This is a genomic window from Trichocoleus sp. ST-U2 (genome assembly GCF_039961875.1).
Classification (GTDB): Bacteria; Cyanobacteriota; Cyanobacteriia; order Cyanobacteriales; family FACHB-T130; genus FACHB-T130.
Window position 1 is genome coordinate 1 of sequence record NZ_JAMPJY010000003.1, and the last position, 230686, is coordinate 230686.

Here is a 230686-nt window from a genome sequence, read left to right on the forward strand (position 1 = left end):
GCCGCTAAATTGGCAAGTCATACCTTACGATTGTTACTCAAACGGCGCTTTGCCATTGATGTGTTAACTTTTCGTCAAGCTGGTGCTTGTTCCTCATAATTCACATTAAGCGTAAGTGACTAATGACGAATGACAAATCACTTTTATTTTTCCGTTTGTTCCAGAATTTCCGCTGGAAGCTGACCGGGGCGACGGGAACCTTCTGGCAGGTCGTGCGGGTCCATGACGCCCTTGGGTAGGTAGACAAGTTCGCGCAGCGGCGTCACCATTGGGTCTTGCGTGACTTTGTACGGTAAACGACCCAGTGCCACGTTGTCAAAATTCAATTCGTGACGGTCGTAGGTGCTAAGCTCGTACTCTTCGGTCATTGACAGGCAATTGGTCGGGCAGTATTCCACGCAGTTGCCGCAAAAGATACAAACTCCGAAGTCGATGCTGTAGTGCTTGAGGAGTTTCTTTTTGCTTGCTTTGTCAAACTCCCAATCCACTACTGGCAGGTTGATGGGACAAACCCGCACGCAGACTTCGCAGGAAATGCACTTATCAAATTCAAAGTGAATTCGACCCCGGAAACGCTCGGAAGGAATGAGTTTTTCGTAGGGGTACTGCACGGTAATCGGACGCCGCCGCATATGGTCGAAGGTTACAGACAACCCTTGACCAATATATCGAGCCGCTTGGACGGTTTCTTTGGCGTAATCGCCAACTTGTTTGAGGAACTTAAGCATTGTTCTGTGTCTCTCTCTGATTAGAGAATCGGTTATTGGTGATTGTAGAAAAAGGTAATTTTTCCCACGACTTATTACCGATTACCGATTACCAATTACCCGCCAAAAGCAACGGGAAATGCTAATTTTAGGGCTGCGGTCAGTAGCAGGTTGACTAAAGACACTGGGAGCAGAAACTTCCACCCTAGATCGAGCAGTTGGTCGATGCGAACCCGTGGTACAGTCCAGCGCAGCAGAATCGCTATGAAAACGAGGAAGTAGGCTTTTAGGAGGGTCATGGTGATCCCCAGTGATGCATCAATCACCTGCAACCAGGGACTGGTTTCATTAACTCCTAGCCAGCCGCCTAACATTGAGAGGGGAATCGGAAATTCCCATCCGCCTAGATACAAGATTGCAACTAGCAGGGCAGAGAGGACGAGGTTGACGTAAGAGCCGATATAAAATAGACCGAATTTCATCCCGGCGTATTCGGTCTGATAACCGGCAACCAGTTCTTCTTCTGCTTCTGGCAAGTCAAAGGGGAGTCTTTCGCACTCTGCCAAAGCGGCAATCCAAAAGATGAGGAAACCCACGGGTTGCCGCCAGACGTTCCAGCTGAGGACGCCGTAGCCAGATTGCTGTTCTACGATGTCGATGGTGCTAAGACTGTTGGACATCATCGCGATCGCAAGTACGGAAAGCGCTAGGGGAATTTCGTAACTAATCGACTGCGCTGCCGCCCTTAAACCCCCTAGTAGGGAATACTTGTTGTTTGAAGAATAGCCGGACATCAGCAAGCCAATCGGCTGAATGCTGGAGAGGGCAATCCACAAAAAGACGCCCATTCCGACGTTAGAGATTACCAGGTTTTGCCCAAACGGCACAATCAGGAAGGACAAAAACACTGGGATGACGACGATGATTGGGCCTAGCGTGAATAGCAAGCGGTCGGTCTTGGCTGGGACAATATCTTCTTTGAAAACCAGCTTTAGACCATCGGCGACCGGCTGCAAAACACCCAGTGGTCCGGCGAATTCTGGTCCAATTCGCTGCTGAGCCGCAGCAGAAATCTTCCGCTCCAGCCAGACGACCACTAGCACCCCTACGGTAGCACCAATAATCATCAGAAACATCGGCAGCGGCATCCAAATGGCTTTGGCGGCACCTGCTGGGATGCCCAGATCCCTGAGGGATTGGATAAAAGTTCCTTGTAGGTCAATACCTGGGTTCATGTTTCCCGAACGAAGTAATTACTAGGACAATTCGAGACAAGATGTATCGAATCAATCTATCTGTTCTTTTGTGAAGATTTTTTTCAGCTACACAGCCTAGTATATCGTTGGAGCGCATCCAGCCCAGCGCAGCAAATAAGAAATTCTACTTATCCTTAAGTTAAAGTTTTCTGTGGTCAGGAAGAAGGGAGGCGCGATCGCTTGTTGTGGCGGGTGAAAGTGCGATCGCCTGTGTAATTATCACTGATACTGCTCGAACCAAATGGCTAAATCCGTCGGTGCCGTAAAATCCAACAGCGCCTCACCCAACTCCTCTAATTGAGCGATGGGTATCTGTTGAATCCGGCTCTTGCATCTGTTGGTCAACTGAGGCAACTAATCCCTACGAAGGTCAACCAATTAACAGTAAGCTTCCCCATCTACCCCAATTTTCGGAACCAGCGATCGCTCCTCCCGTCTCCGCCACAAAAAAAGCGCGATCGCTTCTCTATACAATTTTTGTCGGAAGCGATCGCGTTTTTTCGGGTTCTAGATGACTATCGTTGTTCTATAGAAATGTAGCCAGCTTCGCGAGAACCCTTATAAATTTGAGTCGGACGATAGATGCGGTTTTCTCCTAACTGTTCCTTCCAGTGAGCCAGCCAACCAGCAACACGAGCGATCGCAAACACGGGTGTAAACAAATCTGTAGGAATGCCCATCTTTCGGTAAACCAGACCCGAATAGAAATCCACGTTTGGATAAATTCCTTTTTCGCCTAATTTTTCCTCAAGTACCCTTTCCAACTCCACAGCAATGTCGTAATACTTATCGTGACCAAATTTCTCAAACAGTTGTTCTGCCAAGTTTTGGAGAATTGTCGCTCGCGGGTCTTTCACTTTGTAGACGCGATGACCGAAGCCCATAATTTTCGCTTTGCGCTGTAAGGCATCCTCTAGCCACGCACCAACATTTTCCACTGAGCCAATTTCTTCTAACATGGTGATGACTTCTTCATTCGCCCCTCCATGCAATGGCCCTGCCAAAGTTCCCACCGCTGAGGCAACGACTGCGTAGGGGTCGGTCAGGGTTGAAGCCGTCACCCGTGCCGAGAAGGTAGAAGCGTTCATCGTATGTTCTGCATGAAGCGTCAAGCAGACATCGAAAATCCGCGCCGCGAGGGGGTCGGGTTCCCGCTCGTTCAGCATATACAAGAAGTTGGCAGAATAGTCCAAGTCATCGCGAGGGCGCACGGGGTCGTTGCCTTTCCGCATCAGTTGGAACGCTGCCACCATTGTGGGAATTTTTGCTAGGAGGCGCACCACCGCTTCCCGAATGTAAGCAGGGTTATCTAAAGCGCGACGGGAGTAAAACAAACCCAAAGCAGCGGCAGAAGCTTGCAGCGCATCCATTGGATGCCCGGTTTCCGGAAAACACTTCATCATGTCCCGGATGCGATATTTGATCCGCCGATGATAGCGAATTTCACTTTCAAAGGCTTCAAGTTCTTCCTTCGTGGGGAGCGTACCCCAAATTAATAAATACGACGTTTCTAGGAAGGTACTCTTTTCTGCGAGGTCTTCGATGCGAATGCCGCGATATTCTAGTATTCCCTGTTTTCCATCGACATAGCTGATACTGGATTGGGCAGCGGGAATGCCTTCTAAACCTGGTTTATACTCGCAGACAGTCATGTTGCTACGGATTGGGTGAGGGGAACATACTCAAGTTACCTTACCAGAAACCGTTTTTGTAGTCGCTAGTTTTACCAGAATTTCTAAACGGGGATTACAACAGCCACTTGGGTGAGGAAAGCAAAAACATCTGGCTATGACCCACGGCAGACTGGGTTTCTGGAAGGCTTAATCCAATCATGCCTGCTTTTTTCAAAATTAGCGCTTCTTGGGTATCGCCCCACACCAAAATTTCTGCCCAATTTCCCAAGTTAGGTTGATGACCTACTAGGGCTAATTGAGATCCACCCGCTCGCCGCCATTCCTCTAACCATCTCAGCCAAGCTTGGATGCCACCCCCAGGAGCTAGGTCGATTGATTCTTCTAGATGGGGACACAAACCGGCGGCGACGAGAATTTTGGCGGTTTGGCGTGCCCTCACCAAGGGACTGGTGAGGATCAGGTCGAAGCGCACACCGATTTCATCCAGTCGTTTTGCTACTTTAGCGGTTTTCTTGCGTCCCTCATGGGTCAGCGATCGCGCTTCATCTTTGACGTCCTCAGATGGCTCGGCGGCGATTCCGTGGCGGATCAAATAAAGTTTCATAGGTTAATTGCTGATGGAAGAATGGAAGAGTCGCAATTTCCATTCTTCCACTCGCTTTTACTCCCCATGAAGCAGATGGTCTTTTGGGTTGACCAACCGAAGCAGCTTTTGCTTGATTTGGGTGTCAAAAACTTCCCATTTCATCTTGGCGTACTCAGAATTTTCATTGAAGCCGCCCAAGAACCCCATCGGAATTTCAAAGCCACCCGCGGAAAGTCGTCCGCCGCCAAAAAAGCGTCCTTGATTGTCTTGCCCAAAGGCTTCTTTGATAAACTCGTCAGGGTCGAGAGTCAGCTTGCTGGTTCTCAGGGAGCCAATTACGACTTCCAATTCTTCGTCTTCGTCGTGGACGATTCCGTAGACGACAGCCGTGTGGACGTTTTCTTCTGTCACGAGAAAGTCTGCCGCTTGGGGGATGGCATCCCGGTCTTCATAGCGAAGATAACCAACACCAGCGATAGAGAAGTTATTTTGGACAGTGCGGTTGGTTAGCGATCGCTCGATTACATCCATCACCCGTTTTGAGCGATACGCCTGCAAGACTGCATTCAGCAGCTGGGCGTCATAAAAACGGCTGAGATACCCCGCAGCTAGAAAATCCTCTTCCTGAGCTTGCATCAGCCGGTTCGTGTCTGACCTCAGACCATGCATTAGTGCTGTCGCACATTTTACGTGTTCGCCAATACCGCTATCCAGCTTGAGCAACCCTCCTTGGAGGTACTGGGTTAAAATCGTCGCCGTGGCTCGTGTAGAAGGGCGAATATCCGTAAATTCAGCATGAAGTTCCGTCTGTATACTGTGATGGTCAATCACAACCGTAATCGGGATTCCTGCCTTTTGTACCCAAGGCAGCAATTGACAGGTAGTGCCCTGGTTATCAATCAGAACACAACCCTGATACACCGACAAGTCCTTCTCCTTTTCCTTCAGGCACTGGACGCCCAAGCGTTTTGCGGGTAAGCCTGTAAGTTTAACCAGAGCAATATTTTCTTGGTGGCTAAGAGTGCCAGCGTACACAATTTCGCATTGGATGTTGTACTGCTTGGCAATCAGTTGATACGCCCAAGCACCTGAAAGAGCATCCGGGTCGGGGAAATCTTGCAAAATTACCAGATGGCGATCGCCCCGGTGACGCTCTAAAGTCTGTCGTAGCGATTCCACGATTCTTTCCAGTGGGGGTTCGCTAGACCCTCTAGCTGAATAATTACCAGATCCATTCACTGTCTGTGTGGGAGCCGCCTCTGTTAGTTGAATTTCAACCACAGATTCCGAATCTGGCTTGGTGTCTATAGGCTTTGACTCGGCGGCGATTGGAGAACCATTGAGAGGCTTGAGCAAATTAGATCGCATATTATGGATAATGCAGGTGTGCAAAGCTATAAAATTAGTATTCCAGTTGCTGCAACAGTCTCTCTCCTCACGCTTCCTGCCAAGTATTTGACAGATTCAGTCAATCGCCCAAAGGGCAAAAAAAGCGCAGTACAGAAACCCTTGTAAATGCCGCGAAAGCTCGCCTCTTTACTGCGAAAACAGGTTTCCAGAGACGCCGTGATTACGCTTGTCTTGATATAGAGCTACCTATTCATAGATCTTGACAAAAAAACTGGTAAACGACACTCCCCCTGCGGTCGCGTTTTCCGGTCTTGACCTTTTACAGTTGCGCTCTTGCTCTTTCATGGCTACCGATTGGCAATGAGGGGTTAAGGAAGAGTGCAATGTTCCTCCGCCCCCAGTACTAGGGGCACTACCCGTGTTCGCCAGTCCCTTAACTAGCCAAATTTTAAAACCCCCCGCAGTTGATTTAAATGCAGGGGGCTAAAGGCCGATCACATATTTTTTCCACTCCTGATGCGTACCACTTTTGAGGTGTTTCGCCACTTCAAAGTGCAGACTACTGTAAGGCTTGCGAGGCGGCTGCCGCAAAATCATGTTGGCTTCCTTGGGGGTGCGGCTGCCTTTATTGACATTGCAGCGCACGCAAGCGGTGACAATGTTTTCCCAGGTATCGCCGCCGCCACGAGAGCGGGGAATTACATGATCGAGCGTTAAATCGTCCCCGGTATAACCGCAATATTGACAAGAATGACTATCGCGGTGGAGGATATTTCGACGAGTCAGGGGAATTTCCTTATAAGGAACCCGGACATAGTAGCGCAGCCGAATAACCGTCGGGAGTGGAAACTCTGAGTAGACGTATTTGCCGTTGTGTTCAACCCGCTCTGCTTTCCCTTTGATCAACAAGACAGCAGCCCGCCGCCAGCTGGTGATGTTGAGCGGTTCATAAGAGGCGTTTAACACCAGAACCTTGCCCATAGGGTGATTGAGATATTGAGAAGATTTTTCCAGATGGTAACACAGTTAACCCAAACGCTGTCAGGGTCAAGAGATAGAGAGGGAGTAGGAGAGCATTCCTGTTTTCATTCAAACCTCAGACCTCACTCCTCAGCCTGCCGATTTCAGACCTCAACACTGCTATACGACAGCTTCTAACAGTTCTCTTAAGAGAAAACTATAGTTGAATAACACTTAAATTTTGTCTTTGAGTCCCGAAAATGCTTCTTCAACATTCCGTCTTTACATTAACTTTTTCTAATCGTTGCTATAAACGTGACTTATCCTTTAAATTAATTTTTTTTAAAGATAAAAAATCAATTTAAAAATATAAAAACTAATAACTGTATCAATAGATTTTTCAAGCGTTCTCTTATCGCAATCCTAATTTCAGTTGGAAGATGCCAGCCTTTCAGAACTCCGGCTGCTATAGGAAGTCGGGATTTTTTTTGCTTTGACGTTGCATGAAATTAGGCGAGCAATGCCTACCTGCCATACTTTTCGGGCACCCTGTTAAGATAGTACGGTTTCTAGGGGTAAAGAGATTGGTAGTTCTATGGTCATTGCCTTTGACATACTTTGACATAGATGACACCCCGCGCCTTAATCAGATGAAAGAGCATACTACTCAGCATTCACCCGCTTCTTGATGTAGGCTGAGAAGTCCTGTACGGGCGGCAATCATGCTAAAAAGCGCGCTGTATACAAACTTGCTACCCGCATGAATGTGACGTCTGCGTGACAGGCGTCACATTCATGCGGTATCCAGCCTCACTAAGTCATGAGGCGACTATCATACGCTATCAAGGTTTTCAATCACCAAATCCTCTAAAGAAAAAGTTTACATTTAGAATAAAGAATTCTCGATAGCGCAATGCAAGTTCAAGCAACCAGTAAGCACTCAAGAGTTCTTAAGACATCCACACTCAAGGATGTCTTATTAGATACTCATCAGACTGAACCACTCATTAATTCAAACAAGCTGGTGCCGAAGATTCCAGATCCTCAGGAAATAATTTGTCAGTTTTTTTTGGACATTGTTAAACAATGGGCACCAGATTTAGTTCTGTATGAGTTTAAAACTTTATTTATTAATCCAGTCAAGGCGATTGGTTCAGCACATCTGCAAGCACTTAAAACAATTGTTGATTCTAAAAGTGAAGAAGAATTTAAAAATACATTAAAGCGTTCTTGTTATATTCTTCTCAATAACTGGATATTGGCTCGCCACTACCAAGCCTTAAAAGATTTAATTCAATTAATTTCTAATTCTGCTAACTGTGATAGCATCTCATCTCCAAGTGTAAAATGTCTAAAGGCTTGGCTTGCAGATTTCGTTAATAGCCAAGATTATGAGGAACTTAAGCTATTTGTTTCTAGATATGAAAATCGAGAGCAAGACCATTGGAAGAGCCGTTATACATCTTATTTGTTAGCGCCTCAGTATGTTAATAAGAAAAATTCTGAAGAACAACGCCAAGCTGCTAAAGGCTTATCAAAGCAGTTGAAAGACCAGTTTAAGTTTGATCTGGCAATGTATACAGCTCATTCTGAGTCTAGGGGATTTAACAATAAGAAAAACCAAAATCCTACGGCTTTGGGCGATCAAGCACTCCGTTTAGTTAAAAAAGTTATCGCCAGACGCGGAATGTTTAGCTATGAAAACATTGCAAATATTTTTTTAAAACAAACCAAAGAATTGAAATACAAGCATTTTAAACAAGGCTTGCTAAAATATTTATTTTATTCGACTGAAAGTCAAGGTCAGGTAGAGACTTTAAAAACTAATTTGTGGAAAATATTAGAATTTATCTATAAAGAAGCTGATGAAGAAGAGATCAATAGCCTTCTGCTGATTAAAACCTGTAAACGGGTAATTGAATGTTTAACGATCAAGAATAATGGAGAACCTTCTTCTCTGTTCGTTTCATTAGCTTCTGAAGGAAAATCGGTTACTCTAGCAATCCTACTGCTGAAAATTATTCTAATTTGTCCTCCCACTCGGACTCATTTAGAAGTTTGTTTGGCTAAATTGATTCAATACTATGAAGAATATTCGCAAGAAGAATGTTCTTGGGTGATTAACTTTTTAGAAGTAATCAGAATTACTTTAACAATTTATACAGAAAATGTTCAATTCGATTTAGTCAATATGGAGGAAGATAGTCTCTCTCCGTCGGATAGTATGGATGGGAAGGGTTATCGAGTTTTTTCTCGGAAGTATCGGAAATAAACGGAAACTTGGTAGTGGCTCTAGAGGGCTACCTGTTTAAAGCGGGATGGTGGAACTTACTTCAATACTAATTTTTCCTTGTGATGCTAGCCATCAGAAATCCCAACCCTCTTCACAGAAATCCCAAACCTCTTCACAAGGGAGCAAAAAGAAAATCGTAAGTGTAGCGCCAGTAAAATGAATGGGTATAAGTTGGTAAACCTGTAGAGCTAGCGTTAGTAGACCTGTAGAGCGATCGCATCTACGTAGCGAGTCTCAAAAAATTACTCCACCAGGCTACAAAAAAGGGGCGATTGATGAATCACCCCTACCTGTGTGTTGATTTATACCATTTTGTTGTAGATCTGCCGCTTGTGCCAATTTTGAAGTTATGTTGCGGCGCTTGTTTGGTCGTCCAAACCCCCAAATCTAAAATCCAAACGAGGATTAATGGCTTGACGAAGCAAGCGGTTCCCCACCTGGGGTGCGTAACTCTTCCACCATTTCCTGTATTTCCAGCGGCGGTGGCGGAGTTAGACGCGAAACAACCCAGGTGACAACAAAGTTGATCGCCATGCCCAAGGTGCCAATTCCCTCAGCAGAAACGCCGAAAAACCAGGGTGACATTCCATAAAATTTGACACCCGCAATGTAGGAAATGGTAAAGATAAGACCGACTAACATCCCGGCGATCGCGCCTTCCCGATTTGTCCGTTTGTCGAAGATACCTAAAATGATGACTGGGAAAAAGCTGGCTGCGGCTAAACCAAAGGCAAAAGCCACCACCTGCGCCACAAAACCGGGGGGATTGATGCCGAAGTATCCGGCAATTGCGATCGCAAACCCGACCATAATTCGACCCACCATCACTCGCAGCGATTCTGACGCACCTGGATTAATGATGCGGTAGTAGATATCGTGAGCAACCGCACTAGAGATTACCAAAAGCAAGCCGGATGCGGTAGACAGCGCCGCCGCTAATCCTCCCGTCGCCACCAAGCCGATCACCCAAGGAGCGAGTTTTGCCACTTCTGGCGTCGAGAGAACGATAATATCCGGATCGATGCCGATCTCGCTAGTAGCTTTATCGGGCGTTAGCTGAATCCGCCCATCCCCGTTCTTATCTTCAAAGGTAAGCAGCTTGGTGTTTTCCCACTTGTTCACCCAGTCGAGTTGATGAATTTCCTGAATCGTCTGGTTGTGCAAAGTGTCGATCAGGTTATAACGGGCAAACGTTGCGAGCGCGGGGGCGCTAGTGTAGAGTATCGCGATAAATAGCAGCGCCCAACCCGCTGAGTAACGCGCCGCACGGACATCAGGAACTGTGTAAAAGCGCACGATGACATGGGGAAGTCCCGCCGTTCCCACCATCAAAGCAATGGTAGTAAACAAAACATCCAGCATCGACTTGTTGACAAACGGTTTGGTGTATTCCTGAAAACCGAGGTCAACCTGGATTTGGTTTAATTTCGGGACAATATCGCTAAAAGGGAACGCCAGTTGGGGGATCGGGTTGCCGGTGAGCAGCATGGCGATCGCGATCGCGGGAATCAAGTAGGCAATAATCAACACGCCGTACTGTGCCACCTGAGTCCAGGTAATCCCCTTCATTCCCCCTAAAACGGAGAAAAAGCCGACAATCACCATCCCAATGATCACGCCAGTGCTTACATCCACTTGCAAGAAGCGGCTGAACACAATTCCCACACCCCGCATCTGTCCCGCGACGTAGGTCATGGAAACAAAAACTGCCGCCACAACTGCCACTAAACGGGCGACATTGGAGTAATAGCGATCGCCCACAAAGTCCGGCACCGTATATTTACCGAACTTCCGCAAATAGGGAGCCAGCAACAACGCTAGCAGAACATAGCCACCCGTCCAACCCATCAGATAGATCGAGCCGTCGTAACCCAAGAAGGAAATCAACCCTGCCATTGAGATAAACGACGCCGCCGACATCCAATCTGCTGCTGTTGCTGCACCGTTGGCGATGGGTGGAACTCCACGTCCCGCCACGAAAAAGCCTGCACTTTCTTTAACGCGCGACTGCCAACCGATGTAGAGGTACCCAATGAAAGAAAGACTAACCAATAAAATAGTCCAGATTTCAACTGACATTCTTTCTCTCACTCATCGATATCGTATTTGCGATCGAGCTTGTCCATCTGCACGGCGTAGATGAAAATCAGCCCTACAAAGACAAAAATAGAACCCTGCTGTGCCATCCAAAAACCGAGGGGAACGTTACCAAAACGCACCGCATTCAATGGCTCAACTAACAGAATGCTAAAAACGAGGGATACTAGCGCCCAAACGATCAAAAGATTCCGAATTAAAGCAGTATTGGCTCGCCAGTAAGCCTGACGTTTATCTTGATGCATAGATTTTTGCGGTTGCCAGAACCTCAAAAGAGAATAACTTGATTAGATTATCAGGAGTGGACGCGATCGCGCTCTTTTGATGCAGCCACCTAGCAGCGAAACATCTCGTAAAACTAAACGTAAAATCCCGGAGGGAGATAACTTCAGTTCCTACAAAATCCGGGTTTTTGAAGATTTACACTTACCTGCTCAGCGTATACCGCAATGCTCCAGCTTCTTAAACTTAGGAAGTGGCAGAAAATCCGCGATCGCTTCCGAGTAAATACATAAATTGGGATTCTAAAAACAAAATGCAAAATTTTGTAAGAATTGGGATGAATACTCTGCATTATTTGTCGGAAGCGATGGGAATACTAATAAAAGATAACGGGGAGTAAACATCCAAGAGGGCTACTGTGAACAATCCCAAGCATCCAAGCGAACCGACTGAGCCGCTGGCGAAAGCAGAGTCCGAACTCAATGCATTTTTTAACCTGTCCCTCGATCTCTTAGGCATTTGCGGGCAAGATAGGTACTTCCAGAAACTCAACCCCGCCTGGGAGAGCGTTTTGGGCTGGACGCTGGAAGAATTGATGTCGCGCCCTTGGATTGAATTTGTCCATCCAGATGATGTTAATGCAACGCTAACCGCATCCGGAGAATCTGCTGACAATGCGATCGCTCATTTTGAAAATCGCTATCTCTGCCAGGATGGCAGCTATCGATGGCTGTCTTGGAGAACGTTACCGCATCAAAATGGATGCTTCTATGCAGTTGCCAAAGATATCACCGAGCATAAAGCCGTTGAGTTAGAACTACAACAACTCACCGCCCAAGTTAAGCAACAATCCACAAACCTCGACCAAATTCTCTCAGCTTCTCCAGATCAGATTTATCTGATCGATAGAGCGGGAAAATATGCCGATACTAGCGTTGCAGGTGCCAAGGCACTGGGGTTCCAGCGTAGTGACATAGTGGGGAAGACATGGCAAGAACTCGGCTTGCAACCGGAAAATATGGGGTCAATTGAAGCGCACCATCAGACAGTATTTTCTACTGGGCAACCGATGACTGGCGAAGCTTACCTTCCCGCCATCGAGGGTTTCAGGCACTACGAGTACAATATCACCCCCATCCATAATCCAGATGCCAGTGTGGATGCAATCCTCAGCACTGTCAGAGATATTACCAGTCAAAAGTGGGCAGCCGCCGCCCTAAAAGAAGCCAACGAAGAACTAGAAAAGAGAGTAGAAGAGCGTACAGCAGAATTACAACAGGTCAACGAGCAACTCCGGGACGAAATTAGCCAAAGCCTGCGACACGCTGCGCTAAGCCAGCGTGCAGAAGCAGCACGGCGCGAGAGCGAAGAAAGATTTCGTCGAGTTTTTGATGATGCTCCTATCGGTATCACCTTAGTCAGAAAACCTGACTATCGGTTTTTCATGGTAAATCGAGCCTTTTGTGAAATTTTGGGTTACACGGAGTCAGAACTGACAACCCTCGACCTTTTTGATATTAACCATCCTGAAGATTTGGAAACAGAAACGCCTTATCTCAAGCAAATCATTCAGGGAGACATAGACAGCTATCAGCTTGAGAAGCGTTATATCAAGAAAAATCAAGAAATTTGCTGGGTGAAGTTAACGGCAACAGTAATTCGGAATGAAATTGGAGAAATCCTCTATGAATTAGGCATGGTTGAAGACATCACCGAGCGGAAACGAGCCGATGCTGAAATTCGGAATGCGATGGAAAAAGAACGGGAACTCTGCGAACTGCGTTCTCGCTTTGTTACCACCGTATCCCACGAATTTCGCACCCCGTTGAGCATCATCATTCTATCTGCCAGATTACTAGAACGTTTCCCACATCAAGCAAGTGAAGAAAAAAAACGCGAGTATTTTGCTCGCATTCAAGCAGCTGCCAAAAATATGACCCATCTATTAGATGATGTGTTGTTTATTGGTAAAGCCGAAGCCAAGAAGCTCGCCTTTAATCCAGCACCTTTAGATTTAGAAAAGTTCTGTCATGACCTCGTGGAAGATATCCAAGTGACAATTAGCAAGCAACACGCGATCGCTTTCGCTTGTCAAGGTCAAAGTACCCATTTTTGTATGGATGAAAAGTTGCTTCGGCAAATTTTTACTAATTTGCTTTCAAATGCCATCAAGTATTCCCCGAAAGGCGGCAATATTCAGTTTGACTTAGTTTGCGACCAAGGAACAGCAGTTTTCTACATCCGAGACCGAGGAATCGGCATTCCTCCCGAAGCCAGAACGCGGTTATTTGAATCTTTTCATCGAGCTGATAATGTGGGGACGATTCCGGGTACCGGATTAGGACTTTCTATCGTTAAAAATTGTGTGGATTTACACGGTGGAAAAATTTTAGTAAACAGTGAAATTGGAGTGGGAACAACCTTTGCTGTTACGCTTTATTCAAGTAATTGTGGCTCTAAAGTAGAGGCAATTAATTCTCTTGTTCAAGCTTCCTAAAATTTATAAATTATTTGTATAAAAATAATTTATAAAATCAAGGCATTCATTTAAATTTGAGCTTAGATATTTCCTCCCTTCTCTAGGAACTGCTTCAAAATCTCGCTGGGTTTGCGATCCCATGTATCGATGTGATTGTAAATTAACCCATCTTTATTAAGGTTATACGTAGAGTAGCCATTAAAAAATAGGCGAGGTTTCCACGGAAGGCGCAAAACACCGCGCACAGTCCAATTTGCCCTAATCGTCTCTTCATCTTTCTGCTCCACATCATGAAGATCGAAAAATATTTCTGTAAAAAATAGCTGCGCGTGAAATCGCAACGTCCAAAAGATAATCCGATAGTTGAATTTCCATTTAAATTTATTCACTGGATCTTCAAAGTAGATATCGTGCGTATAAATGTCGTAGGAAATATCTCTTTCAAAAAGCATGGGTAGATCCTTTTTAAGCGTTTCCACCACTTGTTCTACTTGTAATTGATATTCCACCCGCATTCTCTCCTCAACCAGCGGCACAGTGATGATTTTAGCGTTTTTTTAAGTTCTTTTTTTGCAAAAAACCGGATTCTAGACCAGCTGCGATTTTACATTGATTTTCAGCGATTGCTTCTTGTCTATGGATGCGATCGCTTACAAAGTAATAAAAGATCCGAAATTCTACAGTAGACGGTATCTCCAGCTAATGCTGTGTCAGGGGGTTAGCGACAAAAATTTCTAGTCAAAAGTCTTCTGCCTAAAAATAAACTGATAGTTGCTGTCTGGATGACCAGCTAGCTATCCGTAATTTCTCTGAAATCTGTCGATTAACACATAAATAGTCAAAGTCGATTGTTTGCACAAATTGTAAGCAAATTGTTACCTTATTCATGAAAATCAACAAATATATGAAATATTCCAAGATAAGATACAAATTGAATATTAAATGTAAAAACTATTACAGCCATAAATCTTGATGCTAAAATTTGTGCAAAATTTTTTGTCAAAAGATTTTATTCCCCACGGGCATTGTTACCTGTGGAAGCCTGGATTAGTGTGGCTGCACATTACATCTGATATTTTGATCGCAGTCGCTTATTATTCGATTCCAATCATGCTGGTATATTTTGTCTCCAAAAGGCGAGATATGCCCTTTTATGGGATATTCCTGTTGTTTGGAACATTCATTGTTGCGTGCGGTACGACGCATCTAGCAGAGGTGGCGACGCTGTGGCATCCGTATTATTGGTTATCAGGATTCTTGAAAGCCTTTACGGCTGGGGTTTCTGTGTATACGGCGTTGATGCTAATGCCCTTAATTCCTCAAGCACTTGCATTTCCTAGTCCAGCGCTATTGGAAACTGCCAACAACACACTAGAAAAGGAAATTGCCGAGCGCCAAGCCACTGAAGAAGAACTACGAAAACTCACATTAGAGTTAGAAAGACGAGTTGAAGAAAGGACTGCGGCGCTACAATCTGCCAACATCTTGTTACAACAGGAAATTGTCGAACGCCAGCAGACAGAAGCGGCGTTACGGGAAAGCGAAGCGCAATATCGTCGCATTGTCGAAACCACGACTGAGGGAATCTGGGTTCTCGACACCGCAGGCAATACATCTTTTGCGAACAATCAGATGGCCCAAATGCTAGGCTATACCATCCCTGAGATGCTAGGTCAGACTTTATTTGCATTCATGGATGAAGAAGGTCAGGCGATCGCGATCGCTCAGATGGAACGTCGCCGCCAAGGAATTAAAGAACAACATGACTTTAAATTCACCCGTAAAGATGGCTGTAACTTGTGGGCGATTGTTGCTACAAATCCCATCTTCGATCAAACAGGGCAATACATCGGTGTCTTAGGAATGATTACCGACATTACCGAACGTAAAGCCGCCGAGGAAGCCTTACGGCAATCGGAAGCGCAATTGAGACAACAAACAAACCAGCTAGAACAAGCTTTTCGAGAACTTCAACAAACCCAAGCGAAGCTCGTTCAGAGCGAAAAAATGTCCAGTTTGGGGCAGTTAGTCGCCGGAGTTGCTCACGAAATTAATAACCCAGTCAACTTCATCTACGGCAATATCACCCACATCAGCGACTATACTCAGGAACTGCTCAACCTGCTGTCCCTCTACGAGAAACACTATCCTCATCCGGTTCCTGAAATTCAAGCCTATGTAGAGATGAGCGACTTCCAATTTATGAAGAACGATCTCCCAAAGCTGCTGGCGTCGATCAAGGTGGGGGCAGAACGCATCCGCCAAATTGTCTTGTCGCTGCGTAACTTTTCCCGACTGGATGAAGCGGAAATGAAAGTCGTTGATATTCATGAGGGAATTGAAAACACTTTGCTGATTTTGCAGCATCGCTTGAAACAAGTCGGAGGCACTTTAGGCATTCAACTGGTCAAAGAGTATGGCAAGTTGCCGCTAGTCGAGTGCTACCCAGGTCAGCTCAACCAAGTGTTTATGAATATTCTCAGTAATGCAATTGATGCCCTCGAAGAGGCAATCGGGAATGGGTCATGGGTTGTGAATCATGGGGAAGAAAGTACCCATGAACAATTACCTACGATTCGGATTCACACTCAAATGCTAAACACCAATCAGGTAGCAATCTACATCGCTGATAACGGCCCTGGTATGAGTCAAGAGGTGCAGCAACGAGTGTTCGATCCGTTCTTTACCACAAAAAGCATCGGCAAAGGCACGGGGTTGGGGTTATCCATTAGTTATCAGATTGTGGAAAAACACGGTGGTCAATTAAAATGTATTTCCGCAGCGGGACAAGGGGCAGAATTTACCATCGAAATTCCCATTCACCAGACCAGTCGGCAGCCTGCTTTAGTGAAGCCATCTGCCTTGTTTTTAGAGCCGTATAAATCTTGATAAAATTTATAAAAAATTAGGCAGCTCTCTGCTAAAGACAATAAAATCCCCGTATTTTCACGGTTGCTGAATTTTGCAGTTGCTCCAGCTAGAATACAAAAATTTAAATAAGCAGCATTTTTGCTACCGAGCCAAGTTGTAAATAGATTAATTAAATAATCTTTGTGATCCTGTATACAGACTAACTTTCTACATCTAAAAATTAATAAAATTAAAAACTTATTAAGGGAATTTGTGACAGAAAAACGAAATTTTTGTGACTTAGATCCCTCAAGAACCTATGTAAATTAAGGTAAAAGTAAAAATTAAGAATATAAATATAGCTAACCCATCTGCGGAAAAACAGAATATGGTAAACCTGAGCCGGATAGGTATATTTGAAGCTATATCCCAAAAAATAACCAAAGCTAGTGCCAACAAAAATGTCGCCAGCATCGAATCTGGAGAAATATCCTGGGTGAAAGCGCCTATGCCTAGCCACGAAGCAGCAAGGCTGAAAGCCCTCAGGCAGTATGAGATTCTTGATACCGATCCCGAACAGGCTTTCGACGATCTAGCTCGTGTGGCTGCACATATTTGCGGAACACCGATTGCGCTGATCAGCCTCGTCGATGCGAATCGGCAGTGGTTCAAGTCAAAAGTCGGTGTGGAAGTATCAGAAACACCGCGAGATATCGCCTTTTGCTCCCATGCTATTCTGCAACCCGATTTGTTTATCGTCTCAGATGCACTAACCGACCAACGGTTTGCTACGAACCCTTTGGTAACGACTGACCCCAATATCCGCTTTTATGCAGGTGCGCCTTTAATCACACCCGCCGGTTATGCGCTGGGAACGCTGTGCGCGATCGACTTTGTGCCGCGTCAACTCAAGCCTGAGCAGCAAGAAGCCCTCTTATCACTGAGTCGTCAGGTCGTAGCGCAACTGGAACTAAGACGTAATTTAGTAAATATGCGACAAGCGATCGCCGAGCGCTTGCAAGCAGAAAGTCTCTTAGCTAGTCAGAAGCGTGTACTGGAAATGATTGCTAGAGGAGACTCTCTCAATAGCGTCCTGAACGTCTTATGCCGCAATATTGAGAAACATTCCAGTAAAATGCGATGTTCCGTTCTACTTCTGGATGAAAATGGGCGCAATCTCCGCCATGCCGCAGCACCTAGTCTTCCAGAAAGCTATAATCGTGCCCTTGACGGAATCGCCATTGGGTCGCGTGTTGTTTCTTGCGGGACAGCTGCCTATTGGAAAGAGCCTGTAATTGTCTCAGATATTGCCATCGATCCGTTGTGGCAAGATTACCGCGAGTTAGCGTTGAGCAACGAACTGCGAGCTTGTTGGTCTACACCAATTCTTAATTCGGATGGCAAGGTGTTGGGTACTTTTGCCATGTACGACTCCCAGCCTTGCACCCCTAATTCTTATGATTTACAACTGATTGAAATAGCAACAAACTTAGCAGGAATTGCCATTGAGCGCCAGCGGACAGAAACCGCACTCCAGAAAGCGCACGAAAAGCTAGAAAATCGGGTTTGGGAACGAACCCAAGAGCTAGAAAAAGCGAATCAGACATTACAAGCCGAAATGGAAGAGCGCCAGCGTGCAGAAGCGGCGCGGCGGGCATCAGAAGAGAGATTCTTTAAAGCCTTCCGTTCCACTCCTGACGCAATCACTATCAGTACGCTGGCAGAGGGACGCCTTGTTGAAGTCAACGATAGCTTGCTAAACATTACTGGTTATACCCGCGAAGAAATCATCGGTCGCACCACAGTTGAGCTGAAGATTTGGGCAAATCAGGAGCAGCGCGATCGCATGAAGCAGATATTGCTGGAGGAAGGGTCTGTTCGCAACATAGAATTTACCTTCCTTACAAAATCAGGTGAGGCGCGTGTGGCATTACTATCAGCAGAGATTATTGACTTTGACGATCAGCAATGTCTCCTCGCTGTGAGCCGAGATATTACCAGCCGCAAGCAAGCGGAAGAAGCACTTAGAGTACAACAAGAGTTTCTTCGCAATGTGATTGACTCCACCCCAAATTTAATTTTTGTCAAAGACTGGGACGGAAAATTTACTCTGGTTAACAAAGCATTAGCAAGTATTTATGGAACAACCGTTGAAAATTTGCTTGGCAAAACCGATGCAGATTTCAATCCGAATTTTGAGGAAGTAGAACGGTTTCTCTCTGATGACAGAGAAGTGATAACAGGAGAAACGGAAAAAATCATTTCTGAGGAGACCCTCACCGACTCTACAGGCAACGTGCGTTGGTTTCAAACCACTAAGAAGTCTCTAGTCTCGCCAGATGGAAAAGCCCGACAAGTGCTGGGTGTTGCTACAGATATTAGCGATCGCAAACTGGTAGAGGATCTATTAATCCACGATGCCTTTCACGATAAGCTGACAGGTTTAGCCAACCGCGCTCTATTCATGGAGCGGCTCGGACATTTGGTTGAGCTGACAAAACGGCGTCAAGATTACTTGTTTGCTGTACTGTTTCTGGATCTCGATCGCTTTAAGGTGATTAATGACAGCCTTGGACATACAATCGGCGATCAACTACTTGTCGAAATCGCTTACAGGCTCCAGAGGTGTCTGCGTCCTGGAGATATGGTTGCCCGTCTTGGGGGAGATGAGTTCACGATTCTTCTAGAAGATATTCAAGATGTGAGTGACGCCACCCGCGTTGCGAACCAAATTCAAAATGAACTCGCTTTACCTTTTAACCTAAACGGGCAGGAAGTCTTTACCAGTGCCAGTATTGGCATTGCCTTTAACACTACAGATTCTCACCAGCCGCAAGACCTCTTACGCGATGCCGACATTGCCATGTATCGTGCTAAGGCATCGGGTAGAGCGCGTCATGAGGTCTTCGACATGACGATGCACACTCGCGCTGTGGAACTTTTGCAGTTAGTAACTGACTTGAGGCAGGCTGTTAATCGCCAAGAGTTTCTACTTCACTACCAGCCCATTGTTTCGCTCTCCACAGGTCAAATTACTGGATTTGAAGCTCTAGTGCGCTGGCAGCATCCAGAACGCGGTTTGATTTCTCCAGCTGAGTTTATTCCAGTAGCAGAAGAAACTGGACTAATCGTTCCTATCGGTTGGTGGGTATTACAGGAAGCGTGCCGTCAGATGTATGTATGGCAAAAACAACTTGTTAATGATTCATCATCCGGTGTTCCTGGCAACAAACCATTAACCATCAACCATCAACCATTAACTATTAGCGTAAATCTATCGAGCAAACAGTTTACGCAACCTCATCTCGCTCAAGCAATCCATCAAATTTTAGAAGAAACAGGTTTAGATGCTGGCTGTTTGCGGTTAGAAATCACTGAAAGCGCGGTGATGGAAAATGCTGAATCTGCGATCGCGACCCTCTTAGAATTGAAAAAACTAGGCGTCCAGATATATATTGATGACTTCGGTACGGGTTATTCATCTTTAAGCTATCTGCACCGATTTCCGATTGATACGTTGAAAATCGACCGCTCTTTCGTCGGTAGAATGAGCAGTGATAGCGAGAATTGGGAGATTGTCCGTACCATTATCACACTGGCTCACAACTTAGGTTTGGATGTGGTGGCAGAAGGAGTAGAAACAGCAGAGCAACTTGCCCAACTCAGAACCCTGCAATGCGAGTATGGACAAGGTTACTTTTTCTCCCGACCTCTGGATGTTGCAGCCGTGGAGACCTTCATGGCGGTAGAGCATCAGTGGTGAGCAAAATACGCTGTTTTGTTCTGAATAATGCGGATTTTCCTAACACCCGTACAGAGACAGTAACGGGAGCATCCCCTGAATTGCGTTCCGGGTCTTGGCGTATGCGTTCTCTTTGCTGCTGGTTTTCCCCATAAATTTAATAATTTTTTGGGTTCAAATTAGAAAAAATAAATACAATAAGTATAAATACATATTCAACCGAAAAAGGTTGGAGTTAGCCATGAACAATGTGCAGTACGCTTTTGTACTTCGACGACTGGCTACTATTTTGGCTGTAGCGATTTTGTCTTTGAGCCTGACAGCAGCCGTCACCGGAATTCTTCTATCTTTCTATTACGAACCGACCGCAGGTGGAGCCTATAATTCCTTAAGGGAAATCAAATCAGAGATTCCCAATGGTTGGCTAATTCAGCGTCTCCATGAGATTGCTGGAAATGGATTAGTCGGGACTTCTCTGATAGCGATCGTTGTGATGTTTCTGGGTGAAAAATTCCGCCGAAGCTGGTTGACCGCTTGGATTAGCGGAATTTTATTAACTTTGGTGGCGATCGCGCTTGGTTGGACTGCCATGCTTCTTGACTGGACACAGATGGGATACTGGCGTTTCACTATCGAATTAGGCACGGTAGAAGCCGTCCCTGGTGTTGGTTCCCTACTCCGAGAAATCCTCACGGGGGGTGGAGCCATCAATACGGTAACAGTTGCCCATTTGTACACGTTGCATAGTTACATTCTTTCAATTGGGGCGCTGATTCTGGCAGTGATTCATCTCGGAGGGCTACTGCTACAAGAAAAAGAAGAGAAGCAGACGCTAATAGAATCAGAAGCAAAATTAAGCTGACATACATCTAAATCACCCAAAAAAACTCAAACGTCTATGTCCGTCCCTCACCAACTGGCGGTTGGCAGCAATAGACAAGCCATTGTCATCGGTGGCAGTATGGCTGGGCTACTGGCAGCGCGAGTGCTTGCCGAACGCTTTGATCAAGTGACGATTATTGAACGCGATCGCATCCCAGACAAACCGGAGACACGCCGAGGTGTACTCCAAGCCCACCAAGCTCACGTTCTGCTGTTGCGGGGTCAGCAGATTTTAGAGCAAATGTTTCCTGGATTGGGTGCTGAATTAGCGGCTGCTGGCGCTACTGCTTTGGACTGGACATTAGACTGTCCCATGCTAGATTTTGGCGGTTGGGCACCCCGCTTTTCCTCTGGACTGGTGACTCGTGCCTGTAGTCGGAACCTGCTGGAGTGGATGATTCGCCGCCGACTGGCTGCTTACAGCAATGTACGCTTTCTGGAAGAATGCCAAGCAACCGAGTTGTTGTCCGACACCAGCAAAACTAAGGTAACGGGCGTACAGGTGCAATTTCACCACCACGGGCAAAACACTAGCGCCGCAGATGTAGAGACGCAAAATTCCGCGTCTCTACCAGCCGATCTGGTCGTGGATGCAACTGGACGGAATTCCAAAACCCCTGAGTGGATAAAGGTATTAGGTTACGCACCACCTCAGGAGACAGTCATTAACTCATTTTTAGGCTACGCCAGCCGTTGGTATCAACGCCCAGCGGATCTCCAAAACGATTGGAAATCAATCCTGGTGTCGTCTAAACCAGGGGAAAACTCTCGCGGTGGGCTGCTTTATCCCTGTGAGGGTGACGCTTTTGTTCTCACCTTAGCTGGCGTGGGTCGAGACTATCCACCCAGCGACGAAGCTGGTTTTTTGGAATTTGCCCGCAGCTTGCGATCGCCCATTCTCTACGAAGTGGTCAAACAAGCCCGACCGATTTCACCCATCTACTGTCATCGCGGCACAGAAAACCGCCTGCGTCACTACGAACAATCCAGACTGCCAGAAAACTTTGTCGTCTTAGGTGATGCCGTCTGTTCCTTCAATCCTATCTACGGTCAAGGCATGACCGCGGCGGCGATGGCTGCATTAACGCTGGAGGAGTGCTTAAAAGTGCAATTTCAGCGTCACTCTCAAGACGATTTAACGGGTTTAACGCGGCGCTTTCAAAAGCAACTGGCTAAAGTGAATCATATCCCTTGGCTGATGGCGACCGGCGAGGATTTCCGCTGGCCTACGACCGAGGGCGGTCAACCCGATCTGAAAGCCCGATTTATGCAACGGTATCTGGATCGTGTGAGGTTAATCACGATTGAGAGTCCCGTCGCGTTCCAAGTTTTCATAGAAGTCTTGCACCTGCTGAAACCACCCACGGCGTTGTTTCAGCCTAGTATCTTAATGCAAGTGCTAAGGCAGGTAATCACTCGGCGTCAGCAAAATCAAGCGAATGTTAATGAACTATCTCTTCCGAACCTGCCGTCTTCTGCTGTTGATTCGTTAACCTGAAGAGTGTTCGCATCGGCGATGAATCGCCGATGCCATGATTACAACAGCAAAGGAGGTATCTATGTCTGTGCTAGAGGGTTCTTGGAAGCACGAATATATCACCAGCAACGGAATTAAGCTGCACTACGTCACCCAGGGAGAAGGCCCTTTGATGCTGATGCTGCATGGGTTCCCGGAATTTTGGTACTCCTGGCGGCATCTAATCCCCGAATTTGCCAAAGATTATAAAGTCGTCGCCCTCGACTTGCGCGGTTATAACGACAGCGATAAGCCAGCAGACCAATCGGCTTATGTGATGGATGAATTTATTAAAGATGTTGAAGGGGTAATTCAGGGACTCGGATACTCTAGCTGCGTGCTGGTGGGTCATGACTGGGGGGGCGCGATCGCTTGGAATTTTGCCTACTCATATCCCACGATGGTAGACAAGTTGATTGTGCTAAATCTGCCTCACCCTGCCAAATTTGCCGAAAATATGCGTAATCCTCAACAACTGTTACGCAGTTCCTATATTTTCTTTTTTCAGCTACCGTGGCTACCAGAATTTCTCTTACAATCCTTCGATTACCAATCCATTGAAACGGCTATCACGGGTATGGCTGTTAATAAGAATGCCTTCACCAAAGCCGATCTGGATGCCTATAAACAAGCTGCTGCAAAACCCGGTGCCCTGACAGCCAGCCTGAACTATTATCGCAATCTTTTTCAGCAGAGAATGCTCAGTCAAGATTGGAGTATTCTCCAAGTTCCTACCCTAATGATTTGGGGAGAGCAAGATACTGCACTTGGTAAAGAACTGACTTACGGAACTGAAGCGTATGTCAAAGACTTGACGATTAAATACATCCCCGACTCTAGCCATTGGGTTCAGCAAGAGAAACCGCAACTGGTTACTCAATATATGAGGGAGTTCCTTTCATTTACCAACAGCTGATCGATAGTTGATTCTGTAACTTTTTAAATTAGCTCACTTTGCTGCTGAGATTAACACTTTTGAGCCAATTAGAGATTGGGAAAAGTCTAACCATCTTGCTATTAACTTTCAAAGTGTCAATCAAGAGGCTGAAGCTGCTTTTTAAATTTTAGACAGCTCCAGCCTCAAACCGACAGATTGCCAATCTATTAAAATCTTACCAAGCATCTGTCTGAATGCAACTCAGACAGCGAATCTACTTGCTTCCACATCTACAACAAATAGCGATGCTGTTGGCGCAGCCGCAACGATTAACTCACAATTTTTGTGATGTGGGGAAAATGCGATCGCGCCCCTCCATCCTCCAACGCAAAACCAGACACAATAGTTAACATACTGACAAAAGAGCATTTACAATCAAAGACTGCCCCTAAAAGTTCCTTACCATGTCCTCAGATGATATCCGCGCCACGCGGTTAGAGAAAGTCGAACAGCTAAAGCAACTGGGAATGAATCCCTACGCTTACCAGTGGGAATCCAGCCACCATGCGGCGCAGTTGCAGGAAAAATACGCAGATTTGCCAAGCGGTGAAGAAGTTGAAGTAGAAGTCGCCATTGCTGGACGCATTATGGCGCGTCGCGTCTTCGGCAAACTTGCCTTCTTTACCTTGCAAGACGAAACTGGCTCGATTCAGCTGTATCTGGAGAAGAAAAGAATCGATGAAGGAATGGCGGATGTCCCGGATGCCTTTAAACACCTAAAGGATCTAACGGATGCCGGGGACATTCTGGGAGCCAAGGGGACAGTTAAACGCACGGAAAAGGGTGAGCTATCGGTTTACGTCAAGCAGTACGCGATTCTCACCAAGTCGCTGCTGCCTTTACCGGATAAGTGGCATGGATTGACGGATGTCGCCAAGCGCTACCGTCAGCGTTACGTGGATTTGATTGTCAATCCGGAAGTGCGAGAAACTTTCCGACGCCGCGCTCTGATTACCGCCGGAATTCGCCGCTATTTGGATAAACTCGGTTTTATTGAGATTGAAACGCCAGTGTTACAGGGAGAAGCTGGTGGTGCGGATGCGCGTCCCTTCGTCACCTATCACAACACGCTGGATATGGAGTTGTATCTGCGGATTGCCACAGAACTTCATCTGAAACGGCTGATTGTGGGTGGATTTGAGAAGGTGTTCGAATTGGGGCGGATTTTCCGGAATGAGGGGATTTCTACTCGCCACAATCCCGAATTCACCACGATTGAGGTTTATCAAGCCTACGCCGACTATCAGGACATGATGGCGCTGACGGAGGGAATTATTACCACTGTGGCGCAAGAGGTGCTGGGGACGTTGGAAATTACTTATCAAGGCGAGCCGATTAATTTAACACCGCCTTGGCGTCGCGTTACCATGCACGACTTAGTGAAGGAGCAAACTGGCTTAGATTTTACTGCTTTCCCTACGCTGGAAGCTGCGATCGCAGCAGCAAGTCAGGCAGGTATCGGAGGCGCACAAGAATGCGAATCGATTGGGAAAATTCTTAACGAAGCCTTTGAGCAAAAATGCGAACCGAATCTGATTCAGCCGACGTTTGTGCTGGATTATCCGGTGGAAATTTCTCCCCTGGCTAAGCCGCACCGCTCGAAACCAGGATTGGTAGAGCGATTTGAGCTATTTATTGTGGGACGGGAGACGGCAAATAGTTTCTCAGAATTAACCGATCCTATCGATCAGCGGCAACGACTGGAAGCGCAAGCGGCGCGAAAGGCGGCGGGAGATTTGGAAGCGCAAGGCGTTGATGAAGATTTCCTGACAGCGCTGGAGTATGGAATGCCGCCGACGGGTGGTTTAGGGATTGGGATTGACCGCTTAGTGATGCTGCTAACGGATTGTGCCAGCATTCGGGATGCGATCGCTTTCCCCCTCCTCAAACCCGAAAAATCCGACGCCACCCCAGAATCAACCTAAGCTCTGCCCCTTCCCGACTAAGGAAGGGGAGAATTAAAAAGAACCCAACAACCTAAAAATTTCTTCCTTTTCCCTCCCAATAACCAACATTTCTCCCTAACCCTTCCCTACAAAGGGAGGGTTAGGGAGAAATAGAGAGGGGTTAAGAAAAGGTCAATCTTGCTAATTCGACACTTCTGCCATTTCAATCACGCGACCGTCCAAATCTTTTACCAAAAAATTCAATGGTTTGTCGCGGCGAATTTTGTGCTTGACGCCCCGCATTTGCACCCGCATCAGCACCATCTCTAGGCAATCGTGGTCAAAACAAACGTGGCGCTGCTGGTTTTTCTTCCCCAAACTGGCTCCAGAAATTACGTGCAGTTGGGTGTTCTTCTTGAGCTGATACCATAAACCTTCCGTACCATTCAGCTTTTGGGTAGCAGTGCTTCCTCCCAACGTGGGTGAGAGATAAAGCGGATCGATGGCAGTAGCTCCCAACGTTTGCTCGTAGTTGTAGTAGTAGTGCAGCGGCACTTCTGCGACTGGCAAATCTAACAAGCCTTCATAAAACTGTCGCGCTGTGTCTAAATCGGACACCATGACGGTATGGACTTTTGGGGCGCTGGTGAGAAACATCCACATAGCACCAGCGTAGGCTGCCAAGAGCATCACCATGATGCCTTGAGTAGACAAGAGACCATCTAGAGGTAATTCAGGGAAAAAAGCACCTAAATGAACGAGCTGAGGCAGAAGAGAAATCGTATCAATTGCTGCTAGAACCATGAACCTACAAGGCTTGAAGAACTCTATTGAAAACTAAACTTACGGTTGCACATAACACTTTGACTGTAAAGCAGTCAAGAGCGCTATTTAATTCTATCAAGCTTAAACGAGTCTCTAAAATACTCTGTAAGTCTGCCGAAGTTAATAAAACTGACGCTGCAAGTCATCCAGCTCGATACTGAGACAAAGCGATCGCTACGATTTCAGATACCCGATTTCTCTATGAAGTCGGGTATCTTGCCTTTACAAAATGAGAAAGATAATCAGAAGGATGCGAGTTTGTTGAGCGCGATCGCTATTCAATCCATCGCACTGAAGCGATCGCATCAGCTAAAAAAATAAAGGGCGATTGGCACTCTTCCCACCGGCTAAAAATACAAGTATCATTTCTATTCCTGAAAACACTAGATATATTAGGGATCGTTCCTGGATAGAATGACTCCAGTAAGTGATTCAAAATCGTGCAAATTCCTCATTTCCCTGAAAGCAATCATCCGATTGTCAAATCGCTGTTTCATTACAGCGATCAGGAATTACTGACTTTGTTTCAGCGCCATCCGGAGCAGGGGCGCTTCTTCGTAGCGCTTTTCAGTCGCTATAGTCCGATTGTTTATACCCTAATTCAGCACTTGGCGCGATCGCCTGTACAAGCAGACTACCTCTTCGCCCTCACCTGGCGGCACATCTACTTTGAGCTAGGCGGACTGGATTTGCGCGATGTTAGCGGGACTGGGATGCTAACGTTCCAGAACTGGCTGATCAACATTACTGCTGTATGTATCAACCAGGCAGAATTGCCGCCCGTGGAGTCAATTCATTACAACCTACAAGCGGCTTCCCCGCCCCTGTGGTGTTATGTCGAACAAGCGTTGGAGCGATTCCCGCCGATGCTGCGATTGATGGTGCTGATGGCGCAGACCTTTAACTGGAGTCATACGCGGATTGCCGCTTATCTCCAGGCAGAGGGAGAAACAATTTCTCCCGCACAGGTTCAAGTCAAGCTCCAAGAAGGGTATCAACTGTTAGAAGCTTCTTTACCAGAGGATATTCGCACAATTTATCTGGTAGGAGCAGCTAAGCAACAAAAAGGTGAGAAGCAAGAGGCAAGTGGAGCGATTAGCTATGAGTTATGAGGAGCGAGGGTGGTTGTTTGCAGCATTCGCCAAACTAGGCAAAAATAGGGCACAAAAAATAAAAGAGAACAATGCTAATAAATTGAGATTCTTTTCTGTTTCTTTTATCTTTTTACTGTTTACTTTTTACTTGCCGAGCAGTGCCAAAGCCGTTAGTATTGACCAACAACTCAGTATCCCCTTGAACAATGGCACCCAAGGATATGCGAGGGAAGATGCTGACCGACTGCTGCGATTGGGCGCACAGGAGGAACAGAGAGGGAACCTGGCAAAAGCAATTCCCTACTGGATACAAGCACTGGATATTTACCAACAAATAGGCGATCGGCGGGCAATCGGTCAGACATACGATTATTTAGGTCTTACTTACGCCCGCTTGGGACGCTACTTTGAGGCGGAAGATGCCCTGCGACGCCGGTTGGCGGTTGCCCGCGACGAACCAGACTTCCAGGGGCAGATTTATGGCTTAAATAACGTCGGCACCGTTTTGCTGCAACGAGGTGCCGTGCAGGCGGCTTCAGCAAGCTTTTCTGAAGCACTGGCAATTGCCCAAAGCATCAACAGCCAAGCCGGGGAAGGACTGTCGCTAAGTAATCTAGGATTGGCGGCGGCAAATAGCGGCGATTATTTGCAAGCGATTAAACGTTACGAAGAAGCCTTGATTTTTCGGCGTCGGGGGAAAGACCCGCTGGGCGAGGCGAATACAGTGAATAATTTGGGAGATGCTTATCTGGCACTCAATCAATATCGGGATGCTCAGATTTCATACCGTGGGGCACTGAGATTGGGTCGGCAAATACGCGATCGCTCAACTCAATATCGAGCGATTGATGGTCTGCTGGTCGTCTACAGCAAGCTTAGGCAGTATCAGGAGGGTTTTGAACTGCTCGATCGCCGCTTAACCTTGGCTCAGGAATCGCAAAATTTGCGGCAAGAACTAGAATCGCTCAGGTTATTTGCCCAACTTTATCAGGTCAGTGGCAACCCAGTAACGGCGCGGACCTTCTACCAACGAGCGATCGTTTTGGCGCGTACCCTTGGGGATGAGCAGGAAGAAGCACTTTTGCTCAACAATTTGGCTCAAATTCGGATTAGATAAAGCGTTTGAATCAAAAGAGAAATGTAGGGATGCAAAGCTTTGCATCCCTACATTTCTAATTATGGAAATATTAAAACGGTTAGTTCAGCAAGACATTCCCGTTTTCCTGGATAGTCATGGCATTTTTGTCAACACTGAGATCCGTTGTTTCTTCCAAAACCACCTCTAACATTCCTTGTTCGCCTGATGTTTGGGGAACGACTCTCAACAGTGCCCCATTCGGACGTTGAAAGGTCAGATTTACAGGGGTTTTCAAGCCTTGGAGCGTAATATTATCTCTACCCGGTAGTCTTCGCTGATTGGTATCGCCCAGCACCTGGTAAGTAATGGGATCGCCGGTTTGGTTGATCAGCCTGACATTCACCATCCCATTCATGGGCATCACGTTAGAAGCGGGAGATTGTAGCTGTTCCGGGGCTGGTGCTTGAATCACAGCACCCGGTTGTGTCGGCGGTGCCGTCTCAGCGCCCGGTCTTGGCGGCGCTGGGGATGTTGTCTCAGTCGCAGAACCTGGCTGGAGTGGCGGAGCGGCTGGGCAACCTGCGGGAGGACGAATGCCCGCTTGAATGTATCTAGATTCGTAGAAAATGCTAGGACAAGGATTTAGCGGCGAAGCACCCTGAGCGTTATTCTGCAATTGGTTGACATTGTTAGGAGTGGAGTTATTTTGCATGATGCGATCACCACTCGCGGGTGATTGCATCATCTGCTCACCACTTGCCGGTGGTTGCATCATCTGCTCGCCACTTGCCGGTGGTTGCATCAGGCGATCGCGAGTATCGCGCGGTTGGTCGATCTCCCCTGGAGCCGAGTTCATCTGAGCCAGCGCTGGTAAGCCAAAGAGCAAACTCCCACAAATCGCGCCTGCTAACGCTAGTGTTTTTTTGATTGGCTGATGTTTGTGAATCATGATTGATTCTCCTTTAATTCAGTTTTTTAAAAGCATTTATACTGCCCGACTTCAGCAATTTGGTACTCGTCGGGCAGCAAAAAAAGATTTAAATTCTAGTCAGTTAAAGGCGAAAGTAAAGAATTTGCTCTTTTTACTTTTGCCTTTTTCAAAAAGTTAGGCTTGCTCCCAGAGTTCTCTAATTTTGTCGGGTAAGAAGCCAGCAATTTCCTGAATCCGTTCTTCGGACAATTCATCTTTTGTCGCCGAGAACACAGCCTTAATTGCCATTTCCGGTTCTACCCCTTGCGGCAAACCTGCTTCTTGGCGAATCCGGAATAGAAAAGTATCAGCCTTAATGATCAGGGGAGGACGAATCCGGCTAAGGAAATGGACAATTGGATTGGTATCCTGCCACAAGTCAGCAATTTCGTTTTGCAGCGCCTTATCTTCTGTCGGTTCTACTGGTTCATGCAGTTCAGAAGTCACCCGATCGGCGGCTTCATTCGTCATCATATCCCGCATGGTACGGAACACAACCTCACTAATATCTCTAGCATCAAAGATATCTTCCAGTTCGCCCCTGAACATCACTTTCTCTAGGAAGGGCATATCTTTTGTGGCAATGGGAACCACAGGACCTTCCTTAAGGGCTGCTGGCGGGTTTTCCTCCATTTTTTCCAACAGGCGTTGCCCTTTTTCGGTCAGTCTGGCACTTTTAAATTTAATTAGATGAGGTGCTAAACCATCAGAGGGATCGTAGGAATTGGCAATGCGGAAGTCGAACTCTTTCGGATTAACGACATCCGTGGTATCTTCCTGATTAGCGTAAGCATTGCCAGTAAATTCAGCATCGATATACTGCTTTTGATTTAAATAATCTAAGTGCCCCATCAGGTCGGTTTCTGTGACTTGTCTACCAGCGAAGTCTGCCGCCGTGAAGGCTACTTCATGCTTACCCGGTTCGCTGTCACCTTCGTGAATTTTTTTGAGTAAAATGTAAGCAACATCTTCTCTTAAGGGTATTGTCATCAGAATCTCCTTATATTTTGAATGTCGGATTTAGTAAACGCGGCGCTTTGCCCTAAACTTTCCATAAGAAAGGACTCGTATATAACGAGTAGAGCAATTGAAACTCAAAGAGAGTTTTAAAACCACTTTTGGGTCTAAATTTGGCTAAATTGCCTTAGCCGCTATTCAAGAAATTAGTAGGTCAAGCTTGATCCCTGCATCTGCCAGGGGAAGCATTTCTAAAGTAGAGTCTTCGGAAGGATGAGGAAGGGGATGAAAGATGAATGAATTTGTCCTGGCTAATATTCTTCTGTGGCTGCCGGTAAAGTGACGGTAACGGTTGTACCTTGATGGAGAATACTTTCAATCTGGATATGACCTTGGTGAGTTTCAACAATTGCCTGCGCGATCGCTAACCCTAATCCAGATCCCGTTACCGTTGTATTTCCTGCGATATGAGTTCTAGCTGGATCGACTCGATAGAATCGGTCGAAAATGTGGGGCAGTGCCGACTCTGGAATGCCGATGCCAGTGTCGCTGACTCCGACTTGCAGATGGGGCATCCCGTGGCGTTTCGTGGCGAGGCGATTCATGGTATCGACCCATTGCAATGTCACATCAACTTTACCCCCTGCTGGAGTGTATTGCAGGGCGTTACTAACCAGATTTGTGAAGAGACGCGCCAGTTGATCCCAATCTCCCTCAATCGCAAAGGCATCCTCTTCAAATTTGGGATTTGGGATTTGGGAGGGGAGATTTTCTTGCTCAATCATTCCCATATTTAAAATTGGCAATCCAAAATCGAGAGATAGCTTGACACCTTTCTCCGCAGCGACTAGCTGTTGTTCTTCAATCACCTCCATCAACAAGGCATCAAGGTGAACTTGAACCCAAGTGCGTTGTTTCATGCCACTATCCTGCCGCGCCAGAAATAGCAGATCGTCCACCAAACGCCCTAAACGCCTGGTTAGCCGTTCTACAACCTTCAGCTGTTGTCGGTAATGGATAGGTGCCGCCCCAGATGCCGCTATCAGGTCGGGATCGTCCAGCGCCACCTGCACATTCGTTTGAATCATGGCAATCGGGTTCCGCAGTTCGTGGGAGGCGTCAGCGGTGAATTGTTTAAGCCGTTGGTAGGACTCTCTCACGGGTTCCATCGCCAAACCGGAAAGCCACCAGCCGCTAGTCGCCACAGAAATCAACATTAGTCCGGTGCCAAAAATCAAATCAACCATCAACAAGCGAGTCGGTTTGGCAACCTCAAACCAAGGATGGCTGACCCGCAGATATCCTAGTACCTGACGCCCCATTTGCACTCGTTGCGTCACCTGTCGCAAAAGCAGCTTGGAGTCCTTCGTTGCCTCCCTGGTCGAAGACCAAAATTCCGAGTCTAATATCCCTTGCCAGGAAGCCCGAACGACCGGCACGGTTTCACCAGTGCGGTTGAGATGAATGGGAATATCTAAAGGTTCGGAGAGAGTTGACCAGAGTAATTCACCTGTGGGGCTAAACCACTCTAGGTCGATGTGGTCGTCTTCAGCGGCTTCTGCATCGTTGCGAAAACTTGCTTCGACGTTGACGGATGAACTGCCATTCGGGGCGGTTTCAATCACGAGCGATCGCTGCACCACTTCCACTACATGATTGAGCGTGTCATCCACGCGCTCAATCAGCGTGTTGCGGACATACAAATAAACCCCAGTAGCAAATAGCAGTAGCAGTACCGCTGTAACAGCCGTGTACCAAATAGCTAATCGCCGACGAGTAGCTTGAAACATAAATTAACTCAATCTTTTGCCAATGCTATTCTGGCAACTCACCCAAACGTTGCTAGTCGGTAAGCGTAGCTAGGGGTAAAACTTTACTATAATCGCTATCCTCTTAAGCGCCTGCCTTTCCCAACTTCGATGATATTAAATTAGCGAAAAAATTAAGCATATAACTTCAACGCTAATATCTACTTTTTACACAAAGATACGGAGAGAAATCAATCTAACTTCGCGTACCTTTGCGTTTTCCTTAGCGTACCTTTGCGTTTCAAATATTCAATCTAAGCAACTTTAAGCAGCACTGCGTTGCCCAAATTGAGTCAGGAAGCGGAACGCCTTGACAATAGAACTCGCACAATCTCTGGGAGAAGTGTCGTAAAAAGCACGCCATGCGGCGGCTTTGTACTCGTCATAGCGATCTGCTCGTTCTGGAAATTTGTCCAACCAAGCCAAGCGTACGGCATGACCAATTAGCACATCTAGCACAATATATTCTTCTACTTGTAACTCTGGATTCGCTTGAGCGATCGCTGCCAATTCCATTAATGCCTCAATATTTACCTTTCGGTATTCCGGTGCCTGTATTTTATTGAGTAAATGCTCGATTCGCAGGGCAAAATTCTTTTCCCCTGGCGTCATTTCTGACAAAATCAAATGGCTATCCAAACGATTGCGACGCTCTAGCTTATCCCCAATTACTACACCTTTGCAGTGTTTCAGCAATCTCCAAACGCTGGGATAAAAATCTTTCGGTACTCGATTGAGTGCCCCATCTAGTTGTCGCTGTCGCAACCAACCCCCAGCAGTGGGTGCCTCTTCCTCATCGGGTTCCACCGGCACCACCCACTCAATCTCCTGTTCCTGCTGTTTAACGTGTAAAGATTCTTGCTGACGCAGCACTTGATTCATCCCCTCATACCCAGCCAATACTTGGCGCAGCCGCATTCTCACTTCAAAAGGACTTAACTGCATCAAGTGTTCGTAAGCTTCATCCTGAGTCAGGCACAACTCGTGCGCCAATTCGCTAGTCAGCAGCAGGATCAAATATCCCACCCGCAGCGTCAGCAAACCATCAAATAGCTGAGGTTCCCCCTTGATCAGGAGTCCGAGATAAATTAGGATTTCTTGAGTGAAGACGCGATCGCGAATATCCTCCCCACAGAACTCGCGGATCTTGTCCATAATTTCTGTATAAGACATCGGGCGTGCCATCAGCGACGCCTCAGTATACGCCTTGCCCACCGTAATCTGCTTGCCCCGCACCAGGATATCCGTCACCGCATCCGATAAGCCAATATCAACTTTATTCAGTAACCCAGCGGCATGACGTACCACCGTCCAGTGGGGGGACGCTTCGCTGGTGCCTGCCTTGGTGTAAACTTCATCCAGCAAATCCGCCACTGTCACTCGCTGTTCCGGCCCTCCAAAGCCGGTATCAAAATCCAATCCCTGCAACCGCACTAAGGTATGCAACAACTCGATTTGTTCGTAGATGTTTTCCGACTCCCGCAGGCTAGAGAGCAATAACCCCAAATTGGTTTCGCACTCCAGCATAAATTCTTGAGTATTACCCAGCGGCCAATTTTTATCAGGATGGCTGGTCAGGTAGTACCGTCGTGTCGCCGCATCTTGAACCGGCGATTGGGTAAACTCAAAGTCGTGTAGAAAATCAATTCGTTGTGTCCCAGATGTCAGCATCAGCTGATTCAGCCGCCCCAATTTCACTCGAACCCCATTGCATAAACCATCTTTTAGCTCCTGCATCAGTTCCAGAAGCGCCTCTGAGCCGGTTTCCAGCATTGCGTGGGTCAGCAACAACGTCATGGTAGGACGCCCTAGCTCAAACCAATTGCGCTGAATATAAGCAAGTTCGCTCTGAATTTCAGCAACTAAGAAATGGTAGTCAAGGGTCAGGTAAAACTGCTGTTGATCCAAAAATGACGGTAAGAAGACAATCGTCTCGCTACGAATACGAAAAATCCTCGATGTTGTTAAAGTCCGCAACCGGCGCACGGGTCTGCCCGTGAGTCCCAGCTTATCGTTCCGCCCAATTTGGGTATAAACCGCCGAAAGTTCTGTTGCTTGACGCACCTGAATCGGCTCCAGTTGTTGCGGCGTCTGCGTTGCAATGCCGTGGACTGCTAATTCAGCCTGTAACTTTTCATCTTCTGCCAGCAGCGCAATTTGTACCATCGGGTTTCCTTCCCGACCCACACTCAGGTGCCGTCCCAGCGGGTCAATATCTCCCACCGCGATTAACTTTTCACTCAGCATTTCTCCTAGCAGGTACAAGCTTTGCGCCCACACCAAGGGGATATTTTCATTCGGCAGGCGCGGTTGGGTGTGGGGGTTCTGTCTCTCCGCCTCAATCTTTTCCGCCGGGACATAATAAAGCTCCGGTAGCAGCCGCAAACCGTCCTGCTCAATCAGCAGAAACTCCAGGCACTCTTGATAGTCCTTAACTTGTTCCATGTCTCCTCGAAACAAGCCATCCAGAACCAGGTAGGTGAAAAATAAAGGCCATTCGCACTCAATATGCTCAAATTGCTGCAATTCCCAAGGTTCGTAGTGCAAGCGGCTGGTATCTTCCAAAACAGTTTGGTGTCCATCTCGCAAAAAGCGTTTGCACCCGTAGCGTCCCTCCAATTTGTCGATGATTTTCTGCCGGGTGCGTTCCATCAGCTCCATATTTTCCACCGCAAAGGCTGGGAAACTAATGACGCTCAAGCTAGCCGCATCCACTTCTTTGGAGCTAGATTCCCTTGGTAACAGGGATTTCAGGGTCATACGAGCGCGAGCAATTTCATCCGGCAGCACATGAATTACAGAAGCCTGAGAACCGCGCACTCCGAATAAATCCAGTCCGCTTATTGCTTCTAAAGCGGCTTTTGCCATCCCGACCGAACTGGCATTTAGTTCTGGATTCCCCCGGTTTATCTTATTTCCCCGCTCCCAAATGCCATAATCGGGGGTTCTGTAAGTTCTGCCAATGTAATAGACCAGATTTTGGACAAAGTTGACTTCGTCAATGGCGTAGATGATATGTAACCCCGATGCCGTCATCTGAGCCAGCATCAGCAGAAATAGCGAGGTGGCATCTAACTGCAAGTGTCCCCAAGCGTCATCGCCGACTACGACATCACCCGTGCTGGTGTTGTACTTGGCGTGCAGGCAGTCTAGGAGGGATTGGCTTTGTTTGAAACCCTCGACTTTGTGGCTTTGTCGCATCATACAGAACAACAGCCCCCGCATCAGCTTGACGACGCTTTGTTCTAGCTCGTAGGTGCGCCCTTTGTCTTCATCGACTTTGCGGTAAGCTAGCGCCAATCCCCAAACGGCGAGAATGCTGTAAACGTTGTCGCGTACCCAGGCATCGGTGTAGTCGCCGTGGGCGTTAATTGCAGTACTGGCGGGCAACAGACCCGTAATCGGATTTTGACGGTTGAGAATGACAGCCTTGATCTGGTGGTAGTAATCGTCTAGGCGATCGCTTAGCGGTTGTGAGGCGTTTAGCAACATATCATTCTCCTAAAGAGAGGGGTGCTGGGGGTCGTCCCCGGCAAAACGAAGAGAGTGTCAGAAATCCAGCCCAAGTGCTTTTTATTTTCGCACCAAAGCTAAAATTCATCTGCCTCGCGAAGCAGATTGCTGCGCGTTCACAATTCTTTAGTTACATTCTTGTACAGATGGTAACAAAAGTTTATTTTATGGAGTTAAGACTATGCAAACTCAAGACCGCAACGATGCAACCAAGATTGGCTTTACGCCCCAAGCTGAAAATTGGAATGGGCGTTTTGCCACGATCGGCTTTTTCATTGCCATGATGATTGAACTCACCACGGGTCAAGGCGTTCTTCACTTCTGGGGTTTGATGTAATATATTTCAGTTTTATAAATTTGGTCAATTTCAAAAGCTCACTGGGAGTTTATCTAGGAACTCCCAGTTTTTTGTTTCCCAAATAATAGTAGGGGCAGGTAAAGAAACCCGCCCCTACTATTATTTATCTCGCTAAAAAGGATTGTCTAGCGAATGTATTCTTTGAGAATACTGTTGCGATTGGGATGCCGCAACTTGCGGAGAGCTTTCGCTTCAATTTGACGAATCCGTTCGCGGGTAACGTTGAAGATTTGACCGATTTCTTCAAGAGTTTTCATGCGTCCATCATCCAAACCGTAGCGCAGACGCAGCACATCCCGTTCGCGGGGGCTGAGGGTGTCGAGGACGCTTTCTAGATCTTCCCGGAGGAGGTTTTTAGAAACTTGATCTTCGGGGGTTTCACCATCTGCTTCGATGAAGTCACCCAGACGGGAGTCTTCTTCTTTACCGATGGGAGTTTCTAGAGAAATGGGTAACTGAGCTGATTTAGCAATGAATCGCAGTTTCTCGATGGTCATTTCCATGCGAGTAGCGATTTCTTCTTCAGTGGGTTTGCGACCCATTTCTTGGGATAGAAGCTTGGTAGTTTTTTTGATCCGAGAAATGGTTTCGTACAGGTGAACAGGTAGTCGAATGGTGCGAGATTGATCCGCGATCGCTCTCGTAATTGCCTGACGAATCCACCACGTCGCATACGTGGAGAATTTGTAACCTTTTTCGTGGTCAAATTTTTCAGCGGCTCGAATCAAGCCTAGACTGCCTTCCTGAATCAAGTCTTGGAAGGATAAGCCGCGATTCATATATTTTTTGGCAATCGAAACCACCAAACGCAGGTTTGACTGCACCATTTTGTCTTTAGCGCGGCGACCTACATAGAGGCGATGTCGGAACGCTGGTAGGCGCTTCTTCACCTCTTTAGACCACTCTTCTTGTTGGGGTTCTCGCCCTAGCTGAGTAGCGAGTTGTTCCCAGACTCGCTCAGATTTCAGCACTCCCTCAGCCCACTCTATATCCTGCGGTTCCCGCTCCAGATTTTCGATCAGTTGCTCGCGCAAACGCTCTAATTCTAGTAAGTCGGCTATCTTGCGTGCGAGTTCAATTTCTTCATCGGCTCTTAAGAGACGAATCCGACCAATTTCTTGTAAATAGAGACGAATCGAATCCTCAGTGTAGTGTTTCTTTTTCGTTTGCACCCGACGACGGGATCTACTGACCTTACCAGGCTTACCTTCGTCTTCATCGGGCGTTACGTCTACAAAGTCGTCTTGATCCGCGTCTTCATCAATTAAGAGATCCAACTCGCTCTCAGGCGGAGTGATGATTTCGAGTACGTCGTTGGCCTGGGTCATGCCGAATTCCTCATGCTCCTTCAGTTAAAGACCAGAAGATGGTGTTAGTTAATCTACAAAACAAGTTAGCCAGTCGTTTACCTTGCCAGCTTTCAACGCTTGCTGACTGGCTCAATGAGAGAAAAGAGAGAATGCGCTTGCGTGCAACGCCAGCGTTCGATAACCGCGTTGAAATAGGTGTTAATGCTGGTAGTGTTCAAAACCTTTCCGATTGTAGCCTTTCTCACAAAACTTGCACGCTTTTGGTTTATTTAAACCTTCAAATATGAAGTTAATGTCAAGGCGGCTTTTCCCAATGGATAATCCGATTGGAATTGATACACCCACTCCGATCTCATCTCCTTCAACTAGCTTGTACAGGATTTACCAGCAACACTCGCTGGTTGATTTGGTGATGCCTCCAGCCAGTTGAGCGCTGTCTTTCTATAAATAGCCTATAGTTAAGCGTCAAAGGTTTGGGGAGAGTAGCACTAAGCAGTAATGAACGTTTAGGCAAAACTAGAGAAAATATTGCTTGATTTCGCATTTTGCTTAAATGCAACTCTATCCTACTGACGCTTGATGGGCGATGGGTTGCGACAAATGGCTGAATTCTATTCCGTCATTCTAATCAACAAGAGCCAAAATGTGACAGAGAAAACATCAATATATTTCGTATTTAGGTTAAAGAGGTCAACTGACTTTGCTGCCACAGCGCATCGATGGTAACAAATTGATATCCTTGCTGCAATAGTTTAGGCACTAACTGGGCGGTCGTTTCAGCCACATCTTGACCTCCATAATAGCCATCATGCAAAACAATGACCGAACCATTTTGGACTTGCCGCAAAACTCGCTGTACGACGACGCTAACCCCAGGCTGTACCCAGTCTTCCGGCACCACGCTCCACATGACAGGTCGATAGTTCCACTGCTGCAATAAATCTAAGGTCTGGGGTGTAAACAAACCATTGGGGGGTCGAACGTCACGAATAAATCGTGGATCGAGTTGACAGGCGTGTTGGATCGCCTGCTGTGTCTGTTCCATACTTTGTTTGAGGTCAGATGGACTCAGCTTGGGAAAAGCGCGATGATCGTACCCATGTAGCCCAAGCCAGTGACCCCGCCGGTAGACTTCTTTCGCAGTCGCTGGTGCGCGGTTAACGCAAACACCCAGCCAAAAAAAACTGGCGGGTATGCCGTAGTGGTCTAGCACTTTCAAGAGTTCGGGAGTGTATTGGGGATGGGGACCATCATCAAACGTGAGAGCGATCGCTCGTGAATTTCCAGTACCCGACCACAGACAACGGGGAAAGGCAGGCTGAAGAATTCGGTACACAATAGGAAATAGCGGAGCTAGCTGCATTTGCTCTTTGATGTCGTTTTTCTAATGGGTGTCAACAGACGGTGAGTCTCAAAGGTCAATTTAAACAACAAAGCCCATGTTTTGCCATACTGGCGGGAGCTTCTCTTTTATTTGCTCTCTCTGGGTGCAGCACCGTAACCACTAACCAGTATGAAGCAACCGCCCGGACAACTTTAACTTGGAAAGTCGGTTACTCGACTAATCCGGGTCGCAATCAAGAGCGAATCGAAACTTTTGGCTCTACTTCCTTACTCAACCGCAATGGGGAGAAGCCAGAAGGCGCGGTAATTGGCCCCGACGAACGGGAACTTTGGTGGTCTGCACTGCCACCACGACCCACGCTTGATGAAATTGAACAGCGACTGCAACCTGCCGAAAAGGCAAGCCAGCCAGAGATTTTGCGAGATGTGAATTACCAAATTACTTATCGCAGCAACGGGCAGAGTGTTACCTTGCCGACGAATTACGATGTCTATCGAGAGGTTGTCAAGGCATATCCTTCCCAAACGCCTTTAGAGCTGACGCTAGGCGTCAATGATTCCTCTGTGGAGAAAGCGGAACCCAAGTTTGAGAATTAAAAGAGATATTAAAAAGCAAAAATTAAGCGGGGGCGATCGCTTCCCTGTCTTTCGGCTCCTCTGCCCCCCTGCTTAATTCTTCCTGCGGACTTTAGCCACAGAGCGTTTCAAAACAACAGGCGTCTTTAACGGTTGACTACCCTTAATTAACGGCTGGTTACTCTCCAATGCTTGCAGACCATCGAGAACCGCATCTCGGATCGCCGCTTCCGGTTCTTGATTCAGCATCAGCCGAAAGTATTCGGCAACACTACGTCGATGCTCCCGCTCTAACCGAGCCTCTGTGACTAAGGCACAAAGTCGGCGAACCGCAATCAGACGCTTCAGGGGGTCTACCTGCGTCAGCTCCGTTAACCAATGGTTCAGGTTAGCTTCATCCCGATTCAGTTGACGGCTAATAATTTGCCAGACCAAGAGGATTAGGGTTGCCAGAGTGCCCAGACCTTGAAGAATTGCACCAGCAGCAATCCAGGGACTGTCAGAGTCTACCCAGATGGAAACTGCCATATAGGTGCTGAGGCTGGCAATGCCGCCACTGCCAACGGCAAGCGTTAATTGCCGGTTGGAACCACTAAAAAACCGTTGCAGGCTCGACCAGTGTACTTGCCAGTCCCACTCCTGCATCAGGTAAACCAGCAACATTACCAACACACCAGCGCCGGTAGCCAGTAGGAGCTTCCAGTTCCAGAACAGCATCACCACCACAACGGCGCTCACCACCAGCCAGCTGCCCGATCCCTGACCTGGGTGCCGGGGAAACAGCTTGAGGACTGGCATTTTTAATTGTTTCTGCGACAGAGCCAATTGGATCTGGTTTACGAGTTGTTGTCGCCAAGACGACGCCTGTGCCACGAAAGTTTCCTGCTTAAGTCAGATAGATTATACCTAACGAGTTAACTATCGTAATACCTTTTAGTCCTAAGCTCGTAGCCCGTAGTCATTCGTCCTTCGTTTTAGCAAGTTGACCAAGGACTACGAACCAATGACCGATAACCGCTCACAAACCAAAGCTCAAGTCATCGACGGTCAGACAGCCATCAAAAGCGTAGAAGGTGATCCGATAGATATTTGGTACTGCGACGCTCAGCTGAGTGTTCGGAGGAATATTGGAATCCGTTCCGGCTAGATTTGGTTCTGTCAACTCCGAGCGCCCCAGGAGTTGGTTTTGCTGGTCGTAGGCAGATAAAATTGTTCGCTGAGAACTGGTGACAAAGCCGCTGACAAAGCGAACCGGAAACTCAAAGGAAATTTCTATCAAGCCGTTTTTAGGGGCACCCATGAGGACGGTGGTGCCAGATCGAGGGGGGAAAGCGGGGTTGGAGGGATGGAGAGCGATCGCATTTCTAAACGTGAGACCCCATTGCTGAAACTGGCGCTCCACCACGTCAAAGCATTTCAAGTCTTCCATGTTGAGGCGAACGCAGGTTCCCTTATTTAAGGGGAAGCCGGAGTCAGCGCTAGCCGGCTCCTCGCTAGGAGAAGCGACAACGGTGGACGCATCGTTCGACTCAATTGTTGGTGCGGATGCGGATGCGTTAAAGTCGCTGATTTCATCCCACGGAAGACTGCATTGCTTTGCCATAACATTCTGTGAATGTACTTTTTCAAGAACTGGATCGCCGTTTATTACTCCGACGCAGATATCTCCAGACTTGACGGAGCTATCACTTGGGAGTGACGACCTGAAGCTACTAATCCCCCCTCTGTTCATTCAGCCTCCTTGACGTATGGGGCGTCTTTTACGATCTGATTCCGAGTAATGCTTCTTCCCTCAGGCAAAAAATTCCGCATTTTTAATTTCTTGTGAGGGAAGTTTTAGAAGAAATGTTCCAGTCATCAACATTGGCTGATGACCGATTGCCATCGCGATCGCACACACCCTGTTACTTAAATACGCAAAAACCCGGTGAGGGGTTTCACCCCCTACCGTTTGGATTATCTCTGATTTTTTCTAATTTGGCGGAAAAAAACCAGCGGCTGGATTGGCATAGCGGAAAGTCTTATCAACCGGCTGATGTATTTTTACCTTAATTTACATCTGCCTTTAGGGATAACTATTTGCAAAATCTTTAATTTCAAGACGGTTGTTTTATCGTTCCTTTAAATTGCGGATAAATTACAGGATCGTTGCTCCAGTTAGGCTGGGCGCATTTGCTGCTAGATCGTTTGGTCTGACGCTACCCGATGAGAAATTCTGAAACCACCTATATGCAAGCGTTTCATCGTTCAAAGTCTAAAGCAAAAATCTAAAATAGTATCAGTCACCAGCTCAACTGAGCACCGCCGATTGAAACTGGGTGTTAGGAATCAACCAGTAGTCAGACGTTCTAACACTCAACAATTCGCGACAATGAGCGCTCGTGGCGATAACAATGAGGTTTATTCATGATTCAGCCACCCGGCTTTGAGATGCAATCGATTGTCACTTCCTTGGGAAGAGTGGTGTACTACACCCCCAAGGGGGCACCTTGGCGCTCGGCGGATGCAGCCATGTCAGAGAATCTGCCCACGTTGGTTTTCCTACATGGCTTTGGTGGTGGGTCATCCGCCTACGAATGGTCGAAAGTCTATCCAGCTTTTGCAACCGATTATCGAGTGATTGCACCCGACCTAATTGGTTGGGGTCGGTCTGACCACCCCGCACGCAATTACCAGATAGATGACTACATCAACACAATTATTGAGTTCATCGAGCAGACTTGTAACGAGCCAGTACCCGTCGTGGCATCTTCTCTCACGGCTGCTTTTACAATTAGAGCTGCGATCGCTCGCCCCGATCTCTTTAAGTCCCTGATTCTCACCACACCGGCGGGTCTGTCTGACTTTGGGGAAAATTACACCCGTAGCTTTTTTGCCCAACTCGTTGCTACGCCCATTCTGGATCGCTTGCTCTATAGCACGGGCGTTGCTACGGAGGGTGGCATCCGTAGTTTCCTAGAACAGCGACAATTTGCTCGTAGCCGTCGCGTATATCAGGAAATCGTAGACGCTTATTTGCAATCTGCCCAACAACCCAATGCGGAATATGCAGCGCTCTCTTTTGTTCGGGGAGATTTATGCTTCGATCTATCCCTTTACATAACTCAGCTAAACGTGCCTACTGCCATAATGTGGGGGGAAAAGTCCGAGTTTACGGGTCCGGAAGTTGGCAGGCGGCTGGCAGCTTTAAATCCGCAAGCTGTCCGGGTTTTTCAGGCGCTTGATGATGTGGGATTGACGCCCCAACTGGAACTGCCTGCGGTGACAATCGGCTTCATCCGGCGATTTTTAGACTTGCTGGACTAGAAATGTCAAAGAAACCCATTATTTTAGAAAATAGTGGGTTTCTCTACCGCAAGATTAGTCTGGGAACCGGATATCAATGACTGTGGAATTGAAGTTATAACCTGAGCCGTCTAGTTCTACTGGAATGCCAATTTTGAGTTTGGTACCGCCGACAACCGGCCCATCTTTTGTGATTTGGGCTTTAGTACCGAAAGTCATCAGCATATCGGTACTGAAAGAATCAGGTCTAGGATCGGGGAGCGCTTTGACAGAACCATCCGGTTGCGGGACGGTCACGCTTCGGGGCAGGATCTTGATGGATTTAATCTCCATCTGTCCGGCGGGTTGATTGCGGATAATAATATTCGTTTTTTTGTCCTTCTGGAACTGGTCGATTAAAGCCTGGGGATCTCGCACATTTAAACCCCGGACAATCAAATCCATTTCTACGGGTTTTGTGGTAACGCCGACTTGGGCAACCGAACCGGAAGTGCCGGGAAAAAAGAAGATTCCTACAATAACTGAGAGAATCACTAAGGCAGCACCCACATCTAAGATGCTCACCTTGCCGAATAAGCGACCTTGAGAATCCAAAATCTTCATGCAGAATTGTCCTGGCTCTAGCTAAAAAACTGGGGAGATTCAGTAACCTCTAACTCTACAAATCACAAGGTAGATGATACTTAATCCGGCAGTCTTTTGTCAGAGTACCATGAGTGTCGCCTAGAGAGTGCTGGCAGATGGCTGGTTGTAAAGCCTTCCTGAAAAGACTGCCTAACTTAGTCTACGACACGGATGTAGCCTTGTTTCAGGCTGTCAAATACTCGGTTGACTTGGATCTGCTCTTCGGAGCTGAGAGCCGTCTTCGATAACAGCGCCGCCATCAGCCGTTGTTGGTCATGGCGAGTAATTCTGCGCGTAGTTAATAATTGCTCGACTAATTGAGCGATCGTTAGGGAGAGGCTTTGAGCTTGCATCTGGTTATCGGGGCACAGGATTCTATTTAAATTTTCGGTAAACTTGCCCTCCAGTTCATCAGGACATTCACCGAATCTGGTGATGAAAAATGGCTAAATTTTCAGGAGTACCGAATCAGTATTGTACGGGGGAGCGATCTTAGTTTGAGGCTTTGCCCAGGCTTGAGCGATCGCAAAATCTCTCGATTGTGGTTGAAGCTGCAACTTAGAATTCTCAAATCACGTCTGTTTGTTTCAGACTAATGAAAGTTGTTGTCACATTTACGCGGAGCGATCGCATTCTTATAGATTCTCTTTCGCTGGGCTGATGCCTAGAAGAAGAACAAGAACCCGAAATTGTGACTTAAAAAATGTGGTGTTGCCTCGCCTGCTTTCAGGGTAGGGAGTGTTGAAATTGTCAAGACTGGTCGCCGATCGCAACTGTCGATTTGATTATTACTCGTATTCGCTATGAAGTTGAACCCCTTGTCATTTTTTTCCCGTCGTTCCTCCCGCCGCTGGTTCTATCCGTTCCTCTCATCTGTGGTGGCGCTGTTTATTTGTGTCGGTTTGCCTCAGTCTGGGCAAGCAATCTCGTTGTTTGACTTGATTTTGCGCGGCGTCCAGGTAATTCAGCTGTCGAGTATTTCTGATAAACAGGAAGTCCAAATTGGTCGGGCAATTAATAACCAGCTAGTCAGTCGGGAGATTCGGCTGTATCGCAATCCCCAAATTGTTCGCTACGTTGAAGAGATTGGTCAGCGGTTGGTGGCGAAGAGCGATCGCCCTGATATTCCTTATACGTTTCAAGTCGTTAACGATAAGGGTCTCAATGCCTTTGCGACAATGGGAGGCTTTGTCTACGTCAACACTGGCTTGCTCACAGCAGCAGATAATGAAGCTCAGCTAGCGAGTGTCATGAGTCACGAAATCGGTCATATTGCCGGTCGTCATGCAATTGAGCAGATGCGAAAAAGTGCGCTAGCTCGCGGCGTAGCGGCAGCAGCGGGGTTGGATCGTAACCTAGCCGTTCAAATTGGCGTGGATTTGGCTCTACGGCGTCCGAACAGTCGGCAAGATGAATTCGAGGCGGATCAAAAGGGACTGCAAACCATGATTAGGGCAGGCTATGCTCCCTCTGGAATGGTGGCTTTCATGGAAAAGCTGCTCAGGGCAAATTCGGTGCCTACTTTCTTAAGTACCCATCCGGCAACCTCGGATAGGATTAAGGCTTTGGAACGTGCCATTGACCCGGAAGATGCCAACGTCGGTGATGGGTTGGATAAGCAGGCTTATAAAGCGAAAATTCGCGCCCTGACTTAAGGTTTGAGCATTTGGCGGCGCATCCGACTTACCTGGGATGGATCGATTTGCGTCACTGCTTCTTTCAGGGGTAGTTTACGAACGCGACGCCGCGCCACATTGACTTGATAAACCAAGTTGTTCGTGAGATCCAAGCCTGTCAACCAGCCACTTTTCTGGTGATAGGCACCCGTATCGATGTCAAGCCAGCCGTTGCCTTGGGCAAGTTTCCCTGGTGCTACTCCAGGCAGGGTAAAAGTGATGGTGTGACCTGTAACGATCAGTTTATCTGGGAAGTACGGCTGGGGAATGCTGTGAAATTCTTCGCGAATCCAGCAAAATTCCTCAGCGGTTTGCTTCTCGAAGGGAATTTGCGGATGGACGCCTGCATGAACCAACCAGACATCGCCTAAGTCTAAATATGTGGGTAGCGATCGCATCCACTCGATATCCTCTGTTGGAATACCCGCTTCCCCATAACTGTTCACGGTTGCATGACCGCCACTGTAGAGCCATCCTTGCAGCGCTGGGCCGTAAATTTGTCCATCGCCCAACACGTCTAATAACATTTGCTCGTGGTTGCCCAACAAACAATGGTAGGAATTTTGCTTAACAAATTTAACAACCTGAGCGCTGTGAGGCCCTCGATCGATTAAATCCCCCAAAAAATAAACCGAGTCATTTGAGGAAGGAGCGATCGCTTCCAATAAGGTCATCAGGCCTTCGTAGTGGCCATGTACATCACCAATCACAATGCGACGGGGGGTCATTTTGCTCATCCTCAATCCGATTACTCACAACCTTAGATAGCGCCTCAAAGTAAGACACTGAATCACTGTCGATCAAAACTTATACACTCATGGACATCCCTAGTCATGTCGCCCAGGTTATAGCGCGGGTGGGGGAGTGACTTTCAAACGCGACCCAGTATCATCAAATTCCATGTCTTACCAATAAACCATTGGTAATATGTTTGTTGCGTCTGCTCCGTTACAGCTAGATGCAACTTATAGCCCGTTAAAACTGATAACCACGCTAAAACTGGGTTGATTAGTAAGTCAATCAAGTAGGAGAATGTCAAAAAAGGAATGTCCTTGTATTAAGAGTTTCACGGAGCGGATGCACAGCCTGAATAGGGAACACCAAAAAAGCACTGGGAAAACCAACTAGAAATGGGAAGTTAAAAGTCAAAGGTATATTTTTAAAGCTGACTTTTAAGTTCTAAATTCTCTTCTAAGTGGTGGGATGTATCAAATTGTAAGTATGGTAGACTACATTATTAATCATATCTCGCCTAGCTTGAGTAGAACCTTCTGGGATCGGGAATCTCTCTGAAGGCGGTCGAGTGTTGGGTGAAACAGAGCGAGACAATCAATAGAAAAATTCTCTCGCTATCGTTAAATGTCAGGATTTTTTCCCTTAAAGTTCCTTGCCTCCTGTGTCTTCTACTGTGTCTTCTGCTACGCTGCCAGTTATTATTGCCCTGAAACAAGCTAGTAGTATCGCTTGGGTAAATCAGGCGATCGCTAACGTGGATACTATTCTGCTCGATCATTCCCACTGCGAACGGAAAGCAGCGGGAGTTGCTTTGAATTTGATGTTTCGCTACCCTTCTTATACTCAGTTAGTGCGGCAGCTTACCAGGATCGCCTGCGAAGAACTGGAACACTTTGAGCTAGTTAACCAGTGGCTGGAACGTCGTGGCATCCCCCTAGCTGCCCTCTCTGCGCCTCCCTACGGTGCCGGGATGAAGGCGCAAATCCGCGCTAAGGAGCCGGATCGGTTATTGGATTCTTTGCTAGTTTCTGGGTTGATTGAGGCTCGAAGTCACGAACGGTTGGGATTACTCGCCACCCACTTACCCGATCCAGAGTTAGCCCAATTTTATGGCAGCTTGACGGCATCTGAGGCACGTCACTATGGTGTTTATTGGGTGCTTGCCGATACTTACTTTGAGCGTGCTGTTGTCAACCAACGGCTGGAGGAATTAGCCGTCGTTGAGAGTCAGTTGCTGGAAACGCTGCATCCAGAACCGAGAATTCACAGCTGAAGGCAAGAAGCAGATGAAAGCTCAATATCGGGATTTTGTGATTCGTGGCTGGGAAAAGCGCGATCGCACTTTTGCGGCTAATGTCATCCATTCGGTGTTAACCGAGTATGGCTTGCCTTGGCAACCAGAGGAGGCAGATAGGGATGTTCTAGAGGTAGAAAAATTTTATCAAGATCCTGGGGGTGAGTTTTGGGTAATTGAAAAACAAGGACAAGTGGTAGGGACTGGCGCGTATTATCCAGCCAAGCGCGGGGACAGAGCGGTAGAATTACGCAAAATGTATCTATTGCCAGCTGTGAGAGGACAAGGACTGGGTAAGTATTTGTTAGAACAACTCGAAAATGCGATCGCTTCTCGTGGTTTTCAGGAAATTTGGATTGAAACCGCTAGCGTTCTCAAAGAAGCAGTCAAATTGTATGAAAGTAGTGGGTATGAACCAGCAACAGGTGTAGAGACGGCAAGATGCGATCGCGTCTATGTAAAATTCTTCCCCTTTTAATTCTTTTTCGAGTAGAGCTATAAACTAAGGGTAGAGGTAAGAAGGCTTGATAGAAAGGGCGTTCTTCTTATACCATTTCATCTGAAGGTTGCCACAAATAAATTGTTGGAAGTGGCTGCTGACAAGACTTGGGTTATTCAAAATCTGAAATCCAAAATCTAAAATGGTATTATTCTTACCTTTTCCCCTCTACCCTTTTTCTTTATAAACCTAGAATTTCTCTAGATTTTTCAACAACTTCATCCGGGTCGAAAGGTTTGGTCATATACAAGTTGGCACCCACATCATTGCCCTTTTGCCTATCAAACTCCTGACCCTTTGCCGTCAACATGATAATGTAAATATTAGGTATTTTTAGCTCATTTTTTACAGCGTTACAAACCTCAAATCCATTCATTTTAGGCATCATTACATCCAGGAAGACGAGTTCGGGTTTTTCTACCTGAATCGTCTCCAGCGCTTCCTCGCCATTGGCTGCTGTCAGTAATTCCACACCTTCATCTTCAAGCTCTTCAAGGGTTTGCTCCATGAGGATTCGGATGTGAGGCTCATCATCCACAATCAGTATTCGTTTGGTCATAATCCCTCCACTATGACGTAGAAGTATGAAACTTTTCACATTTGTCCATTCATACTTCTACATTCAAAACTTACAAAATTACCCATTTGAGATAGAACTCAATACAGTTCGGATAAATAGCTCTAGCTGGGGTAGGCAGCAGGCGATCGCTATGCATGATACCATTTGGGTTGTGAAGCACTACATTAACCCTCTCCCCAACCCTCCGATAAATTAGGGAGTTAAAAAATATTATATGTTGCAAACAAAAAAGAAAATGGTATACTGCTCCACCACAGATGCTTTTAAATCTTGAGATAGAACTAATCGAGTAGGAGTAGTGGTAGAAGAGCTAGGTAGAAAAAGCTTTTTGTTACCTTTTTCGCTCTATTCAAGTTGGCTCTCGGCTAGTAACAGAAATAAGACATTTTCCAGCCCACATTCAAATCGCAATGTTTTGACAAGATTATGCTGCTGTGAAAACACGGAATCTACAATAATCATATCGGGTTTGACTGATAATGCCTTCTCGATACACTCAGGGCCATTAGATGCTTCAACAACGCTGTATCCCTTGGCTTGCAGCACCTCAGCTAGTATTCTCAGGGTTGATTCATTTTCATCAACAACCAAAACTTTTTTCTTCGACGTTCCTTGAGACAGTAGCAATCCGATATCCTTGAGGAGTCCTTCTGTGTTAACAGGCTTGGTAAAGTATCGGTCGATGCCCAGCCGATAGCCCCTCTGTTTATCTTCAATAATTGACAGGATGATAATGGGAATGCCCATCGTCTGGGGGTCATTTTTTAGCACCGCTGCCACATCAAACCCATTAATTTGCGGCATCATCACATCTAGAATAATTAGGTCGGGTTGGGCAGTTTTAACCTGGGCAATCGCATTCATTCCATCGATAGCTTCTTTGACTTCATATCCTTCGGCTTCCAGTTCCTGCCTGAGAAGTTGACGAATGTGGGCATCATCATCAACGACCAAAATGGTTTTATGATGCTCAGAGGACGAGGGTTCCATTTGGACGAGACTCTGTTTCAATTGTCTAACGAGGATATCGATATTCATCTTCTCTACATCAGCATTGGTGCTATTACTGATGGGTAGACTGAAAGAGAAGGTACTACCCCTACCCAGCTCACTTTCTAGCCAGATTTTGCCGCCATGATGTTCTACAATTTGCTTGCAGATTGGTAGCCCCAAACCAGTTCCTTTGGGTTTGTCTGTGAGGGTGTCACCGACTTGCTTGAATTTCTCAAACACTTTATCTTGGTCAGGGGCGGCGATGCCAATGCCGCTATCGATGACGCTGACGATAATTTGATTAGATTGCTGTCTGACGCGACAGGTTACATAGCCAACGTCTGTGAACTTGATGGCATTGGAAATAAGATTGATGGCAACTTGGATCAAGCGATCGCGATCGCCCACAACTTCAGGAAGTCCCGCTTCAATATCTTTTTGCAGATGAAGCCCTGCAACTTCAACTAGAGATGAGGTGGCTGCGATTGCCCGTTCGATAATCTCTTCTATAGAAGTGGGATGCATCTGCCATTCAACTTTACCCGCCTCCATCTTGGCGATATCTAAGACATCGTTAATTATGGATGTTAGCCGCTCACCTTCAGACACAATGATATGAATATTTTCTCCCACCTGCTTGACAGTCTTTTGAGTTTTCCGATCCTCTGTTTGGAGTAAGGGAAAAATCCCAGTTTCCAATTTTTTCTTGATGATTTTGGCAAATCCGAGTATAGAGGTTAGGGGCGTCCGCAGCTCATGGGAAACCGTAGAGATAAAATCTGTCTTCATCCGATCGATTTCTTTTTCGGCAGTGATATCCCGAATTAAGATGACCGAACCGATACAATTATTGACTGCATCCTGGGAAGCATCTTTGCAAATTGCTGTTGCCACTGCTTGACCGAATCGATCATCTGCCAGTTCTATCTCTGCTATAAAGACTTCTGTGGGATGTTCTCTGGTTTGTTGTACAAGTTCTGCCACCTTCGTGTTAGATAGTTCGTGGCAATCTTTACCCGTCAGATCGATGTTTCCCAGCCCAAACATAGCGAGCATTGCTGGATTAATGCGAGTGATTTGTCCATTTGTATCCGTCACCAACAAGCCTGCTGCTAAGTTGTCAATGATAGCAGTGAGATAGGCATTAGCTTTTTGCAATGCTGCTTCCGCCTGTTTGCGTTCGGTGATGTCGCGCAGAATCGCAATATATTGTTGGAAATTCTGATTTTTCTTCTGGGAGATTGTCGCTTCAATGATGCGTAGAGACGCGAAATTTTGCGTCTCTAGAGGGGTTTGAGTGAGTATTTGTTCGCTCCGGTTGGGCCACTGCTCAGGCTCATTCGCCAATCCCGACAGGAACTCATTCAGGCGATGCCCAACTAGCTCATGGGTATTCATCTGGCACAGTTGGGAGGCGGCTGGGTTAGCCTGACGAATCGCACCCTTTTCATCCAGCACCAGAATGGTATCCGGGACGGTATCAAGGGCAGTGATAAAGAGGTTTTCCACTTGTTCCCGTGCTTCAGCGATCGCCGTGACCTGGGGTAAGCTAGTCCAGCAGGCGATCGCGATCGCGACAAACCCGACGATCATCAGCAAAATGACCAAGAGATTGTTGCTGGAACTGCTTGAACCTCTCTCTAACAAGGCTCGGATCGCCCAGCCTATTGTGGTAGCGCCACAGACCAACACCAGCAGGATGATTACTTGAAATGCCACAAAATCTTTGCTCTGACGGTGCTGCGCCCGATCTCGCTGAATCCACCAGGCTGGGTGAAAGGGTGGAAACGCAATACGACCGATAGCCGCATCCGCTGCCAAAACGGCGATGGGAAACAGCAGCCCAATCAGCACGTCTTGCCAACTCCAACCTAAACCTCCCACTACCAAAACAACCGCTTCTACCAGGAAAAAGCCTCCAGACCACCACGACCATCGCACTTCTGGTCTGTCTCGGCGCAGCCATAATGCCAGGTGGACTACCATGATTGATGCCAACCAGCTAGTACCCGTTACTACCACGATGCGGGAGATATCTCCCCAAATCAGACAGATGAGGCTGATTACAAGGCTAAATACAAGACCCGGTTGCAGGACACCTGCCCTTGAGACAATGGCGAAGACGGGTGAAAGCAGTCCGTCTAGGGCGAGTTGGTACAAAATACGGGGAGAGTTGGAAACGCAAGTGGCGCAGGTGAGAAGACAGCTGGAGGCGATTAGGAGTGTGACGATTGAAGAAGCTGACTGACCCCAGAAAGGCTGGGCAGCCGTTAATAGGGTCAAGAACGTGTCTTCGCCAAGCCCTTGTTGTACGGGCACCAAACGCATGACTATCCAGGAACCGCCCACTAGGACAACTGGAATTAGCCAAGCAGAGAAGATCAGAAATCGTAAAGTTTCATGAGGGCGTCGGCTATCAGCGACAAAAGAGGAAGCGCTTTCACAGCCGTAGGCAAGGTAGGCGGCAAAGAAGTACCACTTGGCCCAGTCTGCAAAAGTTAGCGTTGACCAACTGGTGGGGAAAAAACCAGGGCTAGCTGGAGAGACGGCTAACCACCCGATCCCTTGAGTGCAGAACACAAGTAGAAATCCGGCTGCCGGGAGAATGAAAAATAAGTGCAGAATCCCCAAGGCGCGGGTGCCGCTAAACGCCAGAATATAACCCAGTAGCGTGAATCCAATTTTGAGAATTATTTCGGGGCAAGTAATGCCCAAAGGTTCCAGGTTGGCTTCGATCAGATTTGTGAAGATGATCGCGTTGACTGGCAGATATCCTGCCCAAGCGATGAAGTATGCGATCGCTCCGTAACGACCCAGACCGGGATAGTTTCTCAGTAGCCGGGTTGTATAGTTCGGCGTTCCGCCTGACATCTCCGGCCAATGTTCCCCTAAACGCTTCACCTGTAGGTTCAGCAGCACCCCCACGATCGTTGCGGGCAACCACACGAAAAGGGCAGACGACCCAAGAGCAGCGTGCATCAGAGGTGCCGTGCCAATCCATCCCAGATGAGTCGTCAGACCGAAACCCCAGGTTTCCAAGACACTCAGGGTTCGGGGGAGGCGCATGAGCGATCGCTGATTCGCCATCGCATGATTGTTCTGCTCAGACATCACACTCATACTCATCTCCCTCGCGACTAAAAGCGTTTCGCCGGATAACTTGCCTTAATGATTTGATGTCGCCATGCCTCTAGGCAGCTGGCTTAAATGCTGTGGTGCTAGCGGGATCTCAATCCAAAACTCGGTTCCCTGACCTGGTTGGGAAAAACACTTCAGAACTCCACCATGTTTTTTCACTACAATCTGATAGCTAATTGATAGCCCTAGCCCTGTCCCCTTTCCTACTGCTTTCGTCGTAAAGAAGGGATCGAACAATTGTTTTCTCACTGCTTCGGTCATTCCAGAACCGTTATCGGCAATGCGAATTACAACTTTATTGCCATCTCCCATTTCCGTGCGAATCTGAATTGTAGGTAATGAGCTATTGCTACTTTCTTCCCGATTACCCATGACCCATAACCCACGATCGCTGCCTTCTTCTAAGGCATCAATTGCATTGACAAGAATGTTCATGAACACCTGGTTCATCTGACCTGCATAACACTCCACAAGAGGGAGTTTGCCGTACTCTTTAATCATCTGAATGCCTGGATTTCCACCACTCGGTTTCAGGCGATTTTGTAAAAGCAGCAAGGTGCTATCGATCCCCTCATGAATATCCACTGGCTTCATTTGTGCCTGATCCACGCGGGAAAAGTTTCGCAGTGATAATACAATCTGGCGAATGCGATCGACTCCCACCTGCATTGAAGACAGCAGTTTCGGCAAATCTTCGACCAGGAAATCGAGGTCAATTTCTTCTTGTTGAGCTTGAATTTTCGGCGCTGGATCGGGATATTCCTGCTGGTAGAGTTCTAAAAGGTAGAGTAAGTCTTGAGTATATTGATTGATGTGGCTGATATTGCCGTAGATGAAGTTGACAGGGTTGTTGATTTCGTGGGCAATACCAGCGACCATCTGACCCAGACTGGACATTTTTTCGCTCTGAATCAGCTGAGATTGAGCTTGTTGTAACTCGTGCAGGGTTCGCTGTAGCTGTTGCGCTTGCGCTTTGGCAACAAAGGCAGCAGTGCAACTTTGTTCGTAAAGTTCTGCTTGGTCGAGAGCGATCGCTAATTGATTCGCCACCGCCTGCAATAGTTCAACTTCATACTCACTCCAAGGTCGAATTTCTTGAGTGTTACCACAATTAACAACACCAATCGCACCAGAGTGAGTTTGAATGGGCAATGCCAATATAGAGGTGAACCCCTGAGAAACGAAAAAGTCCTGCATGACTGGATCGCTTAAAGTTTCCACCTCATCGGCGCGAATGATTTCCAGCTCCAAAAGCTTTTGCGTAAAAGAACCTGTTTCCGTAGCAGAGTAGTACCCAATTAAGCTAGGTAGGTCAGCACTTCTAGATTCATGAACAACTTCCCAACTTGCTTGATTTTCTTCTCGAAATAGTATTTCTTTCGGACAGCTTGACTTAATACAAACGATGTTCGGTCGATACCAAATGAACGAACAGCGATCAATTTGTAGGAGGTTGCGAATTTCACTTACCGCTGTTTCCAAAACAGTATTGAGATCGAGGGAATGACGAATTTGGCTACCCAAACGTAAAAGCAAATTTTCCCGACGGCTTTCCTTGAGCTGGTTTTCATGAACAAGGGCATTGTTGATGGCTGATGCTGCTTGGAATGCCACCAGGTTCAAGAGTTTCAGATCCTTTGCTGTATAGCTTTTCGGGGAAGAACTGCTAATCTCAATTGCACCAATCCCCCTATCTTTCGTCTTCAAAGGAACACAAATTAAGGAGCTGATTGGAGTTTGTCTTTCAACAAACCTAGGATCAGATAATACATCGTTGACTATCTCTCCTTTTCCGGTTAAAACAACACTGCCAACGATGCCCTCGCCTACCCGTAAGGTTGCTTTTGGGTGGCATCCCTCACCAAATTCCGAGATAGTCTCAAGCTTTTGCGTTCTTGCATTGAGTAAGAGAACTGCACCGCTGGTTCCCTCAATGAGTCTCCTGACTTCATCAATTACAAGTTTGGCAACTTCTTTGAGATCCAGGCTAGCCGTTATTTTTGTAGAAATATCGTGGAGAAGGGTTATTTCTCTATATTTATCTAGTAATTCATGAGCTAGTGTTTTTTTCTCTAGCTCTTTATTCGCTAAACAGGAAAGCAGTGAAGCTACAACAGATGCCTTCCGCTCCCCCGTTACCCATCCAATCGCTTCACCCGACAGCTCTACCGGATATTTATTGAAGCCATTTTTACTATCATTTCCTAAAATTATTTCGCCTGATGCATCCTGAATTGCGATCGGTGTTTCTATTATTTCTAAAATTTCCTGTAGAAGAGATAGTCCTTCTTTTTTAGATGCAATTTTTTTGAGACTAATTTTAACCATCAGCTTTTGCACTCTCAAAAGAGTAAAATTAAACTATCAATCCCGCTTTTCATTATGTCTTTTAGTTTATGAACCTTCAATTTATTAAATAAAAGGTTTATAAATTGTAATTTTTTTTAACATTCGATAATTGATAAGAAGTAAATATTTTTACACTGAGAATACTGAAATCCAGCACTCGCTTACATCTGGAACAGAGATATTTATAGACAAGCTAGTTTGCATCTAAGGGGATGTCTGAGAAGTGCCAAAAATTGACTTTGTCCCCTAGTCCCTCTTTTCAAGGAGGATAAGTTTCTCAAAGTCCCCCAATTTATCAGGGACGGCAAGGGGTATCTCTACTGTTTAAGAGTCTCGATTATGACTTTTCAGACATCCTCTAATACAGAATATACAAACAAAGCGGAGGGGCTATAGGGGGTAGGGGGATTTTTTCCGTCTCCCAATCTTGCAATCTCCCAATCTCCAATTAGATTATGGCGCTTTCATCATGGCGGAACAGGTTCAACCATTTCAGATGAACAGAAAATCTGGATAGCATTTCTAATGCCGATTTGTCACCCTAAACTTAGGATACTCATCAAGCCCGTGAAAATTCAAAAACGCGATTTTTTAACTTAACATTCTTGTTAGCAGAAGCGCCACGATTGACGCATCTTCCGTTTTAGCGAACGGTAGAATCATCATCACATCGGCGATTGCTTCTTCAAGAACGCCGTTACAAGGAAGCCAGGAGCGCTAGGACAAAAATCTGCATCCAAGGGCTAACCCAAGCGATCGCATCCATCAAGCCGCCTCAACTTCAAATTTCAGCCGCCGCTCAGCGAAAGATTAATAACATTTTATGTTTTCTTTAACGATCCTTAGGGCGGATGTGTAAACCTATGGTATGGCATCATTTGCTCAGGGGATCGCTTGGCTACTGTTCTTGTGGAGAGGGGTATTTTTGCGCCAATGGTATTAGGAGTGTAGGAAATGAACCCTCATCAATTAGTACCCTGGGATGACAGTTCTCAGGCAACAACTCCTCGCGGACAGTTAGAGCATTTTGAAGAGCTAGTTGCAGCATTAACAGATCAACCGATCCAGACGAAGGAACAACTCCAAAAAGAGATTCTCTCACGACAAAGGTTTGAAACAGCGTTAAGCGAAAGTGAGAGACGATTCCGCGCTATTTTTAATCAAACATCCCAATTTATCGCGCTACTGCAATCAGACGGGATTGTTATAGAAGCTAATCAGACGGCGCTAAACTTTGGTGGAATCACTGCAAGTGATGTAATAGGTTGTTTTTTTTGGGAAGCGCCGTGGTGGAGCATTTCGCCAGAGATCCAGGAACGTTTAAAATGCGCGATCGCTCAAGCAGCAGCCGGAGAAATCGTGAGTTACGAAGTTGAGGTGCGAGGTGTTGGAAATACTGTCGCCACCTTTGACTTTTCGTTGAAGATTTTGAAGGTAGAAACAGAGTTTGTTGAGGCACAGCATACGCTACCTTTATTGATTGCCGAAGCTCAGAATATTACCGAGTGCAAGCACTCAGAAAATCAGCTCACCCTGTGTAATCTAGAACGGCTAACGCTATACAAAATTTCAGAAATCGCGCAGGGGACTCAATCTCTTCACGCCGCATTTCAAGAGATTGTTGAACAAATTAGTATTGATACTGGTTTTCCGATTATCACCATCGAACTTTATGACGAAGCAAGGCAAATGATGGTGTTTGCAGGGCTAAAAGGAGTTCCCTTGCTTGCGGATACAACTGTTCTGGAGGTGCCGGTAGAGCAGACACTTTCGGGGAGTGTGGTTCGCACGGGTCAACCTGTCGTGAAGACGGATCTTTCGCAGTCAGCCAAGAATAGTAACTTTAATAAAATATTCTCGCAGTCAGAGATTAAAACTTTCATTTGTATGCCGATGATCGTCAACCAACGGTCGATCGGAGTTTTAAGTTTAGCCCATCGGGAAATCGTTCAATGCAATGATTCATTCCTGAAATGGATTGGAAGTTTGGCTAATTCTATTGCTTCCCTAACCGAGCGCAAGCAGGCAGAGCAAGCACTACGGAAAAACGAAGCGAGGTATCGTCGAATTGTCGAAACCACCGTTGAAGGGATCTGGGTTCTCGATCCAGAGGGGAATACAGCTTTTGTGAATAACCAGATGGCACAAATGCTAGGACTAACAGCAGCTCAAATGCTAGGCAAGCCTTTGTTTGCTTTTATGGATGACGAAGGTCGCGCGATCGCAAAAGCTTTCATGGAGCGTCGCCGCCAAGGAATTAAAGAACAACATGATTTTAAATTCTGCCGTCAGGATGGCTCCGATCTATGGGCAATTGTTTCTACCAATCCCATCTTCGATCAAGTGGGAAAATATGCGGGAGTCCTGGGAATGGTAACGGATATCACCCAGCGCAAAGCCACTGAAGAGGCATTGTTGCAGCAGGCAAAGCGGGAGTCGTTGATTCGGGTAATTACTCACCAAATCCGTCAATCTCTGAAGCTGGAGGAGATTCTCAACACGACAGTCAGGGAAGTGCGACAATTTCTTCAGGCTGACCGAGTACTCATTTTCCGCTTTCATCCAGACTGGAGTGGCGTTGTTGCAGTTGAGTCGGTCGATTCTAGGTGGACGCCAATTTTAGGATCGACGATGACAGACCGTTGCTTTGCACAAACTTATGTGGAGCCTTACAAAAACGGTCGGATTCTAGCGATTGAAGATATTTATACGGCAAAGATAAGTCCGTGTCACATTGATTTACTGGCTCAGTTTCAGGTGAGAGCAAACTTGGTGGTTCCCATCCTCCAAGGCGAGGATTTGTGGGGATTATTGATTGCTCATCATTGTTCGCAACCGCGACAGTGGCAGCAGCTAGAGATTAATTTACTCCAAGAATTAGCAACACAGGCGGGAATCGCGATTAAACAAGCCCAACTTTATCAACAGTTGGAGGAAGCGAATCAGGAGTTGCAGCGCCTTGCCGTTTTAGATGGCTTGACTCAGGTAGCGAATCGCCGTTGCTTTGACCAGTATCTGAATAGTGAGTGGCAGCGGCTGGTGCGAGAGCAAGCACCCTTATCCTTAATTTTGGGCGATATCGATTTTTTTAAACTCTACAACGATACTTACGGTCATCAAGCGGGAGATGAATGTTTAAAGGCAGTGGCGAGTGCGATTCGGCGTGCAGTGAAGCGTTCGACGGATTTAGTGGCTCGTTACGGCGGAGAAGAATTTGCGATAATTTTGCCGTATACCGTAGTTGAGGGAGCAATCCGAGTTGCTGAGCAAATCCGCGCTGAAGTGAAGGCGTTAGCGATCGCGCACGTTAATTCTCAAGCTAGTCAGCAGATATCGCTCAGTTTGGGCATTGCTAGTGTAGTTCCGACTTTAGAATCCTCACCAGCAATGCTGATTTCCGCAGCAGATACCGCCCTCTATCAGGCAAAAGCCGCAGGGCGCGATCGCTATTACGCACACAATTAACGGCTCAGGGTACGAATGAACCGTTGTAAATTGGTGAACAATCCAGGTTTTTTCGGCGCTGGGGATTCGCTGCTGCGGTTGCTGGGATTGGCAGCGTCCTTAGCCTGAGTTGTTCCTGCCAGGATGTTGTCAAGTTCTTCGCCCACTGGTTTTGTAGAAACTTCGGCAATCAGCTGATAGTTGTCGTTTGTTTCCTGCCAAACTTGCCAGGGGGAGGGGTAGCAGCGAAGCACGGCAGCACCGTCGAGGGGTCTGAGATAGTAGCTAGATTCCAGGGTAGTCAGGAAGCGATCGCGCAATTGTCGTCCCGCGTAGCCAATGCCAATAATAGCGGCGTCTTCTAGATTAGGGTTGAGGAGAACCACCGGGCGATCGCCTGCTGCTTCGCACAGTTTTTCGACTTGCAAAACTTCTACTGCGGAAGGTTCAACGAACAAGAAAACACGATCTTCTGGGTGAATTTTCTCATCTACGGACGCTCGGCTACTGCCAATATCTGTAATTTTAAAGGGTACTTGTCCCCAGTCGCGGCGGGCAAGGGCAGCTGCCCCAGCGTCGGGAAAGAAAACTTTCAACTCCGATGCCATCTCCTCAAAGGCTTCGATAAATTGCAAGGCGACGGGCATCGGTTTGAGTTCTGGGAAGACTAACTCGACCTTGATGCGGGTGTAACCATTGGCGATCGCAGCTTGGGTTGCTTCACGGGATTGCGCGATCGCTTCTTCTAGTGATTTGGGAAGTTCTGCCATCTCGAAAATTGTTGAATTTAAGTGGATTCAGCCAAAATGTCAAATTGATTAAAAACCTCTCCCTAACCCTCTCCTAAGAGGAAAGGGGACAAGAGAAAGAATGTTTTAATTATGTCGGGATTGCTGCTTGCCTCCGTTAGGAACGCGCAGTACGGGAAGAAGGTTAGGGATTCGGTTTAATGTTGTCGTTAATGATTCCCACCTACTGATTACTGTGAGTCGTTAGCATTCAAAATTCTAAACTCAAAACTCGCTCCGGCTGAAAGCTATTCTTGGAAACAGGCATCAATCGCTCTAAAACTTGCTTCAGCACCATTGCCGCCCAGTCTACATCCGCTTCCTCGGTGTCCCGTCCCAGGGTGAAGCGAATGCCTCCTAAGGCAACTGCATCGCTATACCCCATTGCCAGCAAGATGGGGCTGGGGCTGAGTTTGCCACTGTGACAGGCAGAACCGGCACTGATGGCAATTCCAGCCAGGTTCATCTGCCGCACCAAGGTTTTTCCGGTAACTTTTTCACTCTCTCCGATGACGCTGAAACTGACGTGGTGGGGTAGCCGATGCTGCCTGTCGCCAGTAGGGATGAGGTGGGGAACATCCGCTAAATGGGAAAATAAGCGATCGCGCAATTTTATCAATCTCGGTGTCTCTGTTCCCAATTCTTGCGCCGCCAACTCAGCCGCCACGCCAAAACCAGCAATGACAGGAACAGCCTGAGTTCCGGAACGCAGTTTTATTTCTTGCCCTCCCCCGCACAATAAGGGCGCTAACTCTACACCAGGGCGGACATAAACCGCACCCGCGCCCTGAATGCCATAGATTTTGTGGCTGGAAAGAGATAGCATATCCACCGGCAGCCGCTGCACGTCAATCGGTAAGCGTCCAGCGACTTGGACGGCATCGGTGTGAAACAACACCCCGTGAGAGTGGGCAATCTTGCCCAATTCCTCTATCGGTTGTAGCGTGCCGACTTCGCTTTGCCCGTAAATAATCGAAACTAAGACTGTATTCGGTTGCAGCGCCTTTTCTAAATCGGTGGGATTCACCCGTCCTTTAATATCTACCGGCAACCGCGTCACCTGCCAACCCCACAACTCTAATAAACGCGCCGGTTCTGACACGGCTGAATGCTCGACGCTGGAGATAATGATATGCTGGGGCGTCCTGTAGCTGCGGGCAACCCCCATAATCGCCAGATTGTCTGCCTCGGTGCCGCCAGAAGTGAAGATAATCGACTCAGCCGGTGCGTTAATGAGTCCAGCGACCTGAATTCTTGCCAGTTCCAGAACCGTTGCTGCCCGTTGCCCCCACTCGTGCAAGCTGGAAGGATTGCCCCACTGCTGGGTGAGGACAGTTTGCATGGTTGCGATCGCTTCTGGGCGAGTGGGCGTAGTAGCACTATAATCCAGATAAATTTGCATGGTTGATTAAGCGACAGGCTGTCTCTTCTTTCAGCATATAGCGCCTCTCGCTAGAGCGTCTCTCACCTAACTACCCGGTTTACAGACGTTATATTCTTCGTGAGACATGACTTCTTCTGGCACCAGCTTAGTCCCGCAGTCGCGGCAAATCATCCGGTAGTCGCGGCTCAAAGGGATACTAATAATCAAGCGGTTGTGGCGCATCCGCTTGCCCCTAAATTCGATATAGTTCCGGCTACCCTCCAATCTAGCGATGATGGCACGCGCCTTCACTACCAAATGAGCGGGAAGATGTCTTAAATTAATCGGATCGAGTGAAAAAGATTCTTCCCACTCCTGTTTTTCCTGTTTTCTTTGAATCCAGGTGGCGCGTTCTTGAACGCAGCGATGGCAGGTTTGACCATGACCTTTGTGACCGCACGAAAACGTTTTTTTTCTGGTTGGCATAAAAAATAGTGGTGTGGCTTGGTGCCTCCCACCCCCACAAAGCTTTTATCCTGTGGAAACTCTCCGCCGTGGGCGGTTGGACAAGATCGAATATTTTGTCCGCTTGCAGTTTATGTTAATGCAAGAGGGGCAAGTCTTTGAGAATCGTTTTCGCTTGCTGACGAAAAATCGGTGATGACACCACGAATCCGTCAGGTTATCGTGTGGGTGATGAAAGAAATTTATGCTTCGATGACGTAAAAAAGGGATGGCGAGTTCGCCTATCCTCTCTTATCTATCAGCGAATCCAACTTCCCGTGCATCTTCTTTTTTCCCCGCCGACAATCCGTCTGGGCTTCACGTTACTGCTGGCGCTAACTCTCGGCGCGTGTCAGCGAGTGCAGTCGCAGAATTCCCGTCTCACGCCTCTGCCGCAAGATCCTTTTGTTCAGGTATATTTCAACCACGCCCAAACGGCAGAATATACTGAGCCGTATCGCCAGCAACGACGACAGGGAGATGATTTAGAGCAACAGATTGTCGATGCGATCGCGTCTGCGAAATCCAGCGTTGATGTGGCGGTGCAGGAGTTGCGCTTACCAAAGATTGCACAGGCGCTAGTGGATCGCAAGAAAGCTGGGGTAAAAGTTCGGGTAATTTTAGAAAATACCTACAGTCGTCCTCTCAGTGCGATCGCTCCAGCAGAGTTGGCGAAACTGCCAAAAAGGGAGAGCGATCGCTATCAAGAATTTCTCAAATTAGTAGACCGCAACGGCGATAATCAGCTCAGTCCAGCGGAAATTAACCAAGGAGATGCCTTGGTAATGTTACGTAACGCCGGTATCCCGACAATCGACGATACGGCTGACGGTTCTAAAGGCAGCAGCCTGATGCATCACAAATTTGTTATCGTCGATAACGCAAAACTTATCGTGACTTCCGCTAACTTCACAACATCGGATATTCACGGTGATTTTGCCAAGCCTACCAGTTTGGGCAATGCCAATAACTTGCTGAAAATCGATAGTCCTGAGTTGGCAACCCTTTTCACCCAAGAGTTTAACGTGATGTGGGGCGATGGGCCAGGAGGCAACCCTGATAGTAAATTTGGCATCAAAAAGCCCTATCGACCCCCACAGCAAGTCAAGTTGGTCAATACCACCGTCACCGTCCAGTTTTCTCCAACTTCGACCACTCAACCCTGGAATCAAACCAGTAACGGCTTAATTGGCAAAACCTTAAGTACCGCCGCCCAAAGTGTTGATATGGCGTTGTTTGTCTTCTCCGATCAGCATTTAGTGAATATTCTAGAAACCGACCATCAAAATGGGGTGCAGGTAAGGGCTTTAATCGATCCCGATTTTGTCTATCGCTCCTACAGTGAAGCTTTGGACATGATGGGGCAAGCCCTAAGCAATCAATGCAAGTATGAAGCTGATAATCGCCCCTGGCAAGAACCGATTACCACAGTTGGCGTGCCTGTGCTGCCAAAGGGCGATTTATTGCATCACAAATTTGGGGTAGTGGATAAAAAAAACGTCATCACTGGCTCCCACAACTGGTCAGAAGCCGCCAATAGCGGCAATGATGAGACGGTGTTAGTCATTGAAAGTCCGACTGTTGCTGCCCATTATGAGCGCGAATTTGACCGCCTTTATAAGAATGCTGTGTTAGGTGTTCCTGATGGGATTGGGCAGAAAATACAGGCACAACAGAAACAATGTTCCCAGCAAACAACAGCTTCTCAACCCTCCCAAACCACTCCAACTGCCAATCCAAAAGCCAAACTTCCGATCCAAAAGGCGCAACCACCGAAAAGTCTCTCTAATTCTCCTCAATCCTCGATTCCTAGCCCTAAGTCCGGTCCCTATCTGGTCAACCTCAATACTGCAACTCAAGAAGAAATCGAGGCATTGCCCGGAGTCGGGCCAAAATTAGCGCAACGCATTATTGAGGCGCGTCAGCAGAAACCCTTTACCTCGTTACAAGACCTTGACAAAGTGCCAGGAGTTGGCCCCAGCTTACTCGAAAAATTAAGCGATCGCGTGACTTGGTAGCAACTACTCCTTCTTTCCGGATCGGGACAATTTGCCGACGCTAACGACAATTGGACTAGCATCTGACAGGATAGTGCTGGTCTTAATGTACTGGGGTGTTATGCCATGAAGCTGATCCGCCTTCTCCTCAAAAATTCTTGGGTAACAGTCATTTTGGCTGCATTGACAGGTCTTCTCAGTGGTGGGAGTAGTGCGGGTCTAATAGCCCTGATTAACCTCACCTTAAGAGATATTCAACTACCAACAACGACCCTGGCTTGGAGCTTTGTTAGTTTGTGCTTTCTTCTGTTTGTGACGATGACTGCGTCCCAAGTCCTGATTGCCCGATTAGCAGAGGAGGTCATCTTCAATCTGCGAATGCTCTTAAATCAACGCATTCTGGCTTGTCCCTTGCGTCACTTAGAAGAAATTGGTTCCTCCCGGCTTCTCGCGACCCTCACAGAAGATATTGAGGTAATTTCTAGTGCCTCTATTTCCGTTTCCGGACTATTTGTAAATCTCGCCATTTTAGTGGGGTGCCTGCTCTATTTGAGCTGGCTATCTGTACCTCTTTTCTTTTTCATCCTAGGTTTCATGGCGTTAGGAATCTTGAGTCATACTCTACTGGTGACGAAGGGTAGGGATTCTTTCAAGCTTTCCCGCGAAGTGCGAGATAGGTTATACGAGCATTTTCGGACTACCACGGAGGGGACGAAGGAACTCAAGCTGCACCACTCTAGACGCCAAGCGTTTCTCTCTCAAGACCTCCAGGCTGCCGCTGCATCTTCGCGCCATTACCGAGTTGCGGCAATGAGTATTTTCGCTTTTGCTGGAAGTTGGGGGCTACTGTTGTTCTTCGTTCCCATTGGGTTGCTGATTTTTGGTTTACCTTTACTAAGAAATATTCCGGTTTCTGTTCTATCCGGCTACGCTTTAACAATCGTATTTATGATTACTCCGTTGCGGGGGATTTTAAACACTCTTCCCGATTTAAGTAGAGCGAATGTTGCTTTAGATAAGATTGAATCGCTTGGCTTATCGTTGGTAGCCCAGAGAACTGAAGAGCATCTGACGACGACCCTAGATTCACAATTTGAGTGGAGTTCTTTAAAATTAGTGGGGGTGACTCATGCTTACCGTGGGGAACGGGAAGAACATCGCTTCATTCTAGGGCCACTCGACGTAACTTTTCATCGTGGAGAATTAGTGTTTATTGTCGGTGGTAATGGGAGTGGCAAATCTACTCTTGTGAAGCTGCTAGTTGGACTTTATATTCCAGAATCGGGAGAAATTCAGTTTGACGGTAAAGCGATTACAGATAAAAATCGCGAGTGGTATCGCCAACAGTTTTCAGTTGTTTTCTCTGACTTCTATCTCTTCAACCGTCTTCTAGGATTAGACACTCCATCACTAACTGACCAAAACCAAAAGTATTTAGAAAAGCTGGAATTAGATCGTAAAGTGCAGGTAAAAGACGGTATTCTTTCCACTACTGCTTTATCCCAAGGACAGCGCAAGCGTCTTGCTTTATTAACGGCGTATTTGGAAGATCGTCCTATTTATATATTTGACGAATGGGCGTCAGACCAAGACCCTGTATTCAAAGAAGTTTTTTACACTCAACTGTTGCCAGAGTTAAAAAGTAGAGGCAAGACGGTTTTAGTTGTTAGTCACGATGACCGGTACTTTGAAGTTGCCGATAGGATTGTGAAGTTAGATTATGGGAAGGTGCAATATGATAAAAACTTACATCGTTAATGATATGTTTTCTTGAATTCTTACTTATAATTCGGAACCCCACCCCAACCCTCCCCGTGAACGGGGAGGGGGAAATATGCTTCTTTCTCGTTTATGAGAGAATTGAAAGAATTTTCGTAAGTAAAGATGAGGGTAAATTTTTTTATCCTTTATAATTACTGATTAACAATTCCTCTTTGTTTGATAGTGTTCTCTGTGTTCTGAGATAAATCAGGCCAAGGTAAAAAATTCAGCCGGAGAATACGTTTATTCGGAACGTTGTCCCAAGCGCTAAAAACGCGCTTCCAATCATCAAGAAATTCGGGTTGAACTTGCCCTAATGTTTTTACTAAAGAGTGATAGACGCGATCGCTTACTGCTTCATCGGATGTGACGCCTTGCCGAACTTCCAAATCGAACTCTAGATACTGTTGATCTTCTTCGTAAACAATTCGGGCGCGGTATAGTCCGGTGAGAATATCGTTGAGTTCTTCGCATTTTACCGCTGCATCCAACATATATTCGGTCAGATTAGTCCCTAAAAGAATTAAACAACTATCTGAGCGACCCGTGACTGCTAAAATATTTGGAAGCCAAGGGCTAGATTTTGCAATAATCTTAACTAAAGCTTCATCCTTAGAATCTAGCTTGTCCGAAGTAAGAATTGCTTTTCTTAATTTGCTCCAACTATATAACGCAACACGGTCGTAGAGAATGTAGCGCACTAGCGGAATTCCTTGCCAACGAGTCACGCAAAAGTGACCATCAACAAGTTCCACAAAAGTGTCAGAAGCAATGAAATGAAAGAAGTGAGGAATGGGAGATTCTAGACCTAGCGAATTAGCAAGTTTCTGGTTACGATACAGTAGTTTTCGCAAAGCGATCGAAGCGAGAGATTCAGTTCCCAGTCCCCCAGTATCGGCGCTGGCGTACATGGAAAACATAAATGGAATATCTTCTGCTATCCCCGCCCGATTTTGCAAAGAAGTGCGGATACTTTCTGGAAAAGGTTCACCAATTACGATGTATCTTAATTTTTCTAATGGAAGCGATCGCTTTTGCTCACTTGCCTTTAGATGAAGATGCGCGATCGCAGATGGTACAATCAATAGAATAATCTGATCTACCAATTGGTTCATCTTGCAGATCATTTCAATAATATCATCTTGCTGGATACCTGGGCAGAATACCCAGAAAGGATAAGGCGTATTCGCTGCCATATTATTTAACGCCCAGGAAAACGATACTCCTCCGAGAGAACTTCCTAAGCTAAGTCCAACAATTGCCAGCGTTTTTTTCTTGTGTACAGCAAAGGTTCGTTCCAGAAATATCCGGGTTTTAAGACCGACAAAACGGCTATTTGATTTTAGAATAGGCCAATAAAATGAGTTTCCGGATGATCCGGAAGAACGAGCGATCGCATAAATTTTATCAGCATCATCTGCCAGCAATTCCTCGAATGGGTAAGCTAAAGCATAGGATTTTTTGTCTGACAAAGGTAGCTGGTTAAATGGAACTCGTGCTTTAATTCCTTGAGTTTCTAAAAACTGTTTGTAAGCGGGTACGCCTCGTTGGGCACGTTGATACACTCTTTCGGCTAATCTTTTCGACCCTAAAGAGTTTTTTATAAATGATTGAAATTTCATAGGGTAGTGCTAAAGAAGTTGGAAAATTTTCTTTTTTTACGAACCGCGAAGGCGCGAAGGGCGCGAAGGAAAGAGAGGGAAGAGAAGAAGACTCTATAAATAAGTCTTAAATTTCTAACCCTAAACGCAGGCTACTATAAGACGAACTAAAGGTTGAACAATTTTTAGATGTTACTTAATGAAATATTGAATGACTTAAATTAGATTGAAACAAAAATTTACTAAACTAAGTCATAAATTCCAGAGCTTTGCAAATTCTTAGTGTAATAAAGAAATAGGAACCCCAAACTGATTTTAGGGGTGGATGGAGGGGGGGAACTTCCCTATGTCAAGCTTTCTAGATCGGCACATTCACGCAGGCGTGAAGTTTTGAACGTTACTACTATATAAATTATGGTGAATCTTAATTTGCAAGCGTCTAATTCTCTTCGCAAAACCAGGACTTTTAACAATCCCGATTGTTTCATTGAGGGATGGTACTGGGCAATTCCCTCTCGAAATCTCAAAGTGGGTGAGGTAAAGCCTGTAACCCTTTTGGGGAGGGAACTGGCGATATATCGGGGGGAGGACGGGAAAGCGATCGCTCTCGATGCATATTGCCCGCACGTGGGCGCACACCTTGCCGAAGGAAAAGTCGAAGGCAACGGGATTCGCTGTTTTTTCCACAATTGGAAGTATGACCAAGTGGGAAAGTGTATCGATATTCCGTGTTTGGAAAAGCCGCTTCCAGCGAAGGTGCAAAGTTGGCCTACGGCGGAAAAGTACGGAATGGTATGGGTTTGGACGGGGGAAACGCCAGGACAGCCTTTACCGTGCCCTCCGGAACTCAAAGACGAAGAATGCGATGCAGCGATCGCGTCTCGCTTCGTGAAGAACTGTCACCCCAATGTGGTGATGATCAACGCTATCGACGCCCAACACTTCAATACCGTTCACAACCTGCCACTGAAAATTGTGTTTGAGAAGCAGGAAGACGAAAACGCGATCGCCTTCAGTAACACCACGCGGGGAGGGGACGAATCTCTGTTTGTAAAACTAATCCGCCCCTTATATAAAAATGAAGTTACTTATAGTATGTGCTACTGGTACGGCAGCACTGGCACGGTGACACTTGGGCCAGACTTTCTCCACTTCTATATCATGTTTGCCCTTCGCCTCACCGAAGCCGGAAAAACTGAAGGACAGACTTTATTAATTACTAAGAAACGTCCGGGTGTACTCGGCTGGATGTTTAACCGGATCGTGCTTTGGCTGACGAAGATGGTGGGCAATTACTTTGCCAAAGGAGACACCCAAGTTTTCCAAACGATTAAGTTTGACTTTCAGACTCCGACGAAAGAGGATAAGTCGATTATCCAGTTCATCCAGCACGTCGAGAAACAGAGAGCGATCGCTTGGGGAACTTGGGAGGCGGCTTTGCCGGAGGAGGAGCAGCGGCAATATGATTTGGATAAGGCAGTCCTAACCCCCCAACCCCATTCCCTGCAAGGAAAGGAGGTGCAGGACTCCCCAATTCTCGCAGCAGAAGATCAGGGAAGCCGAGAGGTAAAGGAGAATTCTTCCTCAGTCCTCAGTCCTCCCTCCTCAGTCCTCAGTCCTCCCTCCTCAGTCCTCAGTCCTCCCTCCTCAGCACTCAGCCCTCAGTCCTCAGCACTCAGTCCTGTCTCCCTAACCACGGAGGCGAGATGAGTTCTGTATTGATTACAGGCTGTTCGTCCGGCTTTGGTCGGGCTATGGTTGATGAGTTTCTTCGGCGGGGTTGGCACGTCATTGGTACGATGCGGAACGCACCGCAGCGACGGGAAATCCTCACGGAATCCCTAGAGAAATATAGCGATCGCTTGACGATTCTCAGCCTGGAAATCACCGAACCCAGTCAACGAGATGCCGTAGTTGAGGCAGTTCGCCAAACTGGTCAGTTGGATTGTTTGGTAAATAATGCAGGTTATAGGTTCTACGGCGCTTTGGAGGATCTGAGCGAGGAGCAAATCCGCCGTCAATTTGAGGTAAATTTTTTTGGTGCGGTGTTCCTGACTCGCGCTTTGCTTCCGTTGATTCGCGAAGCGAAAGGAACCCTGATTTTTATCTCCTCCACTTTCGGCTTTACCGGCTTTCCCTTAACCTCGGCTCATTGCGCCAGCAAGTATGCTCTGGAAGGCTTAGCAGAGAGTCTTTATTACGAGCTTGAGTCCCACGGGGTTCGTGTCGCCTTGGTAGAACCTGGAGCCAGCAAGACGACGAATAATGGCAAGAATATGAGTTGGGGGGAAGGAAACGCTGAAACTTATCGAATCCAGACGGAAAACTACCGGAGGCTGAATCAGCGAGTTATCTCAACGGCTCAGGATAATACGCATCTGGTCGCCAAACGGGTTGCTGATATTGCCGAAGGAAGCGATCGCCAACTCCGCCGTCGAGTCGGCTGGGATGCCCATTTTACCCATATTTATCAACAAATCTTGCCAGATAGGTTGCGCCTACCGTTATCAAAAATGATTTATCGACGGCTATTTATGGGGAGACAAAGCCGATGAATCAATACCAAAAAACAGCAGGCTTCGATTTGCCCCATATCCCATCTGACGACAAGCTGCATCGCGTACTCTCCTCAGCCTTGAAGAGTCGGCTGGGTGAAGAGCCGATTTCCCCAGAACTTATGAGCAATTCCTACTGGGACGCCGCTCACTTTAGTCTTGAGAAAGTCCAGATTTTCCAAGATTCTAGCCAACAAGAGCAAGCAGAAATCCTGCGGCGATGCAGTAGCGGACTCATAGAAGAAGCCTATTTCATCGAAAAAGCCGGAGTCGGTTACATGGCAAAAATGGTGCTGCTGGCAGAAACCACCGAGGAGCGAATGCTCTACGCACTCTTCAGCTCCGACGAAGTGACTCACCTTGCCCAGATTAGTCATTTTTTGCCTGAAAAACACCTCCTGGGGACAGACGACCCCTTCTTGCGCTTCCTGGCAGATTTGGTGGAAACCCAGGATAAAACAGTCCTGCTATTTGTGCTTCAGGTAGTGCTAGAGGGGTGGGGTTTGAGCCATTACAGAAGTCTCGCCAAAGACTGTGTAAATCCTCAGCTAGCTGGGATATTCGAGGGATTTTTGCAAGACGAGAGCCGTCACCACGGCACCGGAGTCACTCTGTTCAACCAGATGTCTGTCTCCCAAACAAGCCGAGCCACCATCATCGAAACCCTAGCCCTATTTTTGCAGATGGTTCGGGTAGGGCCTCAAAGCGTCGTCACTGCCATTGAGCAAGTGAAGGGTCATTTGTCCCGCCAACAAAAGCTGAATATCTTCCAGGAACTCGACACAGAGACTCATAGCGGAATCCGTCTCAATCTCCTGCGTTCCCTGATGCGGGGAGAAGAGGCGGGAATTATCGTTCAAGAACTAGAGGATCGGGGGGCGTTCCAGCCTTTCCCCGCAGAAAAATGCGTATGAATAAAACACTAAACGAACCCAAAGACAACATGCTTCTAGAAGACCCAAAGGTTGACCAGCAACTTCAGATTAACGAAACCAAAGGGAACACCCTTCTAGAGAACTCAAAAGTCTATCGCAAGCTTCAGATCAACCACACGCGCAATAAACAGCAGGATCATACCCAACTGCTCGACGAAGCCGCAGCATCTTTCCGATATGAAGACTGCAAAAATGAGTATTGGAATCCGGAAGAATTTTCCTTACTCTACGGAACTCCGCTGTGGGAACAAGCGAGCGTAAGCCAAAGAGTAATCTTAAACCAACTTTATTGGGTGGCTTACTATTCGCAGATCGTTTCCGCAGAAATTGCCACGATTTACTTTAATCAGACTAGCGCCGCCGGACTTTACGCCCAGGAGGACTTCCGCCTAGTTTGCGATACCCTCGACTTAGAATCTGCTCAGGAAAGAGCACATATCAGCGCCTTCCGAAAAATCTCTAGCGAGGTGGAAGCACAGCTTTTTGGCAAGCGCGTCTTCAGCTATCCTATGCGCGGGCCATTTGCAGAAACAATGATTTTTGCGGACACCAATGCTCTCAAGACGTGGTGGAAAAAGCTCCAGTTGCAAAGCTTTGGAATGCTGTCAGCAGGCAATACTTTTCTGGCTTGCCAATACTTCACCGTTCGGGGTCTGCGAACGCTAAACGGTAAGCTGGTACAGCATAAGCTCAGCAACTACTATCAAAAACATCCCAACTCAGAAAACGCTCCCATTCCCTCGAAAATTTCCTTTTATCACTTCATGGATGAGAGCTTTCACTTTAACAGCTCTACGATTCTCTCCCATGACGTGGTGAAGTGCCTCAAGCCGCCAACTGCTTTTGAGAAGCTAGTGGCAAACTTGGGGATACGCGGCTGTCAGAGAGATCACTATCATTTTTCCGTTGCAATTAACGGGATTTTTTGGTACGACCCCGCCCTCTATTCGGCAATTTACGAGGTGTTGCGATCGCCTATTTTTGGAATGAGCGACCCAGAAGCCAAAGAAATGATGCGATTGTGCTTCACAGAGGAATCTGAAGGGCTGCACCTCAGCTACAAAACCCGTACAGAAGCGATGGATTCCTACAAAGTTTACCTCGAAAAAGTTGACTACGCTTGGGCAAGTAACCGGGAGATGTCCATCATGGCTGCTAATTCTATTCCCCAGTACCTCGCTACTCAAAAGAAGGCAATAGGTAATTGGTAATTGGGGCTACCAAAACTCGTACCCATTCCCTGCTTGACAAATAACAGTGGATATTCCCTCATTTTTGATATGAACCAGTTACAAAATCAAAATACACAACCTCTCTTAAAAATGAAAACATTTAATAATTGGGATGTTGTTGCTAAAGGCTGGTACATTGCTTGTCCTAGCCGAGAACTTCCTCAAGGCAAAGCAAAATCCTTAGAAATCTGCGGACAAAAAATTGTTATCTTTCGCGGACAAGATGGGGAAATTCGCGCTTTAGATGCCTATTGCCCTCACCTAGGAACCGATTTAGGAATTGGGCGTGTTGATGGAAATTCGATCCGCTGTTTTTTCCACCATTGGGCATTTGATGGAGAAGGAAACTGTCAAGATATCCCCTGCCAATCAGCGATTCCTGAAAAAGCTCGCCTTCAATCTTATGCTACTGATGAAAAATACGGTTTAATTTGGGTATATCCAGATTCAAAAGCACCAGAAGGTGTAGCAGAATTTGATGAACTTAAAGGCAAATCAATTGTAACAGTATACGACAAAGCATTTGAGCGGAGTTGTCATCATCACATTTGTATGATGAATGGCATTGATGCTCAACATTTACAAACTGTTCACAAAGTAGATATCAATATGAATCTATCCTTGCATCAGAATCAATCTGGCAATGTGATAGATTTTACCCTTCAAGGGGAGTTTCCTAAAACTACTCGGAGAGAACGCTTGGGACGAAAAATTCTCGGCGATACTTATGAGTATTCTATGAGGTATGCGGATGGCTGTATCGGACTTTTAACGATGATGAAGAATGTTCGGCTTTTTCCTTCACTGCACATGATTTACGCCTATACTCCAATTGCACCTGGAAGAACTCGTATTCAACCGATTTATGTGGCAGAGAAAAGAACAGGATTGTTTGGTTGGTTGGTGACGCAACTATTACTCTTGTTTACCCGTCTGGGATACTATGCTTTGAAAGGGGAAGATGGACAAATTTATGACAATATTCGTTATAATCCCAATGCAATTCTGAGTATTGATACGCCATTAGTTAAGTATATGTCTTATGTAAATCAACTTGAAGCTTCTGTATGGTCTAAAGATTTTGATATTACAAAATAAACGGTTTTAAATATAGTAACTTTGTTAGCTATAAAATTTTGTTTACAAACCGCCAAGGACGCGAAGTACGCGAAGGAAGAAGAAGAGAAAGAAGAGGTTAGTTATTATTTTTATTGTTAGCAAATTAAGCTTTAATTCCAATTTTTGAATTAAATATGAATGAGCAATGCTGTATCATCCGCTTTCCAGGGACAGATTATTCTCCCCTAACCTTGGAGAAGCACTCTAATCTTTCGGAGCATCTGACGGTGCAAAATTCTCCGGTACTCTTTGGATGTCGTACCGGGATTTGTGGGACGTGCCTTGTAGTTATAAAAGGGAAGATTCCTGCTCCAAGTGAAGATGAAAAGGAGGTGTTGGAAACTCTAGCACCAGGAAATAATCAAGTAAGGTTGGCTTGTCAGTTGGATCTCAGCAGTGACCTTGAAATCTTTGCTTTTGATAATAAAGAATGAAGCCAAAAAATCTTCTATTTCTTATTGTTAATTTTTAATTTATTGTGGAGGATTAGTGAAATTTGAAGATTTCTGGTATGTTGTGGCACTCAGCGAACAACTAAAGCCGAATACTGTGCTAGAACGCACGGTTTTGGGGGAATGGCTGGCAGTTTTTCGAGGAGATGACGGAAAGCCGGTGGCGTTGCGCGATCGCTGTATGCACAGAAATAGCCGTCTTTCTAAAGGAAAAGTCTGTCAGGGAACGCTCCAATGTCCCTACCACGGCTGGGTTTATGACAAAACTGGGAAGGTAGTTGCTGTCCCCGCAGAGGGAGAAGACTTTAAGGTGACTCATGCTCGTCGCACTCAGCATTATGACACCAGAGAGCAGGATGGATATGTCTATGTGAGGCTGGCACAAAAGCCGAGTGAGGAGTTTGAGCCTTTTCAAATGCCTTACTACGGAAAGCCTGGATGGGAGACGGTACGGGTTATTAACCGTTTTCGGAACAACGTTACCAACTGTGCGGAAAATTTTATCGATATTCCTCACACCGCCTCGGTTCACCCTGGGGTATTTCGCACCTCTCGCAAGCAAAAGCTGGAAATGATGGTAGAAAGGCGAGACGGCTCAGTTTTCGCAGAATACCGCAACGAAACGACTAACCTCGGTTGGTACACGCGCTTTCTGAATCGCAAAGGTTACGAGATTCGGCACACGGATAGCTTCCATATGCCAAACGTTACCAGCGTGGAATATGATATGGCACCGAAAAGAAGGCTGTTTATTACCAGCCAGTCGATTCCGGAAGCGGAGGATTCAACTCTCGTTTATACAGACGTAACTTTTAACTACGGCATTTGGAACAAGATTGCGCGTCCGTTTGTTCGCTGGACTGCCCAATATATTATCCGTCAGGATGTGGAAGCGCTTGGTATTCAGCAAGAGGTAATCGAAAAGTACGGCACCCAGTTTGCCAATACGCCAGCTGACACAATCCACGTCCTAGTGGAATCGATTCGGAGCAAGATTGAAGCAGGAGAAGATCCTAGAACTCTCTTGGATAAGTCTGTTCAAGTAACCTTTTGGGTTTAATCGGTGGGAGTCTATCAATGCTTATCAATCACTGGGAATCCGGAACCCCACCCCAACCCTCCCCGTTAACGGGGAGGGAGAAATCCTACTTCCCCTCCTTAGCGAGGGAAATGAGGCGGGTTTTGTAACCCTACCCCAACCCTCCCCGTTAACGGGGAGAAAGAAATCCTAATTTCCCTTTGTTCACGAGGGAAATGACCCAGGAATAGACAAACCTCTCCCCACACTCTGGCACCCTCTCCGTTAACGGAGAGAGGTTGGGGATGAGCTTCCAAATGATGACGATTCAATATCAGGCAACATTCCCTAAATTGAGTGATTAGCGATGGGAGTATTCTTTACTTTTGCGGTCTTAATGACGCTGACTGTGGCGAATCAGCGCAGTTTTACCGCCTTGCGAATGAGAACCTATGAGGACTGGATTTTAGATGCTGTTGGTCTGTTTTTTCAGGGTGTTCTCATCCCAATTCTTCAGCTCACAGTAGTTTACCATCTGTACCACTATCTTCTACCCAGCGATCGCGCCTTGCTTGCTCTGCCTCCAGTCGCAGCATTCTTGCTGAGCTTCGTGTTTGTGGATTACGTCTACTACTGGAACCATCGCTTGCTCCATAGTCGGTGGCTCTGGTCTCTCCACGCGGTTCATCATACCAGCACCGAAATGAATGTCTTGTCTACCTCCAGAAATACCCTGTGGACGAGCTTTTTGATCGTCTACTTATGGGTTCACGCTCTATTTATTTATCTGCTGCAAGATCCCACTTGGTACATCGCCGGTGTCAGTCTTAGCTCAGCTTTAGACTTATGGCGTCACAGCACCATAACTCCAACACCAAACTCTTGGCTATATCGCTGGCTATCGGCTTTGCTGATAGTACCCCAAGATCATGCTTGGCACCACGCCAGCAGATCAGTTTGTGGCAATTACGGAGCCAACTTTAAGCTTTGGGATTGGATGCACGGAACGTATTACAAAAGCGATCGCGTACCGGATTCTTTGGGGGTCAAAATCAACCTCACCTTAACTCAGAAGCTACTGTGGCCTTGGAAGAATTAGCAATTAAAAATTAAAAAATTGAGTTCTTCATTTTTAATGCAAGCATTTTTAATTTCACTATGACTTTCCTCGGCACAATACTCTCCTGTTTTCCCGCCTTAGTTATCCTGATTGCGATCGCGTCTTTTCTGGGGATCTGCTTCTTTCCAGGAATCTTCAGCATCTCGGCTCTTTTCCTTTCTCTGTATGGGTTTCCCCTGTTGGTGTATCGCCTCCACGAGCGTTTTTACCCAGTTAAGGAAGGGATCAGCTATCTCGGCAGCAAAGAGTATTCACCTTGGTGGGGAAGTCATCAGATTCAACTTATCTACATTGCGTTTCCAGCGCTGGAAACGTTGATACGCCTAATTCCCGGTGCTTTTTCTCTATGGCTGAGATTGTGGGGAGCCAAGGTTGGTAAAAGCGTTTACTGGACACCGCAGTTAGAAATTGCCGATCGCGGACTGATTGAGGTAGGCGATCGCGCAGTTTTCGGTCACGGAGTTGGCATCTACTCCCACATCATTAAACCTAGAAAACAGGACTTGATGCTGTATGTCAAAAAAGTGAAAATCGGCAGTAACGTCTTCCTAGGAGCCTGGAATCACATTGGTCCCGGAGTTGTAGTCGAGGAAGGAACCTACGTTCCGGTTGCTACCCACATTTATCCCAACAAAAAATTCAAATAATCTGCAATCGAAGACAGTTAATACCCCGCTTCCGGCTCCCCTCTCCGTCAACGGAGAGGGGCTGGGGGTGAGGTTCCAAATTAATCCTCCAAACAAATTTGATATGATGCGCCCTATTGTCAAGCTTTTCGGACAGCTTCTTTCCCCTTACGCCAATCACTTCTTTCAAGCACTAGAAAATCCCGAAAGAACGCAGCAATCCGTTCAAGAGGAAATTGTAGACAATCTTGCCAAGAGTGAATATGGCAAATTTTTAGGTATCCGATCGGTTGCAGATTGGCATCGCATTCCGATTGTTAACTACGACGATCTCAAAGAGTGGATCGAGCGGCAAAAAACAACCCAGCAGCCAATCTTGACACCAGAATCGATTCTCTTTTACGAAAAGACTTCCGGAAGTAGTGGCTCGGCAAAATCCATTCCTTACACCAAATCTCTTCGAGCTACCTTTAACCAGATGTTCTGTGTTTGGGCACATGATCTGATTCAGCATGGCCCAGGATTTTCTACGGGTAAGATATACTTCTGCATCTCTCCCCGGCTTGATACGGCAAGCCCAAATAGCATTCCCGTCGCATTGGAGGATGATTCGGAGTATCTGGACGAATGGTTAATGTTATTTCTTCGTCCTTTTCTGGTTTCTCCTCCCGGATTGAATCGCCTTCGCAACGCAGAGGAATTCAAGGAGAAACTTGCCCACGCACTCCTACTCGAAGAAAATCTGGAAGTTATCTCGATTTGGAGTCCAAGTTTCCTTCGCGTACAACTCGACTACATCCAGACGCATCGAGTACGACTGTGGAAAGAACTCAAAAACAAAATGTCAGCAAAGCGCTCTAAACTCCTCTTGGAGCCAGAGATTCCGTGGAAGCTGCTTTGGCAAGAATTGAAGCTTATTTCCTGCTGGGATAGCGCGAATGCTGCGGATGGTGCAGGGTTTTTGCGATCGCTGTTTCCGGGTGTCATGGTGCAGGGAAAAGGCCTCCTCGCTACCGAAGCACCGATGACAATTCCCCTGATTCAGGCACAGGGATGCGTTCCGATGCTCGATCAGGTGTTCTTTGAGTTTGAGGATGGAGAGGGGAAAATCCACCGACTCCACGAGATTGTGGCGGGGATTAACTACGAGATAATTATTTCTCAGAAAGGGGGATTATACCGCTACCGAATTGGCGATTGCGTGCGCGTCAGCCACTTTTATCAAGGAACGCCGTGTCTGGAATTTTTGGGGAGAAATCAGGCGACAAGCGATCTCGTGGGTGAGAAGCTGCATTCTGAATTCGTGCGTTCTGTCATTGAGGATTTGGCGCTAGAAAAAACGTTTTTCAAGAGTTTGGTGCCTGTCAGAAAGCCGGTGGATCGTTATATTCTTTTGCTCGACACTGCCAAAGAATCACCCGATGCGATCGCGCAACGATTAGATGATGCTTTGATGCGATCGCACCACTATCGACAAGCTCGACTTTTAGGACAGCTGGCTCCAGCGCGGGTGCTGGTCTCAAGACAAATCCCGGAAATTATCACCCTGTATGGGATGCGAGCTGGCAAGAAATGGGGAGACTTGAAACATCCTCTGTTAGCGATCGCACCCCTTGAGGAAGAATTGCTCGTCGAACTAGAAAAAGCCTCTCAGAACAGTTGTTTTCGCTGACATCTTCTCTAGAGATTTTGAGTCAGGAGTTGCATACAAAGAAAGGAAAAACCGAGTGCTTACACTCGCGCTACGCGATCGCGCCCCTCTTTTTTGGCTGCATAAAGTGCCGCATCAGCCGCATTAATTAAATGTTGCGGCAACAGTTCTAAATTGGGTACACTACTCGCCACGCCTAAACTGACGGTTACATAGCCGCACACTTTAGACTGACTGTGGGGAAGCGCCAAGTTACTGACTGCCTGTCGAATCGCCTCTGCTACGAAAACCGCTCCTTCAATATCAGTATTGGGAAGAATTACGGCAAATTCTTCTCCACCATATCGCGCCACTAAATCCGCTGGACGACGGACAACACTTTTAATCGCACCAGCCACCTGCCGCAAACAATCATCCCCTGCCAGATGACCGTAAGCATCGTTGTAGCGTTTGAAAAAATCTACATCTAACAAAATCAAAGACAGCGGTGCTTGTTCGCGTCTTAGTCGCTTCCAGTCAGTATTCAGACACTCATCAAATCGGCGACGATTCGCAATCTGAGTTAAGCCGTCTAGGTTAGCGAGTTGCCGGAGTTCCCGATTGGCAGACTGCACATATTGGTAGAGTTGGGATTGATGAATTGCGATCGCTACCTGATTTGCCAACTGAGACAACAAATCCACTTCAAATGGCTGCCAGTCACGAGGAGCAGCACACTGGTGAGCAATCAGTAACCCCCACAGACGCTCTTCTTTCAAAACCGGCATTGCTACAACAGCTTTGACCTGATAGCGTTGGAAAAACTCAATCCCATCACCTGTAAAATTAAACTTTTCAATGTTGTTCAAAACGATTGGGAATCCCTGAAAAAAGGTGCTAAAACATTCTTGAATCCAGGATGGATTCACAGTCTGTCCTAACATTTGAGGGTAGTTTTTACCAACTGATTCTGCTACAAAGGTGCCGTTATTGTTAGCTGCGAACTGGTAGATAGCCACCCGATCCGAAAGCAAACACTGTCGAATGCTGTTGACTGTCGCATCCAGAATCTCGTCTAAATTCAGCGATTGGCGAATTTGTTGAGTAACTTCAGCAATTAGCCGTTCCCGTGCTGCTTGTTGTCGCAACACTTCCTCCGCTTTCTTGCGCTGAATCATTGAGCCTAATTGGGTCGCGACTGCATTGACGAGTTGGAGCGATCGCTCATCCGGCGTGATTTCCTGCTCATGAAAAAATATCAAAACTGCCAGCACTTGATGGTCGAAGGCGATTGGAATTCCTAAGACTCCTTTAAGTCCCGCTTGCTTGGCAATTTGACTCCGCAGAAAAAGGGTCGAGTTCTCCTGCGTTATGTCTGCGATCCATTCCACTTGTTGGGACAGCCACACTCGTCCTGGCAATCCCTCCCCAAGAGAAAAACGAAACGCCTCACTCTGGCGTCGAAATTCATCAAAACGGATATCCTGGTACCAACATCGACAATATTCAAGTACAGTCCTCTTCGAGGAAGGCATCCATACTTCCCCAATATCCCAACCGAGATTTTGACAAAGATTGATTAAAATGACTTCTAATGCTTCTTCTACATCAGCAGCAGAACTAATTGCTTGAGTTGTAGTCAGTAAAAGTTGTAATTGTGTATTCTGAGTTTGCATCTGTAACTGAAACCGACGCAGCCGTAATTGATGTTCAATTCGTACTAAAACCTCAATTGGCTCAATCGGTTTGGTGACGTAATCTACTGCCCCTAATGTAAAAGCATTCACCTTATCAAAGGTTGCATCTAAAGCACTGATGAAAATAACTGGGATACTACAGGTTTGCTCTGAGGCTTTCAACTGTCGGCAAACTTCATACCCATCCATATCCGGCATTTTGATATCGAGCAAAATCAAATCGGCAGGGCTTGCCTGAACTGATTGCAGCGCTAGCTTACCACTCAGAGCAACACGCACTTTATATCCATGATTTGACAAAATTTTAGTTAACAAACTAACATTTGCTGGAGTATCGTCTACTACCAGTATTTTCTCTTTTAATTTTAAATCTTGACCCTGATCCATAAAGTGTTTTTATCGTTATTTTTGACCAATCAACAGATAAGTCATCATCTCCCCCTTCCCTTTTATTGAAATAGTCCCTCGTTCTTGGAAAAGGAACTGTTCTTTTAAGCGTTCGTAAACGGCAGCCGTGACCTGAGTTTGACCAGGAATCCCACTTGATTCCATCCGGGAAGCCACATTCACCGTATCTCCCCATAAGTCATAGCTGAATTTTGTTAAACCAATTACTCCAGCAACTACAGGTCCAATATTAATTCCTATACGAAGACTGAACTTTTCATTAATTTGGGTATTGAATCTAGCAATAAAACTTTGCATATCCAACGCTATCTTGGCAATTGATGAGGCATGATCCGCTCTTAGTATTGGTAGTCCTCCTACTACCATATATGCATCTCCAATCGTTTTTATTTTTTCTAATCCATGTCGATTAGACAATAAGTCAAATTCAATAAAAATTTGATTGAGAATTTCTACGAGTTCAGTTGGAGTCTTTGTGGATGCAAAGTTAGTAAACCCTACTAAATCAGCAAACAAAACACTAACATCAGAAAAACTATCGGCAATAACTTGTTGCTTTTGTTGTAACCGCTCGGCAATTGGTTTAGGTAATATATTTAATAAAAGTTTTTCTGTTTGCTTTTGAGCCAATTTTCGCTCTGTGATATCAGAAACCGTTCCCTCATAATAGAGAAGTTTTTCTTTTGAATCACAGACTGAACGCGCGTTTTCAGAAATCCAAATAATTGTCCCATCTCGGCGGTAAACTTGAGACTCAAATCCCCTGACAGCATGATTAGAATTCATTTCTTCTATAAATTCACGCCGTCGATTCGAGTTAACATAAAGTTGTTCTTCAACATTTTGACTACTGTTTATTAATTCTTCTGGAGATTCATACCCATAAATTTTCGCCAGTGCTAAGTTAGCGCTCAAATAACGCCCGCAAGGTGTTGTTTGATAAATTCCTTCTACTGCATTTTCAACAATACTGTGATAGCGTTCTTGAGTAATTCTGAGAATTTCTTCAGTTTGCTTGTGATAGATTAAAGGACTTAATTGTGTAGCTACTGCGGTTACTAAATTAATGGTATGTAAATTAATCGGAACCGAACCTTTTTTATAGAAAACCAGAATAGCTAATACTCGTTCGTTTAGTATAATGGGAACTCCAAAAGCAGATGCTAAACTAGCATTTCCTATTTCCTCCCCTAAAATCGGCAAATCTCCGGAATTTAGAATCTTTTCTACCCATTCTGGTTTTTTAGAAACAAATATTTTACCTGGCAGCCCTTGATTAGGAGCCAAGGCAACTGTTCTATTTTGTTTTTTGAAATCCCAGAAACTAGCGTGGCTAGAATACCAATTCTGACTGCATTCTAAAATATTATTATCTTCGGTGGGCAACCAAGCTTCACCATAATCCCATTGAATTGTTATCCCAACTAAGCGCAGTACAGCTTGTAACACGGAAGGAACATTATTTTTGCGACTAATCGCTTGAGTTGTTGCGAGTAAAAGACGAAGTTCAACTTCTGCTTTTCGCCGTGAATCTAGGTGTTCTTGCAATAACTTATTTTGCTCTATTAGTTGCATTTTTAGCTCTCGAATGCGTAGCTGATTCTCGATTCTGGCTAATACTTCTAAACGTTTAAAAGGTTTTGTGATATAGTCAATACCACCAACTGTAAAGGCGTTTACTTTGTTATTCGTATCATCTAAAGCACTAATGAAAATAACTGGAATGTCGCGAGTTTTCTGAGAAGCTTTTAGACGTTGACAAACTTCATATCCATTCATTTCTGGCATATTGATATCAAGCAAAATCAAATCAGGAGGATTTGAATTGCAAGCGTTGAGTGCGAGTTGACCGCTAGGTGCAACTCGCACTTTGTAAGACTTTTCAGATAAGATGTGGAAGAGAAGTTTTAAATTTGCGGGATTATCATCAACTACTAGGATATTAGGTCTGGCGATAGGTGCTTCCATCGGATTATAAGTCTTTCACAGATTGAATCAATATCAACAATTGCTCAAACTGGTATTGATTAACTAATGTCATTAAAGTTTTTGACAACACATCATTTTTGGGGTGCAATTCCTCAATCAGTGTAGCGATAATTTCTAAATCTCCCTCAACAAGAGCCTGATATAAATCTTCTAACCAACTTTTAGGTAAATCAGCCAAGTCGGCAGTATTTAAGGCTGGCAGTTCTAGTATTTCTTTCTCAGATGTAGCAGTCATTTCCTCATAAGTAAAAGAGACATCTAAATGCTTGTGGATAGCATTAAAAATATCTTCTTCTCGAAAAGGTTTGCGGATAAAATCATCACAGCCAGCTTCAATAACAGATGCTTTATCTTCATTTAAGGCGCTGGCAGTCAGGGCAATAATCGCAGTACGAGAATTGGCTAATGTCTTTTGAACTGAAGGTTTCTGATTCTCTCGCTTTCTAATCTGTTTAGTGGCTTCATAGCCATCCATTATCGGCATTCGTATATCCATCCAAATTAGATGAGGTGAACTACGTTCCCAGATTTCTAATGCTTCTTTGCCATTAGAGGCTTCTAGTAATTCAAAGCCAAGAGGCTGGAGGAGTTTAAGCAGCAGTTGGCGATTAAAATCGCTATCATCTGCGATTAGTATTTGATAGCGAGGTTGCTGGGGTGCGAGTGCAATAACGCGGCGGTTTTGGAGGGGGATTGCAATCTCGCTGGCAGCGATAATATTTGCTTGAATGTTAAATTTAAACGTTGTTCCTTTTGCAAATAAAGCACTTGCATCCTCACTAAATTCCCTGATGGGGGTTCCAGGAGTGAAAACTTTGCCACCACTAATGAGGGTTATTTCACCTCCCATTAAATGGATAAATTGACGGCTAATTGTCAATCCTAAGCCAGTTCCTTCTTGTACTTGTTGACCAGCGGCTGTTTGCTCGAAAGGTTTGAATACTTTGTCAAGTTCTTCGGAAGCAATACCGGCTCCCGTATCGGAAACTTCAAAAATAATTGAGGAAAGGGGAGACAAAGAAGGAAATTCGGAATTTGTTGTCCCTAATTTCACTTTAACTAAGACTGTTCCGGAATCGGTAAATTTAACGGCGTTACTTAGTAGGTTAATCAACACTTGACGCAACTTAACTTCATCTGTGCGGAGGTATCGGGGAACATCAACATCACAATCAAATTTTAGGTTTAAGCTCTTTTCTGTAGCTTTCAAAGAAAACATCGCTTCGACATCATTTAGCAAACTGTAAAGATCGAAGTTATTTTCACTCAGCGTCATGCGTCCAGCTTCAATTTTGGATAGGTCAAGGACTTGGTTAATCAGTGTCAGCAGGTGTTCTCCACTGCGACGAATGATCGTGAGATTTTCTTGCTGTTCTGTTGAAAGATTGGGGGCACGACTCATGAGGTGGGAAAAGCCTAAAATGGCATTGAGGGGGGTTCGGAGTTCGTGACTCATGTTGGCGAGAAAGATGCTTTTGGCGCGGTTAGCAGCCTCAGCGGCTTCTTTGGCTCGTTCAAGTTCAGCTTCTACTATTTTACGAGTGGTAATATCGACTCCGATTCCCAAAACGCAGATTTTATCACTTGCAGGTGGATGCAGAGGAATCTTTTGCCACTGAAACCACTTATCTTTGTTATTTGCGCCTGTCACTTTTTCTTCGGGAATAAATAAGGCTTGACCCGTTTCAATGATAGAGCGGGTTTCTTGGAGGAAATGCTCAACATCCTCTAAGAATGGATGGAAGTCTACATCCCGTTTACCCACCAGTTCTTCGACAGTCGTGTTGTAGAGCTTGGCAGCAGCTTTGTTAAGCAGCACAAAGCGTCCTTCCCAGTCTTTTACAAAAATGGTGTTGGGGTCATTATCAATTACCTTTCGCAGGAACTCTTGTTGCTGCCGAAGAGCTTCTTCAGCAATTTTGCGATCGCTAATATCTAGAAGTACCCCCCGCCAAATTATGCTGCCATCAGCTTGGGATTCCGGGCGAGAGCTAGCTGCCAGCCAACGAGCGCTCCCATCTGGGTGGAGATACCGCCACTCATAATAGAAAGGCATTAAATTGTCGAGGCTGATTTTTAAAGCGGCGTTATAACCAGGGAGGTCTTCTGAGTGATATCGAGCTAATATGGCAGAGAAATTTTCCATCGCCTCGTGAGCGGAAATCCCTAAAAGTTCGCCACACCCTTCACTGATGTAGTCTAGAAAATGTCTGCCGTCAGCACAGTAAGTGTAGGTGAAAACCGCACCGGGAAGGTTATCGGCAAGGCTTCGCAAGCGAGCTTCGTTCTCCCGTAAAGCTTCTTCTATTCGTTTGCGATCGCTAATATCGATAGCATGACCCACAACTCGAAGTGCCTGTCCGTCTGCGCCTCGCACAACCACCCCATAATCCACCATGTGAGTGTAGCGATCTTCTCGGTGACGGAACCGATATTCAAGCATATACTCATTTTGATGAGCGATCGCCTGGGAAAACGTTCGCGAAACCTGCGGCAAATCCTCCGGATGGACGCGATCAACCCACCACTGACCTGTGAGTCCGGCTTCTTCGGGACGATATCCACTGGTTTCATAGAGTCCCTGCGTCCGCAGAACAATATTCTGCTTCAGATCCCAGTCGTAAACATATCCTTTAATTGCCGATGCCGCTAGCTGAAAACGTTCGTTGCTCTCTTTGAGCGCTTGCTCTGCCCGTTTGCGCTCGGTGATGTCAATCGCCACACCTCCAACAAGGCGTTCTCCAGAGAGGTTCGCCAGCGGAAACTTGTATACCAGAAAATCCCCGATTGTGCCGTCCGTTCTGGGAGCTTGTTCGATCGCCTCTACTGACTGATTCGTTTGGATGACTTTCCGAATGTTTTCCAGATACTGTTGCGCGAATTCATCGCTATAAAGCTCTGTAACAGTTTTTCCAACTACATAGCCTTCTGGGATTTGGAGTATCTGGCGGTAGGTTTTGCTAGAGAAAACAATTCGCCCATTTTCATCCGTGATCCAAGAAGCCGCCGGACTGTTATCCATGAACCCATGAAAACGGGCTTCGCTTTCTTTTAATGCCAGTTCTGCCTGTTTGCGAGCCGTAATATTCGCGAATGAAGATACCACTGCATACGGCAGAGATTCGCCAGCCCGAAATAGAGGTTGGGCGTTAATAGAAATCCAGGTTAAGCTACCATCTGGCTTGTAAACTCCCATTACTACATCAGAGCAAGGTTCGCCAGTTCGTAGCGTCACCATTGCTGGATGTTCCTCCCCTGGAAAGGGCGAACCATCTTCACGAATGGCTCGCCAGCTGGGATCGAGGGAAGTTCGTTCCATCATTTGCTCGCGAGACAAGCCGAGAATTCTGTTAGCACTGGCGTTACAGGTATGGATAACACCGTTGGCATCCTGCAAAACAATGCCTTCTGCCATCGTTGTCACGACTGAACGATAGCGTTCTTCGCTTTCCTCTAAAGCAGCCGTGAAACGTTGGCGTTCTGTGATATCTCGCACGATACAAACCACTTCATCAGCACCACTTTTGACGATGCGTGTCTCGTAGTTGTGAATGCCATCGGGTTTTTCCACCTCGTGTTCGTAGGTTTGTCGCTCTCCGGTTTCAACTGCTACCCGAAAATACTCTAGCAGGTCATTTTTAACCTGTTCGGGCAACGGTAAATCCCATAAGTTTCTGCAAATTAAAGCTTCAGGCAGCATCTGAAAGGCTTCTTCGCCTGCTTTTACGTCTAAATAAGTGCCGTCTATCCGGTGCCGGAACATTGCATCGGGAATCGCGCTCAAAAGCGCCTGCATTCGTTCTTCATTCTGATGCAAGGCTGCTTCTACCTGCTTTCGTTCGGCAATCTCCTGCTCTAGCTGGGCATTGGTTTGGGCTAGTTTAGCAGTGCGCTCTTGTACTTGGCTTTCTAAAGTACGGTTGTAGTCGGCAAGCAGATGTTCTGCTTGCTTGCGCCAGGTGATGTCAACGAGCAAGCCATCCCAAATAATGTCACCATTGGCTTGCTGTTCCGGGCGGGAAGTGGCTTGCACCCATTTCAAGTCACCAGAAAGCGAGGTAATGCGACCTTCCCAGTACCAAGGCTGCAAGTCTCTAGCAGAAACTAGGATGGTTTCATTTAGCAAAAGCAGGTCATCGGGATGCACCGCATTCCAGGCAATCTGAGGATTTTGGACGATCGCTTCTGGTTCATATCCATAGATATCACGAGCGCCAGAACTCATGTAAGTAAACTCATGGCTGCCGTTTGGATGGAGGATGTACCGGAAAATTACGCCTGGTACATTTTCCGCGAGATGGCGAAACTTCGCTTCACTTTCCCGCAGCGCGGCTTCTGCTTGTTTGCGCTCCCGGTTTGCTATGTGCTGGTCTTCCAGACTGCGATAAGCGATAAGCGCAACCGCAGAGCCAGTCATGCCGATTAGCGGGGCAACGACAGGGAGCCACCAGCTGGCTAAAAAAGCTAGGTAACTGCCACTTGTCAGAATTCCCCCGATTAAGCAAATGCTAACCCCAGAGACAATCCATCTGGCAGCAACATTCTGTTTCAAGGGGTTGAAGCGAAGTAACGTCCAACTCACTCCACCACCAATCAAACACCAGACCAAAATCCATAAGGCTTCTTTTGGTTGAGACCAAACCTGGATCAAAGGACGACCCTCTAAAGCACCACTCAAAATTTGACTGATTAAATTGGCATGAATGACGACGCCCGGTAATCGTTTGGGAGTCGCAAAGAGACTACTACTATAAGGGGTGAAGGAAAGGTCATTGAAGCTAGAGCCGATTGCGCCGATTAAGACAATGCGATCGCGTAAAAGATTGGGCGGGATGCGGTTCTCTAGAACATCCGTCATCGATACCGTGGAGAAATTTTCTAACATCCCCCGGTAGTTCAACAAAATCTGGTACCCACCAGAATTGGCACGAACGTAACCGCCTTCATTTCCCGTAAATGGGGTAAATACAGCGTTCCCTAATCGCAATTTATTAGCACCAATGCTCTGGAGGCTAATCTTTTCTTTTTCCAGATACATTAAAGCCAGCTTTGCGCCTAAGCTCAGATGGGTTTTACCATCAGATGTTCTAATAGACAGCAACCCTCGACGGACTTTGCCATCTGCATCTAACACCAAATCCGCGAGTCCCACTTGGTTCAGACGATTCAACGCTGGGGGTGGAGCAACCGGATTTCCTACCGCTTTTTCGACACCCACTAGATTAGGCGTAGATTCAAATACTTTCACCAGTGCTTGATGACCAGGAGGGACTGGCAAATCTCGATAAATATCCAAGCCAATGGCTCTGGGTTGCTGAACTTTCAGTTTTGCGATCGCTTCAGCTAACAGAGCATCAGAAATAGGCCATCGTCCCACCTTTTCAATATCTGATTCATTGATAGTAATAATTACAATACGGGGATCGATTGGTTCGCGAGGTCGCCAGCGAAAAAATTGATCCAATATCGCCAAGTCAAATATTTGCAGTACGCCTAAAGAACTTGTAGCGATGACTGTGCAAGCCACAATCGGAGCTGTAATCAGTAGCCCGCGCCATTGCCGAACTTGGTTTTTAAGTTTTTGTACCATTAATTTATGAGCATCAAAAATAAGAGGAAGGGGAAAAGGAAAATGCTTCTTCTTTCCCTATTCCCCTTATCGATTTTGGCAATTGATTGATGCTTGAATTTGATTTGGCAGCATCCGACTCAACTCGCCTGCTTTCCGTCTTAAGTATATTTACTGAACTAATTCAATCCTTTTCTGCCCTACTCTTAAATCCTCAAAACTTTAGATTTTCCCATAGCCTAGTTTAAAAGTGGCTTGGTAGCGATCGCTTGTAGCCCAATCGAGTTTAACAATTCCTGCCATGTTGAAGCCAAAGTTGCTTCACTCGGCTCTAAGCGTCTAGCTTCAGCTAAACTTGCTACGGTATCGAACCAAATCCCGTGTTTTCCATACAGAGCAGCACGCTCTAGTAGAGGTTGATTCTGAAGCTGGCTCATTACCTCGGAAGTGAGTTTAACTCGTCGAATTTCTCCTTGTACCCCAGGGCTACCGGGTCTGAGTCCTTGTTCGCCAATGATGATAAAAGTCCACCGATACTTCTTGTCAATTTCTAGAGGTGGCGCATTATCTGGAAGTTTGAAACTAAGAATGCCTTCTTGACTCGAAATCGGAATTTTTGCTTGGTAATGAAAATTGTTATTTTCGTCTACTAATCCAAAAAATATTTCCTTAGCAGAAGTTGGAGGTACATAAACCAAGAATGTTGGATGCTCTGCTACTGTCAACTTGCTTGTAGCTATTGGCACCAGCGGAGTCACGCACTCGCCTGTAGCGATTACTGCTTGAGGACATTCATCACCACGAGATGCACCTCCTGCGGTGTCATCTGGTTGTCCACTTCCTGGAGGTTCAAAGGTTACGCGACCTATCGAAGTACCGGCTAGAGTTTGAGATTGGTTAACCGACTCGGATTGGGCGATCGCTTTAGTCAAAAAGCTAGGAGCAATAATCAGTCCTAGTGATAAAAAAAATGCAACTAGCGTTTGAGTGGTAAAAGATTTGTGCTGTACCATTTTCTTACCTCAAAAAAAATATTGTACTGAATTTACACCTAATTATTACTGTAATAACACGTAGATTTCTTCAGTAGAAATACTTGGTTGTTGTAAGAAGTTCCCCAGCGAACAGTAATCATGTTTATGGACTTTTAGAGTTTCTATCGAAAGTTAAGGCTAAAAATAGGCAGATAAAGGGTTCGTGAATGCGAGATTCCCGACTTGGTTAAGAAGTTCGGAATCTGAACCGCTAGCTCATAACTCCAATAGGATTGCCATCAATACGGTTCGATTAGTAGAAATATGCAATAATTTTCGCTGCCTAGGAACAAGGGTTATCGAGGCTTTTTAATCTATTGCTGTTTAAGGAATCATCTTATCCGAACCGTTTTGCGATTGCTATGTTACCTGGGGGTAACTCTCTGTTAGCCTTATAGAAACAGAACCTCCAAAAATTGCAAATTAAGTGGACTGAAAACTCCTACCTATTCAAAGCCAACTTCCTACTAAAATAAAAGATGACCAGTAAAAAGGATGAGCATATTTTGGCTGTTTTAGCAGAGCTATCTGTGCCTGACGAAGGGCTTTAACTTTGCTTTCTCCTTGTAAGAGTTGCTGATAAAATTCGCCCATAAGCTTAGCAGTGGATTCATCTTGCACTGACCAGAGAGTTGCTAAAGTACTGCGTGCGCCAGACCGCACGGCTACTCCTGCTAATCCTAATACCGCTCGCTTATCACCAGTTGCAGTTTGGCAAGCACTCAGAACTAATAGTTCAATCGGATTAAAAGTACCCGGATCTCTAGAACGTAATAAATTCTCGAATTCTTTGACATTTATCCTACCATTCCACGTCAGAATAAATGTAGAATCTGAGCTAGAGCTAAACTGCCCGTGAGTAGCTAAATGAACAACCGTAAAAGAATTTTTATTCAGATAGTTTTGTAAGTTTACTTCGGTAAAATCCTCATTTATAAATACTTTGGAAGGAACTTCAGACGCGATTTGGCTGACTTCAGCTCCTACTCCTGGCAATGCTGGAAAACCTTGTCGAGCTTCGGTAATTCCGCCTGCTAAAATTTTGTTTCGCTTTTGGGCAAGTAACTGGCTTAACGACGCACTTCCCACGCGTGGTGCAACCAACTGTAAACCCGGAGCTACTACTATATTGTATTTTTCAATGAGATATTGTTTACCGTCGTACAGCGCTGCCATTGGTAAACTTCGCAACGAACCGTCTAGCACAAATACTAAAGTGGCGATGTTACTTTTGGTTAATTCTGTTTCAACAGGTTGGATTAACCAGCGATAAACTTGCTGAGACAGACGCAAACGAGCTTCAGTTGAAAAAAATGGATTAAGAGATTCTAATAACTGCTCCAGCGTTTCTTCAATATCATTTTTCACTAGCCGAGTCGAGTAATGGCTGAGAGATTTTCTGGGTAAAGATAAGATTACCTCTAAACGATTTGACAAAATAATGGGGTAGATGACTGCTGCTTGAGGATCGAGTTGATCGATTTGCTGGGGTTGAACATCTAAACAAGCTTCTCGAAAAAAGTTATCTAATTCTGCTAGATGTAGCGCTTCCATAACTTCGCGAGCTTGTTTAATATTTGTTTGACTGGGATTAGGTTCTAACAGTAACTCTACTAACTCACGATAAATGGGTTCGACGTTTTCGCGAAAGGAAAGTTGAACGTCGGGATTCAGCGCGATCAAGTCGCTGCGGAGGGATTGTAAGGTCTTAACAGCTTTGGTGTAAGCAGCGATCGCATTCGGAATATCGCCTTGCTGTTTGAGAAGTTTGCCGAGTTGTCCTTCCCAACGAGCCACAATACTAAAAGCATTAATTTCTTGCGCGATCGCGAGTGCTTGTCTCGTCAGATCTTCTGCTGGTTTCCATTGCTGCATTTGTTCGTACAGGTATCCGAGTTGACCCAGCGCGTAAGATTCAGCACGCGAGTCTTTAAGCATTCGCGCTTGTTCGACAGCTTTTGCTAATATCTGAGCAATCTCTTGAGAATTGACCATCTGCGATCGCTCTTCCCGATTTCCCAATTTTATGAGAGTTCTAGCCAAGTTCACTCGACTGTAAACAGCAGCGCGACTAGGTAAGATACTTTCTAATTGAGACTGGATTTGGGGTAATAATGCTTGGGCTGCGGCTGGTTGTCCAGTTTCTACTAAAAGGCTTAATCGGTTCAGTTGGACTTCTAAAACTAAAGAATTGGGAGAACTCTCTACTATCTTTCGGTAGATTTCCAGCGCTTCCCTCGGTTTTTGTAAAGCTCTAAGAGTATTTCCCAAACTAAATAAACTGGCATTAATCTCTAAGGGAAAGTTTAGCCTTTGGGCAAGTGACAAACTTTGTTCTAAAACCTGCTGGGACTGAGTTAAATCTCCGACTACTTGTAAGGTAACTCCCAGACTTCGCAATCCTGATACTTTCAGCGAGGAATCTGGCAAGTTTTGCAACTGAGTATTTAATTGTTCTAAGTTTGTTTTAGCTTGTCGGTAGAGTCCTAATGCTTGCAAAGCTTGAGCTTGGTTTATCAAACTGCCTAATTTCCCAACGTCGTCGCCTGCTGAACCGTAAGCTTTTTCAGCTTGTTTCCATGTATCTAAAGCCGCTTCCGTTTGTCCCAATGCTAGCTGGAGGCTGCCTTGAGTATTCAAAACTTGGGCAAGAGTGGCTGCATCGGGTTGGGTTTGCAATAAGTTGAGACTTTGAGCGATCGCGTTTTTCGCTTGCTCCCATTGACCCAATTCTTGATAAGCGTTCGACAGATAGCTTAAAACGAGGGCAGCGTGGAGGCGATTGCCCTGCGCCTCCAGGTTTTCGAGCGCTTGTTGCCAGAATGCGATCGCTTCATCAAATCGTCCTGCTTCATACAGGGTTCTACCTTGTTCTAGTACAAAGGCATCATTCTGTTTAGATTCTGAAGGAGCATCAGAATCCGGAATATTTTTAACAATTGATACCAATTGTGAATCAAAATAAGAAAATTTAAGATTAGTCTGCGCTAGTGCCGGTAAAAATGCTGTCACCAAAAAAAGTGTCAACAAGCTTAGCAAAATCCGATAATGAATACTTTTTATAAGCCACCTTATTTTTAGCATAAAATTTTTTGCAAAATTAAAGGGTTATTCATATTTCTCTGTTTTTATCTGCGGTTCAAAAGATAAAAATTCTTTTGCAATAAGGCTCTAGCAATCTAAAGTTAGTTTTAAAATTTAATAAACCGCAAAGGACACTAAAGAAAAGAGACGGAAGATTCCATGAATAATTGAAGATTGTTATATTACTTAGAAACACTGCAACTAGCAATTTCATCCCAGGAACTTTGAGCCACACCATTGATAGATTTGGAAACCAACTCTACCTCACCATTAGAATTTTTTACCCATCCAGTTGCCTCCACTATTGGAGTACGTGCAGAGGCAGTCTTGGAAACGGGGACAGGTAAGGAGGTATTACCCCTAGGGAGGCGCAAATCCCGCCATACTGTACTTCCTAACAAAGTTTCATTGGGATCTGCTGGCAAACCACCGCGTCCAGTGACAACAAAACTATTCCCCCTAGAAGCCAAACAACCTTGGGAAATTTGTTTGCTAATGTCAGTAAAATTTTCTGGTAGTGCAACTAAGCCAGAAGAAGGGTTCACATCAGCAGTATTAATTTGGACAATCCCACTGAACTGAGTTCCTCGACTAGAAGTGGCGGTGATATCGCTATTTGAAGTTTTAAAGATGCCGCTAGCATTGATTCTTACTTGACCCCCAAAGCTTTGTTGAGCATTGGCAGTAATATCGCTATTTTCTAACGCGACTAACGTTTTTGTATTAATAATGATGTTGCCACCATTGGTACTGATATCATTATTTGCAATTGTCTGACCCGTATCAAACAGGATGATGTTACTGGCATCAGTCGTAATTAGGCTGTTGCGCCACAATCGCAAATCTTGAGATTCAATCGTAATATTTCCCTGTTCCGCCTGTCGCTGAGTCGCTCTAATAATCGAGTTATTATCTAGCTCAACTATGGCAGCGCGAATATTAATATTACCGGCATTGCCTTTCCCAAAATTAGCAACATTAATTGTTGCCCGCTCCCGAAAGCTCAATCTGTTAGCAATTACTGTTACGTTGCCAGAATTTCCCGTCAACGGCGGTGGAGAACTCGCAATATTGCTTAAGCTAGTCCTAGCATAAAAACCGCTACCAATTCCCCCAGTTGCAGAAGTTCCTCGTATTTGTACGTCATTGGCTCGAACTGTTATGTTGCCACTTTGACCTGCGCCAAAGGTAGACACAGAGATCACCGCTCCATTTTCAAGAGATAGTTGTTTAGCATCAATAATGACATCACCGCCAACTCCAGTTGAGGCAAAAGTAGGATTAGAAAAAATACCCGTCAGACGCGATCCATTTGCTGAAAGACCACCCAAGTGAAGATTCCTGGCTTGCACTCGTAACGTACCAGAATTCCCTGAAGCGTTAGTCCCCATACCAATGGATGCTCCATCTCTTAGTAGCAACCGATCTGTTGTAATTGTTAAATTGCCGCCTTTTCCCTCACCATTCGTCTGAACAAAAAAGCCGCTACCGATTCTGCCATCGGCTGTTCTACCAATCAGTTCTATAGTATCCAAAACATTGATGGTGGCGCTTCTCCCCGGTTGAGATCCTTCTGTGAGGGATACGATGAGCGAACCTTGTTCTAGTTTCAGATTTCGGCTTTGTATCTGAAACGAACCTCCCTGTGCGCCGCTGCTATCCACTGAAGCAGCACCCGATAAATTAATACTTCCTAATTCTGCAAGTTGTTGTTCATTGTTGAAGTTGATTTGTTCGCTGCTGACTTGCATTGGCAATGAGCCACGAGTAACTGACCAAAGCTCAATTGCTCCCGACTCAGCCTTTAAATTACCGCCCTCTAAGGCGATTTCTCCCCCGACTAAAGCTAAGGTTTTCCCAGGTTGCACTGCTAGACCCTCGGTTTTCGTATTCGGCTCTAGTCCGCCTGTTTGTCCGAACCTGAAATTGTGTCCCGATCCTTGAATGCGAATAACTCCTGCGTTTGAAGCGTTAAATTGTAAGCCTATCGGAACATTTATCATTAGCAATGGGGGGGCGCTAGGCTTGGTAGCGCTAAACTCAGTTCCATTGCTAAATTGAATGCTGTTAGCAGTCGAGGCGAGAAAGGAACCACCTATATTGAGTTTGGCATTTGAGCCAAAAGTAATGCCGTTGGGATTGATAAAAAACAAATTAGCTGTGCCGTTCGCTCGAATCAATCCATCAATATGAGAAAGATTGCTACCTGTAATGCGACTGAAGATGTTTTGAGTGTCTAGGGCATTGTTGAATAAAGCTTCAGTATTTATAGGAATGGAAAATTCTGTAAAGCTATGAAATAGATTGCCGCCTACTTGCGTGCCACCCTCAATTCGGATGGCGTTGCCTTCTGGGATAGTAATAGTATTATTTGGCAGCGTAGCATCCGGAATAATTTGTGCTAAGGTGCAGCTAGAATTATTTAACCATAAAAGGAAAATCGTACCAGTAACCCAGAGGAAATGACCAGGCTGGCTCACAGTTTTTAAACTCAAAGGTAGCGCTTGCCTACAGTATACGCGATCTACAACTTGCCCTAGGAAAAATACACCCTAAACTTCTAGGGAAACGTAGATGGTAATACAAGATTTGGGACGGATAGTTCCTATAAAATAGTTTATCATTGCCCTGTTTTCCTGAATAGACGACCTATTAAAAAAAGGGATTTGCGCTCAAAGAGTACAACAACGGGAATTTAGATGGAGAGGTTTAAGTTGTGTTAGTCAAAAGATAAATAGACGGATTAGAGAGAAGGTTGGCAATTTGGTTCTGGCTAAAACCGAATTGGCTGAAGCTATGGAAGAGATTCGCCTTGTCGCCTGAAAGAGTACCGCCAGTGATGTCGAAGTGAACCGGAAATCGTCTTTTAGGACATCGCCCTTTTATATAATATGGATGCCAGTGCCATCTGTCACAGAGACAACCGACTGTGCCTGTGCCGCTGCGCTGAATGCAAAAGCATTCCCATGCAAAAGCTAGAACAAGGGTAGAAGGAAAACCGAAAACAATTGTGCTGGGTTTTAGTTGCTTGGTGGCTTTGTTCGGAGTTTCAATAAATAGCTAATTTGATGCGTGGATGATTTTGTATGCTTTAAAATGAGGGAAATTGATTATCTAACATGAGGTTTTTGCCAAAAACCTCAGGATTACTTAGAGAATTAGTTATCCTAATGTTACATTAATGTCAACAAAGCTTTACTTTTTCCAACATTCAAATTTACCATGAAAGCTAATCTGGAAGAATTTTTAGAAGCCTGCGAAAATTTAGGAACACTGCGTCTGATTGTGACCAGCAGTGCTGCTGTTTTGGAAGTACGCGGCCCGCTGAAAAAGCTGTTTTATGCAGAATTACCTAAAGGTAAGTACGCTAATATGCACGCCGACATATTCGAGTTTCACCTGAATATGGATGCTATCAAGCAGGTAAAATTTGAGACGGGCGAATCAAAACGGGGTAACTTTACTACCTATGCTATTCGCTTTTTGGACGAGAAAAGTGAACCCGCCTTGAGCGCATTTCTCCAGTGGGGCAAACCAGGAGAATACGAACCAGGACAAGTAGAAGCATGGCAGTCTCTTCAGGAGAAATATGGAGAAGTTTGGGAACCAGTACCCGTTGATTCGGTGTAGTAAAAATGCTTGAAAACCCGGTAAATTGAGAATATTTCTGTGTTTAAAAGCTATCTAAACCTACAAACAAACCCACGTTTACCGTGATGCGACGAGTCTTTTGGGGTTGTTTCCTAATTTTGGGGTTGCTGCTATGGGGAGGGGAAGCGCAGGCGGGGGTTTTAGCTGACCGTTTGGCGCAGTTTCCTCACTGGGACAGCAAACCACCCGTCAGCGCCGCGAAGGGCGACTTAGTTTATCCTGACTGGATGGAAGGTACTTGGAACGTCACCAGTACGTTAGTAGATTTAGTGGCACCCTTAGCGCCAGAAATTGTGACGCCAGGGTTTGAAAGCAATCGTCGCCAGCTGAATCAGCCCGTTAATTTCCCCGTGCGATTCAAAAATCAAGACGCGATAGCTGTCTCTACAAAAGGCAAAAATCAGCCGGTAGTGGCAGATCGGGCGTTTAACGGGTTGAGTATCGGGAAGGCATATTTAGGCGATCGCGCGATCTTATCGGTCAAAGTCGATCCCAATTCTCCCAATCGTCAGGTGACTTTACTGCGAGGCGATCGCCAGCTAGTCTCAATTGTCACGAGTCGAGGCACCGAAACACTCGCCCCAGATCGATTTATTGCCACAGAAGTGTCTCAGCAAGTCTTTCGCGGCACGCCTCAGCCGTATTTCAATATTGTAGAAACCACAACTGCTTATCAATGGATTCACTCATCCATTGAAGCCGATCAAGTAACAGCAATTTACCTCTCGCCTCAAGATCCAGACTATTTCAAAGCTGTCGATCAACCCGTCGCACTTTATCGCTATCAACTACAACTTTTGCCAGTTGAATAGCTAAACGCGATAAATGGCGTCTCTACGTGACTTCAGATCGGGGTGCATGGGTAGACGGCTCCACAAGCTAGACAATTGCTTGCCTAATCTAGCCCTACTTCTTTGCTTTCGAGAAATTCCCACCTACATAAAGTAAAAAACCGTGGGAGTTGGAGTTCCACGGCTTCTGAAGGAGTCTTATCTTAAAACAATCTTATTCGGCAGCAACTTATAGAAAAGGGCTGGTAACAGTTTTTGTAACCGAATTTCCCTAGCGAGTAGCAGTCGCGACTATATAGACAGAACCCGGATGCTGCGCGGGTTTTAATTTCATCAGTCCGCGACGGGGGACTGATTTTATATAACCGCGATTTTTAATTGCCAAGGCAAGGTGTCCCCAGAATTTACATCCGTTCCACATAGCGCTTCAACTCCCGCGCCATCCGCTTGATGCCTTGCTGCTCATCATCCCGAATGAAGGGCATAAATACACGAGTCAGCACCCCTGAGAAGGTGTTGCGGTGGAAGTATTTAGTCCGCCCAATACCAATCTCTTGCAACTCAAAGACATACTCATTTTTAAAGCCAGGAATCGAGGAAACCCAAGCGAGGCAAAGCCCAGACTGCACTCTAGTAATCAACGGCTGAAACTCTGTTTCCTCCTCACCCGGTACGCGCCGCACAGAGAGTAAAACTTCTTCCCCCTGCTTAAATGGCACCGTTGGGTCGAGGTCAAATAAAAAAGTGTTCCACTTGTACCACTTTTCTTTTTTCAACAGAACCTGCCAAACTTCCTGCTTAGGAGCATTAATTTCAATTTCGGTATAGAGACTCGCCATTATCGCGGCAGCTAATCCGGTAGTGTAACTGGGTACAATTGGAAACTTGCAGCTCCTTTAGGCTAGGAGCGAACAATTTTGGATTTTGGAGGAAAGGATTTTAGATTCCCAATCCAAAATCTATCATCTTAAATCTAAAATCCTTAGTCAGCATGGTCAACCTAACACCCAACTCTAGCTTCAGTTTAACGATTCGCCTCCAGATTCCCAATCGCACTGGGATGTTAGCAAGCATTACCACCGCGATCGCTAGTGTCGGCGGTAACATCGGTCAAATTAGTTTAATCGAGCGGACTCGCAATATCGTGGTGCGAGAAATCACCGTCGATGCTGCCAGCACGGAACACACCGAACAAATTGTGCAAGCCGTGAAAGGATTGCCAGATGTCAAGGTAATCGATGTCTACGATTGCACCTTTAACTTGCACCGTGGCGGCAAAATCGCGATGCAGAGTAAGATTCCGCTGAAAAGTCAAGCCGATTTAGCAATGGCTTACACTCCCGGCGTCGGTCGCATCTGTATGGCGATCGCATCTGACCCGGAACAAGTTCACACTCTCACGATTAAACAAAACACGGTTGCGATTGTTACCGATGGTAGCGCTGTACTGGGATTGGGCAACTTGGGCGCAGCCGCATCGTTGCCGGTAATGGAAGGCAAAGCGATGTTGTTTAAAGAATTTGCCGGGATTGATGCCTTTCCGATTTGCCTAGATACCCAAGACACAGATGAAATTATCCGCACGGTAAAAAATCTTGCCCCAGTCTTTGGCGGCGTTAACTTGGAAGATATTGCTGCCCCCCGTTGTTTCGAGATTGAAGCGCGACTGCGGCAGGAACTGGATATTCCGGTGTTTCACGACGATCAACATGGCACCGCAATTGTTAGCCTTGCCGCATTGATTAACGCCCTCAAGTTAGTGAAAAAATCCTTAGCGGATGTCCGAATTGTGATCAATGGGGCGGGTGCTGCTGGGGTAGCGATCGCTCGTTTGCTCAAGAAAGCGGGCGCACAATCCATCTGGATGTGCGATTCCAAAGGCATTCTCTCCAGCCAACGTACCGACCTCACCCCGGAAAAGCAAGAATTTGCTGTCGAAGCCAGCGGTAACTTGGCAGATGCGATGCAGGGATCGGATGTCTTTTTAGGCGTTAGTGCGCCTGGAGTTGTAACGCCGGAAATGGTGCGTTCGATGGCAAAAGATCCGATTGTCTTTGCAATGGCGAATCCTATTCCTGAAATTCAGCCGGAATTAGTCACAGAAGATGTCGCGGTCATGGCAACCGGACGCAGCGACTACCCGAATCAAATTAACAATGTCCTCGCCTTCCCTGGCGTTTTTCGCGGGGCGCTCGATTGTCGTGCAGAGACCATTACCACCACGATGTATCTAGAAGCCGCTTACGCGATCGCTTCTTTAGTCAAACCCTCCGACCTCGACCGGGAAAACATCATTCCCTCCGTGTTCGACCCGCGCGTTGTCAATGCCGTCGCCGGTGCCGTGCAAGCCGCCGCCCGTCAAGAAGGCATCGCCCGCCACTAAGCGAGAAAAGCAGCTGGTTCCAGGCGCAATCGTATCGCGTCTGGAACCGGAAAGTGGGGAAGCGACCAACAATCGACTCCCCATTTTCATCTTTGAAATAGTTTGCTCTACAGATAGAGTTTCAATTTTCTAGATATTGGAAGAATAAGGGGGAATACTGCGTTCTTGCTAGGGAATAATGAGCTTTAGTTTCTTTGACCTCTTCTGGGTATTTCTGGCTGTCAGCTCGATCTTGCCCGCCTTCCAACAACGCCGCTTGGCTTTTCAGCGAGTGCAAGCCTTGCGGAATTTCGAGCGATCGCGCAATAGTCGAGTGATTTTGCTAATTCACCGGCAAGAATCGATTAGCTTTCTAGGAATTCCCATCTCCCGCTACATTAGCATTGAAGATTCAGAACAGGTGCTACGGGCAATTCGCCTCACACCTCCCGAAGTTCCCATCGATCTGATCTTGCATACCCCAGGTGGTTTGGTACTAGCAACCGAGCAGATTGCTAGAGCGTTGATTCGCCACCCTTCTAAAGTCACCGTGTTTGTACCCCACTACGCCATGAGCGGCGGCACCATGTTAGCTTTAGCATCTGATGAAATCGTCATGGATGCCAACGCTGTCTTAGGGCCAGTCGATCCCCAGTTGGGAAATATGGCCGCGGCGAGTGTCCTCAAAGTCCTTGAACAGAAGCCGATTAGCGAAATCGACGACAACACGATCATCATGGCAGACCTATCGCGTAAAGCGATGGATCAAGTGCAACGGTTTGTCCGAACCCTCCTAAAAGACAATATTCCCCAACCGAAAATTGCTCCCGAAAACATCGAACGGATTGTGGACGCTATCACTACAGGGCGCGTCACCCATGACTATCCGATTACAGTCGAAGAAGCCACAGAGCTTGGTATGCCAATAACGGTAGGGCTGCCAATGTCAATCTATAACTTGATGGATTTCTATCCGCAGCCCCAAGGCGGACGTCCAAGCGTGCAGTACATTCCCATGCCCTACGAACGTCCCCCAATTTTACCCCCAGCGCCAAAGGGCAGACCGATCCCAGAGAATGCAAAGTCTTAAGCTGCCCTGAGATTGAATTTTCCCAGAAGTTGAGTCTGGATAATTGTCAGTAGTCAGTAGTCATAAGTCTTTTAAATAATGACTCCTAACCACTGACTGATTATCCATTCCCAACTCAGCGCGATCGCTATGCGATTTAGACCCACAGCACCTTAAAGATTTATCAGCTTGAAGGCGATGGTTTTGGGCTGGGAGCCGGGGATGGACTTGGACTCGGCGTTGGTCTTGGCGATGGGCTAGGACTAGGACTTGGTCTTGGGGATGGCGATGGACTCGGACTCGGCGTTGGGGTGGCGCGGGGCGTTGGCGCGGGACTCGGTGTTGGCGATGGCGCTAGTGTTGGTTCTGGCGCTGATTGGGGTGTTGGTGTTGTCGCTGGCGCTGGCGATTGCTGTTCAAATCCGAGGATTCTTCTTGCTTCTTGGTCGAGTCTCTGACGAACTGGTAACGTAGCAATGCCAGTTACCGGCAAATTAAATTGTCTCTGAAACTGCCTGATAGCATCTTCAGTGCGCGGACCATAAAACTGGTTACGGGGAAGGGGCGGATTTGGCTTAACGACAAGATTCAAGTTTGCCTGAAGAATTCTAACGATATTTGCGGCATAATCCTGTGTCTTCGGCCCCGCTGTAGCATCAACAGGTGTTAGCTTATATCCCTGCTGAAACTCGCGGATAGCCCTTATCGTGGCTTCATCCGTCAGAGTATCTCCAATCGTGACGTTATACCCAAAGCCGCGCAACAAGGAACGAAATTCCCTTGGCGTGTAATCGCGGCTGCGTTCGGCTATAGCTACTTGATAACTAACTAAGCTGGCGGTTATGGTTATCACCGCAGCTAAAGGCATTCCAAACCTATTCCACATAGCTCAATCTCCTCACTCACTCACTGATTAAGCGCGATAGCGATTTGAACAGTTACAGTTTAAGCTGAATTGAGCATTCTACCGTTTATTTTTCGCAAGCGATCGCTACAACCGCCAATCGCGATCGCGTCGCGTGCGCTAACGGGTTCGACCTTTCACTATGCTGATATCCGATAGAATCCTTCTATTTTGAAGGCAACATCAGCAATTGGTGAACAATTAGTGGTATCAAATATGACTAAAGCTTCAGAGGGTCTGTCAAGCTGATAATTGGTAATTGAAGATTGTGATGGATGCTAGCTAGGTAGTAGGTAGCAGCTTTTTCGCCATTACCTTTTTGCCATTCCCTTTTTTTCCATTACCGATTCCCGATTACCAATTACCTCATCTTCCTTTCCATGTCACCTCAAAAATTGGCAAAGACTCCCCAATCCCGCCGGAACTTGTGGTTTGAACGTGTGATGGCACTTTTGGCAGTGGCTAACTTGGGCTTAGTGCTGTTCGACTTAACTTACATTCCGCTGCGCGATTTCTACCTGCGGGAATTTCGCAGCATTACCCGAATCTATGATCCCATCAAAGGCATTGAACCCCATCGAGAAACCCAGCAGTACCTAGAAACAGTAGAAAAACTCAAAGCACAGCTGCAACAGACAGAAGGATTACAGTCGCCAGAAGTGGCAACTTTACTGGAGGAACTGCGCCAACAAAGTGTGGAAATGATTGAGACAAACCCGTTTGCAGAGGCGAATAAGACAGGGACTCTGGAAAAAATCAAAAATCGGATGCGTCAGCGCGTTGGCAATGTCTCTGCCAAACAATCTTTTAGCACCTTTTGGAGTCTGCCTTACTTATCCCAAGCTGGCGTGGAAAAAGAAATTACCTTTTATAACCAAGAAATTCAGCCTTTGATGGCAAGAAATTATTTTCGCCCAGTTGGGGAAACAGGTAATTTCGTTGATTATTTCTGGAAAATCGATCTCTGGTTTATCATTCCCTTCGGCATTGAGTTTCTACTTCGTACCTACTATATCCACCGACGTCACCATAGTCTCACTTGGCTCGAAGCAATGATGTGGCGCTGGTATGATATTTTCTTGCTGCTACCTTTTTGGCGGTGGCTGCGCGTCATTTCAGTTTTCATGCGCCTACACCAAGCACAATTATTAAACTTAGAATCAATACGGGTGCAAATTAACCGAGGATTTGCGGCTAACTTTGCAGAAGAATTAGCAGAAGTCATTGTGATCCGGGTAATCAACCAGCTACAAGGGTCGATTCGTGGCGGAGAACTGACTCGGTGGTTATCAGGACGGGAGGCTCGTCCCTATGTTGACATCAACAATGTTAATGAAGTGGAAGCGATCGCTACCTTATTGATGAAAGTAACTGTCAATCAAGTGTTACCAAAAATTCAGCCAGATTTAGAGGCAATTCTACAGCACAACATTGAAAAGATCCTCAGCCAATCTCCCTTCTATCGGGGACTCCAGCAAGTACCTGGAGTGGGTACCATCCCCACGCAGATAACTGAAAAACTGGTCAAAGAAATCTCTCTTGCAGCCTACAACACCCTCACCGCCTCTCTGGAAGACGATCCGGTTGGCGCAGAACTTTCCAAACATCTGATGGAACACTTCACTGAAGCCTTAGGGTCGGAGGTGCAAAGACAGCAGACCGTTCAGAAAATTCAATCTTTACTTTTCGATTTGTTGGAGGAAATGAAACTCAACTACGTCCAACGCTTGTCCGAGCAAGATTTGGAGCAAGTGTTAGAAGAAACACGGGCGATCCGTCAGATTGTCAAGCAATAATTTGAATTTGTATGTCAATTGCTGATATCCATCTCTAACTTGAACTCCTTATTTAGGATTCAAATTTAGTCTTGGCTTGTGCTAGGACAAGACCGAGACTGTTGAGCTTGGATACGAAGATGTTTGAACAGTAGTATTGGCATCTGGGAAGGATTATTTATTTAGGGCGTTGATGAAACAGTAATGATTCAAGCGGGGAGAGGAACTGTCCGATATTTTAAGTAGTGAAGCAGTAAACGGAGTGAACATTTCAACATCTCAACTGACTTGGAGTAGCACAAGGTCTTGCGGTGCAACCGGGCCAAGTAGTGCCGAAGGCGGGTGTTTTCTCCCTCCACCCGAGTCATATAGGTTTTGCTCACAATCTGATCGCCCTGCTCAATGAACATTGGGTAAACTTTCCAGCCATCAGTGACATAAAAGAAGCATTGCCAGCTTTTAACAATCAGCCATAATGGCTTGAACGTTTCTGCACTGCGATCACCGATGACCCATGCCAAGATCCCAGGTTGCTTATGATTAACGGCTGTCCACAGCCAGAATTTTTGGCGTTTGCTGCCAACAAAAGTTTGCAGTTCATCTAGGTCAGTGACTTCGGGGATTTCGTCCGCCTCTGGAGCATCGTCCAGTTGATGTCCGGCTTCTCGAATCCAGTGCATAACCGTGGTGTGGTGAATCTCGGTAACTCGTTCGATGCCGCGCAGACCCATGCCGTTGAGATACATCTTGATGCACAACTGCTTGACCTCGTCTGAGTAACGCCAAGGGCGGTAGAATTCAAGGAACTGACGACCACACTGCTTGCACTTGTAGCATTGTCTACCTCGACGATGCCCGTTTTTAGCTGTTTGGGTTGAGTGACATTGAGGACATTTCATCCCTCTATTTTACCCAATTAAACATTACCCCTTCAGCAACGCCTTATTTAGTAAACTACCTGCCACAAATTTTGATAGATTGTCGCAAAAACGCCAAATTCCCGATAGATAAGGAGTGTCATAACCAATTTTTCAGACATTCTCTACCAATCTCAATTTCTAGCATTCTTTCATAGATGTTTCTAGAGAGTTTCCGATCGCGATCGCGCCGCCACCCAGAAGAAAAATTGTTCTTCTACAGAGTCTTCATCCCGCGCTTGCACGCGCCTACGTTAATAATCCTCAGTCCAATTTTCCTAGCCCTTCAGGCACCGAGCATCGGTGCCTATCTCTTTTTTCTTATCTTCCCTCAGCGCTCGGTTGACGACTCGCCACTGGCATACCGCTTGAGCTAAACTCAAAGTTAGGAAGGCGAATCCATCAGGATTCGTCCAGAGACTTCTTGGAATATAGTGTTCGCAGGAAGTGGGGCAGCACCCACTTTTTTTATTGGAGTTTTCCAATGACTCATCCCCTGATTCCACAAATTATTGATTTAGCAGCGCCAGTGGCAGAAGCCTTGGACTTGGAAGTAGTCGGGGCGGTTTTTCACACCAACCAACGCCCACCCGTGCTACGCGTGGACATCCGGAATTGCAACGCTGACACAGGGCTGGATGACTGCGAACGAATGAGTCGGGCATTGGAGGCTGCTTTGGATGCAGCGGATTTCATTCCTGATGCCTATGTCCTGGAAATTTCTAGTCCCGGTATTTCGCGTCAGTTGACGACAGATCGGGAATTCATCTCCTTCAAGGGATTTCCCGTAATTGTCACCACATCCGAACCCTACGAAGGTCAGCAAGAGTGGACGGGGCAACTGATTCGTCGGGATGAAGAGGGTGTTTACCTCAACCAGAAAGGTCGAGCGATCGCCATTCCCCGCCAAATGGTCAGCCGAGTGCAGCTGGATGAAAAACGGTAATTGAGCTGTCAGCTTAGTAGTTAGTCTTCAGTGGTTCGCAAGGAAGTTGCCGCTTGACCACTGACCGATTACCAATTACCAGTTACCAATTACCAATAGCAATTAGCGAGGTTTTTTTATGTCAATGGTTAGTCTACGCGGACTTAAAGAGCTAATCGATAAAATTAGTGTAGAGCGCAATTTACCCAAAAGTGCCGTACAAGCAGCCCTACGAGAAGCTTTATTGAAAGGATACGAGCGATATCGTCGTACCCAGAACCTCGACAAGCATCATTTTGATGAAGAGTACTTTCAAAACTTTGAAGTCGAACTCGACCTAGAACAAGAAGGAGAAGAAGGCTTCCGCGTTTTGGCGACCAAGACCATCGTTGAAAAGGTGAGTAGTGGCGATCATGAAATTGGTCTAGAAGAAGTGCAGAAAGTCGCGCCTGAAGCAGCGATTGGCGACACGGTCGTTTTAGATGTGACCCCCGATCAAACTGAGTTCGGTCGCATGGCAGCAATTCAGACCAAGCAAGTGCTATCGCAAAAACTGCGAGATCAGCAGCGCAAACTCGTCGCAGAAGAGTTCCAAGAACTGGAAGGAACCGTTTTGCAGGCGCGGGTACTGAGATTTGAGCGGCAATCCGTGATTTTAGCTGTCAGTAGTGGGTTTAGTCAGCCAGAAGTAGAAGCCGACTTACCGAAACGGGAACAGCTACCCAACGATAATTACCGTGCCAATGCAACCTTCAAGGTATTTCTCAAAAAAGTACGCGAAGGCCCAGCGCGGGGGCCACAATTGCTAGTGTCTAGAGCTGCCGCAGGTTTAGTGGTTTATCTCTTTGCCAACGAAGTCCCAGAGATTGAGGATGAGGTGGTGCGGATTGTAGCAGTGGCGCGGGAAGCAAATCCTCCGTCTCGTCACGTTGGCCCGCGAACTAAAATCGCGGTCGATACCCTGGAGCGCGATGTGGACCCCGTCGGAGCTTGTATTGGTGCCAGAGGATCGCGGATTCAAGTGGTAGTGAATGAATTACGTGGCGAAAAAATTGATGTAATTCGTTGGTCGCCCGACCCATCTACTTATATTTCCAATGCTCTCTCGCCCGCACGAGTGGATGAGGTGCGTCTGATTAACCCAGATGCTCGTCAGGCTCATGTTTTGGTAGCGGAGGATCAATTAAGTTTGGCGATTGGTAAAGAAGGCCAGAATGTCCGTCTAGCAGCCCGCCTGACTGGTTGGAAAATAGATATTAAAGATATTGCCAAGTACGATTACGAAGCAGAATCTCGGAACATGGCAGCGATCGCAGCCGCTCGGCAAGCCCAAGAAGAAGCTGAATATGACGAAGCCGACGATGAACTCGAAGAACTGGAAAGACCGGCAGCAGTTTCTAGCTGGCAGCAGAACGGTGACGATTTTGATGATGTAGAGGTAGATGAGGTGGAAACCACGGAAGTTTAGATTTGAGATTAAATCTTCAATCCAAAATCTACACTCCCCATTGCTTGAGATGGAACCAAACTACCGTCGTTGTGTGAGTTGCCGCCAAGTCGCGCCAAAATCGGCGTTTTGGCGAATTGTCAGAGTCTATCCGTCCCAGCAGTTACAATTAGATCGGGGGATGGGGCGATCTGCCTATCTTTGTCCCCAAGAAAGTTGTCTGGTAGCAGCTCAAAAAAAAAATAGGCTGGGCAGAGCGCTCAAAGTACCTGTTCCAGAAGCACTGTACCAAACCCTGTGGCAGCGCCTAGCTACTAAACTTGAAGGCTGCGATCGCTCCTTGTCAAGAAGCGAATCCAGCCCTCAAGAACGTTGCCTCCCATCCGCATCAGACCTAAAACAGCCGTCCGAATGAGATATTGTAGGAAAGAAGCCCAAAAAAAGCGACGTGCCCCAAATTGTAAAGATTTGTGCAAAATTAGAAATAGAAGTGTTTCACTATCCTTAGGGATAGGGAATTTACTTGGTGATAAACAGACTTCCCATAAGTAGCTTGGATATCATTAGTAGAAGTATAGGCAGCAAGTTAAAGCTTCACACCCATTAGGCAGTAAGCAAATGATCAACAAGTTGTCGTTCAAGCAGATGGTTATGGTGTAAAAACTGGTAGGATTCGAGGGGAAAGACTGGATGAACAACGGCAAAGTAAGAATTTACGAGTTATCGCGGGAATTGGATTTGGAGAATAAGGATATTCTAGGAATTTGTGAGCGGCTCAATATTGCAGTCAAGAGCCACAGCAGCACAATAACTGAATCGGAGGCGGAGAGTATTCGCTCGGCGGCAGAAAAACAGGCAGCAGCCCGACCAGCTTCACGTGCGCGGGCTCCAATGGATCAACGTAAAACAGCACCGCCAGCCGCTCAATCGGTGCGACCCCGGCTAGAAAACAAGCCGCAAATTCTGGAGATTCGTCAGCATAAATCTGGGTCTGGTTCTAACGCACCACAACAGCCGGGAGAACAGGTCGCGATTCCTCCCCAACCACCAGTAAGACAGCAGACGCCATCACCCATGAAGCCGACAAGTCTGAATAAACCAGTGCGTCCTAGCCAGCGGGATAATCCTCCTGTAGTAGAAGTAGTAGAAGCAGAAAAACTACAGGTAGACCCAGTAGAGGCTCCTCCTATTCCAGCTCCGAAAGCTGTTGAACCAGCTCCCCATCTGGTTGAACCTCCCATGCGACAAGCAGGGGAGCGTCCTGCGCCAAGTAATGTGGAGCGGCCTGTATTAAAACGTGCCAAGGTAGAAACAGCTACTAGCTCGCCTGTCAGCGCACCCCAAAGAGTAGGACCAGCGAGCGGGGCACCCGAAAGAACTAACGCCTCGGCTCCTCCTGCCCCCGTCAGAACGGAGCGACCTGCCCCTCCGGCTCCACCACGAGTTCCAGAACTGCACTCGCCCCCCCAAAGGCCAGTGCGACCTTCCATGCCTGTTGGTAGACGCCCAGGCGGTGCTGGTGACACGCAACTAGAACCTGGTTCCAGTCGCTCGAAGCTACTACGGGACGAAAATGATGAAGGTTTGGGAACGCCCGATACTCTGGGAGAAGAGGCAAGAAAACCGAATCCCCCCCGTCTCGTTGGTCCCAATAAGCGAAAACCTGAGTGGGAAGATGAGGAAGAAGAAAACCCAGATAAAGCAGGCAAGGCAGGTGCTAAAGCCAAGCGTCGGGTTCAACCCCTCATTGATGACGACGAAGACTTTGACACGGATTTAGAGGAATTGCCAGCAGCATTACAGGTGAGTCTATCTGTAGCTCGTCCTCCCAAGCAGCAGAAAGCTCGTCCAGCCAGCCCAGTCGTGGTGGCAGCGGAAAGAGAGAAGCGGAAGCCTCAAATGCAGCGCGGCGAAGGGCAAAGCAACGATCGCGATCGCCGTCGCGAACCTGCTGCTAAAGCAGAACGTCCAGAAAATCTGGTGTTAACGGGCAGTATGACCGTTCAAGAACTTGCTACGGCCTTAGCAGTTCAGGAAACAGAGATTATCAAAACTCTGTTCTTTAAAGGCTTTGCGATCAATATCACCCAAACCCTAGATATCCCAACCATCACAATGGTGGCGAAAGAACTGGGCGTAGAAGTGGAGACGCAAGAAGAACAAGCTGCGGCGACAAAAGTAACGGAGATGGTGACAGAGGAAGACCTCGATCACCTGCAACGCCGTCCGCCAGTGGTGACGATTATGGGTCACGTAGACCACGGGAAAACAACTCTGCTCGATTCCATCCGCAAAACCAAGGTAGCGCAGGGAGAAGCTGGGGGAATTACTCAGCACATTGGTGCCTACCATGTGGATGTGGAATATGAAGGAAAAACTCAGCAAGTTGTGTTCCTAGACACTCCCGGTCACGAAGCCTTTACAGCAATGCGGGCGAGGGGAACGCGAGTCACCGACATCGCTATTCTGGTAGTTGCTGCCGATGATGGAGTCCAACCCCAGACCATTGAAGCAATCAGCCACGCAAAAGCCGCTGAGGTGCCAATTGTTGTGGCGATCAACAAAGTTGATAAACCGGATGCCCAGCAAGACCGCGTGAAGCAAGAGTTGACCCAGTACGGTCTGCAACCCGAAGAATGGGGCGGCGATACCATCATGGTTCCCGTGAGCGCCATCAAAGGGGAAAACTTGGATACCCTGCTGGAAATGATTTTGATCCAGGCCGAAGTTTTAGAACTCTCTGCAAACCCAGACCGCGCAGCTAAGGGTACGGTAATTGAAGCCAATCTAGATAAGTCGAGAGGCCCAGTTGCTACCTTGCTGGTGCAAAATGGTACGTTGCGAGTTGGTGATGTCCTGGTAGTTGGCTCAGTATTGGGCAAAGTCCGGGCGATGATCGACGACCGGGGAGATCGGGTAACGGCAGCGGCACCATCGTTCGCGGTGGAAGTGTTGGGCTTGAGCGATGTCCCAGCGGCTGGCGATGAGTTTGAGGTCTATCCAAACGAAAAAGAAGGTCGCGCGATCGCAAGTGTAAGAGCCGACGAGCAACGCCAGTCACGCCTGCAACAGGTCATGGCATCCCGCCGAGTCACTTTGAATACCCTCTCAGCTCAAGCGCAGGAAGGCGATCTCAAAGAACTCAACTTGATTCTGAAGGCAGACGTTCAAGGTTCCGTAGAAGCTCTTCTGGGCGCGCTCGGACAGCTGCCACAAAATGAGGTACAAGTTCGGGTGCTGTTAGCGGCTCCTGGAGAAGTCACCGAGACAGACGTTGACTTAGCGGCTGCCAGTGGCGCTGTAATTGTTGGATTTAATACCACCCTTGCCAGTGGTGCGCGGCAAGCAGCGGATCAAGCAGGAGTCGATGTGCGCGAATACAACATCATCTACAAACTGTTAGATGATATTCAAGGCGCAATGGAAGGTCTGCTAGAACCGGAGCAGGTGGAAGAGCCTCTGGGTCAAGTCGAAGTTCGGGCTGTCTTCCCAGTCGGTCGTGGCTCCGTCGCTGGTTGCTATGTGCTGTCGGGTAAAGTGGTTCGTAACTGCCGAGTGCGGGTGCGCCGCAACAGTCAGATAGTTCATGATGGCGTCTTAGATTCCCTCAAGCGGATGAAGGAAGATGCCAAGGAAGTCAATGCTGGATACGAATGCGGCATCGGAGTCGATCGTTTCAATGCCTGGGTAGAAGGCGACATTATCGAAGCCTACCAAATGGTAAGCAAGCGCCGTACTCTCTCGCCAAATTAAGGCAAAAGTCAAAAGGCAAAAGTCAAAAGAAAGAAAAAAGGAAATAATCTCCTTTGCCTTTCTTCTGACTTTTGCCTTTTATTTTGCTTTTTGCCTTTTTACTACTTGTAATATGCGCTCTTTTTGGTTGGAACCGTTCTTGTGGATTCATCTTGCTGGTCTGGCGACAGTTCCCATTTGGTTGGAACTATGCTGGCTGGGTTTGGCAGTTGGCGATCCCGTGTTGCCGGTGTCGTTGGAACTTTTTTTGGTTGCAACTGTAGGTATTGCACCCATACTGTGGATGCAGTTGAGCCGTCCTTTTAACATTTTTAGCATCCTGGCAGTGGCCTTGAAGCCAAGCCAACTGACGCTTAACCAGCGACGCCTGTTGTCACAGTTCAAGTCACCTACAAACCAATTTGTAGCCGTTCTAGCAGCTGGTTTCATGCTGTGGGTATTGTGGCTAATCTATCAGGCAGCACCGCTAGCGGCAACTGTTACACCGCTTCCCCCGGAGTGGCGGTTCGCTGGACTGCTAGTAGCGGCACTGGCATTTCTGGCAAGCAATTTGTTCTTGCAGATACCACTGAGCGTGGCGCGAGTCCTTTTGACTAATGAAGCAGCATTTTCTGCTACGCAACCCTGTTCAGCAGAAGAAATTCCGCAACAATTTACAATTCCGGGCCTACAGGTCAATCAAATCTTACCTTCGGAAATTTCCGAGACATCTGCGATATCAGCCAACTCTGTAGAACCAATAAATGCAGGAATAGAAGCCCCAGCGTCCTCTGACTAATCTAAAAAAGAGATTTTTCTTCAAGGTTCTTGGTTTTTCAGCACATGGGTGTCTATGTAGAAAAGCTTTCAGCAACTGGCGTAACTCAAAAAGTTTTGGCTGGTTGACTAGCGAGATGTTACTGACAGCACAAATCCCCCCAACCTAACTGCGTTATCCTAAGAATAGACATAGAAATTTGTTAAATAGTCATCAGCGGGCAGTCAATTTTAAAGATTAGATTTAGAGATTAGATTTTAGAGTGGGTTGTAAATTCACAATTTAAAATCAAAATCTAAAATAGAATTGCTGAAGGCTGATAGCTGAAAACTCCTTGTTCCCTTAATTTAAGGTGCATATGATCAGGTTTCCTGCTTCATCAACCAGCCAATTCTCCGGCAATACCAAAATCTGGGAAAGCCTCAAGCAAGCGATCGCATCCAGTTCTGGGTTTCAGCGCTGGGAAATAGAACACCCGTTGGATAACGACCGCCTTCAGGAGTTCAATCTTGATTATCGGGTTCGCCGATATCTGCGCGAAACCCTAGAAACCCTTGCTTATTAGTCATTCATTTGGCATCAGTCATTCGTTCGGTAGCCAAGAACGAATGACTAATGACCCATCACTACTGACCAATTCTGATTAAATCACCTAGATTGGGCAATCCCTGTCCCAATCGCTTGAGTTTGCCAAAAACCTCAGCAAGGCGATCGCCCTCCACATGAACTTCTGAGGTTGGGTAATTTTCTAAAATTTCAATCAAGGTAATCTGATTGTCTGGAAGCGCTGAACTCATCACAGCTCCTCGCAAAGACTGAATGTTTGCGCCATTTCCGGGAGTATGAACCACGTCACTGACTTGACCCAAGACTAATTCCCCAATCTGGTTATTGAGTACCCGATCTAAAATGAGGGCATTCACCTTAACTTCTTGCGTTAGGGTTTTTCGCAAATCCTCAGGTTTTCTTCCTGCCATAGCCAAATAAGCACGTAGCGCTGACGAAAGTTCACCCGTTTCAGCAAAAGTTGTGAGTTCAGGAACAGATACCGATTCCCTTAGAAAGCGGTACTTCAGCACGACTGTATTGGCAGCATCCGCACGAGAGGGGCTAAACAAAATACCCGTAGCGGCGGCTAAAGAGAACACGAAAGGTAGCGATCGCAGCAGTAGAGAGCGCATAAGGAACCTGAAAACAGCTTAGAGATAGCACAACTGTGCTTTCTCTACTTTGACGATACTGGATGCCGATGGGTTGCATCCTCCTGCTCAAGTAACAACTGCTTTTGAATCATCCCTCTCGCCTGGATTAGCCTAAGCCAAAACGCTCTTAAATTTATAAAACCTCAGCCCTATGAGCATTTCAGGGTTTACATCGCCTGAATTTTCTTTGCAGGGGCAAGTTGCCATGTTGGGAACTGATAATATTCGCAACTTGTCATCAAACGTAATTGTGAATATTAATATTAGCGACGCAAGTGCATACACCAAGTATGTATAGCTTCCAGCGTAAAAAAATATCCCAATTGGTGAGTCTCTAAGTTACTAAATCGTACAGTTAATAATGCACATCAAAAGCATCAAACGTATGACACCCCAGGGTTTTCCCGATCGTTTCTCCCATTTTTCTAGCATCCGTTTCGCCAAACGTTTCGCTGGTGTCGTACCCGTCCGGGCGTCCCTGCTAAGCGCTTTGTTACTTTGGTCTGGCGGGGTCATGGCACTTCCTGCGGCTACCCTTACCCCGCCATCGACGCAGATAGCTCAACTTCCTGCAAGCGCGAACGTTGTCTACGTCAACCAATCCACGGGCAACGATACTGCCAGTGCTGGCACCAGTGAAAACACACCCTATCGCACTATCACCTACGCCCTCCAGCAAGCCCGCTCTGGCACAGTCGTACAATTAGCTCCAGGTTCCTACACGGCTGACACGGGTGAAGTTTTCCCCCTCCTTGTCAAACAAGGCGTCATTCTGCGCGGCGACGAGCAAAGCAAAGGGCAGACTGTAGCGATTATTGGCGGCGGCGGCTATGTTAGTCCCACCTTTTCCGGTCAGAACATTGCAATACGAGCAGAGAAAGACAGTGAAGTCAGAGGATTGACCATCACTAACCCGAATCGTCGGGGAACTGGACTGTGGATTGAATCTACCAATGCAACAGTCAGCAACAACACCTTTTCGAGCAACGACCGGGAAGGAGTTTTCGTCACCGGGACAGCTACCCCCAAAATTGAAAGCAATATCTTTACCAGAAATAAGGGGAATGGCATTTCAGTCGCTAAGACAGCGCAAGGAGAAGTCCGCAACAATCTGTTTCAAGAGACGGGGAATGGGATTGTCCTAACTGAGACGGCATCGCCTTTGCTCGCAGACAACCGCATTGTCCAAAACGTTGATGGAATCGTCGCCTCCAACTCCGCGGCCCCAGTCCTGCGTAACAACATTATTGAGGCAAACACGCGGTATGGAGTCGTAGCAAGCGGAGATGCCCAGCCCAATTTAGGGACTCAAGAGAATCCTGGGCAAAATCGGATTCGCAACAATGTTCGTTTCGATGTTGCCAACCTAACGCGCACGAATACTATCATCGCGGTCGGCAACGATATTGATTCTAAGAAGATTTCCGGGCGCGTGGATTTTGTGGCGACGTCGATACCTAGCGGTGGTTTTGCCGATGTTCAAGGGAACTGGGCGCAAGCCTATATCGAAGCTTTAGTTGCTAAAGATGTAATTGCTGGTTTCCCTGATGGGACTTTCCGCCCCAACGAACCTGTCACCCGCGCTCAGTTTGCCGCGATTATAAACAAGGCTTTTTCACCAGCACAGATACAGCCTGGGATTAATTTTGTCGATGTCAAAACTAATTATTGGGCTTATCAAGCGATTCAAAGCGCTTACCGGGGAGGCTTTTTGTCTGGGTATCCGGGTCAAGTTTTTAGAGCCGAACAGCGCATTCCCAGAGTGCAGGTTTTAGTTTCTTTAGCGAGTGGTTTGAAGTTGCGCTCTGAGGATACAAATGTGCTGTCTGTTTACAACGATGCCACCCAGATTCCTAGCTGGGCCAGCACAGCGATCGCAGGCGCAACTCAGAAACAGCTGGTGGTGAATTATCCGACGCTGACTCAGCTCAATCCCAGCCGTGACGCCACTAGGGCTGAAGTCGCCGCTTTTGTCTACCAGGCGCTGGTGAATGCCGGTCGTGCTCAGGCGATTCCTTCACCTTATCTAGTCCAGGCTCCATAATCACGACTCAACGTTAAGATGTATCGCGCCAGTTTTCAAACTACTGGATGCTGGCGCTCGATCGGTCGTATAATAAAGGTTAACGATCAGTAAAATGCTGATCGTTAACCTCAAAATGCGGGTATAGTTCAGTGGTAGAACGTCACCTTCCCAAGGTGAATGTCGTCGGTTCGAGTCCGATTACCCGCTTTCCTAGACAGTCACTTATTAAATATCATCGTTGAAGATGAATGTCGCTTTGACAATTAGGGATGTCGTTAAGGCTAAATCATCCAATTTGCCGAAACGATTCGCAGTGGCTTGGGCAGTTGAGGCAGTGGCAGGCATTTTTACAAGGCGACTTGGAATATCGAAAAAAACCTCAATTGGGATTCAAGTTTTCTGACGCCGTTGGCTGAAATTGAAATTTCTATGTAAGGCTTGGCAACTTGCGACCGAGAACTTAGCCCGAAAAGTGAGAGTAGAGGCTAGCGATCGCGCACAATAACAAAGCTTCTGTCCACTCTACAACTGCCCCGTAGGTATCGCCGGTATGACCGCCTAGCTGGCGGTGAAACCAGACTCCTGTTAAAAACGCGATCGCGCATCCTGCGGCTGCCGTTCCCACCGCTGCGAGCCACCGAGTCGGCGATAGGACGATCTGTAATCCCATCAGGGCAAATAGCACTAGCAATCCCAGCAGGATGTCTTGAGGCGTCCGAATGGATTCTTTATGGAAGGCACCTTTACCCTCCGCTTTGAGGTAAGGATAGCAAGCGATCGCTACTACTTGTCCCCAGCGCCCCCATCCAGCCGCTACCATTAGCGCCGACCACCGATAAGATTCTAAATCACTCAGAGCAGATGTTTTTAATAACAGCAGCGCGATCGCTGCCATCGCCCCAAACGCACCCGTGACGCTATCTGCCATCACCTTTAAACGCCGCTGCCGTTCGCGTAGCTCGTCCGAAGAAAAATCCTGCACTGCCAGTCCATCTGCTGTATCCATAGCCCCATCCAGATGCAGACCCCCGGTGAGGGCAATCCAAGCAACAACGACCATTGCAGAGCGAGTCAGCATTGGGACACCCAGCAGTTGAAAACAAGTATCCAGAAGAGCGAGTAACCCTCCAATAAATAAACCCACCAAAGGTGCCCAACGCGCAATGCCGCGAAATTCTAATGTCCATCCAGATGGAATCGGAATACAGGTGTAAAACGCGATCGCACCCAGAAATCCTTTCCAAAATGAGAAAATTTGCACCACAAACAAACTTAATGACTTTTCAATAACAAATTCAGCAGATTAGCGTATGAACAGGGGAGAAATGTTGGGCTAAGATTGTCTCGTAGCAGTTCCGATTGCCATAGGCGTATGCCGTTAGGCTCCTCGCGCTTTGCTGAGTGTTCGCGTTCGCCATAACCGTCGAATGCGTATGCCGTAAGGATTCGGATTCTTGCCCAAAGCGCGTATACCATTAGGTTATGAAAGCTACCTACTTCCCTAAGTAGTGTATATCGCATTATTCTGTTGCATCTACGCAGCGACCAGGCAAGATCGGGCTTGTTTGAACCAGAGGCTGTTCCCATGACTTATGACCAATCTCCGCCCCACTTACCGGCTCCATGTATTATTGACAGCGGCATTATTGTTAATAAACAAGATATGCGACGACTGTTGACCGATCTAGGTCGCGTTCGCTACATCCACACCCTCGATGGCAAAGTGCAGAGCGAGGGCGAAGGATGCGTACTGGACGTATTTGCTGAACCACAGCGGTCTACGATGATTGCTAACCAGGCAATCTATCTTAACGTCCATAGTTTTGATTATCTGCAACTGCACCAGTCGAGCGAACAGGAATCTTATTTTGACTTGATTCAAGATCATCGTCAGTTACGTTTGATACCACTTTCTAGCCCACTCCAAGAGCAAAGCACGCCGATCATTAACGCCGCTGCTTTAGAGGCAATGGTGACACAAGTTCTGTCTGCTAAGTGGGATGTCCAACTTGACGACGACGATTGCTTATTCTAAGTAATCTTTAGTTAGGAAGTCGTTAGTCATCAGTCGTTAGTCAATAAAAATCGACTAATCATCTAAAAACTAAAGACTAAAGACTATTGTTAGTAGGACTCGCAGCTAAAGTAAGTGGGATTTTCGTTTCAATGTCAGGCGCGTTGTCGCCATACGCAGGCACGAGCCGGGTCTTTTTTGACACCACATGGCTTAGTAGAAACACCTAAGTTTATGCCGGTAGGGACGCTGGCGACTGTCAAATCTGTGACAATCGATCAGCTGGAGGCAACGGGTGCCCAAATGGTTTTGGCGAATACCTTTCACCTCCACTTGCAACCTGGAGAAGCAATTGTGGCGGGTGCAGGTGGGCTGCACCGCTTTATGGGCTGGAAGAAGCCGATGCTGACAGATTCTGGTGGCTTCCAGGTGTTTAGCTTGAGCGAGTTGCGGAAAATTACTGAAGAGGGTGTAACTTTTCGCTCTCCCCGCGATGGGCGGATGATTCATCTAACGCCGGAGCGGTCAATCCAAATTCAGAACGAACTGGGAGCAGATGTCATTATGGCATTTGATGAGTGTCCGCCTTATCCAGCGGAGCGCTCAGAAGTCATGGCGGCAACAGAGCGGACTTATCGGTGGCTGGAACGATGTATAAATGCTAACCAACGTCCGAATGAGCAAGCTTTGTTTGGGATTGTTCAAGGTGGCGTTTACCTGGATTTGCGAGTTGCGGCTGCTGAGTCATTAGCGGAGTTAAATTTGCCAGGATACGCGATTGGCGGCGTCAGCGTGGGAGAACCGGCGGAACTGATTCACCAGATTGTGCGGGCGACTGCGCCAGTGTTACCCGCCGAAAAGCCTCGTTACCTGATGGGTGTCGGCACTTATCGAGAAATGGCACAAGCAATCGCTGCGGGTATCGATTTATTTGACTGTGTGATACCCACTCGCTGGGCGCGTCACGGTACTGTGATGGTACAGGGAGAACGCTGGAATTTGAAAAACGCTCAGTACAGAGAAGATTTCAGTTCCCTGGATGCGAGTTGTCCTTGCTACACCTGCCAGAACTTCAGTCGCGCTTACTTGTGTCATTTAGTGCGAACGCGAGAAATCCTCGGTTACACCTTACTCTCAATTCACAACATTACTGAATTGATTCGGTTTACCCAACGAATCCGGGAAGCAATTTTAGGCGATCGCTTTGTCACGGAATTTGGTCACTGGCTAGACACTCCAACAGAATAATTAAAAATTAAAAAACTTTAAGCATGAGCGTAAACGTCTTTCGGATCGAGTCGGCCTTTTTAGAGATAGCGATCGCAATTTTGGGGATTTTAGCGGTCGAGGATCGTTAAGAGCGATCGCCACCGTTTAGTAAAAGTAAATTTTCCATGTAGGCTGAAATCGCGTCCAGCTAACAGCCGAGTCATGTTAAGATACTTGTCAATTCTTAAAACTGTGTTGGAAAGGTGGATTTTAAATATGGAAGCAGCACTGCTGTTGGCAAAACTGCCGGAAGCTTACTCCTTCTTTGACCCCCTGGTAGACGTTCTCCCGATCATCCCCGTGTTCTTCTTGTTGTTGGCTTTCGTTTGGCAAGCATCTGTGGGTTTCCGCTAAACCTGAACTGCCAAAAAATTGAAAGGGCACCCACGTGGGTGCCCTTTTATGATTCAGGGTAGGCACAAGGCCGCTTCCTAAAACTTGTTTAACCCTGCGATCCCATTGCTTTCTGAAAGGCAGGACGTTCCGAGAGTCGCTGGATATAGGTAACAACTGCTGGATATTCGCTCAGGTCGAGCTTCAGCATCATGGGTATATAAGCCAGAATCGACCCTACTGCTACATCGACGACCGTTAGTTCCTCGCCTAATAAAAATGGTTGCCCTTCCAAAATTTCATTCAGCGGTGTCAGCAACTTAGGCGTTTCGCGTTCCCGGCTTGCTTCCACAAAAATCCCTGGTCCCAAAGTGGCATTGCCAAATATTACCCATTGGGTGGTTTGTGCTTGTTCCTCCAGAGTGGCTGGCATCTTGCCGTACTTTTGGGCGAGATACAGCAGAATCGCCCCTGACTCCCAGAGTTTAAAATCTCCATCAACAATTGCCGGGACTTTTCCGATCGGGTTAATTGCCAGAAACTCTGGTTGGAGATGAGCGCCTGCCTGCATATCGAGCTGGACGAATTCGTAAGGAACGCCCAACTCTTCAAGATACCACTTAACAATGGATGCCCGACTACGGGCACCGCCATACAGTTTCAACATCGCAGATATCCTAAAGGACTTTATGGGTGTGAGAGTGTTGTTTCACGTTGTCTTCTTTGCGGACAACGCGCTGAGCATTCAGTACTCGCTTGCGTTCGACGGAATAGTTAAAGTCATTGCGGGTAGTGCCCAGAGGAATATGAGATTTGGCCTCTGGTTTGTTCTTATAGGTGCGAACAGATGCGATCGCCCGAAAAGTGAACTCATCGCTAAATTGCGCCTCTTCTGGAAAATCTGCTGGCTTGTAGAGGTTATCGCCGACGATCACTGCACCCATTGTGGTCGCAACAGCCATCTTGTAGGAGGTCGGAATCCCTTTCAGAAGTGCTTCCAGAGCAGCTGAGGGGATGGGTTCAATAATGTTGACTTCTTGGACTTCGCCATCTTCCTTGAAGAAACAAGTGGCTAAGCCAAGTAGCAGGTAGTCATCTTCGCTGAGATCGGGAGCATTGGGATAAGAAGTTGCAGTTGTCATAAGACCGTTTTAAGGAACGATTGCCAAACACCGACGGGAGCGCGTAAGTATCGCTTGCATTCTACCAGCATCCATTCAGTTGGGGCAGTGGGGAGAGGTGTAATGGGGAGCATCGCTTCAATTTTCCCTGCTCTTTTGCACCTTTGCATGGTTGTAGGATTTTCACCCCTCGCATCTCCCGCTCAAAATCCATAATTTTTTCCTATGCCAATCCTGCAAGCTTCACAGTCGTCAGTTCTCCTAGACGGGTAAATACGAGATTTAGGGAGTCTCTACAGATAGTTTCAGTAATGCTCTGGATTGGGGCTGTAGATTTCCTAAAGGACATCCAAACCGAACTGAAGGTATAGGAGATCGCTCCAGTGCTGGAAGACGCTTTAAGCAGTGACACAGAACACCCCGGCAACGAATAGGAAGCCGCTAAAGTAGATTCCAGAGAAGTCCAAGGTACCCTTGAGGATGATTATGAACGCTCGCGCAATCAATTTTCAAGACCAGGCAAAACACCAAAACGGTTCGCCGGTTTCATTGACCACCGGCACAGTTCCAAGGCGTTTTAATCTAGTCACCTCGGTATCTGGAGGACACCAGAACCAATCCCTGCGCTCCCTACGAGCTTTAGCAAAGGAAAAAGCTCAGCATGGCGATCGCAACGGCGCGATCGCTATCCTGACGACTCTCATCGAACTGAACCCCAGCAGTGCCACTGACTATAACAACCGGGGGTTGATTTATTTCCAGAACGGTCAAAAGGAGCAAGCGATCGCCGACTATAACACGGCGTTGGAACTCGATCCCCACTTGGACAGTGTTTACAACAATCGCGCCAACTACTACGCTTCTTTAGGACAGTTGGCAGAAGCGATCGCGGACTACGAGATGACCCTGGATCTTAACCCTGGTAACGTTCGGGCTTGGATTAACCAAGGGATCACCTTTCGGGATCTGGGACTTTACGACTTGGCGTTAGAGAATTTTGACCTAGTGCTGAGATTAGGTCAGCTACAAGGGAATATCTACGCAGAGCGGGGTCGTACCCATCATCTGCACGGCGACTGGAACTGCGCGATCGCTGATTATCAAAACGCTTTGGCTGTGCTTGCTCCTTTTGGTTCTGCCGGACGCTTGCGCTTGCAAGTCGAAAATTGGATGAACCAACTGCTGAAACCTATCAGCGCTTGAGGAACCATTTAAAATTCAAAAAAATTCAAAATTCAAAATATTTTGAATTTTTACTCATCAGTCGTATTGTTATCCAGCCACACAACTGGACGCTGAGAAGGGTCAACTCGATGGCTTTGTTCCTGCATCACGCTTTTGGCTTGCTGGGGATCGAAGTAGCGGCTGAAGTTATTACTTAAACGATTGACTCTTTTTTCTGTGCGCTTCACTTCTTGTCGGATTTCTCCTAGCTTTGCTTGCTGGGACAGGTGATAAGGCAAAAGTTGCACGAGAGCGGCGATCGCTGCCGATGAAAGCACTACATTTACTGCTAATTTAGCTGTCGTTTCGATTGCGATCGCTCGGTTAGGATGGCGTCGCGGTTGTCGCCGCGTCCGAGGAACTATCCGGCTGTTTGGTGCCGGTTGCTGATGAGGTTGTGAGGGTTCAATAGCATTCATGGTGTCAGGATACCACTCTGGACGCAAGCGCCACTATGTCTGTCGATAGATGTCAAAGGCTTTAAGGGAGGTACCCCTGCCTAGAGTTGCTGCAAGTGAATTAAGAAGCTAGGGATTGGATGCTAAGGACTAGAAACCAGGGGAAGAGGGAGCGGGAGAAGGGGAGCCGATGTGTACTAAAGCCCTGTCATTCCCTCACTCTCTCTTGCCATCAGCGGCTAGTCCCTAGCAAGGGGTGACATCTACTTGTACAGTTCCGTTGATAGCCGGAATGCCATGATGCCAGCAAACAGCGCCACAACTAAAGCAATATACACTTGGGTATCGGATATCGACATCGTTTACCAACTCCTTATTTCAGGTTTATAGTTCAACAATTTCGGCTAAATTATGCCCAATATAAACATCTTGTAACAAGATGCAACACAGCCGCGTAAAAATTCTAGCTCCATTGTTTGGCTTGCTTAATGGAATTTTCGACTAATTTTTCCCGACAAAGGTTAAGCTTAATTAAGACAGCAATCATTTTGGCACAATTTAGCCAGTTAATTTTTGCTTTTAGTTTGATAGTTCCAGTTTGAAGCTTGCGTGAATGCTAGACCAAATCCTGAACTCTCCGCTCAATCCGGGACTTGAAGCTCCCCTTGTACTGCTTGTTCTAGTTGTATTAGAGGCAGTGCTGTCAGCGGATAACGCGATCGCCCTAGCAGCTATTGCCCAAGGCTTAGAAGACAGCACGCTCCAGCGTCGCGCCCTCAACTTTGGATTAGCAGTTGCCTACATCCTCCGAATCACTTTGATTCTGACAGCAACCTGGGTAATTCAGTTCTGGCAGTTTGAGTTATTAGGGGCACTCTATCTGCTTTGGCTGGTGTTTCAGTATTTTACTTCCGATGAAGGGGAAGCTCAGGAACATCATGGGCCGCGATTTGCTTCTCTATGGCATGCAATTCCGATAATCGCCGTCACCGATTTAGCTTTTTCCCTCGATAGCGTCACTACAGCGATCGCAATTTCTAAAGATACCTGGCTGGTTCTCACCGGAGGTACGATTGGAGTGATTACGCTGCGGTTTATGGCTGGCTTATTCATCCGTTGGCTCGATGAATTTGTCCATCTTCAGGATGCTGGCTATATCACCGTTGCCCTTGTAGGATTGCGATTGCTCTGCAAAGCGATTCAGCCAGATTTGGTGCCGCCAGAGTGGTTAACCATTGCCTGTATTGGGGTGATATTTGCCTGGGGATTTTCTCAGCGCGTCCCCGCTGAGCAAACCGTAGAGATTCAGCAGAAGGAAGAGCAAAAGCGTTAGGCGAAAAAAGATTGAAAATGGCTAATCGCCGATGGCACATTCTTTAAGCGCCGTTCGCGATTAGCCGTTGGTGATTTACTCGTAGATCCAGGAAGTCAAGCTGGGCTTCCAGCTAACAAGTTCTTCATCTTTAAACCACAGAGCAATCTCGCGCTGCGCGGTTTCGATAGCGTCGGAACCGTGGATGAGGTTGCGACCAATACTGACTCCATAATCGCCGCGAATTGTACCCGGTTCAGCGGTCAGTGGGTTAGTCGCCCCAATCATTTTTCTAGCGGCTGCGACCACTCCATCGGCTTCCCATACCGTCGCGACTACTGGGCCAGAGGTGATAAACTCGACCAAACCCGCAAAAAACGGTCTTTCTCGGTGTACGTCATAGTGCTGCTCTGCCAGTTCCCGGCTCACACTCATCAACTTTAAGCCAACCAGAGTAAAACCTTTGGCTTCAAAGCGCCGGATGACCTCACCCGCGAGGTTGCGCTGTACACCATCAGGCTTGACCATGACAAATGTCCGTTCCAAGTTTATCTCCTTTAGATTTTACAAACTGATACAAAACACAGATTAGACTAGAAGGCTTTTTAACGCAAAGGGCGCAAAGGTTTACGCAAAAGGATACGAAGATCAACTTTAAGTAAATTCCCACCGCGTTGACACTGCCAAATTGAGCATCTCACCCAAATCCCTCTTGGCGTTCCTTTGCGGTTTCCTTCGCCTACCTTTGCGTTAAAAGTTTAAATGAATTGCTGCCGATCTACCCGTTATGACGTTCTAAGGCTAATTGAATCAGTTGATCGACTAATTCTGGGAAAGCAACACCCGTCGCCCCCCAAAGTTGGGGATACATACTCGTTGCCGTGAAACCAGGCATGGTATTAATTTCATTAATCAATACTTCGCCAGTGGCTTCAACGTAGAAAAAGTCCACCCGCCCCAAACCAGCCCCATCAACTGCGGCAAACGCTTGAAGAGCCATTTCTTGGATTTGAGTGGCAACGGCATCTGGCACTCTCGCTGGGATCGCTAAATCCGCGCGTCCCTCGGTGTACTTCGTTTCGTAGTCGTAAAAATCACTGTCAAAGGTAATTTCTCCAACGACAGAAGCTTTGGGATTGTCATTCCCCAAAACGGCACATTCTAACTCCCGCGCCACCACGCCTGCTTCCACAATTAAGCGACGGTCGTAGCTGGCAGCGTTATCGAGGGCGGTTTCTAACTCAGCACGCGATCGCACTTTGGAAATTCCCACCGATGAACCTAAATTTGCCGGTTTTACAAAACAGGGATAGCCGAGTGTCGCTTCAATTTCTTCGCAAAGCTTGGGGAAAACACAGGGATTCGACCACACTTGCGATCGATTAACGGTGATGTATTTCACTTGAGCCAATCCCGCCTGGGCAAATGCCATTTTCATGGCAATTTTGTCCATTCCCAGCGCGGAACCTAAAACCCCAGTCCCCACAAAAGGCACCTGCATTAATTTAAGCATCCCCTGAACGGTGCCATCTTCCCCGTTTGGGCCGTGGAGGATGGGAAACCAGACATCTACTTCAGCCGCTTGGAGGGGAAATTGCCAACGAGTTGCGTTTTCGTTACTGGGTAATTGTTGCGGAGAATTTTCTGAGGCGAGTTGGGATTCCGGGGGTCTTCCAGATGCTAAAACTTGTTGAGCCACTTCCCCGGCTTGCCAACGTCCATCTTTGTGGATGTAGAAAGGCAGGAGTTCGTACTTAGCGCTGTTTTGTTGGGCACTCAAAGCTTGCGCGATCGCCCGTGCCGAACTTAGCGAAACTTCATGTTCTCCCGAACAGCCCCCAAACAGCAATCCCACCCGCATTTTATTCATTTCGGATATTCCTGACACTGCACACCGCCGATAGTTTACTACAGCCTAGAGGCGTGAGACGAACTCCGATACGGAAACTCCCTCAACCCTCTTTGTTATGATGCCAGTGTTATTTGCCTCGCTCAGGAGCGGACAACGAGTTTCCAGGGACGTTGGACAGTCATCGCTTCTTCCGGCTCCAGCACGGCAATCCGCCATCCTCTGCCCCAAGGTCGCGCCAGGACGACCCGATCGGGATTTGCTGCTTTGACCTTTTGAGCCGCCGTAGTGGTCAACTCGCTCAGTGCGATTTTTTCCACGGCTAGAGGTGCGCGAGCGACTGGCGTCAGGTCTGGGGGAGCCTGAAGGGTAGGGGGTGCCGTGGGGACTGGGGTTGTGGCGGTGGAAGCCTGGAGGCTTGGTTTGGCGGTGGGGAGGGGTGCCGTGGCGGTGGAAGTCTGAATCGCCTGTACCGGGGGTTTTTTACCCTTGAGCTGAAGCGGTTCCTGTTTAGGAAGAATCAGTTGACGAGTGCTAACACCCAATAAGTAAGTAAAGCGGCAAGTCAACCAAGCAATGCTTCCCGTAGCAATTGCCGTCCAATACACCAATATCAGCGCGTTGTATAAAGTGTAAGCAATGCGAGGGGGAAGATAAACCGCTTCTTGCAAGTCTCGCCGGAGGAGTGGGAGGCGGGAGCTTACTTCAAGTTTCCACAAGGTGATAAATGTTTTCATAGCAGATGCTAGCACCGCGAAATCCTCCGATCCACCTAAAAATCTTATACCGGCACTGGCTGATGCACTTCCAATGGTTCCCCGGTCAAACTAAACGCGCGAACTTCGGTGATTTTGACTTTCACCACTTGACCTTTGAGTTCGGCAATGTTGCCGGTAAAGAAGGTGAGACGGTTGCCCCGCGTACGTCCCATCACCTGGGTGGGATCTTTGGTATTTTGATCTTCTACCAAGACTTCTTCGATGCGACCGAAGTAACGCTGGGACGCTTGAGCCGCTTTAATTGAAACTAAATGATTGAGACGTTGAAGGCGATCGCTTTTTACCTGTTCGCTCAGCTGATTCTCCCACAGGGCTGCTGGCGTTCCCGGACGCGGAGAATAAGCAGCCGTATTTAACAGGTCAAAACCAATCTCGTCCACTAGTCGCAGCGTATTCTCAAACTGTTCCTCGGTTTCTCCCGGAAAGCCGACAATCGCATCCGCACTAATCGAGGCATCTGGCATATACCGGCGAATCGTGTCAATGATGCGGCGATATTTCTCATGGGTATAACCCCGCGCCATTGCCTTCAGAATGTCGTTATCTCCCGACTGGAAGGGAATGTGGAAATGTTCGCACACGTTGGGCAATTCGGCACAAGCTCGAATTAACCGTTCGGTGAAATAGCGAGGATGGCTGGTGGCAAAACGAATCCGCTCAATTCCCGGCACATCATGAACGTAATAAAGCAAGTCTGTGAGCGTATTCTGGTGACGCCCTTCTGCCGTGATTCCTGGCAAATCCCGCCCGTAGGCGTCGATATTTTGCCCCAGCAGGGTGATTTCCTTATATCCTTGCCGCGCAACTTCCTCCATTTCGGCGCGAATCGCTTCTGGAGTCCGCGATTGCTCGACGCCGCGAACGCTGGGAACCACGCAGTACGTACAGCGTTCATTGCAGCCGTAAATTACATTTACCCAAGCTGTCACTTTACTGTCGCGGCGCGGCTTGGTGATGTCTTCAATGATATGAACTGCCTCAGTCGCCACTACCTGATTGCCGTTGAAAACTTGTTCCAGCAAATCTTGGAGGCGATTGGCGTGTTGTGGTCCCATGACTAAGTCTAATTCTGGCACCCGCCGCAACAGTGCTTCCCCTTCCTGCTGAGCGACGCAACCCGCAACTACCAGTGTCAAATCTGGTTGTTCGTGCTTGCGCTTCGCCTGTCTGCCTAGATAGGAATAAACTTTTTGCTCGGCGTTATCCCGAATGGTGCAGGTGTTGTAGAGGATCAGGTTTGCATTTTCAGGTTCTTCTGACCATTCAAAGCCCATATTTTCCAGGATGCCAGCCATACGCTCTGAGTCGGCTTTGTTCATCTGGCAGCCAAAGGTGGTGATGTGATACCGGCGGGGAGAAGTGGTCATGGACGGCTACAACAAATCAATGAAAATAATCGGAACTGTATATCTATAGTACCTATCTGGAGAATACAGCTATCGCGTCTTTACATCTAAAACTGCCAGAACTGCCCGTAAGCGTTGCGATCGCTCTCAGCTCTTTACATCTAACAATCGCTCCGACGGTGCCCCAGCAGCAGTGAGTTGGCGTTCTTGCCCCTTCAGGCAAGAGCCATATATTTTCTGATGGTTGTAAAAAATTGCGGCAACAAAGTAGGACTTTTATTCTACGAATTAAGAAATAAATTACAGCATTCTAAAGTCAGTTATTCACATTCTTTTGCAATTTTATCCTGATTATGCATCAGAGAGTCCGAATCAGGCAATAGAAGCTCTGACGAGACATCTACTATGCGCCTTTACAGCTCCCTCCTCTTATCAAGCCTGTTAGTTACTGGCTTCGCGGTGAATTTACCAAACCTACGGGATCGCTCGGAAAATTTGCAGCAATTAGACTCAGCCCAAAAACACTTATTTACTCACGATTCAAGGCAGGACAGTGCCCATCGCGGTAGCGGACGAAGAGGAAGAGGAAATTCTGAAGCCGCTTTGAGGGGGTTGTTTAATCTTGATTTGACATAGAAGCGCAACCCAGCTTCCCCTAGTTCTACAGGTCGGTTTTTCTATTTTCTGTGAGGATTAAAACAGTCAACATCAGCCAAATAATCGCCAAATTTTAAAAGCCCGTTTTCTTGAATAAAGCGGGCTTTTTATATTATCTTTTTGAATTCGCCTACTTTGCCTTAGTTTATAAAAATCAGCTAATTACTTAGCAAAAAAATTGTAGATGTAACCCTGGAAATTAGCGAAGCGGGCGATCGCGCTCTGGGTTGATGAAAAAGTCGCCAGATGATAAAAAAAGGCGAGATTTCGCGCCTTAAGAGTCTGTAGAGGCACTCTGGCTTGCGCCCCTACAGAGGACTTCAAAGAGACTTCAAAACAACGTTGATAGGCTCCTAAGCTGGTTTCCAGGTACCGTGGAAGCTAGGGGGGATGACACTGGGTAATCCCAAACGACACGCAGGTTGCTCCGAAAGGCGAGCGCTATTCAGAATCCAGACTTCGCTGGTATCGGTGTTACCGTCATACACCACCGTTAACACCCAACCCTGTTCGGGATTCAGGGCATCCGGGGCATAGATGGGTTCTGAGGGATAACGATTCTCTCCCAAATCGGCTTCCTCTAGGGTGCCAGTTTTAGCGTCAAAACGAGCGATCGCGCCAAATTGTTCTTGGCTAATCTCTACACCTTGCCGATGTACCGATAGATAGGTTTGGGGCGAAGCTTGACCAACCAGATGCTGTGGCACAACCGGGAACTCACAGTGCCGATCTAAGACTTCTTGGATGCTTGTTACCTGGCTAATTGCCGGGTTGAGATGGATTTGCCACAGCGTACTCTTGGCAGGAGTCCGGGTTTCACCCGTCGCGACTTCCTTGAGATACTGATTGGTCTGAAAGTCTTCGTAGCGGACAACATCCACAATCACCGATCCGCTGGCATCCACATAGCCATTCGCAAAGTGCCACTGATACCAGGGTTCAGTTTCGCCACGACTCACCAACGACAGGGTTTCGCGGTCAAAAACCAAAAACTGAGTACCGAGGTTTGGTTGCCACTCCAGCGCATCGCTATAGCTGGTTATGCCTGTTAGCAACGGCAGCACGTTCACTCGCACTGGCGGCACGAAAAAGACTAAATACTGCCCAGCAAGGACAAAATCATGCACCATTGGGATGCCATCTAGTTGAACTGCCGCCTTTTGCAGAATTTTGCCTGTAGAGTCACTTTTATAAATATTCAGCGTTGCATTCCGTCCGGGTGAAATCCCAAAGTTAAAAATTTCCCCAGTCTGGGCGTCGCGCTTGGGATGAGCGGAATAATGTAATCCGTCACTCAGTCCCGATAAATTATCTAATCCCCAAGTTTCCAGAGTTTGCAGGTCGAGGGCGTGGGGTTTGCCGCCTTCCCACAGTGCCAGCAGTTTATCCGGCAAAGCGAGTACCGAGGTATTGGCGGCATTTTTTATCGGTTTGAACCATTGATTCCAGATGGGGCCTGGTGCGGTCATGCCATAGTTGCCATAGAGCAATTGATTCGCTTTGGCTTCCTCTTGGTATCCCTCTGATTGAACGTAGCGATAGACACCAGAGGCACCAGCATCGCTGAAATGCACTCCTAGAATTGCACCATCCCCATCAAACCAGTGTCCCACCCGGATGCCGCCACGTTCTAAACGGGCTGGGCCGTTGCGGTAGAGGGTGCCGCGCAAACCTTCCGGTATGTTGCCGGAAAGGAGTGGGAGGGGAGTTAGGGGAAATTCTTGTGCAGGTTGGGCGATCGCATTTGCCCAAGCTTTACGGGTTGACGGTTTCGTGGCTGTGGTCATAGTTCAGGAATAGAACGCTACAGAATCGGGATAAAATTAAGTAATGTTAAGCAAGGTCTTTCTTGAGTGTGAACGATCTTGTGGGCGTGCTGCTATATGAGAGGAAGTGCGATCGCAAAACGCCGACGTGTCGGTTCGCATCCTATGATTTACAGGGAAGGGATCGCGATCGCTAGAGTAAATATTGGCTTTATATGAAGAAACTGATTAGAGGGCTGCGTGAGTTTCAAAGCAACTACTTCAGCGAACATCAGGAATTGTTCGAGCAACTCGCTCACGGTCAGAAACCGAGGGTGCTGTTCATCACCTGCTCTGATTCTCGCATCGATCCGAATTTGATTACTCAAGCGGCTGTCGGCGAACTGTTTGTCATCCGCAATGCTGGCAACCTGATTCCACCGTTTGGCGCAACGAATGGCGGCGAAGGCGCAAGCGTTGAATACGCCGTTCACGCTTTAGATATTCAGCAAATTGTTGTCTGCGGTCACTCCCACTGCGGCGCAATGAAAGGACTGTTAAAATTGGACGGTTTGGCGGCAGAAATGCCGTTAGTTTACGAGTGGTTAAAACACGCAGAAGCGACACGTCGGCTGATTAGAGAGAACTACACAGGGCTTTCTGGCGAAGAACTTTTGGAAGCCACGATTGCTGAGAACGTGTTAACGCAAATCGAAAATCTGCGGACTTATCCAGCAATTCGCGCTAAACTTCACCGAGGCAAACTGTCTCTCCACGCCTGGATTTATCACATTGAAACGGGAGATGTTTGGGGGTACGATCCGATTCGTCAGGAGTACCTGCCACTCTACAGTCAACTTTCCACCAATCAGGATGAATCTGTAGAGCCTAAACCTGAGCGAATTGCCTCAATGCTGTTATCTCCGGAGCAAGCAGAACGAATTTACAGAGGTTCTGCTGCGCGATAAAAGTGTAGGTTATCAAGCGTTTATCTGCTGGTATCTGCAATTTCAATTATTAGGAGCCAGCAGCATCCTTTCTTCTATTTCTTCCCATGTTTTGGGCGACACCCGCACCGCGGCTTGTTTGCACTGCAATATCAGGTAATTGGCATACAAATAATTGTCGAACGCCTTGATTTCTTCCTCAGTTAGATTGACCATTTCTGAGGTGAGATTGAAAGCATTGAGCAAGGTTTGAAAGAAACGATCGGCAAATTTATGACGCACTCCTAAGGGTTGTTCATCGTCTGGAATTCTAGCTTTCAGCGCTTCCAGTCGGGCAACTAGCACAGCAAAGTTTACATTCTTAAAGATTTTTAGTTTGTCAAGTTCACGAGTGTTTTCGATGGCGATGGCAATGGCGATGGCAATGGCTCTGGCGTAGGCGATGGCTCTGGGGATGGCGATGGGGTAGACGATGGGGTAGACGATGGCATTGGCGTTGGCGATGGCGTTAGCGATGGCGTAGGCGTTGGCGTTAGCGATGGTGTGGGCGTAGGCGATGGAGTTGGCGTTGGCGATAGCGATGGTGTGGGCGTTGGCGTTGGCGTAGGCGTTGGCGTAGGCGTTGGCGATGGCGTTGGCGTTGGCGTTGGAGTTGGCGATGGCGTTGATGATGGAGTTGGCGTTGGCGTTGGAGTTGGCGATGGCGTTGATGATGGCGATGGAGTTGGCGTTGGTGTTGGCGATGGCGATGGCGATGGCGATCACCCTTTTACCCACTGGTTTAATATCACTTGCCGATCCCGCCGTTGCCTGTTCTGCCCATTCTAATAAAGCTTTCAATTTAGAAGTATTGATATAGTTTTGTGCCTCTTTTGCCATCAGTAACAACAATTCATCTGCACCACCCCGCATTAACCCAGCTACCAGTAAAAATACTTCTTTCCAGCGTGTATCTGTGAGGTGTTTGGTAACTAACTCCTCAATTTGCCGATGATCGTCAATATACTGAGCAGTTAAATATTCCTGTAACGTCAAATGAGAGAAAGAAAATATATCCTCCGCTCGCTCTACTAAGATACCTTGTTGAATAGCAATCGCATTCAGAACCGCTTCGCCGTCTAGATGTTGAGGCGCATTTAAGTTACTCGCCAAAAAGGTTTTAATTTGCTCAACAACCTCTCGCTGCGAGAAAAATAATCGATCTGCCTCGAAACCTTTGTAGGCAATTTCAGATAGAAGTATCTCTTCTAGCTCTGTATGCAGTCCTTGATAAATTTCATCTCTCAGAATTCGCTTTTCTGATGCCCATTCCTCAAGCAAGATCCGCAGTGCTTTGCGATACAGAATGCTACGGTTATCAGAAAAACTTTGGGAACGGTCATATACCAGACAGAGAAACGTCAACAATAACGGCGTATGGGCTAATTCTTTGGCAGCTTTATGTTCTGTTTTTTGCAGTATTTCCCAGCATTTCTGTGCTGTTCCCGCCTGTTTATCTGCCTCGGATTGAAACCAGTTACCTATAAACTGCTCAATCTGGGTATCATCAAAATCTGCCATTGTTACATCGCTAAACCGACGGAACCCACTGCGATAGGCAGCAGTGCGACAGGAGGCAATGAAGCGATTTTTATCATGTTGGTCAACAAAGTCCTGGATTTGGCCAATTGCCTCATTCAAATTCTTTGTCGGCACTTCATCTAAACCATCCAGCAAAATCAGCAACTTGCCGTCTTTTAATAATTCTTTGGTGGATTCTTCAGGTGAAGGGAAACCACAAGTGCGAAACTCATCACTGATGACTTTCTCAATATTGATGTCACCAGCGTTAAATCTTTTAAGTTCGATGAAAACGGGGATACAGGAGTGCTTAAATTTTCCCTTTTTGCTCTTGAGTGCTTCCAGTCCCATGCGCCGCAAAAATGTGGATTTTCCTGCTCCTGGCCCACCGAGTACCATGAGATATTGCTTTTCGTTAGCAACTTTCAGCCCTTCTTGCTTACGGATATCTTTAGACCGATAACTGCGTCTTTGAGCTTGGCGGTAAGCTTCTTCCAGACTATCAATTGACTCAAATCGACAAATATCCCGCTCATCTAAAAACTGAACGCCAGTATAGACTGACTCCAAATCTATAGGCTCCCGCATTCCTAAAACTTTCAGGATGCCGTGACGCTCAGTATAGTTCTTAACGTATTGCTGCGATGCCTGATAAATTAAATTCTTTGTTCCCTGATTTAGGCTTTTACTTATCCCGCCGACGACTTTTCCCCCACCTTCCCAGACTGTTTTAATAACAATTTTGCCTAGTTCTAAACCCAGTGGAGCTAGTGGTTCAAATCCTGTCATAGGGGTAGGGATGAGTTGGTTTTAGTTATTTCTACAAGTTAGTCGCTGCTTTTTCCAGACGGCTAATCCTAATTCAATAGGTTTTGATGTGGCACCTTTGATCGAGTCTAGCCCGTTTAAAAAAGCACCATTCTCAAGCGGGCGGTTGAAACCGCAGCTACACAAACACAACCTGCCTACGCAGGTTTCAAAACCCGGAAATTTCCTCAGTCCGCGTTAGCGTAGCGTGCGCGTAACCGCATAGGCGGACTTGGTTTGTATAGCCGCGAATTCCATTCGCCAGGACCTGGTCACTTCTTAGGAAGGATGGAGCAAAAATCTACCTACTAGCCGCTTCAGCCGTTTCCTGCTTCTGTTGCGATCCCTGAGTTCCTAGCTGAATTAGCTCAATCTTGTAGCCATTCGGGTCTTCCACAAAGGCAATCACCGTGGAACCGTGCTTCATTGGCCCTGGTTCCCGCGACACCTTGCCGCCCCGCGCCTTGATTTCGTTACAGGTGGCGTAAATATCATCAACGCCAAGCGCTATATGACCGTAGGCATCTCCCAGGTTATACTGCTCTACGCCCCAGTTGTAGGTTAATTCCACAACTGTATGGTCAGATTCGTCACCGTAACCCACAAATGCCAGAGTGAACTTCCCATCCGGATAATCTTTGCGGCGCAGTAACTTCATGCCCAGCACGTCGCAGTAAAATTTCAAAGACTCTTCTAGGTTGCCGACTCGCAACATCGTATGTAGCATTCGCATCGTTTTGATCCCGAATTCCTTTTTAATATGACGTTTGAGTGTCCGCTCAGGACGTATTCTATTTCAATCCCCGATCGGGATCTTTACACAACAACCCACGCCACCATAGAAACCATATTACATTCAGCCACGCTAGGTGTTTTTGACAAGGGATGACAACCGCTATAACCAGCTGGCTAAAAAGCCTATCTAAGGTTTGCTGATGTGTGAGACACTTGCAATTTTGCTACTGAAGGGTGAAACGGAATGATTAACACGCCAGATACTGCCATCGACGCCATTGTGGCTCGTGAAATTCTCGACTCGCGGGGGCGTCCCACAGTGGAAGCCGAAGTCTATCTGATCAACGGTGTGATGGGATTGGCTCAAGTTCCCAGCGGCGCTTCTACAGGGACTTTTGAAGCCCACGAACTGCGGGATGAGGATGCCAGCCGCTACGGTGGCAAAGGCGTCCTCCAAGCCGTCCAGAATGTCGAGGAGAAAATTGCTCCGGAGTTGTTGGAGATGGATGCGCTCGATCAGGTTTTGGTTGACCGCACGATGATTGAGCTGGATGGCTCGGAGAATAAATCGAATTTGGGAGCAAATGCCATCCTCGCCGTCTCCCTGGCAACCGCCAAAGCGGGTGCAGCGGCTCTGGAATTACCGCTCTATCGCTATCTTGGGAGTCCCTTATCGAATGTGCTGCCGGTGCCGTTGATGAACGTCATCAATGGCGGTGCCCACGCGGATAATAACGTGGATTTCCAAGAGTTTATGATTGTGCCGGTCGGGGCATCTTCGTTTAAGGAAGCGCTGCGTTGGGGTGCCGAGGTGTTTGCGGCTCTCAGCAAAGTTTTAAAGGACAAAAACTTGCTGACTGGCGTTGGCGACGAAGGCGGTTTTGCTCCTAATTTAGAGTCCAATCAAGCGGCTTTGGAACTATTAGTGGCGGCGATTGAAAAGGCTGGCTATAAACCCGGACAAGACGTGGCGCTGGCGCTAGATGTTGCTGCCAGTGAGTTCTATAAAGGAGGGCAGTATGTTTACGATGGCTCCTCCCATTCCCCGGCTGACTTTATTGAGTATCTGGGTAAGTTGGTAGGACAATATCCGATTGTCTCAATTGAGGACGGACTGCACGAAGAAGACTGGGAAAACTGGAAACTATTAACCGAGAAAATGGGCGATCGCGTTCAACTCATCGGCGACGATTTGTTTGTCACTAACCCCATCCGCTTGCAAAAAGGCATTGAGCAAGCCGCAGCGAACTCGATCCTGATTAAACTCAATCAAATTGGTTCTCTTACGGAAACTCTAGAAACGATTGAACTGGCTACTCGCAACGGATTCCGGTCAATCATCAGCCATCGCTCCGGCGAAACTGAAGACACCACGATTGCCGATTTAGCCGTAGCCACGAGAGCCGGACAAATTAAAACAGGTTCGCTTTGTCGCAGCGAACGGGTGGCAAAGTACAACCGACTGCTGCGAATTGAAGATGAATTGGGCGATCGCGCAGTTTATGCCGCTACGATTGGGCTAGGTCCCCGCTAAAGCGGATTAATTCGGGCAGTTTGTGCCAGATAATCGGGTGGCTCGTTCAGGAATTCAGTCAATTTGTCTGTTGTCTATAAAAGGATTGACCGACTTTTGCACAACTCAATATGAAACTAAAAATCCTAGCGATCGCCACCCTATTTGCTCCCCTGTCTGTGTCAGCAGCCGTCCGCGCCGAAGCAGTTAGACCATTACTTCAAATCCAACCCTGTAATAACTGTCAGCTCATCGGCGCTGCTGAAACGACGCCAGACGCTCAAGAGGATTGGCAGGAGTTTTCTTCCTCTGAAGGAGGCTTTGTGGTGCTAATGCCGGGAACCCCAGAGGAAGAAACACATACCGAAAAAGCTGAAGAAGGTGACGTTGAGCAGCATTTGTTTACAGCCGCTACGTCGGATGGTGTCTTTTTAGTCTCCTATGCTGACTTTGCCAATGAGATCGATCGGCTAGAGGCTAAAGAACTCTTGGATGCGGCGACTGAGGGTTATATAACGGATGGCGCGAAGTTAATCGCTCAGCGCCCAATTTCACTGCATGGAAGTCCCGGCAGGGAAATTAAGTATAAAGATTCGGACGGTTCTATTGGTCAATGTCGGATTTTTCTGGTGAACAAGCGGCTGTATCAAGTCAGTACGCTTGGTTCAAATACCAAGGATGTTCAAAAGTTTTTCGGCTCATTTCAATTGATGCCGTAATCAAAGCATTTGGAGTATTTTTTCACATAAACTCATTCACATTTTGTAGGGGCGTGTTTGTGCCATGCCCCTACACCAGGAATTAGGGGTGAATAAGTACTACGACCAGCGATCGCTGTTTGCCAGCCAATTATTTTGGATGCCCGTTTTCTAGACTAGAAAACGGGTTTTTGGTATGTACCTAGCGATCCAATATTTTATTGGGCTGCGACTGAGTCGCGCGATCGCGTCAAATTTTTTCTCGTCGCAGCTAACTTCAGTAAGCCCCTCTGATTGCCAACACCAGCCGCTCATTCGACGACTCCGAAAAAACGATCCCTGAGCCATCCAACTCAACACCCAAAAATCTAAAAGGCGATCGCTACGGGTAAAAACCGAGTTGAGGTAAACCTAGGGTTTCTTCCATACCCAGCATCAAATTGAGACATTGGAGAGCTTGACCAGCTTGACCTTTGATTAAATTATCAATCGCTGACATAACAATGACCCGATCGGTGCGGGGATCAACTTCGATGCCGATATAGCAAAGATTAGTCCCGCAAGCCCATTTCGTTTGAGGGTAGATGCCGCCTGGTAATATTTTGACAAAAGGCGAAGCACGGTAGAAAGCTGAAAAGATGGTAATTAAGTCTTCTCGCACTAACCCGGGATCGCGCAAGTTGGCATAAACGGTTGCGAGAATCCCGCGCACCATTGGAATCAAGTGAGGGGTAAACTGCACCGTAACTTCGTGACCGGCGAGATCGCTACAAACTTGCTCAATTTCGGGGGTATGTCGGTGCCGTCCGCCAACACCGTAAGCTCCTAGCGTATTATCTGCCTCAGCCAGTAACAAATTGGTTTTCGCTTGCCGTCCACCGCCGGAGGTGCCAGATTTGGCGTCGATAATCGCCGTTTCTGGTAAGACTAACCCTTGCTTGAGTAGCGGCGAGAGTGCTAGCAAACTGGCGGTGGGATAGCAACCCGCACAACCTACTAACTGGGCGTCGGCAATGCGATCGCGGTATAGTTCCGGTAAGCCGTAAACCGCCGTAGTTGCGAGTTCTCGGTCTTGACGTTCTCCACCGTACCAAGCTTGATAGGTTTCCGGGTTGGAAAATCGGTAATCGGCAGATAAATCCAGCACCTTGCAACCCTTCGCCACTAGCGTCGGTGCCATCTGATAGGCAAGACCATTGGGCAAAGAGAGAAAAACGGCTTGACAGCGATTGGCAATGGTATCTAAATCAAGCGGTTCTATCTTTAAGTCAACGCGATGACCTAAATGGGGGTAAAGGTCGGAAAATGACTTTCCAGCGCTACTCTCACCACCTAGGTAAACCAGTTCGACTCCTGGATGCTCCATCAAGAGTCTTACAAGTTGCACACCACCATAGCCTGACGCGCCAACAATTCCAACAGGCACGCGCCCTAAATCACCCATGATGCTTGTTCCCTAAAAAGTTTAAATTTTAAACGCTCAGCGGTCAGCAAAGCGCAGTCAACCAAAGTCAGTACTGAGCGATCAGGATACGGCATTGCCATGTCCCTAATGGTTGCTGAATAGAATTTCTTTGTCATTGCTTATTCCTCAGTCCTGCTAAAAGCTGATGGCTGAAAGCGACTTTTGCTGCATTGTAGTATTAAAACCAAGATTTGGTGGTAGAAATATCAGCGTCATCATTTAGGGTTACAAGGTTAGCTGCGGGGAATTCAAGGTTGGCTAGAGCAACTGTTCGGGGAGTGACCGACTCTTTTGGGAATTTATCCTTATAGAAAAGCACCGCTCCAATTGATATTTTGGGCGGTGCTGCGTGGTCTAATTAGCGTTATAAATCAATATCATGACATATTGCGCTTCTCACTTGAACCAAATGTGGCAGAAGAACCTAACGCCCTAACTCTCTTTTAGGCAAGGTGCGAGGGAATCCTTCTTTCCCTTAATTCCTACTTATAGCAGTCATAAATGATTCGTGAAGGCGAGATCCTCGACAACTCTTACAAATTCGGGGAGCTGAAGGGCTGACATCACACAACTCAATTTGGAGCGCTATAGCAGTCCGAGGGGATTTCTACGAGATATTTTAAACGAATCGTCTTAGCGATCGAGCATAGCTGAGGGCGTCCGCGCTATAGAATATAGAAGATAAGAAAAACAGAGAATAAAAAAAAATCAGTTTTTTTAAACTACTATCTATGAATCTCAATTTAGTTATTTATATAATCATTTTTTAAGCTTATATTTTAATCTCAAAACGGTAATATTTTGTATTTCAATCGAATTACTTTCATAGAGATGACTTTAAAAAAACTAATAATGTGAGATTCATTTATTCAATTTGTTTTAACAACTCGGAGGGAGATACGCTTAAAGCTTTTGCTAAACGGACGATATTAACAAGGGAAACATTTCTCTCGCCCCGCTCAATACCACCGATGTAAGTGCGGTGTAACCCGGTTAATTCTGCTAATTTTTCCTGGGAAAGTTCGCGTGTCTTTCTTAATTTTCGGAGTTGTTTGCCAAATTTTTCGAGTTCGGGATTAGCCGCCATAATTGAGAAAGAAGGTTGTTTTAGATAACGATAAGTCTACAGACGATAAGTATCAATTTGAGCGATCGCTGTCGAATTCGCGCGATCGCGCCGCTGGGGGCTGCCCACAGGCTACTCTCAAAAAGAGATACTGGATCTATGGTTTATTGCGCTAATTAATCTGTGGAATTGTCTCAAAGCAAAGAGGCGCAAAATCGCGCTTCTTCAACCCAACCGTTTAAATTTGACGCGATTGACGCCGCCTTGGCAGACCTGAAGGCGGGGCGGGTGGTCGTGGTAGTAGATGATGAGAGCCGGGAAAATGAAGGCGACTTAATTGGCGCGGCTCAGTTCGCGACGCCCGACATGATTAATTTTATGGCGGTGAATGCAAGGGGTTTGATTTGTCTGGCGCTGACAGGCGATCGCTTGGACGAACTGGATCTGCCCTTGATGGTGAGTAACAACACCGACAGCAACCAAACGGCCTTCACCGTCAGCATCGACGCCGCACCGAATATGGGAGTTCGTACCGGCATCTCAGCGGAGGATAGGGCGGTGACGATACAAGTCGCCCTTAACCCAGCAACCCAGCCAAATGACTTGCGCCGTCCCGGTCACATTTTCCCCTTGCGGGCGCGGGAAGGGGGCGTCCTGAAACGAGCCGGTCATACAGAAGCCGGTGTTGATTTGGCAAGATTGGCGGGATTGTACCCGGCTGGGGTGATCTGTGAAATTCAAAATCCTGATGGGTCGATGGCGCGGTTGCCACAGTTAATCGAGTACGCCAAGACTCACCAACTGAAAATTATTAGCATTGCTGACTTAATTAGTTACCGCCTCAACCACGAACGGTTTGTCTGCCGGGAGACGATTGCTGAACTGCCGACTCAGTTTGGGAATTTTCAAATTTACGCCTACCGCAACAGCCTGGATCAATCCGAACACGTCGCAATTGTCAAGGGAGACCCAGCCGAGTTCTCAGACCACTCAGTGATGGTGCGGATGCACTCGGAATGCCTCACGGGTGACGCTTTGGGTTCTATGCGCTGCGACTGCCGCATGCAGTTGCAAGCGGCGCTGAAAATGATTCAGAATGCCGGGTCGGGGGTTGTGGTTTACCTGCGCCAAGAAGGACGGGGAATTGGGCTGGTTAATAAATTGAAAGCATACTCGTTGCAAGACATGGGGCTGGATACCGTCGAAGCAAACGAGCGCTTAGGTTTCCCTGCTGACTTGCGGGATTACGGGGTGGGGGCGCAAATTCTCAACGATTTGGGAGTGAAAAAAATTCGCCTGATTACGAATAATCCCCGCAAAATTGCAGGTTTAAAAGGTTATGGCTTAGAGGTGGTGGATCGGGTGCCGCTGTTGATTGAGGCGAATGATTATAATTCCATCTATCTAGCGACCAAAGCGAAAAAGCTGGGTCATATGCTGTTGCAAACGTATTTAATCACCGTAGCGCTGCACTGGCAGGATGAGCCGGAGTCAGTCACAAAGCGCTACGAACGATTAGAGAAACTACGGCATTTGGCAAAAACTCACGATTTGTTGTTGCAGGAAGAAACGCGACCTGTTGGGATCGCTCTGTTCGGCACGCCATCGTTAACCGTTCACTTAGGTTTTGACCAACCCAATCTGGCGTCACCGGATTGGTATCAGCAGACAGGACATCCTTATGTGCGAGCGATCGCGCAAATTCTGGATGCTTTGAGCGCGTGGCCTCAGTTGCAATATCTAGAATTTATGGTTTCGACGGGAATAGACCCCCTGACAGGCTTACAAATCCAGCTAGACCGGCAGAACTTCCCCGCAAGTACCCTGCCTTCGTCAGTTTGCCATCAGTTAGAAACCCAGAAAATCTACAGCTTTCAGAGTGGTGAGGGCTAAGTAGAGTTAGGACTGAGGACTGAGTAGAGTTAGGACTGAGGGCTGAGGACTGAGGGCTGAGGACTGAGGACTGAGTAGAGTTAGGGCTGAGGACTGAGTAGAGTTAGGAAGGTTTTCAGCTAACGTTTGAGAGCTTTTACTGGATGAGCGTCTAAGTAGATTGGGATAAATAAACTTAACGGATAGGACTGTTTATCGCTCATGGAAAATTGAAAATTACCATGAACAATCAACGATAAACGGGCTTATTGAGTTATGTTTATTTTCACCGAGTTACTTAATTCCGTAATTTCTAGTAATGAAGCGATGCACTACGGATATAAAGCTATCACCGTTATAGGAACTGCCGCCTTACTTAGTGGAGGGACGACAGCTATCTATGCACAGACTCAGCCCCTACTCTTTCCTCAGCACTCTTTCCCTAGCACTCTTATAGTGGCTCAGTCGAGTGCAGAGGAATTATTCAATCGGGGGATGGAGAAGTATAACCAAGAAAACTATAGCGGCGCTTTCAATGATTTCACCGCTGCAATTCGCCAGGATGCCAACCTGACTAAAGCCTACTACAGCCGAGGGTTGGCAAGGCGGAAGCTAGGAGATAATCAGGGAGCGATCGCAGATTACACGGAGTTGCTAAAGCGAAATCCCCAGAATGCCGATGCCTACCTCAATCGGGGTGTAGTTTATGCCGACCAAAAAAAGTATGGGGAAGCAATTGAGGATTACACCAAGGCGCTGAATCTCGACCAGAAAAATGCGATCGCTTATTACAACCGGGGGAACGCCCGCAGTGCGCTAGGAAATCCTAGAGGAGCTGTTGAGGACTACAGCAAAGCGATTCAGCTTCAGCCTAAGGATGCCACCGCCTACGTGAATCGGGGGAATGCTCGCGTTCAACTGGGAGAAACCCAGGAAGCGATCGCTGATTTTACAAAGGCTCTGGGTCTGAACCCCAATCTAGTAGAAGCTTATTACAATCGCGGGATTGTCCGGCGGCGGCTGGGAAATATCAAAGAAGCGATCGCGGATTATGACCAAGCCATCCAGCGCGATCCCAACAATGCAGCAGCTTACTACAATCGAGCGATCGCCCGTCAGCAAATCGGCAATCCTCAAGCAGCCATTGCCGACTATACCGAGGCGATCGCTATTTCTCCCAACTTTGCTAAAGCTTATGGCAACCGGGGGCTGCTGCGCTACGAAACCGGCGATGCTAGAGGCGCAATTGAGGATTTACAAGCATCTGCGCGACTTTTCTCCGAGCAAGGATTAACCGCTGACTCTCAAAAGGCATTGCAATTGCTGAGACAGTTAAAATAGACCGCCTCCGTCATCGAAATGAGCCAGTGCCCATCTTCTGCCAGATCCCAACCACGTTCTGAGGTGAAAGTCGGTCAGGGTTGTTATTTTTCGCAAACACCGCTGGAATTTTGTACACCCTTTTTCAGAGGAGATAGGGTAGAGATCGTGTGCCGCTTCGCAAGGATACGTCTCTTTAATTACAGCAAATCCAACCGCATCTCATTACTTTCGCTAAAGCCAAGACTAGAGTAGACTGGCTTACCTGGTGGGGAGGCGTGTAGGATAACCCTTGTGCAGTTAAGCGATTTTAGATGGTCGATCGCACAAAGCGTAAGTTTCTTGGCAAGTCCCTGTCTGCGGTGAGGCGGTTCAACGTAAACTCCCCAGATGTATCCATATTTGCGAGATTCCGGTTTGAGGATATGCGGGTAAAGACCAGCAAACAGCTGACAACTTGCTGAAGCGATCGCTCTCCCATTAATCTCCGCCACAAAAGCTTTGTAGCATCCCTCTTTTCGAGCGCCTTCTATAAACTGGAGCGTAATGTTGAGCCAGTCTGATTCTATTGAGTCAGAAGGAACATGATTATCCAGCCACATTTGATAAAAATGTTGAGCAATTAGAGAATCTTCCTCTGGAAAAGCTTCTCTGATATAAATTTCTCGTTCCATCACCACGATACGGGTTCATTCTTATTTTACGGTCAGAGTAATCTTGAAAGTGGTCTTCTACAAGAGTCACTTTTTCAATCTAATCTCAGTCCACTTCGGTTTGATTATCTCTTATCTGGTAACTATGGATTTAGCGATTGCGCTCGACAGCAATTTTGTATCCTTACCCTTGGGTTAAGTCACCAAAGCGATCGCGATATCTCTCTAATAACTCTGCCAGTTCATTTGAGCGTTGTCGTTCCAACTCAGCTTGCTGTTGTGCTAACTCCCGCTGATTCCGCTCAATTTCAGCTAATTCCTCCCCTGTCTGATACCTCACACCTTGGGCATCGTACCAGTACAATACCTCGCGCTGTATGCCTCCGACTTGAGCCACAAATCGCCCAATTCCTAAACCGATTTCTGGCATCCAGAATGGTTCTCCGATTTGTAACTGATATTGCCCATTTACTAAACGGTAAATTTCAAAAGGTTGTTCCTGGTCGCGCCGCCAGAAATTCGGATTATAAATTACATAATACAACACTCCTAAATTGGCATAAATTGCCATTTTTGTATCGTATTCTCCCCCATAAGTGTGAGAGACAATTTCTAAGACAAAAATGGGGGCAATATTATTTTCTTCCCAGAGAACATAGCTGGAGCGAGAACCATTGTTTTTCCTCCGTTCCACTCCCAAACTTAGAAATCCATCTGGCACCACGGGTACTCTTGGATTCACGCCTGTCGTGTGATAGATGCCCATATCTACACCAAAATACCAGTCAAGGCGATTACCCCAAATGAACTCCAGCAAGAATAATAGAAAATTCGGGATAAAATTTTGGTCTTCGTTATCCACAGGTGTATCATCCGAACAAGGAAGTTCAGCACTTGTTGGTAATCTGGTTTCCGGGTTGTGCTGTACCATAAAGATTAGCTCCACAAGCTATTAATATAATTATCCAATAAATCTCCCTAATATAAATCCAATCTATTTAAAGAATAATCTCTTTTCTCTTCCTCTGCGTTCTCAGCTTCTAAAGCGCTAACGCGCATGGCTTCGCTAACGCTAAGGCGATTCGTTTAAAAAAGATAGTGTTCATAAATTAAATGAGATTGTCATAACATGAGTTTAGATGTAATTGTTATCGGTAGCGGAATTGGCGGTTTAACCGCAGGGGCGTTACTTGCCCGTTACGGAAAACGGGTGCTAGTGTGCGAAAGTCACGCGATCGCTGGTGGTGCTGCACACAGTTTCTCGCGGCAGGGATTTCATTTTGACTCTGGTCCCTCATTTTATTGCGGACTCACCCCTGAAAGCGGTCTAAATCCATTACAGCAAGTGTTAGAAGTTCTGGGAGAATCGTTGCAAGCTGTTCGCTACGATCCTATGGGTCACTATCACTTTCCTGAAGGCACTTTTCCCGTTTACAGTAATGCTGAACGGTATCGGCAAGCTGTTGCTGAAATTACGCCTCAAGGTGCCAGAGAATTAGAACAATTTGAAAAACGTCTACTACCTCTTTACGAATCGCTGCGGGGGATTCCTACTATTGCTTTGAGAGCAGATTGGCAGATGATACCAGTGATTTTAGGTCAATATTTACCATCTGTATTGAAACTGCTACCGCATCTAAGAATCCTCCAAGGTTCTGTTGGCGATGTGATGGATCGAGAGGTACGAGATCCTTGGGTGCGGCGCTTAATTGACTTGGAGTGTTTTTTACTTTCTGGACTTAAGGCGCACGGTACAATTGCCCCAGAGGTGGCATTTATGCTGGGGGAACGTTCTCGCGCTGGTGTCGAGTATCCCGTTGGAGGAAGTGGCGCAATTGTTGATGCTTTAGTGCGCGGTTTAAAGCGTTGGGGTGGCGAATTAAAATTAAATTCTCATGTTGAGCAAATACTAATCCAATCGGGCAAAGTGACAGGCATTAAGTTAAAGAATGGTGAAGTTATTAATGCGCCTGTTGTAATTTCTAATGCTACCCTTTGGGATACTTATACTAAGTTATTGCGCCCAGAAGATTTGCCGCTGTCTTATCGTCAACAATCTTTAGAAACGCCAGCGGTTGACAGCTTTATGCACTTACATTTAGGCATCCGCGCTGAGGGTTTGGAAAATCTGACGGGACATCATGTGGTAGTTCACGATGCCAGTAAAGATATTACTGAACCGGGGAATACTTGCATGATTTCTATCCCTTCGGTGTGGGATGCTAATCTTGCACCAGAGGGACATCATGTAGTTCACGCCTACACATTAGAACCTTATGAGGGATGGCAACGAGATGAAGGGTATGAGGAGAGGAAAAAAGAGCGATCGCAATCTCTATTGGGTGCGTTAGAAAGAGTGATTTCGGATATACGCGATCGCGTTGTATTAGAACTTATTGGTACACCATTAACTCACGCTTATTACTTACGCCGCTATCAGGGAACTTATGGCCCTGCAATTGCAGCGGGTCAAGGGACATTTCCTGGCACACAAACGCCGATTTCTGGATTGTATCGTGTGGGAGATAGTACGATGCCAGGAATTGGCGTTCCCGCCGTTGCTGCTTCGGGAATTTTGTGTGCGAATACTTTGGTTACGCCGCAAGAGACGGCGAAGTTATTAAAAATTTGAACTTCAAATTAAGTTTTCTTAATTGTCGGCTTTGCGGCGATACTCTCCGCCTAGCATCTCACAACTCAAGTAGGATTGCTAGAAGAAAAGCGATTAGTAAAGCGGGAAAAAAGTAAATGGGTGTGAGGAGTATCAAGAAACAGCCACAATATATATTAAAAAAACGAATCGCCCCGCGATCGTAATCACAGAGCAATTAGAAAAGAGAGGATTTTCTTTTAGGGTGCGATCGCGCTCCAGTTTATTTCCTTTCATCCTCTGTTGATTCAGTTAAAATTTCCTGCATGACGGGTGAGAGTCGATTATTCAAACGTCCTGCACGGATCAGTTCAGCGTAGGTGTCGGCTTCAATATCTAAGAGTTTTTCTCGCAATTGTTGCATATTAAGCGATCGCAACTGAGGATATTGATTTTGCAACTTCTCAATTTCCTCCTCAATACTCTTGAGTTGTCCTTGAACCAGATTTAACTCGTAACGATAAAACTCCTGATCGATTTCTAATTCTTTGCCAGCTTCCAATAAATAATTCAACACTCGATTTAAGGCAACGCGACGGGCAATTGCCTCTGAATATTGCTGGCGTAGCGGCTGATCTCCAATCAATCCTAATCTTTCCAAAAACCACTGAGTTGTCAAACCTTGAACTAACAGAGTAAACAACACAACGCCGAACACCATATCAATAATTTCCTCTCTTCCTGGTAAGATAATGGGTACACTTACCGCCAAGGCAATTGAAACTGAGCCTCTTAAACCACCCCACCAAAGTATTGTTTGATCTCGCCACCCTATTTGAGATTTAACTAGCCAATTGCTCAAAGCACTGAGTCCATAGATGGCAATTGCTCGCGTTACCAATACCGCCCCAATTGTCACCGCAATCAGACTAAAATTCTCTACTAGACGCGAGTAGTGGATTTGATCGCCAATTAAAAGAAAAACGATGGAATTGACAAAAAATGCTAAAAACTCCCAAAATTCAGATACCAATAACCGGGTGCGCGGGTTCATGCCAATTCGAGAGCCAAAGTTACCCAAAATCACACCAACCGTGACAACCCCAATTACCCCAGAACCACCCAACTCTTCTGTTATCAAATAAGTGCCGTAAGCAGAAACAAGAGTGAGTGATTGTTCTACTAATGGCAAGTCAAAACGTTGCGTAAGGTAGGAAATTCCAAAACCAACTAAGCTGCCAATTCCAATCCCAACACCAACAAATACTAAAAAACTAGCAACTGTAGTGTCTAGTGCAAACTCATTGGTTCCCAGCGGGATTCCCACTAGCAACGTAAACGCCACCACCGCCACGCCATCATTAAATAAACTCTCTCCCTCCATCAACATTGTTAAGCGTTTGCCAGCACCCAGTTCCCGAAACAAAGCTACTACGGAAACGGGATCGGTAGCAGATAAACAAGCACCGACAAGGAGGGCAGTTGTAAGAGGAAGTCCAGTCAGCCAATTGAGAGGAAATGCAATACCAACAACCGAGATAATGACACCGACAATGGCAAACAAAGTGACGGGAAATATATCATCTTTCAAGTCTCGCCAACGGATATTCCAAGCAGCTTCAAATAGTAGGGGAGGCAAAAAAATCTCTAGAATTAATTCTGGCGACAGATTCACCAACCGCACATCTACAAATGCTAAAAATAACCCGACAATTACCAGCAGCAATGTGTAAGGAATTTGGCGTAACCAACTGAAAATTCGCGAGAGTGTCGCCACACTCAAGGAAATAGACAACACTAGCAGAAATTGCTCCAAGCTTTGCTTAATGGAAGCTTCATCTAGGGTGGTTTCTATCGCCATAGGAAACTCCAAATCGTAATTAGTCGTTAAAACTTAGTCGTTAAAACACTGTAGCTTTTAATTTGCCCTTTAATCTAGACGTTGTATAGGATAGTCTCTTAAATTGCCAACATCGTATCATTCAATAGATTTGGTGTTTACAAACATAATTTATTGCATCTATCTTAAGTAAGATAAAACGTTATGTCAGACATTAAACAGTTAATTGCAGATATCCAGCAGGAAGCGCAACGGGAAACATTTCCCGTTGATGAACCTGTGTATCTGGCAGCGAGTTTGGAGCCTACGCAGCCAATTCTCTATGCAGGCAATCTAGAGAGCAAGCTATGCTTTTTTGCCCGCGATTTGGGAAAAGATGAAGTACGGGCACGTCAACCGCTTTGCGGTGCTGCTGGTGGCTTTGTGCGTCGGGGTTTGTACAGTGCGATCGCAGCCACCGAACCCAATAAGGATACCGATTTACAAGTTGTCCTCGATCGCGTTTTACTGACAAATACCGTGCCTTACAAACCACCGGGTAACAAAGCATACGCTGAGGCTGTGAAAAAACGATTTCGCCCCTTTTTAGAGCGATTATTGGTATTGCATTGGCAAGGGGATAAAATTATCACTTTGGGAAATGAAGCGTTTAATTGGTTTGCCCCTTATGCGGCTAAGGGTGAATTGAAGCAGTTTTTTACAAGAAGCGATCGCTACTCTGCCAGCATTCAAGTTACGCTTCAGGCGAAGGACACAGAAGGCAATATACATCAACGTTCAGTGATGCTACTGCCACTCCCTCATCCTTCCCCACTCAATCAAAAATACTACGCCCAATTTCCTCAACTACTTCAGCAACGCCTCGCTGAAATAGTGCCGTAACACATTAACCCCAGCTATCGAATGGTTGAGAAAAGCGCTCTGTGTATTTATTTAAAGGGGGTATATATTTAGTTAATCATGATTAATGTAGCGTTTTTTCCCTATTACTTTGCCTTCTTTATCAAAAGACATTTTAAACGAAATCAAAGCAAAATTACCCCCAAGAGCTGCACCATCTACACCATAACTCCAATTCTCACGATCGAGGCTATGTTCGGGAGCAGGGAAGATTTTTAAAATTTCATCTTTGCCCATTCCTAATTGGATACTGGAGAATTTTTCTTCTAAAAAGCCTAGAGGTAATTTTGTATCAATTAAAGGATAAGGAAGAAAATAACTTTCGGTATGGCAAACAAACCAGGCTAAAGTAAAAATTCCGATTCCTGCAAAAAACAAAGAGTCGATTCTAAGAGGGGATTTCATGGATTTCCTCAATTCATAAATATAAATATTGACGAGATCGGAATTGATGATTCCCCTGACTACCCTGTAAAATCTAATTTCACAGAACCAAAGTTAATTAGTCTCCCCTAAATTTTGGATTTCTGTTAGTTCCTTGCACTTAGAAGATTAGGGGCAAGATAACTAGCGATCGCGCTTGGGCTGGAAAACAGGGCAAACGCATCGAAAATTCAGATGTACCCATCTCTCCATCGTCCTTCCCTCTACTCTCTGATGACTCATTACCTTACCGCTACCAACTGATAGCAATTTCTAATGGTTTGGCTAAACTTCGATCGGATAAGTATTTTAAGATTTGCCTGAGAAATTAGCCTAAATTTTGAGCGGATTTGAGACTCATGAATTATAAGTATTGAGTGTTTTTTTAAATTTAAAACTCAACACTTATAATTCAACTAATTCAAAACTTCTACTTTCTACTCACATTGGTTTTAGGCGCGTTACCTTGAGCTTAAAAGAACCGCCACTTGTTTCCCCAAAAGCCCGAACCCGAATAATATAATCACCCGGCTCGGTAATGCGGGAAAATAAAAGCGAGTTAGTGCTGCCGTCGGGACCATCATCATTTTCCGCCACAGTAGCGCCATCCGACGACATCAGCGTCACAATCGTGTCAAAACTATCAGAGATCAAGTCAACCGCTACCTGATCTCCAGCATCCAGACTCACCACGTAATCACGAGCAAAACCTCCCTCACCAGTCGGAATATCTTTTTCAGTCAGCGTGTCGGAAACTTCGTTGTTTGCCGGTACAGGAATTGGGCTGTACACCTTATTTTGCGCTCTGGCTGATATAGTGGTCAGACAAAGAGCCAGCAGCGTGGCAGGAACAATCAGGGTGCGGTGCCATCTAAGGGCAAAAGCGTCAGTCATAAAAATTTCCGCTGGACACCCTTCCCTTTTGAGGGTTGGGGGAAAGCGGGGCGGGGTGTACCGCTTCCCAAACAAAGAATGTTTCTACTATTTATTGTTTACTTTCTTTGGCACCCGGAAGCGATTCGATAGAAGCGATCGCTTTGCTTTACGCAATTTGTGGATAGTCCGGCACTTGGGAAGAAACCGGAAAATCCGCTTGGTAATTGCTCTGTCCGTGTTACCGCCCGACTTAAGCTTTCTCCAGATGGGCAGGCTGGAGCTGGCTAATTCACTAGCTTATCTCCTAAAAGCGATGAGTTGGCGCTCAAACTCCTGTTCATTGATTGAGTGGTGGTGAAATCCATTCTTTTTATATCCTTCCTAATTAGTTTTGGCGGACAGGACGATACGGCAATTTACCGCAGAGCGAGGACTTCTCCCTTTACACTGTCCAAACACTATAAACAAAAGCCTGTAGCCATTTCAACACTGCCTCTAGCGCAAAAGTTGCCCCAAAAGCTAGCGTTGAAAAATCTAAAGACTTGAGGAACGTGTTTCCTTTTAGGAGCGGCCTTATGAAATCAATTGTCAAAAGAATTAAATTGTTGTTAGCACGACAAAAGGGAAAAGTCAAAAGGAAAAGGTCAAAATCTATCGCCTTTTTGCTTTTTGCCCTTCCACATCTGGCATTGGGAATATCCGTTTGCTTTCTGAGCGTGCAGGCACAATCGATCGTCCCGGCAACTGACAGCACCGGCACCATTGTGAAGCCCAATGGAACCCAATACGACATCCAAGGCGGCACGACATCCGCTGATAAGACCAATTTGTTCCACAGCTTCACCCAATTTGGTCTTAGCCAAGGTGAGATTGCCAACTTCATTTCTAGCCCATCCATTCAAAATATCCTGGGGCGTGTGACGGGGGGCGATCCTTCAGTCATTAATGGGCTTCTCCAAGTCTCTGGCGGCAATTCCAACCTCTTCTTGATGAACCCCGCCGGGATCGTTTTTGGCGCAGGAGCTAGTTTGAACGTACCTGGGAGCTTCACCGCCACCACAGCGACTGGAATTAAATTTGACTCAGGATGGTTTAATGCCATCGGTTCTAATAGCTATGCGGCGCTGGTAGGGACGCCCAATACCTATGCCTTCGCCACCCCTCAAACTCCCGGAGCGATTGTCAACGAGGCACAGCTAGCCGTTAAAGATGGGCAGGATCTCAATCTACTCGGTGGCACGGTTGTCTCCGTCGGTAATCTCTCGGCACCTGGGGGGAAGATCGCGGTTGCATCTGTACCCGGTGAAAAGATGGTTCGCCTTTCTCAGGCGGGAAACCTGCTGAGTTTAGAGATTCAACCTCTCTCGCCTTCTCTCCCCCTCTCCATCGCTTCTCCTCTCTCTTTGCCTCAGTTACTCACAGGTGGAGGCGCTAAGAATGCGACAAAAGTAACGGTTAGCGGCACTGGGGAGGTGAAACTGTCTGGATCTAACATCCAGGTAGACGCTGGTGATGTCGTGGTGCAGGGAGCCACCTCTAAAACTTCCTTGCCCTCACTGGGGAGTTCTGTGAATTTGGCTTCTGCTAACAACATTACAGTCCTCGGAAAAATCGATACCTCTGCCACTTTTTTAGGGGCACATGGGGGTTCTGTAACGATGTCCGCTTTTAAGGATATTAATATCCTGAGTTCGCCCTTAGACGGGATTTTGACAACTTCTGATTCAGGTAATGGCGGCAATATTTTTCTAACGAGTACAGCAGGTTCAATTAACATTAAAAGTTTTTTAAATTCTTCATCAAATCTTGGGAATGGAGGTGCAATTACTCTTTCTGCACTTGACAAAATTAACCATATTACTTCACCCAATAGTCCGACAGGGACAATTAATATTGCTGGTTCTATCAATTCCTCGTCCAACGCTGGAAACGGGGGTGCGATCGCGCTTTTGGCTCTGAACGAAATCAACGCTGGAGTCATCAACTCTAGTTCAGCAATCGGGAATGGGGGATCTGTCACCCTCGATCCGCTTGGAGATATTCAAGTTACCTCCATCAATGCCCAAGGGGGAACGAATGGCGTGGGGGGAAACGTTAACATTGCAACTGATCAATTTTTCAAAGCTACGGGCACTTTTCTAGACCAAGATGGGATCTCTGCCAGTATCTCTACGTCCGGAGGAATTGGAGGAGGCGCGATCGCTATCCAGCACGGTGGCGGCAATAATTTAGTTCCTTTTTTAGTTGGAAATCCAGCAACAAACGGGACAGCCGGAGCGTTGAACAATGGGCAATTCACGATTCCGACCTTCCAATCTTTTCCTGGGCCAGACACCCAGGGAAATATTCAATTAATTACTGCCGATCCCGATCAAATAATCGATCCCACAATCTTAATCGACGACCCAGAAGAGGAGCCACCCACAGAACTCCCGCCGGATATCCCGGCAATTGAAATTGACGCGGTCGTGACCGAACGCGAAGAAATTTTTACTCGTCAATTTGCCGAATATTTCGGTCTCAATAATCTTCCTACTCGTGTTAATTCTCTGCTTGATGCTCGTCAGACTCTCGCAAGAATTGAAACAGAGACGGGAGTCAGACCAGCGCTGATGTATGTTGCTTTTGTTCCCAAAACTATTGCCCCAGAGGTGCAGGAAAGTAGGAGAGTACAAGGGACTGAAAAATCCCTCTCACTCAACACTCAGCAGGGGCAGGAAACCCCAGCCTCTACAGCCGTTAGCCCTCAGAGCGACGAGCTGGAAGTAGTGCTGGTAACGGCAGAGGGTCCACCCATCCGCAAGCGGTTATCGGGAGCCGTGCTAGGAGCGCAAGGCGCATACGCTTCGCGAACGCAAGTTCTCAAAGTCGCCGAGCAATTTCGCAAGGAAGTCATTCGGATCAGACGCACTCCCACTTACCTAACCTCAGCCAAGCAACTGTATCAGTGGCTAATCGCTCCGCTAGAAGGCGATTTACAAGCTAGAGGCATCCAAAATCTCGTATTCGTGCCCGATAGTGGGTTGCGTTCTGTACCATTTGCAGCTTTATATGATGGTCAACAATTTCTGGTGGAGAAATACAGCGTCAGCTTGATCCCCAGTCTTAGCCTAACGGACACTCTCCAACGCAACCTAAAAAACTCTCAAGTTTTGGCAATGGGAGCATCGGAATTTCCCGACCAAGACCCGCTTCCCGCTGTGCCAACCGAGTTATCAATCATTACACCTGAGTTGTGGCCTGGTAAATCCTTCCTCAACAATGCTTTCACTCTCAAGAATCTCAAGACTCAGCGCCGTCTACAACCGTTTAGAATTGTTCACCTGGCAACCCATGCAGAATTTGAACCCGGAGATCCGAGTAACTCCTACATTCAGCTATGGGACACGAAGCTGTCCTTAAACCAACTGCCACAGCTTGAGTGGAATGACCCGCCGGTAGATTTGTTAGTCTTGAGTGCCTGTCGCACTGCACTGGGTGATGAGCAGGCGGAGCTGGGTTTTGCTGGGTTAGCGGTGCAGGCAGGAGTCAAATCAGCGCTGGCAAGTCTTTGGTACGTCAGCGACCAAGGCACCTTGGGATTGATGACGGAATTTTACCAAGAATTGAAAAAAGCCTCCGTGAGAGTGGAGGCACTGCGGCAAGCACAGGTAGCGATGCTGAAGGGGCAAGTGCGAATACAGGGAGGTAAACTGCAAACTCCCAGAGGGGATGTAGTTCTAACGCCCGAACTCGCGAAGCTGGAGAATCAAAATTTATCTCATCCTTATTATTGGGCAGCTTTTACGATGATTGGCAACCCGTGGTAATCCATGCAAAATGCAGAATTAAAAATTAAAAATGAGGAGTTCTTCAATTTTTAATTTTTTAATTCTTTCTAAAATTGATAGTTAACACTGAAATGGAATCCCCGATCTTGGGCATTTTCGCCACGGTCTTCGATATCAACCAGTGGAATGCCATAGTCTAGTCGTACATTTAGCTTGGGCAGAGGTTGCCAGATTAGCCCTAAGCCAGCACCTGCTAAAAATCTCTCATCCTGTAACGTGGCATCGTTGGGATTATCAGACACATTCCACACCCAACCCACATCCACAAAAGGAGCAAACTGCAATGTGGCGGCACCGGCTTCATCTCGCTGAACGGTAATGCGATCTTCAATTGAAAGTCGCACTCCATTGTCACCAGCACGCACATTTTGTCGGTAGCCGCGCAATGATTGACCACCGCCAATTACAAACTGTTGGGAGGGTAATAAGCCACTGGTTGATAGCTGAATATCTCCTTGCACAATTAAGAAATTATTGTTATTCAGGACTTGAACTCGCTGCACTTGGCCCAGCCAGCTTAAGAACCGACCATCGGGTATGGGGTCGGGATTGATGGTGGCATCCAATAAGCCAGTGCCAAGACTAAAAAGCGATCGCAATGCCCAAGCACCCTTAACATCCCGACGCAGATAGTCTTGCCCAAATTTAATCACGCTGGTGCGGCTCCGACCTTCTTCGTCGGGGCCAAAACCAAACGGGGTTGGCCCTGCAAAAGTAAAAGTCTGACCATTCTGGTGAGTAAAGCCTAAAGAAAGGGCAAATTCTTCACGCGGTGAGCGGATTAACGGCTGTCGATAACTAATTTCATAAAGCTGTGATTCTCCCCGAATGTCGAAAACTTCAAAAGGGGCTTGGGTGACTCTATTTCGGTTGGGAGCATATCTCAGTTGCAAGGTGCCGTTCATGGGGTTGAGCGGCACCCGATAGTTTAAGTCAAGAACATCAGCGCCGCCTGTGGTCGTATGGTAATAGGAGCCAAAAATTTCATCTCCAATGCCGGTGATGTTGCGATAACCCAGATTGACGCCCAATCGTTCGGAACCAACGCTCGGAGGCGAGTAGTTATCGACGCCGAAGCTGCCATAAAAGGGGTTGGCTTCGGTAACGCGAACGACGAGAATACTTTGACCCACCCCGCTCCCAGAGCGGAGGCTGGCTTCTACATTTTTAAATAGGGGATCGACGCGCAATAGCCTTAATTGATCTTCTAGCTTGCCCGTATTGAGCGGTTTGCCAGCCCCCAAACGCACGCGCGATCGCACGTAATTTGAATTCAACCGGCGCGTTCCTTCTACCCTAATCTCTTCTAGGCTGCCTTCAATGACGCGAATCTGGACGACACCATCCGTAATGGCTTGGTCTACCAGGATGGCTCTTGAGGTGATGAAGCCTTGATTGAGGTACAACTGGGTAATCGCATCGGCAACGTTTCTGAGTTCTTCTAGGGTGACAGTCCGCCCCTCTACAGTTTGAGTAATCGAGTTCAACTGTTCTGCGCCAAAGATGGTGCTGCCAGTGACTTGAATCTTTTTCACCTCTAGCGTGGCTGAGGACGGTGCAGAATCGGGTGCTGGTGTCGGCGGCGTCAGTACGGGCGACGGTGACTCTTCCGGCAGAGGTTCTGGAAGGGGTGCAGGCTGCGGAAAGCGATCGCGGTTAGGATCGGATTGGGGTTGCAGGGGTTGATTTAGCTGTGGTTGGTTCTGCGGTGAAGCAGGTAGAGTCTGCGCTTGCAGCCGCCTATTTTCAGACCTCTCTGGCTCAGGCTGAACAACTCCCACGCGCTTTTGCTGTATGCCCTTTGACGGGGCAACTGAACGCCTAGCGGGTTCTTTTTTTGCTCTCTCGTCGCTGGAAAACGCTTTCATCGTTTCCATTTCGCGATGAAAATTCAATCCATTCAGATCGGGCGTTGCCGGTAGTGTTTTGGCATTAGCACCGCTGGCAGAGACACAAGCGATCGCACCCTCAATTAACACTCCACACCAAAACCATTGAAATTTTGAACGCATGGTAGCTGTGTTCTCCACGGGTTGAATTGTCTAAAAACTTCAATTAATACAATTTTTTTGTATCCAATCCGTATTTTCTTTACTTAATTCAACTTTTTTCCTTTTCTCTCTCCAAAAGTAACATTCTCGCTTTTAGGAGCGAGAATGTTACTTTTGCAAGCAAACGAGCGGCATGATTTTGCGGTTTTCACAAAAATTGCATCTATCTGAAGACTCAATTTTATGTTTTCATTATGCCATCATCTGTCAATGGCGTCGCCTCTTTGCTAGTTACATTGTGCCTTCGGAAGGCGAGCGAATTTGCTCGCGAACAAGATCGGTTTGCTACCACACTCAAACGCCCAATCAATGACTTTTGCACCTGATTGCACGCGCACTCTCATTTCAGACTGGATTCGCGATCCCCAAGACAAACGGATCGATATCACCTGCGGCACTATTATTCAGCCAGGGAACGTATTTTTCCGACAGCTTTACCCAGTTTGGGCTAAACCAGGACGAAATTGCTAATTTTCTCCCCCAGCCTGCTATCCAGAATATCCTGCTGAGAGTACGAGGTAATAATGGCGAGAGGGTAAAAGTGTGATGCGTCCCTCTATAGGATTTGAGATTTTGAATTGCCGATTTTGGATGGCACAAGTCTTGCCAGTAGCCACTTTCAGCAATCTATTTTAGGCGATATTAAGGTAAAAGGTTATAGTACCATTTCACAAAAGATGGTACATCAGAGACACCAATCCCTGCAAAGAGAGTGCATCTGCGCCACAACGCGATCGCTAGAAAAAAGGCGACTTTGAGAATTAAAGTGTAGCCCCAATAAAGTGAATTGGTATAAGCCGGGACACTTGTGGAGTTTAGATATCCAGCCTTCAGCTTTATCCTGTCCTCTAGCTGTTCATTTCATATTTACAGAAAATTGCAGTGCTAAGTGGTAGGGGCATAGGCTTTTTCCCTGCCCCATTGCCTGCTGAGTCTTCAAGGATGAGAAATTAAGTATATTTTCATCCTTAAAGTGAGAGAACAGTTCATTCAAAACTATTGATTTTCTCTCAAGCGCTGAAAGGGTGTCGTTTGGCTAGCAGATGTCGTCATACTGGGAAGCAAAGGCTCTTTGGCAATATTGTCCAGCCCAACTGCCTTCAAGAGTTGTTCCCACTCAGCAGAATAAGCGGAATTGTTCGGATTGGAGCGGCGCAGCTCTGCCAGAGTAGTTAAGGCATCAAACCACATCCCCGCCTCTGCATAAACATCTGGGCGCTTATTCGGTGTAGCCACCCTCAACTGATTATCAAGCTGCGCGGTTTGTGGAACCCGCTGAATCGAACCTTGTACAAAAACATCGAGCGATCGCTGTTCGGAATCGCAAACCATCGACAAGATCCACTGATAATTCTTACCGACTTCCAAGGGTGGTAATCCAGCATAAGTTGGAAGACTGATGCTGACAATACCCCCCTTTCCCGTAGTCATGAAGGTTGTTGTATAAATCTCTCGATCGTTTTTTTCATCCTTCAGTACAAACTCTAGTACCAGTGGCGACGCTTGGGCAGGCACTGGAGGGACGTAGAATGAAAAGCTCGGATATGCGGCGACGGTAAACCCAATGTTATTGGCAGGAATCAGCGCAGTGAGGGGCTTGCCTGCCGCCGGACAACTTCCAGGACTGCGAGTTCCGCCCCCTTCTCTGCGCCCTGGTGCCCCAACGGTTTTAGGTGGATTATATCCAGCAACTATCCACCGATCGGGCATTCCTTGGGCGAGTAGTGTTGGTGGTGTCCCTATCAGAGTTGAGAAACCCGTGAGCAGTGCCACTTCCATAGAGATAGCTAAGGCTCGTTTTAACCTAGGGGACTTCATCCAGTCCATAGCAGAACTGCTCCAAAGAGTTTTGAGTTTTGAATAGATAGGTGCGGTTCAACCAACAAGATTCGATTGTCCCGCCCTAGATTGACTGACTACCCAACCCCTACATCGTTTTCTTCACGATCCGAACTCGGCTTTCTGCCTTCATCGAGTCGCATTTTGGAGTTGAAAACTCTGAACGAGTGGGTCAAATATTCCTATTTTTACCAGATATAACAACCCAAAGACTGGTTGTTTTAGTTTGAGCCAGTCGTTCTTCGACTAGCTGCGCTCTGAACTAGAGGCTCGCTCGCAACCTTGTTCAGTTCAACTGACAGTAACAGCTTTTTCCAGTCAGATGCCAGGGTAGAATCGTTAGGATTCAAGCGGCGTAGCTCCAGCAGGGTAGCGAGTGTCTCATGCCAAAGGCGAGCTTGTGCATAAAGACCAACGCGCTCTTGTAAAGTGGCTCGCTGGATTTGTCTGACTAAGGCTGAATCTGGTGCGATGCGCTTGATCGCACCCCCTACGACAATATCTTTCTCCCGGCTGTTAGCATCACAAATCACCGAGACGTCCCAATGATATTCCTTGTCCTGCGCCAAGGGTGGTAAATTGGCGGATGGAGGAAGGTTGAGGCTGTAAATGCCAGGTTTTCCCGCGATCGCAAAATTCGCTTTGTAGACTTCTCGATCGCTTGCATCCCTTAGCACAAATTCCGCTGACCGAGCTGACGTTGTAGACATATACCATGAAAAGGTTGGATACTCTGCAACTGTTAGCCCAACACCCAAGGGTGTCAAGGCAGTGAGACCTTGCGTGCAAGGGATGGGTTGGCGGGTTGCACCTTGTTCTCTGCCATCAGGGGTGCCTCGCTCTGGCGGCTTGAAGTTTAAAGTATCTGGTAGTAAGCTACGGCTGAGTGAGGCAGGCTGTGCCTGTGCCTGGGAAGGCACGTTCAGAACCAGTCCGAGCGTTAAGGAAACAGCCAGTGTTGTAATCTGTGAGTAGCGTTTCATCCAAATCATGCTAGAACTGTTTTCTGTTGACACTCCCCAGAACTTAAGCTGTGGGATTTTTACTTCAACGAGTCTACTTAAAAAATTGAAATTGGGTTGAATTTTGCCGAGGGTTTCTCCTTTAGGGAGCGTATCGCGAGCGACCCCTAATTTTTGCGGCACTGTAGTTTCTTGTGTAGACCTCATTGATCCGGTCTCTTTCAATTTCCAGACCTTTTCAAGCGGAATGCCTGAAGATTTTGCCCATCCAGACAGTTGTGAATGGCTCTGCACTCTCACACTTTTGAAGGTTCTGTTTAACAACCAATCGCTAGATTGATATCGCTTTGGAGCAGCAAGCTCGTCCGATCGCGTGTCCATAATTATATATCAAACTCATGTACGGAAAATTTGTTTTTCTATTCGGACATCGAGTCATGAAGTCTGCCCTTCTGCAAGAATCCCCAGAGGGGGCATCTAAAGGCAATGGGTCGGCTCAATCCTTAGTTGGGTCATTAATTAAAGAAGTCCTAACCGTTGTTAGAGTTCCCGGCTGACACAGACAAATAAGATCGTACTCAAGTTCGTATAAAGCAGTTGTCTTGGTTGCATTTTTGGTAACTTGGGCTAAGACTAGGGTCAAACCAATTTGAGAGTGGCGATCGCTATTCTAGATTGACTAAATCCTCATAATCCCAAATCCCAACTTTCAAACCCCTCTGCCTCCCTGGGTATCCACTTCTACATAAACTTCACTGAGATTTGAGATGATTCCTGATTCAGCGGCTCTACCACTCAAAGAAAATCCTTGGCATCGGACAATTAGACCGATTGCAGCTGCTGCCATACATGGCATTGCTTCTCAGAAAGATACACTTATCGCCATTGACGCCACTAACGGGTATCTGCTGCAAATCGATCCGAAGAGTGACAACACTACTATACTCAATGCCAATCATCTGCCAGATTTTCTGGGCGTGACTGGGTTAGCTCTTTGGGAAGATACTCTCTGGTGTACCCAGGAAAATGGTGTTTTCTTTTGTCCAAACGCCATTAATGGCATCTCTACCACTGATTTGACGCCTCAGTCTTTTGTCACCTTGCCCTACCCAGCCAATGGGGTTGCTGTTTGGGAATCAACTGTTTACGTGACTTCCCAGAAGGCGGGATATATTCTTGTTCTTAGTCGTGAGACAGGTCAAGAAATTACCCGATTTTATGCCCCTGGAGTAGGGGTAGAAAATATCACAGTCAAGGGTGAGGAACTCTGGGTTTCCGATAGCATTGAGCAAACAGTTTACTGCCTTGACCGAGCTACGGGTGAGATCAAATTCAGCGTACTGACGCCTTTTGAATGCCCGACAGGGTTAGCTTTTTACACAGATCCTCAAACGGGGAAGGATATTCTCTACGTAGCTTATGCAGGTGAGGAGCCTTACCTGCGCGATAACCCGAACGCCGACCCGAATTACGAATTACAGTACCGCGATCGCACGTTTATTCACCCGTTGTATTTTTACTACAACGAGGCTGAACACTACGCTCTCTCGAATGGTTATCTGATGGAAATTTCCTACGTCGAGGAACTTTCCCCCCTCGACGAGGTGGATTTAGAAAATGTGGAGTGGCGAATTGCTCTACCCTCGGAGACTCATCGGCAGAAGATCAGAAAAATTGAAGCGGTCGGATTGCCTTTCACGGAAGAAATTCAAGACGGACAGCGGGTGGCTGTATTTAAATTTAACAGTCTCAAAACCGGCGATCGCCATATATTTGGCTGGAAAGCCCTGATAGAAGTCTGGAGCATCAAATATCGCCTGACGCCCAGAGATGCCGAAAAACTTCCCGACCTCCCGCCTGAGTTACGCAGCAAATATCTGACGGATGATGATGATTTGGCAATGGACACCGATATCATCCTCAAGGCCGCCAAGGAAGCGATTGGCAGCGAAACGAATATGCTGCGGAAAATTTTCAAAATTCGCAACTATGTCTATGACCGTCTTTCCTACGGGATTAAGCCCTACATTGACCCGCCAGATGTCGCCTTAGAAAGGGGTGTTGGTTCCTGCGGTGAGTACCTGGGGGTTTTACTTGCCCTGGCGCGGCTGAATGGCATTGCCTGCCGCACGGTAGGTCGCTACAAGTGCCCTCCCCATCCTGAATTGATGAATTTGCCCCTGCAACCTGATTTTAATCATGTCTGGATGGAGTTCTACCTGCCTGGATTTGGTTGGTTGCCGATGGAATCCAATCCGGATGATGTGGTCGAAAAAGGTCCCTATCCATCGCGGTTTTTCATGGGTTTAGCTTGGTATCACGCTGAAATGGGCAAAGGTATCACCTTTGAAAGCTTGATGAGTCATGGGGAAAGAGTCAATAAGCAGTCCGTTTCTATTGGAGAATTATCTCTAAATCATGTGAGATTTACGATTTTGGAGGAACTAGCACCGTCCTCATAAGGGTGAATAAAGTCACAAGGGTGGGCACTGTCCACCCTTTTTTACTGGGTACTCATTGCTAATTGTCCGCTATTCCCTAGGAGGTCGCTGCTGAAACTGTCACAAACTGTTCTCCGTTTTTACCAGAAAGCAGCAGTTTAGGGAAAATGGTATCTATCGCCTATTAAAGTAATTGGAAATCGCTTAACGATAGCTAATTTAAGACTTTCACAGTATGTCAATATTTTAACTGTCACAAAATTTAGAAAAAATCCGGATTGCTCTTCGATACTAAATTTGTCCTGGAAGCATCAATCTTTATCAAGAATCTAAGCTTTTGAATATCAGAATGCTGTTACAAAGATACTTGCTAGAGGGTTGAATAGGTACTTATTAATCAAGGCTAAAGCAAGAAGGAAGCACTGAATCTATGAATGATTCTAGCATTAAAGAGCGGTCGGTCGATCTAGCTGGATATCAATATCCCCATCCGCATTATTTACAAACGCGATCGCGCATTAATTATCTGATTGAGCGCTATCTATCGTTGGAGATTCTCCAGCAGAACCTGTCAGACTTACCGAGACAGTTTAAAAATCCTCATCAGCGCCGCTGGGAAACGATTGATTGGCAAGCAATTACTTCTAATCAAATTATCGGTGTCGCTCCCGAATTATTTATTGCAACAGTTGCAAATGCGGTGGAGATTGAAACGCCGATTCGCGCTTATGCGATGGAAAGCTGGAATTATTTGCAGGCAGCCCACTTTCCAATGGCGCGATTTGTGGGCGGTACCTTTGCAGTGGATGGCTCAGTGCTAGAAGTCGGAATATGGGAGAAAGAAGAACGGCAACACCGCCCCACTTTTAGCAAAATCTATCAACAATTAACGGGTGATAAACTACAATCCCATCCGAACTCAGTAAAAGGCTATGAATCGAGTGGAAATCTACGAGAAGATGTCTATAAATACGCGATCGCCCGGATCGCAACCGAGTGGGGAGCAACGTCTGTATATCTCTGGTTAATGGCTCATTCGACGGGGGCATTGCAACAAGCGATCGCGCAACCCATGCAAGACGAAATCAATCACCTAGCAAAGTTCTGGGGGATTAGCCGTTGGGCGTTTGGAGATTCCTATCTCACCCGCTTGCAGGGCACCACTAAAAATTTAATGGGTATTCTCAAACATCACCAGGGCGAACGCCCGAAAGGGAACGATGTCTTGCAAATTGGCTATGCCTTGTACGCCGTGGAATTAGTTTTCACATTTGCCCGACTCATGGTGCAGCTGCGTCAGTGGAACCAAACGCTTACGTCTGATTATCTCGAAGAGTTATTTGGGCTGCCACCACAACAATTAGCTGCTAGCTGATAGCTGTTAGCTGATAGTCTGGACTGAGTAGGGGGGCGCTGCCCACTCTACTCATTTGATTATTTGAATAGCTGAAGATGAATGTAATTCCAGCGATTGATTTGCTAGAAGGTCGGTGCGTACGGTTATATCAGGGAGACTACGCGCGATCGCAAGTTTTTGATAACAACCCCGCTAATATTGCTAAACAGTGGGTAGAACAGGGGGCAACCCGGTTGCATATCGTAGACCTCGACGGTGCTAAGGCGGGTCAACTGGTCAACCGACAGGCAATTGAGGCGATTTTACAGGTAGTGCCGGGAGAAATCCAAGTAGGGGGCGGCTTGCGCGACAAAAGCTCAGTCTCTCAGCTGCTAAACATGGGTGTGAAGCAGGTAATCTTGGGAACCATAGCCGTAGAACAACCCCAGTTGGTCGAAGAACTTTGCCAGGAATTTCCAGGGCAAATTATCGTAGGAATTGACGCCCGGAATGGACAGGTTGCCACAAGAGGCTGGTTAGAAACGTCTGAAGTTGCGGCAATCGACTTGGCTAAGCAAATGCAACAATTAGGGGTTGCTGCCATTATCTACACCGATATTCATCGAGATGGCACGCTTTCTGGCCCTAATTTAGAGGCATTAAGAGAACTCGCCAATGCTATTTCCATCCCCATTATTGCCTCTGGCGGTGTTAGTTCGGTTACTGACTTGTTGAGTTTACTAACACTCGAACCTTTGGGAGTTAGCGGTGTGATTGTGGGTCGTGCCCTCTATACAGGTGATGTTTCGCTCAAAGCAGCCCTGCAAGCGATAGGGTTGGGACGTATTCAAGATGTCCCGCCAGATTTGGGCTTTTCCACTTTTGCTTGACACTTCAACGAGCTAAAGACGCGCAACTGCGCGTCTCTACATTTCCTTCTTTTTATCCCCAAAACTAGAGGTTTAGTTAATTAGCCTATAATAAGCCCGGAGGTTGGGTTGAGGCACGAAAACTAACATCTAGTAAGTTTAGGGAGTAATTGGGTGAATCATAGTGAAACCCAACCAACAAATTGCTTTTTCTGTTTAAGCTTTTTATGCTTGAGTAAGTGCCATTCGCTAATTTTTACACTCCTTCCGGCTGGGGAAGATTTACGGGCAGCTCGATACAGAATTCCGTTCCTTCTCCCGGTGCCGACTGACACTTCAAGACGCCGCCGTGTTTTTCTACAACAACCTGGTAGCTGATTGACAACCCCAAGCCAGTACCTTGACCGACTGGTTTAGTAGTAAAGAAAGGGTCAAATATATGTTGCTGCACTTCCGATGGTATGCCAGGGCCATTATCAGTAATCTGAATGACCACCTTATTGTCATTTGCCAGTTCGGTGCGAATCCGGATAGTAGGAATGTCAGTTGTTTTTCTACTGGCAACTGACCACTCACCATTAATGATTGACTCTTCTAGGGCATCAATCGCATTACTCAGAATATTCATAAATACCTGATTGATTTGCCCAGCATAGCAATCGACACGAGGCAGGTTGTCATACTCTTTAACTATCTGGATCTCGGTGCGTCCTGCTTTCGGCTTCAAGCGATGTTGTAACAAAAGTAAAGTGTTATCAATTCCATTGTGAAGATCGAAAGGCTCTCTTGCCGCTTTATCTAGACGAGAGAAGTTCCTCAAGCTCAGCACAATTTGTCGAATACGTTCAGCTCCCACTTGCATTGAATTCATCAGTTTTGGAAGGTCTTCACTGAGGAAATCTATGTCCAGTGCTTCTGCTGCTTCTTGAATGGCGGGTGTCGGTTGTGGATATTCCTGCTGGTAGAGGTGAACGAGATGCAGCAGGTCTTGAGTATACTCCGTCGCGTAGGGAAGATTACCGTAGATAAAAGAAACCGGGTTGTTAATTTCGTGAGCAACACCGGCGACTAACTGCCCCAAACTGGACATTTTTTCTGTTTGTACCAGTTGACTTTGAGTTTGTTGCAGTTCGTATAAGGCTTGTTCTAACTGAGCTGCTTTGTCTCTCAGTTGCGCTTCCGATTGAATTAAAGCTGTCTCAGCCAGTTTGCGATCGGTAATGTCACGAGAGTTCACAACAATGCGAACCCCTGGTGCATCCATGACCAGATTGCTGTGGGTTGCTTCGATATAACGCCACGAGCCATCTTTGTGCTGAAATCGGAACTCAATGGATAAAGCAGTTGTTGAATTTTCGAGGACGCCTTGAAAATCGTTTTTGACTAATGAAACATCCTCTGGGTGAACAAGGTCAAAGGTATTTTTGCCAATTAATTCTTTTTGCTTGTATCCTAAAATGCCCTCAATGGCAGGACTTGCGTATTTGATGGTGCCATCGGCTTCCAAGATTGTGATCAAATTGGAGCTGTTTTGCAGTAGCGATCGCCATTTCCCTTCGTTTTGCGCCCACACCACTGCTTCCCTCTTGCGTTCCTCTTCTACACCGATCGCCGCAGCCATAATCCCCATCAGCTTCTTGTCAGATTCTGTGGGAACAAACTGGTTCTGATAGACCACGCAAAGCGAGCCGATATATTCACCCGCGCATCTAACTGCTTGACCAACGTAGGTTTGCAGTTGGTAAGGAATGACCCAAGGATCTCTGTGTGCGTAGGGGGTGTTGGGTAAATCCTGAACGACATAGGGCTGGTTGCTTCCCTGCTGAATCACGTCATAACAGAGATGTCCGTCCGGATCGCCTACATTTGGGAACTCCGACGGCGTTTGCCATTGACCCCAAGACCACAGTAAGCCTTGATGCAGTCGATTGTAGACTGCCCAAGCACCGCCTAGTAATTCCCCTGCGGATGCCGTGATGCGGTTAATATTCTCATCTGGGTCGGAACCAAGACCCGAAAAACATTCATTGATTTTTGAAAATTGTTCGCTTGCCTTTTGGTTGGTGATTTCACTCAGCGTGCAGACGACTTGCTCGACGCAACCGTCTGGATCTAACTGCGGTTCGGTGTTAACAGATATCCAAATGCGATCGCGCTTTGTCGGTCTATAAACCCCTAGCACCAGGTTTCGCAGCGATTGTCGGGTCGAAAGCAGCAACAATGCTTGCTTTGCCCGGACTGGTGCCGTGTGGAGTTTCATCTGAAATGGCGTTCCATTCTCTTGGATAACGTGCCAAGCGGGATCGAGCGGCGTTTGATCCAGCATCTGGTCTGCCGTTAAATCCAGCAAGTCCAGTGTCGCCTGATTAGTAAAGCGTATTTCCCCCTGCGCTCCCATCACCAAGACGCCAACTGCTAGTTCGCTCAGAAGTGCCTGAGGGAGGGTATCCATCCTGGGCGCTGATTGGGCAGCGCCTTGCTGATTCGCTTGTAAACTTCGCATAGCTTTCAATCAAGGCACTGGCTGAGTACCTGGAGTTTTTATTATGGCAATCTTTGTTAACTCGTTCAGCCGTTGGACTGGATACACCCTTTTGTCTCTACTCTGGTATAGCCTTTCTAGCTGTGGAGCTGCATACACCCTGAGTCGTAACTTTCAGACTATTTTATTTAAGTCTTTGAAGCCACCAGATTAACAAGTTTGTCTACAAATAGATAGATGCTTATTTTTTCTAAAAGTTACACTCTAATCACTGTAGCTAAGGGTTTTGAGTCTCTATTGGTATCAGTTTTAACAAGTAATGAGAATTTCTGGCCTAAAAGGAGTTGTTTTCCTAAAACTAGGTTAAAAAATTGAATAGGATATTTAGATTTCTGTATATATTTTTAAATATTTAAATAATACTTGTCTTTTCTTAATGTCCAAAAAGCTAAATTGTTGCTAGTTGTTCTCTGGAATTAACCACAAGGACTATTCCTAAGGATTAATCGGTTATTCGCCAGTCAGTATTCGTTATTTTTTACACGCAAACATACTGAAAGTTTTGACCTAATCAAAAATTAAAGTAAAAGGAAAAAGCAGTTTTTATACCTATTTTTTGAATTGCAAAAGACAGCTTAATGATAAATGTTCGTCTAATTGCAAAAAAAACGATGGGGCAGTGCTTTGGGTACTGCCCCATCGATTGATTCTGTAGCTGGTTGAGCAAAGGAAAAGTAGCCGCGTGCTTTGTGCAACAGCCGCGTTTTGTGGTAGAGAGAATCAGCGAGAAGCTTGGTGGAGTAACTTTGCTAGCAGCAGCAGTTGCTCTTTATTAAACACTTGAGCCAAAACCTTTGCCGCCGCCCTAGGTTCTACAGGCACGGCGATTTGTTTGATGGATGTCGGAGTGGGTTTTGACTCCGTTGGGCTGGGTGCCCCTTCCCCAACTGCCACCTTTGCCGGCGGAATTGGGGCGGTAGTTGCTTCAGGGGAAGCTGCCAACAGCCGCAAACTGGCACTCGGCGCGATCGCGTCAGTTTTTCCGTGTGGCAACAGATCGCTAGCCTGCTTGAGTTCCTTAATTACAATAGGTGCCAAGGTGGCATAAGTATTTTTGGGATTAGCGATCGCTCGATTTGCAGTTCTTACCAGCACTTGCCAGGTTTTTATTTCAGCACTCATCTGCACGAGACGACTGCACAAAGCGCAAAGTTGTTGACGATTTGCGGGTGTTTCTGCTTGTTTAAACAGCGGCAACATTTGTTTTAGCACCCCAGTCACCTGAGCAGAAATATCTGGAGTTGACGTTTTGCTCGCTTCTGGAGCGCTTCCTGCCGCCCCAAGCAGGTGGTTAAGGTGTGCCTGTAACTTAACAAAATTAGGTTCTGCTGCTTGTACGATTTTCTCGCCTTCCTCTTCTCGGAGACCAAATGGCCCCTGAAGCTGGTCAACTAAGTGCTTAAGGGTGTCATACCCTTCTAAAAACATGGACTCCAGATCGTTATCGATATTGACTGGATGTTCCTTGAGGAGCTTGAAACAATCCTCAAACCGATGGGAAACTTTTTGAATACTGTTGAAGCCCAGCATCGCTGCCCCTCCCTTGACAGAATGGGCGGCGCGAAACATTTCATTAATCCTTTCTTGATCTGCCATTACGCCTCGCAAATCCAGTAGCCCTTTTTCCAGGGTTTCGAGGTGTTCTTTTGCCTCCTCGATGAAAAAGCCCAAAATCTTTCCCGACTCCACGGCAGCATTCCTCAAAACAACAATTTTGTGTAGTCACCTGGTTATGGGGGAGTCGTTCCTGGCAGTGGATTTTTCCACTAGGCACTGTTTACCCCTGTTCCTGTCGGCACGCCTCAGGTTGAAGCGCAGCTAAGTTTGATATACGTTGGAGACTGTTCCTAAAATAGCCGAAACCACCAATTTAAAGCTTGGTAGCAATACTTAAATTAGCAAGTGCTAATTTTGCCATTGCGTGAAAGTATTTTATAACTAAGCTTCAAAAAGCTGAAAGGCGAACCAGCGGCTTCTAAAACAAACAACACTTCACAGTTACCTGTTGACGGGCGAAGTCACCGGGTTCGATTGTCGCGTTCCTTGTCTTTGCCAGAGAATACCAGTGCATGGAGGGCGAACCCGTAACCTCTGGCGAAGCCGATAGCGGCGCGGATTCGCTTAGTCGTGCGCTCTCTGGGCTATAGGACGCATAGAAATGTAGAAAAAAATAGAGTTTCCAAATCAGTTACGAATGCGAAGGGCTGAATGCAAGTACGATTTTCTCTGCCTCAGCCCTCAGCCCTCAGTCCTCAGTCCTCAGCCCTCAGTCCTCAGTCCTTACCCCTTACTCCTCTTACCAAGGATTGCCAATCATCGTGAAAGCTGCCCAGTAGTAAGGATGCGTTAGCTGCGTGTCGCCCCGGTTGGCGAGTTCGGGTGGCAGCTTGATGTTTCCTGTGGGGAGGCGCAGTTCGCCCGCCTCCAAGCGTACCTGCCCCTTGAGCATTGCTATCTGCGCTTGCCGTAAAGCTTCTGACTTGATCGGGGCTTTCTTCAATTGGGCATAGAAATCCGCCATCAATCCTTGAGTTCCCTCGTCGCTGACATACCATAAACTGGCTACAACTGATTTCACCCCTGCCAGCACTGCTATGCCCCCAAAGCCTAACTCTGCTTGTTCATCTCCCAGTGCGGTGCGACAGGCACTCAGTACCAACAATTCCACTGGCGGGTCATTCCAGCCCAATTGGCGCAGCTGGTTGAGTCGTAGCTTGGTATCCCATAACTGAATGTAGGAGTTTTCGATTTTCCCAGGTTTAAATTCGCCATGCGTCGCCAGGTGGATAATTCCATAAGGCTGTTGCTGACGCTGTGCCTTGAGATTTCCTAGCGTAAATTTCTCGTTGAGGAAAGATTTCCCCGACCACAGCGTCGGAGTGATGATAGATAATTCAATCGGCACGGCTGGTAAGGAATTCAGTTCGGTAAACTTTGACGCGCCCATTGCCAAAACTTGAGTGTTTTTGATATTCACGTAGCGGGTATCGGTGAGGCTGAGACTGGGCATCATGCCGATGCTGTAGTTTTCCACCAGGAACTGTTGACCATTGTGGAGGGCAGCCATTGGCAGCGATCGCAAACCTGTATCCATCAGAAATACTAGGTTTTGGATACCTCTAGCTTGTAAATCGGCTTCTAAAGGTGCCACCATCCACTGATAAAGTTCCTGAGATGGTGCCAGGTAGCCATTGAGTTTTTTAAGGTTAGTAACTTCGCTGCGGAATTGTTTAGCGACTGTGAGAATTTCCTCGCGCGTTGTCCCCTGCACCCGTTTGCGAATTGGTTGACCCTTGGCAGTGATGACAACTAATTCGAGTTGGTCGTTGTCTTGGGCGGGGGGACTGGTAGCGGGAGTAGCGGCGGGTTGCGGGGATGCTTGACTGAGGGCAAAGCCTTGGGGATTAAACTGCCAAAGGATGTCTGATTCTGGCGATGTTGCAGGTAATAGAGTCTTATCGGTAGCTGAAGGAGGTGCCGCCGTGGCAGGAACAAAAGTGATGTAGATAAGTGCCGGTTTTACCCCAGTCGATTTTTCAATGTTTTGAAGAATATCGCGGGCTTCGGTGAGGGTTCTAATCGGAGTATCCGCACTTCCACTAAAATATTGCTCAAACTGGCGCGTGAACGGTTCCTCTAGGTCAGCGAACAAGGTGTCAACTTCCGCGAGAGTCAAACTGGTAGACACCGACAATTGTGGCGTTAGCGTTTCCTGTGGAGGCGTTATTTCTTGTGGTGGTAAAGGACTCGGTGAGGACGGTGTATCAGGTTGATCGGCTTGATCGGCAGTAACGAGCTGAATCTTGCCCTGAGTATAGCTGCCGGGGAAAGATCCTGAAGCAATTGTATTGCCTGACCCAGTTGTTAATACTCCTGCTGTACCGTTGTTGGTAGCCTTACCAACGACGAAGGGAACGTCTTTGGAACCGCCTCCGTGGCGCAGGATGATGGAACCTTCACCAGCACCCCCAGCGGCGGAAATACTTGCTTTTTGCCCATTTTGGTCAGTGAAGGTACCCGTAGCTCGAAACAAACTTTCGGTTGTAATGTCAACGATGCCCCCTTTGCCTCCCGTTCCGCCTTGGGCATTAATGAAGCTAACTTGAATGTCGTTTTCGGGGTCAAGGGTGACATTACCAGCATCTCCGAAGCTAGCGCTGGAATTAATTCCCAGCGTTGTAATGCTGTCAATGGCAGATACGAAGATATTCCCGCCTTTAGTCGTCCCTGAGGCGGTTAGATTTCCGGTGTTTATCGCGGCTGTTTGGCTGATGAGGGTAATATTTCCGCCAACCCCATTATCAGAATGAGAGTCGATGTTAGCAGTGGCAAGGTTGTTTTTAGCAGTAAGAGCGATCGCTCCCCCATTTCCCGTCGTCTTGCTAGTATTGAGCGAACCTGTACTGATACTATTGTTCGCTGTTATTTTGATCCCGGTAGCCGTAATATTTTTTGCGATGACATTGTTGCCACTATTCACAGTCAGATTATCTAGAAAATAACCATTTCCTCCCACTGCATCCTGGAAAGTGACATCACTGTTGACACTGATGGTTAGGTCGGTAGCATTGCCGCTATCAGCGAGGATACCGCCAAAGGTAATCGAGTCAGCGCTACTGCTGAGTTCTATCGGGTTTTGACCGACGAGGTAAACATCGCCGCCATAGTTTTGAATTCCGCTGGTGGTGACATTCCCGTCGATGACGCTACTCCCCTGTATCGTCACGCTAGCTGCATTGACACTGCCATCCAAGCTAGTGAAGCCACTGGTGTTAGCAGTTAAGGCTCCGATGGAGGTGCTGTTGCCTACTGCATCAGCGATTTTAAGGCTGCCGGTACCGGCAGTTAAAGTGAGGTTTTGCCCCCCTGCGCCCGTTCCATTCGTCTTGCCACCGAGAGCAATATCACCGCCCCCTTGAGCGCCGGTACTGAGGGTGATGTCTTTACCCAGAAGCGTATCGCTGTTGATAGTAATGTTTTGATCGGCGGTAGTGATATCTGTGTTGAGGGTAGTTAATCCAGCATCAAGGGTGATAGAGGCGTCCCCCGTGCCTGTAATGGCTCCATTAACCGCCACTGAGCCAGAGGGTGCTTGAACGGTGAGAGGATCTTTGAAGGTGACACCTGCACTGTCGATCGTAATGGCACCACTGCCGTCAAGGCGTCCAATCGTAATAGAGCTGAAGCCATCTTGCAATTGTCCCAACTTTGCGGCGGTCAGATTCAAACTATCGGTTACAGGAGTCGCATTCCCAACCTGAATATTTTTCGATGCCGTTGCGGGTGCCAGTCCAATCTGGTATCCCGCACCGCTGACTGCCCCATTAAAGTTAATCTCGTCTGCGGTTAGAGTTGCATTGTTACTCAGCGTCACGGGGGTATTGAAACTGATGGTGCTGCCGCTGATTGTGGTGACGTTGCCGTTCAGGGTGAGATTGGAGGCACTATTGACGCTCAAATTTCCAATAGGTGTAATGTTGCCGACAGCGTTCCCGAATGTAATGTTACCCGTGTCTGCATTCAGCGTCAGATTTTGACCGCCTGCACCCGTGCCATTGACCGTTCCGGTGATTTCGATGTCACCGTCCCCATAACCAGAACCATAACCATAACCAGTACCACCGATTGTGGTGAATGTGGCGTTGTTACTGAGCAAGACATCGCCAGTGAGGGTGATAGCAGATCCGGAACCATAAGCACCGCCAGAGGAATTGAGATCGCCTCCAATTGCGATTTTGCCACCTGCACTCGTTATCAGGTCAATATTTCCACCATTAAAAAAAGTAGAACTGGCGTTGAGGAAGCCTGTAGTAATGTTGCCAGTAGCATCAATGTTGATATTCCCGCCTTGGGTGGTAATGGTAGTCGCGCTACTGTTGAAAGTGTTGCTCAGGCTACTGAAGTCACCGCCGTCAGTATCAATCAGACCATTAATTGTTACATTGTTTGCTCTAGTTCCCGCACCCCCTTGACCTCGAAGCACGACATTTAGGGCGTAGCCATTACCGCCCATAGAGCCATTGAGGATAATGTCATTGGCTGCCTCAAGAGTAAGAGTGACAGGACCACCAAAAAAATACCCACCGCCAATCGCTGCATCAGCATTCTGCGTAATATTGCCTACCTGGGTGCCATAAGGATTATTCGTGGAGATGATTACGCTACTGCCAAAGTTGAGGGCGTTATTGATTGCGCCATTACTAATCGTAGAATTGTCGGCATTCGCAGTGAAATTTGGCGAAAAACTGTCTAGGCTACCATAGCCATAACCGCCGCCATTGATGATAGTGATATTCGAGGGGTCAAGCAGCCAAGTACCAGGAAGACCCTTGGGGGCACTTGCATCCGCTGCTTTGGTGACATCCAGGTAAACTTTCCCGGAAGTTTCGATAAATCCGCCGTTACCACCTTGTGCGCCGCCACGGGCACTAATGGTGCCATAGGTACGAGTTGCTTGATCTGACCAGACAATGACTTTACCGCCATTGCCATTAGTAATGGCATCGGCATTGAGTGTCACATCTGCGCCGACAAAGGTGAAAGCAGCATTGGGTACGCTACCTTTCCCCAGATAATCTCCGCCAATCAATACTTGGCCGCCGCCTGCATCTCCGGAGGCATTCACACTGGCGTTCTCGACTAAACCAACTTGATTACCTAGTACAGCTACTGCGCCGCCAATACCAACTTGAGTGTTAGAGGTATCCAGCTTCCCGGAGACAATTGCAGTTCCCGGTTCTGTGGGAATGGTAATACCCGATCCGCTTAGCACCACTTGTCCCGCACTGTTGACGGTCATTTTGGTGGCATTAGCGACACCTCCACCGGAGAGTAATTGCGGCAGTGCGGGAGGATTTGATAACTGGGCATTAAAGCTGGAAGGTAAGACGGATGGCTGAATTTCTAAACTAAGCACGTTTCCCGCTTGCGAAATCTGTACCGTCTTCTTGCCCGGTACGGCGGCTACGGTGATATTACCTGCTGGTGCTTTGAGTTCTCCGGTGTTGACGACAGTTCCGCCGATAAGAGTGAGATTTTTTCCCTCTCCCACCGTTAAATTCCCAGCGTTGATAATGCTACCCGGCTGGGATGTGGTAAAGGCAAAGAGATTGGGCGTGCCTACCAAGTTGGCGTAGTTATTCGGATCGAAGGCATTGAACCAATTGTCACCAATCCCTATTCCGGTGGCGGTGGTGGTGGTGAAGCCTCCTGGTACGTTCAAGATGGCACCCGAACCAAACACAATGCCAGCCGGGTTCATCAAGTATAAGTTGGTGGAGTTGCTGCTGGAAACTTGGATAAGTCCGTTAATAATAGAAGGGTTTCCACTCGTGACGCGACCCAAAATATTGTGGATAGATGGGTTAGAAAGAAAGTTGGCAATTTGATTTTGTTCTAAGCCAAATTCGTTGAAGCTGTGGAAGAGATTTCCTCCATCGGCTGAAAGTTTTCCACCAGTAATATTGAATTGATTGCCAGAGGTGGTGACATTGGTGTTGGTGCCGTCAGGTGCGGTGGTAATTGATTGTGCTTGGGCAAAAGTTGGAGAAAGGCTACAGGTGAGGGCGAGAAGGCAAGAGGCGATGTTTTTAGCAATCGGTAATCGAGAATTAATAATTGAGAATTGGTAATCGAGGATTGATTGCTTTTTGCGAACTAATAGGACTTTAGAGTTGAAAGGGAAATGGCTGAGGATGTGCAGTTTTACAGAGAAGCGATCGCTTAATCCTCTCCTTTGCAGTGCCCGCGCGATCGCTTTGCAAGCGTTTTTCGCCTGTTGCTTGGTATAGGTGTGCGAGTCACTCGCCTGATGGCAACGATAGTAGTAAAGTGGCTTGTTGATATGCCGCACTTCGGCAACTTCTGACAGTTTCAGGCACAGATCGTAGTCTTCAACGTAGTCGAAGGACTCTTCGATTCCCCCCACTTGGTCGAAGAAACTGCGACGCATCAACCGGAAGTGAAAGGTCATAAAATCGAGCAAAAGCCGCTCTTTGGAGTAGGGGATGCGACAGCGCTTCCCGTAGTCGATGACTTTGCCGCTTTGGTCGATGTCGATGTAGTCGGTGTAGACAAAACCTACCTCCGGTTTCGCCTCCAGCACGGTTGCTGTCTCTTGCACTGCTGTGGGGGCAAGCAAATCGTCACTATCTACCAAACCGATGTAGGTGCCGGTGGTTTGCGCGATCGCTGCTTGCAAGGCGCTGACTCGTCCTTGATGTTCTGCTGCAACTACCCGAACTCTGCGATCGCGGGCTTCGTATTCACGGGCAATTTCTACAGTTCTATCTGTAGAACCGTCATCCCACACCAGTAGCTCAAAGTCTTGCCTAGTCTGCGCCAGAATACTTTCAATCGTGGCAGCAAGATAAAGTTCCCGGTTGTATGCCGTGATGACTAGGGAAATGGGTACGAACATGGGAAGACTCCGGAGGTGTTAACTCTCGTTGCCGAAAGTCATGCGAGTGCTAACTAAATTATTTTCTTTTCTAGAATACTCCTATGGATAGTTGCATTGGTGAACTTCTTTATACAATTCCTCCTAGAGATTTGCCTCACATCATGCTCCGGACGGGCGGTTGAAACCGTACAGCGACAGCAAGCACACAAACGAAACCTGCCGGGAGCAGGTTACATTTGTATCGATCGATCGCTGAAACTCTAAAAATCTACGCCACGCTTCAAGTCCACCCCTCTGTCAGCGTAATGCTTATGGCAAATCATCTCTGAATGGACGCTGGCAAGGTCAAAATACGCCGGACGATTTAGACAGCGCCCCGTGATAATCACTTCCGTGTCGCGGGGTTTGCGTAGCAGTGCGTCTACGATTGGTTGTTGATCCAGCAGTTCTAAGTCAACTGTAGGATTGAGTTCGTCCAAGATAATTGTCTTATAAAGCCCAGACGCGATCGCTGCCCTAGCAATCTCCCAACCGCGTTCAGCTTCCACATAGTCTAGTTCTTGCTGTTGTCCGCGCCAGACAATCGCATCTTGTCCGCAGCGCTGATGATCGACTAAGTTTGGGTAACTTTGTTGCAAAGCTGCGATCGCGGCATCCTCAGTATATCCAGTCCCACCTTTGAGCCACTGCATAATCAGCACTCGGTGCGACTGATCCTGACTAATCCCGCGCCCAATCGCCTGCAATGCTTTACCCAATGCGCTAGTAGACTTGCCTTTACCAGCACCCGTGTAGATTTCTATCCCCTGTAAAGGCAGGGAAACCCCGTCCCTACCTTCGGTAATCGGGTGGTGCGGCTTCATCTCAGAGTGCAAATCCGCAATTTCTAGCAGTTGTTGGGGGGCAGCCCGACCTGTAACAATTACTTCCAACTCCTGCGGTTTATGCTTGAGCGTCCGAACCACTTCCTCCACTGGCAACAAACCCAAGTCCAGTAACGGGTTCAGTTCGTCCAGAACTAGGACAGAATAGAGGTCAGATGCGATCGCGCCTTTTGCCACATCCCAACCGCGCTGCGCCTCCTGTCGGTCAAAGCGCGTTATTTCCTCCGCACCAAAAAATTCTGACCGCCCTGTGCGAACTTGGTCAATCAAGTGAGGGAAGCCTTGTTGCAAGGCAGCGATCGCCCCATCTTCATCGTAGGAGCGTCCCGGTCCTTTGAGAAACCGCAACAGCAGCACTCTCGTTGCTAAATCAGTATTAATTCCCAGCCCAATTGAGCGTAACACCACGCCCAGCGCTGCCTGGGACTTTCCCTTCCCCGCCCCATCGTAAACATGAATCTGACCGACGAGACGCTCAGAACGCACTTGAGCCGTGCGAATGCCGATCCCCATTCTACTCATAATTCTCATGAATCTTAGCTGTCACAAACTGTTAACAATAGCAGCTTAGAAGGGTAAAGTGAAAAGAATCAAGAGTAGCCGTTCCACAAAAGCTAAAGTTGAGACTAGAAATAGGTATTAGGGGGTAGGGAGTCAATTGTCCATCATTCAGTTATCAGTTCTTTTTTCTCTTCTACTGAGTTATTTCTCGCGCTAAACTACCCACCCCTCTACTTAATTTATGAGTATTTCAAATATGCTTTCTTTACATAAAAGGTTTCTTGATATTCCCAAATTCGCAGGATAATAGAAGTAAAGAGCAAGCTGCCATCAACAACATCAAAATTTACGTCTAAACTTAATTAAACAGGTGTTAGAGAGACAACCTTATGCTTGCAAATGTTTTCCCGCTTCAAACGATTTTATTTCAATTTTTATTGCTGTTGGTTGGAATTGCGATTGAATCATTCATTTTATACCGACAATTAAATCTTAGTCAAAGAAGAAGCATTGACTATGCCATTTCGATTAATTTATTTTCAACGATTTTGGGTTGGGTAGTTTTCTTTTACGTACATCCTTGGCTTCCCCGATCGCTGAAATCTCAGTTAATCAGTTATATCTTTTTTGATCGATTCTTTCCATTTGCTCAGTCGTCCAATATTGTAACAGAACTAATCTTAAGTGGCTTTGTTGTCTTCTTTGCCACCTTTATCGTTAAACTAAAAGGATTAGAACTTTTACAAATGTTACTGGAAACACCGTCTTATGGGGAAAGACAAAACCAAGAAAAGTTCAACCTACAAGATTTTCGACTTCTTACTTTTAATTCCAACCCTCTTTTAACTAATACTATTTTTCAGGCTAATATCTACAGCTTTGGGGGATTCGTATTGCTTCTATTTATTCGGACTCAATTTAGTTAGATACAAACATTTTTTGAGTTAATCATCTTTTGATAGATGAATTTAAATTTTAGTTGCGACCAATTTATCAAGTTAGGCTTAACTTAATAAAGACTTACAAAGATATGGCATCGATTCTTGATTTTTTTATTTTCAAATACTTAATTAATACTTTTAAAGTATTATGGAAATCCCTAGCTCCTTCCCGTGCTTATTCCTGGAAAACGTTTATTTATCTCAGTTTCTTTTCTTGGGTGATGTCATTTTTTGCAACTGACTTAGTACATGATATTATCACTCATTGCGGTTGGTTATTTTTAATTATTGGAGTGAGCTGGGCTACAACAGAGAATCCAATAAAAATTTGGGGTATTCCGATTGGTCCTTGGATTACGGGTGCCTTAATCTGTATGTTTTTATTTGGCGATTGGACTGGGAGTATCCCACCGATCGCTTTAATAGTTTGGCCTACGCTTTCATCAGTGATTGCTGTGTTTCCAACCTTTTTTGATGAAAGATTTAGATTAAAAGTACCGGCGCTACAATTTCGTCAAAGAAGTGTTATTTTGATTGGCAGCAATATGGTAATTAGCTGCTGGATTCAATTTTATTTTATTAGTCAAGATTGGTTAGAACAATATCCTACCTTGCTGTCGGATCATTTTGGGAAAACCACGATGGTATCCCAATCAGCATCTCAATCAACAAGGACTCTTAGAGGTACGGTTATTTTAGAATTTATGGAACCCTTGATCGTACAAGAATTAGAAAATAAACCTTGGTCGGAAGTGGAGCGATGGCTGCTAGAACCACAACCGCGTATAGAAGCAATTCGGGCAGAAGCCGCAAAAAAAATTCCGCTTGTGGAAGAAGATTTTTGGTGGCGTTATACCTATAATATTGGTTCGATTAACTCAGGATACAATTTACAATTACGCGCAATTTGGCAAGGTCCTCGTTCGCAAACCGAAGCATATTATGTGGAAAAAAACTGTCAAATTACTCAAAGCTATCAACCAATAGTAACTGGAGCAAGGACGACGCCTAGCCAGACAGCAGCACAAAATATTGCGGTTGCACAAGTCAATTGTCAGCCTATCAGCGAACTAAAAAGCTATGAATGATGAAGACTCTCTCTAAAACTTATCAATAGAGCTAGGAAGTGGCTGCTCGTGGAAGATAGTTGAGCGCATAAAGAATTAACTATTAGTAACAAAAGAGTTATTTTGTATTCGTGCCAAGGATAAAATATAAATCGTTGAGAGAAATCATAAATGATGATTTAGAAGGACGATGAGTTTAAGCACAGTAGAATCGAGGAAAAAAAATGTGTTTCGGGGAGCAATCGAGAGTTTAAAGAGAATTTGGGCGATCGCAGTGAATGGGTTTCGGGAAGTCATCCGCGATCGCGTTCTCTATATCATCGGTTTGTTTGCGCTGTTAATGGTGGTGGCGTGGCGACTGTTGCCAGAAGTGGCAGCAACAACAGAAGATAAAATTCTTAAAGATGTTGGATTAGCAGCAATGGATGTACTGGGAACCATTGTTGCTGTATTCGTCGGGACTGGATTGATTAACAAAGAAATCGAAAAGCGCACTGTCTTAGTGTTAATTCCCAAACCGCTCAGTCGCGCCGAATTTATTATTGGCAAACATCTGGGGCTATCAGCCGTTTTAGGCGTCTCGATCGCAGTGATGACGGCAATTTATCTTGGCATCCTCAGTTTAAGTAAGATTTCTTACCCGTTAGGTAGCATTCTGATTTCGGCGCTGTACTTGTTTTTTAAGCTATCTTTACTGACTGCTGTCGCGTTGATGTTTGGCGTCTTTACAAGTTCGCTGTTAGCGACCTTGTTTACATTTGCAGTGTATTTGATGGGACATTCCAGCCGAGATTTAGTAGAGCTGGGAAAATTAAGTCGGAATGTAGACATCGAACGGATCGTAAATGCTTTATATGTGGTACTGCCAGATTTATCTCGGCTAGACCTCAAAAATCAGGCGGTTTATGGTCTTTTGCCTTCTTCCTCGGCGCTCCTAACCGATGCTTTGTATGGTTTGGTGTATACCGTCCTCCTCTTAGCGATCGCTATCATAATTTTTTCGCGACGTGAGTTTTGAGCTGCCTCGCGATACAAACTAGCTAGAAGAAGCGCGAAAGTAAAAGAAGCAAACCCGTCCCTAATCCTTCGTCCGTTACTCCTTGTTTCCAGCTCGTACTTCGCCTCGTGATGCCACAACTGCAACAAGCTCCGTCCCCAGATGCCCTCCGCCTCTTGATCGTGATAGCTTCAAGCGCGGATGTCGGGCTGATTACAAATCCACTGCGGGAAGCGGACATTGATTTTACTTACGAAATTGCCGCTACATCTGCCGCTTGTCGAGAACAATTGCAGCAAAACACCTACGATGCAGTGTTGTCAGTGCAGCGGAGCGGGGATGCTAGCTCAATGACAGATAGGAAGGCTGGGAGGCAGGGAAAACTAGAAAATTCCCCTTCTCACCCCCTCACAGATGCCCCAAGCTCCTTAGAAGCATTGGAGTTAGTCCAACAATCCGGGCAGTTTATTCCTTTGATTGCGATCGCGCCGGAAGCTGAAATCGCCGATGTTGGCTCAGAACAGATGAAACATCTGCCAGAGATTTTGATGCGATCGCTCCACGAATTTGAACAACACCGAATCGAGCGCGATCGCATTGTCAAAATTCAGCAGCAAGCTCAGCGAGAGGCAATTATCAACCGCATTGTGCAAGCAATGCGAGAAACGCTGATTCTGGAGGAAGTGCTGCAAACCACCGTCAATTTGCTGCACGAAGCGCTCAACCTCAGTCGGTGTCTAATTTTTCTGCCCGATCCGAATCAACAAATGCAGGCTTGCCTTGCTAGCGAATCTACCCCTCAAAGGCAGAGCCTGATTGGCGTCTATTGCGGCTTCTACTCCTATTACCATTCCTCCCTTGCTCAAGGTGAGCCGCTGATATTCAACCAAATTGACGACCGCATCCCACTCAAACTGCAAGAATTAGCCAGAGAGTATGAAGTTTGCTCCATGCTGACGATGCCGATGTTGTATCAGCAATCCTTAGTGGGGGGGATTAGCCTGCATCAATGTGTTAGCGAACGGCAATGGACAGAAGATGAAATCGCTTTGGTAAGTGCGATCGCGAATCAATGTGCGATCGCCATCCACCAAGCGCAGCTGTTCGCTCAAGTTCAACAACAAGCAACGCGGGAGCGATTGTTAAATAATATCTGTCAGAGCTTAAATTCCAGCCTCGATCCACAATATATTTTGCAGGAAATTGTGAATCTAACTGGAGAGTTCTTCGGCGTTGATCGAGTCGCTATCTTTGCCTTAGAACCAGAGGAAATTAAGATTCTCAAAGAATGGCGAGTCAGCGAACAAGTGGTTTCCGTCTTGAACCTCAAATTTCCTAGATCGGAAAACCCCGATGTATTAGCTCCTTCCTCTAACTATTCGGTTCATCAAGTTTTTCATGCCCCCAAAATTGCAGACATCGCCTCTTCTCCCAACCGCGAAGAGCAAATTCGGCAGCTACAAATCCTGTCTATGGTAAGAGTGCCAATTTTTATTCGCGGTCAGATTTTTGGTGGCATTTCGTTACAATCCACAACCCGTTACCGAACTTTCACCGAAGACGAAATTCACCTTCTCGAAAGAATTGCTGACCAAGTGGCGATCGCGCTTTACAATGCCCAAAGCTATGAAGCAAGCGAGCAACTTGTCAAAGAACGTACCCAACAATTAGAGCAAGAAAAACAACTCTCAGAAGCCGCGAATCGTGCCAAAAGCGAATTTATCGCTACGATGAGCCACGAACTGCGAACCCCTCTAACTAGCATTTTGGGGCTTTCTCGCCTGCTAGTCGATCAAATTGTCGGATCGCTCAATGACAAACAGCAAGAATATCTTACTTTGATTACATCCGGCGGCGAACATTTATTGGAATTGATTAACGACCTTTTAGATTTATCCCTGATTGATGCCGGTCGAGAAGAATTCAGCCTAGAAATCCTGTTAGTGGAGGAAGTTTGTCAGGCGTCCGTTTCCGCCGTGCGCGAACAGGCGCAAAAGAAAGAATTGCAATTAATTGTAGAGATTTCCCCAGGCATCACCACCTGCGTAGGCGACCATCACCGCTTGAGGCAGATTTTAGTCAATCTGCTCTCTAATGCGGTGAAATTTACACACGTTGGCTCAGTTACGCTAAAAGTGGAAAAAACCGCAGACACTATCTTATTTTCAGTGATTGACACCGGAATTGGCATCGCCAAAGCCAATCATGCCACCCTCTTTGAACCGTTCCTACAGATAGATAGTGGTTTAAATCGTCAATATGAAGGAACGGGTCTCGGCTTAGCTTTATCCCGCAAACTGGCATTCCTTCATGGCGGCAATATCACCGTAGATTCAGAACTGGGACAAGGCAGCTGCTTTACTTTACACTTACCGATCCAGCCACCAGACGAATTGAATAAAGCTTGAAATTCGTTACGATCTGGAGAGTGCTGAGGACTTAGGACTGAGGACTGAGGGAAGGATGAAAAACTTCTCCCCATCTCCTCTGCACCATTTGGAGAGTGCTGAGGACTTAGGACTGAGGACTGAGGGAAGGATGAAAAACTTCTCCCCATCTCCTCTGCACCGGAAGCGCCTGAAGCACCTGAAGCACCTTTGCGTCCTCTGTGATTCGATTTTAAACAAACCATGATAAAGCAGAAACTTGAGCAACTAAAAACCCTCTTTGCAGAAATGGATCGGGCATTAATTGCCTATTCTGGGGGCGTCGATAGTACCTTGGTTGCCAAGATAGCTTACGACGTTTTGGGCGATCGCGCTTTAGCCGTTACCGCCGTTTCTCCCTCCCTCCTCCCGGAAGAACTCGAAGACGCCCAAATCCAAGCAGCCGCGATTGGAATTGCCCATCAAGTGATGCAGACGCACGAAATGGACAATCCTAATTACACCTCGAATCCTGTCAACCGTTGCTATTTTTGTAAAAGCGAACTTCACGACAACCTTAAACCCCTGGCACTTCAACTGGGTTATCCCTATGTTGTAGATGGCGTGAACGCCGACGATTTGGGGGATTATCGTCCGGGAATTCAAGCGGCAAAAGAGAGGGGTGCGCGATCGCCTTTAGCAGAATTAGGCATTACCAAAGCTGAAGTCCGCCAACTTTCTCAACACCTCGGACTTTCCTGGTGGGATAAACCCGCCCAACCTTGCCTAAGTTCCCGCTTCCCCTACGGCGAAGAAATCACCGTCAGCAAACTGCAACGAGTCGGACGCGCAGAAATCTATCTGCGTAAATTAGGATTAAAAAATCTCCGCGTTCGTTCCGAAGGTGATACCGCCAGAATCGAGTTACCGTCAGAACAAATTAAAGAATTTGTTCTTACCACCGATTTATCCACCCTGGTTTCCGCCTTTCAAGAATTCGGCTTTATTTACGTCACCCTCGATTTAGAAGGCTACCGCAGTGGCAAACTCAATCAGGTGTTACCGCTGGCAGTAAAAGCCTAAAATTCTGGCGTTGTACAAAGTTAAGTTGTACAAAGTTAAATAGATTCTAGGGGATGGGGACGTGTCTACCCCCTCAACGCCGATCGAGATTACGATCCCCCATCCTCTCAAAAGTTGCGATCGCTTCTAGCAACTAAATTAGGTTTTAATACAAATCCATCAACAATAATCACTCATGCCATAAGATAGTAGTTTTCTCGCAGCATGGGCACGACGCCTAAGAGTGCGAACAAATGGCATGAAAGCTTCGGCTTTGTCTACATCATCTTCGATCGAGAACGAGCGATCGCTCTGGCAAGCAGAATCAGCTTGGAATCGGGAAGTATTGTACGTCAAAGTCTGACTTCTCAATTTACAACTCAACCAAAAAGTAGGGGTACCTGATTGCCGTACCCTTAAAATTGAAATATACGAGGCGAAGTGCGGCGACGATACTACCCGATTATAAGCTTAGGCAAAAAGGCAATTCCTGCCAAACAACGATTCCTCATGAGTTAGCTGTGTGGCAACCAATGGAGGGCAAGGCTAGGGCAATGCATAAACTTTCAGAAATGGTATATTCGACTGTATTTTGGTTAATTTCCGGCTTACTTGTGTGGCTGGTAGTTCTGCCCGCAGCACTCATTACTTTACCCATTATCTTACTGGGAAAAGTAGTCAAACAGCTACTTTTCAAGATACCTCAACAAAATCTGACAGAGGTCGAAATCTCATTAGAAAATCACTCCGAACAGAAACCTAAAAATGCAGGAGAATCGCTTTTGACTTCGTTGCTCATGACAACGCTTGTGGGAGTGCCCGCTCTACTCGCATCAGCCATTTCTTTGCAGCCAATGAGAGTTATTAAAAGAGAAACAGAACTTGCCCCAAAGCCTCCGCTACAGCCAACAACAGCACAGACAACCTCATGGATAGAGACTGAGGAAAGTGAAACTTAAACTAGAAAGGCATCAGTGACATTGCCAGACACAGAAAAAATGCTAGTCATCTTATAAATTGGAAAGTCCACTTTGAGGTAAGGAACCCGGCATTTCCTGTATGAGGATGGCACAAAAACGATCTACTCAAAATCTCTTATATTTATTAAAATTTTGTGCGGCAAATTTAAATAACTTACTCAACTATCTAACCATCACCAAGTCAATTTTCCATCTTAGTTGGTTGATTACAGAGCCTTCAGTCATTTTATAATCAGCCCAGGAAAGTATGCGATCGCTCGAAAAAATGGGATTAAAACTTGAAAGCGTCATTCCTTGGGGACGTTCCCTGGCAGAATACATCAGGATGTTCAACTTAACGCCTGACGACCTCCAGTTAAAAATTCTAGATTGTGGCGGTGGCCCTGCCAGCTTCAATATTGAGATGACACGCCTAGGCTACAACGTCATCTCTTGCGATCCGGTGTATCAGTTTTCCAACCACGAAATTCGAGAACGTATCCAGAAAACCTATCAAAAAGTGATTGATGGACTCCAAGCCAACCTCGATAGCTACGTTTGGCACGAGATCCAGTCACCAGAAGATTTAGGGCAAATTCGGATGTCAGCCATGCAGCAATTTTTAGAAGATTTTCCACAAGGAATTCAACAAGGACGCTATTTAACCGCTGAGTTACCTGTTTTACCCTTCAAGACTCAGCAGTTCGATTTAGCCTTATGCAGTCACTTGTTGTTCACCTATTCGGATTTCTTCTCAGAAGACTTTCACCTCGCCTCCATTGTGGAATTGTGCCGTGTTGCTGCTGCGGTACGGGTTTTTCCTCTCTTAAATGTTTCTGGAGAGGCGTCGCCAGTCCTTCAGCCAGTAATGGAGAAATTAAAAGCGCAAGGCTACAGTGTAGAAATTCAGCCAGTACCCTACGAATTCCAAAAAGACGGCAATCAAATGTTGCAGATAAAGTCAGTCGTGTAAATATGTACTGCAATCTGTCGCTCCTTTGAACCTAGATGATTCAAGAAGGCGAAATCCCCGACTTCTTTAAGAAGTCGGGGATCTGAAGGGCTAGTATTTCACAATTTAAATAGGATTGCTGTATATGCCTGCTACACATCATGCAGGTTAGCGGTAATGGATAAAAGGTCATACGATAACGTGAAATGGTATAAGAAACACTTTTTTCTCTAATTACCTATTCCCAAAAACCTATAAGTCGCGCATTTAAAGGGAAATACTCAAAAGGAGATACTATTTTTTCAAAAAAAAAGTTTCAGGGTGTTCTTATTGAAAAGAACACCCTGAATTAGGTTAATTATTTATTTAGCAGCCTTTGATATATCAAATAAAGCTGCTACACCACTATGCAAGCGAGATAATACAAAAAACTAACTCTAGCCGGTTAACTTTAGCTCAAACCTAGCTCAGCGAGGCACCGCTGCGGTCGTAGCTAGAGCGGAAGCTTGGGTGTGGCTGTCCTTGAATGTGATTCCAGTATTCAGATGATTCAACATCTAGACCCACTTCAGCAGCGGCGCGACCCAGCATAGACTGCTGACGGTTCTTGATGAGGTGATGATGACGCATCATGAGGGCGCGAGCTTGTTCTTGAGTAGACATACCAGGTTTCTCCGTACTGCTTCAGTGATGTTTGACTAACTTATTTTCTCTTACCTATTTAATATAACAGAAAATTCTGTATCTAAATTTACAAAATGCTTTTAAAAACAAAACTTTACAAAAAAATTAAGGTTAGGTGCGGCACTCATCCGATAGAGCGATTCTAAATGAGGAAAAAATCGGAATTGCTGATTCCAATTTTGCATAGGGGATAATAGCCAGACGCAGAAACTGTAAAATTTGACAAACATCCTGAAAGTTTAAACGGCTACATCCCCCAAAAGTGTGATTTAGTAGTTGCTTTGGGCAGGCTAAAAGCATCATGGATGATGTGGAGTTCGTGCGCCAATCAAAAACCAAAAGAGACAGCCGACCAGGAGATAAAAAAATGGCTACCCCCTGTCACATTCTTGTAGAAGGCAACCCGGTCATCATCTATGCTTCCCGGAATGGCAGCCCTAAAAAAGTTTTGCCTATCCTCAATCGCTTTTTAGAGAAGTTTTGGCAAGAAAGAGAAACCTGCGGAGAATACTGCGATACACCTGGGTGCTTAGTGGCTCAGATTCTGGTTCGCTTTGGCTACGAGATATGCGAAGATGATTTTTCTAACCTGCGAGTGGGAGTGAATTTCGACTCAGCGGTGGAATACATCTACTGGGTTTCTTTGGATTACAAAGTGAGTATCTGGGTTCCAGAGGTGTCCTACCGCAATAATCCCTCTTTGGGACTGCAAGGCTGTCGCCAGGATCTCGTTTTGAGTACTCTCTAAATGCTGTGTGCGCGATCGCACATTTTGTTTGCATTTTATTATTTGCACTCCTCACCCCCATTCCTGACCTGGCTGCACGCCAGATAACAGCGAAAACGACTAATCTGTATACAGATGGATAAGACCCACAAACTCACAAATGTGGGCTTTCTTCAGCCGATTTTGATAAGCAGATAACTATCTAGCCGCCTAAAAGATACACATATTATGTTCGACGCACTTGCTGAACGCTTAGAATCTGCCTGGAAAAGCCTGCGGGGTCAGGACAAAATTTCCCAATCCAACATTCAAGATGCCCTGAAGGAGGTTCGTCGCGCTTTATTGGAGGCGGATGTCAATCTCCAGGTCGTCAAAGATTTTATTGCCGATGTTGAAACCAAGGCACAGGGAGCCGAGGTCGTTTCTGGGGTGCGCCCCGACCAGCAGTTCATCAAAATTGTCTACGATGAGCTAGTCCAGGTGATGGGGGAAACTAACGTCCCCCTGGCTTCAGTAGATAAGCCTCCCACGATTGTACTGATGGCTGGGTTGCAGGGAACGGGTAAAACCACAGCCACCGCAAAGCTAGCTTTGTACCTACGCAAGCAAAATCGCAGTACTTTGCTAGTCGCAACCGACATCTATCGCCCAGCCGCCATCGATCAGCTGGTGACGTTGGGACAGCAAATTGAGGTGCCAGTGTTTGAACTCGGCACCAATGCTAACCCGGTAGAGATTGCACGACAGGGGGTTGAGCGAGCTAAAGCAGACGGCATAGATACAGTCATTATTGATACTGCCGGACGCCTCCAGATTGACCAGGACATGATGGCGGAATTAGCCCGCATCAAACAAACCGTCCAGCCGCACGAGACGCTGCTGGTGGTCGATGCCATGACCGGGCAAGAAGCGGCAAATCTCACCCGAACTTTCCACGAACAAATCGGGATCACGGGTGCCATTTTGACGAAGCTGGATGGCGATAGTCGCGGCGGTGCAGCCCTATCAGTGCGACGGATTTCCGGTCAGCCGATTAAATTTGTCGGCGTCGGAGAAAAAGTCGAGGCGCTGCAACCGTTTTATCCAGAGCGCATGGCTTCCCGAATTCTGGGCATGGGAGACGTAATCTCCTTTGTAGAAAAAGCCCAGGAGGAAATAGACCTGGCAGATGCCGAGAAGATGCAGGAAAAAATGCTCTCGGCTAAGTTTGACTTCAGCGATTTTCTCAAGCAGATGCGGCTGCTGAAGAATATGGGTTCTCTGGGGGGAATCCTGAAGATGATTCCAGGGATGAATAAGATTTCCGACGAACAGCTGCGCCAAGGAGAAACCCAGCTAAAGCGGGCTGAGGCGATGATTAATTCCATGACGAAGGAAGAACGCCAAAACCCAGACTTATTAGCGAAGTCTCCCAGTCGTCGTCGCCGGATTGCTCGCGGTGCTGGCTATCAGGAAACGGATGTCAGCAAGCTGGTAACTGATTTCACAAAAATGAGAACCGTCATGCAACAGATGGGTCAGGGCGGTTTCCCCGGTATGCCCGGAATGGGCGGTATGCCCGGAATGGGTGGTGGCAATCGTCCTTCCCAAGCCGGTTGGCGGGGCTATGCCCAAGGCAGTCCCGGCAAGAAAAAGAAAAAGGAGAAAAAGAAGAAAGGCTTCGGCACTCTCTAGCTGGAACCGTTAATGCAATTAGCTTTTAGCTTGGAGGGGTAGAACTTGATGCCAAAAAATGGTACAATCAATGACTCTGCGTCTAAAGTCTAAAAGCTAATCGCTAAAGAGCTGATGGCTTAAAATCCAAACAGGAACATTCTTCATCAACATGATCAAACTGCGATTAAAGAGATACGGCAAAAAGCGGGAAGCTAGCTACCGGATTGTGGCAATGCAAAGCACTTCCCGCCGCGATGGGCGTCCTTTGGAAGAACTGGGCTTTTACAACCCTAGAACTGATGAAGTCAGACTAAACGAGCCAGCACTCACCAAGCGCCTCCAACAGGGAGCGCAGCCTACGCCAACGGTGCGCCGGATTCTTCAAAAAGCTAATGTCTTGGAACAAGTCAGTGCCCCAACTACCGCATGAGTCCGAGTTGGATTCCCCAGATTCAACCAGCCAGCCTGTAAGGTCATCCCACGGGAGTTCCCTACCGGATTATGCTGCTCTGGTGAAATTTTTGGTGCAGCCGTTTTTAGAATCACCAAAATTGCTGAGCGTGGACTGCGAAATGTCGCAGGGAAATACTAAAGCATGGGTGCGGCTGGCTTTTGAAGGCGAAGACAAGGGAAGAGTTTTTGGTCGGGGAGGACGTAATATTCAGGCAATTCGGACGGTGATTGAAGCGGCTGCGAAAGCTGCCAATCAATCTGTCTACCTGGACATCTATGGGAGTTCGGCGCGATCGCTTGAAAGTACGTCAGGAAGTCCAGAAGTTGCGAAAAAAGATCCACCCCGCCGGTCTTCCTCGGTAGCTGCTCCCAAATTCCGCTCCCGTTAAAACTTTAGACGGTTAGCATTGAGGAGGTGATGGATCGCCTCCGATTATGGATATCTCTTAAGTAAATCGCTTGTTATCCTTAGCCAAAGAGGCTATTAACCTGGTGGAACTAACCAAAAGCTAGCGTTGATGGTTAACTGAAGCAAAAAAAACAGCGAGTGGCTGCAAGTCCGTTTGGTTGACAACAAGTTGATTAACTCGGCGTGAAGATGCAACCAACTAGAAAATCTAGCGATGCGGAATTTTCTGGGGTTAAATCTCGCCAACGGTACGAAAAGCCGAGTATTCGTCGAAAGCGGAAGCCTCCCGTCAGCGCCTACGCTCTCATTGAGGATCTGTAGCCAATTAATTTGGGACGCCTGAGCTGTTATGGCAAGTCTATATATCGGGCGTCTTTTCGCATCATAGGGGCGGATTTTACCAAATATCCCCTCCTCTCACCGACGACTGCTATAAACTCGCCCATAATATTAAGATGACCGAGGCATTTAAAACAATACATCTACCAAATGCTAATAGCGCGATCGCCTTAGCAGGCGACCGTGAAGAAAACCTCAAAACCCTGGCAAAAACGACTGGCGCGGTTCTAGTGTTGCGGGGTCAAGAACTGATGGTTTCTGGCACTCCTAAACAAGTAGACCGCACCAACGATCTGGTGAATGCCCTCAAACCTTTTTGGAAAGATGGGAAACGGATCTCCAAAGTAGATATCCGTACGGCTTGCCAAGCTCTGGATACTGGACGCCAAGTAGAATGGCAGGCAATGCAAGAGGAAGTTCTAGCGCGAAACCGTCGTGGCGAAGAAATTCGAGCTAAAACATTTCCTCAGTTGCAGTATATCCAAGCAGTACGCACCCACGACCTCACCTTCTGCATTGGCCCAGCAGGTACTGGCAAAACCTACCTAGCAGCCGTTCTGGCAGTTCAGGCGCTGCTGTCCGATCAGTACGAACGACTGATTCTCACCCGTCCAGCAGTGGAAGCTGGGGAAAAATTGGGCTTTTTGCCTGGGGACTTACAGCAGAAAATTGACCCGTTTCTGCGTCCCCTTTATGACGCGCTCTATGAATTTATCGATACAGATAAAATTCCCAGTTTGATGGAACGCGGGGTGATTGAAGTTGCTCCCCTGGCTTATATGCGGGGTCGAACCCTCAACAACTCCTTTGTAATTGTGGATGAAGCCCAGAACACCACCCCAGCACAGATGAAAATGGTGCTGACTCGCCTAGGGTTTCGTTCTCGCATGGTTGTCACGGGTGACATTACCCAGACCGATTTACCACTTAACCAACAATCTGGGTTAGCCGTTGCCCAAAAAATTCTCCAACGGGTTGAAGGCATTGCTTTCTGCAATCTCTCTAAAACTGATGTTGTCCGCAATCCGTTAGTTGAGCGAATTGTAGCGGCATACGAAAATGATGCGTTGTGAGGGATGAGTGAGGAGAACTGTTCGGGTTTTCTAACCAGGAGAATGTCGGTTCGCAAACTATTTGAAAATTTGCTCGCAGTTCTCTACCCAAACAATCAGGGAAGAAGTTCTCGAATGCGTGCGTCGAGAGTAAAGATAAAACTAGAAAATTTTGCCTTTTTCAGCAGCTGATAGAGGTAAAAAAAGTAAAAGAATGAACGATACCACAGTGCTATTTCGTCCGGTGGGTCAAAAAGAGCTAGATTTGAGCCGACAAAGCGGTTATAGTGCCTTTCCAGCTCGGCTTCCCTTCCAACCGATATTTTATCCAGTGCTAACTGAGGCGTATGCCGTGCAGATTGCTAGAGATTGGAATACGAAAGATGAAGCTTCTGGGTATGTGGGTTATGTCACCCGTTTTTATGTGAAAACGGAATTTCTAGCCCAGTATGACGTGCAGACAGTGGGGAGTTCTCAACACCAAGAGTATTGGATACCAGCGGAGGATTTAGCAGAGTTCAACCAAAATATCGTCGGGAAGATAGAAGCGATCGCTAAATTTCAACCCAAACCAGAAACCGCATCATAAAATGTTTTTTGTCTTAGCAGATACGACCTCGCTTCCCTGCAGCTGAGTGACCAACAGGGTTGCTCCCCACCCATCTTTCATCCACAGGTTCCGAAGCTAGCTGATAACGGCTATCTGAAGAAAGCCGAATTTGCTGGGAGTGGTTATCTAAGCTGGCATGAATTGTAAACATACCGAAAATCAAAACATCTCCAGCTTTGAAATCGGCGGTTAGCCAACGTCCTCCGTATTTTTTTCGCAGAGAAACTGGATTTTTTGATAACGCCCCATTCCACCACTTTTCACCAGATGCATACAATTGGGCAGTCTTTCGGTTGTAACAATAACTATCTACATCCTTGCGCCCATAATCGTTTTTAATCCTTTCCAGCCGATGCGAGTTTTCTAAAATTATCAACCCTCCCATCTCCAAAGATACGTCGCCCAACGGTGTCCAAGTTGTGTAAAGGTCATGAGTTCCCCGTCCCATGTACACGATATCGCAGTGAGCATAAGTACCATGACCGGGGGCAACTGCCCTTAACCAGGTGTAATCGAAAGGTCGGACATCTCCGCCTAAAAAAACTTGATAAAATTCCATCATTCGACCCGAATAAAGCAGTTTTTTAATTGCCTGACTTTGGGCTGCTAAATCGGGTCTAAAATGCATTTTCAATCCCGGTTTTGCCACGCATTCTAGAATCGGGTGTCCGGGTTTGAGACAATCTTCTGCGGCTAAGAGTTCGGCAATTTCCTGACGGCTTTGCCAAACTTCTTGGGAATTTAGAAGTGCCCGAAGGTATAAATACCCGTCCTGTTGCATCCGCTGGCGCAGTTTCTGGGGCTGATTGAGTAAATTTGAAGAATCGCTTAAATAACCAAAAGCTTCGCTGCTGCAATCGAGTTCGTAACCTAAAGAAGTGAGGACGGTTTTCTCACGTAAGACGATCATCACTCAGTATTTAAAGTTGCTATTCTCACATCTTATTCTCGATATCAGGCAGCAGCCCAGAAACGAGAGATGCGAGGCTACTGCCGCCCCAGCGCCAGCGCTCAGACGAACGTTATCAAATCACATAATTGGACAACCCACTTGCTTGAAGGATTGTATTGCTATCCTGTAAGTTAGTTGCCCTGCGCTTGAATCGCCCACTCACTAGAACCATGACCCAGCAACCTACACGCATTTGTATCCTCGGTGGCGGCTTTGGCGGTCTCTACACTGCCCTGCGCTTGAGCCAGTTGCCTTGGGAAAAATCGGAACGTCCGGAAATTGTCCTGGTGGATCGAGATGACCGCTTTTTGTTCACGCCGCTGCTGTATGAACTACTCACCGGGGAACTGCAAACTTGGGAAATTGCTCCACCGTTTCAAGAGATTTTAGCGAACACGGGTGTGCGCTTCTGTCAGGGTGTTGTGGCTGGAATAGATATCCAAGAAAAACTGGTACATTTGCATGATGGCCCTGCCTTCTCCTACGATCGCTTGGTGTTAGCCCTGGGTGGAGAGACGCCGCTAGATATGGTGCCGGGGGCTGCCGAATATGCGTTTCCTTTCCGGACGATTGCTCACGCCTACCGCTTGGAAGAACGGCTGAGAATTTTGGAAGAGTCGGAAACGGATAAAATTCGCATCGCCATTGTCGGAGGCGGTTATTGTGGCGTTGAATTGGCTTGCAAGTTGGCGGATCGCCTTGGCGAACGAGGTCGCATTCGGTTAATTGAACAAGCTGATATGATTCTCCGAACATCGCCAGATTTTAATCGGGAAGCGGCGCGAAAAGCTTTGGAAGAAAGGGGTGTGTGGATTGATTTGGACACGGCAGTAGAGTCGATGTCACCGACTACGATCTCGCTAGTGTACAAAGCACAGGTAGACTCAATCCCAGTGGATTTGGTGCTGTGGACGGTGGGAACGCAAGTGGCAGAGGCAGTGCGATCGCTCGAACTCAAACACAATCAACGCGGTCAAATTACCACTACGCCGACTCTACAAGTGGTTGACCATCCAGAAATCTTTGCCCTTGGCGACCTTTCGGACGCTCGCGACGCTGACGGTCAGCAAATACCGGCAACTGCCCAATCTGCCTTCCAGCAATCAGATTATACTGCCTGGAATATCTGGGCATCGCTGACCGGGCGTCCTTTGCTTCCCTTCCGCTATCAGAGTTTCGGCGAAATCATGACCTTGGGGACGGATAACGCTACTTTCACCGGCATGGGAGTAAAGCTGGATGGTTCCCTCGCCTATCTCTTCCGGCGTCTGGCGTATTTGTATCGGATGCCAACGCTCAACCATCAGTTGAAAGTCGGATTTAACTGGATTGCCCAACCTTTGTTGGAAATGTTCTCGAAGTAATCCGGAATGCAGGGTCATCGGCTTGGAGTTAAAGATGGGCAATGCCCACTTATACAGTTTCACTATATTTATCTCTTAGATTCTTATGTAAGGGCGCGAGGCTTTGTCTCGTGCCCTTGCGTTTAGGAAGGAATTGAGGAAGGAATTGACGCTCCCACGGCTTTGAGGAAGTAGAGCCGTGGGAGCGTCAATACTGAGATAGGATTTATGACATGATGAATCTAGCCGGTGGTTTTGTTGGGTTTGCGATCTTGAGATGGAACGCGAAGGTAGCATGAAGCGCCCTAAAGTTATTTTTCTCGATGCCGTGGGCACCATGTTTGGTGTCAGGGGTAGTGTAGGAGAGGCGTATAGCGCGATCGCCAGTCGGTTTGGCGTCCAAGTCTCTGCTGAGGTGGTGAATCCAGCCTTTTACCAAAGCTTTAAAGCCGCACCGCCGCCAGTTTTTCCAAGCGCAGAACCCCAAGAAATCCCGGATCGGGAATTTGAGTGGTGGAAAGCGATCGCGCTTTCTACATTTGGACAAGTTGGCGTCTTGCCCAAATTTTCTAACTTTCCGAGTTTTTTTAACGAACTCTACGCCTACTTTTCCACTGCTGAACCTTGGTTTGTTTATCCCGATGTTCTTACAGCTTTGGAAAAATGGCGGGAAATGGAGATTGAGCTGGGTGTATTGTCAAATTTCGATTCCCGCATCTACTCGGTTTTGCAATCACTGAATTTAATTGAATTTTTTACCTCTGTCACCATTTCCTCGGAAATCGGTGCTGCCAAACCCAATCCCAAAATTTTTGCCGCTGCGTTGGAGAAACATAACTGTTCGCCTGAGGAAGCATGGCACATTGGCGACAGTCATAAAGAGGACTATCAAGGAGCAAAAGCAGCGGGACTCAAGGGCATTTTTTTAAAGCGCACTGAGTAGAGGGTTGGGACATGATGTAACAGTGTAGTTGTGGCAGCGAAAAGCCACGTATAGCGCGATACGGTCAGCGATCGTTTTTCTCAAGTGCTACTGCCTGTAGTTTCACCATCGTGACTCAAGAGCAACTGTGCTAATCGAGCCATGCTACTGCATCATTTCTACTTGCTTGGAGCGATCGCGTAACTCGTCAACAAGGAGTCATAGATGTCTTTTCTACCTTATGAAAATTTCACTATTACAACTAATCTAGATTCAGAAGAAGTCAAGAGAATATTGGCTGATGTCATTGAACCGCCTAAGACGTTTAGAAATTCTTGGTCTTCGGCATCAAGATCGCATAAACCCTATGAAGGTAAAATTTATGATGATAGTTTCCAAATATCTAGAATTATCCATACCCGAAATTCATTTTTACCAATTATTAAAGGCAAAATTTCCCCTCAAGTTATTGGTTGCTCAATCAATATAACGATGAAATTGCATATTTTTGTATTAATATTTATGGGCTACTGGTTGAGTATGACTGGCAGCATCGGAGTAGGATTTCTATTGGCATTGCTATCAGATAGTCGAATGGGCATAGCTGGTTTGATGCCCCTTGGGATGTTTGTATTTGGTTGTCTTTTATGCATAATTCCTTTTAAAATTGAAGCCAAAAAATCTAAGGAGTTTTTATACAAGCTGTTCAGCGCTTAGTTTTCATAAAAATCACACGACAAAAGTATCTAAGAAAAATCCTTCGTTCCATTTGACTAGGAAGAAAGAGCATCGACCAACATTCAAGCAGTTTGATGGGAGCGATCGCGCTAATTTTGTAGCCAGATTAAAACTTGAGTCACTTAATTTTTTGCAGGTGTTACTTGGATGATGCAAGGCTGACTGTTGCACTGCTGGATGTAAAGCCGATCCACATAAGGTTTCTGCCACCTTAAAGGAATCTCTAGTAAATCTCGCGTACCAGTCATGCTTTGTCCTACAAACATTAAGAGTGCAATGCAGCTCAAAATGATGTGAATGGTGCGCCAGCGATTTAACCGATCTTTGTAGATATCTTCAATAATTGCTAACGAAAAAATCATCAGCATTGCCGCTGCGATGCCGATGTAGTAGTGAGACACCAACCACTCATTGTCTCGACGATAAACGCCTTCTTGGAAGCCGAGAATAATTAAACCTGCGCCGGTTAAAGTTGCAAAAACGCCGCGCCAGAGCCGTTGTTTGGCTTTGTAGAGCAATACTAAGGAGCCAATGGTAGCCGCAAACATTAGGACGATAAAGACAACTTGAAAAGGTTTCTGGCTCCAGATTTGCTTGCTCAAAATATGCTCAAAAATTGGATAAGCAAGTCCGATAAGGGTAACTCCAACAATGGCACCAGAAAGCCATTTGCCTAATTGGACGTGTTCTTGCCCAACTACTAGCGGAATTTTACTTTTGCCTTCTAAATTTTGCAAGCGGCGTTGGCGAGTCTGCCAAGCGCGGTTGACGACAATGCCAATCAGAGGGAAGACGACTGCAATTGCGATCGCAGGATGAATTAAAGCCGCCAAATCTGCAATTTCCATAACAACCTCAGTATGCGTTGATTTTTAACTACTGAAAGGGGCAAAGCCAAAGGTAGGGTTGAATAAGCGACACCAAATCACCACCGATCCAAACTCTGCTGGATTGACACTAGCAGGAATAGCATAGCGTTGAGCACCACTTATTTTTTGCAAGCGACCGATACTTGCATAATCTTTCTCTTTAATGCCATTTGTTGGAGGTTTTTCAGAACGATACAGAATGACGAATAAATCCAGGCCATTGTCAGTTTTGAAAGCTCGATCTAACTCCAGATAGCGTTTTCAATTTTCTGTCACCAAGCGCACAGTTCCTTGGGTATGATGTTCTGATCCCTGAAAAGTCCCAGATTTTGTAGGCGTCTGTGCTACCGATGTAGCAGATGAGCCAGTTAATGGTGCAGGCTGAACATTTGGCTGATTAAAATTGGTTTCTATTGTATTACCTTTTAGCTTCAATGATTACTAAGCTTATCTGGTGCTTAAACAGTCTTATTAACCCCCAGTAATTAGGTAAAACTTTAGAGCATATATAAAAGTTGTAATTACTATAAAGATAAACAACATTACGTATTGTCTAATATTTTTTTCAGTTAGTGCATAATTGAAAATTAGTATATTACTTTTAATTTAAAAAAAACCTATAATTAACTGATTATCAAACAACTTTGAATTAGGAAAGTACAGCGATGACGACTTCATACATTAAAAATAAAATCTCAAAGCGTCAAGTCCTAAAACGAATTTTCCGCCTTCGGATGGCAACGCTGCTCATGGTAGGAATTGTTGTCTTCGCAGCTGCGATCGCTACTGCGTGGTTTGCGGGTGAAGGGAAAATTAGTCAGCTGTTTGCCGAACTCAATACTTTACAAGAGAATCCACCCCTGTGGCTGCAAGCGCCCATGAAGAGTGAATACTTGCTAGTTCCTACGGTTGCTCTGCTAGTAATTGTTTTGATAGTAATGAAAATCTCTCCAAAAACCGACGCTTGGTCTCGGTTTCTTGTAGTAGGGATTTTGCTGGGGTTAACGGGTCGATATATTGTATGGCGATCGCTCTCTACTCTGAATGTTGCTGACCCTCTAAATGGTGTTTTCAGCTTGGGATTATTTTTCATGGAAATGTTGATGTTAAGTAGTAGTACGATCCAGCTTTTTTTGATGCTAAACGTAAAGGAGCGACATCGTGAAGCAGACCAGATGGCAAAAAGTGTGATTGATGGCAGCTTTATGCCAACCGTTGATATTTTTATTCCCACTTACAATGAATCTGTATTTATTGTTAAACGCGCAATTATTGGTTGCCAAGCTTTAGATTATCCCAATAAAACAGTTTATTTACTGGATGATACAAGACGCCCAGAAATGCGAACTTTGGCTGAAAGTTTAGGCTGCGAATATAAAACAAGACTTGATAATAGACAGGCAAAAGCCGGGAATTTAAATCATGCATTTCCTCAAACGAAGGGGGAATTAATTGTTGTATTTGATGCAGACTTTATTCCGACCAAAAACTTTCTCACTCGCACTGTAGGTTTTTTTCAAGATGAAACCGTTGCTCTGGTACAGACACCCCAAAGCTTTTATAACTCCGATCCAATTGCCTACAATTTAGGATTAGAAAACGTCCTAACGCCAGAAGAAGAAGTGTTTTACCGACAAATTCAACCGATTCGGGATGCAGCGGGTAGTGTTATTTGTTCTGGAACTTCTTTCATTGTTAGGCGTAGTGCTTTAGAAGCAGCGGGTGGCTTTGCCACCGATTCCTTGAGCGAAGATTACTTCACTGGTATTTGTTTATCAGCCCAAGGCTACCGATTAATTTACCTAGATGAAAAGTTAAGTGCTGGATTAGCCGCAGAAAATATTGCCGCTTATGCTACTCAGCGGCTACGGTGGGCACAAGGCACTTTACAAGCATTCTTTATTAAGGAAAATCCGTTAACAATTCCGGGACTTAGCCCTTTGCAAAGACTGGCTCATTTAGAAGGATTATTACATTGGTTTACCAGTTTGTCGCGGGTTTATTTCCTGTTTATACCCTTGGCTTATTCGTTTTTCGGTGTTATTCCTATTCGGGCAATGACTGGTGAATTATTATATTATTTTTTCCCTTACTATGTCGTGCAAATTTCAGTTTTTTCCTGGTTAAATTATCGTTCTCGATCAGCTTTGCTCACGGATGTTTACACGTTGGTGCTTTGCATTCCTTTAGCACTAACTGTACTTCAAGCAATGCTGAAGCCTTTTTCTAAAGAGTTTAAGGTAACGCCTAAGGGAATATCACGCGATCGCTTTTCTTTTAACTGGAATTTAGCATGGCCTTTGATTATTTTGTTTATAGCAAGTGCTGTCAGTTTGTGGCGAAATTTAGGAATGTGCATAATAACGGGTAATTGGCAAAGGCTAGAAGCTTACGGAGCAACTGAAGTGTATAAAGGTATCGGGTTGGGTTGGATTTGGAGCGGTTATAACTTGTTAATGATTGGCATTGCGTTGTTAATTTTATTAGATGTCCCTAAACCAGATATTTATGAATGGTTTGATTTACGAAGGGTAATCCGCCTGAATGTTGCTGGGCAGAAGTTTTGGGGCATTACTACAATAATTTCGGAAGCAGGTGCCCAAATTGCCTTAACCCACGAAGGGCTAGCGAATGATACCAGTGAAATGTTGCCAGTGACATTAGAAATTATGGAAGAAAAATTAGAATTGCAAGGCAAAATTATCCACACAGGATTTAGAGGTGAGTATCCAACGGTGCAAGTGGCTTTTGAGAAATTAAACCTCAAACAATATCGGCGTCTAGTAGAAATGCTATTTTGCCGCCCAGGTCAATGGAAACGCCGGGAGGCTCCTGGAGAGTTTGGTTCTTTGTTGCTGATTTTAAAAATTTTACTTCGCCCACGAATTTTGTTTGATAGGGAGCCACAAGTGAGAGCGATCGCTGTCTCCAAAATTTAATGACTGTCCGCAAAAGCGATATCTACATTTCCCCAAAAGACTGTTTAGAAGGCGATCTGAGGGGCGATGGGTTCTCGATCCCTACGGCGGAGGGGAAGAAGTTCACTTGGCTAGTGTTGATTTTAGGTGCGCGATCGCAACCTTGTATGAAGATGTATTAGCGCTTAGTTGATCGCTGAGTTACCCGCCCGGTTAGCGATAAATTGATTAATTGGCTAACTCATCCAGCGCAGCCTCTTGCCAGCGCTAAGATCGTTAAGCACTGTTTCGCTCTGCCCTCATGTCTGACCGTGTCAATCTTTCGGATGCTTTACCAACTGAGTCCTCAAACGGGCATCATCCCACAGGTGTAAATCAAAACAGCCAGAACGCGATTCGCATTCGTGGCGCTAGGCAGCACAATCTGAAGAATATCGATCTAGAACTACCGCGCGATCGCTTAATTGTCTTTACTGGCGTCTCTGGTTCCGGCAAGTCTTCCCTCGCCTTTGATACCATCTTTGCAGAAGGACAGCGGCGCTACGTGGAGTCCCTGAGTGCCTATGCGCGGCAATTCTTGGGGCAGTTGGATAAGCCAGATGTGGATGCGATTGAGGGACTGAGTCCGGCAATTTCAATTGACCAAAAATCAACCTCTCACAACCCCCGCTCAACGGTTGGCACGGTAACTGAGATTTACGACTATTTGCGGCTGCTGTTTGGACGCGCGGGTGAGCCTCACTGCCCTCTGTGCGATCGCTCGATTGCGCCTCAGACGATTGATGAAATGTGCGATCGCATCCTGGAACTGCCTGATGGCACTCGCTTCCAAATCTTAGCGCCTGTGGTGCGGGGCAAAAAGGGCACCCATCAAAAATTACTCTCCAGCCTGGTTTCTGAAGGATTTGCTCGCGTCAGAGTTGATGGCGAGGTGTTTCAACTGTCCGATTCTATTGAATTAGATAAAAATTATACACACACGATTGAAATTGTCGTTGACCGACTAATTAAGAAACCTGGTATTCAGGAGCGTCTAACCGATTCTCTTAGCACTTGTCTGCGTCATGCCAGTGGAATTGCGATAATAGAAGTATTAAATGATACATCCAAACCCAAAGAATCCGACTCATTAAATAATTCTGATGCAGAAGATACCACGAAAAACGAAAGTGGGCAAGGAACTTCTCCAAAGGCTGATAATTCCTATCAAGAAAGCTCCAATGAATTAGTCTTTTCAGAAAACTTTGCTTGCCCGGAACATGGGGCGGTAATGGATGAACTTTCTCCGCGATTGTTCTCCTTTAATTCCCCTTATGGTGCTTGTCCTCAGTGTCACGGATTGGGGAGTATGCGGACGTTTTCACCAGAGTTACTGGTGCCTTTTCCAGAGTCGCCGGTGTATGCTGCGATCGCGCCTTGGTCAGAAAAGGATAATTCTTACTATCTCTCCCTACTATACAATGTCGGACAAGTGTATGGTTTTGAAATCCAGACACCCTGGAATCAACTAACAGCAGAACAACAGCACACCATTATGTATGGTGCTGACAAATCAATCTGGAACGAAAGTCGAAATGATTTTAGACGCTACGCAGGCGTTGTCGCTATCCTCCAGAAACAATACGATGAAACCAGTTCCGACCTAATTAAACAAAAAATGGAGCAATATCTCGTCGAACAGCCGTGTGAAGTGTGCGCCGGAAAAAGATTGAAACCGGAAGCCTTGGCTGTACGATTGGGACAGTATCGGATGCTCGACTTGACGAGCGTTGATATTGGAGAAAGTCAGGAACGAATTAATAATTTGAAATTAAGCGATCGCCAGTTTCAAATAGGCGATTTGGTACTTAGAGAAATTAAAGCTAGGCTGCAATTTCTCCTCGATGTTGGCTTAGATTATCTGACGCTTGACCGTCCGGCAATGACACTTTCGGGAGGGGAAGCGCAACGAATTCGCCTTGCAACCCAAATCGGTTCGGGTTTAACCGGCGTCCTCTACGTGTTAGATGAACCGAGTATCGGACTGCATCAGCGAGATAATGGACGCTTGCTGCAAACTTTAATTAAACTTCGCGACTTGGGCAATACATTAATTGTGGTCGAGCATGATGAAGAAACGATTCGTGCGGCTGACCACATTGTTGATATTGGGCCTAGTGCAGGCGTTCATGGCGGAAGAATTGTTTCTCAAGGTGACTTGGAGACATTGTTAGCAGCAGAAGATTCTCTAACGGGTGCTTATTTGTCGGGACGGCAGGTGATTGAAACCCCTGCACAGAGGAGAGAGGGAAATGGGCGATCGCTCATTCTCAAAAATGCCTACCGCAACAACTTAACAAATATCGATGTTGAAATTCCACTAGGTAAACTTGTCTGCATCACCGGCGTTTCAGGTTCTGGCAAATCTACCCTAATTAACGAATTACTTTACCCAGCCTTACAACATCACCTTACCCGTAAAGTTCCCTTCCCGAAAAATTTGGAAGCTATCAAGGGATTGAACGCAATTGATAAAGCAATTGTCATCGACCAATCTCCAATTGGACGCACCCCTCGTTCTAATCCAGCTACCTATACGGGTATCTTTGATGCGATTCGAGATGTGTTTTCCCACACGATAGAGGCAAAAGCAAGAGGGTACAAACCGGGGCAATTTTCTTTCAATGTTAAAGGTGGACGCTGCGAAGCTTGTGGCGGACAAGGTGTGAATGTGATTGAGATGAATTTCCTGCCAGATGTCTACGTGCAGTGCGAAGTTTGTAAAGGTGATCGCTACAATCGAGAAACTTTACAAGTGAAGTACAAAAACAAGTCGATTTCTGATGTTCTCAACATGACCGTAGAAGAAGCTTTGGAATTTTTCATAAATATCCCTAAAGCGGCAACACGGTTGCAAACTTTGGTAGATGTAGGGTTAGGTTATGTCCGTTTAGGACAAACTGCACCCACTCTTTCTGGTGGTGAAGCGCAACGGGTGAAGTTAGCCTCGGAACTCTCTCGTCGTGCTACCGGGAAGACGCTTTATTTAATCGATGAACCGACAACGGGTTTATCTTTTTACGATGTCCACAAGTTGCTAGATGTGTTGCAAAGATTGGTGGATAAAGGCAATTCAATTTTAGTCATCGAACATAATTTAGATGTAATTCGCTGCGCCGATTGGGTCATCGATTTGGGACCCGAAGGTGGGAATAAAGGTGGAGAGTTAATTGCGGTGGGAACGCCAGAAAAAGTGGCGGAGAATCCGAGGTCATATACTGGGCAATATTTGAAACAAGTGTTGCAGCAACATCCCCCAAAATGACAACTTTTAATCGGTCAACTTAACCAAGCGCGATCGCGCAATATCAGTCCAGATACCAGCCCAGAAATTGATAGATTTTTAAGGCTGGCTTTTCGCCAGATGCCTGCCCGGGAAAAAGTGCATTTCCTCAATTAAGCAACGAAAGAAATGTAGTCAATACATTCCCGCACTCTAGAAGTGTGGGGCTAGATAAACGAAGCCTGCCTACGCAGACTTTAAGTTAAAATTCTCCTTTTTTTCTGCCGATGAGAAGATAAGTCGTCATCTCGCCTTTTCCCTTGACATGGATAAGACCTCGTTCCTCAAAAACATATTCATCTCGTAATAACTCATAGGTCGTATTGGTGACTTGAATTCGACCCGCAAGACCGTGAGATTCCATCCGAGAAGCTGTATTTACCGTATCGCCCCACAAATCATAGATAAACTTTTTGATCCCAATGACGCCAGCAACCACGGGTCCCGTACTAATGCCGACTCGAATCTGAAAACTTTTCGCATTTTTTAGGTTAAATAGCGCGATCGCACCTTGCATATCCAGCGCCATGTCAGCGATCGCCTGGGCATGATCGCTGCGGGGCATTGGCAAACCGCCGACAACCATATAGGCATCCCCAATTGTCTTTATTTTCTCCAAACCATGCAGTTCGGATAGGCGATCGAACGCAGAAAATATCTTGTTGAGTAATTCGACAAGTTCGGTGGGTGATGTATCGGCAGAAAGTTGGGTAAAGCCAACAATATCAGCAAACAAAACGGTAACTTCGGCAAAGCTATCGGCAATTGTGCTTTCCTGAAGTTTTAATCGCTCGGCAATCGGGGCAGGTAAGATGTTGAGCAGCAGCAGTTCCGATTGTTCCTGTTGATAGCGCAGTGCTTCTTCTGCGACCTTGCGATTGGTAATATCTTGGACAGTGCCTTCGTAGTAAAGAATTCTCCCTTGAGAATTCTTAACCGTGCGGGCGGTTTCCAAAATCCAGATAGTGCTGCCGTCCTGGCGGTAAATTTGAGACTCAAACCGAGATACAGAATCATACTTTTGCATGGCAGCAATAAATTCCGTTCGTCGGTTTGGGTCAACATAAAGTTGCCGCTCAACGCTCGTCACATTGGCGATTAATTCCTCCGGGGACGAGTAGCCATAAAGGCGTGCGAGGGCAGGATTCGCACTGATGAAGCGTCCATCCGGTGTCGTTTGAAAAATGCCTTCAACTGCGTTTTCAAAGATGCTGCGATATCGTTCTTCGGCTTGCCGAAGTGCGCCTTCCACTTGCTTGCGCTCGGTAATGTCGCGGGAATTAACCACGATGCCTGCCACGAAGGGATCGGCTAGCAAATTGCTCCCAGTTGATTCTAGAAAACACCAGGAGCCGTCTTTTCGGGGAAAACGATATTCGATGGAAAAAACACTCTGAGGGTTGTTAAGCGCCTCATGGAAAGCTTCTAAAACGCGGCGACGATCCTCTGGGTGAATCATGCCTAAGGTGTGTACCCCGGTCAATTCCTCTGGTTGGTAGCCCAAAATACTCACAATCGAAGGACTTTGATAGCGGGTAATGCCATCTGCGTCATAAATGGCGATCAGATCCGAACTGTTGAGAATCAGCGAGCGAAATTTCGCTTCACTGTTAGCGAGGGCGGTTTCTGCTTGTTTGCGATCGCTCGCTTCCATTGCCAAAGCAGCCATATACGCTAAATAAGTCGCAAAGTTCTGATCCTCCAACGCCCACTGCCTTTGCGTACTCATGTGTTCCAGACAAAGCACCCCCATCGTCCGTCCACCTACCCGAATCGGGACATCCAACATCGAAGCAATGCCTAAAGGAGCTAAATAAGCCGCGGAAAACTCCTTCGTCCGAGGATCGGTATGGGCATCAGAAGCCGCGATCGCGCGTTCCTCTTCTAGTGCTTGGAAATAGCCCGGATAGTCTACTCGGTACAGCTCCATGCCCCAGCTATGCCGCTCCTGAGTGACTTCGTACAAGTCAACACAGACCAATTTTTGATTCGGGTTTTGGGATGTTGCAGAAGCCGGTTCCTGAGTCTCAACGATTTCTTGTTGATAAAGCCAGATACTCGCTCGTGCGACGCCCAGCGTGTTTGTGGCTGTCTCGGTAATCTCCTGCCAAGCCGCGCTCAAATCGCCCGTGTATAAAGCCTGACACGTAGCCAGTTCCATCAGCGCCCGCTGCTGTCTGCAAAGCCGAGTCTCGCTTTCTTGGAGTGCGGCTTCCGTCTGCTTGCGCTGAATGACGGAACCCAGCTGAGCCGCAACGCCCGATACTAGCTCCACCATCTGCCGGTCTTCTTCCTGGCTGTCGAAGCTGAAGAAAACCAGAACAGCTAGCACTTGTGGCTGCTGTAGGGGCACCCCAGCGCTTTGCCCGTCCTGAATCGGCAGGGGGGACGATTCCCAAAACGTTGCCGCAATAATCGGAATGGCGAAACTTGCTTTCAATCCGCTTTTTCGTGCAATTGCGACACGATCAAAAACGGCTGGTGGCTGAATTGAAACATCATCAATCCACTCTGGCTGCTGCGATGACCAAACTCGTCCCGGCAATCCGTTCCAGGATGCAAAAGTGAGCTTCTGGCTGAAGTGTCTGAATTTCTTCAAGGCGGGGGATACTTTCTCCTTACCGCCATACCAACCCCGACTGCATTCGAGAAAGTCACCCGTTGGGTGGGGAATCCAAGCTTCCCCAAAACTCCAGCCGATTGTCTCGCAAACCTTGCCCAGCGTGACTTGCAAAGCTGAGTGAAAATCTGAGGCATCCGCGATCGCTTGCGTCGTCGTCTGCAACAAACGGATTTCTTCTTGGGCTTGTTTGCGATCGCTAATATCTCGAACCACGCCACACACGACCTCTCTGCCACCATAGGAAATCGAGTTGGCACTCACTTCCACATCCACCAGCGTTTCATCTTTACGCCGGTAGCGTCGTTCGCCTAGGTAGTGCTGTTTATCAGCTAGGATTTGGTTGATATTTAAGTCAGCGCTGTCTTGGGTGTGGGGAATGAGATCGTAAAGGGTCAGATGTAGAATTTCTTCATGGCTGTAACCGAGCAAGCGATTAAAGGCAGTATTGGCTTCCAGAATTTGAGAAGAGCGAGCATCAATCAGAACAATCCCTTCTGAAGCTTGCTCAACCACGGCGCGGTGACGTTCTTCGCTTTCAATGCGATCGCGTCCAGATTTTTCCAACGCTTCTAGCATCCCATTAATCGTCAGTGCCAAGCTGGACAATTCATCCTTTCCGGGAGTCGATACCCGCAGCGAAAGATCGCTACTCGCGCCAATTTTCCGAACTTCCCCACTCAAAGCTGCCAACCGAGACAGCACCAATCGCTCTATCAGCAGCAGCGTTACTCCACCAAATACCAGTCCTACTACTAGCAGACACAAGATGAGATAGCCTAGGCGAATCTTTCCTTGCTTGTAGATTTCTCTGGGGACATCCACCCGCAACAGCAAAGCCGGTTTGCCATAAATGTCTTTAATCTGGGCGTATCCAGAAATCGTGTCTTCATTGCGCGATCGCACCAGAATTGGGCGTTGTTCTGACAAAGCAGAACGCACGGCTTGAAAGTCCGCAGGCATTTGAGGATCGTTCATCCCGTACATCATCACGGGCAAACGGTTGATTCTTGCCAACTTCTCGATCGTCCGATCGTCTATATAGCGCCCGAAGATCAAAGTTCCTCGGATAGAACCTTTGCCATTTGAAGGCAAAATCGGCTGCGAACTAATCAGCATTGGCCCTTCTGGAAGCAGAATGATTCCTGACAGGATGCGATTAGAATTGGGACGCTCTAAAAGCCGGTCGTTGAGAGCCAGGTGTTGTTTGAGGGCCGGTGGAATCGGTGTTTTTTTCTGATTTTTCAGATCGAACCCAGTCCCAAAGACAATTTCACCGCTGTTATTGATATACAGCACCAAGTTGATCTGCAAGTTGTAGAGCGATTCTGGATTTAGATTCGACTCCCGATAAGCTTGGTTTGGGTTGTTAATAAAGTTGTAGGTGTCATCCCACGCCGACCAATCGAGAAATCCAGAACTAAAGTCATCGCCAGTTTGGGCAAAAACATTCAGAACTGCCTTAACCATCTGACGGGTATTTTGATCCTCAGCGTGCTTGAGGCTCCGCAACAAAACGATGGAAGAGGTAGCATATAGCACCCCTACCAGACCGACGAGTGTCGCGCCAATGACCATTAGTGTCTTCGTTCGCAGTCTCATGCTTTAGTGCTGAGTCCGTCCTGTAAAGGCGGGTTGACCCGTCCGAGCTAAGTGTTGAGAGGGGAAGTCAAATTATCTCCTTTATTGTTCCTCGTAAACTCGGCATTCGATACGATTTCTGCCAAAATCTACCTCCAGACGTTTGACGAAAAGCGGGATCGCTAAATACTGCGTCAACAAGCTGTGTTCGAGAAGCACCCTGGATGGCGAAAACCCCGAAACCCAACAGGAGGAAGGTTAGGGGTGAATGCCAACATCCTAGCTACGTTCAGAACGACAGCTACAGTCTCTAATCAATAACAACGAGAAACTACTTGACGATCCGGACGCGATCGCTCACTCTAAGTTGTTAACTGTAGGACTTCCCCTAGAGTTTTCTCTAGACGGAATCGATGAACGCTAAAGCTAGATATACCAATAGTGTAGTAATGGCTTGAAGGCGTAAGTCCTAAACTAACAGGTGTGAGTGAGTGAGGAGTGAGTCTAATGCTAAGCTGGGAGCCGACTCCTGTCGGGATGCCTTCCTCTGGGTACCCTAATCTTTCCCAAATACAGCGAGAAAATTTTACAGCGCTCAAGGAACGGGCTTGGGTAGAAATTGATTTAGCCGCTTTAGCTCATAATGTGCGGCAGCTGAGGCGTTTTCTCTCCCCAAAAACGGCACTAATGGCGGTGGTGAAGGCGGATGCTTATGGTCATGGTGCGATTACCGTTGCCGAGATTGCTTGCCAATCCGGTGCAAGTTGGCTAGGTGTTGCCACGATTCCAGAGGGAATTCAACTGCGGGAAGCGGGGATTCAGGCACCGATTTTGATTTTAGGTGCCAGTAATACGACCGAGCAAGTGCAAGCGATCGCTCACTGGAATTTGCAGCCGACGCTCTGTACGCCTCAGCAAGCTTTGGTCTTTTCCGAGACGCTGGGCACTTTAAATCGTTCTTTGCCGGTTCATGTAAAATTAGATACCGGGATGTCTCGCCTAGGTACTCCCTGGCAGGAAGCGGCGGAGTTTGTCGCCTTGGTGCAGGGATTGCCCCATCTCAAAATTGCCAGTATCTACTCTCATCTAGCAACGGCTGACAGTCCAGATCCCACGGGAATGAGACAGCAGCGAGACAGATTTGAGGAAGCGATCGCTCTTATCAAAACTACAGGAATGACGCCTCCCCGTCTGCACCTCGCCAACTCAGCTGCCGCTTTAAGCGACCCAAGCCTACACTACGACATGGTGCGAGTGGGTTTAGCAACCTACGGTCTTTACCCCGCGCCCCATCTAAAGTCTGTCATCGACCTCAAACCCGTCATGAAAGTAAAAGCACGGGTAACGCAAGTAAAAAATATTTCACCTGGTACGGGAGTAAGCTACGGACATCAGTTCGTCGCTAGCCGGGATATGCGCCTCGCCGCGATCGCTATTGGCTACGCCGACGGGGTTCCCCGCAATCTCTCCAACAAAATGCAAGTTTTGCTTCGAGGTCAGCCGGTGCCGCAAATCGGCGCGATTACAATGGATCAGCTGATGCTGGATGTCAGCGCAATCCCCGATTTACAAACTGGCGAAGTCGTCACTCTGCTGGGCAAAGAAGGAAACGCCGAAATTTCTGCGGATGACTGGGCGGCGACTTTAGGCACGATTTCCTGGGAAATTCTCTGCGGCTTCAAGCATCGCCTCCCTCGCGTAGCAGTCGGTCAACCCCTGGAATCAGAACAGGCTACATCGTCTTGACGCAAGTTGAAATACTTGCAAGTCTTTGCTTCTAGATGCCGGGGTACGGCAGTGCCGTACCCCTACCGAGAATAAGAATAGCTGAGAATAAGAATAGTGGCAGACAAAAATTCATTTCCTCTGCCAATTTTTATTCGTTAAGCTGGTCAAGATATGGTCTTGCCATTCACCTTGAATAAATAAATATTCTTTAGCATATCCTTCAACAACAAATTCTAATTTCTTCAGTAAATTAGCACTCCGGTGATTGTGGGGTAGATAATTTGCCATCACCCGGTGCATATCTAATTGTGCAAAGACATCATTTATGGCAAAGTGCAATGCTTCCGTCATATACCCTTTACCTTGTTCAAATTCTGCTAAATTATAGCCCAAATAACAAAATTGGGCAGCACCCCGCATAAACCCGTGAAAGCTAACATTGCCAATAATTTCTGAGAAATTCCCATTCTTGAAAATAAATAATTTTAAAGAGCGATCGCATTCAAATTCTTTAATGTTTTTCTCAACTTGCTCTTGCCAAAACTCATGGGTTAAAAAATTATCAGGCCAAAAAGGTTGCCAGGGAGATAGATGCCCTTGATTATTCCGGTAAAATTTGACAATCTCAGGCACATCTTCTTGAGTTCCCATCCGTAATAACAATCTAGGCGTATAAATTAGCTTAAATTCCGAATTCATTCCAGTATTCTTATAAAAAAAGATATATTAATTGGAAGTGAAAAACGATTGAAAATGGATATTATTTCTGTTGAAGCTGCATCGCAGTTATGGAACTACCTGATTGGCCAAGCGTATTTTAAGATTCTACAGAACCTTCTCTGGGCAGCGACAATTCTGCTGCTCACCCGATTAGCTGTAGGTTGGGTAGGAGGTCTTACCCGCAAAGCGCTAAGTCGCACAGAGCCAACCTTACGCAAGTTCTTGATTCAGGTAGCCGAGATTTTCACGCTGGTCGTCGGGATGGTCGCCGTTCTCAACAGGTTGGGAATCGAGACGACCAGCGTTGTCGCGGTAGTGGGGGCGGCTGGTTTAGCAATCGGCTTAGCATTGCAGAATACCTTATCTCACTTTGCCGCTGGTGTGATGCTGATTAGTTTGCGCCCGTTTGAGGTAGGCGATTTTATTGAAGGGGCGGGGGCTGCTGGGGTAGTGGATGCCATCGGCATTTTCTCGACTACGCTAGTAACGCGAGACAACGTAGTAATTACAGTGCCGAACGGGCAATTATTCAGCGGGACGCTGAAAAATACCACCGTACTCGGCAAGCGACGAGTCGATTTAGACATTGATATTGGCGATCGCCCGATCGAACCGACTATCACCCTACTTTTGTCTTTAATTCAACCCCATCCCTTAGTTTTGGAAGAACCAAAAACGACCTGTCACGTTGCTTCCATCTCAGCAACCGGAACAATTTTATATCTCCGTCCTTGGTGTGCATCTGAAGCCTACGATCACGTCCGTTCCGAAGTACAACAGCTGGTGAAAGAAGCTCTGCGAGAGCCAGAATTGTCACTGTAGTCTTCTGCCTACTCCTGAAGGGCGCGGGATCATTCTTGCTCCTTCATCTTCATTATTTTCCCGTGAATCGGCAGTTCAATCCGAAACTCTGTTCCTTGTCCTGGTTCAGACAGACACTTCAGTACCCCGCCATGCTTCTCAACGATAATCTGGTAGCTAATCGACAATCCGATTCCCGTGCCTTTCCCTAAAGGCTTCGTCGTGAAAAATGGATCGAATATCTTTGCCCTAATCTCTTCCGGTATGCCAGGGCCATTATCCGCAATGCGAATTACTACATGAGATCGGTCAGAAGAAAGGCTGGTGCTAATGCGAATCCAAGCACTGCTAGTGGGTAGAGACACGATTAATCGTGTCTCTAGGTCAGTTGTTGTTTCACGAATGATTGACGGCTGACTATTGACCATTGACAACTCTAGAGCATCCACCGCATTACTCAAGATATTCATAAATACCTGGTTCAAGGGACCTGCGTAGCACTCAACGGGTGGAAGGACTCCGTACTCTTTAATCACTTCAATGCCGAGATTTTGGGCTGTGGGTTTAAGCCGATGCTGAAGGATTAAAAGCGTGCTATTAATCCCTTCGTGGATATCAACTCGTCTCATCTCGGCTTCATCCAATCGGGAGAAGTTTCGCAACGAAAAAACAATTTGATGGATACGGTCAGTACCCACTTTCATAGAAGCCAAAGTTTTTGGTAAATCTTCTACTAGAAAGTTCACATCAATTGTTTCTGCTTTTTTTTGAATCTCGCCATCGGGATGGGGATATTGCTTTTTGTAGAGGTTTAGCAAATCGAGGAGATCCCGAACATAGGCACTAACATAGGGCAGGTTGCCGTGAATAAAGTTGACAGGGTTGTTAATTTCATGGGCGACACCAGCAACCAATTGACCCAAACTCGACATTTTTTCGCTCTGAATCAGTTGGGCTTGAGTATTTCGTAATGTCTTGAGGGTTTGCAGCAGTCGTTGATTACTGCGGCGGAGTGCTTGCTCTACTCGCCGACTCTTGCTGACAGTCCGTTCTAATTTATCCAGGTTAATCCGTAACTCCATCTGGCTGACCACTTGACGCCCCAACGCCCGCAGTGCCTCCATCTGTTCGGGGGTGAGATGACGTGGAATCCGGTCAATCGCGCAGAGGGTGCCGACAGCATAGCCATCAGATGTTACCAAAGGGGTACCCGCATAAAACCGGATATTGATGTCTGAGGTCACGAGCGGGTTGTTGGAAAACCGCCGATCTTCTAAGGCATTGGGCACAATCAACAACTCATCTGGTTGCACCAAGGCATGGGCGCAAAATGCCACGTCTCTTGGCGTTTCCGTTGCTTCTAGACCGATTTTTGATTTGAACCACTGCCGATTAGAATCGACGAGGCTGACTAAAGCAATGGGAGTGCCACAAATATAGGCTGCCAGAGCCGTCAAATCGTCAAATGCTTCTTCAGGAGCAGTATCAAGAATCTTGTAGCGATTCAGCGCTTTGAGCCTATCTGCCTCATTGATGGGGATGGGTGGGCTGCTGCTGATTTCCTCTGTCGGTTTCGATGGGGTGAGGTTGATTTGATTCAATTCAGAATCGATTGAGGCGTCTTGTCGGAGGGGCTGACGACGTAACTGGCGACGTTTTTTTCTAAAAAGACGACTGTAAATGGCTTGAATAGCGTTCAAAAGAAGGTTCCATGCTGTTGTAAATAGCCGTTTCACGCTGGTATTCTGCACGCTTAATTAGAGATTATCATAGGTCATTCATACCCTTTCTTTAATTGATTGTAAGTATATGAACGTAAGCACACGACTATGCGCTCTTACTAAAGTCACAAGTACAAAGTGAATTGGTATCAACGTGAATTACTATCAACGCCACGAGTGGTACTGTGTTACTTGAGGTTAACACCATTTTAGGTTGAGGATTTTGGATGGGAAAAGGGAACTTAGAATCGGATTGTAAAATTTAAATAAAGTATATATATAACAACATCATCCAATTCCAACCCATTATTTTATTTATTCCATCACTAATAAATTGCAGCCAATCTCCTGAAAATCCGGATAATTTGAGAGCGAGCAACACTCAAATGGTTGCTTTAAAAAGGGAATTTTTCTAAATAATCATTCTGTAGATGTAGAATAATTTTTATTTGGAAAAAAGTATACAGTAAAACAAAGACTTCTAGTTGTACTAATCTTACTGGTACAACTAGAAGTCTTTGTAGGGTATTTCCAGGACAAGCTGCTGCGTAATTAGGCGCTGACTTGAGTGACCAATTCTAATTCTGGTGCAGGTTGTTCTTTCAATAACTGGGTGTAAAGGTCGCTCAGTTGAGTCGCTACGCCATCCCAACTAAACATCTTCTCTACCCGAACTCTTGCCTTCTCACCTAGCTGCTTGCGCCATTCTGGATTGGCGAGAATGCGGTCAATCGCGGCTGCAAACGCTACGGCATCTTTCGGGGGTGCCAGTAAACCCGTTTCTTCGGGGACGACGGTGAACTGGAGTCCGCCGACATCACTAGCAACGACGGGCGTTCCAGAAGCCATTGCTTCAATTGCCACTAAACCGAAGGGTTCGTAATGACTGGGTACGACACAAACATCAGCGGCGGCGTAGTAAGCGGGCAGGGTGTCGTCACCCAACCGTCCGGGGAAGGAGGTGATGTCTTGCAGCCCCAGTTCGCCGACAATTTTTTCAATGCGATCGCGTTCGATACCGTCACTTTGACCGGGACGAGAACCTCCGCCGATAAATAGTTTTAGGTTGCCCTGCTGGCGCATCTGGGACTTGCCAACGGCGCGAACGAGTGTTTCAATTCCCTTGCGTCGATCAAATCGACCCACATAGAAGACTACGTTGGTGTCGGCGTCGATTCCCAGTTTCTCTCGTGCTGCTTCGCGGGTGACGGAACCAAACTTGCGAATATCGGTGCCGCAGGGGATGATATCGATGTTGCCTTTTGTGGAAACGAGCGATCGCATATGTTCTTTCTCTTGCGGACTGGTGGCAACAATCCGTTCCGCTGTCTCTAAAACCTTTCTTTCTACCTCTAGCCGCGTGGTAGCAATCAAGGGAATCGTCGAAACTGACTTATATTTGACGGCTCCCAAAGAGTGGTAAGTATGAATTTGTTTGATGGGTTGAACTTTCTTCAGCTCCATTCCCACCCAAGATGAGAGCCAGTAATTTGTGTGTACTATAGAATATTCAATGCCTTCTTGCTGCTGAAACTTGAGCATCTGTTCGACAAACACTGGCAGATACTCAAACAAATTGTCTCTTGGGACAAACTCTTCAGGACCAGCTGTCAAGCGAATTGTTCGACAATTAGCACTATGTTGAACAATCGTGGGTTGATCGCCACTAACTTTGCGGGTAAACATATCTACTTGCCACCCCTGTTGAGCAAGTGCCTCACCCACCTGACGTACATAAACGTTTTGACCGCCAGCCTCTTCTTTACCGATTTCAATTGCTGGATCTCCGTGGACGGAAATTAGAGCAATGTGCTGGTTGTTTGTGGAAAGCATATATTTATATCGATTTTTTCACTCAACGACGTTCAGGGCGAAGCAGGGGTTGACTATTCTACTTAGTTGCCTGTTTAGCCCACCGGAACTTAAGGAATCTTTACTTGTGCTAATAGGATAAGCTTCGCCGTTGATGATGAACATCAACTACGGGAGAGAATCTACTACCTGACTATATTCAACCTTCCGGGGGACGGGTGGGTATCATTGGGTATCATGACCTCCCCCCAAAGAAATAAAATTTTAAGCCAAAGGGCATATAAATCGCCAGAGTAGCGAATGGATTCCCATTTTTCCGTCCTCCAACGGTCAGGGAAGTGAAGATTTATAGATTTAATTGTGAAACGCGAGAATATTTAAATCGCCCAAGCCTTAAAGAAAGCGGGTTGTAAGCATTTATTAGATTTCTTTGCCAGCCATAAGAAATTTAACAATAGGTAATTATACTAAGGGATTGGGAAAGAAGCAAACAGCCACAACGACGAGGATGAATCATGGCTTTCCCTGCAACTGCGAAGACTCACTCGGAACGATCGGGCATCAAAAAAAGAAAATTTTTTTGACAGCAGCACCAATTGATTAATATCTGCTATTATCTATATTTGTCACCTAGGAGAGGTGGCTGAGTGGTCGAAAGCGACAGATTGCTAATCTGTTGTACGGTTGGTAACTCCGTACCGAGGGTTCGAATCCCTCCCTCTCCGTTTTAAAAGCGAAAACAGACAAGTAGCGAAGCCCAATCGGGAAAAGCAAACGCCTCACTCTTGACGTCTCACAGCGATCGCTTCTGCTAGCTAAAATGTTGGCAGAAGTTATGGCTGTATTCTTAAACAACTGAGATCAATTAAAATATTTGATTTCAATCGTGGACTGTTGAAGAGTTAAACACCCAAATGAGCAGACCCGCTTCAGCCAAAAATATCAAACCGAGTTGGGCGATCGCCCTAGCAATTACCACTATTACGACAAGTTTTCTAACCGCTGCTTGCGAAAACCCCTCTCAAACAACGCCAGGTAATAACACGCCAACCAGTACAACCAGTAGCCCCGCCCAGACTACAGGTTCTACCCCAGCCACCAGCGGTTCCGGACTCAAGATTGGCTCACTGCTGCCGACCACTGGCGACCTATCTTCCGTAGGGCAACCCCTGCCAGATGCTATCCGCCTGTTAATAGACACCGTCAACAAGTGTGGCGGCGTCAATAGTCAGCCAGTCACATTTATTCCTGAGGATGACCAAACCGATCCCAACGCTGGCACCGCAGGAATGACCAAATTAACGGAAGTAGATAGAGTTGCTGGCGTCGTCGGTTCCTTTGCCAGCAGCGTTTCTAGTGCCGCCGTGCCTGTCGCTGTCCGCAACAAGGTGATGTTTATCTCACCAGGTAGCACCAGCCCCGTCTTTACAGAACGAGCCAAAAAAGGAGAATTTCAAGGTTATTGGGCGCGGACGGCTCCCCCCGATACCTATCAAGCTCAGGCTTTAGCAAAACTAGCTAGTGACAGAGGATTTAAGCGCGTTTCCACCATCGTCATCAACAACGACTATGGAGTTGGTTTTGAACAAGAATTTGTACAAGCCTTCAAAAAATTAGGAGGGACTGTCGTCAACGAAGGAAAGCCAACTCGTTATGACCCTAAAGCTGCCACTTTTGAAAGCGAGGCAGCAGCTGCATTTAATGGCAAACCGGATGCGGTAGCAGCGGTTGTCTACGCCGAAACCGGCAGCTTGTTCTTAAAATCTGCCTACGAGCAAGGTCTCAGTAAAGGCGTCCAGGTGATGCTAACCGATGGTGCTTATTCGGAAGACTTTCCCGAACAGGTCGGCAAAACCAGCGATGATAAATTTATATTAGCTGGGGCAATCGGTACGGTTCCCGGTGCTAATGGCCCAGCACTGGCTGAGTTCACCAAGATTTGGAAAGAGAAAACCGGAAGGGGATTGAGCGCCTATGTCCCTCATGCCTGGGATGCTGCCGCTTTGATGGTACTAGCAGCCGAAGACGCTAAATCAAATACCGGCGAAGGCATTAAAAGTAAGATTCGCGATGTCGCCAATGCCCCTGGCACAGAAGTAAGCGATGTTTGTCAAGCGCTAGAACTGGTACGGAAGGGTGAGGAGATTAACTACCAGGGAGCTAGCGGTAACGTAGATATTGATGCTAATGGCGATGTGGTGGGTAGCTACGATGTCTGGGCAGTGGAACCTACGGGTAGTCTAGCTGTGACCGGCAAAGTCAGCCCCCAAGTAGAAGTAACCAGCAAAAAGTAAAAAAGTACAAAGGCAAAAGAAACAGGAGAAACCAAATTTTTCTGCTGTCTTTTGCCTTTGATTTTTACCTTCTCTAGAAACCAGGGAAGGTGTAACCCACGCCCAGAATTAGTCCCACTGGCACTTCATCGCTTTGAAATCCGATATTTAGAGCTGCATTTGCTGTAAATTGCCGTGTCAAAGGTACATCGACGCCACCCGTAACCAGGAAACCAATGTCGCTGTCATCACCCGTGGAAATCGTGACACCGCCACCTACGTAAGGGGCGAATCTGACGGGTTCAAACGGATCTGACTGTCGGATGTTAAAGTCGTAAGTCACTGGAAGCAGAAAGGTCGTATCGTCACCGAGTAGCACGGAAGGGCGTACAGACAACGTATTGGTTAGACCAATTTTGCTGATCACGGCGAAACTACCATCGCCCAAAGCACTATCACCCCCGAAACCAATATTGAAGCCAACCCCGACGTAGCTTCGACCGGCACGGGTGGTTCGACCGAGTTCGATGTCGGTTTGAGCAATCTCAGAGTCATTGGGTAAGTTTGGAGTTTCAGCAGTTGGTTGCTGTGGTGCGGCGAGAGCGGCAGCAGAAGTGGTTACGCCGGGAAATGGTTGCGTAGTAGCAGTATCATCAGCCGCTGCCAAGGAGGAAGGCTCTGAAGCCACGGGCTTTGCGCTTTCTTCAACCAGCGTTGCATCTTGGTACTCAGAGAGAATGACCGGCTGTTGGCTCAGATTATATTGTGTTGAGACCGGGGCTTGCGGTGCAGCCGGGACTTGTGGTGCAGCCGGAACAGTTGATTGGGTAATCGGTGTGACATCTGCCGACTTGACAACTGGCTTGACAACTGGCATACCCATTACTGTTGGCTCAGCGATCGCTTCAGATGCGGCAGGTTCTGAAGTCTCAACGACCGCAGGAGTCTTTTGGTCAATGACTGTGGCAGTGGACTGGGCTGTAGCTGACAAGCCACCGCTGAAAACTGTCAGTGCCGTCAGACCTAGTAAGAAAGAAACACGCTTAGAAAAGATTGTATTCACGGTCACTCCTCAAAAACTTCCTCAAAAATCTACGAAAGCCAACCTTAATTGCCTATTCTCTCGGAAATTATATTTCCCTGTCGTCAATTTAGGAAATTTTAAAAGAATTTGCTACCCACCAAGGAAGGATTATGCGCTGAAAGTGGCTAGTATTCGACGAAATTGATGTTGACAGGTGAAATGGAATAAAGAGGGTCAGAGGGTGATAAGAGAGATTTTTATTCCCGATTCCTAGGCTTTATCTCCAAAGCAGCGATCGCAATTTCTCTGATAAAGGCTTGGGATACGACCAATCGCTTATTTTGATTTTGATGACGAAGAAACCCTTTTTTACAATAAAAAGGGTTTCTTCGTGATTGATGAAGCTCGCCTCTGTAACCGCAGATTGTACTAGGTAAGGCTGTCCATTGCCGCGACAACTTGCTGGGAAACAAAGGGGAGAATCGCTTTGTTTTTACTATTTGCTTTGCCTTCAGTGAACACAATCAACAAATAAGGGTGCCGTGATGGTAGCTCGATATAAGCGGCGTCGTGGCGAACTTGGCTTGTCCAACCGGCTTTAGACCACAATTGGGCATTTGGAGGCAGTCCGCCACCTAAGAAACCCCGCACCTGATTTTCCTCATCGGGGGCTTCATCGTCTTCTGCATGGAGGCTGCGTTTCATCAGTCCCATCATTGCTTGCGATCGCCCGGAGGAAACTGCAACGCCTCCGACAATGCTATGTATGAGCCTCGCCGTGGCATTGGTCGTCACCATATTGCGGTTTTCCCGCATCTCCCCTAAAAATGCCCGCTCTCGCCCATAGGGACCGTCACCCCAAGGTTTTTGATTGACATTGATGGTTTCCATCTCTGTCCAACCGAGGGATTGAAAGTAGCGATTCACGATATTGCGCTGCAACTGCCAGGTTTCAAACGGCCCTGGCGGCAACTCTGGACCGCTAGTAGTGCCAGTCAATACATCCAGCACTAAGCTGGTGGCGTCGTTGCTGGAATCAATAATCATGTCGCGGATGGCTCGCTCTAACTCCGAGGAAGTTTGGATCATTCCTTGTTCCAACCACTCCTGTACAGCAACCAGATAAAACAGTTTAACGATGCTGGCAGGAAAGATTCTCTCGACGCCGCGATAGCTAAAGCCCCGGACTGGATATTTCCAGAATTCCTGTGAGCTAAGGGCACCGCCGGTATTGACAGGTACTGGGGGATCGTAGACTACCCAGGTTAAGGCAATTTGGTTGCGGGCTAATCCCGGAAATTCTGCCCAAGTTGCTTCTAAAATGCGATCGCCTAATTTTTCTAGTTGTTCGTCTTTGTGAAAAAATGTCATTTTTATCAGTTGTTATCAGTTGTCAGTTATCAGTTGTCAATTGTTCAATAGTTTGTACCACTGACCAACAACCACTGACCCATGACCCATGACTCATTCCGCGAGTACCAATGTCGAGTCAATCTAAACCTCTATGATTCCCCCAGTTGTACTCGTTTGGCAACTCAGGCAGCAACCGGGCGTCACTTGCGGATTTTGTCGCCAAAGACAGATTTAGATTCATCTATCCAGGTTTGTCTGTGTGAAGATGACTATTCCGGCTGGGTGGAAATTCAAGACCTCAAGGAGATTGAAGAGGCACAAACGCCCTTGCGAGCTTACACTATCTCCCCAACAGAAATTCAAAATCGCTTACCCCAAGTTATTGCCTTTATGCAAGCGGCGATGCAACAGCCGAATTATTATCTCTGGGGCGGAACAGTTGGGCCAAATTATGACTGTTCCGGGCTGATGCAAGCCGCCTTTTCTGCCTCTGGGATTTGGTTGCCGAGAGATTCCTATCAGCAGGAAGCTTTTACAGAATCGATTGCGATTCAAGAGCTACAATCAGGTGATTTAATCTTTTTTGGCATCGGCGATAGAACAACCCATGTTGCTTTATACCTGGGAGAAGGACGTTATATCCATAGTTCCGGTCAAGAACAGGGTCGCAACGGAATTGGAATTGATGTCCTTTCGGAACAGGGAGATTCGATTAGTCAGTCGTATTTTCGGCAACTGCGCTCTTGCGGGCGAGTGGTTGCCAGTTATCAACCACAACGACAATAAGACACCAAAAGGTGGGAGGCAATCGTGTTAATTCCTGAAAGACTGGTAACGCAAAGCGAAATGTCTGCTGACGAGATCCCCGATATTTCTGTAGTAGTGCCGGTTTATAACGAGGTGGAAAGTTTACCCCACCTAATTGAAGCGATCGCAACCTCTTTAATTGAGACGAATCTGAACTACGAAATTATTTGCGTGGATGATGGTTCCAAGGATGGCTCCGCGGAACTGCTGAAATCTCTAGTGCAAACCCACAAAAACTTAAAAGCAGTGCTTCTGCGTCGAAACTACGGTCAAACTCCAGCGATGTCTGCGGGGTTTAACTATGCGCGAGGCAAGGTGATTATCACAATGGATGGCGATTTGCAGAATGACCCAGCGGATATTCCCCGGCTCCTGGCAAAGTTAGAAGAAGGCTATGACTTGGTAAGTGGCTGGCGTGAGAAACGACAGGACGCCGCCCTGACTCGTCTGCTTCCGTCTAAAATCGCTAACTGGTTAATTGGGCGAGTCACGGGTGTAGAGTTGCATGATTACGGTTGTTCCCTAAAAGCCTACCGCTCAGAATTGGTGGCGGATATGAATCTTTATGGGGAATTGCACCGATTTTTACCAGCTTTGGCGTTCATTGAGGGGGCAAGAATTACTGAGCTGCCAGTGGGGCACCATGCCCGCCGCTATGGAAGCAGTAAGTATGGGTTGGGGCGGACATTCCGAGTCGTGATGGACTTGTTAACCGTCTACTTTATGAAAAAGTTCCTCACCCGCCCCATGCACGTCTTTGGGCTGTTTGGCATTATTGCAATGGCATTAGGGACGCTGCTTGGTCTGTATTTAACGATTTTAAAAGTGGGTTTCGGTCAGAGCATTGGCGATCGCCCGTTATTGATTTTGGCGGTCGTACTGCTAGTGACGGGTGTGCAATTGTTTTCTTTTGGACTGCTCGCAGAATTGTTAATGAGAACTTATCACGAGTCTCAGGGCAGACCAATCTATCGGGTGAGGGAAGTTGTTGGGGGGAATGTTAACAATAGTAAACAAAGGGAAGGCTAAAAGTGTAAGAAGGAATTAAGCTTTGAAAGTTTTTTGGACGCTAGAGCCGCCCAGTCGCCGCAATCTGTTGGTTTTATTTACGGCTGGGCTATTATTTTGGTCTAGTATGGCTTCTTTGCTCCCGACGCTGCCGCTCTATATCGAGGATGTGGGTGGCACGACGCAGCAGATTGGGATTGTCATGGGGTCATTTGCCCTCGGATTGGTTCTGTGTCGTTCGTGGCTGGGGCGTTTGGCAGATCGACGCGGTCGCAAGGTGGTCTTGCTGATTGGCATGACCGTGGCAGCGATCGCGCCTTTGGGCTATCTAGTTGTTAAATCAATTCCCCTATTAATGCTACTGCGAGCGTTCCACGGGATTAGCATTGCGGCTTTTACGACGGGTTACAGCGCCTTGGTGGTTGATTTGTCCCCAGTGTCCAAGCGGGGTGAGTTAATTGGCTACATGAGCTTGGTAACGCCAGTTGGGATGGCGATAGGGCCAGCAGTTGGGGGTTATATCCAAGCTGGGATTGGTTACACGCCGTTGTTTCTGCTCTCTTGCGGGCTAGGAACGGTCGGTTTAGTTTGTGCCAATCAAGTCAAAGAACCCCGAATCGTCCACGAGACAGCCGATTCCTCTGCCGATTCATCCGAAACTCAACAATTTTGGCGACTTCTGGCAAGTCCTCGTCTAAGGATTCCAGCTTTAGTGTTGTTGCTGGTTGGTGTAGCGTTTGGAGCGTTAAGTACCTTCGTCCCTTTATTTATTAAAGATGCCGAAGTTGACTTAAATCCGGGGTTATTTTACACAGCAGCCGCGATCGCGTCTTTTATTTCCCGCATCATCATTGGTCGCGCTTCTGACCGTTACGGACGCGGAATTTTTATCACTGGCAGTATATTCAGCTATGCATTGGCAATGCTGATGCTGTCTCATGCTTACACTGCCCGTAGCTTTTTAGTAGGCGGTTTTTTGGAGGGCGCAGGAGCGGGAACGTTACTGCCGATGATGATTGCCTTGATTTCCGACCGTTCCTCTCCCCAAGAACGAGGCAGAGTTTTTGCTTTGTGCATCACGGGGTTTGATGTCGGGATAGCGATCGCGGGTCCTGTTTTGGGTTCCATTGCCGAACCCATTGGCTACCGAGCAATGTTTACTATTACAACAGTTATTTCATTCCTGGCGCTGATTATCTTCGCTACCCTATCGAGCAAAAATTTATCCCATTCCCTCCGCTTCGCCTTTGGCAGAGAAAAGGATGTTTATGCCTTGAATAAGGTTGGGCTACAAAGTGAGGCATAATTCAAAGAAAAAAGGCAAAAGAAAGAATCTTTTGCCTTTTTCTTTTTTACTTAGTAACGGGCTAGGAGGGATTCGAACCCCCGACACCGTGGTCCGTAGCCACGTGCTCTAGTCCACTGAGCTACAAGCCCTTGCCAGAAATTTATAATAGCATAGCCTAACCGTATGATGCAAAATTTTTCTCAAAATCAACCGCTCACTCATTTGGATGCCCACGGTGAGGCTCAGATGGTGGATGTTTCCGGCAAAGAACAAACTCGACGCCATGCTGTTGCTGCGGCACAAGTGCGGATGTTGCTAGAGACATTTGAGGCGATTCAGGCGGGGAACGCGCCGAAAGGAGATGTATTGGGAACTGCGAGATTGGCTGGGATTATGGCAGCAAAGCAGACTTCTCAGCTAATTCCCCTGTGTCATCCCTTGCCAATTCATAAAGTAGAAGTTCAGATCGTGCCTGACGCCCAGTTGCCGGGATATCAGATTCAAGCGGAAGTCGTCACCAAGGCGGAAACTGGCGTGGAAATGGAAGCGCTAACAGCCGTTTCTGTCGCTGCACTTACCCTCTACGACATGGCGAAAGCGTTGGAAAAAGGGATGGTGATTGAATCGATTCGCTTGGTGAGTAAGACGGGTGGCAAGTCGGGAGATTACCTTCGCCAAGGACAGGGTATTTAGAGGCTTAGAATGAATGAAGTTGTGAACTCTAACAACTCAAAACTTAAAACTCAAAACTCAAAACTCCCATGCCTCCTCGTTGGCCTCGCAAACCAGACCGCAATGACCCCGCCTATCGTCGCCTCGACGATAGAATGAATTTTGCCATCCATGTGGCGATTTTTGGTGCCTGTAATTCTGGCTTGTGGTTTTTCCACAACTTGCAGAATGCTACATGGCCTTGGGCAACTTGGGTAACAGGCGGATGGGCGTTAGTCTTAGCGACCCACGCTCTGTATATCTTTGCACTCGCAGATTATTCCGACCCAGTAACAGAATCTGCAAATACCAGTGCTGGTTTAGGATTCCAGCCCAAAACCAAAGAAAAATCCAAAAAAACTACCTAAAGATAGATCCCTGTTTCTTGCTTTTCGTGGATTCAAACTCGGACGGGGATCAATTGCAATGAAAGCATTAGATTCCCTATCCGCATAACCAAAGTAAATCCTATGGCTAGAACCAACACTTCCGAGGCAATTGAATCTCTCGCCGCTGAAATTGGCGAAAACGTTTACATCGATGTGGCTAAATGGCACCTTTATTTGCGAGATGCCAAGCTGCATACGGTTGTAGCAGAAAAGTTGTACCCCCTACTGGCTGATAATTCTGTAGATGAAAATCAGGTGTCGAAAGTCCTGCAAGGGATTCCTGTCAAGTTAGGCGGCGGGAAGCGGGAAGTTCCCTTAGTAGATTTGTTGCCTACGCAGTGTCAGGTAAACCTGATGGAGCTTCTGGAAGAATTCCAGCGCAATCTATAAACAAGCTGTCGCTTTTCCCTTCCCCTTCTCTTCCAGAGAGGGGGTTTGGGGTTTGACATGCTCGCTCATAAAAGGATTAGCAAAAGCGAGTTTCATGACTAAAAATGTTTAGTTTGATACGCAGAAGTTTTGATTAACTTGCGACGATAAGCGTATTGACCGTAAACACTAACTAGATAAGGCATTAGGTAGGTCAGCAATCCAGAAATCCAGCGATCGCGCGTCATTTCGCCTCGGAAAAAGGCAACCCCGTGATTGATCAAAAACAAAAGAGTCCCGACAAATAGAGCCGTTTTTAATCCGGTCGGGATAAACTCTTTGTCAAATAAGCTGACAAGATATGCTTTAAGTGTCTTCATTAGTTGCGATCGCTAAGCTAGATGAGCCAAGCTTCAATACTCATCTCGGCTTACTGTTAGATATCACACCTTCCCCTTCAAGTTTGGTATTGTTTCATACACCTAATTGAGCTGGTTCAAGTGCGATCGCTATCTCCCGAAGCGCTGGCGAATCCGCGAGACAAAAATATCGACTTCTGGCAAATTTAGCCGCGTCGCCAACAAAGCATAAACGCCTAAGCCGACTAACCCAGAGACACTAAGTTGCAACAACTGCACCAGCAACCCATTCGCATTCCAAACTTGTTGAAAACCTGTACTAACGCCCCAACTGGCTAAACCCGCTACAAAGCTAGCACCTGTTAAACCCAAAATTGGCAAAGTCCACTCTTGCCAAGGCAAGCCGTTGAGCTTGCGGTTCAGCATCCAAACTAGCGCCACCACTGAAATGGTATTCACCGTCACCGTGGCTAAAATCAAACCCGGTGCGCCGAAACGTTGAACGAGAATATAATCTAGCAGGGCATTAAAAAAGATATTGACAATGCTGATGCGGAAGGGTGTCTCTCCATCCCCCAATGCATAAAATACCCGCACCAGTACATCGCGCCCCAAGTAGACAAACATCCCCAGGCCATAAGCCATCAGTACTGAAGCAACCAACTCGGATGCCCCAGATTTAAAGGCTCCGCGTTGATAAATCACCTGGACAATGGGGGTTGCTAGTGTCATCATCAGGGCACTCAAAGGCAACATAGTAATGGCAGTCAGGAGTAATCCTTGACGAATTCGTTGCTTGAGTTCAGGCCAATTTTCAGGGGCAGCGAGTCGCGAAAAAACCGGCAGCAGGGGGACTAAAATTACATTCGAGATAATTCCTAGGGGCGTTTGAACTAGAAGCCCCGCATAGGTCATGGCAGCCGCTGCTGCGGGGATATACGAGGCGAAAAATAAATCAGTGTAGAGGTTGATTTGCAGCATCCCGGAGGATAGCGTCGCGGGTCCCATCACCTTCAGGACATCCTTGACTCCCGGCTGATGCCAGTCAAACCGCAGGCGTAATGTGCCCAAGCCAGCGCGCCATTGGGCAGCGAGTTGGACTAACCACTGCAACACGGCACCGGCAAGGGTTCCCCCCGCCAAAATCAGTCCTCCTAGTTGGGCGTATTGGGGTAGGTTGATTTGGTTGCCGAGTTGTAGCGCCAAGATTGCCAGCCCACCAATTACGGTAATGCTGGAGAATAAGGGGCTAACCGAGGGTAGCCAGTACATATCCGCCGCGTTCAGCGTTCCAAAGCCAATCCCAATCAGCCCAGCCATCAGCGCCATCGGAGCCATGATCTGTAACTGCTGGATCGCGATCGCTCTCACTTGCAGTCCTTGCGGCGTCTCGCTTAAACCGGGTGCCACCAGGTTAATAAAAACACCCGCAAACACGATTAAGACGATCGTGACGAGTAGGAGTATCCCGCCTACCATCGTTGTAATCGTCTCCACTAAAGGCGCAGCTTCCGATTTGTCGCGCTGCTTGGCTAAAACGCTGACAATCGCACTGTGAAAAGGGCCATTGATGCCGCCCAGTAAGATCAGCAAAAAGCCAGGAATCACATAAGCGTAGTTGTAGGCATCGGCAACGACACCCACGCCAAAAGCGGCGGCGATCGCTTGTTGGCGCACTAACCCAAAAATTTTACTAATCAGCGTAGCAATTGCAACAATTCCGGCAATGCTAGCGAGTGTCCGAGCGGTTTTCTGCTTTTCAGTCACGAACGGTTAACAATCCCTCAATTGGCTCATCTTATTTAAACGCAAAGGTTAACCCCAAGGTACGCCAAGTTAAAATCTCCTGTGCGCTCCTTTACGATTTCCCTGGCTTACCTCTGCGTTAAAAATACTATGGATTGGCTCTACCGCTACCCGACTCTCTCATCCGGAATTTTGCTCAAACGCTACAAGCGTTTCTTTGCCGATATTGAACTAGCGTCCGGGGAGGTTATTACCGCCCATTGTCCAAATACCGGCCCGATGACTGGGGTTTCAACGCCCGGTAGTCCCGTGCAGGTGTCGTATAGCGACAATCCCAAGCGGAAATTGCCGTATACCTGGGAAATGATTCAAGTTTACGATACCGAACCGACTTGGGTGGGAGTGAATACTGCTTTACCTAATCGGGTCGTTAAGTTAGCACTAGAAAAGTTCCTGTTCCCAACATTGGGCAATTACAGCCAAGTTCGCTTTGAAGTGCCCTATGGAGTAGAAAAAAATAGCCGGGTAGATTTTTTACTAACGGGTAATGACTCCGATTTCCCCATTTACTTGGAAGTCAAAAGCACGACTTGGGCGCAAGGGAAACTGGTGCTGTTTCCCGATACAGTCACGACAAGAGGACAAAAGCATCTGCGGGAACTGACTGCGTTAATTCCTCAGATGCGGGCGGTGATGCTTTATTTTGTGAATCGCGGTGACTGTACTCATTTTGCTCCTGGAGACAGTACCGATCCCCTGTATGGTAAGTTGTTGCGCGACGCCGTTGCCCAAGGGGTGGAAGTATTACCTTGCCGCTTTGAAGTTACCCCAGAAGGAATTCGCTACTTGGGTTTAGCCGATTTTCTGCCTTCAATGCCCGCGCAGACATCTTGCTTATCTTTGCCAGAATAGCGATGCCTAAACAGTGGAACCTCACCCCTAACCTCTCTCCGTGAAAGGAGAGGGGAATATGGAACCCATCCCTGCGAACGAGGAAGGGCAGGGACAGGGTTAAAAAAACGGAAAGGTAGCCCAAATGCAGAGTGATAGGTATCTTGAAAAATAGCTAACTTCGATTGAGTAAAGGCAAATTGGAGCTAAAAAACGTCATCATTGCACACAAGGCGGGAGACCCCCTCAGCCGTAGCTGGGCAGAAAAGTGCGCCAAACAACTGGAAAAACGCAATTGCCATGTACTGATGGGGCCAAGTGGGGCAAAGGATAACCCCTACCCAGTGTTTTTGGCTTCTGCAATGCATCCAATCGACCTGGCGATAGTATTGGGCGGCGATGGCACCGCTTTGGCAGCAGTACGGCATCTGGCACCCGAAAAGATTCCGATTTTGGCGGTGAATGTGGGAGGACATTTAGGATTTTTAACCCAGCCGTTTGAGGAATTTGAAGATACTGAGCGGGTTTGGGACAGGTTAAGCGAGGATCGCTATGCCCTTGAACGGCGGATGATGTTGCAGGCGGCGTTATTTGAGGGAAATCGCACGAATTTGGAACCTGTGAGCGATCGCTTCCTCGCACTCAATGAAATGTGCATCAAACCTGCCTCCGCCGACCGCATGATTACCTCGATATTAGAAATGGAAATTGATGGAGAGGTGGTCGATCAATATCAGGGAGATGGACTGATTGTTTCTACTCCCACTGGCTCTACTTGCTACACGATCTCTGCCAATGGCCCGATTGTCCACTCTGGCATGGAAGCGATTACCGTTACGCCCATCTGCCCGCTAAGTCTGGCGAGTCGCCCAATTGTCATCCCTTCTGGTTCTGTCGTCAGCGTTTGGCCTTTGGCTGACTACGAGTTAAACACTAAACTATGGATGGATGGCGTCTTGGCAACTGCCATTTGGCCCGGACAGCGTGTAGACATTCGCATGGCAAATTGTCTCGCTAAGTTCATTATTTTGCGGGAAAACTATTCCTATTACCAGACACTCCGCGAAAAGTTGCAATGGGCAGGAGCCAGAATCCGGTACAGTAACAATCACCGCAATTGAAATTCACTTTAAAACTCAGGCAGTCTAACACTCAATATCTACATGACAAAACAATTAGAGTTGCCATTTTGGGAAGTTGGATCGCCAGTCTCACCACCTTTCAATCCTGAATGCTTTAGCAACTTTTCAACTTTTGCGGACAACATGAAATTGCCAGTTCATCGCTGGTTTAGGTTCAGTGCGGGGTTCTCTGCTCAATGGGTTGAAACTGTCATCACTAAAGCCAAGAAACAGGAAACGGTCACTGTCCTCGATCCATTTGCTGGTGCGGGTACGACTTTGCTAGCTGCTGAGAAAATAGGGGTCGAATGCTACGGGATTGAAGCGCATCCTTTCGTTGCTCGTGTAGCCAAAGCAAAGCTGTTATATCAAACTGACCTAGATGCTTTTATTCAACATACAACGAAGGTCATAAGATGTGCTGAAACTCTGCAAGGCTGTGTAGAAAATTATCCTCCCTTGATTCGTAAATGCTTCACCAACGAATCACTGGAATCTCTAGATTGCTTGCGTCAAGCTTGGGAGAAATTAGCAGATAATTCTCCGCAATCTCAGTTAACCTGGCTAACGCTCATTGTTATTCTCCGTCATGTTTCTCATGTAGGTACTGCACCTTGGCAGTACATTTTACCTCGCAAAACGAAAAGCTCAACTCTAGAACCAAAGTCAGCTTTTCAACTTATGGCAGAAACGATTGCCACAGACATGAGAATAGTAGGAAAAACAGCAGTTTCTCAGGCTAAGCTTATTCAGTCTGATGCTCGGACTTGTATTGGTGTCCCTGATAACTTTGCAAACTTGGTAATCACCTCACCACCCTATGCAAACAATTATGATTATGCAGATGCTACACGACTGGAAATGTGTTTTATGGGAGAAATTGCAGGTTGGGGAGACCTTCAGAAAACTGTGCGGCAATTTCTAATTCGCTCATGTTCACAGCACGTAACAAATAAGAGTGTAAATTTGGATAAAGTTTTAGCATCTCCTGAACTATTGCCAATCCAATCGAGTATTATTCAAATCTGCCACACGCTGGCTAAAGAACGTCATTTGCACGGTGGGAAAAAAAATTATCATCTGATGATTGCGTGCTATTTTTTGGACATTGCTAGAGTTTGGATAGCACTTCGCAGAGTCTGCCAACATCCTTCCACTGTTTGCTTTGTTGTTGGCGATTCTGCCCCTTATGGAATTTATATCCCGGTGATTGAGTGGATGGGTGCGCTAGCACAATCGGCAGGATTTGAATCCTTCACGTTTGAGAAGACTCGTGACCGAAATGTGAAGTGGAAAAATCGAAAGCACAACGTTCCTCTCTGCGAAGGTCGCTTGTGGGTTCGGGGATAAGTGTTACAACAAAAATATTTTTTAACAGCAAGAGTGGCAGAGTCATTTTCACATAAATGGGGTCAGATTCTTGGAAATCTAATCCAAGAATTTATTCGAGAGAGGCTTCAGGAAGTCGCTAATGAACAAGGTCTTTACTTAGACTATCAAAAGAAGCGCAAGGCAAGGTCTATTAAAAAGGTTTCATGGGAAGATCGCTATGGAAATTCTCATGACCTTGACTATGTACTTGAACGGGGAGGCACAGAACATACTCGTGGGCTTCCAGCAGCATTTATTGAGACTGCATGGCGACGCTACACTAAGCATTCTAGGAACAAAGCTCAAGAAATTGAAGGAGCGCTTCTTCCACTTGCAGAAACTTATAGTCACCTGCGCCCCTTTTTAGGTGCTATCCTGGCGGGTGTTTTTACTCAAGGAGCGCTCAATCAATTGCAATCTAAAGGTTTTGAAATTCTTTACCTTCAGTATGGCAGCATCGTTGGAGCATTTGCATCTGTTCAAATTGATGCATCTTTTGACGAAAACACACCAGAAGCTGAGTTTAAAAAGAAAATTTCTCAGTGGAATACGTTATCAACACAGGATATTGCAGAGATTAAAAATCTATTGCTCAGGCTAGAAAAATTCAGGATAGATAACTTTATTAATACCTTAAATCAGTCATTTTCACGACGGGTTCAGGGGGTAAGCGTGACGGTTCTACACGGATTAGTGAAGCAAATTACGACTATTGAGCAAGCTATTGAATACATCCAGAATTATGCAGATACCCAACCTACACCCGCGCCTGTATCGAAGTACGAGATTGACATTCGATATAACAATAGTGATGCAATTCATGCTATCTTCCAGGAGAAAGCTGAAGCAATGAGATTTCTAGGAACATTCACTTGAACGTTACTAGATAGCGATCGCGCCTGTAATTAAATCAAGAGTGCGATCGCTATCTATTTTAAACGCACAGAAGCTTATTTCTTCTTCTCACGCTTCGGCTTTTCTGGTTTCACTGACTCTGCACCTAATTTTTGAGTCAGCTTTTCTTTTTCCTGCTTCAATTGATCCTGCGATCGCTGTTTGGCTTCTATAGCTTGCTGGTAATCTGACTTGTATCGGATCGCTTTGTCATAAGAGGCGATCGCTTCTTCATACCGCTTTACGTTAAACAACGCATTCCCTCGACTGAACCAGCTTTCGTAGTGATCAGGCTTAATGGCAACGGCGCGATTATAAGACGCGATCGCGTCTTGATATTGTTTCAAGTTATAAAGTAAATTGCCTCGATTGTACCAAATGAGGTAATCGCCTCGATTAAATTTTAACGCTTGGTTATAGGAAGCGATCGCTTCTTCGTATCGTTGTAATTGATGCAGCGACCAACCAAGCCCATACCAGCCTTTAGAGTAATTTGGCTGAATTTTAGTAACTTGGGTATACGAGTCAATTGCATCTTTATATTGCTGCAAATTCACTAACGCATTCCCTCGGCTATACCAAGCTTTGTAGTGATTTGGTTGAAATCTTACCGCCTTATCATAAGATTCAATCGCGTCTTGATAACGTTGTAAGCTCATTAGCGAGTTACCTCGATTGTACCAAGCTTGGGAGTAGTCGGATTTAGATTCTACAGCTTTGTCGTAAGACGCGATCGCTTCCTCATATTTTTGCAAATTATGCAACGTCCAGCCCCTACTGTACCAAGCTTGATAGTAGTCCGGCTTAAATTGCACCGCCTTATCAAAAGATTCAATTGCTTCTTGATATTGCTGTAAATTCGTCATTGCTTCGCCGCGACCATTCCAAACTTCTGGCGAATTGGGATTAATAGTTAAAGCTTTCTCGAAAGAATCAATTGCCTCTTTGTATTGCTCCAATTTATCCAGCACATAGCCGCGACCCGCCCAAGCTTCAAAGGATTCTGGGCTAATCTGAATGGCTTTGTCGTAAGCTTCAATCGCCTCTTTATATTTATTCAGATTGAATAGAATTTGACCGCGACCATTCCACGCTTCTAGGTATTCCGGTCTAATTTTAAGAGCTTTGTCATAAGCATTCAGCGCTTCCTCATTGCGATTTAATTCTGAAAAGGTTTTGCCTCGGTTATACAAGTCAGTTGCATTAGAAGAGTTAATAATATTAACCGTAAAAATAGTTGCGCCCGTTCCCAATCCTAGGACAATCGTTGAGATTAAAATTTTCCAAGGAAGGGAACGCGATTTTTTGCTTTTTTTCTGACTTGTCGGGCGAACGGGTGATTTTACAGAGGGTGCAACCATCATTGTGACACCTGTCGGTATCTTCAAAGCTTTGAGAGCTTGCAACGCTTCAGCAGCAGATTGGTAACGCTGCCGAAAATCATAACGCACCATTTTATCTAAAACATTTGCCAGAGTGGTGCTGACTGATGAATGGTTACGCCAAAGGATTTCACCCGTATTGGAATCTTCTGGTAATTCGTTAGGAAATAAGCCGGTGAGAGCTTGAATTCCTATCATGCCTACCGCATAGATATCACTGCTTAACTTGGGGTTTCCGTTTGCTTGTTCGCTCGGTAAGTAGCCTGGAGTACCAATGGCAACCGTAAAGCTAGTTTTCGCTCCCTTAATTATTTGAGTGCTAATTCGTTTAACTGCACCAAAATCAATTAAAACTAACTTGTTATCTTCCTTACGTCTGATTAAATTTCGAGGGTTGATATCGCGGTGGATAACATTTTGTTGATGGACAAATTCTAATATTTCCAGAATCTCTTGTAACAGAGAAATTACTTCATCTTCAGATAGCGGCGGGGTGGCTCCACTGCCACCGCCTGTGGGGAGTTCCTGGCTAAGATCGCTACCTTCAATGAATTCCTGAACCAGATAAAACTCTTGATTTTCCTCGAAATAGGCGAAAAGTCGAGGAATCCGATCGTGATTCCCTAACTGGTGCAGAACTTTTGCTTCCGTCTCGAAGAGGCGTCTTGCGGTTTGCAAAGTCTGGGGATCGGTTGCTTGAGGCTTGAGTAGCTTAACAACGCATCGAGGGGTGCCAGGAAGATACATATCTTGGGCAAGATAAGTTTGACCAAACCCTCCTCCTCCCAAGGAGTTAATGATTTGGTAATGTCCTCCCAGTGTTTGTCCGATAACTAAGTTCATGGAGTTTCGTGGCAGATAGCGTTAGGAAAGCGTCTTTGCAGAAAAATCGCGCAATCGTTGAAATCGATTTTGGCACAGAAGAACTTGTCTAACTCCACCTACATAGGTGAAAACAATCCATCAGGTGATTTGATGCGATCGCTTCGCTGGAAACACCGCAGCTTCCAGTCAACCCCCCCAAAGTGCGATCGCTCTCAGCTCAAACGTCTTTCTTAGGGTAGGCGATTGACTCTACCCATAGCAAGGGGATTGCTGGTGAGCTGAAACATACTTTTGTCAATATGCAACCAGGCTCTTTTGATAAAACTTAACCATAGGCATCTACCCAAATGATAAGAAAGTTTGTCTTTGCTACTCTTCTAGCCTTTTCAGCGCCCGTCGCTATCTCCACCTCAGGTCTTGCCCAATCTAACGCCCCAGGCACACCGACCACACCAGGCGTCACCACACCGACCACACCAGGCGTCACCACACCGACCACACCAGGCGTCACCACACCGACCACACCAGGCGTCACCACACCGACCACACCAGGCGTCACCACACCGACCACACCAGGCGTCACCACACCGACCACACCAGGCGTCACCACACCGACCACACCAGGCGTCACCACACCGACCACACCAGGCGTCACCACACCGACACCGCCGACCGCACCAGGCGTAACCACGCCGACTATACCAGGTGTAGCCACACCAACCACACCAGGCGTAGCAACACCAACCACACCAGGCATAACACCGCCTGCTCTACCAGGGGTTCCGCCCGTGATACCCGTAATACCGCCGGTCACACCAGGCGTAACACCGGCAATCCCGTCGATTACACCAGTCACACCACCCACGCCACCATTACAGTGAGCGAACGGTAAATCGGTGTCTGGAGATTAGTCTGTCAATGCTTATCTGAAAAGTAGGGGCTTTCCGACCCGAAAGCCTCTACAGACTGTCAAAACATTTTTGACACAGCAATAGACTTGATTTTTTTGACCCACAACAGGGGCGCAAGTTGAGAAATGCGCTCCTTTACTGTAGGCTTCTAAACGGTGTAGCGACGCTCAGCATGAGCGTATAGGCACAACAAAACTGTAAATAGCTCTGTGGTCGAGAAACTGAGTTTCTGGTATCCGGGCGCGATCTTACATTGATTTGCGCCTAGCTGTACAGCACGTGTCACTGGCTTCCGGAAATAGATGTGAGTTGCTGAAAAAATTATCTAGATGTGTTTTTAAAATTCACTAGATAAAGAGCTGGCAATTTACTCCATGATCGGGAAATTACTAAAAGGGCGTTACCAAATTGTCCAACTCCTGGTATCTGGAGTTTTTGGACAGACCTATATTGCCGAAGACATTCACCAAGTAGGCAACCCAAAATACGTTGTCAAGCACTTTAGTCTTGCAAGTTCAGACCCCAACAGTTTGGAAATTGCAAGGCGTCGGTTCCTCAACGAAACAGAAATCTTGACAAAACTTGGCAACCATAGCCAAATTCCTCAGTTATTAGACTCCTTTGAAGAAAAGCAGGAATTCTATTTAGTACAAGAATTTATTCAGGGACATCAGCTGAGTGCGGAACTGCCCATAAGCCAAGGCTGCGTCAAACGCTGGACGGAAACCCAAGTCATTGAAATGCTGGAAGAAGTCCTGCGTATTCTGGCATTTGTTCACAGTCACGGCATCATTCATGGCGACTTGAAACCGAACAATTTAGTCAGACGCGGCGAGGATGGCAAGTTATTTCTAGTAGATTTTTGTGTAGCGCAGCCGCAGCATTCAGCTCCCGATCTAGCACAGAGTAATACGACTTTGGCTGTTGGTAGCTTAGGTTACATTCCCTCAGAGCAACTCATCGGACATCCCCGCCGTAATAGCGATATCTATGCTTTGGGAGTAATTGCCATCCAAGCCTTAACTGGTGTGGAACCTGCACAATTAAAAGAAGATCCTGAGACGGGTGAGCTGATCTGGCAGCACCTTTTTATCAGCAGTCGGTCAATGAGTGTCTTGAGCGATCGCTTAGTTTCTGTCCTGAACAAGATGGTACGCTACCACTTCAAAAGCCGCTACCAGTCAGCTTCGGAGGTACTGCAAGCTCTCCAGTCGTTAGACGGAAGCCAGAAGCCAGCAGTAGAGACAACCAACCAGCCACCCGTACAGAAGGCAGTTTTTAATCGTCAAAAAAAAGAAACTCACAAAGCCACAATTAAAGAATTTCCAACTCAAAAATCAAGGAAAGGCGAGAGAAATACTCGCTCTTACAAACCTCAACATTCTCCAATACTGACTGGGCTTGGAATCGGGATTGCAGCGAATAGTTTAGTAATAACAGGCGGACTTTATTCTCTGCTGAATGCTTTTCCGTCAGAGTCTTCATCAAACATTTTAGTTACCGCGAAGGACAAATATCAGACAGGAGATGTTCAAGGCGCGATCGCGCTAGCACAATCTATTCCCTCAGAAAGTTCTATCTATCCAGAAGCTCAAGCCACCGCACGCGAGTGGAGCCAAGAGTGGCATACCGCTGCTGCTCAATTTCAATCCGCCGAACAAGCATTTAAAGAAAGCCGGTGGTTAGATGTGCTAGAAGCAGCTCGTAAGATTCCTAAAATTTCCTACTGGCAAGAAAAAATAGCGCCACTTGTTCAGAAAACTCAACCCAAAATTGAAGCAGAATCTCAACAATTATTAAAAAAAGCCTACGAGCGAGCGGCAGAAAAAGATTTTACCAGCGCCCTAAACTATCTCAAACTCATTCCCCAACAAACGCCTGCTGGGGCAAAAGTTCAGACAAAGATTGCCGAATATACCCAAAAGCAACATATCAAAGCTGATTATCTGTTACAACAAGCCTACGAACGAGCATTTAGAACAGACTTTGCGGGTGCGTTAAATTATCTGCAACAGATTCCCCAAGACACTCCTACCTACGCCAGAGCTTTAGCCAAGAGTGCAGAGTATACCGAAAAGCAGCACCTCCAAGCTGAAGCTGAAAAAAAGGCGGAAGCTCAAAAAGCAGCAGCTCAATCTGCTTCCCAGATTTCAGCAGAACGCCAAGATGCTAGAAGTCGGAAAGTCGGTGCAACGTATCGAGATATGAACCCTGGTAGCCGCCTCCAAGAAGTTACGCTAAGACTCATTCCCTAGCTCCCTCCAGAGTCTATTGCAACAGGTTCTGTTTTAAGGCTACGTTAAGGGAAGGTTTTCCACTGATGGGCTGCAATGAGTCAAAAGAACGAAGGTATAAAAATTCTTAGCGATAACCGGCAAGCCCGTTTCCTCTATGAAATTTTGGAAACCTATGAGGCGGGAATAGAGTTAACTGGCACCGAGGTTAAATCGATTCGTCTGGGTCAGGCCAATCTACGAGATGGCTATGCCCTGATTCGCAATGGTGAGATATGGCTGCTGAACGTCCACATTTCGCCCTACAAGGGCATCGGCGCATTTTTCAACCACGACCCTCGTCGCACTCGCAAATTGCTGCTGCACCGCCAGGAAATCCGCAAGCTGATTGGCAAGGTGGAACAGCAAGGTTTAACGTTAATCCCTCTGAAAATGTATTTGAAGGGGGGTTGGATTAAAATTAGTTTGGGTCTTGGCAAAGGTAAAAAGCTGCACGACAAGCGCGAAGACGTCAAGCGGCGCGATGATAAGCGCGATATGGAACGGGCGATGAAAAATTACTAATGAAATCGGGAAATTGGGAATTGACGTGAGTTTGGAATTAGAAACAGACAAAGACAGCTAGGTTGAAAGTGCTGGATTCGCATCTGCTTATCTGATACTCAGGAAAGATACTCAGGCAAGAAAAGTTCTGCGGCGTCGATAGCCCCCCGCCCAATTGGGTGACAAAAGACAAATTGAAAGTGAAGCGTCAACAAGCCGGAATTGGGATGAAGTTCTACTTTGATCGCCAGAAGCGTCGCTCAAAGTTAATTTTGGCTGTGTGTCTCATCTCGTCGATAACGAATTCCGTTCACTTCTAAAGTTGGATTAGCGGAACTGTAGTTTTCCAGCTCTTGAACATCGTCATCAATATAGAAAATGGCTTGAATGGGACCATAGCGCTCTCGAATCGCCAACTCAATGCGCTCGGCAATCAGAGAAGCAATTCCCATAAATTCTGGATGCAGAATTAGATGCATCTGCACCAACACCAAACGCCCGACAATTCCTCGCGACTCAATCTGGTAACAGTGGGTGACGCCCCCAACCTGACGGGCAATTTGCGCCAAAACTTCGGGAGCGATCGCAGTCTGCTGCACCATTAGCGGTAACTGCCAATTCACCACGTACCAACAACTTCTCACGGCTAGAAGAACCAAAAAAACTGCCAGCATTACGTCGAGCCAGAAAATTCCCCACATCACGCCTACCAAGCCTGCTACTACCAAGAGGGTTAGCCCCACATCCTTAAACAACTGAATGGAATTAAACCGCACAGCAGGGCTATTTAAAACTCTGGCTTGGTACACGCCGATGAGGGCGAGGACTAGGGTTGTGGAGACAACCACTCCCAGCAATTGAATTAGGGGTAGACTCACTGAGGTGGGATACGGGAGATCGACAACCCTGGTCGCAGCGACTAGCTGCTGGGCGGACATTCCCAGTAAATTTAAGCAAGCAAAGCCCAAAAAAGCCACGAGCAGAAGCGTTGCCACGCTTTCCAGTTTGCTATGACCATGCACTTCGCGCCCTGCTAGACGGTCGGGTGCGGCAGTGACGAGCAAACTCAACAGGATACTGAAGCTGGTAATCAGGGTGTGCAGCGACTCCGCTAGCAGGCTGAGCGATCGCGTTGTCCAACCTGCTGAAACTTTAACGGATAAAACGAACAAGGTGAGCCAAAGCGTCGCAAATAAAACCCGACGACTGGCGCGATAGCGATTCTTTGCCTCGGTCATAGCCTTTTAAGGAGTTATTAGTTTTTGGTTGTTAGTGTTTAGAAGTTTGGTTACTCTAGCAACGAACAACGAACAACGAACAACTCATGTCAAACCCTTCTTTTTCTAACCAGGTAGTTGAGGTCAACTCTCCCGGTTTAGATGCCAAGGCGATTCGATTATTAGTTTTAGACATTGATGGCACGATTGCCGGTGTATCCAACACTATCAGAGAACCTGTACTTCGGGCAATTCGTGCCGTTCAAGCAAAGGGTATTCACGTTGCGATCGCGACAGGTCGGATGTATCGTTCTGCTTTGCGCTTCCATCAACATGTTGGCTCCACATTGCCTGTGATGGCTTATCAAGGTGCTTGGATTCAAGACCCCATCAGCCAGAAAGTTCTGCGTCACTCGCCTGTTTCTGAGCCAATGGTATTGCAACTGTTGGAACACTTTGAGGAACCGGAATTGCGATCGCTACTTTCCGTCCACTTCTACATCAACGACCAGTTGTATGTCAGAGAACTGACATCGGCAACCAAAGCTTACTCAGAACGCTCCGGCATCCAGCCTATCGTTGTTGGCGACCTGCGGAATACCCTCTCGATTGCTGAACCGACGAAAGTTTTGGCGCTCTGTGACGATGCAACCGTGATTGAAAATTTGCTCGGAACGTTACGAAAACGTTACACCCCAGCTGAACTTTACTTGACCACCTCTGTTGCGACTTTCTTTGAAGCGACTCACCCTAGTGTGAATAAAGGAACAGCA

General features: G+C 46.8%; 174 protein-coding genes, 3 tRNA genes and 2 pseudogenes (1 of these 179 cut by a window edge). 97 read left to right on the forward strand and 82 right to left on the reverse strand.

Features of this window, described 5'->3' with window-relative positions:
- Positions 1 to 143: 143 nt before the first annotated feature.
- The 7 genes from ndhI to NC996_RS02535 all read right to left on the reverse strand — a co-directional run bounded on the left by ndhI (position 144) and on the right by NC996_RS02535 (position 6514).
- Positions 144 to 728, reverse strand: coding sequence for an NAD(P)H-quinone oxidoreductase subunit I (gene ndhI / locus NC996_RS02505; RefSeq protein WP_190435723.1), 585 nt, complete (start codon positions 726 to 728; stop codon positions 144 to 146).
- Between the two features lie 95 nt (positions 729 to 823).
- Positions 824 to 1942, reverse strand: a complete 1119-nt coding sequence (gene nuoH, locus NC996_RS02510) for an NADH-quinone oxidoreductase subunit NuoH (protein WP_190430307.1) — start codon at positions 1940 to 1942, stop codon at positions 824 to 826.
- A gap of 240 nt (positions 1943 to 2182) precedes the next feature.
- Positions 2183 to 2308 (reverse strand): DUF4351 domain-containing protein, encoded by a 126-nt coding sequence (locus tag NC996_RS02515; RefSeq protein WP_199302809.1) that lies wholly within the window; start codon positions 2306 to 2308, stop codon positions 2183 to 2185.
- A 170-nt stretch (positions 2309 to 2478) separates the two neighbouring features.
- Positions 2479 to 3615 carry a citrate synthase gene (locus NC996_RS02520; RefSeq protein WP_190430309.1) on the reverse strand — a complete coding sequence of 379 codons (1137 nt, stop codon included), beginning with the start codon at positions 3613 to 3615 and terminating at the stop codon, positions 2479 to 2481.
- Positions 3616 to 3709: 94 nt separating this feature from the next.
- On the reverse strand, positions 3710 to 4201 hold the full coding sequence (sixA, locus tag NC996_RS02525) for a phosphohistidine phosphatase SixA (protein WP_190681444.1): 492 nt from the start codon (positions 4199 to 4201) through the stop codon (positions 3710 to 3712).
- 57 nt (positions 4202 to 4258) lie between these two features.
- Entirely contained in the window at positions 4259 to 5551 is a 1293-nt protein-coding gene (locus tag NC996_RS02530) for a bifunctional oligoribonuclease/PAP phosphatase NrnA (protein ID WP_190413491.1), read from the reverse strand.
- A 465-nt stretch (positions 5552 to 6016) separates the two neighbouring features.
- Positions 6017 to 6514, reverse strand: a complete 498-nt coding sequence (locus tag NC996_RS02535) for an HNH endonuclease (RefSeq protein ID WP_190413489.1) — start codon at positions 6512 to 6514, stop codon at positions 6017 to 6019.
- An 892-nt stretch (positions 6515 to 7406) separates the two neighbouring features.
- Here NC996_RS02535 and NC996_RS02540 point away from each other — a divergent pair.
- Positions 7407 to 8765 (forward strand): hypothetical protein, encoded by a 1359-nt coding sequence (locus NC996_RS02540; protein WP_190435712.1) that lies wholly within the window; start codon positions 7407 to 7409, stop codon positions 8763 to 8765.
- A 426-nt stretch (positions 8766 to 9191) separates the two neighbouring features.
- Here the strand turns inward: NC996_RS02540 and NC996_RS02545 are convergent, their stop codons facing one another.
- Together NC996_RS02545 and NC996_RS02550 are read right to left on the reverse strand one after the other, a co-directional pair.
- Positions 9192 to 10865, reverse strand: coding sequence for a sodium:solute symporter family protein (locus NC996_RS02545; RefSeq protein ID WP_190681447.1), 1674 nt, complete (start codon positions 10863 to 10865; stop codon positions 9192 to 9194).
- 8 nt (positions 10866 to 10873) lie between these two features.
- Positions 10874 to 11128: a DUF4212 domain-containing protein gene (locus NC996_RS02550; RefSeq protein WP_190413482.1), complete on the reverse strand. Its 255-nt coding sequence runs from the start codon at positions 11126 to 11128 to the stop codon at positions 10874 to 10876.
- A 395-nt stretch (positions 11129 to 11523) separates the two neighbouring features.
- Between NC996_RS02550 and NC996_RS02555 the strand changes: the two genes are divergently transcribed.
- A complete protein-coding gene (locus NC996_RS02555) occupies positions 11524 to 13602 on the forward strand; it encodes a PAS domain S-box protein (RefSeq protein WP_190681450.1) in 2079 nt (692 codons plus the stop codon).
- A 62-nt stretch (positions 13603 to 13664) separates the two neighbouring features.
- Here the strand turns inward: NC996_RS02555 and NC996_RS02560 are convergent, their stop codons facing one another.
- Entirely contained in the window at positions 13665 to 14099 is a 435-nt protein-coding gene (locus NC996_RS02560) for a DUF2358 domain-containing protein (protein WP_190681765.1), read from the reverse strand.
- A 481-nt stretch (positions 14100 to 14580) separates the two neighbouring features.
- Between NC996_RS02560 and NC996_RS02565 the strand changes: the two genes are divergently transcribed.
- From NC996_RS02565 to lysS, 6 genes are all read left to right on the forward strand, one after another.
- Positions 14581 to 16473 carry a PAS domain S-box protein gene (locus NC996_RS02565; protein ID WP_347277774.1) on the forward strand — a complete coding sequence of 631 codons (1893 nt, stop codon included), beginning with the start codon at positions 14581 to 14583 and terminating at the stop codon, positions 16471 to 16473.
- 349 nt (positions 16474 to 16822) lie between these two features.
- Positions 16823 to 20197 carry an EAL domain-containing protein gene (locus NC996_RS02570; RefSeq protein ID WP_190681452.1) on the forward strand — a complete coding sequence of 1125 codons (3375 nt, stop codon included), beginning with the start codon at positions 16823 to 16825 and terminating at the stop codon, positions 20195 to 20197.
- A 220-nt stretch (positions 20198 to 20417) separates the two neighbouring features.
- A complete protein-coding gene (locus tag NC996_RS02575) occupies positions 20418 to 21038 on the forward strand; it encodes a cytochrome b N-terminal domain-containing protein (RefSeq protein WP_190681455.1) in 621 nt (206 codons plus the stop codon).
- A 36-nt stretch (positions 21039 to 21074) separates the two neighbouring features.
- On the forward strand, positions 21075 to 22556 hold the full coding sequence (locus tag NC996_RS02580; protein ID WP_190681457.1) for an FAD-dependent monooxygenase: 1482 nt from the start codon (positions 21075 to 21077) through the stop codon (positions 22554 to 22556).
- A 61-nt stretch (positions 22557 to 22617) separates the two neighbouring features.
- The gene (locus NC996_RS02585; protein WP_190681460.1) at positions 22618 to 23490 is read left to right on the forward strand and encodes an alpha/beta hydrolase; all 873 of its coding nucleotides are present in this window, start codon (positions 22618 to 22620) and stop codon (positions 23488 to 23490) included.
- 425 nt (positions 23491 to 23915) lie between these two features.
- Positions 23916 to 25436, forward strand: coding sequence for a lysine--tRNA ligase (gene lysS, locus NC996_RS02590; protein ID WP_190681464.1), 1521 nt, complete (start codon positions 23916 to 23918; stop codon positions 25434 to 25436).
- Positions 25437 to 25598: 162 nt separating this feature from the next.
- On the opposite strand, the gene NC996_RS02595 is transcribed toward lysS, so the two are convergent.
- Positions 25599 to 26201 carry a glyoxalase-like domain protein gene (locus NC996_RS02595; RefSeq protein ID WP_190413462.1) on the reverse strand — a complete coding sequence of 201 codons (603 nt, stop codon included), beginning with the start codon at positions 26199 to 26201 and terminating at the stop codon, positions 25599 to 25601.
- A gap of 461 nt (positions 26202 to 26662) precedes the next feature.
- On the opposite strand from NC996_RS02595, the gene NC996_RS02600 reads away from it, so the two are divergent.
- Positions 26663 to 27334 carry a sigma-70 family RNA polymerase sigma factor gene (locus NC996_RS02600; protein ID WP_190413460.1) on the forward strand — a complete coding sequence of 224 codons (672 nt, stop codon included), beginning with the start codon at positions 26663 to 26665 and terminating at the stop codon, positions 27332 to 27334.
- A complete protein-coding gene (locus tag NC996_RS02605; protein WP_190677094.1) occupies positions 27324 to 28433 on the forward strand; it encodes a tetratricopeptide repeat protein in 1110 nt (369 codons plus the stop codon). Before NC996_RS02600 ends, NC996_RS02605 begins: the two co-directional genes overlap by 11 nt.
- Positions 28434 to 28512: 79 nt before the next feature.
- Here the strand turns inward: NC996_RS02605 and NC996_RS02610 are convergent, their stop codons facing one another.
- The 4 genes from NC996_RS02610 to NC996_RS02625 form a co-directional block, all read right to left on the reverse strand.
- Positions 28513 to 29343: a hypothetical protein gene (locus NC996_RS02610; RefSeq protein ID WP_190435689.1), complete on the reverse strand. Its 831-nt coding sequence runs from the start codon at positions 29341 to 29343 to the stop codon at positions 28513 to 28515.
- A 156-nt stretch (positions 29344 to 29499) separates the two neighbouring features.
- On the reverse strand, positions 29500 to 30354 hold the full coding sequence (locus tag NC996_RS02615) for a DUF2267 domain-containing protein (protein ID WP_190413454.1): 855 nt from the start codon (positions 30352 to 30354) through the stop codon (positions 29500 to 29502).
- Positions 30355 to 30632: 278 nt separating this feature from the next.
- Positions 30633 to 32111 carry a HAMP domain-containing sensor histidine kinase gene (locus NC996_RS02620; protein ID WP_190681467.1) on the reverse strand — a complete coding sequence of 493 codons (1479 nt, stop codon included), beginning with the start codon at positions 32109 to 32111 and terminating at the stop codon, positions 30633 to 30635.
- A gap of 282 nt (positions 32112 to 32393) precedes the next feature.
- Complete coding sequence (locus NC996_RS02625; RefSeq protein ID WP_190681470.1) at positions 32394 to 35621, reverse strand: glycoside hydrolase family 15 protein; 3228 nt, start codon at positions 35619 to 35621, stop codon at positions 32394 to 32396.
- A 202-nt stretch (positions 35622 to 35823) separates the two neighbouring features.
- On the opposite strand from NC996_RS02625, the gene NC996_RS02630 reads away from it, so the two are divergent.
- Complete coding sequence (locus NC996_RS02630; RefSeq protein WP_190435681.1) at positions 35824 to 35979, forward strand: chlorophyll A-B binding protein; 156 nt, start codon at positions 35824 to 35826, stop codon at positions 35977 to 35979.
- A gap of 146 nt (positions 35980 to 36125) precedes the next feature.
- Here the strand turns inward: NC996_RS02630 and rpoD are convergent, their stop codons facing one another.
- Positions 36126 to 37328 (reverse strand): RNA polymerase sigma factor RpoD, encoded by a 1203-nt coding sequence (rpoD, locus tag NC996_RS02635; protein WP_190413446.1) that lies wholly within the window; start codon positions 37326 to 37328, stop codon positions 36126 to 36128.
- 658 nt (positions 37329 to 37986) lie between these two features.
- A complete protein-coding gene (locus NC996_RS02640; RefSeq protein WP_190681473.1) occupies positions 37987 to 38673 on the reverse strand; it encodes a polysaccharide deacetylase family protein in 687 nt (228 codons plus the stop codon).
- Positions 38674 to 38762: 89 nt separating this feature from the next.
- Between NC996_RS02640 and NC996_RS02645 the strand changes: the two genes are divergently transcribed.
- Positions 38763 to 39251: a hypothetical protein gene (locus NC996_RS02645; protein ID WP_190413766.1), complete on the forward strand. Its 489-nt coding sequence runs from the start codon at positions 38763 to 38765 to the stop codon at positions 39249 to 39251.
- Between the two features lie 72 nt (positions 39252 to 39323).
- On the opposite strand, the gene NC996_RS02650 is transcribed toward NC996_RS02645, so the two are convergent.
- On the reverse strand, positions 39324 to 40103 hold the full coding sequence (locus tag NC996_RS02650; protein ID WP_190673832.1) for a hypothetical protein: 780 nt from the start codon (positions 40101 to 40103) through the stop codon (positions 39324 to 39326).
- 145 nt (positions 40104 to 40248) lie between these two features.
- Positions 40249 to 40833 (reverse strand): hypothetical protein, encoded by a 585-nt coding sequence (locus NC996_RS02655; protein WP_190681476.1) that lies wholly within the window; start codon positions 40831 to 40833, stop codon positions 40249 to 40251.
- Positions 40834 to 41075: 242 nt separating this feature from the next.
- Here NC996_RS02655 and NC996_RS02660 point away from each other — a divergent pair, with 242 nt between their 5' ends.
- Both NC996_RS02660 and NC996_RS02665 read left to right on the forward strand, forming a co-directional pair.
- The gene (locus tag NC996_RS02660) at positions 41076 to 41282 is read left to right on the forward strand and encodes a hypothetical protein (RefSeq protein ID WP_190413438.1); all 207 of its coding nucleotides are present in this window, start codon (positions 41076 to 41078) and stop codon (positions 41280 to 41282) included.
- 354 nt (positions 41283 to 41636) lie between these two features.
- On the forward strand, positions 41637 to 42536 hold the full coding sequence (locus NC996_RS02665; protein ID WP_190681478.1) for an alpha/beta hydrolase: 900 nt from the start codon (positions 41637 to 41639) through the stop codon (positions 42534 to 42536).
- A 54-nt stretch (positions 42537 to 42590) separates the two neighbouring features.
- Here the strand turns inward: NC996_RS02665 and NC996_RS02670 are convergent, their stop codons facing one another.
- Together NC996_RS02670 and NC996_RS02675 are read right to left on the reverse strand one after the other, a co-directional pair.
- Positions 42591 to 43118 carry a DUF4330 domain-containing protein gene (locus tag NC996_RS02670; RefSeq protein ID WP_190413433.1) on the reverse strand — a complete coding sequence of 176 codons (528 nt, stop codon included), beginning with the start codon at positions 43116 to 43118 and terminating at the stop codon, positions 42591 to 42593.
- Positions 43119 to 43294: 176 nt separating this feature from the next.
- Positions 43295 to 43492, reverse strand: a complete 198-nt coding sequence (locus NC996_RS02675; protein WP_190413431.1) for a hypothetical protein — start codon at positions 43490 to 43492, stop codon at positions 43295 to 43297.
- Positions 43493 to 43942: 450 nt separating this feature from the next.
- On the opposite strand from NC996_RS02675, the gene NC996_RS02680 reads away from it, so the two are divergent.
- Positions 43943 to 44794: a M48 family metallopeptidase gene (locus NC996_RS02680; protein ID WP_190428812.1), complete on the forward strand. Its 852-nt coding sequence runs from the start codon at positions 43943 to 43945 to the stop codon at positions 44792 to 44794.
- Here NC996_RS02680 and NC996_RS02685 read toward each other — a convergent pair.
- Positions 44791 to 45552, reverse strand: a complete 762-nt coding sequence (locus NC996_RS02685; RefSeq protein WP_190428811.1) for a metallophosphoesterase — start codon at positions 45550 to 45552, stop codon at positions 44791 to 44793. The genes NC996_RS02680 and NC996_RS02685 overlap by 4 nt on opposite strands.
- Positions 45553 to 46223: 671 nt before the next feature.
- Here NC996_RS02685 and miaE point away from each other — a divergent pair.
- Complete coding sequence (gene miaE / locus NC996_RS02690) at positions 46224 to 46823, forward strand: tRNA isopentenyl-2-thiomethyl-A-37 hydroxylase MiaE (RefSeq protein WP_190681769.1); 600 nt, start codon at positions 46224 to 46226, stop codon at positions 46821 to 46823.
- Positions 46824 to 46836: 13 nt separating this feature from the next.
- A complete protein-coding gene (locus NC996_RS02695; protein ID WP_190667749.1) occupies positions 46837 to 47322 on the forward strand; it encodes a GNAT family N-acetyltransferase in 486 nt (161 codons plus the stop codon).
- 202 nt (positions 47323 to 47524) lie between these two features.
- Here NC996_RS02695 and NC996_RS02700 read toward each other — a convergent pair whose 3' ends face one another.
- From NC996_RS02700 to NC996_RS02710, 3 genes are all read right to left on the reverse strand, one after another.
- The gene (locus NC996_RS02700; RefSeq protein WP_190667747.1) at positions 47525 to 47902 is read right to left on the reverse strand and encodes a response regulator; all 378 of its coding nucleotides are present in this window, start codon (positions 47900 to 47902) and stop codon (positions 47525 to 47527) included.
- A gap of 366 nt (positions 47903 to 48268) precedes the next feature.
- Positions 48269 to 52036 (reverse strand): response regulator, encoded by a 3768-nt coding sequence (locus tag NC996_RS02705; RefSeq protein ID WP_242037412.1) that lies wholly within the window; start codon positions 52034 to 52036, stop codon positions 48269 to 48271.
- Positions 52037 to 52081: 45 nt separating this feature from the next.
- Positions 52082 to 54382, reverse strand: a complete 2301-nt coding sequence (locus NC996_RS02710; protein WP_199302814.1) for a GAF domain-containing protein — start codon at positions 54380 to 54382, stop codon at positions 52082 to 52084.
- A 975-nt stretch (positions 54383 to 55357) separates the two neighbouring features.
- Between NC996_RS02710 and NC996_RS02715 the strand changes: the two genes are divergently transcribed.
- The gene (locus NC996_RS02715; RefSeq protein ID WP_190681488.1) at positions 55358 to 57868 is read left to right on the forward strand and encodes a diguanylate cyclase; all 2511 of its coding nucleotides are present in this window, start codon (positions 55358 to 55360) and stop codon (positions 57866 to 57868) included.
- Here NC996_RS02715 and NC996_RS02720 read toward each other — a convergent pair.
- From NC996_RS02720 to NC996_RS02730, 3 genes are all read right to left on the reverse strand, one after another.
- Positions 57865 to 58617 carry a DUF1995 family protein gene (locus NC996_RS02720; protein ID WP_190681490.1) on the reverse strand — a complete coding sequence of 251 codons (753 nt, stop codon included), beginning with the start codon at positions 58615 to 58617 and terminating at the stop codon, positions 57865 to 57867. The two genes, NC996_RS02715 and NC996_RS02720, sit on opposite strands and share 4 nt — an antisense overlap.
- A gap of 229 nt (positions 58618 to 58846) precedes the next feature.
- Positions 58847 to 60037, reverse strand: a complete 1191-nt coding sequence (locus NC996_RS02725; RefSeq protein WP_190681492.1) for a cysteine desulfurase family protein — start codon at positions 60035 to 60037, stop codon at positions 58847 to 58849.
- Positions 60038 to 60103: 66 nt separating this feature from the next.
- The gene (locus NC996_RS02730) at positions 60104 to 60484 is read right to left on the reverse strand and encodes a hypothetical protein (protein ID WP_190413403.1); all 381 of its coding nucleotides are present in this window, start codon (positions 60482 to 60484) and stop codon (positions 60104 to 60106) included.
- Between the two features lie 296 nt (positions 60485 to 60780).
- Here NC996_RS02730 and NC996_RS02735 point away from each other — a divergent pair, with 296 nt between their 5' ends.
- Both NC996_RS02735 and NC996_RS02740 read left to right on the forward strand, forming a co-directional pair.
- On the forward strand, positions 60781 to 62520 hold the full coding sequence (locus tag NC996_RS02735; protein WP_347277775.1) for a DUF655 domain-containing protein: 1740 nt from the start codon (positions 60781 to 60783) through the stop codon (positions 62518 to 62520).
- A 105-nt stretch (positions 62521 to 62625) separates the two neighbouring features.
- On the forward strand, positions 62626 to 64257 hold the full coding sequence (locus tag NC996_RS02740) for a cyclic peptide export ABC transporter (protein WP_190533079.1): 1632 nt from the start codon (positions 62626 to 62628) through the stop codon (positions 64255 to 64257).
- A 155-nt stretch (positions 64258 to 64412) separates the two neighbouring features.
- Here the strand turns inward: NC996_RS02740 and NC996_RS02745 are convergent, their stop codons facing one another.
- Positions 64413 to 65882 (reverse strand): hypothetical protein, encoded by a 1470-nt coding sequence (locus NC996_RS02745; protein ID WP_190533082.1) that lies wholly within the window; start codon positions 65880 to 65882, stop codon positions 64413 to 64415.
- 393 nt (positions 65883 to 66275) lie between these two features.
- Here NC996_RS02745 and NC996_RS02750 point away from each other — a divergent pair.
- The 10 genes and pseudogenes from NC996_RS02750 to NC996_RS02795 form a co-directional block, all read left to right on the forward strand.
- Positions 66276 to 67292: pseudogene (locus tag NC996_RS02750) on the forward strand (aromatic ring-hydroxylating dioxygenase subunit alpha); the annotation flags it as partial.
- A gap of 275 nt (positions 67293 to 67567) precedes the next feature.
- The gene (locus tag NC996_RS02755; RefSeq protein WP_190533089.1) at positions 67568 to 68416 is read left to right on the forward strand and encodes an SDR family oxidoreductase; all 849 of its coding nucleotides are present in this window, start codon (positions 67568 to 67570) and stop codon (positions 68414 to 68416) included.
- Positions 68413 to 69330 (forward strand): ferritin-like domain-containing protein, encoded by a 918-nt coding sequence (locus NC996_RS02760; protein WP_190681497.1) that lies wholly within the window; start codon positions 68413 to 68415, stop codon positions 69328 to 69330. Before NC996_RS02755 ends, NC996_RS02760 begins: the two co-directional genes overlap by 4 nt.
- 29 nt (positions 69331 to 69359) lie before the next feature.
- Positions 69360 to 70562 (forward strand): P-aminobenzoate N-oxygenase AurF, encoded by a 1203-nt coding sequence (locus tag NC996_RS02765; protein WP_199302820.1) that lies wholly within the window; start codon positions 69360 to 69362, stop codon positions 70560 to 70562.
- Positions 70563 to 70631: 69 nt separating this feature from the next.
- Positions 70632 to 71681: an aromatic ring-hydroxylating dioxygenase subunit alpha gene (locus tag NC996_RS02770; RefSeq protein ID WP_199302815.1), complete on the forward strand. Its 1050-nt coding sequence runs from the start codon at positions 70632 to 70634 to the stop codon at positions 71679 to 71681.
- Positions 71682 to 71836: 155 nt separating this feature from the next.
- A complete protein-coding gene (locus NC996_RS02775) occupies positions 71837 to 72136 on the forward strand; it encodes a 2Fe-2S iron-sulfur cluster-binding protein (RefSeq protein ID WP_190435637.1) in 300 nt (99 codons plus the stop codon).
- Positions 72137 to 72191: 55 nt separating this feature from the next.
- Positions 72192 to 73214, forward strand: coding sequence for a Rieske 2Fe-2S domain-containing protein (locus NC996_RS02780; protein ID WP_190681500.1), 1023 nt, complete (start codon positions 72192 to 72194; stop codon positions 73212 to 73214).
- Between the two features lie 325 nt (positions 73215 to 73539).
- Positions 73540 to 74271, forward strand: a complete 732-nt coding sequence (locus NC996_RS02785; RefSeq protein ID WP_190681503.1) for a sterol desaturase family protein — start codon at positions 73540 to 73542, stop codon at positions 74269 to 74271.
- Between the two features lie 59 nt (positions 74272 to 74330).
- Entirely contained in the window at positions 74331 to 74939 is a 609-nt protein-coding gene (locus tag NC996_RS02790; protein ID WP_190681506.1) for an acyl transferase, read from the forward strand.
- A 106-nt stretch (positions 74940 to 75045) separates the two neighbouring features.
- Positions 75046 to 76590 carry a GH3 auxin-responsive promoter family protein gene (locus NC996_RS02795; protein WP_190681785.1) on the forward strand — a complete coding sequence of 515 codons (1545 nt, stop codon included), beginning with the start codon at positions 75046 to 75048 and terminating at the stop codon, positions 76588 to 76590.
- A gap of 59 nt (positions 76591 to 76649) precedes the next feature.
- On the opposite strand, the gene NC996_RS02800 is transcribed toward NC996_RS02795, so the two are convergent.
- The 6 genes from NC996_RS02800 to NC996_RS02825 form a co-directional block, all read right to left on the reverse strand.
- The gene (locus NC996_RS02800; RefSeq protein WP_190681516.1) at positions 76650 to 78632 is read right to left on the reverse strand and encodes a diguanylate cyclase; all 1983 of its coding nucleotides are present in this window, start codon (positions 78630 to 78632) and stop codon (positions 76650 to 76652) included.
- Between the two features lie 15 nt (positions 78633 to 78647).
- The gene (locus NC996_RS02805) at positions 78648 to 80621 is read right to left on the reverse strand and encodes an adenylate/guanylate cyclase domain-containing protein (protein WP_190681519.1); all 1974 of its coding nucleotides are present in this window, start codon (positions 80619 to 80621) and stop codon (positions 78648 to 78650) included.
- Between the two features lie 4 nt (positions 80622 to 80625).
- Positions 80626 to 86232 (reverse strand): PAS domain S-box protein, encoded by a 5607-nt coding sequence (locus NC996_RS02810; protein ID WP_190681522.1) that lies wholly within the window; start codon positions 86230 to 86232, stop codon positions 80626 to 80628.
- 218 nt (positions 86233 to 86450) lie between these two features.
- Positions 86451 to 87224, reverse strand: a complete 774-nt coding sequence (locus tag NC996_RS02815) for a DUF928 domain-containing protein (RefSeq protein ID WP_190413370.1) — start codon at positions 87222 to 87224, stop codon at positions 86451 to 86453.
- 471 nt (positions 87225 to 87695) lie between these two features.
- Positions 87696 to 90194, reverse strand: a complete 2499-nt coding sequence (locus NC996_RS02820; RefSeq protein ID WP_339380237.1) for a CHAT domain-containing protein — start codon at positions 90192 to 90194, stop codon at positions 87696 to 87698.
- Between the two features lie 317 nt (positions 90195 to 90511).
- Complete coding sequence (locus NC996_RS02825; RefSeq protein ID WP_242037414.1) at positions 90512 to 92824, reverse strand: filamentous hemagglutinin N-terminal domain-containing protein; 2313 nt, start codon at positions 92822 to 92824, stop codon at positions 90512 to 90514.
- A gap of 727 nt (positions 92825 to 93551) precedes the next feature.
- Between NC996_RS02825 and NC996_RS02830 the strand changes: the two genes are divergently transcribed.
- Together NC996_RS02830 and NC996_RS02835 are read left to right on the forward strand one after the other, a co-directional pair.
- Positions 93552 to 93959: a ChuX/HutX family heme-like substrate-binding protein gene (locus tag NC996_RS02830; protein WP_190681531.1), complete on the forward strand. Its 408-nt coding sequence runs from the start codon at positions 93552 to 93554 to the stop codon at positions 93957 to 93959.
- Positions 93960 to 94045: 86 nt separating this feature from the next.
- Positions 94046 to 94792: a DUF6816 family protein gene (locus tag NC996_RS02835; protein ID WP_190681533.1), complete on the forward strand. Its 747-nt coding sequence runs from the start codon at positions 94046 to 94048 to the stop codon at positions 94790 to 94792.
- A gap of 383 nt (positions 94793 to 95175) precedes the next feature.
- On the opposite strand, the gene NC996_RS02840 is transcribed toward NC996_RS02835, so the two are convergent.
- Positions 95176 to 95610 (reverse strand): SRPBCC domain-containing protein, encoded by a 435-nt coding sequence (locus NC996_RS02840; RefSeq protein ID WP_190413358.1) that lies wholly within the window; start codon positions 95608 to 95610, stop codon positions 95176 to 95178.
- A gap of 152 nt (positions 95611 to 95762) precedes the next feature.
- On the opposite strand from NC996_RS02840, the gene NC996_RS02845 reads away from it, so the two are divergent.
- Positions 95763 to 97154 carry a malic enzyme-like NAD(P)-binding protein gene (locus tag NC996_RS02845; RefSeq protein ID WP_190425365.1) on the forward strand — a complete coding sequence of 464 codons (1392 nt, stop codon included), beginning with the start codon at positions 95763 to 95765 and terminating at the stop codon, positions 97152 to 97154.
- 178 nt (positions 97155 to 97332) lie between these two features.
- The gene (locus tag NC996_RS02850; RefSeq protein WP_190673914.1) at positions 97333 to 98223 is read left to right on the forward strand and encodes a hypothetical protein; all 891 of its coding nucleotides are present in this window, start codon (positions 97333 to 97335) and stop codon (positions 98221 to 98223) included.
- Between the two features lie 163 nt (positions 98224 to 98386).
- Here the strand turns inward: NC996_RS02850 and NC996_RS02855 are convergent, their stop codons facing one another.
- Complete coding sequence (locus NC996_RS02855; RefSeq protein WP_190435587.1) at positions 98387 to 99088, reverse strand: peptidoglycan-binding protein; 702 nt, start codon at positions 99086 to 99088, stop codon at positions 98387 to 98389.
- 398 nt (positions 99089 to 99486) lie between these two features.
- Here NC996_RS02855 and NC996_RS02860 point away from each other — a divergent pair, with 398 nt between their 5' ends.
- Entirely contained in the window at positions 99487 to 100902 is a 1416-nt protein-coding gene (locus NC996_RS02860; protein ID WP_190681536.1) for a hypothetical protein, read from the forward strand.
- A 188-nt stretch (positions 100903 to 101090) separates the two neighbouring features.
- Here the strand turns inward: NC996_RS02860 and NC996_RS02865 are convergent, their stop codons facing one another.
- The gene (locus tag NC996_RS02865; RefSeq protein ID WP_190681538.1) at positions 101091 to 101780 is read right to left on the reverse strand and encodes an IS1 family transposase; all 690 of its coding nucleotides are present in this window, start codon (positions 101778 to 101780) and stop codon (positions 101091 to 101093) included.
- A gap of 176 nt (positions 101781 to 101956) precedes the next feature.
- On the opposite strand from NC996_RS02865, the gene NC996_RS02870 reads away from it, so the two are divergent.
- The 7 genes from NC996_RS02870 to NC996_RS02900 all read left to right on the forward strand — a co-directional run bounded on the left by NC996_RS02870 (position 101957) and on the right by NC996_RS02900 (position 109245).
- Positions 101957 to 102175 (forward strand): hypothetical protein, encoded by a 219-nt coding sequence (locus NC996_RS02870; protein ID WP_190413348.1) that lies wholly within the window; start codon positions 101957 to 101959, stop codon positions 102173 to 102175.
- Between the two features lie 107 nt (positions 102176 to 102282).
- Complete coding sequence (gene rimP / locus NC996_RS02875) at positions 102283 to 102744, forward strand: ribosome maturation factor RimP (protein WP_190413346.1); 462 nt, start codon at positions 102283 to 102285, stop codon at positions 102742 to 102744.
- Between the two features lie 118 nt (positions 102745 to 102862).
- Positions 102863 to 104191 (forward strand): transcription termination factor NusA, encoded by a 1329-nt coding sequence (gene nusA / locus NC996_RS02880; RefSeq protein WP_190681541.1) that lies wholly within the window; start codon positions 102863 to 102865, stop codon positions 104189 to 104191.
- 49 nt (positions 104192 to 104240) lie between these two features.
- Positions 104241 to 104585, forward strand: coding sequence for a YlxR family protein (locus NC996_RS02885; protein ID WP_190413342.1), 345 nt, complete (start codon positions 104241 to 104243; stop codon positions 104583 to 104585).
- 275 nt (positions 104586 to 104860) lie between these two features.
- Complete coding sequence (gene infB / locus NC996_RS02890; RefSeq protein ID WP_190413340.1) at positions 104861 to 107923, forward strand: translation initiation factor IF-2; 3063 nt, start codon at positions 104861 to 104863, stop codon at positions 107921 to 107923.
- A 139-nt stretch (positions 107924 to 108062) separates the two neighbouring features.
- Entirely contained in the window at positions 108063 to 108701 is a 639-nt protein-coding gene (locus tag NC996_RS02895) for a low-complexity tail membrane protein (protein WP_348259970.1), read from the forward strand.
- A gap of 337 nt (positions 108702 to 109038) precedes the next feature.
- The gene (locus NC996_RS02900; RefSeq protein WP_190413336.1) at positions 109039 to 109245 is read left to right on the forward strand and encodes a hypothetical protein; all 207 of its coding nucleotides are present in this window, start codon (positions 109039 to 109041) and stop codon (positions 109243 to 109245) included.
- A gap of 61 nt (positions 109246 to 109306) precedes the next feature.
- Here the strand turns inward: NC996_RS02900 and NC996_RS02905 are convergent, their stop codons facing one another.
- Positions 109307 to 109861, reverse strand: coding sequence for an alpha/beta hydrolase (locus NC996_RS02905; protein ID WP_190681546.1), 555 nt, complete (start codon positions 109859 to 109861; stop codon positions 109307 to 109309).
- Between the two features lie 406 nt (positions 109862 to 110267).
- Here NC996_RS02905 and NC996_RS02910 point away from each other — a divergent pair, with 406 nt between their 5' ends.
- Entirely contained in the window at positions 110268 to 111926 is a 1659-nt protein-coding gene (locus tag NC996_RS02910) for a DUF1565 domain-containing protein (RefSeq protein ID WP_190681788.1), read from the forward strand.
- A 117-nt stretch (positions 111927 to 112043) separates the two neighbouring features.
- A tRNA-Gly gene (locus tag NC996_RS02915) sits at positions 112044 to 112115 on the forward strand.
- Between the two features lie 253 nt (positions 112116 to 112368).
- On the opposite strand, the gene cobS is transcribed toward NC996_RS02915, so the two are convergent.
- On the reverse strand, positions 112369 to 113172 hold the full coding sequence (gene cobS, locus NC996_RS02920; RefSeq protein WP_339380238.1) for an adenosylcobinamide-GDP ribazoletransferase: 804 nt from the start codon (positions 113170 to 113172) through the stop codon (positions 112369 to 112371).
- Positions 113173 to 113493: 321 nt separating this feature from the next.
- Here cobS and NC996_RS02925 point away from each other — a divergent pair, with 321 nt between their 5' ends.
- The 3 genes from NC996_RS02925 (at position 113494) to NC996_RS02935 (ending at position 115545) form a co-directional block, all read left to right on the forward strand.
- Positions 113494 to 113943, forward strand: coding sequence for a hypothetical protein (locus tag NC996_RS02925; RefSeq protein WP_190432259.1), 450 nt, complete (start codon positions 113494 to 113496; stop codon positions 113941 to 113943).
- Between the two features lie 114 nt (positions 113944 to 114057).
- The gene (tgt, locus tag NC996_RS02930; RefSeq protein ID WP_190681549.1) at positions 114058 to 115170 is read left to right on the forward strand and encodes a tRNA guanosine(34) transglycosylase Tgt; all 1113 of its coding nucleotides are present in this window, start codon (positions 114058 to 114060) and stop codon (positions 115168 to 115170) included.
- A gap of 237 nt (positions 115171 to 115407) precedes the next feature.
- Positions 115408 to 115545, forward strand: a complete 138-nt coding sequence (locus tag NC996_RS02935) for a photosystem II reaction center protein K (protein ID WP_190413748.1) — start codon at positions 115408 to 115410, stop codon at positions 115543 to 115545.
- 88 nt (positions 115546 to 115633) lie between these two features.
- On the opposite strand, the gene NC996_RS02940 is transcribed toward NC996_RS02935, so the two are convergent.
- Positions 115634 to 116191, reverse strand: a complete 558-nt coding sequence (locus NC996_RS02940) for a glutathione S-transferase family protein (RefSeq protein WP_190681553.1) — start codon at positions 116189 to 116191, stop codon at positions 115634 to 115636.
- A gap of 10 nt (positions 116192 to 116201) precedes the next feature.
- Positions 116202 to 116666 (reverse strand): hypothetical protein, encoded by a 465-nt coding sequence (locus NC996_RS02945; RefSeq protein WP_190426879.1) that lies wholly within the window; start codon positions 116664 to 116666, stop codon positions 116202 to 116204.
- Positions 116667 to 117131: 465 nt separating this feature from the next.
- On the opposite strand from NC996_RS02945, the gene NC996_RS02950 reads away from it, so the two are divergent.
- Positions 117132 to 117848 (forward strand): tetratricopeptide repeat protein, encoded by a 717-nt coding sequence (locus NC996_RS02950; protein ID WP_190413322.1) that lies wholly within the window; start codon positions 117132 to 117134, stop codon positions 117846 to 117848.
- A 50-nt stretch (positions 117849 to 117898) separates the two neighbouring features.
- Here the strand turns inward: NC996_RS02950 and NC996_RS02955 are convergent, their stop codons facing one another.
- Both NC996_RS02955 and psaM read right to left on the reverse strand, forming a co-directional pair.
- Entirely contained in the window at positions 117899 to 118288 is a 390-nt protein-coding gene (locus NC996_RS02955; protein WP_190413320.1) for a hypothetical protein, read from the reverse strand.
- 242 nt (positions 118289 to 118530) lie between these two features.
- Positions 118531 to 118626 carry a photosystem I reaction center subunit XII gene (gene psaM / locus NC996_RS02960; RefSeq protein ID WP_190413318.1) on the reverse strand — a complete coding sequence of 32 codons (96 nt, stop codon included), beginning with the start codon at positions 118624 to 118626 and terminating at the stop codon, positions 118531 to 118533.
- A gap of 254 nt (positions 118627 to 118880) precedes the next feature.
- On the opposite strand from psaM, the gene NC996_RS02965 reads away from it, so the two are divergent.
- Positions 118881 to 119600: a TerC family protein gene (locus NC996_RS02965; RefSeq protein ID WP_190426878.1), complete on the forward strand. Its 720-nt coding sequence runs from the start codon at positions 118881 to 118883 to the stop codon at positions 119598 to 119600.
- 75 nt (positions 119601 to 119675) lie between these two features.
- On the opposite strand, the gene ndk is transcribed toward NC996_RS02965, so the two are convergent.
- The 5 genes from ndk to NC996_RS02990 all read right to left on the reverse strand — a co-directional run bounded on the left by ndk (position 119676) and on the right by NC996_RS02990 (position 125997).
- Positions 119676 to 120125 (reverse strand): nucleoside-diphosphate kinase, encoded by a 450-nt coding sequence (gene ndk / locus NC996_RS02970; protein WP_190413315.1) that lies wholly within the window; start codon positions 120123 to 120125, stop codon positions 119676 to 119678.
- 232 nt (positions 120126 to 120357) lie between these two features.
- Positions 120358 to 121449, reverse strand: a complete 1092-nt coding sequence (locus NC996_RS02975) for a D-alanine--D-alanine ligase family protein (protein ID WP_190681556.1) — start codon at positions 121447 to 121449, stop codon at positions 120358 to 120360.
- A 122-nt stretch (positions 121450 to 121571) separates the two neighbouring features.
- Positions 121572 to 122165: a hypothetical protein gene (locus NC996_RS02980; protein ID WP_348259971.1), complete on the reverse strand. Its 594-nt coding sequence runs from the start codon at positions 122163 to 122165 to the stop codon at positions 121572 to 121574.
- A gap of 44 nt (positions 122166 to 122209) precedes the next feature.
- Positions 122210 to 123574, reverse strand: a complete 1365-nt coding sequence (gene miaB / locus NC996_RS02985) for a tRNA (N6-isopentenyl adenosine(37)-C2)-methylthiotransferase MiaB (protein WP_190681560.1) — start codon at positions 123572 to 123574, stop codon at positions 122210 to 122212.
- A gap of 989 nt (positions 123575 to 124563) precedes the next feature.
- Positions 124564 to 125997, reverse strand: a complete 1434-nt coding sequence (locus NC996_RS02990) for a carotenoid oxygenase family protein (protein ID WP_190681562.1) — start codon at positions 125995 to 125997, stop codon at positions 124564 to 124566.
- A 194-nt stretch (positions 125998 to 126191) separates the two neighbouring features.
- Between NC996_RS02990 and NC996_RS02995 the strand changes: the two genes are divergently transcribed.
- Positions 126192 to 126923, forward strand: coding sequence for a carbonic anhydrase (locus NC996_RS02995; protein ID WP_190681565.1), 732 nt, complete (start codon positions 126192 to 126194; stop codon positions 126921 to 126923).
- Between the two features lie 42 nt (positions 126924 to 126965).
- Here NC996_RS02995 and NC996_RS03000 read toward each other — a convergent pair whose 3' ends face one another.
- Positions 126966 to 129251: an NACHT domain-containing protein gene (locus NC996_RS03000; protein ID WP_190681568.1), complete on the reverse strand. Its 2286-nt coding sequence runs from the start codon at positions 129249 to 129251 to the stop codon at positions 126966 to 126968.
- Positions 129252 to 129570: 319 nt separating this feature from the next.
- Positions 129571 to 130002 carry a lactoylglutathione lyase gene (gene gloA, locus NC996_RS03005; RefSeq protein ID WP_190681571.1) on the reverse strand — a complete coding sequence of 144 codons (432 nt, stop codon included), beginning with the start codon at positions 130000 to 130002 and terminating at the stop codon, positions 129571 to 129573.
- A gap of 246 nt (positions 130003 to 130248) precedes the next feature.
- On the opposite strand from gloA, the gene eno reads away from it, so the two are divergent.
- Positions 130249 to 131538, forward strand: a complete 1290-nt coding sequence (gene eno, locus NC996_RS03010; protein WP_190681574.1) for a phosphopyruvate hydratase — start codon at positions 130249 to 130251, stop codon at positions 131536 to 131538.
- Between the two features lie 110 nt (positions 131539 to 131648).
- Positions 131649 to 132236 (forward strand): hypothetical protein, encoded by a 588-nt coding sequence (locus NC996_RS03015; RefSeq protein ID WP_190681578.1) that lies wholly within the window; start codon positions 131649 to 131651, stop codon positions 132234 to 132236.
- Between the two features lie 361 nt (positions 132237 to 132597).
- On the opposite strand, the gene argC is transcribed toward NC996_RS03015, so the two are convergent.
- A complete protein-coding gene (gene argC / locus NC996_RS03020) occupies positions 132598 to 133659 on the reverse strand; it encodes an N-acetyl-gamma-glutamyl-phosphate reductase (RefSeq protein ID WP_190413299.1) in 1062 nt (353 codons plus the stop codon).
- An 886-nt stretch (positions 133660 to 134545) separates the two neighbouring features.
- Positions 134546 to 134767, reverse strand: coding sequence for a helix-turn-helix transcriptional regulator (locus tag NC996_RS03025; protein ID WP_190413297.1), 222 nt, complete (start codon positions 134765 to 134767; stop codon positions 134546 to 134548).
- A gap of 168 nt (positions 134768 to 134935) precedes the next feature.
- On the opposite strand from NC996_RS03025, the gene ribBA reads away from it, so the two are divergent.
- Both ribBA and NC996_RS03035 read left to right on the forward strand, forming a co-directional pair.
- Positions 134936 to 136639: a bifunctional 3,4-dihydroxy-2-butanone-4-phosphate synthase/GTP cyclohydrolase II gene (ribBA, locus tag NC996_RS03030; RefSeq protein ID WP_190529925.1), complete on the forward strand. Its 1704-nt coding sequence runs from the start codon at positions 134936 to 134938 to the stop codon at positions 136637 to 136639.
- Between the two features lie 255 nt (positions 136640 to 136894).
- Positions 136895 to 137959 carry a tetratricopeptide repeat protein gene (locus NC996_RS03035; protein WP_190681580.1) on the forward strand — a complete coding sequence of 355 codons (1065 nt, stop codon included), beginning with the start codon at positions 136895 to 136897 and terminating at the stop codon, positions 137957 to 137959.
- Positions 137960 to 138138: 179 nt separating this feature from the next.
- On the opposite strand, the gene NC996_RS03040 is transcribed toward NC996_RS03035, so the two are convergent.
- Positions 138139 to 138612, reverse strand: coding sequence for a GNAT family N-acetyltransferase (locus NC996_RS03040; protein WP_190432217.1), 474 nt, complete (start codon positions 138610 to 138612; stop codon positions 138139 to 138141).
- A 163-nt stretch (positions 138613 to 138775) separates the two neighbouring features.
- Positions 138776 to 139522: a Uma2 family endonuclease gene (locus NC996_RS03045; protein WP_190681582.1), complete on the reverse strand. Its 747-nt coding sequence runs from the start codon at positions 139520 to 139522 to the stop codon at positions 138776 to 138778.
- Between the two features lie 198 nt (positions 139523 to 139720).
- Here NC996_RS03045 and NC996_RS03050 point away from each other — a divergent pair, with 198 nt between their 5' ends.
- Positions 139721 to 141223, forward strand: a complete 1503-nt coding sequence (locus tag NC996_RS03050) for an NAD(P)/FAD-dependent oxidoreductase (RefSeq protein ID WP_190681585.1) — start codon at positions 139721 to 139723, stop codon at positions 141221 to 141223.
- A gap of 241 nt (positions 141224 to 141464) precedes the next feature.
- Here the strand turns inward: NC996_RS03050 and NC996_RS03055 are convergent, their stop codons facing one another.
- A complete protein-coding gene (locus tag NC996_RS03055) occupies positions 141465 to 143042 on the reverse strand; it encodes a Na+/H+ antiporter (RefSeq protein ID WP_190681588.1) in 1578 nt (525 codons plus the stop codon).
- Positions 143043 to 143225: 183 nt separating this feature from the next.
- On the opposite strand from NC996_RS03055, the gene NC996_RS03060 reads away from it, so the two are divergent.
- On the forward strand, positions 143226 to 143903 hold the full coding sequence (locus NC996_RS03060) for a uracil-DNA glycosylase family protein (protein WP_190681591.1): 678 nt from the start codon (positions 143226 to 143228) through the stop codon (positions 143901 to 143903).
- Positions 143904 to 143975: 72 nt separating this feature from the next.
- Here the strand turns inward: NC996_RS03060 and NC996_RS03065 are convergent, their stop codons facing one another.
- Positions 143976 to 144326, reverse strand: a complete 351-nt coding sequence (locus tag NC996_RS03065; protein ID WP_199302818.1) for a hypothetical protein — start codon at positions 144324 to 144326, stop codon at positions 143976 to 143978.
- A 459-nt stretch (positions 144327 to 144785) separates the two neighbouring features.
- Positions 144786 to 145238, reverse strand: coding sequence for a PPC domain-containing protein (locus tag NC996_RS03070; RefSeq protein WP_190413280.1), 453 nt, complete (start codon positions 145236 to 145238; stop codon positions 144786 to 144788).
- A 557-nt stretch (positions 145239 to 145795) separates the two neighbouring features.
- On the opposite strand from NC996_RS03070, the gene NC996_RS03075 reads away from it, so the two are divergent.
- Positions 145796 to 149029 carry a CHAT domain-containing protein gene (locus NC996_RS03075; RefSeq protein ID WP_190681594.1) on the forward strand — a complete coding sequence of 1078 codons (3234 nt, stop codon included), beginning with the start codon at positions 145796 to 145798 and terminating at the stop codon, positions 149027 to 149029.
- A 68-nt stretch (positions 149030 to 149097) separates the two neighbouring features.
- Here NC996_RS03075 and NC996_RS03080 read toward each other — a convergent pair whose 3' ends face one another.
- The 3 genes from NC996_RS03080 to NC996_RS03090 all read right to left on the reverse strand — a co-directional run bounded on the left by NC996_RS03080 (position 149098) and on the right by NC996_RS03090 (position 154109).
- The gene (locus tag NC996_RS03080) at positions 149098 to 151062 is read right to left on the reverse strand and encodes a ShlB/FhaC/HecB family hemolysin secretion/activation protein (protein WP_242037416.1); all 1965 of its coding nucleotides are present in this window, start codon (positions 151060 to 151062) and stop codon (positions 149098 to 149100) included.
- 1035 nt (positions 151063 to 152097) lie between these two features.
- On the reverse strand, positions 152098 to 152928 hold the full coding sequence (locus NC996_RS03085; RefSeq protein WP_190681612.1) for a DUF928 domain-containing protein: 831 nt from the start codon (positions 152926 to 152928) through the stop codon (positions 152098 to 152100).
- A 233-nt stretch (positions 152929 to 153161) separates the two neighbouring features.
- Positions 153162 to 154109, reverse strand: coding sequence for a DUF928 domain-containing protein (locus tag NC996_RS03090; protein ID WP_190681614.1), 948 nt, complete (start codon positions 154107 to 154109; stop codon positions 153162 to 153164).
- A 560-nt stretch (positions 154110 to 154669) separates the two neighbouring features.
- Between NC996_RS03090 and NC996_RS03095 the strand changes: the two genes are divergently transcribed.
- The 3 genes from NC996_RS03095 (at position 154670) to hisA (ending at position 158569) form a co-directional block, all read left to right on the forward strand.
- Positions 154670 to 156364: a transglutaminase domain-containing protein gene (locus NC996_RS03095; protein WP_190681617.1), complete on the forward strand. Its 1695-nt coding sequence runs from the start codon at positions 154670 to 154672 to the stop codon at positions 156362 to 156364.
- Positions 156365 to 156773: 409 nt separating this feature from the next.
- Positions 156774 to 157718 carry a hypothetical protein gene (locus tag NC996_RS03100; protein WP_190681620.1) on the forward strand — a complete coding sequence of 315 codons (945 nt, stop codon included), beginning with the start codon at positions 156774 to 156776 and terminating at the stop codon, positions 157716 to 157718.
- Positions 157719 to 157795: 77 nt separating this feature from the next.
- On the forward strand, positions 157796 to 158569 hold the full coding sequence (gene hisA, locus NC996_RS03105; RefSeq protein WP_190681623.1) for a 1-(5-phosphoribosyl)-5-[(5-phosphoribosylamino)methylideneamino]imidazole-4-carboxamide isomerase: 774 nt from the start codon (positions 157796 to 157798) through the stop codon (positions 158567 to 158569).
- 235 nt (positions 158570 to 158804) lie between these two features.
- Here the strand turns inward: hisA and NC996_RS03110 are convergent, their stop codons facing one another.
- Positions 158805 to 161051, reverse strand: a complete 2247-nt coding sequence (locus NC996_RS03110) for a PAS domain S-box protein (RefSeq protein WP_190681626.1) — start codon at positions 161049 to 161051, stop codon at positions 158805 to 158807.
- 43 nt (positions 161052 to 161094) lie between these two features.
- Here NC996_RS03110 and NC996_RS03115 point away from each other — a divergent pair, with 43 nt between their 5' ends.
- Positions 161095 to 161244, forward strand: a complete 150-nt coding sequence (locus NC996_RS03115) for a hypothetical protein (protein ID WP_190413262.1) — start codon at positions 161095 to 161097, stop codon at positions 161242 to 161244.
- A 566-nt stretch (positions 161245 to 161810) separates the two neighbouring features.
- Here the strand turns inward: NC996_RS03115 and NC996_RS03120 are convergent.
- The 3 genes from NC996_RS03120 to NC996_RS03130 all read right to left on the reverse strand — a co-directional run bounded on the left by NC996_RS03120 (position 161811) and on the right by NC996_RS03130 (position 170897).
- The gene (locus NC996_RS03120; protein ID WP_190681801.1) at positions 161811 to 162779 is read right to left on the reverse strand and encodes an Hpt domain-containing protein; all 969 of its coding nucleotides are present in this window, start codon (positions 162777 to 162779) and stop codon (positions 161811 to 161813) included.
- Between the two features lie 607 nt (positions 162780 to 163386).
- The gene (locus tag NC996_RS03125) at positions 163387 to 169509 is read right to left on the reverse strand and encodes a CHAT domain-containing protein (RefSeq protein WP_190681629.1); all 6123 of its coding nucleotides are present in this window, start codon (positions 169507 to 169509) and stop codon (positions 163387 to 163389) included.
- A gap of 242 nt (positions 169510 to 169751) precedes the next feature.
- A complete protein-coding gene (locus NC996_RS03130) occupies positions 169752 to 170897 on the reverse strand; it encodes a cob(I)yrinic acid a,c-diamide adenosyltransferase (protein ID WP_190413257.1) in 1146 nt (381 codons plus the stop codon).
- 368 nt (positions 170898 to 171265) lie between these two features.
- Between NC996_RS03130 and fraC the strand changes: the two genes are divergently transcribed.
- The 5 genes from fraC (at position 171266) to larE (ending at position 177330) form a co-directional block, all read left to right on the forward strand.
- Complete coding sequence (gene fraC, locus NC996_RS03135) at positions 171266 to 171802, forward strand: filament integrity protein FraC (RefSeq protein WP_190430429.1); 537 nt, start codon at positions 171266 to 171268, stop codon at positions 171800 to 171802.
- 104 nt (positions 171803 to 171906) lie between these two features.
- A complete protein-coding gene (locus NC996_RS03140; protein ID WP_190681632.1) occupies positions 171907 to 172905 on the forward strand; it encodes a DUF5357 family protein in 999 nt (332 codons plus the stop codon).
- A 169-nt stretch (positions 172906 to 173074) separates the two neighbouring features.
- Positions 173075 to 173902: an ABC transporter permease gene (locus NC996_RS03145; RefSeq protein WP_190681635.1), complete on the forward strand. Its 828-nt coding sequence runs from the start codon at positions 173075 to 173077 to the stop codon at positions 173900 to 173902.
- Between the two features lie 110 nt (positions 173903 to 174012).
- Entirely contained in the window at positions 174013 to 176289 is a 2277-nt protein-coding gene (locus NC996_RS03150; RefSeq protein ID WP_190681643.1) for a GAF domain-containing protein, read from the forward strand.
- Positions 176290 to 176511: 222 nt separating this feature from the next.
- A complete protein-coding gene (gene larE, locus NC996_RS03155) occupies positions 176512 to 177330 on the forward strand; it encodes an ATP-dependent sacrificial sulfur transferase LarE (RefSeq protein ID WP_190681646.1) in 819 nt (272 codons plus the stop codon).
- A gap of 159 nt (positions 177331 to 177489) precedes the next feature.
- Here larE and NC996_RS03160 read toward each other — a convergent pair whose 3' ends face one another.
- Positions 177490 to 177666 carry a hypothetical protein gene (locus NC996_RS03160; RefSeq protein ID WP_348259972.1) on the reverse strand — a complete coding sequence of 59 codons (177 nt, stop codon included), beginning with the start codon at positions 177664 to 177666 and terminating at the stop codon, positions 177490 to 177492.
- A gap of 197 nt (positions 177667 to 177863) precedes the next feature.
- On the opposite strand from NC996_RS03160, the gene NC996_RS03165 reads away from it, so the two are divergent.
- Both NC996_RS03165 and NC996_RS03170 read left to right on the forward strand, forming a co-directional pair.
- On the forward strand, positions 177864 to 178268 hold the full coding sequence (locus NC996_RS03165) for a hypothetical protein (protein WP_348259973.1): 405 nt from the start codon (positions 177864 to 177866) through the stop codon (positions 178266 to 178268).
- A 286-nt stretch (positions 178269 to 178554) separates the two neighbouring features.
- Positions 178555 to 179241, forward strand: coding sequence for an SAM-dependent methyltransferase (locus NC996_RS03170; RefSeq protein WP_190437652.1), 687 nt, complete (start codon positions 178555 to 178557; stop codon positions 179239 to 179241).
- Positions 179242 to 179682: 441 nt separating this feature from the next.
- Here NC996_RS03170 and NC996_RS03175 read toward each other — a convergent pair whose 3' ends face one another.
- Positions 179683 to 179883, reverse strand: coding sequence for a hypothetical protein (locus NC996_RS03175; protein WP_190413235.1), 201 nt, complete (start codon positions 179881 to 179883; stop codon positions 179683 to 179685).
- Between the two features lie 388 nt (positions 179884 to 180271).
- On the opposite strand from NC996_RS03175, the gene NC996_RS03180 reads away from it, so the two are divergent.
- From NC996_RS03180 to NC996_RS03205, 6 genes are all read left to right on the forward strand, one after another.
- Positions 180272 to 180652 (forward strand): histidine kinase, encoded by a 381-nt coding sequence (locus tag NC996_RS03180; RefSeq protein ID WP_190430189.1) that lies wholly within the window; start codon positions 180272 to 180274, stop codon positions 180650 to 180652.
- Between the two features lie 207 nt (positions 180653 to 180859).
- Complete coding sequence (ffh, locus tag NC996_RS03185) at positions 180860 to 182305, forward strand: signal recognition particle protein (protein WP_190430190.1); 1446 nt, start codon at positions 180860 to 180862, stop codon at positions 182303 to 182305.
- A gap of 151 nt (positions 182306 to 182456) precedes the next feature.
- On the forward strand, positions 182457 to 182717 hold the full coding sequence (gene rpsP, locus NC996_RS03190) for a 30S ribosomal protein S16 (RefSeq protein WP_190413229.1): 261 nt from the start codon (positions 182457 to 182459) through the stop codon (positions 182715 to 182717).
- The gene (locus NC996_RS03195) at positions 182680 to 183129 is read left to right on the forward strand and encodes a KH domain-containing protein (protein WP_190681654.1); all 450 of its coding nucleotides are present in this window, start codon (positions 182680 to 182682) and stop codon (positions 183127 to 183129) included. The genes rpsP and NC996_RS03195 overlap by 38 nt, the downstream gene beginning before the upstream one ends.
- Before the next feature lie 475 nt (positions 183130 to 183604).
- Positions 183605 to 184561, forward strand: a complete 957-nt coding sequence (locus NC996_RS03200) for a PhoH family protein (RefSeq protein ID WP_190437647.1) — start codon at positions 183605 to 183607, stop codon at positions 184559 to 184561.
- Positions 184562 to 184754: 193 nt separating this feature from the next.
- Positions 184755 to 185129, forward strand: a complete 375-nt coding sequence (locus NC996_RS03205; RefSeq protein ID WP_190681657.1) for a hypothetical protein — start codon at positions 184755 to 184757, stop codon at positions 185127 to 185129.
- 13 nt (positions 185130 to 185142) lie between these two features.
- On the opposite strand, the gene NC996_RS03210 is transcribed toward NC996_RS03205, so the two are convergent.
- Positions 185143 to 186060, reverse strand: coding sequence for a phytanoyl-CoA dioxygenase family protein (locus tag NC996_RS03210; protein ID WP_190681661.1), 918 nt, complete (start codon positions 186058 to 186060; stop codon positions 185143 to 185145).
- A 212-nt stretch (positions 186061 to 186272) separates the two neighbouring features.
- On the opposite strand from NC996_RS03210, the gene NC996_RS03215 reads away from it, so the two are divergent.
- From NC996_RS03215 to NC996_RS03225, 3 genes are all read left to right on the forward strand, one after another.
- Complete coding sequence (locus NC996_RS03215; RefSeq protein WP_190681664.1) at positions 186273 to 187466, forward strand: NAD(P)/FAD-dependent oxidoreductase; 1194 nt, start codon at positions 186273 to 186275, stop codon at positions 187464 to 187466.
- Between the two features lie 274 nt (positions 187467 to 187740).
- A complete protein-coding gene (locus NC996_RS03220; RefSeq protein WP_190667499.1) occupies positions 187741 to 188388 on the forward strand; it encodes an HAD family hydrolase in 648 nt (215 codons plus the stop codon).
- A 204-nt stretch (positions 188389 to 188592) separates the two neighbouring features.
- Positions 188593 to 189084 (forward strand): hypothetical protein, encoded by a 492-nt coding sequence (locus NC996_RS03225; protein ID WP_190413215.1) that lies wholly within the window; start codon positions 188593 to 188595, stop codon positions 189082 to 189084.
- A gap of 143 nt (positions 189085 to 189227) precedes the next feature.
- Here the strand turns inward: NC996_RS03225 and NC996_RS03230 are convergent, their stop codons facing one another.
- The gene (locus NC996_RS03230; RefSeq protein ID WP_190529869.1) at positions 189228 to 189953 is read right to left on the reverse strand and encodes a DUF4079 domain-containing protein; all 726 of its coding nucleotides are present in this window, start codon (positions 189951 to 189953) and stop codon (positions 189228 to 189230) included.
- Positions 189954 to 189977: 24 nt separating this feature from the next.
- Positions 189978 to 190226: a DM13 domain-containing protein gene (locus tag NC996_RS03235; protein ID WP_199302826.1), complete on the reverse strand. Its 249-nt coding sequence runs from the start codon at positions 190224 to 190226 to the stop codon at positions 189978 to 189980.
- Positions 190227 to 190639: 413 nt separating this feature from the next.
- On the opposite strand from NC996_RS03235, the gene NC996_RS03240 reads away from it, so the two are divergent.
- The 3 genes and pseudogenes from NC996_RS03240 to uvrA all read left to right on the forward strand — a co-directional run bounded on the left by NC996_RS03240 (position 190640) and on the right by uvrA (position 196196).
- Entirely contained in the window at positions 190640 to 192913 is a 2274-nt protein-coding gene (locus tag NC996_RS03240; RefSeq protein WP_190681668.1) for a glycosyltransferase, read from the forward strand.
- 43 nt (positions 192914 to 192956) lie between these two features.
- Positions 192957 to 193085: pseudogene (locus NC996_RS03245) on the forward strand (Uma2 family endonuclease); the annotation flags it as partial.
- A 108-nt stretch (positions 193086 to 193193) separates the two neighbouring features.
- A complete protein-coding gene (uvrA, locus tag NC996_RS03250) occupies positions 193194 to 196196 on the forward strand; it encodes an excinuclease ABC subunit UvrA (RefSeq protein ID WP_190681673.1) in 3003 nt (1000 codons plus the stop codon).
- A gap of 220 nt (positions 196197 to 196416) precedes the next feature.
- On the opposite strand, the gene NC996_RS03255 is transcribed toward uvrA, so the two are convergent.
- The gene (locus NC996_RS03255) at positions 196417 to 200436 is read right to left on the reverse strand and encodes a PAS domain S-box protein (protein WP_190681676.1); all 4020 of its coding nucleotides are present in this window, start codon (positions 200434 to 200436) and stop codon (positions 196417 to 196419) included.
- Positions 200437 to 200922: 486 nt separating this feature from the next.
- Here NC996_RS03255 and alr point away from each other — a divergent pair, with 486 nt between their 5' ends.
- Entirely contained in the window at positions 200923 to 202161 is a 1239-nt protein-coding gene (alr, locus tag NC996_RS03260; RefSeq protein WP_190681679.1) for an alanine racemase, read from the forward strand.
- 111 nt (positions 202162 to 202272) lie between these two features.
- Here alr and NC996_RS03265 read toward each other — a convergent pair whose 3' ends face one another.
- Positions 202273 to 202842 carry a GNAT family N-acetyltransferase gene (locus NC996_RS03265; RefSeq protein ID WP_190529859.1) on the reverse strand — a complete coding sequence of 190 codons (570 nt, stop codon included), beginning with the start codon at positions 202840 to 202842 and terminating at the stop codon, positions 202273 to 202275.
- A 54-nt stretch (positions 202843 to 202896) separates the two neighbouring features.
- Between NC996_RS03265 and NC996_RS03270 the strand changes: the two genes are divergently transcribed.
- Positions 202897 to 203685 carry a mechanosensitive ion channel family protein gene (locus NC996_RS03270; RefSeq protein ID WP_190413201.1) on the forward strand — a complete coding sequence of 263 codons (789 nt, stop codon included), beginning with the start codon at positions 202897 to 202899 and terminating at the stop codon, positions 203683 to 203685.
- Positions 203686 to 203714: 29 nt separating this feature from the next.
- Here NC996_RS03270 and NC996_RS03275 read toward each other — a convergent pair whose 3' ends face one another.
- Together NC996_RS03275 and NC996_RS03280 are read right to left on the reverse strand one after the other, a co-directional pair.
- A complete protein-coding gene (locus NC996_RS03275; RefSeq protein ID WP_199302819.1) occupies positions 203715 to 205364 on the reverse strand; it encodes an ATP-binding protein in 1650 nt (549 codons plus the stop codon).
- Between the two features lie 573 nt (positions 205365 to 205937).
- Positions 205938 to 207218: a glycosyltransferase family 1 protein gene (locus NC996_RS03280; protein WP_190673390.1), complete on the reverse strand. Its 1281-nt coding sequence runs from the start codon at positions 207216 to 207218 to the stop codon at positions 205938 to 205940.
- A gap of 612 nt (positions 207219 to 207830) precedes the next feature.
- Between NC996_RS03280 and NC996_RS03285 the strand changes: the two genes are divergently transcribed.
- Together NC996_RS03285 and NC996_RS03290 are read left to right on the forward strand one after the other, a co-directional pair.
- Positions 207831 to 207922 (forward strand) — tRNA-Ser (locus NC996_RS03285).
- Positions 207923 to 208111: 189 nt separating this feature from the next.
- Positions 208112 to 209491, forward strand: coding sequence for an ABC transporter substrate-binding protein (locus NC996_RS03290; RefSeq protein WP_190681682.1), 1380 nt, complete (start codon positions 208112 to 208114; stop codon positions 209489 to 209491).
- Positions 209492 to 209564: 73 nt separating this feature from the next.
- Here NC996_RS03290 and NC996_RS03295 read toward each other — a convergent pair whose 3' ends face one another.
- Together NC996_RS03295 and NC996_RS03300 are read right to left on the reverse strand one after the other, a co-directional pair.
- On the reverse strand, positions 209565 to 210533 hold the full coding sequence (locus NC996_RS03295; RefSeq protein WP_190681687.1) for a hypothetical protein: 969 nt from the start codon (positions 210531 to 210533) through the stop codon (positions 209565 to 209567).
- A 390-nt stretch (positions 210534 to 210923) separates the two neighbouring features.
- Positions 210924 to 211865, reverse strand: coding sequence for a serine hydrolase (locus tag NC996_RS03300; RefSeq protein WP_190681691.1), 942 nt, complete (start codon positions 211863 to 211865; stop codon positions 210924 to 210926).
- A gap of 81 nt (positions 211866 to 211946) precedes the next feature.
- On the opposite strand from NC996_RS03300, the gene NC996_RS03305 reads away from it, so the two are divergent.
- Genes NC996_RS03305 through NC996_RS03315 form a run of 3 tightly spaced genes read left to right on the forward strand, consistent with a single transcriptional unit; the run spans position 211947 to position 214968 of the window.
- Complete coding sequence (locus NC996_RS03305) at positions 211947 to 212633, forward strand: C40 family peptidase (protein ID WP_190681694.1); 687 nt, start codon at positions 211947 to 211949, stop codon at positions 212631 to 212633.
- A 60-nt stretch (positions 212634 to 212693) separates the two neighbouring features.
- Positions 212694 to 213683 (forward strand): glycosyltransferase family 2 protein, encoded by a 990-nt coding sequence (locus NC996_RS03310; protein WP_190681697.1) that lies wholly within the window; start codon positions 212694 to 212696, stop codon positions 213681 to 213683.
- Positions 213684 to 213705: 22 nt separating this feature from the next.
- A complete protein-coding gene (locus NC996_RS03315; protein ID WP_190681700.1) occupies positions 213706 to 214968 on the forward strand; it encodes an MFS transporter in 1263 nt (420 codons plus the stop codon).
- Positions 214969 to 215025: 57 nt separating this feature from the next.
- On the opposite strand, the gene NC996_RS03320 is transcribed toward NC996_RS03315, so the two are convergent.
- Positions 215026 to 215099, reverse strand: a tRNA-Arg gene (locus tag NC996_RS03320).
- 34 nt (positions 215100 to 215133) lie between these two features.
- Here NC996_RS03320 and moaC point away from each other — a divergent pair.
- The 3 genes from moaC to NC996_RS03335 all read left to right on the forward strand — a co-directional run bounded on the left by moaC (position 215134) and on the right by NC996_RS03335 (position 216440).
- Positions 215134 to 215643, forward strand: a complete 510-nt coding sequence (moaC, locus tag NC996_RS03325) for a cyclic pyranopterin monophosphate synthase MoaC (protein ID WP_190681703.1) — start codon at positions 215134 to 215136, stop codon at positions 215641 to 215643.
- 68 nt (positions 215644 to 215711) lie between these two features.
- Positions 215712 to 216029, forward strand: coding sequence for a 2TM domain-containing protein (locus tag NC996_RS03330; protein WP_190525817.1), 318 nt, complete (start codon positions 215712 to 215714; stop codon positions 216027 to 216029).
- A gap of 102 nt (positions 216030 to 216131) precedes the next feature.
- Positions 216132 to 216440, forward strand: a complete 309-nt coding sequence (locus NC996_RS03335) for a DUF3181 family protein (RefSeq protein ID WP_190427939.1) — start codon at positions 216132 to 216134, stop codon at positions 216438 to 216440.
- Positions 216441 to 216538: 98 nt separating this feature from the next.
- Here the strand turns inward: NC996_RS03335 and nrtS are convergent, their stop codons facing one another.
- Both nrtS and murJ read right to left on the reverse strand, forming a co-directional pair.
- A complete protein-coding gene (gene nrtS, locus NC996_RS03340; protein WP_190427941.1) occupies positions 216539 to 216799 on the reverse strand; it encodes a nitrate/nitrite transporter NrtS in 261 nt (86 codons plus the stop codon).
- A gap of 129 nt (positions 216800 to 216928) precedes the next feature.
- Positions 216929 to 218545, reverse strand: a complete 1617-nt coding sequence (gene murJ, locus NC996_RS03345; protein ID WP_190681706.1) for a murein biosynthesis integral membrane protein MurJ — start codon at positions 218543 to 218545, stop codon at positions 216929 to 216931.
- Positions 218546 to 218674: 129 nt separating this feature from the next.
- Between murJ and sfsA the strand changes: the two genes are divergently transcribed.
- From sfsA to NC996_RS03365, 4 genes are all read left to right on the forward strand, one after another.
- Complete coding sequence (gene sfsA, locus NC996_RS03350; protein ID WP_190681709.1) at positions 218675 to 219436, forward strand: DNA/RNA nuclease SfsA; 762 nt, start codon at positions 218675 to 218677, stop codon at positions 219434 to 219436.
- Positions 219437 to 219615: 179 nt separating this feature from the next.
- Positions 219616 to 220536: an NAD(+) kinase gene (locus NC996_RS03355; protein WP_190681712.1), complete on the forward strand. Its 921-nt coding sequence runs from the start codon at positions 219616 to 219618 to the stop codon at positions 220534 to 220536.
- Between the two features lie 42 nt (positions 220537 to 220578).
- The gene (locus NC996_RS03360; RefSeq protein WP_190681715.1) at positions 220579 to 221886 is read left to right on the forward strand and encodes a DNA methyltransferase; all 1308 of its coding nucleotides are present in this window, start codon (positions 220579 to 220581) and stop codon (positions 221884 to 221886) included.
- On the forward strand, positions 221887 to 222783 hold the full coding sequence (locus NC996_RS03365; protein WP_190681718.1) for a DNA methylase: 897 nt from the start codon (positions 221887 to 221889) through the stop codon (positions 222781 to 222783).
- Positions 222784 to 222857: 74 nt separating this feature from the next.
- On the opposite strand, the gene NC996_RS03370 is transcribed toward NC996_RS03365, so the two are convergent.
- The gene (locus NC996_RS03370; RefSeq protein WP_190681721.1) at positions 222858 to 225026 is read right to left on the reverse strand and encodes a serine/threonine-protein kinase; all 2169 of its coding nucleotides are present in this window, start codon (positions 225024 to 225026) and stop codon (positions 222858 to 222860) included.
- Positions 225027 to 225333: 307 nt separating this feature from the next.
- The gene (locus NC996_RS03375; RefSeq protein WP_190681724.1) at positions 225334 to 225864 is read right to left on the reverse strand and encodes a hypothetical protein; all 531 of its coding nucleotides are present in this window, start codon (positions 225862 to 225864) and stop codon (positions 225334 to 225336) included.
- Between the two features lie 429 nt (positions 225865 to 226293).
- Here NC996_RS03375 and NC996_RS03380 point away from each other — a divergent pair, with 429 nt between their 5' ends.
- The gene (locus NC996_RS03380) at positions 226294 to 228174 is read left to right on the forward strand and encodes a serine/threonine-protein kinase (RefSeq protein WP_190681727.1); all 1881 of its coding nucleotides are present in this window, start codon (positions 226294 to 226296) and stop codon (positions 228172 to 228174) included.
- Between the two features lie 75 nt (positions 228175 to 228249).
- Complete coding sequence (gene smpB, locus NC996_RS03385; RefSeq protein ID WP_190413167.1) at positions 228250 to 228717, forward strand: SsrA-binding protein SmpB; 468 nt, start codon at positions 228250 to 228252, stop codon at positions 228715 to 228717.
- A gap of 245 nt (positions 228718 to 228962) precedes the next feature.
- Here the strand turns inward: smpB and NC996_RS03390 are convergent, their stop codons facing one another.
- Positions 228963 to 229934: a cation transporter gene (locus NC996_RS03390; RefSeq protein ID WP_190681730.1), complete on the reverse strand. Its 972-nt coding sequence runs from the start codon at positions 229932 to 229934 to the stop codon at positions 228963 to 228965.
- Positions 229935 to 230020: 86 nt separating this feature from the next.
- Here NC996_RS03390 and NC996_RS03395 point away from each other — a divergent pair, with 86 nt between their 5' ends.
- Positions 230021 to 230686, forward strand: partial view of a Cof-type HAD-IIB family hydrolase gene (locus NC996_RS03395; RefSeq protein WP_190681733.1) — the 5' portion only. The gene runs 213 nt beyond the window's last position; only the first 666 of its 879 coding nucleotides appear in the window; its start codon is at positions 230021 to 230023; the stop codon falls past the right edge of the window.

What these genes read in the sequence shown, in the direction of transcription:
- ndhI (WP_190435723.1), bottom strand. Translation starts at nt 728, where the DNA reads ATGCTTAAGTTCCTCAAACAAGTTGGCGATTACGCCAAAGAAACCGTC.
- nuoH (WP_190430307.1), bottom strand. Translation starts at nt 1,942, where the DNA reads ATGAACCCAGGTATTGACCTACAAGGAACTTTTATCCAATCCCTCAGG.
- NC996_RS02520 (WP_190430309.1), bottom strand. Translation starts at nt 3,615, where the DNA reads ATGACTGTCTGCGAGTATAAACCAGGTTTAGAAGGCATTCCCGCTGCC.
- sixA (WP_190681444.1), bottom strand. Translation starts at nt 4,201, where the DNA reads ATGAAACTTTATTTGATCCGCCACGGAATCGCCGCCGAGCCATCTGAG.
- NC996_RS02530 (WP_190413491.1), bottom strand. Translation starts at nt 5,551, where the DNA reads ATGCGATCTAATTTGCTCAAGCCTCTCAATGGTTCTCCAATCGCCGCC.
- NC996_RS02535 (WP_190413489.1), bottom strand. Translation starts at nt 6,514, where the DNA reads ATGGGCAAGGTTCTGGTGTTAAACGCCTCTTATGAACCGCTCAACATC.
- NC996_RS02540 (WP_190435712.1), top strand. Translation starts at nt 7,407, where the DNA reads ATGCAAGTTCAAGCAACCAGTAAGCACTCAAGAGTTCTTAAGACATCC.
- NC996_RS02545 (WP_190681447.1), bottom strand. Translation starts at nt 10,865, where the DNA reads ATGTCAGTTGAAATCTGGACTATTTTATTGGTTAGTCTTTCTTTCATT.
- NC996_RS02550 (WP_190413482.1), bottom strand. Translation starts at nt 11,128, where the DNA reads ATGCATCAAGATAAACGTCAGGCTTACTGGCGAGCCAATACTGCTTTA.
- NC996_RS02560 (WP_190681765.1), bottom strand. Translation starts at nt 14,099, where the DNA reads ATGCGGGTGGAATATCAATTACAAGTAGAACAAGTGGTGGAAACGCTT.
- NC996_RS02570 (WP_190681452.1), top strand. Translation starts at nt 16,823, where the DNA reads ATGGTAAACCTGAGCCGGATAGGTATATTTGAAGCTATATCCCAAAAA.
- NC996_RS02575 (WP_190681455.1), top strand. Translation starts at nt 20,418, where the DNA reads ATGAACAATGTGCAGTACGCTTTTGTACTTCGACGACTGGCTACTATT.
- NC996_RS02580 (WP_190681457.1), top strand. Translation starts at nt 21,075, where the DNA reads ATGTCCGTCCCTCACCAACTGGCGGTTGGCAGCAATAGACAAGCCATT.
- NC996_RS02585 (WP_190681460.1), top strand. Translation starts at nt 22,618, where the DNA reads ATGTCTGTGCTAGAGGGTTCTTGGAAGCACGAATATATCACCAGCAAC.
- lysS (WP_190681464.1), top strand. Translation starts at nt 23,916, where the DNA reads ATGTCCTCAGATGATATCCGCGCCACGCGGTTAGAGAAAGTCGAACAG.
- NC996_RS02595 (WP_190413462.1), bottom strand. Translation starts at nt 26,201, where the DNA reads ATGGTTCTAGCAGCAATTGATACGATTTCTCTTCTGCCTCAGCTCGTT.
- NC996_RS02605 (WP_190677094.1), top strand. Translation starts at nt 27,324, where the DNA reads ATGAGTTATGAGGAGCGAGGGTGGTTGTTTGCAGCATTCGCCAAACTA.
- NC996_RS02610 (WP_190435689.1), bottom strand. Translation starts at nt 29,343, where the DNA reads ATGATTCACAAACATCAGCCAATCAAAAAAACACTAGCGTTAGCAGGC.
- NC996_RS02615 (WP_190413454.1), bottom strand. Translation starts at nt 30,354, where the DNA reads ATGACAATACCCTTAAGAGAAGATGTTGCTTACATTTTACTCAAAAAA.
- NC996_RS02620 (WP_190681467.1), bottom strand. Translation starts at nt 32,111, where the DNA reads ATGTTTCAAGCTACTCGTCGGCGATTAGCTATTTGGTACACGGCTGTT.
- NC996_RS02625 (WP_190681470.1), bottom strand. Translation starts at nt 35,621, where the DNA reads ATGTTGCTAAACGCCTCACAACCGCTAAGCGATCGCCTAGACGATTAC.
- NC996_RS02630 (WP_190435681.1), top strand. Translation starts at nt 35,824, where the DNA reads ATGCAAACTCAAGACCGCAACGATGCAACCAAGATTGGCTTTACGCCC.
- rpoD (WP_190413446.1), bottom strand. Translation starts at nt 37,328, where the DNA reads ATGACCCAGGCCAACGACGTACTCGAAATCATCACTCCGCCTGAGAGC.
- NC996_RS02640 (WP_190681473.1), bottom strand. Translation starts at nt 38,673, where the DNA reads ATGCAGCTAGCTCCGCTATTTCCTATTGTGTACCGAATTCTTCAGCCT.
- NC996_RS02655 (WP_190681476.1), bottom strand. Translation starts at nt 40,833, where the DNA reads ATGGCAAAGCAATGCAGTCTTCCGTGGGATGAAATCAGCGACTTTAAC.
- NC996_RS02660 (WP_190413438.1), top strand. Translation starts at nt 41,076, where the DNA reads ATGTTCCAGTCATCAACATTGGCTGATGACCGATTGCCATCGCGATCG.
- NC996_RS02665 (WP_190681478.1), top strand. Translation starts at nt 41,637, where the DNA reads ATGATTCAGCCACCCGGCTTTGAGATGCAATCGATTGTCACTTCCTTG.
- NC996_RS02670 (WP_190413433.1), bottom strand. Translation starts at nt 43,118, where the DNA reads ATGAAGATTTTGGATTCTCAAGGTCGCTTATTCGGCAAGGTGAGCATC.
- NC996_RS02675 (WP_190413431.1), bottom strand. Translation starts at nt 43,492, where the DNA reads ATGCAAGCTCAAAGCCTCTCCCTAACGATCGCTCAATTAGTCGAGCAA.
- NC996_RS02680 (WP_190428812.1), top strand. Translation starts at nt 43,943, where the DNA reads ATGAAGTTGAACCCCTTGTCATTTTTTTCCCGTCGTTCCTCCCGCCGC.
- NC996_RS02685 (WP_190428811.1), bottom strand. Translation starts at nt 45,552, where the DNA reads ATGAGCAAAATGACCCCCCGTCGCATTGTGATTGGTGATGTACATGGC.
- NC996_RS02695 (WP_190667749.1), top strand. Translation starts at nt 46,837, where the DNA reads ATGAAAGCTCAATATCGGGATTTTGTGATTCGTGGCTGGGAAAAGCGC.
- NC996_RS02700 (WP_190667747.1), bottom strand. Translation starts at nt 47,902, where the DNA reads ATGACCAAACGAATACTGATTGTGGATGATGAGCCTCACATCCGAATC.
- NC996_RS02705 (WP_242037412.1), bottom strand. Translation starts at nt 52,036, where the DNA reads ATGAGTGTGATGTCTGAGCAGAACAATCATGCGATGGCGAATCAGCGA.
- NC996_RS02710 (WP_199302814.1), bottom strand. Translation starts at nt 54,382, where the DNA reads ATGGTTAAAATTAGTCTCAAAAAAATTGCATCTAAAAAAGAAGGACTA.
- NC996_RS02715 (WP_190681488.1), top strand. Translation starts at nt 55,358, where the DNA reads ATGAACCCTCATCAATTAGTACCCTGGGATGACAGTTCTCAGGCAACA.
- NC996_RS02720 (WP_190681490.1), bottom strand. Translation starts at nt 58,617, where the DNA reads ATGGCAGAACTTCCCAAATCACTAGAAGAAGCGATCGCGCAATCCCGT.
- NC996_RS02725 (WP_190681492.1), bottom strand. Translation starts at nt 60,037, where the DNA reads ATGCAAATTTATCTGGATTATAGTGCTACTACGCCCACTCGCCCAGAA.
- NC996_RS02730 (WP_190413403.1), bottom strand. Translation starts at nt 60,484, where the DNA reads ATGCCAACCAGAAAAAAAACGTTTTCGTGCGGTCACAAAGGTCATGGT.
- NC996_RS02740 (WP_190533079.1), top strand. Translation starts at nt 62,626, where the DNA reads ATGAAGCTGATCCGCCTTCTCCTCAAAAATTCTTGGGTAACAGTCATT.
- NC996_RS02745 (WP_190533082.1), bottom strand. Translation starts at nt 65,882, where the DNA reads ATGAAATTTCAATCATTTATAAAAAACTCTTTAGGGTCGAAAAGATTA.
- NC996_RS02755 (WP_190533089.1), top strand. Translation starts at nt 67,568, where the DNA reads ATGAGTTCTGTATTGATTACAGGCTGTTCGTCCGGCTTTGGTCGGGCT.
- NC996_RS02760 (WP_190681497.1), top strand. Translation starts at nt 68,413, where the DNA reads ATGAATCAATACCAAAAAACAGCAGGCTTCGATTTGCCCCATATCCCA.
- NC996_RS02765 (WP_199302820.1), top strand. Translation starts at nt 69,360, where the DNA reads ATGCTTCTAGAAGACCCAAAGGTTGACCAGCAACTTCAGATTAACGAA.
- NC996_RS02770 (WP_199302815.1), top strand. Translation starts at nt 70,632, where the DNA reads ATGAACCAGTTACAAAATCAAAATACACAACCTCTCTTAAAAATGAAA.
- NC996_RS02775 (WP_190435637.1), top strand. Translation starts at nt 71,837, where the DNA reads ATGAATGAGCAATGCTGTATCATCCGCTTTCCAGGGACAGATTATTCT.
- NC996_RS02785 (WP_190681503.1), top strand. Translation starts at nt 73,540, where the DNA reads ATGGGAGTATTCTTTACTTTTGCGGTCTTAATGACGCTGACTGTGGCG.
- NC996_RS02790 (WP_190681506.1), top strand. Translation starts at nt 74,331, where the DNA reads ATGACTTTCCTCGGCACAATACTCTCCTGTTTTCCCGCCTTAGTTATC.
- NC996_RS02795 (WP_190681785.1), top strand. Translation starts at nt 75,046, where the DNA reads ATGCGCCCTATTGTCAAGCTTTTCGGACAGCTTCTTTCCCCTTACGCC.
- NC996_RS02800 (WP_190681516.1), bottom strand. Translation starts at nt 78,632, where the DNA reads ATGGATCAGGGTCAAGATTTAAAATTAAAAGAGAAAATACTGGTAGTA.
- NC996_RS02805 (WP_190681519.1), bottom strand. Translation starts at nt 80,621, where the DNA reads ATGGAAGCACCTATCGCCAGACCTAATATCCTAGTAGTTGATGATAAT.
- NC996_RS02810 (WP_190681522.1), bottom strand. Translation starts at nt 86,232, where the DNA reads ATGGTACAAAAACTTAAAAACCAAGTTCGGCAATGGCGCGGGCTACTG.
- NC996_RS02815 (WP_190413370.1), bottom strand. Translation starts at nt 87,224, where the DNA reads ATGGTACAGCACAAATCTTTTACCACTCAAACGCTAGTTGCATTTTTT.
- NC996_RS02830 (WP_190681531.1), top strand. Translation starts at nt 93,552, where the DNA reads ATGAAAGCTAATCTGGAAGAATTTTTAGAAGCCTGCGAAAATTTAGGA.
- NC996_RS02835 (WP_190681533.1), top strand. Translation starts at nt 94,046, where the DNA reads ATGCGACGAGTCTTTTGGGGTTGTTTCCTAATTTTGGGGTTGCTGCTA.
- NC996_RS02840 (WP_190413358.1), bottom strand. Translation starts at nt 95,610, where the DNA reads ATGGCGAGTCTCTATACCGAAATTGAAATTAATGCTCCTAAGCAGGAA.
- NC996_RS02845 (WP_190425365.1), top strand. Translation starts at nt 95,763, where the DNA reads ATGGTCAACCTAACACCCAACTCTAGCTTCAGTTTAACGATTCGCCTC.
- NC996_RS02850 (WP_190673914.1), top strand. Translation starts at nt 97,333, where the DNA reads ATGAGCTTTAGTTTCTTTGACCTCTTCTGGGTATTTCTGGCTGTCAGC.
- NC996_RS02855 (WP_190435587.1), bottom strand. Translation starts at nt 99,088, where the DNA reads ATGTGGAATAGGTTTGGAATGCCTTTAGCTGCGGTGATAACCATAACC.
- NC996_RS02860 (WP_190681536.1), top strand. Translation starts at nt 99,487, where the DNA reads ATGTCACCTCAAAAATTGGCAAAGACTCCCCAATCCCGCCGGAACTTG.
- NC996_RS02865 (WP_190681538.1), bottom strand. Translation starts at nt 101,780, where the DNA reads ATGAAATGTCCTCAATGTCACTCAACCCAAACAGCTAAAAACGGGCAT.
- NC996_RS02870 (WP_190413348.1), top strand. Translation starts at nt 101,957, where the DNA reads ATGTTTCTAGAGAGTTTCCGATCGCGATCGCGCCGCCACCCAGAAGAA.
- rimP (WP_190413346.1), top strand. Translation starts at nt 102,283, where the DNA reads ATGACTCATCCCCTGATTCCACAAATTATTGATTTAGCAGCGCCAGTG.
- nusA (WP_190681541.1), top strand. Translation starts at nt 102,863, where the DNA reads ATGTCAATGGTTAGTCTACGCGGACTTAAAGAGCTAATCGATAAAATT.
- NC996_RS02885 (WP_190413342.1), top strand. Translation starts at nt 104,241, where the DNA reads ATGGAACCAAACTACCGTCGTTGTGTGAGTTGCCGCCAAGTCGCGCCA.
- infB (WP_190413340.1), top strand. Translation starts at nt 104,861, where the DNA reads ATGAACAACGGCAAAGTAAGAATTTACGAGTTATCGCGGGAATTGGAT.
- NC996_RS02900 (WP_190413336.1), top strand. Translation starts at nt 109,039, where the DNA reads ATGATCAGGTTTCCTGCTTCATCAACCAGCCAATTCTCCGGCAATACC.
- NC996_RS02905 (WP_190681546.1), bottom strand. Translation starts at nt 109,861, where the DNA reads ATGCGCTCTCTACTGCTGCGATCGCTACCTTTCGTGTTCTCTTTAGCC.
- NC996_RS02910 (WP_190681788.1), top strand. Translation starts at nt 110,268, where the DNA reads ATGACACCCCAGGGTTTTCCCGATCGTTTCTCCCATTTTTCTAGCATC.
- NC996_RS02925 (WP_190432259.1), top strand. Translation starts at nt 113,494, where the DNA reads ATGACTTATGACCAATCTCCGCCCCACTTACCGGCTCCATGTATTATT.
- NC996_RS02935 (WP_190413748.1), top strand. Translation starts at nt 115,408, where the DNA reads ATGGAAGCAGCACTGCTGTTGGCAAAACTGCCGGAAGCTTACTCCTTC.
- NC996_RS02940 (WP_190681553.1), bottom strand. Translation starts at nt 116,191, where the DNA reads ATGTTGAAACTGTATGGCGGTGCCCGTAGTCGGGCATCCATTGTTAAG.
- NC996_RS02945 (WP_190426879.1), bottom strand. Translation starts at nt 116,666, where the DNA reads ATGACAACTGCAACTTCTTATCCCAATGCTCCCGATCTCAGCGAAGAT.
- NC996_RS02950 (WP_190413322.1), top strand. Translation starts at nt 117,132, where the DNA reads ATGAACGCTCGCGCAATCAATTTTCAAGACCAGGCAAAACACCAAAAC.
- NC996_RS02955 (WP_190413320.1), bottom strand. Translation starts at nt 118,288, where the DNA reads ATGAATGCTATTGAACCCTCACAACCTCATCAGCAACCGGCACCAAAC.
- psaM (WP_190413318.1), bottom strand. Translation starts at nt 118,626, where the DNA reads ATGTCGATATCCGATACCCAAGTGTATATTGCTTTAGTTGTGGCGCTG.
- NC996_RS02965 (WP_190426878.1), top strand. Translation starts at nt 118,881, where the DNA reads ATGCTAGACCAAATCCTGAACTCTCCGCTCAATCCGGGACTTGAAGCT.
- NC996_RS02975 (WP_190681556.1), bottom strand. Translation starts at nt 121,449, where the DNA reads ATGAATAAAATGCGGGTGGGATTGCTGTTTGGGGGCTGTTCGGGAGAA.
- NC996_RS02980 (WP_348259971.1), bottom strand. Translation starts at nt 122,165, where the DNA reads ATGAAAACATTTATCACCTTGTGGAAACTTGAAGTAAGCTCCCGCCTC.
- miaB (WP_190681560.1), bottom strand. Translation starts at nt 123,574, where the DNA reads ATGACCACTTCTCCCCGCCGGTATCACATCACCACCTTTGGCTGCCAG.
- NC996_RS02990 (WP_190681562.1), bottom strand. Translation starts at nt 125,997, where the DNA reads ATGACCACAGCCACGAAACCGTCAACCCGTAAAGCTTGGGCAAATGCG.
- NC996_RS02995 (WP_190681565.1), top strand. Translation starts at nt 126,192, where the DNA reads ATGAAGAAACTGATTAGAGGGCTGCGTGAGTTTCAAAGCAACTACTTC.
- NC996_RS03000 (WP_190681568.1), bottom strand. Translation starts at nt 129,251, where the DNA reads ATGACAGGATTTGAACCACTAGCTCCACTGGGTTTAGAACTAGGCAAA.
- gloA (WP_190681571.1), bottom strand. Translation starts at nt 130,002, where the DNA reads ATGCGAATGCTACATACGATGTTGCGAGTCGGCAACCTAGAAGAGTCT.
- eno (WP_190681574.1), top strand. Translation starts at nt 130,249, where the DNA reads ATGATTAACACGCCAGATACTGCCATCGACGCCATTGTGGCTCGTGAA.
- NC996_RS03015 (WP_190681578.1), top strand. Translation starts at nt 131,649, where the DNA reads ATGAAACTAAAAATCCTAGCGATCGCCACCCTATTTGCTCCCCTGTCT.
- argC (WP_190413299.1), bottom strand. Translation starts at nt 133,659, where the DNA reads ATGGGTGATTTAGGGCGCGTGCCTGTTGGAATTGTTGGCGCGTCAGGC.
- NC996_RS03025 (WP_190413297.1), bottom strand. Translation starts at nt 134,767, where the DNA reads ATGGCGGCTAATCCCGAACTCGAAAAATTTGGCAAACAACTCCGAAAA.
- NC996_RS03035 (WP_190681580.1), top strand. Translation starts at nt 136,895, where the DNA reads ATGTTTATTTTCACCGAGTTACTTAATTCCGTAATTTCTAGTAATGAA.
- NC996_RS03040 (WP_190432217.1), bottom strand. Translation starts at nt 138,612, where the DNA reads ATGGAACGAGAAATTTATATCAGAGAAGCTTTTCCAGAGGAAGATTCT.
- NC996_RS03045 (WP_190681582.1), bottom strand. Translation starts at nt 139,522, where the DNA reads ATGGTACAGCACAACCCGGAAACCAGATTACCAACAAGTGCTGAACTT.
- NC996_RS03050 (WP_190681585.1), top strand. Translation starts at nt 139,721, where the DNA reads ATGAGTTTAGATGTAATTGTTATCGGTAGCGGAATTGGCGGTTTAACC.
- NC996_RS03055 (WP_190681588.1), bottom strand. Translation starts at nt 143,042, where the DNA reads ATGGCGATAGAAACCACCCTAGATGAAGCTTCCATTAAGCAAAGCTTG.
- NC996_RS03060 (WP_190681591.1), top strand. Translation starts at nt 143,226, where the DNA reads ATGTCAGACATTAAACAGTTAATTGCAGATATCCAGCAGGAAGCGCAA.
- NC996_RS03065 (WP_199302818.1), bottom strand. Translation starts at nt 144,326, where the DNA reads ATGAAATCCCCTCTTAGAATCGACTCTTTGTTTTTTGCAGGAATCGGA.
- NC996_RS03070 (WP_190413280.1), bottom strand. Translation starts at nt 145,238, where the DNA reads ATGACTGACGCTTTTGCCCTTAGATGGCACCGCACCCTGATTGTTCCT.
- NC996_RS03075 (WP_190681594.1), top strand. Translation starts at nt 145,796, where the DNA reads ATGAAATCAATTGTCAAAAGAATTAAATTGTTGTTAGCACGACAAAAG.
- NC996_RS03080 (WP_242037416.1), bottom strand. Translation starts at nt 151,062, where the DNA reads ATGCGTTCAAAATTTCAATGGTTTTGGTGTGGAGTGTTAATTGAGGGT.
- NC996_RS03085 (WP_190681612.1), bottom strand. Translation starts at nt 152,928, where the DNA reads ATGGACTGGATGAAGTCCCCTAGGTTAAAACGAGCCTTAGCTATCTCT.
- NC996_RS03090 (WP_190681614.1), bottom strand. Translation starts at nt 154,109, where the DNA reads ATGAGGTCTACACAAGAAACTACAGTGCCGCAAAAATTAGGGGTCGCT.
- NC996_RS03095 (WP_190681617.1), top strand. Translation starts at nt 154,670, where the DNA reads ATGATTCCTGATTCAGCGGCTCTACCACTCAAAGAAAATCCTTGGCAT.
- NC996_RS03100 (WP_190681620.1), top strand. Translation starts at nt 156,774, where the DNA reads ATGAATGATTCTAGCATTAAAGAGCGGTCGGTCGATCTAGCTGGATAT.
- hisA (WP_190681623.1), top strand. Translation starts at nt 157,796, where the DNA reads ATGAATGTAATTCCAGCGATTGATTTGCTAGAAGGTCGGTGCGTACGG.
- NC996_RS03110 (WP_190681626.1), bottom strand. Translation starts at nt 161,051, where the DNA reads ATGCGAAGTTTACAAGCGAATCAGCAAGGCGCTGCCCAATCAGCGCCC.
- NC996_RS03115 (WP_190413262.1), top strand. Translation starts at nt 161,095, where the DNA reads ATGGCAATCTTTGTTAACTCGTTCAGCCGTTGGACTGGATACACCCTT.
- NC996_RS03125 (WP_190681629.1), bottom strand. Translation starts at nt 169,509, where the DNA reads ATGTTCGTACCCATTTCCCTAGTCATCACGGCATACAACCGGGAACTT.
- NC996_RS03130 (WP_190413257.1), bottom strand. Translation starts at nt 170,897, where the DNA reads ATGAGTAGAATGGGGATCGGCATTCGCACGGCTCAAGTGCGTTCTGAG.
- fraC (WP_190430429.1), top strand. Translation starts at nt 171,266, where the DNA reads ATGCTTGCAAATGTTTTCCCGCTTCAAACGATTTTATTTCAATTTTTA.
- NC996_RS03140 (WP_190681632.1), top strand. Translation starts at nt 171,907, where the DNA reads ATGGCATCGATTCTTGATTTTTTTATTTTCAAATACTTAATTAATACT.
- NC996_RS03145 (WP_190681635.1), top strand. Translation starts at nt 173,075, where the DNA reads ATGAGTTTAAGCACAGTAGAATCGAGGAAAAAAAATGTGTTTCGGGGA.
- NC996_RS03150 (WP_190681643.1), top strand. Translation starts at nt 174,013, where the DNA reads ATGCCACAACTGCAACAAGCTCCGTCCCCAGATGCCCTCCGCCTCTTG.
- larE (WP_190681646.1), top strand. Translation starts at nt 176,512, where the DNA reads ATGATAAAGCAGAAACTTGAGCAACTAAAAACCCTCTTTGCAGAAATG.
- NC996_RS03165 (WP_348259973.1), top strand. Translation starts at nt 177,864, where the DNA reads ATGCATAAACTTTCAGAAATGGTATATTCGACTGTATTTTGGTTAATT.
- NC996_RS03170 (WP_190437652.1), top strand. Translation starts at nt 178,555, where the DNA reads ATGGGATTAAAACTTGAAAGCGTCATTCCTTGGGGACGTTCCCTGGCA.
- NC996_RS03175 (WP_190413235.1), bottom strand. Translation starts at nt 179,883, where the DNA reads ATGTCTACTCAAGAACAAGCTCGCGCCCTCATGATGCGTCATCATCAC.
- NC996_RS03180 (WP_190430189.1), top strand. Translation starts at nt 180,272, where the DNA reads ATGGCTACCCCCTGTCACATTCTTGTAGAAGGCAACCCGGTCATCATC.
- ffh (WP_190430190.1), top strand. Translation starts at nt 180,860, where the DNA reads ATGTTCGACGCACTTGCTGAACGCTTAGAATCTGCCTGGAAAAGCCTG.
- rpsP (WP_190413229.1), top strand. Translation starts at nt 182,457, where the DNA reads ATGATCAAACTGCGATTAAAGAGATACGGCAAAAAGCGGGAAGCTAGC.
- NC996_RS03195 (WP_190681654.1), top strand. Translation starts at nt 182,680, where the DNA reads ATGTCTTGGAACAAGTCAGTGCCCCAACTACCGCATGAGTCCGAGTTG.
- NC996_RS03200 (WP_190437647.1), top strand. Translation starts at nt 183,605, where the DNA reads ATGACCGAGGCATTTAAAACAATACATCTACCAAATGCTAATAGCGCG.
- NC996_RS03205 (WP_190681657.1), top strand. Translation starts at nt 184,755, where the DNA reads ATGAACGATACCACAGTGCTATTTCGTCCGGTGGGTCAAAAAGAGCTA.
- NC996_RS03210 (WP_190681661.1), bottom strand. Translation starts at nt 186,060, where the DNA reads ATGATCGTCTTACGTGAGAAAACCGTCCTCACTTCTTTAGGTTACGAA.
- NC996_RS03215 (WP_190681664.1), top strand. Translation starts at nt 186,273, where the DNA reads ATGACCCAGCAACCTACACGCATTTGTATCCTCGGTGGCGGCTTTGGC.
- NC996_RS03220 (WP_190667499.1), top strand. Translation starts at nt 187,741, where the DNA reads ATGAAGCGCCCTAAAGTTATTTTTCTCGATGCCGTGGGCACCATGTTT.
- NC996_RS03225 (WP_190413215.1), top strand. Translation starts at nt 188,593, where the DNA reads ATGTCTTTTCTACCTTATGAAAATTTCACTATTACAACTAATCTAGAT.
- NC996_RS03230 (WP_190529869.1), bottom strand. Translation starts at nt 189,953, where the DNA reads ATGGAAATTGCAGATTTGGCGGCTTTAATTCATCCTGCGATCGCAATT.
- NC996_RS03240 (WP_190681668.1), top strand. Translation starts at nt 190,640, where the DNA reads ATGACGACTTCATACATTAAAAATAAAATCTCAAAGCGTCAAGTCCTA.
- uvrA (WP_190681673.1), top strand. Translation starts at nt 193,194, where the DNA reads ATGTCTGACCGTGTCAATCTTTCGGATGCTTTACCAACTGAGTCCTCA.
- NC996_RS03255 (WP_190681676.1), bottom strand. Translation starts at nt 200,436, where the DNA reads ATGAGACTGCGAACGAAGACACTAATGGTCATTGGCGCGACACTCGTC.
- alr (WP_190681679.1), top strand. Translation starts at nt 200,923, where the DNA reads ATGCTAAGCTGGGAGCCGACTCCTGTCGGGATGCCTTCCTCTGGGTAC.
- NC996_RS03265 (WP_190529859.1), bottom strand. Translation starts at nt 202,842, where the DNA reads ATGAATTCGGAATTTAAGCTAATTTATACGCCTAGATTGTTATTACGG.
- NC996_RS03270 (WP_190413201.1), top strand. Translation starts at nt 202,897, where the DNA reads ATGGATATTATTTCTGTTGAAGCTGCATCGCAGTTATGGAACTACCTG.
- NC996_RS03280 (WP_190673390.1), bottom strand. Translation starts at nt 207,218, where the DNA reads ATGCTTTCCACAAACAACCAGCACATTGCTCTAATTTCCGTCCACGGA.
- NC996_RS03290 (WP_190681682.1), top strand. Translation starts at nt 208,112, where the DNA reads ATGAGCAGACCCGCTTCAGCCAAAAATATCAAACCGAGTTGGGCGATC.
- NC996_RS03300 (WP_190681691.1), bottom strand. Translation starts at nt 211,865, where the DNA reads ATGACATTTTTTCACAAAGACGAACAACTAGAAAAATTAGGCGATCGC.
- NC996_RS03305 (WP_190681694.1), top strand. Translation starts at nt 211,947, where the DNA reads ATGACCCATGACTCATTCCGCGAGTACCAATGTCGAGTCAATCTAAAC.
- NC996_RS03310 (WP_190681697.1), top strand. Translation starts at nt 212,694, where the DNA reads ATGTCTGCTGACGAGATCCCCGATATTTCTGTAGTAGTGCCGGTTTAT.
- moaC (WP_190681703.1), top strand. Translation starts at nt 215,134, where the DNA reads ATGATGCAAAATTTTTCTCAAAATCAACCGCTCACTCATTTGGATGCC.
- NC996_RS03330 (WP_190525817.1), top strand. Translation starts at nt 215,712, where the DNA reads ATGCCTCCTCGTTGGCCTCGCAAACCAGACCGCAATGACCCCGCCTAT.
- NC996_RS03335 (WP_190427939.1), top strand. Translation starts at nt 216,132, where the DNA reads ATGGCTAGAACCAACACTTCCGAGGCAATTGAATCTCTCGCCGCTGAA.
- nrtS (WP_190427941.1), bottom strand. Translation starts at nt 216,799, where the DNA reads ATGAAGACACTTAAAGCATATCTTGTCAGCTTATTTGACAAAGAGTTT.
- sfsA (WP_190681709.1), top strand. Translation starts at nt 218,675, where the DNA reads ATGGATTGGCTCTACCGCTACCCGACTCTCTCATCCGGAATTTTGCTC.
- NC996_RS03360 (WP_190681715.1), top strand. Translation starts at nt 220,579, where the DNA reads ATGACAAAACAATTAGAGTTGCCATTTTGGGAAGTTGGATCGCCAGTC.
- NC996_RS03370 (WP_190681721.1), bottom strand. Translation starts at nt 225,026, where the DNA reads ATGAACTTAGTTATCGGACAAACACTGGGAGGACATTACCAAATCATT.
- NC996_RS03380 (WP_190681727.1), top strand. Translation starts at nt 226,294, where the DNA reads ATGATCGGGAAATTACTAAAAGGGCGTTACCAAATTGTCCAACTCCTG.
- smpB (WP_190413167.1), top strand. Translation starts at nt 228,250, where the DNA reads ATGAGTCAAAAGAACGAAGGTATAAAAATTCTTAGCGATAACCGGCAA.
- NC996_RS03390 (WP_190681730.1), bottom strand. Translation starts at nt 229,934, where the DNA reads ATGACCGAGGCAAAGAATCGCTATCGCGCCAGTCGTCGGGTTTTATTT.